Source organism: Microbacterium sp. JZ31, from assembly GCF_016805985.1.
Classification (GTDB): Bacteria; Actinomycetota; Actinomycetes; order Actinomycetales; family Microbacteriaceae; genus Microbacterium.
In genome coordinates this window covers 560,616-785,314 of the sequence record NZ_CP017661.1, presented here as the reverse complement: position 1 = coordinate 785,314, position 224,699 = coordinate 560,616, and the positions used below count along the sequence as shown (strand labels likewise).

The window sequence follows — 224,699 nt, the reverse complement described above, 5'->3', positions numbered from 1 at the left end:
AGCCGGGCACGCGGCTATGCGACGAGCCACGACGAGGTCGTGCCCTCGCTGTGGTCGGTCGCCGTGCCGCTCGTGCTGCCCGGTCAGCCGCTGGCGTCGGTCGCCGCCATCCACGTGTCCCTCACGCTGCCGGAGGCGGAGATCGCCGAGCGGCTGCACGCCGCGGCCGCGAACATCGCGCGCACGCTCGGCGCCGGCCGGGCGTAGCCGGGCGCCGCGACGACGCGCCCGCCGGCGCCGACGGGTCAGACCGTTGCCGGCTGCTTCCGGAAGATGCCCGCGAAGAAGTCCGCCAGCGCGTCCGTCGCCTCGAGCGGCAGCACGTTCGCCACGTAGTGGTCGGGTCGCACCACGACGACCGCGCCGTCCCGGCTGACGCCGCGCGCGTCGAAGATGTCGTCGACCGGATCGGCCGCGTAGACCTTCTCGTAGTCCGTCACCTGGAACGGCCCCACCTTCGGCAGGAAGATCGCGGGCACGCGATCCATCTCCACCTGGGTGTGGTCCTGCTGGTAGACGACCTTGACGTCGAACCAGGCGTCGATGTCCGCGCCCTCGGGCGTGAACGCGACGACGGGCGATTCGGGCGACGCCAGGATCCAATCCGCGAGGTCCGCCGCCCGGGACGACTCCCCCGCCGTCGCGCCGTCGGCGAACACGTACACGCGCCAGCGGCCGTCGGCCCGATGATGGTGCCCCAGGTGCTGCGGGGTCGCGTCGCACACGCGGGTGACGGGGTGCGACTTGAAGCGCTTGCCGATCGGGAAGCCGGTCGCCAGCTGCTGGTGCTCGTCGCCCGCGATCAGCATCGACGGCGCGTACTGCGTCATGAACCCGGCCGGGAACTCGATCGTCTTCATGTAGAAGTCCTCGAGCTGCGAGGGATCCTCCATGTCCTCAGGGCGCTTGGCCATGAGCGAGGACCACTCCTTGTCGAACTCGATCAGGTTGACCGCGATCTCCTGACGCTCGGCCGAGTAGGTGTCGAGCAGCGTTTCGGGCGCACGGCCCTCGAGCACGTGGCCGAGCTTCCACGCCAGGTTCCAGCCGTCCTGCATCGAGACGTTCATCCCCTGGCCGGCCTTGGCGGAGTGCGTGTGGCAGGCATCGCCCGCGATGAACACGCGCGGGGTGCGGGTGCCGACCTCGTCGTGCGCCACGTCGTCGAACTTGTCGGTGACGCGGTGCCCCACCTCGTAGACGCTGCGCCACGCGACATGCTTCACGTTCACCGTGTACGGGTGCAGGATCCGGTTCGCCCGCTCCTCGACCTCCTCCTGCGTCGTGAGCCGGACGCGCCCGTTGTCGTCGTGCGGCACCTCGCCGAGGTCGACGTACATGCGGAACAGATGGTTGCCCTCGCGCGGGATGTGCAGGATGCTGCCGCCGTCGTGGGACTGGATCGCGCACTTCAGCCGGATGTCGGGGAAGTCGGTCTCGGCGAGCACGTCCATCACCCCCCAGGCGTGGAACGCCTGGTCGCCCTCGAGCCGGCGCCCGATCGCCTCGCGGACGCGGCTGCGCGCGCCGTCGGCGCCGAGCACGTACTTCGCGCGGACCGTGCGCTCCTCGCCCTCCGCGGTGCCGGCGGACGTCCCCGCCTCGGCGGCGCGGCGCAGGGTCACGGCGACCGGATACTCGCCGTCGTCGTCGACCGTGAGGGTGACGAACTCCCAGCCCCAGTCGGGCTGCACGCGCCCGGGGGCGTTGCGGGCGTACTCCGCGAAGTAGTCGAGCACGCGCGCCTGGTTCACGATCAGGTGCGGGAACTCGCTCATGCCGTGCGGATCGTCCGACGTGCGCGCGGCACGCACGATGTTGCGCGGGTTCTGCGGATCCGGCTTCCAGAAGCACATCTCCGTGATGCGGTACGCCTCGTCGATGATCCGGTTGGCGAAGCCGAACGCCTGGAACGTCTCGACCGTGCGGGCCTGGATGCCGTCCGCCTGCCCGACGGCCAGGCGCCCGGGACGCCGGTCGACGATGCGCGTCGAGACGCCGGGGAACTGCGCCAGCTGCGCGGCCGCGATCATGCCGGCGGGCCCCGCACCCACGATGAGCACGTCCATCTCGTCGGGAAGCGCGGCGGGACGATCGAGGCCGATCCCCGCGGCGGGCTCGACCCGCGGGTCGCCGGACACGTAGCCGTGATGGTGGAACTGCACGGGTCTCTCCTCGATCTCCATCGATGCGGGCGGGGCGGCGTCATGGCCGCTGTGTTCGATATTCGAACGTCATGTTCGCTTATCGATCATGGGCAGTCTAAGCGCCCGCTTCGTCCGCCGCAACCGGTTAGGATCGTCCCCGTCCGGCTCGACGATCGGAGCCGGTGCTCGAAAAAGGGGCACGAAGCACTGCCGACGACGGCGGCGAGACACATACGGGAATCGATCCGTCCGTCTCGAAAGGCATCGCCATGCCCACCGTCTCCGCGCACGTCGCCGCCGCCCTCTCCCGCCACATCGACCAGGTGTTCGGACTGATGGGCAACGGCAACGCCTACTTCCTCGACGCCCTGCTTCGCGACACCCGCACCGCCTACACCGCCGTCCGCCACGAGGTCGGCGCGGTGGTCGCGGCCGACGCGCACTTCCGCGTGTCGGGCCGGATCGCGGCCGCCACCACGACGTACGGCGCGGGTTTCACCAACACGCTCACGGCGCTCGCCGAGTCGGCGCAGGCGCGCGTCCCGCTCGTGCTCGTCGTCGGCGACCAGCCCACGCCCGGCCCGCGGCCGTGGGACGTGGATCAGATCGCCCTGGCCTCCGCCGTCGGCGTGCGGACGTATACCGTCGGCCGCCTCGATGCGGCCGCCACGACGGTGATCGCGATCGAGCACGCGCTCGCGAACCGCACGCCGGTGGTGCTCGCGCTCCCGTACGACACGCCCACGCTCGACGCGGGTCCGCTGCCCGAGATCCCGGATCCGCGGATGCCGGCTCCCGTGGTCCCCTCGCCCGACGGGCGCGCCGCGATCCGCCGGGCCGCGCGCGCTCTCGCCGAGGCCGAGCGCCCCGTCCTGCTCGCGGGCCGCGGGGCCTGGCTGGCCGGTGCGGGCGAGGCGCTGGGCAGGCTCGCGGACGCCGCGGGCGCCGTGACCGCCACCACCGCGCTCGGCCGCGGCGTGTTCCCCGACGCATCGCACGACCTCGGCGTCACCGGCGGGTTCGGCGCACCGGGCGCCATGGACCTGATCCACACGGCCGACGTCGTGGTCGCGGTCGGCGCGAGTCTCAGCCCCTTCACGATGCGCTTCGGCGAGCTGCTGCAGCCCGAGGCGCGCTTCATCCAGGTCGATATCGCCGCGACCGCCACGCATCCGCGCGTCGGAGAGTACATCCGCGGCGACGCCCGCACGGTGGCGGAGCTGCTCGCCGACGAGGTGACCGCGATCGGCGCCCGCGCGACGTGGCGCGACGACCTCGACATGGACGCGCTGCGCCGCCAGCTCGTCGAGGGCGAGCTGGCGCCCGACGGCCGCCTCGACCCGCGGGCCGCGGCGGCCCGCATCGGCGCCCTTCTGCCGGAGGACCGGGTCGTCGTGAGCGACGGCGGCCACTTCATCGCCTGGGCGAACATGTTCTGGCCCGTCGCCTCGCCCGGCCGGATGGTCATGATCGGCACGGCGTTCCAGTCGATCGGCCTCGGCTGGCCGAGCGTGGCGGGCGCGGCGCAGGCGGATCCGGACGCGACGGTCGTGCTCACGACGGGCGACGGCGGCGGCCTGATGGCCCTCGCCGACCTGGAGACCGCCGTGCGCACGGCGCGCGGGCGCGGTCTCGCCGTCGTCTGGAACGACGCGGCCTACGGCGCCGAGGTGAACCTCTATGGCCTGAAGGGCCTGCACGACGGACCCATGCGGATCCCGCAGGTCGACTTCGCCGCCCTGGGGCGCGCGGCCGGCGCCGAGGGCGTCGTCGTCGAGCGTCTCGCCGACCTCGACCGCCTCGCGACATGGGCCGCCGAGCCCGCCGACGCGCGCCCGTTCCTCGTGCTCGACCTGCGCATCTCGGGCGACGTGATCGCGCCGTATCAGCACGAGGTCATCCGCGTGAACAGCTGAGCGCGCACGACACGAGGCCGCCCCGGGAAGACTCCCGGGGCGGCCTCGCATGTCTGCCGCGTCACTTCTCCCAGCGGTAGATGCCCTGCGACTGCTCCTCCTCGTGGTCGGGACCGAGCGGGATGCCCCGGCGGTCGCGCAGCAGGATCGTCGCGATGAGGCTCGCGACGACGAGGCCGAACAGGTAGTACGCCACGCCGTCGGTCGAGCCGGTGCCCTGGACGATCGCCTGCGCGATCGTGGGGGCGAACGCGCCGCCGATGATGGAGCCGATCGCGTACGAGATCGAGACGCCCGAGAAGCGCACGGAGGCGGGGAACAGCTCGGAGTACCAGGACGACTGCGGGCCGTACGAGAAGCCCAGGCCGATCGTGAGCAGCACGAGGCCGAGCGTCAGCAGCCAAATGTCGCCGCTGTTGACGAGCGGGAACAGTGCGAACACGGCCGCACCGAGCCAGATCCAGCCGAAGATGTAGGTGGTGCGGCGGCCGATGCGGTCGCTGATCCAGCCTCCGATGAACGTCGAGATCAGCCACGTGATGGACGACGCCGTGACGGCCCAGAGCACGGGACCGCGCTCGAGGGCGACCGGCCCCTCGGGGTTGGTGGCGTAGTTCTGCACGAAGCCGCCCGTCGTCATGTAGCCCACGGCGTTGTTCGCCGCGAACACGAACGCGCACAGGATCACCAGGGGCGCGAAGCGGCGGAAGAGCTGGATGACGGGAGCGCTCGCCTGCTCCTTGCGCTCGGCGATCTCCTGGAACACCGGGCTCTCCTCGACGCGGCGGCGCACGTAGTAGCCGACCAGGATGAGCACGAAGCTGAACAGGAACGGGATGCGCCATCCCCACTCGAGGAACGCGTCGCCGGGGAAGATCGCGGTCATGATCGCGAACATGCCGCTGGCCAGCAGCAGTCCGATCGGCACGCCGATCTGCGGCATCGCGCCGAACAGACCGCGGCGGTGCTTGGGCGCGTGCTCGACGGCCATCAGCACGGCGCCGCCCCACTCGCCGCCGGCCGAGATGCCCTGCAGGATGCGCAGCACGAGCAGCAGGATCGGCGCCGCGATGCCGATCGCCTGGTAGGTCGGCAGCAGACCGACGAGCGTCGTCGCGGCGCCCATCAGGATGAGCGTCAGCACGAGCATCGGGCGGCGGCCGATCTTGTCCCCGAAGTGGCCGGCGAGGAACGCACCCAGGGGCCGGAACAGGAAGCTGATGCCGACCGTGAGGAACGACAGGATCGTCGCGAACCCGGGGCCGGCGGGCTGGAAGAACAGCTGACCGAACACGAGGCCGGCGGCCGATGCGTAGATGAAGTAGTCGTACCACTCGACGGTGGTGCCGACCACCGTGGCGAACGCCACGCGGCGGCGGTCGACGGGGCTGGAGATGGTGCCGGTCGGGGTGAGCGGACCGGGGGCTGCGTCTCGGGCAGACATCTGACCTCCCTTGGTCAAAGTCGTCCGACGCGTCGTCGCGCCGGGGAAGATTCGAGATCCGTGTTCGGATATCGAACGGTGTGTTCACATAGGGAATCGGCGATTCCGCATGCGACAGTACACCACCCGTGACCGGCAGGCCAGATGACGGGACGACGCGGGCTACCGCGGTCGACCGTGCGACGCGGGCTACGCCTCAAAGCCCTCGCCGATGAGCTCGATGAGCTCTTCGCGCTCCTCGATGGGCAGGAAGGCCCCCGCGGCGGCGTTCAGCTGGAACGTCTCGAGGTCCTCGAGCCCGTATCCGAACGCCGCGACGAGCTGCGCGAGCTCCCGCGTGAGCGAGGTGCGGCTCATCAGCCGGTTGTCGGTGTTGACGGTCACGGCGAAGCCGAGCTGATACAGCAGGTCGAAGGGATGATCCTCGAGCTGACTGCCCCACGCCGCGATCGCGCCGGTCTGCAGGTTCGACGACGGCGCGAGCTCGAGCGGGATCTCGCGATCGCGCACCCAGCGCGCGACCTCGCCGAAGCGCACCCGCACCTCCTCGCCCTCGCGGCCGACGACATCCAGATCCTCGGCGATCCGCACACCGTGGCCCAGCCGCAGGGCGCGGCCGTCCAGGATCGCGGAGCGGATCGACTCGAGGCCCGCTCCCTCGCCCGCATGGATCGTCGAGGGGAGGAAGGCACCGCTGACGATGTCGATCGCCTCGCGGTGACGCGACGCGGGGTACCCGTCCTCGGGGCCCGCGAGGTCGAATCCGACCACACCCTCGTCGCGGAACTCGACGGCGAGCCGGGCGATCTCGGCGGATCGGCTGTTCTGGCGCATCGCGGTGAGCAGCTGGCCGACGCGGATGCTGTGCCCGGCGTCGTCCGCGGCGTCCTCGCCCTCCTCGATGCCCTCCTGCACCGCCTCGACGGCCTCCTCGAGGGTGAGCCCGCCCGACAGGTGCTGCTCGGGCGCCCAGCGCACCTCGCCGTAGATCACGCCGTCCTCGGCGAGGTCCTCGACGAACTCGCGTGCGACGCGCGTCAGCCCCTCTCGGGTCTGCATCACGGCGGTCGTCACGGCGAAGGTCTCGAGGTACTTCTCGAGCGAGTCCGCGTCGCTCTGCCGCGCGAACCACGACGCGAGGCGCGCCGGATCCGTCTCCGGGACGTCGACTCCTGCCGCCTCCGCGAGCTCCACGATCGTGTCTGGGCGCAGGCCGCCGTCGAGGTGGTCGTGCAGCGACACCTTGGGCAGGCTGCGGATCGACACACCCTCCACGCGGGCGTCTCCGAAGGGATCGATCATCATGCGCTCCTCTCGTCGGCTGTCGGCGGGTGTCGTGGATCAGGATGTCGAAGCGATGCGCTCGCGCACAAGCGACGCGCGCCCGGGCGCGGCGTCGCCGAGCTCCCAGGCGCCCTCGAGCGACTCGAGCGCGCGCGCGAAGCGCGTGTCGTCCGGACCGCCCAGCGTGAACAGCGGCTGTCCGGCGCTCACGCGATCGCCGGGCTTGGCGTGCAGGTCGATGCCCGCCGAGTGCAGCACGGGATCCTCCGCGCGGGCGCGACCGGCACCGAGCCGCCAGGCCGCCACGCCGAAGCCGTAGGCGTCGATCCGCGTGACGTAGCCGTCGCGCGGCGCGACGACGGTGTGCGTTTCGGCCGGGACCGGCAGCGCGGCATCCGGGTCGCCGTCCTGGGCGAGGATCATGCGCCGCCAGGCGTCCATCGCGCGGCCGTCGCGCAGCGCGGCCTCCACGTCCGCGTCGGGCTGCCCCGCGAGCGCGAGCATCTCGCGCGCGAGCGCGACTGTGAGCTCCACGACGTCGGCAGGCCCGCCGCCCGCGAGCACCTCGACCGACTCCCGCACCTCGTTCGCGTTGCCGATCGCAAGTCCGAGCGGGGTGTCCATGTCGGTCAGCAGGGCGGTCGTCCGCACGCCCGAGTCCGTGCCGAGCTCCACCATCGTGCGGGCGAGCTCACGTGCGCGGTCGAAGTCGCGCATGAACGCGCCCGAGCCGAACTTCACGTCGAGCACGAGCGCATCCGTGCCCTCCGCGATCTTCTTCGACATGATGCTCGACGCGATCAGCGGGATCGCCTCGACCGTGCCCGTGACGTCGCGCAGCGCGTAGAGCCGCTTGTCGGCCGGCGCGAGGCCGGATCCCGCCGCGCAGATCACGGCGCCGACGTCGCGCAGCTGCGCGGTCATCTCGTCGTTGGACAGGGCGGCGCGCCAGCCCGGGATCGACTCGAGCTTGTCGAGCGTGCCGCCCGTGTGCCCGAGACCACGGCCCGACAGCTGAGGCACCGCGACCCCGAACGCTGCCACCAGGGGCGCGAGCGGCAGCGTGATCTTGTCGCCCACGCCGCCCGTCGAGTGCTTGTCGACCGTGGGCTTGCCGAGCCCGGCGAAGCTCATCCGCTCCCCGGACGCGATCATCGCGTCGGTCATCACACGGATCTCGTCGCGCTCCATGCCGTTCAGCAGCACGGCCATCGCGAACGCGGCCATCTGCGCGTCGGCGACGTAGCCGCGCGTGAACGCGTCGATCATCCAGCGGAGCGCGCCCTCTTCGATCCGGCCGCCGTCGCGCTTGGCGCGGATGACGTCGACCGCGTCGAACGGCTCCACGGCGGGAGAGGTCGTGTCGCTCATCGTCCTGCCTCCTCGAGGTCGCGCGGTCCGAACGCGTCCGGCAGCACCTCGTCCATCGTGCGGATCCCCGACACCGTCTCGAGCAGCATGCCCGGCACGGCGTGCTCGAACAGCAGCTGGCGGCAGCGGCCGCACGGCATGATCGTCGCGCCCTGACCGTCGACGCACACGAACGCTACGAGCTGCCCGCCGCCGCTGCGGTGCAGCTCGGACACCAGGCCGCACTCGGCGCACAGCGTCACGCCGTACGCCGCGTTCTCGACGTTGCAGCCCGACACGATCCGCCCGTCCGACACGAGCGCGGCCGCGCCCACGCGGTAGCGCGAGTACGGCGCGTATGCGTGCTGCATCGCCTCCGTCGCCACGGCGCGCAGCTCGTCCCAGTCGACGTCTCCCGACCAGGTCGTCTCGTCTGTCATCCCATCCCCTTGTGACGGGGCCGATCCCCGGAAGCGGAGATCAACCCTTGATGTACGGCTTGCCCGCCGCGGCCGGCCCGCGCGACTGCCCCACGAAGCCCGCGACCGCAAGGATCGTCACCACGTACGGCAGCATCTGCATGAACTGACCGGGGATCGGCGAGCCCAGCACGGTGAGCAGGTTCTGAAGGTTCGTGGCGAAGCCGAACAGCAGCGCCGCAAGGGCCGCGCGGATCGGATCCCAGCGACCGAAGATCACGGCGGCGAGTGCGATGAAGCCCAGCCCGCCGGTCATCTCCTCGCCGAACTGGGGCACCGACACGAGCGTGAAGTACGCGCCGCCCACACCGGCCACGGCTCCCGCCAGGCTGACGTTCCAGAAGCGCGTCGGGTTGACCTTGATGCCCACGGTGTCGGCGGCCTGCGGGTGCTCGCCCACGGCGCGCAGACGCAGCCCCCAGCGCGTGCGGTACAGCCCCCACGCCACGACCGCGACCGTGATGTACATCAGGTAGACGATGAACGGCTGGTTGAACAGCACCGGGCCCAGCACCGGGATCTCGACGAGGCCGGGGATCGGCAGGCGCGGGAACGTCGCCGGACGGTTGACGACCTCCTCGTTCGGCACCAGCAGGATGCCGTAGAAGAAGCCGGTCAGGCCCGTCACGAGCACGTTCAGCACCACGCCGACGATGACCTGCTCGACGATGTACTTGATTGCGAACACCGCCAGCACGAGCGAGACCAGCACGCCGCCGATCATGGCGCCGATCAGACCCACGTACGGGTTGCCCGTGAGGCTGCCGATCACCGCGGCGCTGAACGCGCCGAGCAGCAGCTGTCCCTCGATCGCGACGTTGACGACGCCCACGCGCTCGCCGATCACACCGCCCATCGCGCCGAACACGATCGGCACGGAGATGGACAGCGCGCCGGCCAGCAGGCTGACGACGGGGACGAGCCCGCCCGCACCGGCCCAGGTGAGGAAGGCGAACAGCGCCAGCACGCCGTACGCGACCGCGACCCAGACGCGCGGTCTGCGGTACTTCCAGGCGTCCCACGCCGCGTAGGCGGTCAGCGCGACGAGCAGCACCGTCACGATCCAGACGGTCGCGATGGAGGGCACGCTCACGTCGCCCAGCGGGATGAGCGTCTCGCCGCCGCTGAGGCGGAAGGACGTGAAGCCGTCGCGCGCGCCGAACAGGAACAGCGCGGCCAGCAGCACGGTCGCGATCGCGAGCGTGATGGGCACCTTGGGGTGCCGCACGCGCACCACCGCGGGGGCGGCCGACTCGGGGATCATCGTCGTGGCGCTCACTGGGCCACCGCCTTCCGCGCGGCCTTGGCTCGGGCCTTGGCACTCTTCTCGGCGTCGTCCTTGGGCAGGAAGAAGATCGTGCGCACGAGCGGCGGCGCCGCGACGAACAGCACGACGAGCGCCTGCACCACGAGGACGAAGTCGACGGGGATGCCGGCGGCCTGCATCTGATAGGCGCCCGCCTTGAGCGCGCCGAACAGCAGGCCCGCGGCGAACGTGCCCCACGCCCGGCTGCGGCCGAGCAGGGCGACCGTGATCGCGTCGAAGCCGAAGCCCGCGTCGATGTGCTGGTTGAAGCCGCTCGTGACCGCGCCCTGGATCTGGTTCATGCCCGCAAGGCCCGCCAGGCCGCCCGCGAACAGCATCGCATAGACGTAGATGCGCGGCACCGAGATGCCGGCCGCCTTCGCGGCGTGCGGGTTCTCGCCCACCGCGCGCATGCGCAGGCCCAGGCTCGAATGCTCGAGCAGCCACCACACGAACACGGCCGCGACCACCACGAGGAGGAAGCCCAGGTCGAGGTTCGGGAACGAGGGCCCGAGCAGGTCGGGGAACACCGCGCCGGCGGGCGTCGGGTCGGAGATGGGCTGCGTCGTGCCGGCCTTCTGCAGCACGCCCTGCGTGCTGACCATCCACTCGACGAACAGCACGCCGATGTAGTTGAGCATGATCGTCAGGATCACCTCGTGCGCGCCCGTGCGGGCCTTCAGCACGCCGGCGATGCCCGCCCAGATCGCACCTCCCACGATGCCGCCGAGCAGCGTGATGGGAAGCTGCAGCGCCATCGGCAGGTCCAGCTGGAACGTCAGCAGCGCCGTGAACGCGGCGCCGAAGACGATCTGTCCCTGCGCGCCGATGTTGAACAGGCCGACCCGGAACGCGACCGCGACGCCGAGACCGGCGGCGATCAGCGGCGCGGCGGCTCCCAGCGAGTTCGTCAGCGACCGGATGCCCGTGAGGAAGTCGTCGGCGCGCGTGTTGTAGATCGCGCCGCGGAACAGCGCATCGTATCCGCCGGCGACGGCCGACCAGATGGCCGAGAGCGTGTCGCCCGGGCGGGCGAAGAAGTACCCCGCGGCCTCGGCGACGTCCTCGTCCGTGACGGCGATGAGGATGCCCCCGACGATGAACGCGGCGACGAGCGCCAGGACCGTCGTGACGATGCCGCCGCGCAAGATGTCGCGCAGCACCCGGTTGCTCGCCGGGACGGTGTGGGTCTGGGGGGCCTGCTGGGCAGGCGCTGTCTCGGTCATGCGGCGTTCTCCTGTGCGCCGGCCATCATCAGGCCCAGCACGTCGCGCGGGGTGTCGGCCGGCACGATGCCGACGATCCTGCCCCGGTACATCACGGCGATCCGGTCGGCGAGCGCCGTGACCTCGTCGAGCTCGGTGGACACCACGATCACGGCCACGCCCGCGTCGCGCGCGGCGACGATCCGGGAGTGGATGAATTCGATGGAGCCGACGTCGACGCCGCGCGTGGGCTGCGAGGCGAGCAGCAGGCGGAGGTCGCGGCTCATCTCGCGCGCGACGACGACCTTCTGCTGGTTGCCGCCCGACAGCGTGCCGGCCGGGGTGAGCGGGCCCTGCGCGCGGATGTCGAACTCCTCGATCCGGTCGCGCGCGAAGCGATCGAGCGCGCGGCGCACGAGCGTGCCGGCCTTGACGAACTCGGGGGACGTCGAGCGATCGAGCACCAGGTTCTCGGCGATCGACATGCCGCCGACCAGCCCGTCGACCTTGCGGTCCTCGGGGACGAAGCCCACACCCGCGTCCAGGATGTCCTTGACGCCCTCGCCCACGAGCTGTCGCCCGTCGAGGGTGATCGAACCGGACACGTGACCGTGCAGGCCCATGAGCGCCTCGGTGAGCTCGGTCTGGCCGTTGCCCTGCACACCGGCGATCGCGAGGATCTCACCGGGACGGACGTCGAAGCTCACGTCGTCGACGACGACGGCGCCGGAGGCCGTGCGCACCTGCAGGTCGCGCACCTCGAGACCGCCCTCGCGGGGCGCGGCCGGAGCCTTCTGCACGGTCAGCTCGACCGCGCGGCCCACCATGAGCGCCGCGAGCTCGGCGTTCGTCGACTGCGGCGAGGCCTCCCCGACCACGCGTCCACGGCGGATGACCGTGATCCGGTCGGCGACCTCGCGCACCTCGCGCAGCTTGTGGGTGATGAACACGATGCCCGTGCCGCCGTCGCGCAGCTGACGCATCATCGCCATCAGCTCGTCGGTCTCCTGGGGCGTGAGCACCGCGGTGGGCTCGTCGAACACGAGCACCTCGGCGTCGCGCGCGAGCGCCTTGATGATCTCGACGCGCTGCTGCACGCCGACGGGGAGGTCCTCGACGAGCGCGTCGGGGTCGACGTCGAACCCGAAGCGGTCGGCGATCTCGCGCACGCGCGCACGAGCCGCGTCGAGGTCGAGGCGCCCGAGACGGGTGCTCTCGTGTCCCAGGGCGACGTTCTCGGCGACCGTGAACACCGGCACGAGCATGAAGTGCTGGTGCACCATGCCGATGCCGGCGGCCATCGCCTCGCCGGGGCCGCGGAACCGCCGCGGCACGTCGTCGAGGAGGATCTCGCCCTCGTCGGCCTGGTACAGGCCGTAGAGGACGTTCATCAGCGTCGACTTGCCGGCGCCGTTCTCTCCGAGAAGTGCGTGGATCTCACCGGGTTCGACGGTCAGATCGATGTGGTCGTTCGCGACGAGGCTGCCGAATCGCTTGGTGATTCCGCGGAGCTCGAGCTTCATGATGGGCACCCTACCGTGCGGGTCTGGACGGGAAGCAGTGGCGTGCACAGCACGAGGGCGACCGGACCGCGGCGGTCCGATCGCCCTCGTCGCGTGTGCGGATTACGGGGAGTTCGGCGACTCGACGGCGATGTCGCCGGCGACGATCGCCTCCTGCAGCGCGGCGATCTCGTCGAGCGTGCCCTCGGGCAGCTCGGCCTCGAAGTCGTGGAAGCTCGAGAGCGCGACGCCCTCGTTCTCCAGCGTGCCGACGTACGGCTCGACGTCGAAGTCGCCGCCCGCGGCGTTGATGGTCGTGTCGAACACGGCCTGGTCGATCGCCTTCAGGATCGACACGAGCGTGATGTCCGCGAGCTCCGGGTCCTTGACGGCCAGGTCGCTGTCGACGCCCAGGAGCTTGACGTCCTGGCCGCCGTCGCGGATGGCCGCGGCGGCGCTCGTGTAGATCGGGCCGCCGACGGGCAGGATCACGTCGACGCCCTGGTCGAGGATGCCCTGCGCGGTCTGACGCGCGACGTCGTTGGCCTCGAAGCCGCCCGTGAACGAGCCGCTCTGCGCCTCGGTGTCCCAGCCGACGACGCCGACCTCGGCGCCCTTGTCCTCGTTGTACTTCTCGACACCGAGCTGGAAGCCGTCCATGAAGACCTTCACGGAGGGGATCTCGCCGCCACCGAAGGTGCCGACCTTGTTGCCGCCGGCCTGAGCCGACCAGGCCGCCGCGGCGTAGCCGCCGAGGTACGCCGCCTCGGCCGTGTTGAACACGAGGGGCTTGATGTTCGGCGCGTCCGTCGTGCCGTCGAAGTCGGTGTCCGCGTAGTCGTCGATGATCGCGTAGTTGACGTCGGGGTTGGCGTTGGCCGACTCGACCGTGGCGGCCGCGAGGTTGAAGCCCACCGAGATGATCAGCGTGCAGCCGTTCGACACGAGGGTCTCGAGGTTCGGCGCGTAGTCGTTCGCGCTCGTCGACTCCATCTCCTGCGCCTCGATGTCCAGCTCCTCGGCGGCACGGTCCATGCCCTCCTTGGCCGACTGGTTGAACGAGCGGTCGTTCCAGCCGCCCTCGTCCGAGATGAGGCAGGGGATGAAGTCGTCGGCCGGCTCGGGTGCGGCGGAGCCCCCGGCCTCCTCCTCGGGCGCGGCGCCGCAGCCCGCGAGAAGGATCGCCGACGAGACGATCGCGAGGCCGGCGAACGCGGCCTTCCGGGTGGTCCTGGTCACAGTGTCCTCCATGAAGAACTTCGGCCCCGAGGGTGGGCGGGGCGTGCGCATCCCCGTCGGGGTGCGGGGCGATACGCACACGGTACAGAACGCCAACCGCGCAGATTGCACGGAACCGAGCCCTGAAACGCGATAGTTACAAATCGGACTCAGAGAACGTGGCCGTCGCCGCGGGACTGCAGCGTGCCGACGACGCTCTTCACGCGCTGTGCGTGCTCGCTCGTGGTGACGAGCAGCGCGTCGTCGGTGTCGACGACGATCAGGCCCTCGACCCCGACCACCGCGATGACGCGGCTCGTCTGCGAGACGACGAGGCCCGTGGACTCGTCCGCCAGCACCGTCTCGTTGCGGCCCAGGATGGACATCCGGTCGCCCCGCCCACCCGAGATGAGCTTCGCGAGACTGGCGAAGTCGCCCACGTCGTCCCAGTCGAAGTGCCCGGGCACGACCGCGAGCCGCCCCTTCTCCGCGGCCGGCTCGGCGACCGCGTAGTCGATCGCGATCTTCTTCAGCCCGGGCCAGACGCGGTCCGTGACCTCCGCGCGCCGGTCGGTGTCCCACGCCTCCGCGATCTCGAGCAGGCCCGCGTGCAGCTCTGGCTCGTTCGCCTCCAGCTCGGCCAGCAGCACGTCGGCGCGGGAGATGAACATGCCGGCGTTCCAGAGGAAGCTGCGGTCGGCGTAGTAGCGGCGCGCGGTGTCGAGATCCGGCTTCTCGACGAAGCGCTCCACGATCGCCGCCATGGGCGCGTCCTCGACGTCGATCTCGGCACCGAGCTTGATGTACCCGAACCCGACCGAGGGCTCGCTCGGGGCGATGCCGATCGTGCAGATGTACCCCTCGCGCGCGACGGCGGCCGCCTGACGCACGGCGAACTCGAACGCGCGCTGACGCGAGATGTGATGATCGGCCGCGAAGGAGCCGATGATGACGTCCGGCTCGCGGCGCAGCAGGATCGCGGCGGCGAGCCCGATGGCCGCGGCCGACTCACGCTGCGACGACTCGATGAAGACGTTGTCGAGGGGCACGTCCGGCAGCTCCTCCTCGACACGGTGCTCGTGCGCCTTCCCCGTCACCACGGCGATCCGATCCGGCCCCGTCAGGGGCAGCAGCCGGTCCCACGTGTTGCGCAGGAGCGAGACCCCCGATCCGGTGAGGTCGTGCAGGAACTTCGGCGCCTCGGCTCGCGACAGGGGCCAGAGGCGGGACCCGACGCCGCCCGCCGGGATGACGGCGAAGAAGTCCTGGATCGGTGCAGACATGCGGCCAGGTTATCTGGCGGGCTTTCCGCTCACGCGCGCGCCGCCGTTTCTCTCGACGTCGAGACAGTTAGGCACGCCTTCACTGCGGTGCTCATGGGGAGCGAAGTAGAGTTGGGGTGCCCACGGCCGCTCCGCGTGCCTCCCGGGCGACGACCTCGCAACGATCAGGGAGGAACGACATGTCCGCTGAGACGCGAACGACATTGTCGGTGACGGAGACCACCTCGAAGGTCCCACGAGGAACGCTGTACCGCGGCCGTGAAGGCATGTGGTCCTGGGTGCTGCACCGGATCACCGGTGTCGCCATCTTCTTCTTCCTCCTGGTGCACGTGCTCGACACGTCGCTGATCCGGGTCTCCCCGGAGGCGTACGACGCCGTCATCGGCACGTACAAGCACTGGATCATGGGGCTCGGCGAGATCGCGCTCGTCGGCGCGATCGTGTTCCACGCCTTCAACGGCCTGCGGATCATCCTCGTGGACTTCTGGAACAAGGGCGCGCAGTACCAGCGCCAGCTGTTCTGGGGCGTCCTCGCCGTCTGGGCCGTCACGATGGCCGCCTTCGTGCCGCGCCAGCTCATCAACACGTTCTCGCACATGGGAGGGGGTCACTGATGACCGCCGACAGCCTCGCCGCGCCCCGCGCGCCCCACAGCGTCCCCCGCAACAAGGGGCTCAACCTCGAGAAGTGGGGCTGGGTCTACATGCGCGCCTCCGGCGTCGTGCTGATCGTGCTGATCTTCGGCCACCTGCTCGTGAACCTGGTGCTGCCCGAGGGCGGCGTCCAGGCGCTCAACTTCGCCTTCGTCGCCGGCAAGTTCGCCTCGCCGTTCTGGCAGTGGTGGGACGTGCTGATGCTCTGGCTCGCGTTCCTGCACGGCGCCAACGGCCTTCGCACGATCATCAACGACTACGTCCTCAACCGCACGGCGCGCAAGACGCTGGTCGCGGTGACGTGGATCGTGACGGCCGTCATGATCGTGCTCGGCACGCTCGTGGTGTTCACGTTCGACCCGTGCCTGGGTGTGACGCCGGAGAGCACGCTGTGGGACATGTGCCAGGCCCAGGCCTGACGGAAGACGAATAAAGGAATATGACGAGCCAGACCAGCGAGTCCGTCGTGCGCGACGGCGTCCACTACCACCAGTTCGACATCGTGATCGTCGGCGCAGGCGGCGCCGGCATGCGCGCGGCGATCGAGGCCGGCCCCGGCGCGAAGACCGCCGTGATCACGAAGCTCTACCCCACCCGCTCGCACACGGGCGCGGCGCAGGGCGGCATGGCCGCGGCGCTCGCGAACGTCGAGGAGGACTCGTGGGAGTGGCACACGTTCGACACGGTGAAGGGCGGCGACTACCTCGTCGACCAGGACGCCGCGGAGATCCTGGCCAAGGAGGCCATCGAGGCCGTCATCGACCTCGAGAACATGGGCCTGCCGTTCAACCGCACGCCGGACGGCAAGATCGACCAGCGCCGCTTCGGCGGCCACACGGCCGAGCACGGCAAGACCCCGGTGCGCCGCGCCTGCTACGCGGCCGACCGCACGGGCCACATGATCCTGCAGACGCTGTTCCAGAACTGCGTCAAGCTCGGCATCAACTTCTTCAACGAGTTCTACGCGCTCGACCTGATCACGGTGAAGGACGCGGACGGCAAGACCCAGATCGCGGGCGTCGTCGCGTACGAGCTGTCCACGGGCGAGCTGCACGTGTTCCACTCGAAGGCCGTGATCTTCGCCACGGGCGGCTTCGGCAAGATCTTCAAGACCACCTCCAACGCGCACACCCTCACGGGCGACGGCGTCGGCATCGTGTGGCGCAAGGGCCTGCCGCTCGAGGACGTGGAGTTCTTCCAGTTCCACCCGACCGGCCTGGCGGGCCTCGGCATCCTGCTGACGGAGGGCGCGCGCGGTGAGGGCGCGATCCTGCGCAACGCCTCGGGTGAGCGCTTCATGGAGCGCTACGCCCCCACCATCAAGGACCTCGCTCCGCGCGACATCGTGGCGCGCTGCATGGTGCAGGAGGTGCGCGAGGGTCGAGGCGCCGGTCCGCACAAGGACTACGTGCTGCTCGACTGCACGCACCTGGGCGCCGAGGTGCTCGAGACCAAGCTCCCGGACATCACGGAGTTCGCGCGCACGTACCTGGGCATCGACCCGGTCGTCGAGCCCGTGCCCGTGATGCCGACCGCGCACTACGCGATGGGCGGCATCCCGACCAACAACGCGGGCGAGGTGCTGGCCGACAACGACACGGTCGTCCCGGGCCTGTACGCGGCCGGCGAGTGCGCGTGCGTCTCGGTGCACGGCGCCAACCGCCTCGGCACGAACTCGCTGCTCGACATCAACGTCTTCGGCAAGCGCTCGGGTCGCAACGCGGTCGAGTATGTCAAGACCGCCGACTTCGTGCCGCTTCCGGAGGACCCGGCCGCCGGCGTCCGCGAGATGATCGAGGGCATCCGCAACGCCAAGGGCACCGAGCGCATCGCGGACATCCGCAAGAAGCTCCAGGACGAGATGGATGACAAGGCCCAGGTGTTCCGCACCGAGGAGAGCCTGACCGATGTCCTCGGCACGATCGCCGAGCTGCGCGACCGGTACCGCAACATCTACGTCGACGACAAGGGCAAGCGGTACAACACCGATCTGCTCGAGGCCGTCGAGCTGGGCTTCCTGCTCGACATCGCCGAGATCGTCGCCTACGCTGCGCGCAACCGTCGCGAGAGCCGCGGTGGCCACATGCGCGAGGACTACCAGGCGCGCGACGACGAGAACTTCATGCAGCACACGATGGCGTACCTCACGGGCGACCCGCACTCGTCCGACCCCGACGACCACATCAAGCTCGATTGGAAGCCCGTGGTCTTCACCAAGAACGAACAGGGCGAGTTGAACTACCCGCCGATGGAGAGGAAGTACTGATGGCCGCCACCGCCGTCACCGAGCCCGTCGCAGACACCGACCCGGAGTCCGTGGCAACGGGCATCCAGTCGTACCTCGTCACGTTCATCGTCCGGCGCTTCGACCCCGAGGTCGACAGCGAGCCGCGCTGGGTCGACTACGACGTCGAGATGTACTCGACCGACCGCGTCCTCGACGCGCTGCACCGCATCAAGTGGGACCAGGACGGATCGCTCGCGTTCCGCCGCTCGTGCGCCCACGGCATCTGCGGTTCGGACGCCATGCGCATCAACGGCCGCAACCGCCTCGCGTGCAAGACGCTGATCAAGGACCTCGACATCTCGAAGCCGATCTACGTCGAGGCGATCAAGGGCCTTCCCCTCGAGAAGGACCTCATCGTCGACATGGACCCGTTCTTCGCGGCCTACCGCGAGGTGCAGCCGTTCCTCCAGGCGACCTCCAAGCCCGAGAAGGGCAAGGAGCGCCTGCAGACGATCGCCGACCGCGAGCGCTTCGACGACACCACCAAGTGCATCCTGTGCGCCGCGTGCACGTCGTCGTGCCCCGTGTTCTGGACCGACGGCCAGTACTTCGGCCCGGCCGCGATCGTCAACGCGCACCGCTTCATCTTCGACTCGCGCGACGACGCCGGCGACGTGCGCCTCGACATCCTCAACGACAAGGAGGGCGTGTGGCGCTGCCGCACGACCTTCAACTGCACCGAGGCGTGCCCGCGCGGCATCGAGGTCACCAAGGCCATCGCCGAGGTCAAGCAGGCGGTCCTGCGCGGCCGCTGATCCGCTTCCGACGAGGGGCTCCGACATCCGATGTCGGGGCCCCTTGTTACGTTTGAGGCATGCCCCGCAGCGTCCGCATCGCCTCTGTCAACGTCAACGGGATCCGGGCCGCGGCCCGCAACGGCATGGGGGCGTGGGTCGACGCCGCGCAGCCCGACATCATCACGCTGCAGGAGGTGCGCGCCGAGCTCGAGCATCTCGAGGCCGCGCTCCCCGGCTGGCGCGTGGTCGCCGATGCGTCGCTGCAGAAGGGTCGCGCCGGCGTCGCCATCGCGAGCCGCGAGGAGTGCGCGATCTCGCGCATCGAGCTCGGCGACGATGCGCTCGAATCGAACGGCCGCTGGATCGAGGCCGACTTCGCCTTCGGCGGCGAGACCCTGACGGTGGTGAGCGCGTACGTCCCCACGGGCGAGGCCGAGACGCCGGCCAAGCAGGACGCGAAGTGGGCGTTCCTCGACGCCATGGAGCACCGGATGGGCGAGCTCGCCGATGGCCTCGCCCTGGTGACGGGGGATCTCAACGTGGGTCACCGTCCGCTCGACATCCGCAACTGGAAGGGCAACGTCAAGAAGGCCGGGTTCCTGGCGCGCGAGCGGGCGTACTTCGACCGCCTGCTGGGCGCCGCGGGGCAGCCGGTGACGGGCCAGGAGGGCATCGGGCGCGGCATGGTGGGCGAGCTCAGCGACACCCGCTCGTTCAGCGCCGGCGCCACGGGCCTCGGCTGGGTCGACGTGGGCCGTGCCGCGCACGGCGAGCTCGACGGGCCGTACACGTGGTGGTCGATGCGCGGCAAGGCGTTCGACAACGACTCGGGCTGGCGGATCGACTACCACCTCGCCTCCCCCGCCCTCGCGCCGCGCGCGTCGGGCTACCGCGTCGACCGCGCCCCGTCGTACGACACCCGCTGGAGCGACCACTCCCCCGTCGTGGCCGACTACGCCCTGGGCGAGTAGCCCCCGGCGGCACTCGCCGGCGGCCGCCGGCGGCGGCTAGGCCGACGGACGCATCAGCCGCTCAACGGCGGCCGCGAGCTCGCCCGCGTCGACCCGCCGCTGCGGCACGGACACCGCGTGCACGAGCGCGCCCTCGAGCAGATCCGAGATCACGCGCGCCGCTCGCGGCGCATCGTCGAGGCCCGCCGACTCGAGCAGCGTCGCGAGCCTCTCCAGGAAGCGGCGATGGCCCTCCGCCATCGCCTCTCTGGCCGTCTCGTCGAGCAGCAGGGCGATCCGCGCGCGCGTCGTGCGCGCGTACCGCGCCGACGTCATCCGGGCGACGCTGTCTGCGAGGGACGCCGCGACGGCCGTGATCGACGAAGAGTCGGGTGCGGGGCCCGACGTGAGCGCCTCGACGTCCAGGTGCTCGAGCCGGTCGACGATCGCCATGATGAGCGCGGCACGCGTGCGGAAGCAGTTCGAGGTGCTGCCGTCGGGCAGCGCGGCCTCGGCGTCGACCGCCCGATGCGTCAGACCGCGCAGGCCTTCGCGAGCCAGCACGGTGACCGCAGCGTCGGCGACGAGCTCGGAACGTGTAGCCATGTGACGACACTACAACTGTTGTAAAACTACGGCTGTAGTCGTATCGTGAGCGCATGTCCACCATCACCATCGTCGGCGGCGGGGTCGCGGGCCTCGCGCTGGCCGCGACCCTGGATCCCGCTCAGCACGACGTCACGCTGATCGAGCGCAACCCGGGCTTCAGCCGGGTGCCGACGACCTTCGGCATCTGGCCCTTCGCGCTGGCCGCCCTCGAGGACATCGGCCTCGAGGGCGCCCTCTGCGAGCGCAGCCTCCTGCTCACTGCGGGAGTCATCACGGCCGACAGCGCCGGTCGCCCCGTGACGACGACCATGCGCGATCCGGGCGTGCGGGTGATCCCCCGGCCCGCTCTCGTCGCGCTGCTCGACGAGGCGGTCCCGCGGTCTGTGACGCGCGAGCGGCGGCACGTCGCGGACACGCGCGATCTCCCCGGCGACCTCGTCGTCGCCGCCGACGGGGCGCGCAGCGTCATCCGTCAGCACATCTGGGGTGACGCTCCGCGCGACACGGGCGTGATCGCCGTGCGCGGAGCCATCGAGGCGCCCCCGGACGCGCCGCTCGACCGGATGTACGAGTTCTGGGGCGACGGCATGCTGTTCGGCGTCGGTCCCGATCCGCTTCCCGGCGGCATCGGCACCAACTGGTACGCCGCCGCTCGCCGCGGCGAGGACGACCCGGAGCGCGCGCTCGAGTGGGCCCGCGGCGCGTTCGACGGCTTCCCGAGCCTGGTGGGCGACACTCTGGTGCGCGCGACGCCCGAACTGACGCTCGTGAACACGATCCTCGAGTCCCGCCCGGCCCGCCGGCTGGTGAGCGACCGCTACGTGCTGATCGGCGACGCGGCACACGCGATGTCGCCCAATCTCGGCCGGGGCGCGTGCGAGGCGATGGTCGACGCGATCGCCCTCGGGCGGGCCCTGAACGAGCACGGGGCGAGCGGAGCGGCCGAGTACGAGAGGCGCCGGATGCGGGCCGGGCAGCGCACGCGATTCGCGTCGGGCGTGATGCGGCGCCTGTCGCTTTCGAGGCGTGCGTCGCGCGTCTTCGTGTCGCTCGCGAGCAGGGCAGGACGGGACCGACCGCGCGCGGCGAGCAAATAGGATCGTTGGGTGACGAGACAGCGCCTCTACTCCGGAATGCAGCCCTCCGCCGACTCCCTCCAGGCCGGCAACTACATCGGGGCTCTCCTGCAGTGGCGCGGCATGCAGGACGAGTACGACGCGTTCTTCTCGGTCGTCGACCTGCACGCTCTGACGCAGCCGAACGACCCGGCCGAGCTGCGCGAGAAGACGCGCCGCACGGCCGCCCAGTACATCGCCGCGGGCATCGAGCCCTCGCGCTCGACCCTGTACGTGCAGTCGCACGTGCGCGCGCACGCCGAGCTCGCCTGGATCCTGTCGACGATCACGGGCTTCGGCGAGGCCGGGCGGATGACGCAGTTCAAGGACAAGTCGCAGCGCTACGGCGCCGACGCGACGAGCGTCGGGCTGTTCACGTATCCGGTCCTGATGGCGGCCGACATCCTGCTGTACCAGACCGACGTGGTGCCGGTCGGCGACGACCAGAAGCAGCACGTCGAGCTGACGCGCGACCTGGCCGAGCGCTTCAACACGCGCTTCGGCGAGACGTTCGTCGTGCCGAAGCCGGTGATCCAGGCCGAGACCGCGCGCATCTACGACCTGCAGGAGCCGACCTCCAAGATGTCGAAGTCCGCCGAGTCGCAGGCGGGTGTGCTGTGGCTGCTGGACGAGCCGAGCGTGACCGCGAAGAAGATCATGCGCGCCGTGACCGACAGCGAGGGCTCGGTGCGGTACGACCGCGCGGAGAAGCCCGGCGTGTCGAACCTGCTCACGATCTACTCGGCGCTCACGCAGCGCCCGATCTCGGAGATCGAGGACGAGTACGCGGGCCGCGGCTACGGCGACTTCAAGAAGGGCCTGCGCGACGTGGTCGTGGCTGAGTTCGAGCCCGTGCGAGCGCGGGCGCTCGAGCTGCTGGACGACCCGGCCGAACTCGACCGCGTGCTCGCGGCGAACGCCGCGCGTGCGGCGGACGTCGCCGACGCGACGCTCGCCAACGTCTACGAGCGCGTGGGCCTGCTGCGTCGTGGGTGAGCCGGTCGTCCTGCGATCCGGCCGTCTCACGCTCTCTCGCCCCGTCGACTCCGACGTCGAGGCGATCTACGACGCGTGCCAGGATCCGCTGATCCAGGAGTACACGACGGTCCCGTCGCCGTACACGCGCGAGGACGCCGAGAAGTTCGTCGCGCTGACCGGCCAGTGGTGGGACGTCGGCTCGGAGTACGTCTGGGCGATCCGTGACCCCGCGGGGCTTGCGGGCATGATCGGGCTGCACCGCATCAAGGACGGTGCCGCCGAGCTGGGCTACTGGCTGGCGCCCGCCGCTCGCGGCCGCGGCTACATCGCCGAGGCGTCCCGCACCGTGGTGGACTTCGCGTTCGGCCCGCTGCGCCTCGAACGGCTGGAGTGGCACGCGGTGGTCGGCAACACCGCCTCCGCGCGGGTGGCCCAGGACCTCGGCTTCCGGCTCGAGGGCGTGCGCCGCAAGGGCCTGTCGCACCGCGGCCGCCGAATGGACGGGTGGATCGCCGGCCTCCTCGCCACCGACCCCCGCACCCCACAGGCCTGGGACGTCTGACCCGGCCGCCGGCCGCGTCGCCTGCACAACGCAGGACCGACATCCGCGACACGCCGCGGGAGGCGGTTCCCGGATGCCGACGAGCGCGATGCTTCCTGCGTTGCGCTGTTCAGCGGAGGACGAGAAGGCCGTGCAGCGCGGCGACCAGGACCTCCGGCCGTGTGAACAGGATCTGCGCCGTCGGCCGGATGACCGTGTAGCCGAGCGCCGCCAGCTTGAGATCGCGCAGGCGATCGGCGGTCTGCGCCTCCCAGCCGCCGTGGTGCTCCCGGCTGTCGCACTCGATCACGATCCAGCCGTCGACGACGAGATCCACTCGTCCGACCCCGTCGATCCTCTTCTGCACCTCGACGGACCGGCCGGTCGCTCGGGCGATGAGGCGGGCGTACGTCTCCGATCCCGATTCCGCACGGCCGTCCACCAGCCCGCGCAGCGCGGCGTACCGCGGGGGCAGCAGCGCGAACACCTCGGCGGCGTCGGAGGGGCGGATGAGCTTCTGGAACAGTGCGTTGTCGATCGATGCGATACCTGCGCGTGGGCCCTGGCAGCGCAGCGACTGCGCGAGGGCCTCGATGACCGTCACGTGCAGTCGGGAGGCGTCCGTCGCGGAGCGGCGCCAGTGGGTCCGGATGCGGACGCCGTCGCGCGCCGCGGTGAGCCGGGTGCGTCGATCCGTCGCGCTGCGCAGGCGCGACGCCGTCGGCGGGACCTGGAGGTGCAGCTGGTCCTCCTCGCGGTCGAGCACGAAGACGCCGAGCGCCTTCAGCGCCGAGACGCAGTCGAGGCGTCCGCCGACTCGCGCCGCGTGCTGCTCCTCGGGCGTGGCCTCCCGCCACAGGTACACGTTGCGGCGGGCACGCGAGAGGTAGCCGGCGTCCAGGGCGCGGGCGATGTCCTGCCGCGTGTATCCGCGCGTCCGCAGCTCGGGGTAGGTCACGCGCACCCCTGAACGCCCGAACGTGTCGCTCCGCATCCCGCACATGCCGACGATCCTCGACCGGAGGGGCGCGCCGGCTCCCCGTTCTGCGTGTCCGGGGATACCCGGAGGCCGACTGGCGGCCTGTGGACGAATGCCCGGCGCCCGCGTCGCCGCACGACGCAGGACCCGGATCGGCGACACGCCGCCATCCCAGCCGGCGCAGCGGGGCGGCCGAGGACGTCCTGCGCTGTGCACCGCGGGCGCCACGGAAGCCGACCCTGCACAGCGCAGGAGAAAGACGCCCGACACGCCGCCATCCCAGGTCGTCGTGGCCATGGCTCGGCTCGCCGTCCTGCGTTGTGCAGAAACGTCCCGGAGGGCTGGCCCCGCGGCCCTCATGCAGCGGATTGCCTTCCCCGCACGCGCCGGGGCAGGATGGCCGCATGCCCGAGATGCCCGAAGTGGAGGGGCTGGTCGAGTTCCTGCGCGGACGGGCGGCCGGCCTCGAGGTCACGCAGGCGCGGCTCGCCTCGATCGCCGCGCTGAAGACCTTCGACCCCCGCCTCGACGAGCTGGTGGGACGAGCGGTGACCGGCGTCGAGCGCCACGGCAAGTTCGTCGACCTTGCTGCGGGAGACCTGCACCTGGTGTTCCACCTCGCGAAGGCGGGCTGGCTGCGCTGGCACGAGACGCTGCCCACGACGGTGATCAGGCCGGGCCGCTCCCCCATCGCGCTGCGGATGGGATTCGGCGACGGATCCGGGTTCGACCTCACCGAGGCCGGCACCAAGAAGTCGCTCGCGGTCTACGTCGTGCGCGACCCCGCCGAGGTGCCGGGGATCGCCCGGCTCGGACCCGATCCGCTCGGCGAGGCCTTCTCCCGGGACACGCTGGCAGGCCTCCTCTCGGGGCGCCGCACGCAGATCAAGGGGGTGCTGCGCGACCAGCAGACGGTGGCGGGCATCGGCAACGCGTACTCGGACGAGATCCTGCACGCGGCGCGCATGTCGCCCTACGCGCTCGCGGCGAACCTCGGCGACGAGGACGTGGATCGGCTCTACGCGGCCATGCGCGAGACGCTGACCGAGGCGGTCGCCGCCGCTCGCGGGCGCCCGCCTGCCGAGCTCAAGGACGCCAAGCGCCGCGGCATGAGCGTCCACGCCCGCGCGGGCGAGACCTGCCCCGTGTGCGGCGACACCGTGCGCAGCGTGTTCCTCGCCGACCGCAGCTTCGAGTACTGCCCCACCTGCCAGACGGGCGGCAAGGTGCTCGCCGACCGCCGCCTGTCCCGCCTGCTGAAGTGACCGATCCGGATCGCACCGTCCCGCGCGGTCGGGGGATCCGCCTGTGAACCGTCATGACGGGAATGGATCGGGCGCCTGCGCGTTCGGATAATCTGAGTGCAGCACACGTGCTCCGGGGTCGGTGGGAATCCGAACCGGCGGTGACAGTCCGCGAGCCGAAGCGCCAGACGCGCCAGGCTGATCCGGTGGAATTCCGGGACCGACGGTGATGTGCGGCGAGAGCCGCACGAGTCCGGATGGGAGGCAGCACGGGACGCTCGGCGATCCTCGGATCGCGGCGCCCGCGCGGCCTGTCCGCGACGACCCCGTCTTGATGGAGGAGGGTCGGATGGCGCACAGCCCCGCAGAGGAGCGCGCGATGCGCCGCGCCCTGGAGCTCGCGCTGCGCGGTCCGCGAAGCCGCAACCCGCAGGTCGGCGCCGTCATCCTGTCCGCGTCGGGGGACGTCCTCGCGGAGGGGTGGCATCGCGGCGCCGGCACGGCCCACGCCGAGGTGGATGCGCTGTCGCAGCTGCCCGAGGACGGCGCGCGCGGCGCGACCGCGATCGTGACGCTCGAGCCCTGCAACCACACCGGCCGCACCGGCCCGTGCGCCGAGGCGCTGATCCGCGCGGGCGTGGCCCGCGTCGTGTACGCGCTCGACGACCCCGGTGAGATCTCGGGCGGCGGTGCCGCGCGCCTGCGCGCCGCGGGCGTCGATGTGGTGAGCGGCGTGCTGCGCGACGAGGCCCTCGCACTCATCGAGCCGTGGCTCACCGCCGCGCGCCTCGGGCGCCCGCACGTCACCGTGAAGTGGGCGCAGAGCCTCGACGGCCGCGCCGCGGCCGCCGACGGCACGAGCAAGTGGATCACGGGGCCGCAGGCGCGCGCGGACGTCCACGCCCGGCGCGCGCAGGCCGACGCGATCGTCGTCGGCACGGGAACGGTACTCGCCGACGACCCCGCCCTGACCGCGCGGGACGGCGACGCCCTGTACGCCGAGCAGCCCGTTCCCGTGGTGATCGGCGCGCGCGAGACGCCCTCCGGCGCCGCCCTGCGCTCCCACCCGCACGAGCCGCTGTTCTACGACACGCACGACCTCGAGTTCGTGCTCGCCGACCTGTGGGACCACGGCCTTCACCGCGTCTTCGTCGAGGGAGGCCCCACGCTCGCGAGCGCGTTCGTCGCCGCCGGATGCGCCGACCGCCTGCTCGCCTACGTCGCCCCCGTGATCCTGGGCGGCCCGCGCGTCGCCCTGACCGACGTCGGCGTGCCCTCGATCGCGCAGGCGCGGCGCCTGCGCGTGACCGAGCGGATCGCGCTGGGCGACGACACGCTCTACGTCGCGGAGCAGCGCGACGTGCCGCAGCACCCCGACGCGGGGCCCGAGGAGCTCGGGTCCGCGATCGCATCGACAGAAGGAGTCCGCTGATGTTCACCGGGATCGTGGAGGAGGTCGGCCGCATCACGGCCGTCGAGCCGTCGGGCGACGGCGTGCGCCTCACGCTGCACGCGCCGGGCGCGATCGAAGGGGTGCAGCACGGCGACTCGATCTCCGTCAGCGGCGTGTGCCTCACGGTCGTCGACTGGACGGACGAGGGCTTCACGGCCGACGTGATGCGGCAGACGCTCGACATGTCGACGCTGGACGCCGCCCGCGCGGGCACGCCGGTCAACATCGAGCGCGCGACCGCCGCGGGCGGACGCCTCGGCGGTCACATCGTGCAGGGTCACATCGACGGCACGGGAGTCGTGCGCGAGGTGCGACCCGGCGCGCAGTGGCGCGTCGTGCGCATCGGGCTGCCCGGACACCTCGCGCCGCTCGTCGTCGACAAGGGATCGATCGCCGTCGACGGCGTCTCGCTCACGGTCAGCGCGGTCAGCGCGGCCGGAGCGCGCGATCCGTGGTTCGAGGTGTCGCTGATCCCCGAGACGCTGACCGCGACGACGCTCGGCGACCGCACGCCCGGCGACCGCGTGAACCTCGAGACCGACATCCTCGCCCGTCACGTCCAGCGCCTGCTGGCGTTCGGCGCCGCGAAGCCCGACCCCGCGCACCCCTGGTCCTTCGCGACCACCGAGGTGCCCGCCGCCGACTACTCGGTGCTCGACCCGACTCTCGCGCCGGCGACCGCCGCGCACAGCCGCACAGAAGGAGGCTCCCTGTGACCTCGAACAGCAGCCTGGACGAGACCGCCGTCCCGCTCGCCACGATCGACGAGGCGCTCGACGCGCTCCGCGCCGGCCGCCCCGTGATCGTCGCGGACGACGAGGACCGCGAGAACGAGGGCGACATCGTCCTCTCGGCCGAGCTCGCCAGCCCGGAGTGGATCGCCTGGGCCGTGCGCTGGTCGTCCGGCTTCCTGTGCGCGCCCATGCCGCAGGACGTCGCCGACCGCCTGGACCTGCCGCCCATGGTGGAGATCAACGAGGACGCGCGCACGACCGCCTACACCGTGAGCGTCGACGCGGCGTCCGGCGTGACGACCGGCATCAGCGCATCCGACCGGGCGCGCACCCTGAACGTGCTCGCCGATCCGTCCTCCGAGGCGAAGGACCTGATCCGGCCCGGGCACATCCTGCCGCTGCGCGCGGTGCCCGGCGGCGTGCGCGATCGCGCCGGCCACACGGAGGCGTCCGTGGAGCTCATGCGACTCGCCGGGCTGCAGCCCGTCGCCGTGATCGGCGAGCTCGTGGCCGAGGACGGCAGCATGATGCGCCTGCCCGGCCTGATCGAGCTCGGGGCGCGCGAGGGCATCCCGGTCATCACGATCGAGCAGCTGATCGCCCACCTCGACCAGCACGACCCGCTCGCCGCGGACCGCCCCGCGACGCGTCGCCAGGTGAGCCTGCGCGCGGACGCCACCGTGCCGACCGCGCACGGCACGTTCCGCTTCCTGGCGTACAAGGACCGTCAGACCGGCACCGACCACATCGCCGTCGTGTCGGGCGACCTGACGGCGCCCGCCCCGCTCGTGCGGGTGCACTCGGAGTGCCTGACGGGCGAGGCGTTCGGATCGCTCAAGTGCGAGTGCGGTCCGCAGCTCGAGGCCGCCCTCGACGCGATCGAGCAGGACGGCGGCGTGGTCATCTACATGCGCGGCCACGAGGGGCGGGGCATCGGGCTGATCAACAAGCTGCGCGCCTACGCGCTGCAGGAGCGGGGCCTCGACACGGTCGACGCCAACACGGCCCTCGGGCTGCCCGCCGACGCGCGCGATTACGCGGCCGCGGCCGGCATCCTCGCCGACCTCGGCGTGGAGAAGATCCGGCTGCTGACGAACAACACGGATAAAGTGGCCCAGTTGCGTGGTTTCGGTCTGGACGTTGTGGAGCAGGTTCCGCTGATCGTCGGGGTCGGACCGAACAACCACCAGTATCTGGAGACGAAGCGCGACCGGATGGGACACATCATCGGCGAGGAGGAGCTCGCCGACGCGATCGCGCGCATGCAAGAAGGAGGCCAGCGATGAGCGGCAAGGGCGCTCCCGTACGGGAAGCAGTGAACGGATCCGACCTCGACGTGGTGATCGTCGCGGGAACGTGGCACGAGGAGATCACGGAAGGGCTGATCGCGGGCGCACGGCGCACGCTCGACGCCGCGGGAGCGAAGCACCACCTGGTGCGCGTCGCCGGATCCTTCGAGCTGCCGGTCGTGTCGAAGGTGGCCCTCGAGGCGGGCGCCGACGCGGTCGTCGCCCTGGGCGTGATCATCCGCGGCGGCACGCCGCACTTCGAGTTCGTGGCGTCGGCCGCGACCGACGGCCTCACACGCGTGGCGCTCGACACCGGCAAGCCCGTCGGCTTCGGGGTGCTGACCCTCGACGACGAGCAGCAGGGTCGCGACCGCGCGGGTCTCGAGGGCTCGCAGGAGGACAAGGGCGCCGAGGCCGCGGACGCGGCGCTCCGCACCGCGCTCACGCTGCGGCAGCTGCGCGAGCTGCGTCTGGACGACGACCAGCTCTGACATCCACTCCTACGAGGGCCCGGCAGATCGCCGGGCCCTCGTCGTTTTCGTTCAGCACTTTGAAAAGTGCACAACGAGGGATCGTATCGATCCGCGAAACCGCGCAAGAGTGGCGCGCCGCCGCGAATAAGCTGTCATCTTGCCCTGTCGGCGCTCGCCGACAGATCCCCGCAGTTCCCCAGACAGGCAAGACATGACTACCGCAGCTCACACCCCCTCATCGGGTGCCGCCACCGGACCCGCCAACTCGCGCTCTCGCGTGATCACGGCGAGCCTCGTCGGCACGACGATCGAGTTCTACGACTTCTACGCGTACGCCACGGCCGCCGTGCTCGTGTTCCCGGCGCTCTTCTTCCCCGCCGCGGACCCCACGACGTCACTGCTGACGTCGTTCGCGACCTTCGGCGCCGCCATGGTCGCACGCCCGATCGGCGCCGTCGCGTTCGGCCACTTCGGCGACCGCGTCGGCCGCAAGACGACGCTCGTGGTGTCGCTGCTCGTCATGGGCATCGCGACGTTCCTCATCGGCGTGCTGCCGACGTACAACCAGATCGGCGTGTGGGCCGGCATCATGCTGCTCGTGCTGCGCCTGGCGCAGGGCTTCGCGCTCGGCGGCGAGTGGTCGGGCGCCGCGCTCGTGGCGACCGAGAACGCCCCGACCGGCAAGCGTGCCCTGTACGGCACCTTCCCGCAGCTGGGCGCGCCGCTCGGCTTCATCATCGCCAACGGCCTGTTCCTCATCATCAACTTCTCGATGCCCGGCGAGGCCGGCGCGCCCTCAGAGGCGTTCCTGTCGTGGGGCTGGCGCATCCCGTTCCTGTTCTCGGCTGTCATGGTCATCATCGGCCTGTGGGTCCGTCTGAAGCTCGTCGAGTCGTCGACCTTCGAGAAGGCCTCGGCCAAGGGCGCGATCAAGCGCTTCCCGCTCGGTGAGGCGTTCCGCCGCTACTGGAAGCAGCTCATCCTCGGCACGTTCATCATGCTGGCGACGTACGTGCTGTTCTACCTGCTGACGAGCTTCCTGCTGTCGTACGGCACCAAGGCCCCCGTCGCACCCGAGACCTACGACGCGGCGGCGGCCGGACCCTGGGTGCCGGGCCTCGGCTTCTCGTACGTCCAGTTCGTGCTGATGCAGATCATCGGCGTCGTCTTCTTCGGCATCTTCACGCTGCTGGCCGGCCCGCTCGCCGACCGGATCGGACGTCGCAAGCTGCTGATCGGCGTGACGATCGGGATCATCGTGTTCGGCGCGCTGTTCCCGGTGTTCCTGCTGCCGCAGGGCGCCGCGACGATGCCGCTCACGCTCGTGTTCCTCATCATCGGCTTCGCCCTGATGGGATCGACGTTCGGCCCCATGGGCGCGCTGCTCCCCGAGCTGTTCCCGACGAACGTCCGCTACACCGGCTCGGCCGTCGCCTACAACGTCTCGTCGATCCTCGGTGCCGCGCTGGCGCCGCTGGTCGCGGTCGTGCTGTGGGCGTGGGGCGGCGGCAACCCGTGGCTCGTGGGCCTGTACCTCTCGGCCGCGGGCGTGCTGACGCTGATCGCGCTCATCCTGTCGCGCGAGACGAAGGACGTGGACTACGACGAGGACCTCGTCGCCGCGGAGGCGACCGTCCTCTGATCCGCCGTCCGGATGGGCCCTCCCGCGTCTCGCGGAAGGGCCCATCCGCGTTTCTAGAGCCCGTAGGCCTCGAGCAGGCGCAGCCAGAACTCGCTGAGCGTCGGATACGACGGCACGGCGTGCCACAGGCGCCGCAGCGGCACCTCGCCGGCGATCGCGATCGTGGCGGCGTGGATCTGCTCCCCCACGCCGGGACCCGTGAGCGTGAGCCCCACGAGCACGCCGCGGTCCTCGTCCACGATCGCGCGAGCCCGGCCGGCGAAGTCCTCGGCGATCAACCCGGCCCCCGCGACGCCGGAGAGGTCGTAGTCGACCACGCGCACGCGCAGCCCGCGCTTCTCGGCCTCGGCGGCGGTGAGCCCCGCGGAGGCCACCTCGGGATCCGTGAAGACCACCTGCGGCACGGCCGCGTGATCCGCCGTGGCCACATGGCGCCCCCATGGCGCGTCGTCGACGGGCTCGCCCTTCGCGCGGGCCGCGATCACGTCTCCCGCGGCGCGCCCCTCGTACTTGCCCTGATGGGTCAGCAGCACGCGGCCGGCGGCGTCTCCCACGGCGTAGAGCCAGTCGGAGCCGCGCACCCGCAGGGTGTCGTCGACGTCCAGCATGCCCCGCTCGTCCAGCAGCTCGTCCACGCCGATGTCGTGCAGCCGCAGCGAGCGTCCCATGGCGACGACCACCTCGTCCGCCGCGAGCTCGCCGTCGTCGAGCAGGATCCGCACCGATCCGTCGTCCTGCCGCCTCACCTCGCGGGGGCTCGCGTCCTCGCGCACGGTCACGCCGCGGGCGCGCAGGGCGTCGCGGACGGCCTCGCCCGCGAACGGCTCGAGAGAGCGCAGCAGCGGGCTGCGTGAGAGCAGCGTGACGGCGCTGCCGAGGTCGGCGAACATCGTCGCGACCTCCACTGCGACGACTCCGCCGCCCAGCACGGCCAGCCGGCCGGGGATCTCCTGCGCCGAGGTGGCCTCGCGACTCGTCCACGGCCGTGCGTCGCGCAGGCCCGGGATGTCGGGGACGCGCGCCTCGCTGCCGGTCGCGATCACGACGGCGTGCCGCGCGATCAGCTCGGTCTCGCCGTCCTCGCTCTCGACGATCACGCGCTTGTCCCCCGCGATGCGACCGCGGCCGCGCACGAGCGGGATCCCGGCGGATTCGAGCCAGCGCACCTGGCCCGCGTCGTCCCAGTTCGCCGCGAACCCGTCCCGGCGCGCGAGGACCTCCGCGGGCTCGAGCGAGCCGCCCGTCACGCCGGCGACCGCCTGCGCGGCGCGCAGCGCGGCACCGGGCCGCAGCAGCGCCTTCGAGGGCATGCAGGCCCAGTACGAGCACTCGCCCCCGACGAGCTCGGCCTCGACGATCACCGCCTCGAGGCCGCCCCGCACCGCCCGGTCGGCGACGTTCTCGCCGACCGGCCCCGCCCGATCACCACGACATCCGTCTCGCGCACACTCATGTGCCGAACGTACTGCCCCCGCTCACCGCCCAGGTACCGTGAAGCCATGGAAACCCTGCGCGACGTCGTCGTCCTCATCCACCTCGTCGGCTTCGCCATCCTGTTCGGCTCGTGGGCCGTCGAGGCCTTCGCGAAGCGGGACGTGGCGAGCCGGACCATGGACTACGGCCTCGGCATCTCGCTGCTCGCGGGTCTGGCGCTGTCCGCGCCGTGGGGTCTCGGCGACGGCGAGCTGAATTACACCAAGATCGGCATCAAGCTCGTCGTGCTGGTGATCATCGGCGGCCTCACGGGCGCCAGCCGCTCGCGCGCCAAGAAGGGCACGCCGATGCCGGCCTGGACGTTCTGGCTGATCGGCGCGCTCATCCTCCTGAACGCGGGCCTCGCGGTCATCTGGTAGCGCCGGCAGGGACCGAGCCCGGCACGCCTCCTAGACGAGCGGCGTGCCGTGCGTGTGGAAGGTCTCGATGGTCTTCATGCCCCACGCCTGGCCCTTCTTGCGCTCCTCCTGCGACCACTCGACGACGGGCTGATCCGGGTCCAGCAGCAGGCGGGCGCCGGCGTTGGCGAACTCGATGCGGTTGCCGCCGGGCTCCCAGACGTACAGGAAGAACGTCTGGTTGATGGCGTGCTTGTGGGGGCCCGACTCGATGTGGATGCCGTTCTCGAGGAAGATGTCGGCGGCCTTCAGGATGTCCTCGCGCGTGTCGGGCGCGAACGCGATGTGGTGCAGGCGGTTGCCGTGCTTCGTCCAGTCGTCGGAGTAGACGACGTCGTACGACTTCAGCGAGAAGTGGAACCACCACGCGGCGAACCGGCCGTCGTCGTTGCGGATGCGCTCGCTCTCCCGCATGCCGAGCGCCTTCGCCAGGAACTCGCCGTTCGCCTCGACGTCCTTCGCGAGGTAGTTGATGTGGTCGATGCGCCGCGCGTTCACGCCGCGGCCGGGGAACGCCGAGGCCTGGTTCTTGAGCGCGGGGCGGTCGTCGGTCGCGACGTAGCGCTCGGTCTCGTAATAGAGGCCCATCTCGTGCCCGTCGGGGTCGTGGAACAGGAAGGTGGGGCCGGTGCCCACCTCGCCGTCGACCCAGCCGTCGCCGAGGTCCATGTCCTCGATGGCGGCGACGCGGCGCTCGAGCGCCTCCTGGCTCGCGGCGCGGAACGACGTCCGCCCGACGCCGGCCTGCTCCCGGGGCGTGAGCTTGATCGTGTAGAGCTCGTAGTCGTCCCACGTGCGCAGGTACACCGAGTCGCCCCGCTCGGCGACGACGCGCATCGCGAGCAGGTCGCGGAAGAACCACAGGCTCCGCTCGAACTCCGGCGTGAACAGCTCGACGTTCGCCAGATGGGCGACGTCGAAGGCGGTGGAGTCGGTCATGGGCTGTCCTCTCTGACGGCGGGAATCACAGACGAGGGCGCGGGAACACCGTGCCCTCGAAGATCTTGCGGGCGGTGCGCAGCGCGGCCGAGCGCTCGACGGTCCAGGCGTCGCCGGATCGCGACACGGCGACGTCGACGTCGAAGTGCCCCGTCGGATGCTCGATGACGAACGGCCGACCCGCGTCGGGGATCGCGGCGAGCTCGCGCCCCACCGATCCCTCGGCGAGCGCGCCCGCCGCCACGGTGAGCGCGCCGAGCACCCCGATCGAGGTGTGCACCCGGTGCGGCAGGAAGCTGCGCGTCGCGAGCGCGCCGCCGTGCCGCGGCGCGCTCAGCAGCACCAGCTTCGGCACCGTGGCCTCGCTCACATCCCCCAGCCCCATGCGCTCGGCCGCGGCGAAGCGGACGCGCTCGAGGCGCTCCCTCAGCGCGGTGTCCGCCTCGAGCGTCTCGGGATCCTCGTCGCCCGACAGATCGAGGTCGGCGGCCCGGATCAGGACGGTCGGCATGCCGTTGTCCACGCACGTCACGCGGATGCCCTCGACGTCGTCGGCCACGGCTCCCGTCGGGAACAGCGCACCGGTGGACGACCCCGCGGTCCCCTCGAAGTCCAGGGAGATCGCGCCCGCCGTGCCGGGCACGCCGTCGATCGCGAGCGCGCCGTCGTAGTCGACGACGCCGCCGTTCACGTCCGAGACGGAGGTGGCGAAGGTCGCGGTCGCGATGCTGCCGGTGTTCACCATCCGGATCCGCACGCTCGTGCGATCCTGCGCGGGTGCGACGAGCCCGCGCTCGACCGCGAACGGTCCGACCCCGGCGAGGATGTTGCCGCAGTTCTGCCGGTCGGTGACGAGCGCCTCGTCGACGCCGAGCTGCAGGAAGAGATAGTCGACGTCCGTGTCCGGATCCGCCGAGGGCGACACGATCGCGACCTTGGATGTCAGCGGATGCGCCCCGCCCAGTCCGTCGATCTGCCGCGGGTCGGGCGTGCCCATCACGCGCAGCAGCAGGTCGTCGCGCGCGGCCGGGTCGGACGGCAGATCCGATGCCAGGAAGTAGGCGCCCTTGGACGTGCCGCCCCGCATGAGCATGCAGCGGACGCCGTCAGCCGCCATGCTCGGCCTGGCTCACGTATCGCACCCCGAGGTCGGACAGCAGCGCGCGCAGCCCCTTGCGGTCGAGGCTGAGCTCGGCACCGCTGCCGTACGCGGCGCGATCCGCCTCCTCCTTCGCCACGCGCGCGTCGGCCGCGGCGAGCGCCCCCTCGGCCGCGCGCCGCGGCACGCACACGACCCCGTCGTCGTCGGCGATCACGACGTCGCCGGGGTGCACGAGCATGCCGTCCACCACGACCGGGACGTTGACGGATCCCGCGGTCGCCTTCACCGTGCCCTGTGCGTGCACGCCGTTCGACCAGGCCGGGAAGCCCAGGTCGCGCAGGTCCTGCGTGTCGCGCACACCCGTCGCGGTCACGAGCCCGCGCACGCCGCGCGCCTTCAGGGCGGTGGCGAACAGGTCGCCGAACGCGCCGTCCGTCGTGGGCGAGGTGGTGGCGACGACGAGGACGTCACCCGCCCGGCACTGCTCGATCGCGGCGTGGATCATGAGGTTGTCCCCCGGCCAGCTGAGCACCGTGACCGCGGTCCCCGCGACACGCGCCCCCTGCTGGATCGGCCGGATCGACGGACCCGCGAGACCCACCCGGCCCATCGCCTCGTGCACCGTCGCGACGCCGTGCACGGCGAGGCCGTCGACGGTCGCCGCGTCGGCGCGCGCGATGTCGGTGACGACGACGCCGAGCCCGCTCATCCGGCTCTCCTCGCTCGCTCGGCGGTCATTCCAGCACCGACGTCACCTGCGGGTAGTACCGCATGTAGGCCTCGCCCATGGTGTCGTGCGGCAGCCCGAGGTTGGGGCCCGCGTTGCGCTTGACCTGCACGCCGCGCCGCACGGCGAGCGCCGTGTAGTACTCCCACATGTGCTTCTGGGCGGGAAGGCACTCCATCGCGGCCCTCTTGCGCCCGAACGCCTCGGTGATGTCCAGCAGCACGTCGGGCTTGAAGTCGGACTGCTCGGGCTGATGCGGCTCGAAGAAGAACACGGGCGGGGCGCCGATGATGTCGTCCTTCGACGGGTACGAGCCGTCGGCGTTCGCGACCCCGATCGCCTGCGCGAGCACGCGCGCCTGCAGCGCCATGCGCGCCGCGGCGGGATGGTCACCGTTGTACGGGTCGGACAGGGGATGCGTCAGCACCACGGTGGGCTGCACGCGACGCATGACGTCGACGAGCCGCTGGACGGCCTCGGGGCTCTCGACCAGTGGGTAGTCGCCCAGGTCCAGGAACTCGATGTCGGCGCCCAGCGCATCGGCCGCCGCCTCCGCCTCCGCACGCCGGATCGCCTTGATCTCCTCGAGCGGCTTGCCCGCGAGCCACTGGCTCGCCGACTCGCCGCGCTCGCCGTACGACAGGCACACGACCATCGCCCTCTCGCCGCGCAGCGTCGCGGCGGCGATCGCGCCTCCCGCCCGCCACACGAAGTCGCCCGCGTGCGCGCTGACGACAAGCAGGGACGGCGTTGTCTCGGGCATGGCGGATCCGTTCGCTCTCGGGGTGATGCAGCACCCAGTGAATCAGCCCGACGGGGCGGGGGTCAAGGATTGTCGACAATCCTGGTGACGGGAACGTAGTAGAAAATCGTCGCCAATCCGTGTCATCCTGCGACCGACAACGCAGTCCGAATCGAAGGATCCTCATGGCGAACAATCTGCAGGAGCTGCTCGACGAGCGCGGCGACACGGTCGAGATGCTGCGCAACTCGCGGCTGGGCACCTACATCTACCCCGTCGTGCCGAGCGAGTTCAGCAACTGGCGGCGCGAGCAGAAGGCATGGCGCGAGACCGCGGTGCTCTACGACCAGACCCACCACATGGTGAACTTCTTCCTGTCGGGCCCCGGTGCGCTCCCTCTGCTGAGCGACACCGGCGTCAACAGCTTCGCGAACTTCCCCGTCGACACCGCCAAGCAGTTCGTGCCGACGGCGTCGAACGGCGGGGTGATCGGCGACGGCATCCTCTTCCACGAGGCCGAGCGCGACTACGTCTACGTCGGCCGCGCGCCCGGCGCGAACTGGCTGCAGTTCCACGCCGAGACCGGCGGGTACGACGTCGAGTTCCGCTACGACGACCGCTCGCCGTCGCGCCCCTACGGACAGGCGGTGCACCGCGAGTACTACCGGTTCCAGATCCAGGGACCCCGGGCGTGGGACATCATCGAGAAGCTGAACGGCGGCGTGCTCGACAAGGTGAGGTTCTTCCACATGGGCCACCTGGAGATCGCGGGGCGCCGCGTGCGGACGCTGCGTCACGGTATGGCCGGCGCCCCCGGTCTCGAACTGTGGGGCCCGTACGAGGACCACGGGCTCGTGCGCGACGCGATCCTCGAGGCCGGAGCGGAGTTCGGCATCGAGCCCTGCGGATCCCGCGCGTACTCGTCGAACACGCTCGAGTCCGGCTGGATCCCCTCGCCCCTTCCGGCGATCTACTCCAGCGAGGCCGAGCGCGCCTACCGCGAGTGGCTGCCGACCACGAGCTACGAGGCGATCAACGCGATCGCCGGATCCTTCGTGTCCGACGACATCGAGGACTACTACCTGAACCCGTGGGAGCTGGGCTACGGCTCGTTCGTGAAGTTCGACCACGACTTCATCGGCCGCGACGCGCTCGAGAAGCTCGACCCCGAGCAGCAGCGCCGCAAGGTCACGCTCGCCTGGAACGACGAGGACCTGGCGAAGATCCTCACCTCCGTGATCGACCGCGACAGCGAGGGCTACCAGTTCTTCGACCTGCCGAACGCGAACTACGGATCGAGCAACTTCGACGCCGTCATCGACGCGGACGGCACGAACATCGGCCTGTCGCTGTTCACCGGCGTCACGGCGAACGAGAAGCGCGGCCTGTCCCTCGCGACCGTCGACCGCGACGTGCCAGAGGGCGCCGAGGTGCGCGTCGTGTGGGGCGAGCCCGACGGCGGCTCCGGGAAGACCACCGTCGAACCGCATCGGCAGATCGAGGTGCGCGCGATCGTCAGCCCCGTGCCGTACGCCACCGTGGCGCGCGAGACGTACCAGGGCGGCTGGCGCTCCACGGGCACGCTCTGAGCCCGGCCTCGCGCGGCCTCGAGCAGGCGCTCGGGGCCGCGCGAGAGGGCTCCCCTCACCCCTCGAGGATGCGCTGCAGCGACGCACGCGTGGCGCGGGTCATGTCGGCGGGACTGCCCGAGAGCTCGAGCAGCGCGACGGCGTCGCGCATCTCGTGCTCCCGTCGCTCCGCATGCCGGTAGGTGCCCGCCAGCATCCGCTCCAGGATCTGCCGGCCATCGGGCCCGAGCTCATCCGCGATCTGCGCGCGGAGCCACTCCTCGGCGCCGTGCGGACGCGCCGCCTCCAGCGCTTCGATCACCACCGCGGCCACGCCCTTCATGTAGACGGCGCGCAGCAGCTTGCGCCTCGCCGCATCGCCGATCCCGCCGGACACGATCTCGACGGGCACGCCGAGGGGGCGCATCCGGTCGGCGAAATCCCGCGCCGCATCGCCGCTCGCGAGCAGCGGCGTGCGGTGACCGGCGCGCGGCACCGGCGCGAGGACCGCGACGTCCGCGATCCTCACGCCGCTCTCGCGCGCGATCCGGGCGACCTCGAGCTTCGTCTCCGGGGCCGACGTGTTGAGGTCGGCGAGCAGCGTGCCGGGCCGCATTCTTGCGACGGCGTCCCGCGCGGCCTCGATCGAGGCGCGGGCCCCCACGAGGCTCAGGACGAGCTCGGCGCCGTCGAGGCAGTCCTCCAGGCGCGGCCGCTGCGCGATCCCGCTCGCCGTGACATCGACGTGCGGGTCGAACCCCGTGACCTCCGCACCGACGGCCGCGAGGCCGCGCGCGTAGAGGCTGCCTGCCTCGCCGAGTCCCATCACCGCGATCCGGATCATGGCGGTCACGATAACGGTGTGACGCGGATTTGCGCCACGATTGTTGACACTTCGTCCCCCGCCTCCCTAGCCTGTGCGGTACGAGCAGCGGCGCTCCGACCCGACGCGGAGGACATCGATCCGCGGGAGCGCCGCTGACACCTCCCGCAAAGACGCACGGAAGACCGAGGCGATGGCCGCACGACTCACCCTGCAGGACCTGGGCCTCCGCTTCGGCGGGGTCACCGTCCTGCACGATGTCGGCTTCACGGTGGAGCCCGGCGAGATCCTCGGTCTCGTCGGTCCCAACGGCGCCGGCAAGACCTCGCTGTTCAACTGCATCAGCGGTCACTACCGCCCGACCTCCGGCTCGATCAGGATCGACGACGCCGAGGTCAGCGGCTCCCGTCCCTCGCGGCTCGCCGGGCACGGACTGGCCAGGACGTTCCAGCATCCCGCGCTGCAGCTGCACGCCACCGTGCTCGAGAACGTGGTGCTGGGCGCGCACACCCGGCTGCCCGGCGGCCCCCTCGCGTGGTCGCTCCGCGTGCCCCCGACGGGCCGCCGCGAACGCGAGCTGCGCGCCGAGGCCCTCGCGCTCCTCGAGTCGCACGACCTGGGGTGGGCCGCGCACCTCGCGGCCGACGAGCTGTCCCACGGGCTGCACAAGGGCGTCGAGCTCTGCCGCGCGCTGCTGATGCGGCCGCGGCTCCTGCTGCTCGACGAGCCCGCCGCCGGCCTGTCGCACGGCGAGGTCGAGCGCTTCATCGCGACCGTGCGCGACCTGCGCGTTCACGCCGATGTGACGGTCGTGATCGTCGAGCACCATATGGGCCTCATCTCGGCCCTCACCGACCGCGTCGTCGTGCTCGACCACGGCCGCAAGCTGATGGAGGGCACCGCCGCGCAGGCGCAGTCCGATCCGCGCGTGATCGAGGCCTACATCGGGAAAGAGGCCGCGGATGACGCTGCTTGAGCTCGTCGACGTCACCGCGTCCTACGGACCCGTGCAGGTGCTGGAGGGCGTCTCGCTGAGCGTTCCCGAGGGCGGCGCGGTGGGCATCCTCGGCGCGAACGGCGCCGGGAAGACGACGACGCTGCGCGCGATCAGCGGCGTGGTGCGCACGACCGGCCGGATCGTCTTCGACGGCGAGGACATCCGGGGTCTGCGGCCCGATCAGGTCGCGGCGCGCGGCATCGCCCATGTGCCGGAGGGCCGCGGGACCCTGCCGAACCTGACGGTGCGCGAGAACCTGATGGTCGGCGCATATCTGCGCAAGGACCGCCGAGGGCTCGCGACCGACGTCGACTACCTGCTCGAGCTCTTCCCGAACCTCCGGGAGCGGATCTCCTCGAACGCGTCCGCGCTCTCGGGCGGCGAGCAGCAGATGCTCGCCGTGGGGCGGGCGTTCATGGCCAAGCCGCGACTGCTCATCCTCGACGAGCCGTCGCTGGGCCTCGCCCCCAGTACCGCGAAGAACGTCTACGAGGCGATCCGCCGCCTCCGGCTCGAATCGGGCATCGCGATGCTCGTCGTCGAGCAGAACGCCAACCTCGCCTTCAGCATCGTCGACACCGCCACGGTGCTCGAGACCGGCCGCAGCGTGCTCACGGGCACGTCGGCCGAGCTGAGGGGCAGGGACGAGATCCGACGCGCGTACCTGGGAGGCTGACGTGGGCACCTTCATCCAGCTTGTCGTCGACGGCCTCGCCATGGGCTCGATCTACGCGGCCCTCGCGCTCGCGATCGTGATCGTCAACCAGTCGACGGGCATGATCAACTTCGCGCAGGGCGGCATGGCCGTGCTCTCCGCCTACCTGGCGTATGCCTTCCTCGGAATGGGCATGCCGTTGATCCTCGCCATCCTGATCGCGGTGGCGATCTCGTTCGCGCTGGGCGCGGCGATCGAGCGCCTGCTGATGCGGCGCTTCGAGGGCGGCGACCCCGACACCGCCGTCGTCGTGACGGTGGGTCTGCTCACGCTGATCACCGGAATCTGCGGCTGGATCTGGTCCTACAACAACCTGCAGTTCCCCTCGCTCTTCCCCGGCGACTCGTTCACGCTGCTGGGCGCCGCCATCAGCTGGCGATCGCTCGGCACGTTCGTCGTGATCGCCGCCATCATGGTGCTGCTGCAGGTGCTGTTCCAGAAGACCAAGGTCGGGCTCGCGCTGCGGGCGGTCGCCGACAATCCGCGCTCGTCGTCCTTCTCCGGCCTGCCGGTCGGGCGCCTGCTGATGGTCGGCTGGGGCCTCGCCGCCGCCCTCGGCGCGGTCGCCGGCGCTCTCGTCGCCCCCCGCCTGTCGCTCACGCCCGGCATGCTCGACGGCGCGCTCGTGTACGCGCTGGCCGCCGTGATCCTCGGCGGCGCGACCAGCCCGATCGGCGTCGTCGTCGCGGCGTGGCTGATCGGCGTGCTGGAGAACCTCGCCGCGGTGTACGTGCCGTTCATCGGACACGACCTGAAGATCGCCGTGCCGTTCATCCTGCTGTTCATCGTGCTGCTCGTGCGACCGCAGGGCCTGTTCGGGCGCAAGACCGTGGTGCGCGTCTGATGGGGAGGGACACGTCTGTGAAGCGCCCAGCGCTCTGGAACACCCGCTGGGTGCGCATCGGCCTCGCCGTCCTCGTCGCGCTCGTGCTCGTCCTGGCACCGTGGAACCTCGATCCCGCGACGAACCAGGCCCTGGCCCGCATCGGCGTCTTCGCCGTCGCGGTGCTCGGCCTGAACGTGATCATGGGATATACCGGACAGGTCTCGCTCGGTCAGATCTTCTTCCTCGGCCTCGGTGCGTACGTCACGGCGTACGGCGTGAACGAGGGCTGGAACGTCGCGCTGGTGTTCGTGCTCGCGGTGCTGATCCCCGGCGTCGCCGGCTATGTCGTGGCCCTCGCGGCCGCGCGGCTCGGCGGTCTCGCGATCGCGATGGTCACGATCGCGCTGCCGATCATCGGCGTCCCGCTCGCCAAGCGCCTGGCCGACTGGACCGGCGGCTCGCAGGGCACCTCGGCCCGGTTCACGTCCGCGCCCGACTGGTTCGGCAGCGATCTCGACGACATCTGGCAGTACTACATCGTGCTCGCGATCGCGGCCGTCGTGTTCGTGCTGGTGACGAACCTCGTGCGCGGCAAGTTCGGCCGGGCGCTGGCGATCGTGAAGGAGAACGAGGCCGTCGCGTCGTCCATGGGCATCTCGCCGTACCGGTACAAGGTGATGGCGTTCACGATCGCCGCGATGATCGGCGGCGTGAGCGGCTTCCTGTACATGGTGGTCGTGCAGTACACCTCGCCCGAGACGCTCGCCTTCCACCACTCGATCAGCCTGCTCGCGTCGATGGTCATCGGCGGCGCCGGATCGATCATCGGATCGCTGATCGGCGGCGCGTACTACGTGCTCGTGCCGAACGTGACGAACGAGATCGACGCGACCCTGACCTCCCTGATCCAGGGAGCCATCCTGCTCATCGTGCTGTTCGTCCTGCCGGGCGGCATCGCGAGCCTCCCCCGCGTCGTCCGTCGCCTCGCGCGCAAGCGCGGCACGCAGTCCCCCACCCAGCAGTGATCACCAGAGAGAAGGTCAGCATGAACATGCGCAGCAAGACCGCCGGCATCGTCGCCGTCGGATCGATCCTCGCGCTCACGCTCGCGGGCTGTTCGCGCGGCGCCGACGCCGGAGCGGACCCCGAGGGCGGCGGCGAGGCCGCGGCGAGCCCCGGCATCACGGACGACAGCATCACGCTCGGCGTCACGACGCCGCTGTCCGGCGGCACTGCCGGTCCCGGCAACTGCACGGTCGCGGGCCTCGTGGCGTACTTCGGCGAGGCGGGCCCGATCGAGTTCGGCGACGGCAACACCCGCGAGGTCACGATCGAGGCGTACGACGACGCGTACGACCCGCAGAAGGCGCTGTCGAACTTCCAGCAGAACCAGGCGAACGTCTTCGCGTTCACGTCGGGCCTCGGCACCCCCACCAACCGCGCGTACCGCGAGGCGGCGATCGAGGAGGAGGTGCCGCAGGTGCTCGTGATGACCGGCGACCCGATCTTCAGCGACCGCGCCGAGAGCCCGTGGCAGCTCGGCTTCGTGCCGATCTACCAGAACGAGGGCGCCGCGTTCGGCGAGCTGCTGGCGTCGTCGACCGAGGACCACAAAGTGGCGATCCTGTCCCAGAACGACGACTACGGCGACGGCTACGTCGAGGGCTTCAAGTCGGCGATCGAGGGCGCGGACAACATCGAGATCGTGAAGGAGCTCACCTACGAGGCCACGGACACCTCGGTCGACGCCCAGCTCACCGAGCTCGCGGCGAGCGGCGCGGATGTGTTCTTCAACGCGATGTCGATCACCCCGCTGACGATCGCCACGATCGAGAAGGCGCGCGAGCTGTCGTGGGCGCCGAGCTGGTTCCTGCCGTCCAACACGTCGAGCCCCGGCGCCATCCTCGGCCCGGCCGGCGCGAACGCCGACGACGGCTTCTACTCGGTGTCGTTCTCGAAGGCGCCCCAGAGCCCGGCGTTCGCGGAGGACGAGGACGTCACGACGTTCCTCGCCGCGCTCGAGGAGCACGCGGGCGACTACACGACGACGCCCGACTTCCCGCACTGCATGTGGAGCTACATGGTCGGCGCGACGCTGGAGGAGGCGTTCGGCGCCATGGAGGAGCCCACGCGCGAGAGCTTCATGGAGGCGCTCGGCGGCATCACGGGCTTCACCGCGCCGCTCATGCTCGAGGGCACGTCGATCGACACCACGCAGGACGGACAGCCCGCCGTCTCGGCGGTCGTCGTGCAGCGCTACAACGGCCAGGGCTACGAGAACGCCGAGTCGTTCGAGTGATCTGAACCACGAGGGGGCCCGGGCTTCGGCCCGGGCCCCTTCGTCGTCTCCGTCGGCGTCGGACCACCGGTGTCGGACCACGTCGTTCCTGCACGACGCAGGACCCAGGAGGCCGACACGCCGCCGCACCGGCCCCATCGCCCGCGCGGCGGGCATCCGCTCCTGCGTTGTGCAGGCGGCACGGGCGGTCCCGGCGGGGGACCCGGATCAGCGCATGTCGGAGAAGAGGGCGACGATCCCCTCCAGGTGCACGCGCGTGGCGTGCGCCGCGGCGTCCGGGTCGCGCGCGAGGACGGCGTCGATGATCGCGATGTGCTCGGGGGCCGAGGTGTTGATGCGGCCGGGGTGGTACGCGAGGCGGAACTGGTGGCGCGCGGACTGCGCGAGCAGCCTTTCCAGCAGCTGCACCGCGGTCGCGTGCCCACTCAGCTCGCGGATGCGCCGATCCATCTCCTGGTTCAGCGACGCGTAGCCGACGAGATCGCCCCCGGTCGCGGCCGCGGCGATCTTCTCGCGCAGCTCGGTGAGGTCCGCGGCATCCTCGTCCGTGAGGTTCTCGGCGGCCTTGCGCGCGCACAGCTCCTCGAGCCCGATGCGCACCTCGACGATCTCGATCGCCTCGTCGACGCTGATCGCCCGCACGCGCGCGCCGCGGTTCGGCAGGCGCTCCACGAGCCCCTCGCCCGCCAGATTCATGAGCGCGTTGCGGACGGAGGCGCGGCTCGCCCCGAAGCGGTCGCTGAGATCCGCCTCGATCAGCCGCTGATGCGGCGCGAAGTCACCGCGCAGGATCGCGTCGCGGATGCGTGCGGTGAGGTCCGGCTGCCCCACATCGATGGTCGCCTCGGTCGTCGTCGACACGATGAACCCCCTTGCGGATGCGCGCCCGCGTTTCGGGCTGGATCCATTCTGCAAGAGCGCGGACCGGATCGTCGAAGATCCTGTTCACAAGTTCGGCCTCGGGCGGAGCGCTGTGGGATTCCGCGCATGCGGCCGCCCCCTGGGCAGCGCGGCGTGCAGTCAATATGCTGACATCCATCTCGCGCCGTGGCCGTCACCGACCGCAGCCTCCACAACCGGGAGGAATCATGCCTCAACTCGGACGTCGATCGGCCGCCATCACGGTGGCCCTGGCCCTTCTCGTGACGGGTGGTGCCGCGGCGAGCCCGGCGGTCGCCGACCCGCGACAGCCCGTCAAGACCCCCACCGCCACGGGCTACGGCGGTGCCGTGAGCACGGTGGACCCGGATGCCTCCGCCGCCGCGATCGGCGTGCTGCGCAAGGGCGGCAACGCGGTCGACGCGGCCGTCGCGGCCGCGGCGACCCTCGGGGTCACCGAGCCGTACAGCGCCGGCATCGGCGGCGGCGGGTACTTCCTGTACTACGACGCGCGCAGCGGGCGGGTGAGCACCATCGACGGCCGCGAGACCGCGCCGGCGGCCATGCCGCACGACGCGTTCATCGACCCGGCCACGGGCCAGCCGTATCGCTTCACGCCCGAGCTCGTGACGAGCGGCGTCTCCGTCGGCGTGCCCGGCACGCCCGCCACGTGGGAGCGCGCCCTGCGGAAGTGGGGCACCCTGAGCCTCGGCGAGGCGCTGCGGCCCGCGATCAAGGTCGCGACGCGCGGCTTCGTGGTCGACGAGACGTTCCGCCAGCAGACCCTCGACAACAAGCTCCGCTTCGAGGCGTTCACCTCCACGCGCCGCCTGTTCCTGCCGCGCGGCGACGCGCCTGCCGTGGGCAGCGTGTTCCGCAACCACGACCTCGCCGACACGTACCGGCTGCTCGCCGAACACGGCACGAGGGCGTTCTACACCGGCCCGCTCGCGACCGAGATCGCCCGCACGGTGCAGCACCCGCCGGTGACCCGCGACACGACGCTGCCGGTGCCGGCGGGCTACCTGACGACGCGCGACCTCGCCCGCTACCGCGCCCTGGACCAGGCACCCACGCGCGTGGAGTACCGCGGTCTGGAGGTCTACGGCATGGCGCCGTCGAGCAGCGGCGGCACGACGGTGGGCGAGGCCTTGAACATCCTGGACACCTTCGATCTGCGCCGGGCGTCGACCGCCGACACGCTGCACCATTACCTCGAGGCCAGCGCGCTGGCCTTCGCGGATCGCGGCGCGTACGTGGGCGACCCCGCGTTCGTCGACGTGCCGATGGAGACGCTCACCGATCCGGTGTTCGGCGCCGAGCGCGCGTGTCAGATCGATCCGGACCGCGCGGCCGTCAAGCCCGTCGCGCCCGGCGACACGCTCTCGTACGACGGCGTGTGCCCGGCCGAGTCCCTGCCCCTGGCGGACGAGAAGGACACCGAGAACGTCTCGACCACCAATCTGACCGTCGCGGACCGGTGGGGCAACGTCGTCGAGTACACCCTGACGATCGAGCAGACGGGCGGTTCGGGCATCACGGTGCCCGGCCGCGGCTTCCTCCTCAACAACGAGCTGACCGACTTCTCGACCGTCTACGACCCCGACGACCCGAACCGCATCGAGCCGAACAAGCGGCCACGCTCGTCGATGTCGCCGACCATCGTGCTGAAGGACGGCGAGCCGTTCCTCGCGCTCGGCTCGCCGGGCGGCTCCACGATCATCACCACCGTGCTGCAGATGATCGTGAACCGGGTGGATCTCCGGATGAGCCTGCCGCAGGCGATCGCCGCTCCCCGGGCCTCGCAGCGCAACACCGCGGCGGTCACGGCCGAGCCCGAGTTCATCGCGCGATACGGCGACCGGCTGACGCCCTACGGCCATCGGCTCACGCCGTCGGGCGACGCGTTCACGTCCGCCGCCGAGATCGGCGCCGCGACGGCCATCGAGTTCCGCAGGGACGGCAGCGTGATCGCCGTGGCGGAACCCGTGCGGCGCGGCGGCGGCTCCGCGATGGTCGTCAAGCCCTCGCGCTGAGACGCCCCGGACCCGCGCGGGTCAGCCCGCGTCGGCGCGGATGCGCGTCAGCATCTCGCGCAGGGTGGCGTTGAAGCGGTCGATCTCCGCCTGCGGGACGCCCTCCAAAATGATCTCCTGACCGCGCAGCGAGATCGGCCGCATGAGGTGGTGCATCTCGGCGCCGTCCTCGCTGAGGTACATCGGGCGGGAGCCGCGCGGCCCGTCCGACAGGAGCAGCAGCCCGCGCTCGAGCAGCGTGTTCACGCTCTTCGACACGACGGCCTTGTTCACGTCCAGGAAGTCGGACACCTCCGTGGCGGACGAGCCGGGCCGCGTCGCGATGGCCGAGATGACGCGCCAGTCGTTCGTCCCGAGGCCGAACCGGCGACGCAGCTCGTGCGACTCGCGCCACACGAGGGCGTTGGACAGCAGCGCGAGCAGCCGCGGGGTGAACCCTTCGGGCTCGAGGACGTCATCCAGCGGCTCGGTGATCGCTCCGGCAGGGGCGGCATGGCGCCGTAGCGCGGCGTCCGCCGCCTGTTCGCTCTCCACGACCCGGCTCATGTCGCTCCCCTCCGCACGGCTCCCACCGTGATCGTGCGGACAGTCTCGCAGACGGTCCGGCACGCGAACCGGAACCCCGGGCGCGCGTCAACAAGTTTATGGACATTCCTGTTTACACCTAAACAGGATCCTGCTAGCTTCTCTCTCACCGAAGCCGACGAGGGCTCCGGGGACGTACGAGGGTCGACGATGACTTCCGCGTGAAGGTCGGTCGACTCCGGGCAGAGGAGGCGTGACATGACGGGAGCGACGCTCGACATCGGAGAGCGGCACAGCGTCGGAGAGTTGACGGATCTCGCGTACGAGCTGCGGCGGAAGCTGCTCGAGCTCTGCGGCACCTACGAGGGGGCGGTGCACATCGGCGGCGACCTCTCGGTCGCCGACATTCTGACCGTGCTGTTCCACCACGGCCTGCGGGTCGATCCGGACGACATCGCCAACCCGGCGCGCGACCGGTTCGTGCTGAGCAAGGGGCACGCCGCCGTGTGCATGTACATCGCGATGGCGATGCGCGGGTTCTTCGCGTACGACGAGATCGTCGACACCTACGGCCAGCTCGACAGCGCCTACGGGATGCACCCGTGCAAGGTGCAGCTGCCGGGTGTCGAGGCGTCGACCGGATCGCTCGGACACGGCCTGCCGCTCGCGGTCGGGATGGCGCTCAGCGCGCGTCACCGCGGCGAGAAGCACCGCGTGGTGACGCTGCTGGGCGACGGCGAGACGGGCGAGGGCTCGGTGTGGGAGGCCGTGATGGCCGGACGCAGCCAGAAGCTCGGCAATCTCGTCGCGTTCGTCGACCGCAACCGTCAGCTCATGACGAGCTTCGCGGAGGAGCGCGTGATGTTCGAGCCCTACCCCGACAAGTGGCGGGCGTTCGGCTGGAACGTGATCGAGGTCGACGGCCACGACATGGCTCAGCTCGTCGATGCGATCGACCGCCTGCCCGACCCCGACAGCGACGTCCCGACCGTTGTCGTCTGCGAGACCGTCAAGGGCAAGGGCGTCGACTTCATGGAGCGCAACCTCGCGTGGCACGCCGGCTCCCTCGGGGCCGAAGACCTCACCCGCGCCCTCGCGGCGCTCGACGCGAGCCGCGGCACGACCGCCGCGGACATCGCCCCCGCAGACACGCACGAGGAGGCCCGCTGATGCCCGTCACCTTCACTTTCGGAGAGATGCTCTCCGCGCGATCCGTGATCGGATCCACCCTCGCCGAGCTCGGCGAGACGCACGAGAACCTCTGGGTGCTCACGCCCGACATCGGGGCGACGCTCGTCGAGTTCCGGGACAAGTACCCCGACCGCTTCGTCGACGTCGGACTCGCGGAGCAGGCGTGCGTCGGCATCGCGGCGGGCTTGGCGTACGACGGCAACATCCCCGTCGTGTCCGGCATGCTCCCGTTCCTGTCGATGCGCGCGCTCGAGCAGGTGCGCACGGACGTGTGCTATCCCAACCTCCCCGTCAAGATCATCGGCACGCACGGCGGCCTCGTGGGCAACGGCGGCTCGACGCACTACGCGGTCGAGGACCTGTCGCTGATGTGCTCGCTGACGAACATGACCGTCACCTCGATCGGCGACCCCGTCATGGTGGGCGAGATCATCCGGCAGTCGATGGACATGACCGGGCCCATCTACATCCGGCTGGCCGTCGGCAAGAAGGACAAGGTGCTGTACGAGGACGGCCAGCACGAGATCCGGATCGGCAAGGGCATCGTCGCGCGCGACGGTTCCGACGTCACACTGTTCACGCACGGCACGACCGTCGCGCAGGCGCTGGATGCCGCCGAGCAGCTCGCGCAGGACGGCGTCTCGGTGCGCGTCGTCGACATGTTCACGCTCAAGCCGATCGACGCCGATCTCATCGAGCGCTGCGCGGCGGAGACCGCCGGCCGCTTCGTCGTCCTGGAGGACCACCTCTCCTACGGCGGGCTCGCGACGCGCGTGGCCGACGTCGTGGCCGATCGCGGCATCCGCCTGGAGTCGTTCGAGCGTCTCGGCATCCCGCAGGTGTACGCCGGCTTCGGCGAGGACGAGCAGCTGCGCGACAAGCACGGCTACGGCCTGTCGGCCACGGTCGCGGCCCTGCGCCGCGCCGCGGGGCCGGCCACGCGTGCGGCCGCCGACGAGCCGGCCGCGGTCTGAGGGAGGCAGCGATGAAGACCGTCGCCGTCACGAAGATCGGCAGCCTGCGCGACCCCGACGAGGACACGCGGGGCCGCATCGGGGTCGTCGACCTCCCCGAGCCCGAGCTCGGCCCCGAGGACGTCCGGATCCGCGTCGCCTACGCCGCGATCTGCGGATCCGACCCCCACCTCGCCGAAGGATTCTTCGGCACCGACGTGCCCATCGGGCTCGGCCACGAGATCTCCGGCGTGATCGAGGCCCTCGGCGAGCGCGCGACCCGCAACGGGCTGCGGGTCGGCGACCGGGTGTCGGGCAACTTCCTGAAGTTCTGCGGCACGTGCCGCGCCTGCGTCGACGGGCGTCAGCAGTTCTGCGCGCACATCCAGGACTACAACCGGCCCGGCATGGCCGAGACGGTCACGTGGCACGAGTCGCAGGTGCATCGCCTTCCCGAATCGGTGTCGCTTCTCGAGGGGTGCCTGCTCGAGCCGACGAGCGTCGCGGTCCGCATCGCCGACAAGACGCGCATCCGCGTCGGCGACCGGGTCGCCGTCTGCGGCGGCGGGCCCATCGGCCAGCTCGCCCTCCAGGTCATGAGGCGGTACGGCGCGACCTCGCTCACGCTGATCGAGCCGATCGCCGAGCGCCGGGAGATGGCACTGCGCCACGGCGCGGAGTTCACGATCGACCCCGTGACGGAGAACCAGGCGGCACGCGCGGACGAGATCACGCAGGGCCTCGGATACGACATCGTGATCGACGCGTCCGGCTCGCCCCGCGCGGTGCGCGGGCTGCTCGACATCGCCGCCAAGGGCGCCACGGTGATCTACGGCGCCATGTACCCCGACGACTTCGAGATGCCGCTGCACCTGTCCGACTACCTGTATCTGCGGGAGCTCACGATCACGGGCGTCTTCGTGTCGCCGTACGCATTCCCCCGCGCGCTGCAGCTGCTGCCCCACCTCGAGCTCGGCGAGCTGACGGCCGCCGTATTCGATCTCGACGACGCCGCGGCGGCCTTCGAAGCGCACGTGAGCGGCCGGCATCCCAAGGTGATCATCCGCTGCAACCGGATCGAGGACGCGGCGTGAGCGCCGCGACCGCCGTGCAGCCGGGCGTCGCGGTGGCGGCTCCGCCGGCGCTGGAGGTCACGGGCATCAGCAAGTCGTTCGACGGCGTCGCCGCTCTGCGCGGCGTGGACCTGTCGGTGCGGCCGGGCGAGATCCACGCGCTACTCGGCGAGAACGGCGCCGGCAAGTCGACCCTGATCAAGATCATCACGGGGCTGTACTCGCACGACGAGGGCACCGTGCGGTTCGCCGGACAGCCCGCCGACTTCTCGAGCGTCCGGGCGGCGAATCGTTCCGGCATCGTGGCGCTGTACCAGGAGCTGTCGATCGTGCCGACCATCAGCGTCGCCGAGAACATCACCCTCACGGAGGGCGCCCCGTCGACGCTCGGCGTGGTGCGAGGCCGCGCGATGCGCCAGCGGGCGCAGGCCCTGCTCGACCGCCTCAACCAGCGGATCCCGCTCCGCGCTCTGGCGGGCGACCTCTCCCCCGTGAAGCAGACGATGGTCTCCATCGCCCGCGCCCTCGCGATGGACGCGCGCGTGCTGATCCTGGACGAGCCGACCGCCTCCCTGACGGACACGGAGATCGGCGACCTGTTCGCGGTGCTGCGGGGTCTGCGGGACGAGGGCGTCGCGATCGTCTACGTGTCGCATCGCCTGGAGGAGGTCTTCGAGCTGTGCGACCGCCTCACCGTGATGCGCAACGGCCAGACGATCGTCACGAAGGACGTCGCCGACTCGTCCATCGACGACGTCATCTCGACCATGGTCGGACGCGAGCAGAGCGAGCTCTATCCCGACCGCGACACCGCGGGAGAGGACGTCGTGCTCACCGTCTCGCGGCTCACGGGACGGCGCGTGACCGACGTGTCGTTCGACCTGCGGGCGGGCGAGGTGCTCGGCATCGGCGGGCTCGCCGGATCCGGTCGCAGCGAGCTGCTGCGGCTTCTCGCCGGGGCGCAGAAGCACACGTCCGGCACCATCGCCGTCTCCGGCAGGGAGGTGTCCGGCGGTGTGGGCCGAGCTCTCGAGGCGGGCATCGCGCTCGTCCCGGAGGAGCGCCGCAGCCAGGGCGTGATCCTGTCCGCCCCGATCACCGAGAACGTCGCGATCGCGAACCTCGGCCGCGTCAGCAGCGTCGGTGTCGTCTCCGGACGCCGGATCACCGCGCTGGCGAAGGAGGCCATCGCGAACCTGCGGATCAAGGCCGCCGGGCATCGGCAGGACGTCGGCCAGCTCTCGGGCGGCAACCAGCAGAAGGTCGTGCTCGCGAAGATCCTCGCGCGCGGCCCGAAGGTGCTGCTGATGGACGAGCCCACGCGCGGCATCGACGTCGGCACGAAGGCGGAGATCTACCGCCTCATCCGCGAGCTCGCCGCCGACGGCATGGCCGTCGTCGCGGTCAGCAGCGAACTGCCGGAGCTGATCGGCCTGTCCGACCGGATCCTCGTGATGCACGAGGGCCGGGTGTCGGGCGAGGTCGACGCCGCGACGGCCACGGACGAACAGATCCTCACCCACGCCTATGGAAGGGACGCCTGAGATGGTGACCGAGACCCTCACGGTGCAGGCGGTCGCCCCCGACCGCAGGAGCTTCACCCAGCTGATCTGGCAGTCGAGCACGATCGTCGCGCTCGTGGTGCTGATCGTCGTGTTCGCGATCGCGAGCGGCGGCCGGTTCGCCTCCGCGTCGAACCTGACCAACATCCTCAACGCCGTCGCGATCCTCACGATCGTGGCGGTCGCGCAGACCATCGTGATGGTCGTCGGCGACTTCGACCTCTCGGTCGGCATGACGGCGACGCTCGGCGGAGCCACGGCCGGCGCGCTGCTCGTCGACGGCTCGAACCTCGCCGTGGCCATCCTCGGCGGCGTGGGGGTCGGCATCCTGGTCGGCGCCGTCAACGGCCTCCTCGTCGCCTTCCTCAACATCTCCGCCTTCGTCGCGACCCTCGCGACGATGACCGGGGTCGGCGGCCTGAATCTGCTCATCACCGACGGCACGAACATCTACGGCTGGGCCGAGGAGTTCAACATCGTCGGCCAGATGCGCATCAACGGCATCCCCGCCCCCGTCATCTACGCGACGCTCATCTCCGTCATCGTCTGGCTGGTCCTGCGCTTCACGACGCTGGGTCGGCGCTGGTACGCGATCGGCGGCAATGCCGAGGTCGCGCGGCTGTCCGGCGTGAACGTCCGCCCGACCCGGTTCTTCGCGTTCGTCGCGGCCGGCGGGCTGTCGGCCCTCGCCGGCGTCGTGCTCGTCAGCCGCCTCGGCAGCGCGGGCCCGCACGCGGCGGACGACCGCATGATGTTCGCGGTCGCCGCGGTCTTCCTCGGCATGACGCTGCTGCGCTCGGGACAGGCGAACATCGGCGGCACGCTGATCGGCGTCGCGATCATCGGCGTCGTGCAGAACGGCCTGAACCTGGTCGGCATCAACACCTACATCCAGCAGGTGCTGATCGGCGCGATCATCATCGGCGCCGTCCTGCTCTCCGGGCTGAAGAACAAGAACACCTGACCCACCCACTGCATCACCGCATCAAGACAAAGGAGTTCACGATGCACGCACGCACCATCCTCAAGCCCCTCGCGGCGGCCGGCGTCGCCCTGTTCGCCGTCGCCGCACTCGCCGGCTGCTCGGTCGACACCGGTCAGGGCGGCGCGGCCGCCGGCGGCGGTGAGACGAGGGAGAACGGCATGGGCGACGACGGCGTCTTCAAGGTCGCCGCGTTCACGGCCGGATACGGCACGCCGGGCGGAAAGCTCACGCTCGACTACTTCGTCGAGGCCGGCAACGCCGAGGAGAACTGGGAGGTGACGCTCGACACCAGCGAGTTCAACTACGACGAGATCACCACCGAGATCCAGAACCAGATCTCGAACGGCGCGGACGCGATCCTCGCCGGCTTCCCCGACCCGCGCCAGACCGCGGTCATCGAGCAGGCGGCGGCCGACGCCGGCATCCCGATCTTCTCGATCGACGGCGGGGTCGAGCCCAACGACGCCTACGCGGTGGACGTCACCTTCAGCCAGCAGCAGATGGCCGAGGAGACCGTCGGAGCGCTCGAGGAGGCGGTGGGCGGATCGCTCGAGGGCAAGGACGTCATGGTCATCGGCCACGACCCGCACATCGGCATCCAGACCCGTAGCAACATCGCGCTCGAGCTGTTCGAGGAGAGGGGCGCGAACATCGCGGGCGGCGAGATGAAGCAGGTGCTCAACCCGGGCACGGGCCGCACCGAGGCGCTCACCTTCGTGCAGGACTACCTGCAGGCGAACCCGGACGGCCTGGACGCCGTGTGGGTGGGCTGGGATGACGGCGCGCTCGGCGCCGTGAAGGCCATCAACGAGGCGGGGCGTGACGACATCTTCGTCACGGGCGTCGATGCGCTCGAGGAGACGACGGTCGAGATCAAGAAGGAGGGCCCGATGTACGCCTCGATGGCGCAGGACTGGATCGGGGTCGTCGACCAGGTGATCGACATCATGAACGACTACCGCGACAGCGCGACGCTGCCCGAGGAGAACTTCATCGATCTGCCCGCCGAGCTCATCGACCGCAGCAACGTCGACGCGTTCGAGCCGACCCTCTGACGGGCGACGGATGAGCACCGGACTGCAGACGGCCTCGGATCTCGCGGGCCTGTTCAGCCTCCGCGGCGACATCGTCGTCGTGACGGGAGCGTCGAGCGGCATCGGCCAGGCCGCGGCCGAGGCGTACGCCGCCGCGGGCGCGACGGTCGTCGTCCTCGGGCGCAGCGAGGCCAGGGTGACCGACGTCGTCTCGGCCATCGCCGCGGCGGGCGGCACGGCGCACGGCTTCGTCGCGGACGTGTCCGTCCGGGGAGCGATGGACGAGGTGCTCGCGCGAGTGGTCGACGAGGTCGGTCGGCCGACCGTCGTCGTCGCCAACGCGGGCATCGCGGGCGGCGCGAGCTACCGGGCCGACGGGCGCCTTGCCGACTACGCCGACGCGGAGTGGGACGAGGTCGTCGCGACCAACCTGACCGGCACCTTCGAGACAGTGCGGGCCGCGGCGCGCGTGCTCGAGCAAGGCGGCCGCATCCTGGTCACCTCCTCGACCGCGGGCATGCGCACGGATCCGATGGTGTCGTACGCCTATGTCGCGACGAAGGCCGCGATCCTGAACTTCGTGCGTCAGACGGCGCTCGAGCTGGCGCCCCGCGGGATCCGCGTGAACGCCGTCGCGCCGGGTCCTTTCAAGGGCACCCGGATCGGCGACGGCAAGACGGAGATCTCGCCGGAGTTCGAGGCGGAATGGGCATCGACCATCCCGCTCGGCCGGATGGGGACGATGCCGGAGATCCAGGGACCGATGCTCTTCCTCGTCTCGCCGGCCTCCGCCTTCGTGACCGGGGCGATCCTCGCCGTCGACGGCGGCGCGGTCGCGCTGTCCCACACCGCATTCTGACCGCCGGGGGAGGCGCATCCCGCCTCCCCCGGCACCTCAACCGCACGACACACCAATCGAAGGAGTTCCCATGAGACTTGACGGCAAGGTCGCCATCATCACCGGCGGCGCGAGCGGTATCGGACGCACCACGGTGCACAAGTTCATCCGCGAGGGCGCCAAGGTCCTCGTCGCCGACATCGACCTGGCCCGCGCCGAGCAGGTGGTGGCGGAGGCCGAGCAGGCCGGATTCCCCGGCGCGGCGGCCGCGACGTCGGTGGACGTGTCGGCGTTCGAGGACGTCGAGGCGATGGTGGCCAAGGCCGTCGAGATCTTCGGCGCCGTTCACGTGATCTTCAACAACGCCGGCATCGCGGGCGGCGCTCCGCTGCTCGAGCACGATCCCGAAGCCGACTACGAGCGGATCATCCGCGTCGATCAGAACGGCGTCTACTACGGCATCGTCGCCGCCGGCCGGCAGATGGCGAAGCAGGGCACGGGCGGGGTGATCATCAGCACCTCCTCGGTCTACGGCGAGCAGGCCGCGGAGCTGTCGTTCACCTACAGCGCCGCGAAGGCCGCCGTGATCTCGTTCACGCGGTCGGCGGCCTACGAGCTCGCCGAGCACGGCATCCGCGCGGTCGCGATCACGCCCGGTCGTGTCGCGACGCCCATCATCAACCAGTTCAGCGACGAGCTGAGGGCGACGTTCGCGGCCGAGCAGCTGCGCGGGAAGCTCACGGAGCCCGAGGAGATCGCCGACGTGGTCGCGTTCCTCGCCTCGGACGAGTCGCGCGTGATCAACGGCACGGTCGTGAGCGTGGACGACGGCTACTCCGTCTTCAAGCAGCGCCTCGAGCTGCCGGTGTTCTGATCGGAGCCCGGATCGTGTCCGCCGTCCCCCGTCGCCTGCCCGCCGAGCTCGACGTTGCATGCCACCTCAACGTGGTGCTCGCCGACCCGGCGTCCGACGTCCTCACCGCCGCGCTCGACGGCATCGCCGCCCGCGGCTTCCGGCGGATCGTGCTGCCGCCCGTCGATTCGGCCTCGTTCGACGCGGCCGGGTTCCGGGTGCGATGCGAGGCGCGCGGACTGTCGGCGATCCCGATCATCGGCCAGTCGCCCGACGCGGACGTCTCGTCGGACGATCCGGAGATCCGCGCCGCGGGATCGCGGGCGCTCCACCGCGCGATCGACCTCGCGGCGGAGCTGGGGTCGGATCAGCTCAACGGCGTGCAGTACGGCCTGTTCGGCCGGTCGCCGTCCGCGGTGCCGCGCGACGCGTGGGAGCGGTCCGCCGCCGCCGTGGGCGAGGCGGCCGATGCCGCGCACGAACGCGGCATCGCGCTCGTGTTCGAGGTGCTCAATCGCTACGAGACCGCGATGATCAACACGGCGGAGCAGGCGATGGCCTACGCCGAGGCGAGCGGCTCCCCCCATCTGCGCATCCATCTCGACACCTTCCACATGGCGGTCGAGGAGGAGGACATCGCGGCCGCGATTCGCACAGCGCTCCCCCGGCTGTCGTTCCTCGAGCTCGGGCAGTCCGGCCGTGGCCGGCTGTCGCGCGGCGCGGTGGTCGTCGCGGACGTGGTGCACGACGCGCTCGACCTCGGCTACGAGGGACGCTGGGGCGTCGAGGCGTTCTCCGCCGCGATCCTGCCCCCGCCCGCGCGCGACGCGCTCGCGATCTGGCGCGCGCCGTACATCGACGGTCTGCACCTCGCGGACGACGCCGTGCGCGTGATCCGCGCCGGATGGGCGGCGAGCGCCCCCGGTCGCCGCGCGGCGCGCCTCGCCCGCGCGAACGGCTCCGACAGCGGCGCCTCGGACGCGGCGCGCGCCGGCACCGCGACGGATCTTGGCGACGATATTGTCTCCGATCCGATCGTGGCTCACACTGAACGCGAGACCCGACTCTCTGACGCCCCCGCGCCAGCGAACCCCGCGGGCGCCCTGCCCGCAGCCCCCACAGAAGCAGCACACACAGAGAGGTGAGTGATCACATGACGGATATCGAGAACGCGGTCGTCAGCACGGACGCCGCATCCGGCGAGGCGTCGGACACCGAGGTCGGCGAGGCCGCGGAGGCGGCCGTCCGCACCGGCCTGTTCATCGGCGGAGAGGAGCGGTTCACCGACGAGGTCGTGAAGATCGCCGACCCTGGCAAGCCCGGGGTGATCGTGGGCGAGGCCGCGTCGGCGACGCCGCAGGACGTGGCGGCCGCGGTCGCGGCGGCGAAGGCCGCTTTCCCCGCGTGGGCCGCGCTGTCGGCGCAGGAGCGCGCGGCGAGGATGGCCGACGCGATCGCGGGGATCGCGGACGACCGCGACACCGACGCGGCGATCCTGTCGCAGGAGAACGGCAAGATCCGGATGGAGGCGTGGATCGACGCGCTCGTGTTCGAGATCCGCTGGAACGTCACCCTCGGCGTCGCCGACCAGGTCGACGAGGGCACCACGCTCGCTCCGGCCCCCGGCATCCCCGTCACGACGCAGGTGAAGCATTCGCCGCTGGGCGTCGTGTCGATCATCGTGCCGTTCAACTGGCCCATCGCGATCCTCGGGGCGGCGCTGCCGAACGCGCTGCTGGCGGGCAACACGGTCGTGGTGAAGCCGCCGGCATCCGCCCCGCTCGCCACGGCGCGGCTCGTGCAGCGCGTCGCGGCGAAGCTCCCCGCGGGCGTGCTGAACGTCGTCACGGGCAAGGACGAGAACATGTCCGCCCTGATCGACAACCCGGACGTCGCCAAGCTGTCGTTCACGGGAAGCGTCAACGGCGGCAAGCGGATGATGGAGATGGCGTCCAGGACGCTGACCCGCGTGACGCTCGAGCTCGGCGGCAACGACGCGGCCGTGATCGCCGAGGACGCGGTCCTCGACGACGCGCACGTCGACCGCCTGTTCGGCGCGATCTACGACACCACGGGCCAGATCTGCATGAACGCGAAGCGCGTCTACGTGCACCGCTCGCGTCTCGACGAACTCGTCGCGGCTCTCGAGGCGCGCCTGCAGAAGGTCGTGATCGGCTACGGCCTCGACGAGGGGACCACGATGGGCCCGCTGCACCAGCCGGCGCAGAAGGCGTTCGTCGAGGAGATTATCCAGGAGGCCAAGGACTCCGGTGCCGACGTGCGCGAGTACGGCGAGCTGCCGGAAGGAGACCTGGCGGGAGGCAACTTCCTCCGTCCCGCGCTCGTGATCGATCCGGATCCGTCGCTGCGCGTCGTGACGCAGGAGCAGTTCGGCCCGGTGATCCCGCTCATCCCGTTCGACTCCGAGGACGACGCGATCGCCGCGGCGAACGACACGTGGGCGGGCCTCGGCGGCTCGGTCTGGACGTCGAGCCCCGAGACCGCGCAGCGCATCGGCTCGCGCCTGCAGTGCGGTTACGTGTGGATCAACGACCACGGCGCGAATCGCCTCGACCTGCGCGCCCCGTTCGGCGGCGTGAAGCAGTCGGGCATGGGCCGCGAGCAGGGCATCGAGGGCGTCCGGGACTTCCAGGACACGCACGCGATCGCCACGCTCGACGAGGAGGCGCTCAAGGCGATGGCGCACTGACGCCGTCCCGGGCGGGTGGTGGCGCGCGCGGCGCGCCACCACCCGCCTTGTCGTGGGCGAGACGATTTGCCGCACGGCCAGACGTCAACTAGAGTTGACGACATGGTCGACACCGCACAGGCGACGGATCCCGACGAGCCGATCGGCGAGCTGTTCCGGATCGCCGAGCAGCGCCGCGAGCTGAGCCGGGCCGAGGAGGCCCAGGTGCGTCGCGCCCGCGTGAACGGGTACTCGTGGGAGGCCATCGCGACCGCGCTCGGGATCACCAAGCAGGCCGCGCACAAGAAGTTCGGCCGGAAGTGAGCAGCATGTCCGACGCCCCCGCACGACGCCGCAACCCCTTCGCCCGGCCGCAGACGCAGGAGGGGCCGCGCGCGACCTTCCGGCAGCTGCTGCCGTTCGTGTTCGAGCACAAGCGCGTGCTCGTGTGGGTCTCGATCCTGAGCGTGGTCGAGGCCGTCACGACGCTCGTGCAGCCGACCCTGATCGGCGAGGTCATCGCCCGCGTGCAGGAGAGCGTCCCGCTCGGTGCGCTGGTGTGGGCGCTCGTCGCGCTCGTGATCGTGTCGTCCGCGGTGGGCGCGTACCAGCACTTCCTGCTGCAGCGCACCGGCACCGCGGTCGTGCTCTCGAGCCGGCGTCGCCTGATCGCCCGCATCCTGCGCCTGCCGATCTCGGAGTTCGACGCGCGCCGCACGGGCGACCTCGTCTCGCGCGTCGGCACCGACACGACGATGCTCTACGCGGTGCTCACGCAGGGTCTGGCCGACAGCGTCGGCAACACGCTGCTGTTCGTGGGCGCGCTGATCGCGATGCTGATCATCGACCCGATCCTGCTGCTCAGCATCGTCGGAGTACTGGGGATCAGCGTCGTCGCGGTCGTGTCGCTGAGCGGCCGGATGCGCCGCGCCACGGCACGGCAGCAGGAGCGCGTGGGCGAGCTCACGAGCGGCATCGAGCGCGCGATCGGCGCCGTGCGGACGATCCGCGCCGCCGGCGCGGCGGGCCGCGAGGAGCGCGCCGTGGCGCAGAAGGCGGACGAGGCGTACGAGGCCGGCGTCGAGGTCGCGAAGGCGTCGGCGCTCGTCGTGCCGATCGCGGGTGTCGCGCTGCAGGCGTCGATCCTCGTCGTGCTGGGCGTCGGCGGCTATCGCGTCGCCTCGGGCGCGGTCGAGGTCGCGAGCCTCGTGACGTTCGTGATGTTCCTGTTCCTCATGATCATGCCGCTCGCGTCGGCCTTCGGCGCCATCTCGAGCGTGGGCCAGGCACTGGGCGCGCTCGGCCGCATCCAGGAGATCCTCGACCTCCCGGAGGAGACCGCCGTCGACACCGCCCCGCGCGCCGCCGCGCCCGTCGCGGGCGCTCCGGCGATCGCGTTCCGCGACGTCCGGTTCCGCTACCCCGAGGCGGCCGTCGCCGCGCGCGAGCGCGCGAAGCAGGAGGCCCTGGACGCGCACGTGCCGCTCGACGACGCGATGCAGGACGAGCGCGTCGGGGAGGTCCTGCGCGGCGTCTCGTTCGAGGTGCCTCGCGGGTCGCGCGTCGCGCTCGTGGGCCCGAGCGGCGCGGGCAAGTCGACGATCCTGTCGCTGCTCGAGCGCTTCTACGACCCGACCGCCGGCCGGATCGAGCTGGACGGGCAGGACGTTCGCGAGCTGTCCCGCGACGAGCTGCGCGCCCGCTTCGGCTACGTCGAGCAGGACGCCCCCACGCTCGCGGGCACGATCGCCGACAACCTGCGGCTCGCCTCGCCCGATGCCTCCGATTCCGAGTGCGAGCGCGTGCTGCGCGCCGTGAACCTGGGCGGAGTGATCGATCGGTCGGCGACGGGTATCCACACCCCGGTGGGCGAGGACGGCGTGATGCTGTCCGGCGGCGAGCGGCAGCGGCTCGCGATCGCACGTGCGCTGCTCGCCGCGCCGCCGATCCTGCTGCTGGACGAGTCGACGTCGTCGCTCGACGGGCTCAACGAGCAGCTGATGCGCGACGCGATCGATGCGGTCGCCGAGGGCCGGACCCTGCTGGTGATCGCGCATCGCCTGTCGACCGTGATCGACAGCGACCGCATCGTCGTGCTGGATCGCGGCGAGGTGATCGGCGAGGGCACGCACTCCGAGCTCGTGGAATCCGTGCCGCTGTACCGCGACCTCGCGAGGCACCAGCTCCTGGTCTGACCTCTCTCGCGTGGCGGGCCCACACCCCGCGGCGACCGCGTCCGGCTGGCACGATGAAGCTCATGAGCGAGCAGGTGCAGTTCCCGTCGACGTCCGGACCCATGCTGACAGGCGCGCTCGAGGTGCCCGAGGGCGAGGTGCGCGGCTGGGGCGTGTTCAGCCACGGCCTCACCCTGGGCAAGGACTCCCCCGCCGCGTCACGCATCTCGAAGGCGCTGGCGGCGAGCGGGATCGGGATGCTCCGGTTCGACAATCTCGGTCTGGGCGACTCGGGTGGCGACTGGGCCGACAGCTCCTTCTCGCTCAAGGTCGCCGACACCGTCGCCGCCACGCGGTTCATGGCCGAGCGCGGCACACCGGCCTCGCTGCTCGTCGGGCACTCGTTCGGCGGCGCCGCCGTGCTGGCCGCCGCCGAGCAGTGCCCCGACATCCGCGCGGTCGCGACGGTCGGCGCGCCGTACGAGCCGAAGCACGCCGAGCACAACTTCGAGCACGTCGTGGACCTCGTCATGGCGGAGGGCGAGGCGGAGTGGCGGGTCGGCGGCCGCGAGCTCACGCTGCGTCGCGGCTTCGTCGAGGACCTGCGCCGCACCGACCTCGAGGACGTGATCGAACGCCTGCGCAAGCCGCTGCTCATCCTGCACTCCCCCGACGACGCGATGGTGCCGATCCGCCACGCGCAGGACATCTTCTTCGCCGCGCATCACCCGCGCAGCTTCATCGACCTCGACGGCACCGATCACTTCCTGACGGGCAGGGGACACGCGGCCCGCGTCGCCCGCATCATCGCCGCCTGGGCCGACGCCTACCTCGCGCCGGCGGGCTGAGCGGGGCGGCGCGCTCGGCGCGCCGCCCCGCTCAGGGCACGATCAGCGGCCGCCGTGGCCGCCGCCCGAGCTCGGCTTGCACGCGAAGCTCGCCGCCGACTCGGGGTCGCCGCCGACGTAGCGGGCGACGAGGGGGTACACGCACAGCGGGCGCGTGCGATCCGGCGACCAGGAGGCGGGCACCTCGGGGTTCACGCCGCCGGGGTTGCCGGCGCCGCGAGCCGAGGCGATGAGCCGGTCGGGCGCCTTGCCCTGCTCGACCCATGCGACGATCGCGCCGAGCCCGTCGAACTGGTCGGTCGCGACGCCGCCGCTGACGTGTCCCATGCCCGGCACCTCGAAGTACCGCGCGAACCGCTCGGCCTTGTTCCGGTTCTCGCGGTCGAGCTGCTCGAACCAGCGGGCCGTGTCGTCCGCGCTGAACACCGCGTCGGACGCGCCGTGCGCGACGATCAGCCGGCCGCCGCTGTCGCGCAACTCGTCGAGCTCGGTCGGCTCGGGCGGCGTCATGAACTGCATCGCACTCTCGGTGTAGATGCCGCCAGAGCGGTAGATGTCCTTCGCCTTGGCGTCGATGTCCATCGACAGCGCGTACTGGCCGATGTTCGCGAGGATGCCGGGGCTCTCCGGCGTCGAGGAGAACACGAAGCCCACCGCCATGGGATCCAGCAGCGCGCTGAGCGTCAGCTCCCACGTGGCCCAGTCGCTGTTCGCGATGCCCGCATCGAACGGGAAGGATGCGTAGATGCGCTTCCCACTGGACGTCTTCGCCCCGGCGAACACCGTCTGGATCACGCGCTTCTGCGCGGGGGTGAGGCACGTGCCATCACGCTCGTCCGCGCAGGTGGGCACGTGGCGCTTGACGTCGAAGGCCCGCTGGCAGGCTGCGCTGTCCTGCACCATGCCGTCCGTGAGCCTGTCGAGGCCGTCGCAGCGAGCGAGGATCGCGTTCGCGACGGTGCGACGCTCCGCCGCCGTGAAGGCGGTCTTCAGGTCGCCCGGCGTGGTCGCCACCGTGTTCCATTGCTGCGCGCCCCACACCTGTGCGACGGCGGCCTGCGGCAGGTTGAATCCCGGCGCGATCGCGAGGAAGCCGTCGTACTCGTCGGCGTACCGCGCGGCGGCGACCATGGTGTGGCGTCCGCCGTTCGAGCCGCCCGCGAAGTACGACGTGTCGGCGGCGCGTCCGTAGGCCGCCGTGACGAGCGCCTTGGCCATCGGCGTGAGCGTGCCGACGGCCTGGTATCCGTAGTCGAGCCGCGCCTGCGGATCCAGGCCGAACAGCGGATTCTGCGCCCCGGAGTGGCCGGCGTCCGAGCTGAGGATCGCGAACCCCTGCTGAAGGCCGTTGCGCAGCTGGCCGCCGGTGAACGACCCGACGGCGGGTGAGACGCTGCCGTCCATGCCGCCGTTGCCCTGGTGCAGGAAGCGTCCGGCCCACTTCACGGGCAGACGCATCTCGAAGCCGATCGCGTAGTCCTGTCCGTCGACCGGGCTCGTGCGCTCGTTCATGCGGCCCTGCACGAGGCAGTGCTCGCCCACGGGCACGCCAGCGTGGGTCACCTCCCCGGCGGGAACCCGCCGGACGAGCGTGACGGTCGTCTGCTCGAACCCGAAGCCCGTGAGGGTCTCGCATTCGCGCAGGGTGCCCGGCCGGGCGCGGTCGGGATCGCCGTGCCCGCCGTGCCCGCCGTGCGCCACAGCCGCCAGCGGCGTCGCCAGCAGCAGTGCGGCCGCAGCCGCCAGGGCGATGGACGCCCTGTTCCTTCTCTTCATGACTCCTCCTCGTCGAGGGTTCACACCCGCACCGTTGCGGGCGAGCTGGAAGGAGGCCGCCTCGGGTCAGCGGCCCCTCGACGCCGTGCGGATCGTCTCCGTCTGCCACGGGATGGCGGTGCCGGTCGGGTGCACGATCTCCGGGCGCCCGGCGAAGCGCGCGCGCAGATCGGCCTTGCGGACCTTGCCGGAGGCGGTGCGCGGCAGCTCGTCGACGATCACGACGTTCTTGGGGATCTTGTAGCGCGCGATCCGGCCGGTCAGGTGATCCTGCACCGTCTGGGTCGTGACCTCGGCGCCGTCGCGCACGGTCAGTACGGCCCAGCCGACCTCGCCCCACTTCTCGTCCGGCACGCCGATCACGGCGGCGCCCGTGACGCCGCCGATGTCGAACAGGTGGTTCTCGACCTCGGCGGGATAGATGTTCTCGCCGCCCGAGATGATCATGTCCTTCAGGCGGTCCGAGATGAACAGGTAGCCCTCCTCGTCGAGGTAGCCCATGTCGCCGGTGCGGAACCAGCCGTCGGGGCGGAACGACTGCGCGTTCGCCTCGGGCAGGTGCAGGTAGCCGGGGAACACGTTCGGGCCGAGCACCTCGATCTCCCCCACCTCGCCGGGCGGCAGCAGCGCGCCGTCCTCGCCCGCGATGCGCACGCTCGAGAAGAAGTGCGGCAGCCCGACGCTGCCCTGCTTCTCGCGCGTGCGGTCCGCAGGCAGCGCGGTGTGGCCGGGCGAGGTCTCCGTCATGCCGTACCCCTGGGTGAAGTGCAGCCCGCGCTCCTCGTACACGTCGAGGATGCGCGTGGGAACGGCCGATCCGCCGCACGTCAGCCGGCGCAGCGTCGACAGCTCGGTCGACGCCCAGTCGGGGTGGTCGGCCATGAGCTGGTAGGTCGTGGGGACGCCGCTCAGCATCGTGATGCCGTGGCGCTGGATGAGCGCCAGTGCGCGTCCCGGCTCGAACCCCTTCTCGAGCACCATCGTCGCGCCCTTGAGCACGATCGGCAGCGCGCCCATGCCGAGCGCCGCCGCGTGGAAGAGGGGCGAGATCAGCAGGGCGACCTCATTCGAGAGCAGGTCGTAGTCGAGCACGCAGTTCAGCGCGACGAACGTGAGGTTCTCGTGCGTGAGCGCGGCGCCCTTCGACCGCCCCGTCGTCCCCGACGTGTACATGTACACGGCCGGGTCGTCCGGCGTCACGTCGACGGCCGGGGGCGCTTGGGTCGCCACCGCCGCGAGCCGGTCGAGACCGGGATCGACCCCGTCGCCCTCGCCGGTCGGGATGACGTGCGCAACGCCCGCCGCCTCGATCCCGGGGGCGACCTTGTCGTACAGCTCCGTGTCGTAGATCAGCACGCGCGCGCCGCTGTCGGTGAGCACGTGCGTCACCTCGGGCGGCGCGAGTCGCGTGTTGACCGGCACGAACACGGCGCCGATCCGGGTGGCGCCGAACAGCGTCATCAGGAACGCGGGGCTGTTCTCGCCGATGTACGCCACGGCGTCGCCCTTGCCCACGCCCATCACGGTGAGCATCGACGCGATCCGGTCGGCGGCATCGGCGAACTCGCGATACGTCAGGCGCGTCTCGCCGAAGACCAGCGCCGTCTTGTCCGGCGTGCGCAGGCGGCGGATGGATGGCCAGGATCCGATTCCCGGGTAGGTCATGTCGTTCCTCGTCGTTGAGGCGGACCGGAGGACGGCCGCGGTGTCAGCGGTAGAAGCGGTACAGCCCTCGGGCGACGACCGCGGGGCGCTCGGAGCCCTCGATCTCGAACGTCTGGTCGACGGTGAACTGCACGCCGCCGCCCTTGACCTCCTCGACCTCCGCGATCACGGCGTTCATCCGGACGCGGGACCCGACGGGCACGGGCGAGATGAAGCGCACCTTGTCGAGGCCGTAGTTCACCTTCGTCGTGACGCCCTCGGTCTCCAGCAGCTCGCTCCAGAACCGCGTGGCGAGCGAGAGCGTGAGGAAGCCGTGCGCGATCGCGCCGCCGAAGGGGCCGTCCTTCGCGCGCTCGGGATCGGTGTGGATCCACTGGTGGTCGTCGACAGCGTCGGCGAAGGTGTTCACCCGGTCCTGCGCGATCTCGGCCCACTCGGTCCAGCCGAGGTCGCGGCCGGCGAGCGAGGTGAGCTCATCGAAGGTGGCGGTCGTGGGCATGTTCTCCTCCTGGGGATGGCGTTCAGACGAAAGCGGATGCGCCCGTAAGCGAGCGTCCGACGATGAGGGCGTTGATCTCGTGCGTTCCCTCGTACGAGTAGACGGCCTCCGCGTCGGCGAAGAAGCGGGCGGCGTCGTGCTCGAGCAGCAGTCCGTTGCCGCCCAGCACCTCGCGTGCCAGCGCGGCCGTCTCGCGGGCGCGCTCGGCGGTGACCATCTTCGCCAGCGCCGAGTTCTCGTCGCTCCAGACGCCGGCGTCCTGGTTCGCCGAGAGTGACACGGCGAGCGCGAGCGATGAGGTGACGTTGCCGAGCATGCGGGCGAGCTTCTCCTGCACGAGCTGGAAGCCGCCGAGCGGGCGGCCGAATTGCGCGCGCTGCGTCGTGTACCGGACGGCGGCGTCGAGGGCGCCCGCCTGCAGACCGGTCGCGAGCCACGCGACGTCCGAGCGCATGCGCCGCAGAAGCGCCGCGACGTCGCGCCACGAGTTCACGCCGTGCAGGCGCCGCTCCTCTTTCACGCGCACGCCGCGCAGCGTGATGTGCGCGTTCTGCACGGGCCGCAGCGAGACCTTGCCGGAGATGAGGCCGACATCCACGCCCTCGGCCTCGCGGTCGACGAGGAAGCCCTTGACCTGCCCGTCGGCCTCGTCGCGCGCGAACACCGCGAGGACGTCGGCGCGGTCGGCCGCGCCGATCCAGCGCTTCTCGCCGTCGATGATCCAGTCGTCGCCCTCGCGGCGAGCGCGGGTCGCGAGACCGCCGGCGATGTCCGAGCCGTGCTCCGGCTCGGTCAGGCAGAACACGCCACGCATCGCGAAGGACCTCACGAGGCGATCCCACTGCGCCGCCTGCTCCGCGGAGCCGCCGAACCGGATCGTGGTGCGGAACAGGCCCGCCTGCGCCGTGTACAGCGTTGCGACCGACACGTCGGCGCGCGCGAGGGTGAAGCAGCGGAAACCCGAGAACATGCTCGAGTCGGCCTCGCCCGGCGTCACGCCGTCGGGGTCCATGAGCCGCAGCGGGACGAGCGCGTCGAGCACCGCATCCGGCATCACGGCCCGCTCCCATGCGTCGGCCATGAGCGGCACGACGTCGCGGGCGAGCGTGCCCGCCAGGCCCGAGAACACCGAGCGGGCGGCGTCGCTCAGGTGGCGATCGACGAAGCCGTAGCGATCCAGCACGACGTCCGGTTCGGGGCCGGTCATGTCAGTCCCAGCAGGCGCGCGGCATTGTGCTTCATGATCCCCGGCAGCACCTCGGGCTTGAACGTCTGCGCCGCCTCGGCGTCGCGGATCCACCGGTCCGGCGTCAGCAGCGGAAAGTCGGATCCGAACAGGATCCGGTCCTTCAGCACCGTGTTGGCGTAGCGCACGAGCTCGGCCGGGAAGTACTTGGGGCTCCAGCCGGACAGGTCGATCCACGTCGAGTGCTTGTGGGTCGCGACCGAGAGCGCCTCGTCCTGCCACGGCACGGACGGATGCGCCATCACGATCTGCAGCCCGGGGAACGATGCCGCCACGCCGTCGAGCAGCATGGGATTCGACAGCGCGAGGCGCAGTCCGCGGCCGCCCGGCATGCCCGCGCCGATCCCCGTCTGGCCCGTGTGGAACAGCGCGGGCACGCCCGCCTCCTCCAGCGCGGCGTAGAGCGGGAAGAAGCGCTCGTCGTCGGGCGAGAAGCCCTGCACGGTGGGGTGGAACTTGAAACCGCGCACCCCGCTCTCCTCGAGCAGCCGGCGGGTCGCGTCGAGCGCGTCCGAGCGGAGCGGATCGACCGAGCCGTACGGGATCAGGACGTCGTTGTTGCGCGCAGCCCCCTCGGCGATGTCGGTGCTCGAGATCGGCGCCTGGCCGAGGTTCGTCGTCGCATCCACCGTGAAGACGACCGCCGCCATCCGGCGCTCGCGGTAGTACTCGGCGATCGCGTCGAGGTCCGGACGCGGGCCGTCGGTGCGGAAGTAGCGGCTCGCGGCCTCCTGCAGATCGGCCGGCAGCGACGAGTGCCCGTGCGCATCGACCTCGATGTGCACGTGCGTGTCGATGGCCTCGATCTGCGCGAGGTCGATCGCCGGCTCGTAGCGGGTCACGACCGTCAGCCCCGCTTCAGGTCCTCGGGAAGCGGCGGGAACGTCTCTCCTACCGACTGCAGGTCGCCCGCCTCGGCCTCGAACGACTCCACGAGCGCGTCGTAGGTCCAGCCCCCCTCGCGGTATGCCGTCGAGACGGGCTCGGGGTGCGACCACAGCTGCAGGCGGTCGCCGCCCACGCCGATGGCCTGGCCCGTGACACCGGCCGCGGAGTCGGAGGCGAGGTAGGCGACGAGGCCCGCGACGTCGGAGGCGGTGCCGAAGCCGAGGTCATGGCGGAAGAACGCCGGCATCGGCTCGCCCTTCTCCTCGGCCTCGACGGCCGCGGCGAAGTAGGGCACGGTCGCGGTCATGGCGGTGGCGGCGACCGGGATGACCGTGTTCACCGTGATTCCCGCCTTCTTGAGCTCGAGCGCCCAGGTGCGCACCATGCCGACGATCCCGGCCTTGGCGGCGGCGTAGTTGGTCTGACCGAAGTTGCCGCGCTGTCCCGTGGGCGAGCCGATCGTGATGATCCGGCCGCCCTGGCCCTGTTCGCGGAGGCGGATGGCGGCCTCGCGGACGACCGTGAAGGTGCCGCGCAGGTGGACGCCGATGACCGTGTCGAAGTCTTCGTCGCTCATCTTCCACAGCACGGTGTCGCGCAGCACGCCCGCGTTCGTGACCACGATGTCGAGTCGCCCGTACGTGTCGAACGCGGCGTCGACGAGCTGTGTCGCTGTCTGCGTCGGACCGACCGGCGCGACGACCGCGGTGGCGGTGCCGCCGGCCTGCGTGATCGAGTCGACAGCCGCGACGGCCGTGGCCTCGTCCACGTCGTTGACGACGACGGACGCCCCCTGCCGGGCGAGTTCCTGCGCGTACGCGAGACCGAGCCCGCGACCCGATCCGGTGACGATGGCGACTTTGCCGGTGAGCGTCATGTGCATCTCCTTCGATCGAGGACCAGGCAATCGCAAATCCTTGAGAATGTCAACGATTGATTCCGTCCATATTGTTAGAGTCGGGTCATGACGAGCGACCTGCGCACCGGAGGGCCACTGCTGAGCGATACCGCCTTCCTCCTGGCCCGAGCCAATGCCAACTCGCTCACCGCCGCGCACGCCGCGCTCGGGGAGCACGGCCTGCGGGTGCGGTCCTACACGGTCCTCGCGCTGGCCGTCTCCGAGGCGCGCCTCTCCCAGCGCGACATCGCCGAATACCTCCGCCTCGACCCCAGCCAGGTCGTCGCCCTCGTCGACGACCTGCAGCAGCGTGAGCTCGTCGCACGCGAGCCCGATCCGAACGACAGGCGCGCGAAGGTCGTGGTGGCGACGCCCGAGGGCCGCCGAATTCACGCCCGCGCCGAGGCCGCGGTCGCCGCCGCCGAGAGCGACATCCTGTCGGTCCTCGACCCCGGCGAGCAGACGACGCTGCGCGATCTGCTGTTCCGGCTCGCCTTCCCGGACTGAGGCCCGCCCACACGGCAGGGGCGCCACTTCGGGCCGAGAGACGCTCGACCCCGAACGCTCGGATAGTTGACAGACTCAGGGACGCCCGACACGCTGAATGTGGCCAATGGCGGCGACACGAGGCGGGAGCCAGCATGCGGGACGACTTCGACCCGACCGAGACGGACGACCCCGAGGAATCTCATCGGATGTACGCCCGCCTGCGGGAGGAGTGTCCCGTCGCGTACTCCTCCGCCTACGGCGGCTTCTACGCCCTGACCCGCTTTCAGGACGTGCGCGACGCGGCATCCAGCCCGCAGACCTTCATATCGTCGGTCCGCGCGGTCGTGCCGAGCGACCCGCGCGGCCTGCGCCGCCCGCCCTTGAACTTCGACGCCCCCGCGCACACTCCGTACCGTCGCGCCCTGGATCGCACACTGCAGCGTGCCCGGCTGGAGCGCCTCGAGACTCCGCTGCGCAGGCACGCTCGCGAGTGTCTGCGACCTCTGCTCGAGGCTGGAGAGGGCGACATCGCCACGGGCTTCGGCGTGCACTTCCCCGCCTGGGTGACGACCGAGTGGCTGAACCTCGAGCCCGACACGGCGCCGCTGCTCGCCGAGACCTCCTTCCGCTGGGTCACCGCCTGGCGACTGCAGGACGCATCGACCGTGACGGAGATGAGCGAGCGGATGTACGACATCGCGCGCGCCCTCGTGGCCCGGCGCCGACGGACCCCCATGGATGTCGAACTCGATCCGGCGAGCTCGCTGCTCGCCGAGCGGCTGGACGGCGAGCCGCTGCCGGAGGAGCACCTGGTCGGCTGCCTGCGGCAGAGTCTCGTCGTCGGCATGGTCGCACCACCGATCCTGCTCGGCTCGATGCTGCGCCATCTCTCGGACGACCCGAAGCTGCAACACCGGCTTCGCGCCGATCCGGCCCTCATTCCCGCCGCGGTCGAGGAGTTCGTGCGCCTCTATACGCCGTACCGCGGCTTCGCCCGCACCGTGTCCCACCCCATCGAGCTGCATGGGCGCGCGATTCCTCCGGGTGTGCCCGTGACGCTCGTGTACGCCGCGGCGAACCGCGACCCGCAGGAGTTCCCCGATCCCGACAGGTTCATGCTCGACCGACCCAACATCGCCCACCACCTCGGTTTCGGCCGAGGCCGCCACCGATGCGTGGGGATGCCGCTCGCCCGTATGGCCCTGCGCATCGCCGTCGAGGAGCTCCTTGCAGCGACGACATCCTTCACCGCGCAAGGCCCGTTCCAGCACGCACGGATGCCGGAGATCGGACACACCTCGGTGCCCGTACGGGTCACGGCGACGACGAGCAACAGTTGACACTCTCATGACCGCTCGTTAGCTTTCATGTACGGCATACCCCTCGACGAAGACGGGAATCATGACCTCGACGACGCTGTCACCCTCCCCCGCGCCACCGCCCACCGACGCGACGATCCCGATGAGCGCGGTGCCGCTGCGACCGACGCGAAGCCGGCCGACGCCGCTCACCGCGGCGAGCATCGCGCTGGCCGTCGGGATGGGCCTGCTCGGCGTCGTGCCTCTCGTGGCGGTCGGGATCGGCGCGATCGGCGAAGGCAGCGGAATACTCGATGCCCTGGCGAGGGAGGACGTCCCGGGTCTCGTGCGCAACACGCTCATCGTCGTCGCGGTGAGCACGGTGTTCGCACTGGTGATCGGCGCCGTGCTCGCCTGGGTCAATGAGCGCACGGATGCCGGCATGGGCCTCGTCACCGAGGCGATGCCGCTGCTGCCGTTCATGCTGCCCCGATCGCCGGATCGGTCGGCTGGGTGCTGCTCATGGCGCCCACGGCCGGCTTCCTGAACGGCATGCTGCGCTGGCTGCTGGGAGTGTTCGGCGTGGACCTCGAACAGGGCCCGCTCGACATCTACAGCTGGTACGGGCTGATCCTCGTCTACACCATCTACGCGGTGCCGTACGCGTTCATGATGTGCACGTCCGGGCTGCGGAACATGGATCCCTCGCTCGAGGAGCAGAGTCGGGTGAGCGGCTCGTCGCTGCTGCGCACGCTCCGCACCGTCACGCTGCCGGCCATGCTGCCGAGCCTGCTCGGCGGCACCATGCTCATCCTGATGAGCAGCTTCGGCCTGTTCTCGATCCCCAGCGTCATCGGGCGCGGCGCCGACATTCCCATCCTCTCGACGCGTATCGTGCACCTGCTCAACTTCACCTTCCCGGCAGAGACCGGCGCCGCCATCGGACTCAGCCTGATCCTCGTCGCGTTCGTCGCCGTGTTCTGGCTGCTGCAGTCCCGCACGCTGGCGCGTGGGAGGTTCGCCACGATCGGCGGCAAGGGACAGCGCGCCAGCCGGATCCGGCTCGGACGAGCGCGGCCCTGGGTGAGGGCCGCGGTTCTGATGTACATCTTCGTGACGACCGTCGCGCCGCTGCTGGCCCTTCTGATCGTGTCCCTGAACGGGTTCTGGACGCTCGACATCAACTGGTCGGGTCTGCGCCTCGACGCCTTCTTCTCCACGCTCCTCGAGGACCGCTCCACACGCAGGGCGCTCACCAACAGCCTGACCTTCGGCCTCGTCGGGTCGCTCGTCGGCATCGCGGCAGTGGCGTTCGCGTCGCTCTGGATCATCCGCTCCCGCAGTCGCCTCGCGCGGGTCATCGACGGCGCGATCAAGTTCCCGGCGATGCTCTCGCACCTCGTCATCGCCGTCGGCTTCGTCCTCGCCTTCGCCGGGCCCCCGTTCAGCCTGGGTGGCACCGCGGTCATCATGGTGGGGGCCTACCTCGCGCTCTACATCCCGCAGGCCTCGGTGAGCGCCGACACGGCCGTGGCGCAGATCGGCAAGGAGCTGCCGGAGGCCGCTCGCGTCGCGGGCTCCGGCGAAACCCGAACCGTGCTGCGGATATACCTGCCGCTGATGATGCCCGCCCTGATCCTCGGCTGGGCGATGCTCTTCGTCCGGATGATCGGCGATCTGACCGCATCCGCGATCCTTGCCGGGACCCGCAACAACGTGATCGGCTTCCGCATCCTCGAGATCTATCAGAACGGGTCGTACGCCGAACTCGCCGCGATCTCGACCTTCCTGACGCTCGTGAGCGCCGTCATCGTCATCGCGGTGCTCGTCGTCTCCCGACGACTCGCCCGCTGGAGCAACCAGAGCCTCGGAGGCAGCTGACATGTCACTGAACACCCACACGACGACGGCGCCGGCCGACCTCTCCGGCTCCACGCACCCCGGCGAGGTCGCGCCCGTCGTGAGCTTGCGTGGCGTCGCCAAGCGATTTCGCCGAGCAGACGGATCCGTCGCGAACGCGATCGACGGCGTCTCCCTGGACGTGCTGCCGGGCGAGTTCGTCGTGCTGCTCGGGCCCTCCGGGTGCGGCAAGACGACGTTGCTGCGCACGATCGCCGGTCTCGAGCGCGCGGACGAGGGGACGATCGACATCCACGGCGGCAGGGTCTTCGACGCCGCCCGCCGCATCGAGCTCCCGCCGGAGAAGCGGCATCTGAGCATGATCTTCCAGTCGTACGCACTGTGGCCGCACCTGACCGTGTTCGACAACATCGCCTACCCCCTGCGCAGCCGCGGCCGGCGCCTATCGAAGAGCGAGGTCGCGGAGAAGGTGCACGACGTGATGCGACTCGTCGGCATCGGCGAGCTCGGCGGGCAGTACCCCGGGCAGATGTCGGGCGGGCAGCAGCAGCGCGTCGCCCTGGCACGCGCGCTCGTCGACGGCGGCGACCTCGTGCTCTTCGACGAGCCGCTCTCGAACGTCGACGCGAAGGTCCGGGAGTCCCTGCGACGCGAACTGCTCGACATGCAGCGCTCGCTGGGGTTCGCCGCCATCTATGTCACGCATGACCAGCACGAGGCGATGGAACTCGCCCACCGCGTGGCCGTCATGGGCGGCGGCAAGGTGCGCCAGCTCGACGCTCCGGCCCGGATCTACTCCGAGCCGACGAGCCGCTACGTGGCGAACTTCATCGGCACCACGAACGAGATCCCCGCGACGGTGCGGGCGGTCGACGGTGGCGCGCTCGTGCTCGACACGCCGGCGGGCGAGGCTGTCGGCGTCGCCGCCGCCGAGGGAATCGGACCGGGCGACGAGGTCGTCGCGAGCTTCCGCCCGGAGTACTGCCGGCTCGGGACCGCGGGTGAGGGCAACGCCTGGGGCGGCATCGTCGAGCGCGTGCTGTTCCTCGGCGCGACGACCGAAACTGTCGTCCGCCTCGGTGGCACCGATCAGCGCATCCGCGTCACCACACTGGGTGCCGCAGACCATGTCGAGGGGGACGACATCACCGTCTCCGTGGCCGCCGCTCGCGTGCGCGTGCTTCCGATCGCGGACGGGGAGCCCGCATGAGCGCGGCTCCGACGATCGGCCGCCGAGACGCGGACGACTTCGATCCGGTGCGACCCGGTGAGACCTTCACGAGCGCGCACGAGGAGTTCCACCGGCTGCGCGCGCGCCACGGCGGCATCGCACGCAGCCAGGAGTACGAGGGCTTCTGGGCGGCGATCGGATACGACGAGGTGCTCTCGGTGATCACCGACATCGAGAACTTCACGACCCGCAAGCAGAATGCCATTCCGAAGTTCGCGTTCACCGGTGTGCGTCCCCCGCTCCATCTGGATCCGCCGGAGCATACCGAGTACCGCAGGGTGATCAATCGATTCTTCACGCCGCCGCGCATGCGCGCCCTCGAGCCGCACGTCCGAGACGCCGCCGTCTCCCTTCTGGCGCCGCTGCTCGAGGAGCGCGCGATCGACGTCTGCAAGCAGTACGCCCATCGCTTCCCCGCGTTCGTCTTCGCCGAGTTCTTCAATCTGGACGTGGCGACCTCGGAGCTGATCAAGCAGGTGAGCGGCACGTACGTCGACGCCATCCAGGTGCTCGACCACGAGACGGTCAAGTCACTCAGCGGTGAGCTGTACGCGATCGCACAGGGCATCATCGACGAGCGCGTCGCCGGTGACTACGACCCTGAGGAGGACCTCACCGCCGGACTGCTCGCCGCACGTCACGACGGCGAGCCGCTGCCCGCCGCCATGATCCTCGGCTGCGTGCGCCAGCTCATCGTGACCGGCATGGTCGCCCCGAGCGTGTTCACCGGCAACATGTTCGTGCACCTCAGCCGCGACCCGGAGCTCCAGCGCACACTGCGTGCCGACCCGACCCTCATCCCCGCCGCTGTGGAGGAGATGCTGCGGCTGTATTCGCCGTACCGCGGCATGGCCCGCACGGCGAGGCGTGACGTGGTGCTCGGTGGGCAGCGCATCCGGGAGGACGATCCCATCGCGCTCGTGTACACGTCGGCCAACCGCGACGAGCGGGTGTTCCCCGACGGCGAGAGGTTCATCCTGAACCGGCCCAACATCGGCAAGCACATCGCCTTCGGCCGCGGCACGCACAGCTGCCCCGGCGCCCCGCTCGCGCGCATGATGATGCGGATCACCCTCGAGGAGGCGCTGGCGAGGACGAGCGAGTGGACGCTGGCCGGTGAGCCCGAGATGGCGATCTGGGCCGAGTGGGGCACACGCTCGGTGCCCCTCGACTTCGTGCGAGCGTGAGGCGGGGCCGGGGAAGAGGCAGCCGTCCTCGCATGCGGTGACCACCGTCCGTCGACGGGGAGGATCGCGGGTCGACGACGGCGGCGGGACGCGCGACAAGGGGCGGGCGGATCACGATCCGCCCGCCCCTTGTCGCGCTCAGAGACCGAAGGCGTCGAGGATCGCCTGCTCGTTCTCCAGGGCGGCGTCGCGGTCCACGCGCACATACTCGGCGGGCATCTCATCGAAGCTGTAGGCCGAGATGTTCCCTGGCGCCGCATTGAGGATGTCCTGCCCCTCCTCGGAGAGCACGAAGTGCGCGAACAGGCGCGCGGCGTTCGGACTCTGGGCGTCGGCGGAGATGGACATGACGATCTCCGGGCCGTTCGTGACGTCCGGCACGGCGAACTCAACGGGGGCGCCGCTCGCCGCCGCACCCGCGACGACCTGACCCACGTTCGGGCCGGTGACCGCGCCCTCACCCGCGGCGAGCGCCTCGGTCATCGGCACGACCGAGTTGTACAGTCGCACCGCGTTGTCGGCGATCGCCTCGACGGTCTCCATGCCGTAGGCGTCTGCGACCATGCTCCAGAACTGGATGTACGCCTGCGACGAGGACGGGTCTGTCAGCAGCAGCTTGTCCTTGTATGCCGGATCGGCGAGGTCGTCGAACGAGTCCGGAACGGGCAGGTCTCCCAGGGCATCCGTGTTCCAGGACAGTCCACTCGGCGCGAACTGCACGACGGGCACCGCACCGTCGGCGAGCACGCCGTCCGCCGGGTAATCCTCATAGCCGGGGATGTCCGCCTCGTCCATCCCGATGAGCCAGCCCTCGTCGAGGCCCTGATCGACGAACGCGTCGTAGCTCGGCATGACGAGGTCCGCCGCGGGCGCCCCCGCCTCGACCTCCGCGCTGTAACGGGCTGCGAGCTCGCCGCCCGTCATGCGCACGAACTCCGCCTCGACCCCGTACTTCTCGGCGAAGGCGTCGGCGAGCTCACGCGCGGTGTCCTCGGGCGGCGTGAGATAGAAGATCAGCGACCCCTCCTCCTGAGCCGCGGAGACCAGCTCGTCGAGGGCGGCGTCTCCGGTGTCGCCGCCCTCGGCGGCGGGCTCATCGGACGCGCAGCCGGCGAGCGCGACGCCGGTCGCGGCGATGATCGCGAGAGTGGAAAGGGTTCGCCTCATATCGTGACTCCATTGTCGAGAGGTGATCGGGATGATTGCTGACGTCCAGCCTTCCGCGCGTCACAACTCGTGTCAACCTTTTGCGCACGCGAATCACCCATCGAGAGCGCCTTCGACATGCGAGGATCAGGGACGCCGCAGCCCGCGACGACGGTCTTCATCCGCCGCGCGCGCCAGCTCCGGAGTGAGGGCATCCCCGAACCGGGGGATCGCGTTGTGGCTCGCGATGCGCGACAGCGGCTCGTCGTAGCGCGCGATGACCTGTCGCACGTGCCGTGCGGCCGCCGGCCCGAGACTGTCGTACAGTTCGAGGAACAGCTCACGGGCCCGTGGGCGCGGCCATTCCCCGGGCAGCAGTTCGGCCGGGAGCTCGGGATCCTCGAGCCGGAACGCGAGCCAGTCGTTCGTGAGCTTGGTGCGCCGCACGAGCGCCTCACGCGGCTCGACGGTGCCACCCACCCACGCGCGCAGCGGCTCGTACTCCTCGATGAACGCTTCGTAGCTCGCCGCGAGCTCATCGAGCCCGAAGGCACGCTGGATCGCCGCGGGGTCGCCCGCGCGCAGATGCCACGCGGCATGCATGACATGCCCCTCCCCGACGGCGAGCTCGTCCAGCAGCGCCACGGCCTCATCCTCGCGATCATGCGGAGTGATCCACACGCCATCCTGCAGATCACCGAACGCCATGTTGCGCAGGCCGTTGCGGAGCACTCGTCGAACGTCGCGATCCGACTCCGGGATCGAGAACGACACCACCGTCCACCGGCCGTCCCAGTCCGCGAAGTCGGCACCGAACGTCAGGGCGCGCGCGAGCCGCAGGCGCTGATTGGCGACGATCCCGCGCGGGATGCCGTACGACGTCGTGCGGCCCTGCTTCCCCTGCTCGAGCAGTCCGCGTTGGGTCAGCCGCCGCATGCCCTGCCGGGACGCGTTCTCGTTCGCTCCGAACTCGCCCAGCAGCTCGACGAGGGCTGCCGAAGGAAGCAGCTCCTCGCGCGCGAACCAGTAGTCGCCGAGCAGCGTGATGAGCAGGTGCTGCGGGCCACCACCGGAATGCGGTCGCGGCAGCCGGCGACTGCGCGCGTGGGGCTGGTCGAAATCCATGTCGTCGATCCTGCTGGATCGGCCTCGGACTGCGCCACTCACGCGGCGCCACCCGCGGCGCGCGCCGCGCCGATCGCCCCGGGCACGTCGGCCGGCAGGGCGATGCGCAGCGGGTCGAGCGGTTCCCCTGCAGAATAGACGTCCCCGAAGAGCCCGACACCCGCCGCCGTGAGCTCGGCGGGAAGCGGCGGGAAGACCACCCAGCCACCGTCGATGAGCGCAGCCTCGGCGGGGGCCAGGCGCGCGATGATCGCGCGCTCTTCGCCGAAGGAGACCGACAGCGCGCCCTGGTCGCGTCCGATCTCCACCACAGGCCGCGAGATGCGCACGGCAAGCAGCCCGGCGTGCGCGACGAAGCTCAGCTCGCCGCCGAACTCGATCCGCCACCGCCCACCGGAATGCGAGGCGCGCCTCAGGGGGAACCGGAACGTCGCGTCCCCGTCCGTCTCGACGCCGTCATCGCCGTAGACCCCGCCGTCCGGGTTCATCAGGACGTAGCGGACGAAGCTGTCGCGGACGCCCCAGTACAGCCCTGCGACGACGCCGGCGTCGGGGCTCCCCGGATCTCGGACATCGTCGTCGCGCATGACATCGATCATGACGACCGGAACAATCGCCGTCAAATGACGCGACGACCCGTGACCGCGGGTGCTTGATACAGTCTCAAAGTGGATGAGATTTCGCGGGATCCGCGAGGCGAACCGGCGACGGCTCGGCTCAACTACACGGCGTACCGCCTCGCCCGAGCACTGAACCGCTTCGCCGAGAACACGGCGCTCGCCCACGGCGTGACTCTGTCGCAGTTCTTCGTGCTGCAGGTGCTCGGCGAGGGGCTGCCGCTGTCGAATGCGCAGCTGTCCCGCCGGACCTTCGTGAGCGCGCAGGCCGCCCACACCGTCTCCAACGAGCTCATCGACGCCGGACTCGTCGAGCGCGGCGCGCACCCGTCGAACCGGCGGATCCGCCTCGTGAGTCTGACCGAGGCGGGGTGGAACGTGCTCGAACAGTGCCACGCCGAGCTGCGCGCGCACGAGGAGCGCCTGTTCACGATCATCGGCGCCGAGCTGCACGGGTCGCTCTCGGACGCGCTCGACCGCAGCGCGGTCGCCCTCGCCGGCGGATACTTCGGCGACGACGAGGCGGAGGCCGTGGCGATCGCGCGTCGGCAGTCGGCGATCAGACCGCGCCACATCCCGTCCCGGCTGGCGCGGGCCCGGCTGCGCGCCGCATCGTCGGAGCCGAAGACCGAGGAATGACCCTCAGGGGCGCGGCGCCCTCAGGGCGACGAGCAGTGCGCAGGCGAGAGCCGCGACGCCCCCGATCATCAACGACACCCTTCCCGACGACGCGTCGATCACCCAGCCCATCAGCAGCGCGCCGAACGGCACCATGCCGTAGTTGCCGAGCGTGACGAGCGACATCAGGCGACCGATCGCCTCGGGCGCCACGGCGGACTGCGCGGCGGCGTTCAACACGCCCTGGTAGTAGCCGATCGCGAGACCGAGCAGCGGCCCCGCCCACAGGAACAGGGCGAGCGTGGGCGCGGCGGCGTTCACCAGCAGCGCGCCCCCGAAGGCGGCGGCGGCCGGGATGAGGGAGCGTACGCCCACGCGCGGCAGGGCCGCCGCGATGCCGCCGCCGACGATCGCTCCGACAGCGTTGAGGGCGTGCGCCGCACCGACCGCTGTCGCATCGCCCCCGTAGGACAGGTCGACGGTCGCCGTGAGCACCAGGCCGAAGTTCATGGCGAACAGGGCGATCACGACGTTCGCGATCAGCAGCGTCGACACAGCCCGCTGGCGCAGCAGGTCGGTCGTGCGCACCGGCGCGCTCTCCGATCGCCGAGCACGTTCGTGCAGGCTCGCCGGTCGGATCAGCAGCAGCGAGACCCCCACCGCGATGAAGGAAGCGGCGTTCAGCAGCATGCACGCCGGCGCCCCGAGCTGCTGGAAGGCGATTCCCGCCAGTCCCGGACCGATCGAGCGGGCCGCCGCGAGAGCGATGGTGCTGATGGACACGGCGCGCGAGAGCGCCGTCGGCCCGACGAGTTCGAAGATGATCGCCTGACCGGCGATCCGCTCGAACGCCTGCACCGTGCCCAGTACCGCGACGAGCGCATAGAGGATGCGGATATCGGGCTCCGCCGCCGCGACGACGAGCGCGAGCACGGCAGTCGTCGCCGCCGCGAGCCCCGAGGTGAACAGCAGGATCGTGCGCGGGCGCACACGGTCGGCGAGGCGGCCCGCCAGGACGCCGAACACGAGGATGGGCAGGAACTGCGCGATCGTCACGCCGCTGAGGGTCTGTGCGCTGCCGGTGGCCGCGAGCACGACGAGCTGCAGCGCGAGGTTCTGGAACCAGGTGCCCACGTTCGAGACGACCTGACCGGCGAAGTACAGGGAGAAGCTGCGCTGCCGCAGCGGCTCGAACACGCCCATCCGCGCCCTCAGCTGCGGGCGGGCACGCGGGTGCGGAGGAAGTCGGCGATGCGCTCGGGGATGCGCGCGGCCCCGGTGGATCGCGCGTCGGCGTTGTTCGCGCGGATCTCCAGCACCGGGATTCCCGCGGCCTCGAGGGCCTCGGTGATGAACACGCCCCCGGGGGTGTCATCCGCGACGAGGTGAACGACGCCGTCGACGTCGTGGCTGAGCGCCTCCGCGAGGTACCAGTCGGATGACCACGGCGGCACGTAGAGCTGGTCGGTGATCCCCACGAAACGAGCGGCGAGCGTTCGGACGGGATCCTCCCCGTATCGGCGGTACCCGTCGGCGGCGATCGCGAGGTACATCGACCAGACGAAGACGGCGCCGAACTCCTCCTGGAAACGCTGGTACATCGCCAGATCCGACCACAGGCCGCGTCCGATCCACATCAGGCGCCGTCGTTCCGCCGGGCACACGGCGTGGCCGCGGGCCACGCGCTCGGCCACCTCGTCGTGGAGCGCGCGCGCCGCATCCACAGCCCACTGCGTACCGCGATGCCACTGCGGCACCATGACCGCGGGCATCGTGTCGTTCACGCTGACCGGCGTCGGCCGGGCTGCTGCCACGAGGTCGCGCGTGCGGCGGTTCCACTCCGCATGCTCGTTGCCGAGGCGCATGATCTCCGCGAGTCGTCCCCGATCGAGCCGTCGCCCTGTCCGGTCTTCGAGCCACGAGGTCAGCTCCTCGATCTCGTCCTGGAGCAGATCGAGCCGATCGGAGCCGAACGCCGTCTCCCACTCGTGCGAGACGAGCTCCCACCACCGCGGAGGGACGGGGTCGGCGGCGGTCCGCGACAGCAGGAAGGTCTCCGTGCCGGGGCGCTCGCCCCACTGCTCGAAGATCTTCTGCGTGACGTCGCCACTGCGTTCGGCGATCGCGAAGGCGGGTGCCGGCAACCCGCCCCACGGCCGCATGTGCTCGGGAAGCTCCTGCTCCCCGAGCGGCATCGCGTCGTACTGCAGGCTGAAGTCGGGCAGCCCCCGCGCCGCGACCCGCTCCATCGCGGCCGGTCCCACCTGCTTGGCGGCGATGATGGAAGACCACCACTGCGTCACCACGTAGGGGATCTCGAGCGCGCGCAGGATCTCGTGGGGCACATCCGCGTTGACGATCGCGATCTGCTCGCCGGCCCGGGCGCGGGCCGCCATCCGCGCGAACCAGTCCTTCTGGTACCGCGTCGCGGCGACGGCCGCCGCCAGCCGCTCGCTCATGCGTGCTCTCCCCGCCCCAGCGCCTGCGCGAGCGCGGTCGCCGTCTCGTGGGCTGCGCCGGCGATATCACCGGGCCTCACCCTGACGCGCGCCTGGAAGGGCATCCCCCGCCCCTCGACGAGCCGCCTCTGCGCCGCGGCATCCCATGCGGGAGCGTCGTCGAGCTCGCGCACCAGCGCGATCACGCCGGTCGCGCCGGACGCGTCCAGACCGCGCTCGAGGTGCGCGATCCGCTCCGCCGTGAGGGAGCGCGCGGCGAGCGGCGCGCGGCCGGCGTGCCGGCCTGCCAGCAGCCGGGTCGCCGCCTCGAGATCGTCGGCCGCCACGGCATCGCCGATCCATGCGCTGTCGCCGGTGTCGTGGTCCTCGCCGACCACGGTGAGCCCCACCGTCTCGATCGCCTCGTACGCCGTCTCATCCGGATGCGCACTGCCGGTGACGAACACGGGTCTTCCCCGCGCGGGATGGTCGGCCGCGTCCACGATCGCCACCGCTTCACCGGGAGGAAGCGTCGCGGCCGCCCGATACGCGGCCAGCGCCGTCGGGCCGGAGCACCGCCCGGACCGGCGCCGGCGGCGGAGGCGCTGCAGTGCCTCGCCCAGGCGGAGTTCCCTCTCGGCCGCATCGCGAAGGCCGGCGGCGTCGGGGGCGGCTCCGGTGAGCGAGGTGCAGAACGCGGCCAGGCGCTGGTACTGGCGCGCGACGAAACGGTCGCGCGGCGCGCCGCCGCCGCGAGGGGCGTCCAGCAGATGCACCGGGTAGCGCACCCGCCCGCGCTCGGCGAGGATCCGCAGCACGTAGAAGACCCGCAGATGAGCTGTCGAATCGTTGCAGACGACAAGCCCGGCCAGATCGTCGTGTGCGCCCCGGAGCAGGGCATCGAGGATGCGGGCGGCCACCGCGTCGACCGCACCGGGCAGCTGTGCCGCCTCGTCGGAGACCGGCCCCGACCACGATCCGAGGATCCGCACCGGCGTCGCGCCCGCTGCGAGGACCAGCTGACGCGGAAGATCGGCTCCGACCACGCCGATGCGCGGTGCGCCGAGATCCGGTGCGCCCACCGTCACAGCACGCCATCCCTGCGCAGCTGCGCGATCCGCCGATCGTCATACCCCGCGGCGCGCAGCACCGTCTCGGTGTGCTCGCCCAGGTTGGGCGCGGGGCGCGAGAGGTCGACCTCGCTCGCGGAGAAGACCACCGGCAGGCCGGCGCCGTACAGCCCGTCGAAGCGCCCGAACGTGGGGTGGACGAGCGGAACCACCTCCGCACGCGCGGTCACCTGCGGATCGCGCACGGCCTCGGCGGTCGAACGCACGGGAGCGGCGGGTGCCCCGTGCCTGTCGAGTTCGCCGAGCACCTCGCTCAGCGCCCGCTCCGCCGCCCACCCGGCGATCAGCGCGTGGAGCCTGTCGGCGTTCGCCACACGGGCATCGCGGGTGCCGAAGTCGGAGGACGCGAGCAGATCCTCGCGCCCGATCGCGCGCAGCACGCCGGCCGCGAACTGATCGGTCGGCGCGCAGATGGCGAACCATCCGTCGACGGCGCGGAACGTGCCGAAGGGCGCCAGGCGCGGCACGTATGCGCCGGTCCGCAGCGGGAAGCCGACGGACTCGAGCGCGTCGAACGGCTCGCACGCGACGAGAGACGTCAAGGCGCCGAGCATCGACACGTCCACGTGCTGTCCCTCGCCGGTCCGCTCGGCGTGCAGGGTCGCGGCGAGTGTCCCGATCACGGCGAACAGCGGAGCGACGAGATCGCCGACCGGAAGGCCGAAGCGCACGGGCGGATCACCCGGCTCGCCCGCGGTGGTCATGACCCCGCTGAGCGCCTGGATGATCGTGTCCATCGCCTTGCGGTCGCCGTGGTCGCCGGTGGCGCCGAATCCGCTGATCGAGGTGTAGACGAGCTTCTGGTTCAGCCCGCGCACGGACGCGTAGTCGATTCCCAGACGGCGGGTCACTCCCGCACTGTAGTTCTCCACCACGATGTCCGCCTCGCGTATGAGGTCGAACAGGACCTCACGGCTCTCGGGGTGCTTGAGGTTGAGCGTGATCGACTCCTTGCCGCGGCCGCGCAGCATCATCGACACGGACATGTCCTCGGGCGAGGTGCGGCGCAGACTCAGACCGTCCGCGGTGACGTACGGCGAGTTGTTCCGGGAGGAATCCCCTCCGCGCGAGGGGTTCTCCACCTTGATGACGCGCGCGCCGAGGCCCGCCAGCAGCAGCGTCGCGTACGGCCCCGCCAGCGCGGTGGTCAGGTCGATCACGGTCTTGCCCGCGAGCGGTGCGGTTGTCATCTCATGCCCTCCTCGAGGCAGATGGTGAGGCGGTCGTCGTCCCAGTCGAACGCGGTCGTCAGACCCGCCTCGCGAGTGATGTCGCGGATGTAGCCCGCGATGCGCTCGCCGCCCTCGGAGCGCGTCAGCGGGACGGGCCGTGCGTCGTCGTCGATCCAGCACGGGATGAGACCGGCGCGCACGCCTCCCGCGTCGTCGATGTCGAGCATCGCGATCGCGGTGTTGCGGCTGTCGGGATGGAACGGATACTGCGGCATGGCGGGGTCGGGATCGAATCCGAACAGCCTGCGGCGTTCCCGCGCCCACGCGCGCCGCTCCGGAACGTCGTCGTCCGCTCCCGACAGCGCCGAGGTCACGGTGGCGAAGTTGCCGAGGCCGTGGAAGATGGGACGGCCGCGGTACACCTCGACGCCCTTCAGGATGTGCGCATGGTGCGCGATGACGGCGGCTGCGCCGGCGTCGACCGCGGCCTGCGCGACGTCGTGCTCGTATGCCGCGATGTCCACGGGCTGATGGACGAGGCCTTTGTGGAGCGCGACGATCACGGAGGAGTCCTCGGCTGTGTGCCGTGCGATCTCATCGGCCATCCGCTGCAGACTGCGCGGCTCGGCGAACGTGTGGATCCGCGGCGGTCCGCCGGGATTGGCGCCGCGCGGCTCGTAGTGCGTCATCACCTCGACGTACGCGCAGCCCGGCTTGTCCGTGCCGGCCCAGGACTCGCGCGGCCCCACGCAGTTCACGCTCAGGACGACGATGCGGCGCCCGTGCGGCTCGAGAACGGCGGGCCGCCATGCCTCCTCGAGGTTCGCTCCGGCGCCGACCACCGCGATGCCGCGTGCAAGGCAGTGGGCTCGGGTGTCGGCGATCCCCTCCCCGCCGAAGTCGAACACGTGGTTCCCCGCGAGGGTGAGCACGTCGAACCCCGCGGCCGCGACCCCGTCCAGCGCGCTCGGCGGCGCGGGAAGCGCGGGCACATCCGTCGACATCGACACCGTCGCGTGCGTATGCGGCACCTCGAGCTGACCGATCAGCACGTCCGCCTGCGCCAGCACGGGCACGGCCGCCGCGAGCAGCGGCGCACTGTCGGACCGCTCGAGGACGAGATCTCCCGTCGCCAGAACCCGCGTCATCCCTCGACCTCGACCGGCGACCGTCCCGACCGGGCGAGGAAGGCACGCAGCCGCGCGGACCGCGGGTCACGGAAGAACTCGTCGGCGGGCCGATCCTCGATGACCTTGCCGTCGGCCATGAAGACGCACCGGTCGGCGACGTTGCGCGCGAACTCCAGCTCGTGCGTCACCACCACCATGGTCCGGCCCGTCGACGCGAGCTGCTTCATGGTCTGCAGCACCTCATCCACCAGCTCGGGATCCAGGGCGCTCGTCGGCTCGTCGAACAGCAGGATGCGCGGATCGACGGCGACGCCGCGCGCGATCGCGACGCGCTGCTGCTGGCCGCCCGAGAGATGCCGCGGATAGGCGTTCGCCTTGTCCGACAGTCCCACGCGCTCCAGCAGCTCCATCGCCCGGGCGCGCGCCTCGCGCTCCGGGATGCCGTGCACCGTCATGGGCGCCTCGGTGATGTTGCGCAGCACGGTCCAGTGCGGGAAGAGGTTGAACTGCTGGAAGACCATGCTCATGCGTCGACGCTGGCGCCTGCGTCCGGCGTCCGTCAGGGGACGCAGGTGTCCCCGGATCCGCTCGTAGCCGAGCAGCTCGCCGTCGAGGAACATGGCGCCGCCGTCGATCGCCTCGAGCTGGTCGACGCAGCGCACCAGGGTGGACTTGCCGGATCCGGAGGGGCCCAGGATGGCGACGACCTCGCCCTCGTACACCTTCAGGCTCGCGCCGTCGAGGGCCGTCGTGTCGCCGAATCGCTTCACGATGTTCGCGACCTCCAGCACGGGCACCTCGTCGACCACCTCGGGGGTGACGATCAGTCCGGACGTCTCGCCGGTCATGACAGCGCCTCCTTTGCGCGGCGGGCGGGCCGGCGGGCGGCCACACGGGTGCTTCCACGGCCGAAGTGGTCCTCGACCCGACGCTGCACGACGGTCAGGACCGTCACGACCACCAGGTACCAGATCACCGCCACGATCAGCATCGGCACGACCTCGTAGGTGCGGTTGTAGATCACCTGCACGGCGTGGAGGAGATCGCCCATCGCGATGACGCTCACGAGCGACGTGCCCTTCAGCAGCGCGATGACCTGCGAGCCGGTGGGAGGGATGATCACGCGCATGGCCTGCGGCAGCACGATGCGGCTGAACGTGTGCCAGCGGCTGAGCCCCATGGCCGCGGCGGCGTCTCGCTGACCCTGCTCCACCGACAGCATGCCCGCGCGGATGATCTCCGCCATGTAGGCCGCCTCATGCAGCGAGAGTCCGATGATCGCCGCCGTGAGGGGCGTGATGAGGTCGTTCGTCGACCAGCTGAACAGCTCGGGCCCGAACGGCACGCCGATCGAGATCCGCGGCAGCAGATAGGCGAGGTTGAACCAGAAGATGAGCTGGACGAGTGGGGGGATGCCGCGGAAGACCCCGACGAACGCGACGCTCGCGGCCCTGACCGGCCAGAAGTCGGACAGCTGCCCGGCCGCAAGCACGGTGCCGAGCACGGAGCCGAGCACCATTCCGACGGCGGTGAGGAGGAGGCTCATGCCGAGGCCGACGAGGACGCCGGGGTTGAACAGGTACTCCGCGACGACGTTCCACTCGAAGCGCTCGTTGGTGATCAGGAACCACAGCACGGCCAGCACGACGAGCAGCAGGATCGCTCCGCCTGCGATCCGCGCGGGGCGGACGCGGGCGCGGGCGGTGGCCACGTCGACCGTGGCGGGCGGGTTCTGGACGGTGGTCATCAGCAGCGCGGCGCTCATCCCGCGGTCATCGGGTTCAGGACGGGCTCTTCGACCATGACGTCGGTGAGCTCCCACTGCGTCATGATCCGCTCGTACTCGCCGTTGTCGAAGATGCCCTGGAACGCCGCGAGCATCGCCGGGGCGAGCTCGTTGTCCTTCGGCATGAACATCGCCAGCTGGTCGATGCCCGCCCCCTGCTCGTCCGACTGCACGATGTACTCGTACGTGTCCGGTTCGGCGACCTGCAGATCCTTGGCCGCGGTCTGCGTGGTGCCGGCGTAGTCCGCCCGGTCGGAGTTCACCGCGAGATACGTGGAGTTCGTGTCCTCGAGCCCGACGAACTCCGGCGCCTCGAGTCCCTCCTGGGAGCACCACTCCGCGTAGCGTTCGAGCTGGCTCTCGGTCACCGATCCCGTCACGCCGGCGACACGCGCCCCGCACAGCGACTCGGGGTCGCTGAGTTCGTCCGCGCGCTCCGCCAGATAGACGTATGACGTCCGCGTCGTCATCCAGACGACCGCGTCGAAGTCCGCCTCGCGCTCCTCGGACGTGCGGACGGGCCCGTTGAAGGCGTCGTAGCGACCGGAGAGCATGCCCGAGAGCATGGCGTCCAGGCCCGAGGACGTGCTGATCTCGAACGGAACGCCGAGCTGTTCCGACAGCGCCGCCTGGATGTCGGGGTCGATGCCGGTGATCTTCCCGCCCTCCTCGATCGTGCGGTACGGCGGGTGCGTGTCACCGGCGACGGTGATGACGCCTTTGTCCTTGATCTCCTGGGGCAGCAGTTCATAGGCCGGGGCCTGCGTGTCGGCGTCGCCGCCTCCCGCCTGCTCCGGCGCCGTCGTGCCCGACGAGCACGACGCGAGGAGCAGCACGGACAGGGCGGCGGACGCCGCCAGCGCGAGATTGCTGAGCTTCATTGCGGTCTCCACATCCTTGTGAGGGCTGAGCGCACGACGTCGTGCAACCCGAAAGTATCATGCGGGATGATATTCATCGGTAGTCTGCACCTGCTCGGTGAGATTGGCAACCATTGACTCCCTCAACGATTCCGTGTTCACTGAAGCAAGCCGCACCCGGCGGCCTCAGTCACGAAGGAGTCACTGAGCACCATGACCCGTACCCGCCTGTTCTCCGCCGTCGCGCTCACCGCGGTCGGCATCCTGTCTCTCGCCGCGTGCAGCTCCGGCTCCCCGAGCGGCCCCGCCGAGACCGAGACCGCCCCGGCCGAAGGCGGCGGCGGCGGTGAGCTCACGCCCATCACGGTCGGTCTGCTCGCGATCGCGCCCGCGGCCGCGGTGCAGTACGGCATCGACGAGGGGATCTTCGAGGAGCACGGCCTCGACGTCACGGTCCAGATGGCCCAGGGCGGCGCCGCGATGCTCCCCGCGGTCTCGACCGGTCAGTACCACTTCGGTGTCGGCAACCCGCTGTCGGTGCTCACCGCCGCCAGCCAGGGCGTGGACGTCCGCATCGCATCGGGCTACTCGTTCTCCCTCGACGAGGGCGAGGACATCAACGCGGTCGTCGCCCGCGCCGGCGAGGGCATCGAGTCGTGGGCCGACCTCGAGGGCAAGAAGGTGTCCGTCAACGCCGTCAAGACGCAGGGCGACCTGACGATCGGCGAGGCCGTCGAGCGGGACGGCGGCGACCCGGCCGCGGTCGAGTACATCGAGGTCGCCTTCCCGGATGCGCTCGCCCAGCTCGACGGCGGGAACGTCGACGCGGTCTGGATCCCCGAGCCGTTCCTGTCGATGGCGGTCGCCGACCCCGACAAGTACACGGTCGTGGGCCACCCGAACCAGGAGGCGATCCCCGGTCTGCCCACCATGGTGACCTTCACATCGGGCGCTGTCGCCGAGGACACCGAGCTCGTCGAGGCCTGGCGCGGCGCGGTCGCCGACACGCTCGCCGCGGCCACGGACGACCGCGAGGGCTTCGGTCAGACCATCGCCGAGTTCACGGGCATGCCCGAGGCCGCGGCCGCGAACCTGCGCCTCGAGCGCCTGGACGCCGAGCTCGACCCGCAGCTCATCTCGGACCTCAGCGACCTCGCACAGAAGTTCGCCTTCCTCGAGAGCGCGCCCGACCTCGACACGGTCATCCTCGACTGACCGCACCGCCTCGATCGACACCTCCAGGCCCCACCCGATGACCTCCCTCGCCCCCCACGACACGATCACGCGCACGGTCGCGGTGGCGCAGGCCCGGCGCAGGCGGCGGCGGTTCCGACCCCGTCGCCTGCTCCTCGGGCTCGCCGGCATCCTGACGTTCCTGCTGATCTGGGAGCTCGCCTCCCGCACCGGCATCGTCAACCCGACGTACCTGCCGCCGGCGTCCGAGGTGCTCGTCACGTTCGGCGCGAACGCCGGGCTGACGGGCACCTGGGTCGCGGTGGGCCAGACGCTGGGGTCGTGGGCGCTCGGCATCCTCCTCGCGCTCGCGCTCGCCGTGCCGCTGGGCGTCGTGATCGGGCTCTCTCCGTTCCTGTCGCGCGCCACGCGCTCGACGGTCGAGTTCCTGCGCCCCATCCCGTCCGTCGCGCTCATCCCGCTGGCCGTGCTCGCGTTCGCCGTGCCGCTGCAGCAGAGCCTGCTGATCATCACGTACGGCGCGTTCTGGCAGATCTTCATCCAGGTGCTCTACGGCGTCGCCGACGTCGACGCGGTCGCGATGAGCACGGCACGCAGCTACGGCTTCACGTGGTGGCAGCGCGTGCGCGACGTGGTGTTCCCGACGATGCTCCCGTATCTGCTCACCGGCATCCGCCTCGCCGCGGCCGTCGCGCTCATCCTCGCGGTCACGGCCGAGCTCGTGATCGGCACGCCGGGCGTGGGCAAGCAGGCGGGACTCGCGAAGGACGCCGGCCTGTACGCCTCGACCTACGCGCTGGTGCTGCTGACCGGGCTGCTCGGCGTCGTGATCAACCTCGGCGTGCGCGCGGCGGAGCGCCGCCTGCTGGCGTGGCACCAGTCCGTGCGAGGGGACGCCTGATGCGCCGGTCGCTGATCGCCCTCGCCTACGCGCTCGGGCTGCCGCTGATCCTCATCGCGATCTGGTGGATCGCGTCGCTCGGAGCGACGAGCATCTTCGTGCCGAAGCCCGTGCCGCTCGTGACCCAGTTCTTCGAGGTCTGGATCGGCGACCGGTTCTTCACCGACGTGCTGCCGAGCCTCGGGCGCTTCGTCGCCGGCACGGCGATCGCGATCGTGCTCGGCATGCTGATCGGGCTCGGCGTGGGCCTGAACCGCGGGCTGCGCGCGTTCACCGAGCCGGTGTTCGAGTTCTTCCGCGCCATCCCGCCGCCCGTGCTGATTCCGATCTTCGCGCTCGTGATCGGGATCGGCGACGACATGCGGATCGCCGTGATCGCGTTCGGCGCGATCTGGCCCGTGATCCTCAACACGATCGAGGGCGTGCGCGCGGCCGACGAGGTGCAGACCGAGACGAGCCGCTCGTACGGCATCCACGGGCTGAGCCGCGTGCGCTATCAGGTCCTCCCCTCCGCGGCGCCGCAGATCCTGGCGGGCGTGCGGCAGAGCCTGCCGATCGGCATCATCCTGATGGTCATCAGCGAGATGCTCTACGCGTCCTCGGGCCTCGGCTTCTCGATCATCCAGCTGCAGCGCAGCTTCGCGGTTCCGCAGATGTGGAGCGGCATCCTGCTGCTGGGGCTGCTCGGCTTCGCGGTCTCGCTGCTGTTCAAGCTCGTCGAACGCCGCATCCTGCGCTGGTACCACGGACTGAAGGATCTCCAGAATGCCTCCTGAGAACACCGCCGCCTCGGCCGCCGTCGGCCACGGCCGCACCCTTCCCCCGAGCAGACGCTGCTCTCGGTGCGCGGGCTGAAGAAGGTCTACCGCACCGACGGCGGCGACATCGAGGCGGTGCGCGACCTGACGTTCGACCTCGGACGCAACGAGCTCACGTGCCTGGTCGGCCCCTCCGGGTCGGGCAAGACCACGCTGCTGAAGTGCATCGCGGGCCTGCTCGAGCCCACCAGCGGCGAGGTGCTGCTGGACGGCAAGCGCGTCACGGGCCCGCCGAAGAAGATGGCCGTCGTGTTCCAGGAGTACGGCCGCTCGCTGTTCCCCTGGCTGCGCGTCGCCGACAACGTCGAGCTGCCGCTGAAGAACGCCGGCGTCCCGAAGGCCAGGCGCGCCGAGCTCGTGGCCGAGGCGCTCGAGAGCGTGGGACTCGCGCACGTTCCGAAGTCCTACCCGTGGCAGCTGTCGGGCGGCATGCAGCAGCGCGTCGCGATCGCGCGGGCGATCGCCTACCAGCCGGAGGTGCTGCTGATGGACGAGCCGTTCGCGGCCGTCGACGCGCAGACGCGCGCGGACCTCGAGGACCTGGTGCGATCGATCCGCGAGCGCCTCGGCGTCACGGTGCTGTTCGTCACGCACGACATCGACGAGTCCGTCTACCTCGGATCGCGCGTGATCATCCTGTCCTCCTCCCCCACGGTGGTGCAGGAGGACCTCGTGATCGACCTGCCGGATCAGCGCGACCAGCTCGAGACGCGCGCGCTGCCGCGCTTCACCGAGCTGCGGCACCACGTGTACGAGCAGATCCAGCTCGCCAAGCGCGGGTTCCGGCCGGATGAGGCGCGCGTCGGCTGAGGCGGCGACGGGCGCCCGCGACGAGCTCACCCGCGGCCGCCTCGCCGCGCTGGGCTTCGTCGGCATGGCCGGCGCGCTGTCGACCGACCTGTACCTGCCCGCGTTCCCCTCGATCCAGGAGGACTTCGGCGCGACGGCGGCGGCCGTGCAGCTCACGCTCACGGCCTACCTGATCGGATCGGCCGTCGGGCAGTTCGGCATCGGCACGATCTCGGACGCGCTCGGACGGCGTCGCACGCTGCTGGCGGCGTTCTCCGTGTTCGCGATCTCGGGCTTCGCGGCCGCCGCGGCGCCGACGCTCGAGTGGGTCGTGGCGCTGCGGCTCGTGCAGGGCCTCAGCGGTGCGGCGGGCGCGGCGCTCGCGCGGGCGATCGTCGCCGATCTCGCGACGGGTGAGCGGGCGGCGCGCGGCATCAGCATCCTGATCGCGACCATGGGGATCGGCCCCGTCGTCGGCAGCCCGCTCGGCGCGCTCCTGAGCTCGTGGGGCGGATGGCGCGCGGCGCTCGCCGGCCTCGCGGTCGTCTCCGTCGCGATGCTCGTCGTGACGCTGCTCGCGATCCCCGAGTCGCTGCCGCCCGAGCGCCGCCATCCCGCCCGCGTGGGCGCGCTCGTCGGCAGCCTGTGGAGGCTGGTGCGCGACGGCGCGTTCGTGGGCTATGCGCTGGCGTTCGCCCTCGGGTACGGGGCGCTGATCCTGTACATCGGATCGTCGTCGTTCGTCGTGCAGAACGTCTTCGGCGCGTCCGCGCTCGTGTACTCGCTGACGTTCGCCGCGGGATCCGTCTCGTTCGTGCTCGGGGCATGGTGGAACGCCAGGGTGGTGCGGTGGCGGGGAGCCGCCGGCGCGCTGCGGATCGCGCAGCTGGTGTCGCTGGCTGCCGCGGGCGCGCTGCTGGTGCTGGCGCTGACCGATGCCCTCGGGCTGGCGACCTGGGTGCCGCTCGTGTGCGTGTTCGCGGCGGGGTGCGCGGGCACGATGTCGGACGCCTCCGCTCTCACGCTCGGCCGCGCGGCGTTCGCGGCGGGCGCCGGCTCGGCCACGCTCGGGCTGTTCCAGTTCTCGCTCGGCGCGGTCGCGTCGCCCTTCGGCGGGCTGTGGGGCGACGACACCGCCATCCCGGTCACCGCCGGCATGACGGGAGCCGTGCTGCTCGGGCTCGCGGCCGCCGCCGTCGGCCGGGCGCGCGAGCGCCGCGCGGGCTGACTCGGCGCTCGAGCGCCGCGGTCGACCCAGCACGGCCGGCTCAGCGCGCGAGCGGCCAGCCGGTGTAGGCCTCGGCGAGGTACGCCCGGCCGTGCTCCGACTCGACCACAGAGCGGAGCTCCCCGACCTGACGCCGGCGATCGAAGTCGCTCGCGTCGGGCGCGACGTGCAGCATGCTCGTCATCCACCACGAGAAGTGCTGCGCCTTCCAGATCCGCGCGAGCGCGCGCTCGGGGTAGGCGTCGAGCAGCCGCTCGTCCCGCTCGTGCAGGAGGGCGCGGAGCGCGTCGGCGAGCAGCACGACGTCGGCGACCGCGAGGTTCATGCCCTTCGCGCCGGTGGGCGGCACGGTGTGCGCGGCGTCGCCGACGAGCACGACCCGGCCCCGGCGCAGCCGGTGCGCGACGAAGCTGCGGAACCGCAGCACGTCGCGCTGGAAGATCGGCCCCTCGTTGAGCGTCGTGCCGGGCACGCGCGCCTGCAGGATGTCCCACAGCTCGCGCTCCGAGAACCGCTCCGGGTCCTCATCCGGGTCGCACTGGAAGTACATCCGCTGCACGGTGGCGCTGCGCTGGCTGATCAGCGCGAAGCCGTCCGGCGAGTTGCTGTAGATCAGCTCCTCCGCCGACGGCGGTGCCTCGCACAGCACTCCGAACCACGCGAACGGGTACTCGCGGTAGAAGCCGCCGTGCGATCCGGTCACGGTCTCGCGCGTCACGCCGCGCGATCCGTCCGATCCGACGACGACGTCCGCCTCGATCTCGATCCGCTCGCCGTCCGGGCCCGTCGCGATCACGCGCGGCCGTTCGGTCTCGGCGTCCTCCACCGCCACCGCGCGCACGCCGAACCGCAGATCCTGACCGGCCGCGGTCCGTGCCGCGATCAGGTCCTTGAGGACCTCGTGCTGCGGGTAGAGCCACACGCCGCGCCCGACCGAGGCCGCGAAGTCGATGCGGTGCCCCTCACCCTCGAACCGCAGCTCGATGCCGTCATGCCGGCTGCCGGTCGTCGTCACACGGTCGGAGGCGCCCGTCTCCCGCAGGATCTCCACGGTGCCCTGCTCGAGGATCCCGGCGCGGATCGTCGTCTCGACCTCCTCGCGCGAGCGCGACTCGATCACGATCGACGCGATGCCCGCCCGATCCAGCAGGTGCGACAGCAGCAGGCCGGCGGGCCCCGCTCCCACGATCGCGACGGCGGTGCGTTCGGTCATGTCATCTCCTTCGACGGCTCACCCGGCACCGCTGCCGGGTCCCTCCCGAGTCTCGCTGGGGCTCGGAGCGCGCACCAGCGGTTGCCCGTTGAACGGGAAGCTCAGCCGACCGGTGCGTCGAGCCCGCGCGCGATCGCCGCGGCGGCGCGGCGCAGCTCGTCGGCGGCGCCCGCGCTCGGGGCATCGCGCGGCAGGATCACCGACAGCGCCGCGATCACGCGGCCGCGCTGGCGGATCGGGACGGCGATGCCGGTCGACACCGGCTCGACGAAACCGTGGGCGACGACGATCCCCTCCCGGCGGATCCGCGCGAGCATGGCGCGCAGGTCGTCCGGATCCGTCACGGTCGCCGCCGACACCGCCTCGAGGGGCGCCGACAGCACACGCTCCTGGACGGCCTCTTCGGCGAAGGCGAGCAGGACGAGCCCGGACGACGACGCGTGCAGCGGCAGGCGCCCGGCGATGCGCGTGATGTTGGAGACGGCATCCGGATCGGACAGGCGCTCGAGGAACAGCGCCTCCCCCTGCTCGAGGACGGCGAGCTGCGTGTGCTCGCCCACGCGCGCCTGCACGCGCTCCATGTGCGGCAGCGCGACCTGGCGCAGCCGCAGCGCGCGGGACCCGCGCTGGGCGACCTCCCACAGGTGCATCCCGAGGTGCAGCCGCCCGTCGCCGTCGCGGTCGAGCAGTCCGGTCGCGACGAGCTCGGTCACGAGGCGGTGCGCGGTCGAGACGGGCAGCTCCGCGCGGCGCGCGATCTGCGACACGGTCTGCACCGAGCGATCGGCATCGAACGTCTCGAGCACCCGCACGATGCGTTCCGCGACGGATTCCCCGGACGGCGAGTTTGCCACCTGATCACCCTGCCAGACGTCAGAAGGAAAACGGCCCGCCCCCGGATCGGAAGAGGGGCGGGCCGTTTGTGGTGCGTCTGATCCGGGGCGTGTGCGGCGCCGGGTCCGGATCGTTCGCGGCGAAGGACCGTGTGCGGTCAGCCCTTCGCAGCCTGGAGGCGGGTGCGGAGTGCGCCCAGCTGCTCCCGCAGCTGCACCGGCGTCCGCTCCCCGAAGAGGGCGTAGAACTCCTCGGTCAGATCGGCTTCCTCGAGCCATGCGTCGGCGTCGATCGCGAACAGCTCGTCGAGATCCTGCTGCGGGACGTCGAGCCCGGAGAGGTTCAGGGATCCCGGAGCGGGCACGAGGCCGATCGGCGTCTCGACGGCCTCCGCCTCGCCCTGCAGGCGGCGGACGATCCAGTCGATCACGCGGGAGTTGTCGCCGAAGCCGGGCCACAGGAAGCGACCGTCCGCGCCGCGGCGGAACCAGTTGACCTGGTACACCTTCGGCAGCTCGGAGGCGAGGCCGCCCATCTCGAGCCAGTGGGCGAAGTAGTCGGCCATGTTGTAGCCGCAGAACGGCATCATGGCGAACGGGTCGCGTCGCAGCTCGCCGACCCTGCCCTCGGCCGCGGCGGTGCGCTCGGACGAGATGTTCGAGCCCAGGAACACACCGTGCTCCCAGTCGAACGCCTCGACCACGAGGGGCACGTTCGATGCGCGGCGTCCGCCGAACAGGATCACGTCGAGCGGTACGGCCTCCTCCCAGTCGTCCGCGATCGACGGCGCCTGGGCGGCCGAGACGGTGAAGCGCGAGTTGGGGTGCGCGGCGGGGCGGCCGGCGTCGGGCGTCCAGTCCTCGCCGCGCCAGTCGATCAGGTGCGCGGGCGCCTCGTCCGTCAGCCCCTCCCACCACACGTCGCCGTCGTCCGTGAGCGCGACGTTCGTGAACAGGACGTTGCCCCACAGCGTCTCGACGGCCGTGACGTTCGTCGACTCGCCAGTGCCGGGCGCGACGCCGAAGAACCCGGCCTCGGGATTGATGGCGTAGAGGCGGCCGTCCGCGCCGGGACGGATCCACGTGATGTCGTCGCCGAGCGTCTCGACCTTCCAGCCGGGGATCGTCGGGCGCAGCATCGCGAGGTTGGTCTTGCCGCAGGCGGACGGGAACGCCGCCGCCACGTGGTACGCCCTGCCCTGCGGGTCGATCACCCGGATGAGCAGCATGTGCTCGGCCATCCAGCCCTGGTCACGGCCGATCACCGACGCGATGCGCAGCGCGTAGCACTTCTTCGCCAGGATCGCGTTGCCGCCGTATCCCGAGCCGAACGACCAGACCTCGAGCGTGTCCGGGAAGTGCACGATGTACTTCTCGTCGTTGCTCGGCCAGGCGACGTCGTCATCGCCGTGGTGCAGCGGCGATCCCACCGAGTGGACCGTGCGGACCCAGGGCGTGCCCTGCGCGATGAGCTTCGTGACCTCGAGGCCGACGCGCGTCATGATTTCGATCGACGCGACGGCGTAGGGGCTGTCGGTGAGCTGCACGCCGAGCTGCGAGATCGGACCGCCGACCTTGCCCATCGAGAACGGCACGACGAACATCGTGCGTCCCCGCATGGATCCCTCGAACAGCGGCCGCAGGGTGGCGCGCATCTCGGCCGGCTCGGCCCAGTTGTTCGTCGGGCCGGCGTCCTCCTGCTTGTCCGAGCAGATGAAGGTGCGCGACTCGAGGCGGGCGACGTCGCCCTCGTCCGAGCGCGCGAGGTAGGAGCCGGGACGCTTCGCCTCGTCGAGCTTGATGAGCGTGCCGTCCGCGACCATCTGTGCCAGCAGGGCCTCGTGCTCCTCGGCGGATCCGTCGACCCAGTGGATGCGATCCGGCTTCGTCAGCGCCGCGATCTCCTCGACCCACGCCACGAGGGCGGCCATGCCGGGTCCCTCGATCGCCGGCTGGGCGCCGTGGTCCCCGAGGGGGCTGGTCGCGCGGGCAGTCGGGCTCTCGATGATGGCCATGCTCAGATTCCTATCCGTCTTTCCCTCGAGGGGAGAGTTGCGGGGGGCTTAACCAGGATCACTCTCCCGGCGCTCCGTTTTCACCCGACCTGGACCAAAAGAATGCTGATTCTTTAGATACGATGAAGGAATGACGCCCCGGGACGACCAGAAGACGGGCATCGAGCTCAAGACGCTCGGCCACCGCATCCGGCACTATCGGCTGCAGCAGGGCTTCACGCTCGACGAGCTCGGCGCGGCGGTCGGCGTGGCCGGCAGCCAGCTCAGCCTGATCGAGAACGGCAAGCGCGAGCCGAAGCTGTCGCTGCTGCAGGCGATCGCGGCGGCGACCGACACGGCCGTCACCGACCTGATCTCGGGCGAGCCGCCGAACCGCCGTGCCGCGCTCGAGATCGAGCTCGAGAAGGCGCAGTCCAGCTCGGTGTTCCGCAGTCTCGGGATCGCGCCCATCCGCGTCACGAAGACGCTCTCCGACGAGACGATCGAGTCCGTCCTCGGCCTGCACCGCGAGCTGCAGCGCAGGGAGAGCGAGGCGATCGCGACGCCCGAGGAGGCGCGCCGCGCCAACACCGAGCTGCGCCTGCGCATGCGCGCCAGCCACAACTACCTGCCCGAGCTCGAACAGCTCGCCGAGAAGCAGCTGCGCGCGGCGGGGCACACTCAGGGCGCGCTCACGCACCGCACGGTGAGCATCATGGCCGAGCAGCTCGGCTTCTCGCTCATCTACGTCGACGACCTGCCGCCGTCGACGCGCTCGATCACGGACCTCGAGAACGGCCGGATCTACCTGCCGCCGGCATCGATCCCCGGCGGCCATGGCCTGCGCTCCATGGCGCTGCAGGCGATGGCGCACCGCCTGCTCGGCCACAAGCCGCCGACGTCCTACGCCGACTTCCTGCAGCAGCGCCTCGAGATCAACTACTACGCCGCGTGCTGCCTGATGCCGCAGGCGAACTCGGTGGCGTTCCTGCAGCAGGCGAAGAAGGACCGCAATCTCGCGGTCGAGGACTTCCGCGACGCGTTCGGCGTCACGCATGAGGCCGCCGCCATGCGCATGACGAACCTGATGACCGAGCACCTCGGCATGCCGCTGCACTTCCTGCGCGTGGGCGAGGCGGGGCAGATCGAGCGCGTGTACGAGAACGACGGGCTGCCGCTGCCCGAGGACGTGACCGGATCCGTCGAGGGCCAGATCGTGTGCCGCAAGTTCGCCGCGCGCGACGCGTTCGATCAGCAGAACCGCACGACCGAGCACTACCAGTACACCGACACCCCGACCGGCACGTTCTGGTGCTCGACGCAGACCGGCGCGAGCGATCGCGGCGGCTTCTCGATCACGGTGGGCGTGCGCTTCGACGACGCGAAGTGGTGGCGCGGCCGCGAGACCCAGAACCGCGAGGTCTCGACCTGCCCCGACGAGAGCTGCTGCCGGCGCGCCCCCGACGCGCAGGCATCACGCTGGAAGGGCCGGGCCTGGCCGAGCGCCCGCGTGCACACGCACATCTTCGCTCCGCTTCCGCGCGGCCAGTTCCCCGGGGTGGACGAGACGGCCGTGTTCGCGTTCCTCGACCGCCACATCGACGCGTGAGCGCAGCCGGCGCCTCGCAGGGCGGGCGACCGGCGGGCTGACCACGCCCGGTTCTCAGGAGATCCCGCGTCCTCAGGACGGGGCCTCGCGATCCGCTCCTGAGAAGCCGGGATCTCCTGAGATCGCGTCAGGCGACGGAGCGCTCGGCGGCCTCGACGACGTTGGTCATCAGCAGCGCGACCGTCATGGGGCCGACGCCGCCGGGGTTCGGAGAGAGGTATCCGGCGACGTCCGCGACGTCCGGATGCACGTCGCCGTAGACCTTCGACTTCCCCGTCTCGGGGTCCGCCTCCCGCGTCACGCCGACATCCAGCACGGCCGCGCCGGGCTTGACGTCCTCGGCCCTGATCAGGTGCTTCACGCCCGCGCCGGCCACGATCACGTCGGCCTGGCGCAGGTACGGGCCCATGTCGGGCGTGCCGGTGTGCACCTGCGTCACGGTCGCGTTCACGTCGCGGCGCGTGAGCAGCAGCCCCATCGGGCGGCCGATCGTCACGCCGCGGCCGACGACCACGACGTGCTTGCCCTTCAGGTCGTATCCGTTGCGCGTGAGCAGCTCGATCACGCCGCGCGGCGTGCACGGCAGCGGCGTCGTGATGGGCTCGTTCACGTTCAGCACCAGGCGCCCGAGGTTGGTCGGGTGCAGTCCGTCGGCGTCCTTGGCGGGATCGATGCGCTCGAGGATCGCGTCGGTGTCGAGGTGCTTCGGCAGCGGCAGCTGCACGATGTACCCGTGACAGGACGGGTCGGCGTTCAGGTCGTCGATCAGCGCCTCGACCTGCTCCTGCGTCGCGTCCGCGGGAAGCTCGCGCTGGATCGAGTTCATCCCGATCGCTTCGGACTGCTTGTGCTTCATCCCCACATACAGCTGCGATGCGGGATCCGCGCCGACGAGCACGGTCGCGATGCCGGGCGTGACGCCCTTCTCCTTGAGCGCGGCGACGCGCTCTGCCAGTTCGTCCTTGATCGCCTTCGCGGTGGCGGTTCCGTCCAGCTTCTCTGCGGGCATGATCCGGAGCTTATCCGTCAGAGACCCGGGTACAGCGGGAAGGCGTCCGCTAGGCGCGCGACGCGCTCCCGCAGAGCGGGAACGTCCGCTCCCGGCTGCAGCGCCAACGCGATCACGTCGGCCACCTCGGTGAACTCCTCGTCGCCGAAGCCCCGCGTGGCGAGCGCGGGCGTGCCGATGCGCAGGCCCGAGGTCGTCATCGGCGGACGCGGGTCGTTGGGCACCGAGTTGCGGTTCACGGTGATGCGGATCTCGTGCAGCAGGTCCTCGGCCTGCTTGCCGTCGATCGCGGCGTCGCGCAGATCCACGAGCACGAGGTGCACGTCGGTGCCGCCCGAGCGGATCGAGATGCCCGCGTCGGCGACGTCCTCCTGCGACAGGCGCTCGGCGAGGATGCGCGCGCCGCGCAGCGTGCGCTCCTGACGGTCCTTGAACGCCTCGGTCGCCGCGAGCTTGAACGCGGTCGCCTTCGCCGCGATGACGTGCATGAGCGGGCCGCCCTGCTGGCCCGGGAACACGGCGGAGTTGATCTTCTTCGCGATCTCGGCGTCGTTGGTCAGGATGAAGCCCGAGCGCGGGCCGCCGATCGTCTTGTGCACGGTCGACGACACGACGTGCGCGTGCGGCACGGGGCTCGGGTGCAGGCCGGCGGCGACGAGGCCGGCGAAGTGCGCCATGTCGACCCACAGCAGCGCGCCCACCTCGTCGGCGATCGTGCGGAACGCCGCGAAGTCGAGCTGACGGGGGTACGCCGACCAGCCCGCGATGATGACCTTCGGCTTGTGCTCGAGCGCGAGGCGGCGCACCTCGTCCATGTCGACGAGGGAGGTGTCGGCGTCCACGCCGTAGGCGACGATGTCGTACAGGCGGCCGGAGAAGTTGATCTTCATGCCGTGCGTCAGGTGACCGCCGTGGTCGAGGGACAGGCCGAGGATCGTGTCGCCGGGGCGCGCAATCGCGTGCAGCACGGCCGCGTTGGCGGATGCGCCCGAGTGCGGCTGGACGTTCGCGAACCGGGCCCCGAACAGCGCCTTGGCCCGCTCGATCGCGAGCTCCTCGGCGACGTCGACCTCCTCGCAGCCGCCGTAGTAGCGGCGCCCGGGGTAGCCCTCGGCGTACTTGTTCGTCAGCACCGAGCCCTGCGACTCGAGGACCGAGACGGGCACGAAGTTCTCGGACGCGATCATCTCGAGGTACCCGCGCTGGCGATCGAGCTCGCGCTGCAGCACCTGCGCGATCTCGGGGTCGACCTCGGCGAGCGGAGCGTTGAACAGCGGATCGGTCATGCGATCTCCAGACGACGTTCGGGATGGGGAATCTCGCATCGGCCCAGGCGTGCGGTCGAATGCCGTCTCGGTCGCTTCCCGGTGGTGCACCACCTCAACGCCAGTCGCGACATCCTCAGTCTACCCGCACTCGCCGGGCGTCCCGCTCGATGGGAACAGGGGGTGATTCTCCCCGGGCACCCTATGACAATCGCCCGTTCTCGGTGAACAATGTGGGTCAGAAGGATGCGCACCCCCGCATCCGCGTTCGGGCGAAGCACTGCGCACGAGCGCCGCCGCTCCCCCGAAGCGAGACCACGTGCACGATTCCCCCGCCGCCGACACCACGGCCGACGCCGACCTGGTCCTGCGCTCGCGCTCGGGCGACGCCGATGCCTTCGCCGAGCTCTGGCAGCGCCACTACGCCGCGGGCGTGACCGTCGCGCGCTCGCTCACGTCGAGCATCGACCCGGACGATCTCGTGCAGGAGGCGTACACCCGCATCTTCCAGGCGATCCGGCGGGGCGGCGGACCCACGGGCGCGTTCCGCGCCTACCTGTTCACGGCCATCCGCAACACGGCCGCGTCCTGGGGGCGCAGTCGCCGCGAGTCGACCATCGACGAGCTCGAGACCGTGGCCGATCCCGCCTCGACCGAGGAGGCACGGCTCGCCGAGCTGGATCGCGGGCTCACCCACCGCGCCTTCCGCAGTCTTCCCACGCGCTGGCAGGAGGTGCTCTGGTACACCGAGGTCGAGGGCCTCGGTCCCGCGGAGGCGGCGCCGCTGCTCGGGATGAAGGCGGGCGCGGCCAAGCAGCTCGCGTTCCGGGCGCGCGAGGGCCTGCGGGAGGCGTGGATCCAGGCGCACATCGCGACCCTCGGCGAGGACTCCGAGTGCCGCTGGATCGTCGATCACCTGGGCGCGCACGCCCGTGGCAACCTCGCCGCCCGCAACCGGTCCCGCGTCGAGGCGCACCTGCAGGAGTGCGGGCGCTGCGAGATGGTCGCCGCGGAGGCGCGCGAGGTCGGCAGCCACCTCGCCCTCGTCGTGCTGCCGCTGGTCATCGGCGTGCCCGCCGCCGCGTCCTACCTCGCAGCGCTCGCGCGTGGCGAGCTCGCGGCCGTCGCGCTCGCGGCGATGCCCTCGGCCGTGATCGAGGGCGCCGTCACGGTCGGCGGCGGGGTGCTCGCCGCCGGTTCCGGCGCGGGCGCGACCGCCTCTGGCGGCACGGCAGGTGCCGCCGGAGCGGCAGCAGCGTCGAGCGCCGCGGCCGGTGCCGCTTCGGCCGGCGTGTTCTCACTGAGCGGCCTCGTCGGCGCGGGCGTCACGACCGCGAGCGTCGCGGGCGCGCTGCTCGCCGTCACGGTGGTGCCGTCGCTCGCGCCCGCGAGCGCGACCGAGCCCGGATCGTCCGTCACGGTGCAGAGCGACGACGACGGGCGCGGGTCGCTTCCCGCCGAGAAGGACGCCACCGGACCGGTGTCCTCGCGCGTCGATCCGTCGGCCGTCCCGGACTTCCCTGATGCCGCGGGCGTTGACTCCGCGGCCGACGACTTCCCCGCCGCGGATGCGCCGGTCTCCGACTCCGCGACGGATCCGGTTCCTCCGACGACCACCGAGCCCGCATCGACGCAGCCCGGCGCCGCCGATCCGGGTCCGACGCAGGCCGCCACGCCGCCGGCCGCCCAGCCGGCCGCTCCCGCGGGCGGTGCTCCCGCGGGTCAGGGCGGCGCGGGCGTCGAGGTCCCCGGGGTCGCGCATGTCGACGTGTCGGTCGGCTCCAGTGGCGCGGCCGTCGGCGCGGACGTCGCGGGAGGAGCGGTCAAGGCCGACGTCACGGTCGGCGGCGGCTCCGTCGACGTGGGCGCGGATGTGGCCGGCGGCGCCGTGAAGGCGGATGTCCAGGCCGGCGGCGGCGGCGTCTCGGTGGGCGCGGGCGTCGGAGGCGTCGATGCGGACGTCGAGGTCGGGGTGGACGACGGCGTGAAGGTCGGCGCCGACGTCGCGGGCATCGAGGTCGGAGTGTCCGTCGGCGGCGACGACGGTCTGCTCGGAGTGGACCTCGGCCTCGGCGGCCTGCTGCGCTGACGGGGCCGCGGGTTCTCCCCCTCTCGCACACGGGCCGTAACGCAGAATCTCCCGAAAGCGCGGCCGAGCGGTGGCCGCGGCACGGGCATCCGGTGACAATGGATGCGGCGTGATTCGACGGCGGATCGCGTCGCCACCCGAGATCACCGCCGCACCCTGCGATCCGACCGATATGACCACCCACGACGCCCACGACGTCTCCGAGGCGGCGCCCGACGCCGACCTCGTGCTGCGCTCGCGCTCCGGCGACCGCGACGCGTTCGGAGAGCTGTGGCGACGGCACTACCGCTCGGCGATCGTCGTCGCCCGATCCGTCACCACGAGCATCGATGCGGACGACCTCGTGCAGGAGGCGTACGCCCGCATCTTCCAGGCGATCCAGCGCGGCGGCGGACCGACCGGATCCTTCCGCGCGTACCTCTTCACGTCCATCCGCAACACGGCCGCCGGCTGGGGGCGCGCCTCGCGCGACACCGCACTCGACGAGCTGGAGGCGCTCGTGGACCCGGGGACGACGGAAGACGCGACGATCGCGGCCCTCGACCGCAGTCTCACCCACACGGCTTTCCGCAGCCTGCCGGCCCGCTGGCAGGAGGTCCTCTGGTACACCGAGGTCGAGCGGCGGGGACCGGCCGACGTCGCGCCGCTGCTCGGGATGAAGCCCGTCGCTGTCGCCCAGCTGGCGTTCCGCGCGCGCGAGGGGCTGCGCGAGGCGTGGATCCAGGCGCACCTGAACGCCGTCGACGCCGGCTCGGAGTGCCAGTGGACGATCGAGCACCTCGGTGCCCACACGCGCGGCAATCTCGGCGCCCGCAATCGCGAGCGCCTCGACCGGCATCTGCGCGCATGTGCGCGCTGCACGATCGTCGCGAGCGAGGCCCAGGAGGTCGGAAGCCGGCTCGCCCTCGTGCTGCTGCCGGTCACGCTCGGCGTCTCGGCGACCGCCTCCTACCTCGCCGCGCTGCAGCGGGACGACGCCGCATCGGTCGCACTCGCGGCGATGCCCTCGGGGGTGGTCGAGGGCGCGGTCGTCGCCGGAGGCGTCACGATCGGCGCGACCGGGGGCGGACAGGGCTCGGCCGGCGCAGGTTCCTCGGGATCCGGCTGGACGGTCGGCGGGCTCGTCTCGGCCGGACTGGCGGCGCTGGGCATCGCGGGAACCGTCGCCGCGGCCTCGCTCGGGCTGCTTCCCGGCGGCGCGTCGCCGGCATCTCCCGGTGAGGCCGGGACTCACGCCGCGCCGCCCGCTGCGGAGGTCGAGGCGTCCCCCGAACTCGTGGACGCGCGCGGCACCGACGAGCCGACGCCGACCCCGAGTCAGAGCGCGCCGCCGTCGGCGCCGCCGTCGCGCGCGCCCCTTCCTCCGCCCGCCGTCCAGCCGACGGCCCCCGACGCGCCTTCGCCGTTCCGGCAGCTCACGGCTCCGCTCGCGCTGACCTCGGCGGAGCGCACCGCCGACGGCGCCGTCGCGATCGGCGTCTCCGGCGAGCCGTCCCGCGAGGTGCAGGTCTTCGCCCTGAGCGACGACCCGTCCGGCGACGGCGGATTCTCCGCCGGAGCGCCGCTCGCCGTCGCGATCGCCTCTCACGAGCCCCTGGCTCGCGCGACGCTCGGTGCGGACGGCACGGGGTCGCTGGCGTTCACGCTCACGCGCGCACAGGCGGTCGCCGACGTCACGCTCGAGGTGCGCTACGTCGAGGACACGGAGGGCATCGTCGCGTCGCAGCGCCTGAGCGAACTGTGGGATCTGCGCGAGAAGCTGCTCGCCGATCCTGAAGCGGCCGATCCTGCGCCCACGCCGAACGTCAGCGCGTCGCCCCCGCCGGAGCAGATCGCGGCGCCGACGCCGGAGGCGAGCGAGCAGCCCCCGGCCGATGCGCCGGAGGCGGCGCCGACGCCCGCACCGCAGCCCCTGCGGTTCGACGACCGCGGCCACTTCTGCGCGTCCGGCGACCCCACCGTCAGGCTCGGAGTGTCGGGCGAGCCGGGGACCGCGTTCGCGATCACGCTCCGCTCGTGGCCCGGCGAGGAGTTCGAGTCGCACGCCGAGGGCGTGATCGACGACGACGGCCTCGTCGAGGTCCCGTTCGAGCGGCGGGTCAGCGGGGTGCGCCTCACCGCGACGCTCTGGGACGGCGACGAGCAGGTCGACAGCGGCCGGCTCAGCTTCCTCATCCCGTGGTGTCTGTGAATCCCCGCTGGACGCGCGGCGACGCCGCGGCGCCCGACGGCACGCCGCTCGCGTACTGGACGGCCGGAGACGGTGATCCCGTCATCCTGATCGCCGGCCAGGCGGTCGAGCACGCCTCCTGGCGCATCGCGGCCGAGCTGCTGCTGTCCGCATCGGAGCAGTCCGGGCACCGGCTGATCGTGTTCGACCACCGCGGCACGGGGCGAAGCGGGCTCGGAGCCGCCGATCGCTACGACACGAGGCAGTTCGCGACGGATGTCGTCGCGATCCTCGACGCGGAGGGCATCGCCCGGGCGCACGTCGTCGGCCACTCGATGGGCGGACGCGTCGCGCAGTGGCTCGCGGTCGACGCGCCGGATCGCGTGGACAGGCTGGTGCTGGTCTCGACGTCGGCGGGCGAGCCTCACGGGTCGCCCCGCTCCCCCGAGATCGACGCGGCGCTGCGCTCGGGCGACCGCTCGCGCATCGCGGAGGTGTTCTTCACCAGGCATCCCGCGTGGTTCTCGCATCTGCTGGCGATCAGCGGCGATCCGAACGCGCGCGGTCGTCACTTCCGCGCGAGCCGGCGGCACGACGCGCTGGAGGACCTGCACGCGATCGCCGCGTCGACGCTCATCGTGCACGGCGCCGCCGACGAGATCGTGCCGGTCGACCACGCGCTCCTGCTTCATGACCGCATCGCGGACGCCGAGCTCGTGGTCGTCCCGGAGGCTCGGCACGGCATCCTGCTCGAGGGCGGCCCCGCGGTGCGGATCGTCGACCGGTTCCTGCGGGGCGCACGCGTCCAGGCGCCCCGCTGCTCAGCGACGGCCGGTGCCGAACATGCCCCGGATCACGCCGTTCAGCAGCGTCTGCGTCGTGCGTGAGCCGAGCACCCGCTCGAGCGTCGACTTCTCCGCGCGCGAGGACGTGCGCGTGCGTCCGGCGCCCGAGGTCCTTCTGATGATCCGCTCGTACTCCTGCCGGGCCTCCTTCTCGGCCGCCTTGTCCGCCTTCTCGATCTCGGCCTGCTGCCGTGCGAGCTCGGCCTCGGTCTCGGCCCGGCGCTGCGCCTCCTCGGCCGCGTTCATCTTCGCGGTCAGCATCTCGTACGCCGACTCGCGATCCACGCGCTCGCCGTACTTCGGCAGCAGCGGGGAGGCGGCGATCGCGGCGTCGATGCGCGCATCGGGCGACGGCTCCATGCGGCCCTGCGGCGCACGCAGGCGCGTCCACGCGACGGGCGTGGGCGCGCCGTTCTCGCTCATGACCGTGACGATCGCCTCACCCGTGCCGAGCTCCTGCAGCACGCGCTCGAGGTCGTAGCCGGACTTCGGGTAGGTCCTGACCGTCGCCCGCAGCGCCTTCGCGTCATCCGGCGTGAACGCGCGGAGCTGATGCTGCACGCGCGATCCCAGCTGCGCCAGCACGTCCTCGTGCACGTCCTTGGGCGTCTGCGTCACAAAGAACACGCCCACGCCCTTCGACCGGATGAGCCGCACGGTCTGCGTGATCGCGGAGAGGAAGTCCTTGGATGCGTCGCGGAACAGCAGGTGCGCCTCGTCGAAGAAGAACACCAGCTCCGGCTTGTCGGGGTCGCCGACCTCCGGCAGGGTCTCGAAGAGCTCGGCCAGCAGGTACATCAGGAACGTCGAGAACAGCTCAGGCCGGTCCGCGATGCCCGGCACCTCGAGCAGCGACACGATTCCGCGCCCATCGGGCGCCGTCCGGAGGAAGTCGGCCACGTCGAACTCGGGCTCGCCGAAGAACGCGTCGGCCCCGCCCTCCGCGAACGTGATGAGCTCGCGCAGGATGACACCGGCCGTCGCGCTGGACAGCCCGCCCAGCGCCTTGAGCTCCGGCTTGCCCTCGTCGCTCGTGAGGTACAGCAGCACCGACCGCAGGTCCTCGAGGTCGACGAGCGGCAGCCCGTTCCTGTCCGCGTAGTGGAACACGAGTCCGAGGCTCGACTCCTGCGTGTGGTTCAGCCCGAGCACCTTCGCCAGCAGCAGCGGCCCGAAGCCCGTGACGGTCGCCCGCACGGGCACGCCCTTGCCGATGCCGCCGAGCGCGAAGTACTCGACCGGCGCCGCGGCGGGCGCCCAGTCCTGCCCGATCCCCCGGGTGCGCGCGAGCAGTCTGCCGTTCGACTCGCCCGGCGTCGCCATGCCCGACAGGTCGCCCTTGATGTCGGCCGCGAACACCGGTACGCCCTTCGCCGCCAGCTGTTCGGCGAGCCCCTGCAGCGTGCGGGTCTTGCCCGTCCCCGTCGCTCCCGCCACGAGACCATGACGGTTCAGCATGCCGAGCGGGATCCGGATCTGCGCATCCGGCACCGCGTCGCCGTTCACGAGCGCGCCGATGTCCAGGGTCTCCCCCTCGAACGCGTACGCCGCGGCGATCGCCCGCGCGTCGTCCTGATCCAGAGGGCCTGATCCCGCCGGGCCGGCGGACGCCGGCGCCGCGGTTCGATCCGCCGCGGCCTCGACGCCGGCCGATCCGGCGGCGGACGAGGCGTTCTCGACGCCGGGCTCGGGATCGGCGGGAGCCGTCTCCGGGTCGGCCGCCTCCCCCGCCTCGGTCTGCGCCACGGCGGCCCACGCGGCCGCGAGCCGGGCCTTCGCCTGTGCCGCGTTCAGGGCCGCTTCGGCGACCTCCGCCTCTGCCTGCAGGCGGGCGAGTTCGGCCTCCGCGGCCTCGACGGCGGGATCCTTCTCGGCGCTCATGGCGCTCAGCCTAGCGACGCGCGTCGGCGCGGCCAGGGGTGCGGTGGACGCGCCGCTCGACGCTCAGGCCGCGGGCGAACGCCGCCGCGACGAGCAGCGCGACCCCCGATCCGATGAGCGCGCCGCCGAGCGTGTCCGTGAGCCAATGCGCAGACACGTACGTGCGCGCGAACGCCATGAGCGCGATCCAGCATCCGGCGAGCGTCGCCGTCCACCACCGCGGCAGGATGATCCACAGCGCGATCGTCACCGTGGCCGCGTTCGCGACATGGCCGGAGGGGAACGACCCGACGTCCGCGATCACCAGGATGTCCTCCGGCCGCGCCCGGCCGAGCACGTGCTTGAGCACCTGCACGAGAGCGGCACTCGCCAGCAGCGCCACGACGAGGTACCCGGCTCCCCACGGCCGGCGCGCCGCGAGCAGCACGGCCACGAGCGACAGCGGGATCCACAGCGTCGCGTACCGCCCGCCGCCCACGAGGTCCATGAACAGCGACACGGCCAGGGCCGGCCCGTCCGGCGTCCCCGAGAGGATCCCCTCCCACCACAGGTCGAACACGGTCGGATCGGCTCCGGGGAGCAGCAGCGCCGCACCGAGCGCGATGCCGACGGCCAGCAGGCCCACCCCCCACCACACCCAGGCGCGCGTGCGGGGGTCGCGACGTGCGCTCATCCGTGTCCGCCTCTCGCCGGGGGCCTCTGATGTTACGCGGGTCATAGGGTTCTCTGAGGCTTTGCAGGATGTCGCGGTGCATGCTGCCGCATAGGATCGTGGCGTGTCCCCGCAGAAGCAGTCCGGTAATCCCGCGCGCCAGGCCCAGATCGAGCAGAGCGTCAAGCAGCAGCGCGAGGCGAAGCGCCAAGAGAAGCTCGCCGACTACCAGCGGCAGCTGAAGAAGCGTCAGCGCGGCAAGCTGCTCTGGTGGGTCGTCGGCATCGTCGCCGTGCTCGCCGTCGTGGCGATCGTCGTCGCGTCGATCGTGTTCGCGCCCAAGTCGTACACGCCGGGCAGTGAGGGCGCGACGATCGAGGGCGTCGAGACCTATGAGCTCGCGTCCGACCACGTCGAGGGCACCGTGGAGTACGAGCAGAACCCGCCGGCGGGCGGCCCGCACAGCAGCGCCTGGCTCAGCTGCGGCGTCTACGACCAGCCGCAGCCGCTTGAGAACGCGGTGCACTCGCTCGAGCACGGCGCGGTGTGGATCACGTACGACCCCGCGCAGATCACGGGCGCCGACCTCGAGGCGCTGCGCGACCTCGCCCCGCGCACGTACTCGATCGTCTCGCCGTACGAGGGGCTCGACACCCCGATCACCGTCACCGCGTGGGAGCACCAGCTCAAGGTCGACGCGGTCGACGACCCCCGCATCGGCCAGTTCATCGAGGAGTACTGGCAGGGCGGCACCGCCCCCGAGCTCGGCGCCTCGTGCACCGGTATCGAGGGCCCCGGCAAGCTCTAGTGTCCGACGCGCAGTCCTCCAGCCGCCCTCCCGCCTGGGCGCTCATCGCGCTCGCGGTCGTGCTCGTCGCGGGGCTGGCGTTCGCGATCGGCCGCTTCTCGACCTTCGGTCAGAGCGCGTCGGGACCCAATGCGGCCGACATCGGCTTCGCCCGCGACATGCAGGTGCACCACGCGCAGGCGGTCGAGATGTCGATGATCCTGTACGAGGCGACCGAGGACGAGGAGCTCCGGCTCATCTCGTACGACATCGCCACGGCACAGGCGCAGCAGTCGGGCCAGATGTTCGCGTGGATCCAGGACTGGGGCGTGCCGCAGCGGGGATCCGACCCGCTCATGCAGTGGATGTCCCAGGACGGCGGTCACGGCCACGGCGGATCCACGGGCGCGCCCGCGACCGAGGACGAGCTGCGCGCCGAGATGGGCATGGCGAGCGACGAGGAGCTGGCCCAGCTGCGCGCGGCCACCGGCACGGCGAAGGACTGCCTGTTCACCGAGCTGATGATCCGGCACCACTCCGGCGCGATCGAGATGGTCGAGGCCGTGCAGGATCTCGGCAGCGATCCGGGCGTGCTGCGCACGGCGAGCGGCATGGCCGAGTCGCAGGAGCGGGAGATCCAGGCCCTGGAGTCCGTCCAGACCCGCCTCGCCTGCGGCTGAGGCCGAGGCCCCAGCCGCAGGACGTGCGGCGCGTCAGCCCTTCGCCGAGCCGGCCAGCAGGCCGCGGACGAAGTAGCGCTGCAGGAACAGGAACACCAGCAGCGGCACGATGATCGCGATGAACGCGCCCGCCGTGAGCAGGTGCCAGTCCTCGCCCCGCTGCCCCACCATCTGTGCGAGCAGCTTGGTGATGGGTGCCACGTTCCCGTCCGCGAAGATCAACGCCACGAGCAGGTCGTTCCAGACCCACAGGAACTGGAAGATCGCGAACGACGCGATCGCCGGCATGCTCAGCGGCAGCACGATGCGGAAGAAGATCTGCCCGTGCCCCGCGCCGTCCACGCGGGCCGCCTCGATCACCTCGCCCGGGATCTGCGCGATGAAGTTGTGCAGCAGGAAGATCGCCAACGGCAGGCCGAAGATCGTGTGCGCGATCCACACCTGCGCGTAGCCGGCCTGATCCGAGAACGCCTGGATGATCGGGAACCCGAACAGCTCACCCCGCGCGAACAGCTGCAGCAGCGGGATGAACGCCATCTGGATCGGCACGATCTGCAGGGCGAACACCAGCACGAACAGCAGGTTCCTGCCGCGGAACTCCATCCACGCGAAGCCGTACGCCGCGAGCGTCGCGAGGATGAGCGGGATGATCGCCGCCGGCAGGGTGATCGCGAACGAGTTCACGAACGCTCCCAGCAGGCTGAGACCACCCGTGGAGGTGTTGAGCGCCTCGGCGTAGTTCTCGGTCGTCCAGCCCCAGTTCTGCAGCGCCGTCCACCATCCGGTGGTCTGGATCTCCACTCGGGGCCGGAACGACGACACCAGGATGCCGAAGGTCGGGATCGTCCAGATCGCCGCGATGATGATCGCCGCGATCGTGGCCCACGGCGACGTCAGACGCCGCTTCGCATCGCCGAGCGTCGGACGCGCGCCGCCCTTGGCCGTGGTGGTCACCGCCTGGGTCGTGGCGACGACCTCTTCCGTGGTGGCCATCAGCGCACCTCCCTCTGTGCCTTGAGCTGTCGCGCGTTGTAGATCACCAGCGGCAGCACGAGGATGAACAGGATCACGGCGTACGCCGCCGACCTGCCGGGCTCGAAGCTGCGGAACTGCTGATACATCTCGTTCGCGAGCACCGACGTGTTGTTCGCGCCGGCGGTCATCGTGCGCACGATGTCGAAGATCTTCATCGACGCGATCGCGATCGTCGTCAGCACCACGACCAGCGAGGGCCGGATGCCCGGCACGACGACGTTCATGAACCTCTCGTACGCGTTGGCGCCGTCGAGCTCCGCGGCCTCCATCTGCTCGGTGGGCACGCCCTTGATCGCCGCCGACAGCACCACCATGGCGAAGCCGGTGTAGATCCAGATGAACACCACGATCAGCGCGAGCGTGTTCCAGGGCTGCACCTGCAGGAAGGGAACGGGGCTCCCTCCGAGCCACACGATGATCTGGTTCACGAAGCCGATCTGCTCGGCATCCACCGGACGCGCCGTGTACATGAAGCGCCAGATGATCGACGCGCCCACGAAGGAGATCGCCATCGGCAGGAACACGAGGATCTTGTAGACCTTCTCCCCGCGCGTCTTGTCGATGAAGTACGCGTAGATGAGCCCGATCACGGTCGACACGACGGGCGCGATCAGCACCCACACGATCGTGTTGACGACGGTGCGGATGCCCTGCGGCTGCGTGAAGATCCACACGAAGTTGTCGAGCCCGATGAAGGTGTCGCCGCGCGAGTTGAACATGGACTGCACGAGCGTCTGCACGACCGGCAGCACGAGACCCACCAGCAGCAGGATGAGCGCCGGAGCCAGGAAGCCGAACAGCTGGAACAGCGACCCCACGCCGCCGCGGGCGCGCTGGTCGAGCCAGAAGAACAGCAGTCCGAGCACGCCGGCCGCCGCGATGGCCCACCAGTACGACTGCAGGATCCACATCACGGCGAGCGGGAAGATCACGCACGCGGCGAGCCGGGCGATGGTGTACGCCCGGCCCGCGCGCGGCGCGATCTCGATGAAGAACAGCAGCACCGCCACCGCGATCAGGAAGACCCCGATGATGATCGGGATCTCAAGCCACGGCGAGAGAGTGCTGAGCCAACCGAGGAAAGCGGCCATGGCCTGTTACTCGGCCGGCCAGCCCGACTCGATCTGCTCGAGCACCTGGTCTGTGGACGCCCCGTTGACCCAGTCGCGCATGCCCTGCCAGAACGAACCGGTGCCGACCGCGGACGGCATCAGGTCGGAGCCGTCGAAGCGGAACGTGGTCTCCTCGCTCTGCAGGATCTCGATCGCGGCCTGCAGGATGGCGCTCTGCGCGTTGGCCGGGTCGAGACCCTTGTTCGCGCTGATCACACCGCCGAGGGAGACGCGGGAGTTCGCCCACTCGGGGCTCGAGAGGTACTCCTGCACCTTGACCACGGCCTCGTCGTCGCTGAATGCGCCGACGATCTCGCCACCGCCGGTGACGACCTCGCCCTCGGCGCCGGCTTCGAACGGCGGGAGCATGAAGGCCCAGACGTCGCCGTCCTCGCTCACCTCGCCGCCGGCGTCCACGATGAAGCCGTCGAGGAACGACGCCTGGTGGGTCAGCATGCAGTCACCGGACACGAGCGCGTTCGCGACGTCGCCGAACGGCGTCGTGCCGATCGACGCGACGTCGCCGAAGCCGGCGTTCACGTAGTCGGGGTTGAGCAGGATCTTCGCGGTCTCGTCGAAGGCCGACCTGATCTGCGGGTCGGTGAAGGGCACCTCGTTCGCGACCCACTGGTCGTAGACGTCCGGACCCGACGCGCGCAGCACGAGGTCCTCGATCCAGTCGGTGCCCGGCCAGCCCGTCGCGGCGTCCGAGCCGAAGCCCGCGCACCACGGGGCGCTTCCCGTGTCCTCGCGCATCTGCGCGGTCAGATCCAGCAGGCCCTGCCAATCGGTCGGGATCTCGTAGCCGTTCTCCTCGAACACGGACGGCTGGTACCAGATCCAGCCCTTCACGCTCGCCATCAGCGGCGCGCCGTACACCGTGCCGTCATAGGAGGCGTAGCGCTCCCAGTCCTCGGTCCAGTTCTCGCGGAGGTTCGTCACGACGCCCTCCGGCGCCTCCAGCAGGTAGCCCCGGCTCGCCATGTCGGCGAGCAGTCCGGGCTGCGGGAAGATGGCCAGATCCGGCGGGTTGCCGCCCTGCGCACGCACCGCGATCTGCGCCTCGAACTCCTGCGAGCCCTCGTACACGATGTCGATGCCGTTCTCCTCCTCCCAGTCCGCCCAGGACTGCTCGAGGAGTTCCGCTTCGGCGTCGACGATGGTGCCGTAGACCGTGACCTCCGAGGATCCACCCTCGGTCTCGCCCCCGCCACCGCCACCGCCGCCGCTCACGCCGGGGCCGCCCGTGCAGCCCGCGAGCGCGAGCACGGTGATCCCGAGACCGGTGGTGGAGAGGACGAGCCTCTTCCGCGTTGCAGTCGACATCGTCTGCTCCCGTCTGTCGTCGCGCGTTCGGATGCCGCGCGGCCTTCCTCCGCCTATGGAGGCCTTATGTGGCTGACACTAGTAGGCGCCACGGGCCCGGACAACGACTCGGCAGTCACGGGAGTGTCACGACCCGCGCCACCGGACGCAGCTCGCAGACGACGAAAGCCCCGGGAGTCCTCCCGGGGCTTTCGTGCCGTTCCGTCACCGGACCGGCGGATCCAGACGGTGCTGGATGGTCGCATCCGCCGAAGGGATGCGAGGGGGATTACTTGAGGGTCACCGTGGCGCCGGCGGCCTCGAGGGCCTCCTTCGCCTTGTCGGCGGTCTCCTTGTTCGCGCCCTCGAGCACGGCCTTGGGGGCACCGTCGACGACGGCCTTGGCCTCGCCGAGGCCGAGCGAGGTGAGCTCGCGGACGACCTTGATGACCTGGATCTTCTTGTCGCCGGCGGCCTCGAGGACGACGTCGAACGAGTCCTTCTCCTCGACCTCCTCGGCGGGGGCGGCAGCGCCACCACCGGCGGCGGCAACCGCGACGGGGGCGGCGGCGGTGACGTCGAAGGTCTCCTCGAAGGCCTTCACGAACTCGCTGAGCTCGATGAGCGTGAGCTCCTTGAACGCGTCGAGCAGCTCGTCGGTGCTGAGCTTCGCCATGATGTTTCTCCTAGTTGTTGGGGGTTTGTGGGGTTGCTGCCCGCGGCGTCAGGCCGCGGTCTCCTGCTTCTCGCGCAGCGCCTCGACCGTGCGGACGGTCTTCGACAGCGGTGCCTGGAAGAGGGCGGCAGCCTTCGCCATCGAGGCCTTGAACATCCCGGCCGCCTTGGCGAGCAGGACCTCACGGCTCTCGAGGTCGGCGAGCTTGCCGACCTCTTCGGCGCTCAGGGGCTTGCCATCGAAGTAGCCGCCCTTGATCACCAGAAGAGGGTGTGCCTTGGCGAAGGCACGAAGACCCTTGGCGACGGCGACCGGGTCACCGTGCACGAAGGCGATGGCGGACGGGCCCTTGAGCTCGTCGTCCAGCGCCGAGATCCCCACGTTGTTCGCGGCGATCTTGGTCAGCGTGTTCTTCACCACGGCGAACTCCGCGTCCTGACGGATGGTGGTGCGCAGCTCCTTGAGCTGGGCAACCGTCAGACCGCGGTACTCGGTCAGCAGGACGGCGCTCGAGTTCTCGAAAGACTTCGTGAGCTCGGCGACCGATGCTTCCTTCTGCGCCATGGCCACTCCTTGGTATGAACGTGATCCCCCACGGTGGTGGGGTACCGACCGAGTCCGCCGCACACACAGAAAAAGCTCCGGCGCAAGCGCACGGAGCTCAGAACCCGGGAACCCAGGAGAATCGTTCGTGACACCTGCGCGGGCCCCTGCAATGCAGTGCTTCGATCGATCTGCGCGAGCGCATCACGATGACCGGCGGTCTTCGGCTTCCCCAAGCCTACCACGCACCGAGCGAAGCCTCGACCGTCAGTCGGAAAGGGCCAGCGCCCGGAACATGTCGCGCTCGCGCAGCCGCTCGCGGTTCGACGCCGGCGTCGCGGCGGGTCGGGGCACCGTCTGGCCGGTCGTGCGCTGGTAGAGCTCGTCGATCAGACGCGTGGCGAGGCGCACGAGCTGGGCGATCTCGCGGTCGTCGCGCTCGATCCAGGTGCACTTCGGCTCGTCGTGCAGGGGCTGGAAGTCCCGATGCTCCTCCCACACGAACAGCGTGCGCTCGGCCCCCAGGACGTGCTGCTGCCACCACACCTGGCGCAGGTAGTTGCGCGGGATCGAACGCCACGACTTGTTGGTGGTCTTGATCTCGGCGAGCGAGACCCGGCCGTGGGTGTCGACGCCGATGCCGTCGGGCGTGGCCAGATGCCGCCTCTCGACGACCGCATGGAACAGCGCACTGGACGGCTGGATCCCGTGCGTCGCGGCGACCCACGCGGCGATCTGCGGCTCGCGCCGTCGCCCGTGGTCGGTGTAGGAGTTGCCCGAGAAGCGCGACCCCATGAGCTTCTGATCGGCAGCACGGGTGATCGACCGCTCGCTCGCGGTCAGCGCGGCGACGTCCGTGGCCGTGATCCCCCGCGCCCTGGCTCGCAGCCAGGCGACCCGATCTCGGGAATCCGCGAGGATCCGGGTCTGCAGTTCGGGGGTCACCTGAAGACCCTAACTCCCGTCGCCCACACGTCCGAGAAGCAACGCCGCCTCGCGGCACCACGCGCATCTGTAGCACCGCCGAAACACCCGCGTGATGAGCGGCGGCTTGACTGTCGTGACGAGGATCCGACCGTGTCTGCCGGGTCCCGCCGACGGAAGAGGGGCGCATGAGATTCCGCTTGCCGAGGTCCGCGACGACGAGGAACGGATCCGTCGTCGCCGAACGGGAGGCCGTCGCCGCGCCACCCGAGCACATGCGCGCGGTCGTGTTCGACGCCCCGGGCGCCCCGGATGCGCTGCGGACCGAGACGGTCGCGGTGCCGAGCCGCGTCATGGACGAGGTGCTGGTGCGTGTCGTCGCGGCGGGCGTGAACCCGATCGACGCCAAGACGCGCGCCGGACGCGGCGTCTCACGCGGGATCGGCGCGTACCCGGCGGTGCCGGGGTTCGACTTCTCCGGCATCGTCGTGGCGTCGCCGTTCGAGGCTCATCCGCTGCCGCCGGGCACGCCCGTCTACGGCATGGCGGCGGTCCCGCGCACGTCGGGCAGCTACGCCGAGTACGTGGTCGCGCCGTCGAGCGCGCTCGCGACCAAGCCGCAGTCGCTGTCGCACGTCGAGGCGGCGGCGGTGCCGCTCGCCGCCCTGGCGGCGTGGCAGCTCGTGGTCGAGACCGCGCTCGCGCACGAGGGGCAGCGCATCCTGATCCACGCCGGATCGGGCGGCGTGGGCCACTTCGCCGTGCAGTTCGCCGCCTACTTCGGCGCGCACGTGACCGCGACCTGCTCGGCGGCGAACGCGCCCTGGCTGCGGGAGCTCGGCGCCCAGGTCGTGATCGACTACACGACCACCCGGTTCGAGGACGTCGTGAGCGACGTCGACGTGGTGATCGACCTGGTCGGCGACGCGCACGCGCAGACCGGTCCCCGGTCGCTGCGCGTGCTGCGCCCGGGTGGGCTGCTCGTCGTGGTGCCCACGGGCGTCTGGCCCGCGTACGCCGAGGCCGCGGCCACGGCGGGCGTGCGCGCCACCGCGTTCACCGTCACCCCCGACGGCACGGCGCTCGGCACGATCGCACGTCTGCTCGACTCGGGGGCGATCCAGGTCTACGTCGAGAAGGTCTTCGAGCTCGACGACGCGGCGACCGCCCACCGTCAGCTCGAGGAGGGGCACACGCGCGGCAAGCTCGTGCTGCGCGTCTCGGACGGCTAGTCCTGCTCGAGCGCGGCCCGGGCCGCGGCGACGACCGCCTCGCGGATGTCGGACAGCAGGGGCGAGCGCAGGTTCCACTGCTGCCAGTACAGCGGAACGCGGATACGGGGGCCGTCCAGGCGCACGAGGCGCCCGGCGTCGAGCGACGCCTGCGCCTGCATGAGCGGGAGCAGTCCCCAGCCGAACCCGAGGCGCACGGCCGTGGCGTAGTCCTCGGACGCCGGCACGTAGTGCCGCGGCGGGCGTGAGGGATCGACCCCGCGCTCGACGAGCCACTCCGTCTGCAGGTCGTCGCTGCGGTCGTAGTCGACGACCGGCGCCGCCGCGAGCGCGTCGAGCGTCGAACCTGCCGGGAACCAGCGCTCGGCGAAGGCCGGTGACGCGACGGGGTGATAGATCGTCGCACCGAGGCCGGTGACGACGCAGCCGGCGATCGGGTCGCGCTGCGAGGTCACGGCCGCGGTGACGGTCCCGGCCTCCAGCAGTCCGGCGGTGCGATCCTGATCGTCCCGATGCAGCTCGAGCGAGATCTCGTGCGCCCGGATCACGGGCTGCAGCGCGGGCAGGAACCACGTCGCGAGCGAGTCGGAGTTGACCGCGATCGGCACGTGCATCCGTCCGGGGCCTTCGAGCCCGAGCTCCACGCCCGCATCGTGTCCGAGCAGCGCGTACTGGCGCGCGAGCCGGACGACCACCGCCCCGGCCTCCGTCGCCCTGGCCGGTTTCGACCGCACGACGAGCACCCGTCCGAGCTGCCCCTCGAGCGCGCGCAGGCGCTGGCTGACCGCCGACGGCGTGATGCGCAGCCGGCGAGCGGCCCCGTCGAGACTGCCCTCGTCGACGATGGCCGCGACCGTCGTGGCAAGATCCGGGGCGATCCACATCTGAAGCGCTCCTTACGGGCGAGAAGAATCATGAACGTCGCTTTTGATGATCGCACGCCCGCGCCTACCGTCGAGTCGTGCTCACCGCTTTCGCCGCCGGCCTCGGCCTCTGCCTCTCGCTGATCATCGCGCCCGGCGCGCAGAACGTCTTCCTGCTGCGTATGGGCGTGAAGCGCCAGCACGTCATCGCGCTCGCCGTGACGTGCCTCGTGAGCGACGCGATCATGATCACGGCCGGCGTCGCGGGCTTCGGCGTCGTGGTCCGGCATCTGCCGTGGATCTTCGAGCTCGTGCGGTGGGGCGGCGTCATCTTCCTCGCCGTCTACGGGCTCTCGGCCGCGTGGCGTGCGGTGCGCCCGCAGGAGCAGTCGATCGTCGTGGACGCGCCGGCCACCGTGCCGGAGCAGCCGTCGGGCGGAGGGGTCGCGACGCTCGTGCGCACGGCGCAGACCGCACCCTCGCGCACCCTCGTCCCGGCGGTCCTGTCGTGCCTGGCGATCACCTGGCTCAACCCCCACGCGTACCTCGACACCGTGTTCCTCGTGGGCTCCGTGTCGGCCGGCTACGACGACCTCCGCTGGGTGTTCGGCGCGGGGGCGGTCGTCGGCAGCGCGATCTGGTTCACGCTCATGACCGTGACGGCGCGCTTCGCCGCCCGCTGGCTGCGCTCCCCGCGCGCCTGGCGCATCCTGGACGCCTTCATCGCCGTCGCGATGCTCGCACTGGCGTGCGGGCTGGCCGTGGCCTGACCCCTCTTCCGCAGGCCATCCTCGCGCGCGACCATGGACGCATGAGGCATGTGCACGTGATCGTCCGCGGGCGCGTGCAGGGCGTGGGCTACCGCTACGCGCTGCGCGAGCAGGCGCGGCGGCTCGGGATCGCGGGCTGGGTGCGCAACCGGCGACGCGACGCGGTCGAAGCCGTCCTGGTCGGCGACGCGGGCGCCGTCGACGCCGCGCTGACGTGGATGGAGCACGGCCCGCCCGGCGCGACGGTCGACTCGCTCGAGACGTCGGGAGGCGCGGCCTTCGCCGTGCCGCCGGACGGCGGGTTCGAGATCCGGCACAGCGCCTGACACAGCGTGGCCCCGACGGCGCTGCCGTGGGCGCGTATCAGCGCTGCGACTGGAGCGCATCGAGGTACGCGAGGGAGCGCTCGGCGAGCGCATCCTGCGATGAGGCGAGCGGACGCCACACCGACGCCGCGACGGCGATGGTGGCGTTCTCCCCCGTGAAGCTCTCGAGGCCGAGGATGCCGCCGTAGGCGACGTCGTCGAGGGCGTCCATGATGCCCGGCCAATCCGTGTGGTCGTCGCCGACCGCGCCGCGGTCGCTGCCGCAGACCTGCACGTGGGCGATGTGCCCGGCGGCCGCGCGGATCGCGGTGTCCGGCCTCTTCTCCTCGATGTTGAGGTGGTACGTGTCGAGGGCGAGCCCCAGTCCCGATCCGAGGAGCGGATCGAGGGCGTCGAGCCCCTGCTCGACGGTGTTGATGACGCTCGTCTCGTAACGGTTGAGCGGCTCGACCGCGAGCATCAGCCCGGCCTCCGCCGCCTCGTCCACAAGCGGGCGGAGGCTGCGGCGCAGCTGCGCCGAGACCTCGGCCCGCTCCTGCGACGTCATGCGCCACGTCACGCCGGTCGGAGCGTAGAACGGGCCCGCGACGACGGATGCCCCGATCCCCCGCGCGGCCGCCATGCACGTGCGCAGGTACTCCTGCGTGGCGGGCACGTCGCCGGCGCCGTCGACGAGCGAGCGGCCGGGGCCCATCGCCCCCACCACGACGGGCGCGAGGCCCAGGCGGTCGAGCAGATCGCGCGTGCGGGCCGGGTCCCAGTCTCCCGCGTTCTCGAGCGGCAGCTCGACGGCGCCGAAGCCCATGGCCGCGACCCGTGGCGCGAGCTGGGCCAGCGAGTCATCCGTCAACGGCGATGTCCACACCCAGGTGTTGACGCCGATCGTGCGCTTCATGGGCTCCTTCCCCGGAGTGGGACGCCTGTCTCATCGCCACGCTCCTCACGAGACGACCGGCGACCGGTCGTCGAGCGGGTGAAGCGAGCGGACCTGCTTCACGGCCCGGCGACCGGTCGCGGCCTTTACGGGATCTGGCGCTCCTGCCAGACCTCGGGATAGCCCGGGAGATTCTCTCCGCCGAACTTGGCGTAGTGACCGTCGGGCATGCCCTCGTTCGCCTCGAGCCACTGATCGAGCTCGCCCTCTTCGATCGGCTTCTGCGGCAGCACCCACTCCTTCGGGATCTCCTCACCGGCGAAGATCTTCTGCGCCGCCAGCAGCGGGGTGCGCCACTGGAAGTTCGAGTACACCGGCGCGAGACCGGTCAGGCCCGTCTCCTTCCACTTGCGCAGGAAGCTCATCTCGTCCTCACCCGTCATGACCGGGTAGTCCACGCCGGCGTCCTCGAACGCCTCGATCGCCGCGACGGCACCGTCGCCGGCATCCATCCAGATGCCGTGCACATCGCCCTTCGCGAGCTCGTCGCTGATGAAGCTCTTGATCTCTGCCGGGTCGGCCCCGGTGAAGTGGTCGACCGCTTCGATGCCCGCCTCCTGGAACAGGTGCTCGGCGGCGGCCCAGCGCTGCTCGAGCACGTCCACACCCGGCAGGATCCGCAGGCCGACGACCTTGTCGCCCTCCTCGAGGTTGTCGATGAGGAACTGCGCCGTGTCGATGCCCCACGCGAAGCCGCCGATCGGATGGATGAACGTGACCGGGCAATCGGTCTCGACGCCGCGGTCGAAGACGATGACCGGTTTGCCGGTGTCGCACGCGCGCTCGACGGCCGGGGTCAACGCCGCGGTGCTGTTCGGCGAGATGATGAAGATGTCGCAGCCGCCCTCGGCGATGAAGTAGTCGATGTCGGCAATCTGCGTGTCGTCGGAGTCCTGCGCGTCGCGCGTCTCCATCTCACTGATGACGCCCTCTTCCTGCAGCACCTCCAGCTGCTGGTTCATCGTGATCCAGCCGGTCTGCCGCCACGGGTTCGAGATCGATGCGTTCGCGAAGCAGGCCTTCTTCGGCCCCGTGCTCGCATACTCCGCCGTGTCGACCATCTCGGCCTCGATGTGCTGCAGATAGGGCTCGTCCTCCGGGCCCTCCGGCGCGACATCGCGCTGCGCCATCTGGGTGTCGAAGAGCTCCTGGTCGAACCATTCGTTCGTCCCGCCGCCCTCGGGGCTCCCGCCGTCCTCGGTCTGCCCCGCGGACGGGTCCGGCGGAGCCACGCTGGGATCGGTCGTGCACCCTGCAAGGGCACAGAGACCGACGAGCGCCACCGATGTGATGGCGATCTTCGCTGATCGTCGCATTGCTAGTCTCCTCTGTTCTTGTGTCCTCGGACTTCTGCGGTGCCCTCGGCGTCGAGGGCGGGTGATGCGGATGTGTCGGCACCGACCGGCGCGTCGGGGTCCTTCCCCGGGTCGGGAGAAGGCGTGGGGCTCGTGCCGCGGCTCCGGGAGCGGAACACGAGTCCGGAGTAGGCGACGGCGGCGATGATGATGACGCCCTGCACCGCGTCGCGCAACGACGACGGCACACCGGCGATGTTCAGCACGAGGAACAGCGCTTCGAGCACGAATGCGCCGGCCACGGCTCCGACGATCCAGCCGCGCCCGCCGCCGAGCACCACGCCGCCGAGCACTACCGCGGTGATGGCGACGAACTCGTACCCCCGACCCACGGAGGGATGCACGCCGGCGTATCCGACGAGCAGCACGGCCGAAACGGTGGCGGAGAGCGACGAGATCATGAACGCCCGCGTGGTGACCCACCAGTCGCGGGCACCCGAGTACCGGGTGGCACGGGCGTTGTCGCCGATGCTCATCAGGAGCTTGCCGAGCGGTCTCTTGGTGAGCCAGACGGCGAGCGCCAGCCAGGCGGCGAGGATCAGCACCGACCACGGGAGGAAGTCGATGAGCGGGATGTCGCGGACGCCGCCGCGCCCGACCTGGCGGAAGCTGTCGGCCGGGTTCCCCGTCGCGGCGCCGCCGGTCCACCACAGCACGAGACCGAGCAGCGCGAGCATCATGCCGAGGGTCACGATGAAGGAGGGGACTCGGAGCAGCGTGGTGAGAAGGCCGTTCGCGAGGCCCACGAAGAGCCCGAGGATGACCATCAGGCAGAGCACCGGGATCGTGCGGGAGTCGTCCGCGCCGACGAGATTGCCGGCCACGATGACCTGAGCCGTGATGAGCGACCCCTGCGAGAGATCGAACTCGCCGGCGACGATGACGAAGAACTGGCCGATCGCCACGATCGCCACGGGCGCGACGCGCTGGATGTAGCGCATGATCTGACCGGGCTCGGCGAAGTCGGGGTTCAGCACGATGACGGCCGCGAGCAGGATCACCAGGAGCAGGAAGACCGCGCCGCGCGGACTGAGGAGGGTGCGAACGAAGCTCATCGCAGGTCTTCCTTCGCTGCACGGTCGGCATCGCTCGCGCTCGCCTCGGCGTCGAGCGCCTGCGTTGCGGCAGCCATCGCGGGCGCGGCCGCCTGGGCGGCGGTGTCCCCTCCGGTTCTCGTGCCGCCGGGACCGAACCGCGCGCGACGGCGCACGATCGCGCGGCGGCTGTAGACCGCGACGGCCGCGACGATCACGACGCCCCGGACGACGTCCTTGAGGAATGGGTTGACCTGCATGACGCTCATGACGTTGTCGACGACGGCGAAGATTGCGACGCCGCCGATCGTGCCCCACACCGAACCGCGTCCGCCGAGAAGAAGCGTTCCGCCGAGCACCACCGCCGCGATCGAGAGCAGCGCGTAGCCGCCCTGCTGACCGACGGTCGGGCTGCCGACGCCCAGCCGGCTCGCCAGCAGGAGACCTGCCAGACCGGCGAACACCGAGCACAGCACGTGCGCGGCGATGAGGGGCGGGCGGGTCCGCACGCCCGACAGGCGCGCGATCTCGGCGTCGCCTCCGACCGCGAACAGGTGGGCGCCGGTCCGCGTGCGGTCCAGCAGCAACCACACGACCACCGCGAGCGCGATCATGACGATCGTGGACACGGGGACCGGTCCGATGCCCGTCGCTCCGATGAGCTGGAAGTCCCACGGCACCGACCCGGCGCTGCCCTGGAAATTCGTGTTGAGCACGCCCTGCAGCACCAACCCGACGCCGAGCGTCGCGATGAAGCCGTTGACCTTGAGCACCGTCACGATCAGGCCGTTGGCAAGGCCGATCCCCGCGCAGACGAGGAGCGTCGCGGCGACCGCCCACAGGATGCTCGCGGGGTTGCCGTTCATGATCGTGGCACCGATGAGGCTCGCGAGACTGATGACGTACGCCACCGAGAGATCGAGCGATGCGCCCAGGATCACGAGCGTCTGCCCGATGGCGACGAGACCCAGCACGCTCATGCCGGTGAGGATGTCGCGGATGTTGCCGGGGCTGAAGAGGCTGCGTCCGACGGCGGCGACGAGGACCGCGCCCACGATGATCACGACGACGAGGATCGCCAGGACGATGACGGTCTGATCGATCCGGATGCGCCTCATCGCGCGCCTCCGTCGACATCGATGCGAGGATCGGCGACGACGTCGGCGGCCGTCTCCTGCGAGCCCGTGGCCGCCGACAGCACGTCGTGCTCGGCAGAACCGGCGGGCAGCTCGGCGACGAGCTCGCCATCGCGCATCACGAGGATCCGGTCGCTCATGCCGATCACCTCGGGCAACTCGCTGGAGACCATGAGCACGGCCTTGCCCTCGGCGGCGAGCGCGCGCATCAGCTCGTACACGGCGACCTTCGCGCCGACGTCGATCCCGCGAGTGGGCTCATCGAACAGCACGACCTGCGGGCCGGTCACGAGCCACTTCGCCAGCACGACCTTCTGCTGGTTGCCGCCCGACAGGAAGCGGACCTCCCGATCCGCCCCGGGGGACGAGACCTCCAGGGAGCTCAGGATGGCGGGCACGGCACGCTTGGCCGCACCCGTGCGCCGAGGAAAGACGCTGCGCACGACGAGCAGCGTGTTGTCGAGAACGGACTGCGACAGCGCGAGCCCCTGTGCCTTCCGGTCTTCCGTCACCAGGGCCAGACCCGCTCGCACGGCGGCGCGGGGGCTCGTCAGACGGACAGGCCTGCCGTCGACCAGCATGCTTCCGCGCGTGAACGCCTCGACGCCGAAGACGCCCTCGACGAGCTCGGTGCGCCCCGACCCCTGCAGACCCGCGACGCCCACGATCTCGCCGCCGCGGAGCGTCAGGTCGACGTCGTCGACGTAGGCGTTGCCGCAGCCCCACAGCTCGAGGCGCGGCTCGCCGACCACGGTTCCCGTGGTCGCGCCGGGAAAGTACGACTGGATCGGGCGACCGACCATGCGACGCACCAGCGCGGCGCTCGTGAGGTCGGCGACGGCGTCCGTGGACACCAGCGCGCCGTCCTTCAGGATCGTGATCCGGTCGCACAGGTCGAAGATCTCCTTGAGACGATGCGAGACGTAGATGACCGCGACTCCCCTCGCCGTCAGGCGGCGGACGATCGCAGAGAGCAGCTCGACCTCGCGGTCGCTGAGCGCTGCCGTCGGCTCGTCCATCGAGATGACCCGCGCGTCGAGGGACAGCGCCTTGACGATCTCGACGATCTGCTGCTCTGCCACCGTGAGAGAACCCACGCGCGCCGTCGGATCGATGAAGGAGACGCCGAGGTCCTCGAGCGCGGTGCGCGTCTGTCGGACCATGCGCGAGCGGTCGACGAAGCCGGCCCTGCGCGGCTCCCGGCCCAGGAAGACGTTCTGGGCGACCGTGCGCTCCGGCAGGAGGTTGAACTCCTGGAAGACGGTGACGAGCCCCGCGTCCATCGCCTGACGCGGGTGGGTGAACGTCACCTGTCGTCCCTCGAACTCCACGGTGCCGGCGTCTGCCTGATGGACGCCGGCGAGGACCTTCATGAGGGTGGACTTGCCCGCGCCGTTCTCGCCGACCAGGCCGTGCACCTCGCCCCGGCGCACGTCGACGTCCACGCCCGACAGCACGGTGACGCCGAAGAAGCTCTTGGAGATGCCGCGCGCCTTCAGCACGACATCCGTCTCGTCGCGCGTAACCGGCACGTCGCCGAGCATGGCCCCGCTCATGCGGTCACCTGGATGCGGGGCCGCCACGGCGCCGTGGGTGCGGCGGCGAAGCGGGTTCCGGCGGGGAGACCCCCGACGAGGACACCGTTGCGGATCGTCCCGACGCCGGTGTCGATGACATCCGTTGTCATGGCGATGAGTGTGACACGGCGAGGCATTCTTTTGCTACGGAGGAATCAAAAGGGATCGCTTCGTTATGTGAAGTCGTGTGCCGGACACCAGGAAGTCGTGTTTACTGTCGCCATGGTCGACGCGGGACGCGCCGCGGGCGCCGTCAGTCCCGGAGCCGGAGAGATCTTCCAGATCCTCCGCGACGGCAGAGCGCGCACGAAGGCGGAGATCGCGCTGGTGACGGGCCTCGCGCGTTCCACCGTGTCGTCGAGGGTGGACGCACTCGTCGCGTCAGGACTGGTCCACCCCGCCGGCGAGGGGATCTCGACGGGCGGGCGCCCCCCTGCGCGCGTGGCGTTCAACCCGCTCGCGGGCGTCGTGCTCGCGGTCGACCTCGGTGCGACCCACGCCACCGTCGCACTGTCCGATCTGTCCGGCCGCATCCTCGCCAGCCGCACACGCGCGCTCCGCATCGCGGACGGCCCTGAGGGCGTTCTCGACAGCGTCATCGCGGAGGGCTCGCAGCTGCTCGAGGCCGGCGCGCACACGCGGGCGGAGCTCGTCGGCGTGGGCATCGGGGTGCCCGGCCCGGTCGAGTATTCGACCGGGCGTCCGACGAACCCTCCGATCATGCCCGGGTGGGACCGCTTCGACGTTCCCGCCTTTGTGCAGCGGACCTTCGAGGTGCCCGTCCTCGTCGACAACGACGTCAACGTGCTCGCCCTCGGCGAGCGCGCAATCAGCTGGCCGCACGTCGACGACCTGATCTTCGTCAAGGTCGCGACCGGCATCGGCGCGGGGATCATCTCGGGCGGCGAGCTGCGGCGCGGCGCTCAGGGCTCGGCCGGCGACATGGGTCACGTGCAGGTGCCGTACAGCCACGACTCGCCCCGTCCCCCGGGCGATGAGCGCGACCTGGAGGCCATCGCGAGCGGAACCGCGATCGCTTCCGACCTGCGGTCCCAGGGCATCGATGCGGCCGGAAGCTCGGACGTCGTGCAGCTCGTGCGATCGGGGAACCCTGCCGCCATCGCGGCGACCCGGCAGGCCGGCCGCGAGGTGGGCGAGGTCCTCGCGACGGTCGTGAACATGCTGAACCCGTCGATCATCGTCATCGGCGGCAGCGTCGCGCGGGCCGGAGAGCACCTGCTCGCCGGTGTGCGCGAGGTGGTCTACCGCCGGTCCATCCCCCTGGCGACGCAGCACCTCGCCATCGTGCAGTCGCAGGCGGGGGAGACCTCCGGCGTTCTGGGAGCGGCCATCATGGTGGTCCAGCATGTGCTCTCGCCCGCCGTCGTCGACGCCCGCGCGGCTCAGGTCTAAGACCCGCCCGGCGGACGACGAAGGCCCCGCCGCATCAGCGGCAGGGCCTTCGACAGAGCGAGCGGACTCAGGCGAACGCGTTGACGTCCAGCGGGATGCCGGGGCCGAACGTGGTCGACACGGCGCCCTTCTGGATGTAGCGGCCCTTCGAGCTCGAGGGCTTCAGGCGCACGATCTCGTCGAGCGCGGCCTGCAGGTTCGCGTCGAGCTGCTCGGCCGAGAACGACGCCTTGCCCACGATGAAGTGGATGTTGGCGTGCTTGTCGACGCGGAACTCGATCTTGCCGCCCTTGATCTCCTCCACGGCCTTGGCCGGGTTGGGGGTCACGGTGCCGGTCTTGGGGTTCGGCATCAGGCCGCGGGGGCCGAGCACCTTACCCAGACGACCGACCTGGCCCATGAGCTCCGGCACGGCGACGGCCGCGTCGAAGTCGGTCCAGCCGCCGGCGACCTTCTCGATCAGCTCGGCGCCGCCGACCTCGTCGGCGCCGGCCGCGATGGCGGCCTCGGCCGCGGGGCCGTTGGCGAAGACGATGACGCGGGCGGTCTTACCGGTGCCGTGCGGCAGCATGACGGTGCCGCGCACCATCTGGTCCGCCTTGCGCGGGTCGACCGAGAGCTTCAGCGCGACCTCGACGGTCGAGTCGAACTTCTTCGAGCCGGTCTCCTTGGCGAGCGCGACGGCCTCGGTGGGCGAGTAGTACTTGCCGGCCTCGAGCTTCTCGACGGCGGCGGCGTAAGCCTTGGACTTGGTAGCCATATCGGTGATCCCCCTCAGTCCTCGACCGTGATGCCCATGGAGCGGGCGGTGCCGGCGATGATCTTCGAGGCGGCCTCGAGGTCGTTCGCGTTCAGGTCGGGCTGCTTCGTCTTGGCGATCTCGGCGACCTGCTCCTTGGTGAGCTTGCCGACCTTGACCGTGTGCGGCGTCGCCGAGCCCTTGGGCAGGCCGGCGGCCTTCTTGATGAGCTCCGCGGCCGGCGGGGTCTTCAGGACGAACGTGAAGCTGCGGTCCTCGTAGACGGTGATCTCCACGGGGATGACGTTGCCGCGCTGCGACTCGGTCGCGGCGTTGTACGCCTTGCAGAACTCCATGATGTTGACGCCGTGCTGACCCAGGGCCGGGCCGATCGGCGGCGCCGGGTTGGCCGCACCGGCGTTGATCTGAAGCTTGATCAGGCCGGTCACCTTCTTCTTCGGTGCCATTTCCTCTTCCTCTCGTCGAGCGGATGCCGGTTGCATCCGCTCTCCCGCACGCAGGACGGTCCGGAGTTCCGGATCCTGCGAGCGGTGTCGCCTGCGCAGACGGGGCGCAAACCAGTAGATCCTACCAGAAACGCCGGAGAGCCGACCCCTCGAGGGATCGGCTCTCCGGGACGTCTGGAGCGTTTCGTCTCGCTTCGCTCGCTCAACGTGGTCGCCGAGGGCGACGCATCAGACCATCTTCGTGACCTGGTCGAAGCTGAGCTCGACCGGCGTCTCGCGCTCGAAGAGCGAGACGAGGACCGTGAGCTTGCCGCTCTCGGGCTTGATCTCGCTGATCGTTCCGGGCAGGCCCGCGAACGAGCCCTCCTTGATCGTGATCGTCTCGCCGGTCTCGAAGTCGACCTCGGCGGGGATGACGCGCGGAGCCGCGGCCTGACCCTTGGGGGCGGCGCCCTTCGCGGCGGCCTGCGCCTCCTTGATCTCGACGAGGGGCTTCAGCATGTTGAAGGCCTCCTCGAAGCGCAGCGGCGTCGGGTTGTGGGCGTTGCCCACGAAGCCGGTGACGCCCGGCGTGTGGCGCACGACCGACCAGGTGTCCTCGTTGAGCTCCATGCGCACCAGCACGTAGCCGGGGATGCGCACGCGCGTGACCATCTTGCGCTGGCCGTTCTTGATCTCGACGACGTCCTCCATCGGGACCTCGACCTGATAGATGTCGTCCTCGACCTCGAGCGTCGACTTGCGCTGCTCGATGTTGGCCTTCACCTTGCGCTCGAAGCCCGCGTACGAGTGGATGACGTACCACTTGCCCTCGAGCGAGCGCAGCTCCTGGCGGAACGCCTCGTACGGGTCCGCGTCGCCGTCGACGGCGGCGGCCTCGTCCTCGTCGCCGTTCACGTCGGGGCCGTCGTACGGCGTGACCTCGTCGGCCGCGGCAGCCTCGCGCTCGGCGGCCTCCTCCTCGGTCGAGTCGTTCAGCACCTCGGCCGCAGCCTCGACCTCTTCGGTCTCATCGATGTTCAGGGCGTCGTTCACGATCGCGTCGGCCTCCGGGTCGTCGATCTCGATGTCTTCGTCGTCGCTCGCGTCGTCCACGGCGACGGGGTCGCCGTCGTCGATGTGCATCGCGAGGTGCTCGGCGGAGTCGCTGGCGTGGGAGTCGGCGTACAGGACGTTGCCCTCCTGGGCCTCGTCCTCCTCGCTCGACTGCTCGGCAGCCGGCGCCCAGTCGGCGTCGTCGACGTGCTTTTCAGACACTGCGTTCTTCTCTTCCGTTCAGCGGCGGGTGAGCGGTGCGCTCATCCGCGTGCCTCCCTGCCTTCGCGGCAGAACAGGCGTGCGTCAGCAGATCAGGCGGGAACTCCGAAGACGACCTGCGCGACCCAGGTGAAGACGTAGTCGAGGCCGTAGACCAGCCCCATCATGACGACGACGAAGCCGAGCACGACGGCGGTGAACTTCAGCAGCTCCGAACGGGTCGGCGTGACGACCTTGCGGAGCTCGGCGATGACCTGGCGGAAGAAGATCACGATGCGAGCGAAGAAGCCGGGCTTCTTCTCACCGCTCGTGCCTGCCGCGACGACGTCGCCGCTCGCTGCGTCCTGGACCATTGACTGCCTTTCGTGAGTCAGCTGACGCTGACGCGCAGGGCGGACAGGAATCGAACCTGCAACCTGCGGTTTTGGAGACCGCTGCTCTGCCAATTGAGCTACCGCCCTAGAGATCCCTCGAGACCCCTGGATCGCCGCATCCCGGCCGATCCGGATCCCGGGCACGGCGAAAGAATGCAGACGACAACTGCACAGACAAGCATACGGCATGCCCTCGGGGCCCGCGAACCGGCCCCCGCCCGCGCGTGGCGGGTGGCGGGAGCGACGTCGCGGTGCCGCCGCTCAGGACGCGACGGGCGCCGCGCCGTCGAACGCCAGCTCGTGGCCCGTGCCCAGCATGAACTCGGCCAGGGCCGATGCCAGGCGCAGCAGGTCCTCGCCGGCGTAGTGCCCGCGCTCCCAGGCGGCATAGAACGTCGACGTCAGCGGCCGGCCCCGATGTACGAGAGGGCGGGAGACGAGCCCGAACTGCGGCGGCTCCAGCACGAGCGCGGGCCCCTTGCCCGCCGCGGAGGATGCCTGCGCGAGGGGCGCGTTCGACGTCTCGGTGGCCATCTCGAGCGAGAGACCGTCCCCCTCGGCGGCCTGCTGCATGGCCGTCCACACCGACGACCCCCGTCCCGGCACGACGAACGGCCGCCCGACGACGTCCTCCAGCTCGACGCGCTCGTGACCTGCGAGCGGATGCTCCCGCGTCACCTGACACAGGATCCGCAGGGTCGCGAGCGGGACGCCGCGCAGTCCGGGCGGCGGCGGGCTGGTGTTCACGGCGACGTCGGCGCCGGCCTTGAGCTTGCCGTACACGTCGGCCGGGTGAGCGGGCAGCACATCGGAGACGGCGCCGCCCGCCGCGATGAAGGGCGCCACGAGCAGCATGGCGGTCATCTCCGGGCATGCGACGACGAACGACGGCGCTCCGGAGGACACCGCGTCCATCACGGCGTGCGCGCGCCGGGAACGCTGCACGAGGTCGCGCGCCATCGGCTCCAGCCGCTCCCCCGCCTCGGTGAGGACCATGCCGGAGGGCGTGCGCCGGAACAGCCGGGCCCCGATGCGGCGCTCCAGCCCGGCGAGCTGGCGCGACACGGTGGGCTGCGTGCGGAACAGCCTCTGCGCGGCGGCATTGACCGAGCCGGCGTCGATCACCGCGACGAACGCCTCCAGATCGCGGGGAGAGAACATGCGCACAGCGTATATCGGCAGGCAGTTTCGGAATTGGACGCGCATATCCCCACGGGGCCAGGATGTCCCCCAACCCCACACAGCGCGGTTCCCCACCGCTCGACCCGAAAGCGGCCGTCCCATGCACACGTCCGTCACCCAGACCGCCCCCAGCGCCGACCGGCAGCGCCGGTCCATGATCGGCGCCTTCATCGGCACCGCCATCGAGTGGTACGACTTCTACATCTTCGGCACCGCCGCGGCCCTCGTCTTCGGCCGCGTCTTCTATCCCGACGTCGCGCCCGGCGCGGCGCTGCTCGCCTCCTTCGCCACGTTCTGGGTCGGATTCCTCATGCGCCCCGTCGGCGGCATGGTCTTCGGCCACTTCGGCGACCGGCTCGGCCGCAAGAACGTGCTGGTCATCACGCTCGTCGTGATGGGAACGGCGACCTCGCTGATCGGCCTGCTTCCCACCTACGCGCAGATCGGCCTGTTGGCGCCGCTCCTGCTCGTGATCCTGCGCGGCGTCCAGGGCTTCGCCGTCGGCGGCGAGTGGGGCGGTGCGGTGCTGCTGTCGACCGAGAACGCCCGCACCGAGAAGAAGGGGCTCGCGGGCGCCTGGGTGCAGCAGGGCTCCCCCGCCGGGTCGATCCTGGCGACCGTCGCGTTCCTGCTCGTCGGCCTGCTCCCCGACGACGCCTTCCTCTCGTGGGGATGGCGCGTGCCGTTCCTGCTGTCCGCCGTGCTCGTCGTCGTCGGGCTCGTCATCCGCCTGAAGGTCGAGGAGTCGCAGGACTTCGCCGCGGCGAAGGCGGATCAGCTCGTCGTCAAGGCGCCGCTCGTGACCGCGCTGCGCACCGCCCCCACGCTCGTGTTCTTCGGCGTGCTCGCCTCGATCATGGGCATCGCGATGGCGTACTTCAACAACACGTTCCTGCTGTCGTGGGCGACGGGTCCGCTCGGCATCGACCGGCAGCTCATGCTCAACATCACGCTGGGCATCGCGGTGCTGCAGTTCGTGTGGCAGCCCATCGCGGCCAAGATCGCCGAGCGTTTCGGCATCGAGCGCGTCATGCTCGCCGGGCTGCTGCTCGCGTTCGCCAACGTCGTGCCGTTCTTCCTCGCCATCTCGTCGGCCGACCCGGTCTGGATCACCGCGGGGCTCGTGGTCGCCACGCTCGGCGGCACCGCGTACTACGCGCTGCTCGCGTCGCAGCTGGCGGCGGCCTTCCCCGCCCACATCCGCTACTCCGGCATCTCGCTCGCCTACCAGCTCTGCGCCACGGTGTTCGGCGGCTCCACGCCGCTGATCGCGCAGTGGATCCTGAACGCCTCCGGCAACAACCCGTGGGCGGTGGCGGTCTTCTACGCCGTCTGGGTCGTCCTGACGATCGTCGGCGTCTGGGGCCTGAAGCGCGCGGTCGACCGTCGCACGGCCGAGAACTCGCCGTCCGTGGTGCACGCGGCGCGCTGAGCGCACCCGGATGGCAGACGCCGTCCATCCCTCGCCCGGGGGCGGGAGGAGGCGCCACAGCGCCTCCTCCCGCCCCCGCCCGTCCCTGACCGCCTGTCCCAAGGAGAATCGCTTGCGCATCGACGCGCTGTACACCAACGGCCGCTTCCGCACCCTCGACCCCGCCCGGCCCGAGGCGACCGCGCTCGGCGTCCTCCACGGCCGCGTCGTCGGGCTCGACGGGGACCTCGACGGCGTGAAGGCCGATCGGGTGATCGACCTGGGGGGCCGCCCGGTCCTGCCCGGCTTCCACGACGCCCACCACCACATGTCGCTCACGGGGGCCCGGCTCGCCGCGCTGGATCTGCGGCCGGGCAGGATCGACGACCTCGACGCGCTGTACGAGGCCGTGCGCCGCCGCGCCGCGGAGCTGCCCGCGGATGCCTGGGTGCGCGGCTCCGGCTACGACCAGAACGTCCTCGGCGGCCATCCCACCGCGGAGGCCCTCGATCGCGTCGCCGGCGGTCGTCCGGTGCTGCTGGAGCACGTCTCGGCGCACATGACGGTGGCGAACACGCGCGCGTTCGAGCTCGCCGGCTTCCCCGATCGCGCCGACGTGCCCGACGTCGCGGGCGGGAACATCCCTCGCGACGACGCCGGGCGCCCCGTCGGTCTGCTGCAGGAGAACGCGATGTCCCTGCTGTACCGGGTCGTGCGTCCGATCGCGCTCGAGGATCTGCACCATCACCTCGAGCTCGCGAGCAGGCAGGCCGTGAGCTACGGTCTGACCTCGGTCGTCGAGCCCGGCAGCGGCGACTGGCGCATGATCGGCAACAGCCCCGCGGACTTCCACGGCTACCAGACGGCCGTCGAGGCCGACCGCCTGCAGGTGCGGATGACGCTGATGCCGTACATCACGACGCTGCATCAGCTCGACGGGCTGCCGCAGACGGAGTGGCTGGGGCTGGATCTCGGCATCCGCACGGGCCTGGGCGACGACCGCCTCCGCGTCGGTCCCGTCAAGATCGCCTCGGACGGCTCGTTCATCGGGCGCTCGGCGGCGATGCACCACTGCTTCCACGGCGAGCCGGACAACAACGGCGTGCTGCTGTACGACCCCGAGCTGCTGACCAGCTACGTCGTCGGCGCCCACAAGGCGGGATGGACGGTCGCCGCCCACGCCATCGGCGACCGCGCGATCGATCACGTGCTCGACGCCTTCGCGCTCGCCCAGCGCGAGGCACCGCGGCCGGGCGTGCGCCACCGCATCGAGCACTTCGCGCTCGCGACCGACGAGCACATCCGGCGCACCGCCGAGCTGGGCGTGATCCCCGTCCCGCAGGGCGTGTTCATCTCCGACTTCGGCGACGGCATGGCCGCGGCCGTGGAACCCGAGCTGCGGGATCTCATCTATCGCGTGAAGTCGCTCGCGGATGCCGGCATCGTGCTCAACGGCTCGACGGATTCCCCGGTGTCCGACGCGAACCCGCTCGTGTCGATCCACGACATGGTGAACCGCCGCACGCGCTCCGGCGCCCTCCTCGCCCCTGCGGAGAGGATCACGGTGGCGGAGGCCGTGCGCGCCTACACCGTCGGCTCGGCGTACTCGGTGAGCCAGGAGCACGACAAGGGCACGCTCGAGGTGGGCAAGCTCGCCGACTTCGTCACGCTCAGCGACGACCTGTTCCAGGTCGCCCCGGACCGGATCCGCGAGCAGCAGGTGACCGCGACGTTCATCGGCGGGCGTCAGGTCTACGGCGAGGAGTGAGCGCTCCGCGCTCGTCCGGACACGACGGAGGGGGATCCGCCCAGGCGGATCCCCCTCGTTCGTGTCGGTGACGCGCGGCGCGCGGACTCAGGCGTTCGGCAGGAACGTGTACTTCGTCGAGAGGTACTCGTGGATGCCCTCGAAGCCGCCCTCGCGGCCGACGCCCGACTGCTTGACGCCGCCGAACGGGGCGGCGGCGTTCGAGACGACGCCGGCGTTGAGGCCCATCATGCCGGTCTCGAGGCGCTCGATCATGCGGTGGCCGCGCTGCAGGTCCTCGGTGTAGACGTACGACACCAGGCCGTACTCGGTGTCGTTCGCGAGGCGCACGGCGTCGTCCTCGGTCGAGAACGTCGCGATCGCCAGCACGGGGCCGAAGATCTCCTCGCGCAGGATGGCGCTGCCCGGCTGCACGTCGGCCACGACGGTCGGCTCGTAGAACGTGCCGGGACCCTCGAGCCGGCCGCCGCCCGCGAGCACGGTCGCGCCGCGCTCGGTCGCGTCAGCGACGAGCTCCACGGCCTTGTCGACCGCGTCGGCGTCGATCAGCGGGCCGATCTCGACGCCCTCCTCCGTGCCGCGGCCGATCTTCATGCTCTTGACGCGCTCGGTGATCCGGTTGGCGAACTCCTCGGCGACCGACTCGTGCACGATGAAGCGGTTGGCGGCGGTGCACGCCTGCCCGATGTTGCGGAACTTCGCCTGCATCGCGCCGGTGACGGCCTTGTCGAGGTCGGCGTCCTCGAACACCACGAACGGCGCGTTGCCGCCGAGCTCCATCGACACGCGCAGCACGCCCTCGGCGGCCTGCGCGATGAGCTTGCGGCCCACCTCGGTCGATCCGGTGAAGGACAGCTTGCGCAGGCGCGGATCGGCGATGATCGGCGCCGACACGCGGCTCGACGACGCCGACGTGATGATGTTGACGACACCCGCCGGCAGACCCGCCTCGACGAGCAGCTGCGTGAAGAACATCGTCGTGAGCGGCGTGAGCTGCGGGGGCTTGATCACGACCGTGCAGCCCGCGGCGAGCGCCGGCGCGATTTTGCGCGTGGCCATCGCGAAGGGGAAGTTCCACGGCGTGATGAAGAACGCCGGACCCACGGGGCGCTGCGACACGATGATGCGTCCCGTGCCCTCGGGGTTCCCGCCGTAGCGACCCACGATGCGCACGGCCTCCTCGCTGAACCAGCGGTTGAACTCGTTGCCGTACGTGACCTCGCCCTTCGCCTCGGCGAGCGGCTTGCCCATCTCGAGCGTCATCAGCAGGGCGACGTCGTCGGCGCGCTCGCGCACGAGGTCGAACGCGCGGCGCAGGATGTCGCTCCGCTCGCGCGGCGGGGTGTTCGCCCACTGGTCCTGCATCGCGACGGCGGCATCGAGCGCGCGGATGCCGTCCTCCTCCGTGCCGTCGGCGACCTGCGCGATGACCTCGTTGGTCGAGGGATCGCGCACGTCGAACGTCTTGCCCGACGACGAGTCGACCCACTCGCCGCCGATGAACAGGCGGGTCTCGACCTCGGCCAGCAGCGCCTTCTCGCGTTCGTTCACGGTTGTCCTCCGGTTCGTCTTCACGGACCGCTGTCCCCGCGGCGTCGACGCCGGGGGTCGGTCTGTCCCTGCCGAGATTACGCCTCGCACGGGGCCCGTCGATGTGGGCTGGTGCCCGATGCTCGGGATCCGCTATGTGCGGTGTGCACACCTTCGCGGCGGTGGGCGTCATCGCGGACGCGATCGGTGGATTTCGTCCGCCGTCGTCGTCGAGCGCCGACGCGGCACCTACTACGCTCGTCGGTGTGACCGACCGCGCCCCGCTCTCCCGCAAGCTCTCCGCCATCGCCGAATCCGCCACGCTCAAGGTGGATGCGAAGGCGAAGGCGCTGAAGGCCGAGGGCAAGGCCGTGATCTCCTACGCGGCCGGAGAGCCCGACTTCCCCACGCCGGAGTTCGTCGTCGACGCCGCGACCGAGGCCCTGCGGGATCCGGCGAACTTCCGCTACACGCCCGCCTCCGGACTGCCCGCCCTGCGCGAGGCGATCGCCGCCAAGACGCTGCGCGACTCGGGCCTGGACGTCCCCGCCTCGCGCGTGGTCGTGACCAACGGCGGCAAGCAGGCCGTCTACCAGGCGTTCCAGGCCGTCGTGAACCCCGGCGACGAGGTCCTGCTGCCCGCGCCGTACTGGACCACCTACCCCGAGGCCATCCGCCTCGCCGACGGCGTGCCGGTCGAGGTGTTCGCCGGCGCCGACCAGGACTACAAGGTCACGGTCGAGCAGCTGGAGGCGGCCCGCACCGACCGCACCACCGTGCTCGTGTTCGTGTCGCCGTCGAACCCCACCGGCTCCGTCTACACGCCCGAGGAGACCAAGGCGATCGGCGAGTGGGCACTCGCGCACGGCATCTGGGTGATCAGCGACGAGATCTATCAGAACCTCACGTATGAGGGCGCCCGCGCGGTGTCGATCGTCGAGGCCGTGCCCGAGCTCGCCGAGCAGACGCTGCTGCTCAACGGCGTCGCCAAGACGTACGCCATGACCGGATGGCGCGTGGGCTGGATGGTCGGCCCGGCCGATGCGATCGCGCTGGTCGCGAACCTGCAGTCCCACCTGTCGAGCAACGTCAACAACATCGCCCAGCGCGCGGCGCTCACTGCGCTCTCGGGCCCGCAGATCGAGGCCGAGAAGATGCGCACGGCGTTCGACCGGCGCCGCCGGCTGATCGTCGACGAGCTGTCGATGATCCCCGGCGTCGAGGTACCCAACCCTCTCGGAGCTTTCTACGTCTATCCTGACGTGCGCGGCCTCCTCGGACGCGAGTGGGCGGGTCGAACCCCCACGACGACGCTCGAGCTCGCCGATCTCATCCTCGACGAGGCCGAGGTCGCCGTGGTGCCGGGCGAGGCGTTCGGCCCCTCGGGCTACCTGCGCCTGTCGTATGCGCTCGGCGACGATCAGCTGCTCGAGGGCGTGCGGCGCCTGCAGCGACTGTTCGCCTGACTTCTTCTCCTCGACGGCCGTCCCGCGATCGCGGACGGCCGTCGATCCGTTCCCTCACCCCATCCCGAAACGCACATGTCTCCTTCTCTCATCACGGGCTCCCCGTGGCGCGTCATCCTCGCGTTCGCCGTTCCCCTGCTGCTGGGCAACGTGGTCCAGCAGGTGTACCAGATTGCCGACACGATCGTGGTCGGCCGCTTCCTCGGGGTCGACTCCCTCGCGGCGGTCGGCGCGACCGGCAGCCTGCTGTTCCTGCTGCTCGGCTTCGCCTGGGGACTCACGAGCGGTTTCGCGATCCCGACCGCGCAGGCCTTCGGCGCGCGGGACCACGCCGCCGTCCGGCGCTCGGTCGCGGCCGGCACCATCCTGACGGCGCTCGTCACGGTGCTGCTCACGGCGCTCGCACCGCTCGTCTCGGGGCCCGCGCTCGCGCTCATGCAGACGCCCGATGAGCTCATGGCGGAGGCGACGGTCTTCACCCAGATCAGCTTCCTGGGCGCCGGCGCGATGATGTTCTTCAACTACCTCTCGGCGATCATCCGCGCGATCGGCGACTCGCGCACGCCGCTGGTGTTCCTCACGATCTCGTGCGCGCTCAACATCGCGCTCGTGCTGGCGTTCGTCGGCGCATTCGGCTGGGGCGTCGCGGGAGCGGCCCTCGCGACCGTGCTGGCCCAGACCATGTCGGTGCTGATGTGCCTGGAGTACGTGCGCCGCCGACTTCCCGTGCTGCACGTGCACCGCGAGGACTGGGGCGCCGCGCGCGCCGACCTGCGCGAGCACCTGCGCCTGGGCCTGCCCATGGGGTTCCAGGCGTCGATCATCGCGATCGGCACCATCACGGTGCAGGTGGCCCTCAACACGCTGGGCACAGAGGCGGTCGCGGCGTACACCACCGCGTCGCGCATCGACAGCCTCGCGATCGCGTTCCTGCAGTCGCTGGGGCTTGCCGTGTCGATGTACGCGGCCCAGAACATCGGCGCCCGCCGTCCCGACCGGATCCGGCGCGGCGTGGGCCAGGCGACCTGGCTCGCGTTGGTGGTCGCGGCTCTGCTCGGCGCGTTCATGATCGTGTTCGGCGCGTCGATCGTCCGCGTCTTCATCGGGGACGGCTCCGACGAGGTCGTCGAGCTGGCGCACAGCATGCTCGTCGTCAACGGCGTCTCCTACGTGCTGCTGGGCGTGCTGTTCGTGCTGCGCGGCGCCCTCCAGGGGCTCGGCCACACCCTGATCCCCACCGTCACGGGGATCATCGAGCTCGTGATGCGCGCCGGCGCGGCCATCGTGCTCGGCGGCGTCATGGGCTTCATCGGCGTCGCCCTCAGCAACCCGCTCGCCTGGCTCGGCGCTGTCGTGCTGCTGATCCCCTCCTACGTCTCGGCGCACCGCGCGCTGGGCGCGCTGCCCGTCGACCCGATCGAGGTCACCGCTACGACGGCCATCCCGATCATCGGCCCGACCGACGGCTCCATGGCCGTCGACGCGGTCGTGACGGCGCCGGCGCCGATCATGAGACGCCGCTTCCTCCGCCGCTGAGGTCCGCCGGCCGCGGCCCGGCCGCGGCTAGAGCTCGACGCCCACCAGGACGGGTTCCGGCATCAGCACGATGCCGAACTCCGACGCCACGCGGCTCTGTACGAAGCGCGCGAGCTCGCCGATCTCCTCGGCCGTCGCGCCGCCGCGGTTCGTGAGCGCCAGCGTGTGCTTGGTCGACAGCGAGGCGCGCGAGCGCGGCAGCTTGAAGCCCTTGGGAAGGCCCGCGTTCTCGATCAGCCACGCGGCGCTGACCTTCACCTGCGTCTCGACGTGGCTGGGCGGCGGGATGTACCCGTCCCACTGGGACAGCGGGATGACGGAGACGGCATCGACCGTCGGCGTCATGGGCCAGCGCGGGCACTCGGCCGGCAACGTCTGCGCCACGCCCTCCGACACGATGGGGTTGTTGAAGAAGGATCCGGCGCTGTGGGTGTCGTGGTCCGGCTCGTCGAGCACCATGCCCTTGCCGCCGCGGATCGCGAGCACGGTGTCGCGGATCCACGAGACGGAGACCGCCTCATCCGGAGCGATGCCGAGGGCGGAGCGCAGGCGCGCGTCCACGACCGGCCGCGGCTCGTGCCCGACGCGCGCGAGATCGAGCGTGAGCGACAGGACCACGGCCGAGCGCTGCGGCGCCGCGCCGTAGTGGTTCTTGAGCACCGATGTGCGCGGGCCGAGACCGAGCTCGCTCGCCGGCACGGTCGACACGTCGCCCGTCTCGGCGTCGATGAGATCGACCTCGACGAGCGTCTGCACGATCTCCTGACCGTAGGCCCCGACGTTCTGGATCGGGGCGGCGCCGGTCGTGCCGGGGATGCCCGACATCGCCTCGATGCCGCTCAGTCCCTGCGAGACGCTCCAGGCGACGAGCTCGTCCCAGTTCTGGCCGGCCTCGACGCGCAGCCGCACGTACCCGTCGGGCGCGCCGGGCACCGTCTCGAAGCCCGTCGTGAGGATCCGGATGACCGTGCCCGGGAACGGCTCGTCACCGGCGAGCAGGTTGGAGCCGCCGCCCAGCACGAACCAGGGCTCGTCGCCCGCGGCCCACACCTCGCGCAGCGCGGCGACCAGCTCGTCGCGCGTGTGCGCGTCGATCATGCGCTCCGGCGCCGCGCCGACGCGCAGCGTGGTGAGCTGCCGCAGCGGGATGGGGGCGACCTCGGGCATCACGCCCTCCGGACGCGCACCTGCGCCTTGCCGAGCACGCTCGTGCCGGAGCTCGTGACCGTGAGGTCGATGCGCGCGGTCTCGTCGTCGAGCTGACCGACCTTCGCCGACACCACGACGTCGGCGCCGTCCTCCGCGTCGACGACGATCGGCTTGCTGAAGTTCACGCCGTAGTCGACGATCCGGCCGGCATCGCCCAGCCACTCCCCGATCGTCGCGACCGCCAGCCCCATGGTGAGCATGCCGTGCGCGAGCACGCCGTCGAGGCCGACGCGAGCGGCGACGTCGTCGCGGTAGTGAATCGGGTTGAAGTCCCCCGACGCACCCGCGTAGCGCACGAGCGACTCGCGGGTCAGGTGGACCGTGCGCTCGGCGACGACCTCGCCCACGGTGAGGTCGCTCAGGGCTCCGGCGCTCATTCGTCTCCCCCGATCAGCAGCACCGACGTGGCGGTGACGACGTGGCCGCCGGCGGCGTCCGTGATCTCGGTCTCGCTCGTGACCATCGCGCCGGCGCCCATGGCGCGCAGGCCCGTCACGGTCATGCGTCCGCTGAGCTCGTCGCCCGCCACGATCGGCCGCGTCCAGCGGAAGCTCTGCTTCGCATGGATCGTGCGCTCGAGCACGATGCCCGAATCGGGCTGGGCGAGCAGCTGCTGCAGCGTCAGGTCCTGGATCACCATGGCGAACGTCGGCGGGGCGACGACGTCGGCGTAGCCGAGCGCGCGGGCCGCCTCGGGGTGGCGATGCTCGGCCGCGTCCGCGAACACGGCGCGGGCGAACTCGCGCACTTTCTCGCGGCCGACGAGATACGGCGGGGTCGGCGGAAACTGGCGACCCAGCAGTTCGGGATTCACAGGCACCGTTCGATCCTAACGACCGCGCCCCGAGCGCTCACTCAGGTCGGCGCGCCACCACGGTGAACGTGCTCGGAACGCGATCGCGCTCCTTCTCGGGCCACGCCCACCCGCCCGGCACCTCGACCATGCGGTCGCTGAAGCGCCACGGCAGCGTCGTGTCCTCGTCCAGCCGCAGGATCTGCAGGCCGGCTCCGATCAGCGCGTTCACGACCTCGGAGAGAGGGTGCGGCCACTCGTACGTCCGGGTGCTCGTGAGCATGCCGTCGCCGACGTACGTGGTCTCCTCGTCCCATTGCTGCGCCTGCCCGTTCGGGAAGTAGCGGTACGCGACGTGCAGGCCGGGTGCGTTCTCGTCGAGCGAGTACAGCGCGGGATGACCGTCGCGGATGTAGAACAGTCCGCCCGGCCGCAAGAGCCCCGCGATCTGCGCGGCCCAGCGATCCAGATCCGACAGCCACGAGATCGTGCCGATGCTCGTGTAGACGAGGTCGAAGTCGCCGGTCACGGCCGCGCGCGCGTCGAGCACGTCGCTGAGCACCCAGGTCATGGCGACGCCGTGGCGGCTCGCGAAACGTTCGGCGGCGGCGAGCGCCTCCGGCGAGAAGTCCACGCCCGTGACCGACGCGCCGGCGCGCGCGAGCGAGAGCGTGTCGGTGCCGATGTGGCACTGCAGGTGGCACACGTCCAGCCCCTCGAGCGACGGCACGAACTGCGCGAGCGCGGCGAGATCGAACCGGACGACGTCAGACAGGTGCGAAGGGTCGTCGTACGCGTCGAGCCCGTACGCCTGCTCGTGCAGCGCGACGCGCTCCTCCCAGTTCGCGAGGTTCGCAGAACGCGCCTCGTCCCATCCGATTGCCGCGTCCTCGCCCGCCATGCCCCCAGCCTAGGGTCGTAGACTCTCGGGCGTGTCCATCACGCGAGTGCCCCACGGGGCGAAGGAGGTCGCCGGCGCATTCCGCGCCGGCAGGAGCTGACGCGCACCCGCGCGCTTCCCTCCCGGCTGCCTCGGCCGCCGCTCCCCTTCGCCGCTCACCGCGGCTCCTTCGCCGCTCGCGGCGCCATCCGGATGCTCCGCATCCCTCTGCAAGGACACCTTCATGCTTCCTCTCACCGAGCGCGACATCCGCGCCTCCTTCGTCAACGCCAGCCGCAAGGAGGTCTCCGACCTCACCCTGCCCCCGGGATTCGACGACATCGTCTGGGACCGCCTCGACTACCTCGGCTGGGCCGACCCGAAGTTCCCGCGCCGGGCGTACGCCGTCGTCGAGCTGGACGGGCACCACGTCGGGATGCTGCTGCAGCAGGCCGAGCAGCGCACCGCCGCGCGTGCGCAGTGCTCCTGGTGCGACGACGTCACCCTGACGAACGACGTGCAGTTCTTCGCGGCCCGCAAGGCGGGACCGGCGGGACGCAAGGGGGACACGGTCGGCACGCTCGTGTGCGCGAACTTCGGCTGCTCCGCCGTCGTGCGGAAGCTCCCCCCGCTCGCCTACGAGGGCTTCGACCGCGAGGCCGCGCGCGTCGAGCGCATCCGCCGGCTGGGCGAGAACGTCCGCGGCTTCGCTCGCGCGCTCGGCGTCTGATCCGGCTCAGATGAGGCCGAGTGCGCCGACCGTGTCGCGCTCCTCGATCAGCTCCGCCACCGACGCGTCGATGCGCGTGCGGGAGGCGTCGTCGACCTCGAGTCCGTCGACGATCCGCCACCGTCCGCCGTCGGCCGTCGCGGGGAACGAGCTGATGATGCCCTCCGGCACGCCGTACGACCCGTCGGAGGGCAGCGCGACGGACGTCCAGTCGCCGGGCGCGGTGCCGTGCGTCCAGTCCCGCACGTGGTCGATCGCGGCGCTCGCGGCCGACGCGGCGGACGACGCCCCGCGCGCGGCGATGATCGCCGCCCCGCGCCCGGCCACGCCGGGGATGAAGTCCTGCTCGATCCAGTCGCGGTCGAGTCGCGGCGCCACGGGCTCGCCGGCCACCAGCGCGTGCGACAGGTCCGGGTACTGCGTCGAGGAGTGATTGCCCCAGATCGTGACGCGGGTGACGTCCGCCACGGGGACGTCGAGGTGTCGCGCAAGCCGGCTGAGCGCACGGTTGTGGTCGAGGCGCGTCATGGCGGTGAACCGCTCGGACGGCACGCTCGGGGCATGCCTCCGCGCGATGAGCGCGTTCGTGTTGGCGGGGTTGCCGACCACGAGCACGCGGATGTCGTCGGCGGCGCCCGCCTCGATCGCGGCGCCCTGCGGGCCGAAGATGCCGCCGTTCGCCGCGAGCAGGTCGCCGCGCTCCATCCCGGGCCCGCGCGGCCTCGCGCCCACGAGCAGCGCGATGTTCGCGCCGTCGAACGCGGCTCGCGGGTCGTCTGCGAGGTCGATGCCGGCGAGCAGCGGGAAGGCGCCGTCGTCGAGCTCCATCGCGGTGCCCTCGACCGCCTTCATAGCCGGCGGGATCTCGAGCAGGCGCAGCCGCACCGGCGTCTCCGGGCCGAGCATGTCGCCCGCGGCGATGCGGAAGAGCAGCGCGTAACCGATCTGGCCGGCGGCGCCGGTGACGGTGACGGTGACGGGTGTGCGGGTCATCGTGTGCCTCCTGGCGCGGGTGCGGACGATCTCATCCTGCCTGCGCGCGTCGGCGACGTCGAGGTCCGGCTCAGTCCTTCGGCTTGCGGCCGGCGCGGATCGCCCGCTGCGCCATCTGGATCGTCAGGATGACGAGGAAGATCACGAACAGGATGTTCGCCAGCTGCGGGTCGATCGCCCCCGCGACGATCGCGCCGAGCGGCGTCGTGAGGCACGCGGCGATGCCGATCCCGAGGCCGGCGAGCAGGTCGACGTTCTTGTGGCGGAGGTTCCCGATCGTGCCCGACATGGTGGTCGGGATCATCATCAGCAGCGACGTGCCCTTGGCGACGAGGTCGCTGGCGCCGAAGAGCAGGATCAGCACGGGGACGACGATGATGCCGCCGCCGACGCCGATGAGGCCCGACATGACGCCGGTCACGAGCCCCGTGAGCACGAGCGCGGCCCCCAGCCAGAACGTGAGCTCGAGCTCGGCGTCGCGCGAAGGGATCACGAAGAACAGGCTGATCATCACGGTGATGAGGAAGCCCACGAAGATCCAGCGCAGCACGGGCTCGGACAGCCGGTGCAGGAGGCGCGTGCCGATCTGGGCGCCGACGACGGCGCCCGCCGCGAGCAGCAGGGCGGCGATCCAGTCGACGTCGCCGTTCACGGCGTAGGAGATGACGCCGACCGCGGCCGTGGGGATGATCGCCGCCGACGACGTGCCCGACGCGAGCTTCTGGCCGAACGCCGCGAGCATCACCAGCAGCGGCACGATCACGGTGCCTCCGCCGACGCCGAACAGCCCCGAGAGGAAACCGGAGAGCAGGCCGATCGCGGCGTAGGTCAGCAGGGCCTTCGGGCCACGGGCGCGCAGCGAGTCGATCACCGGGACACCTTACCGGCTCGGCGTGACGGCGATGGAACCGGGGCCCGGTCGGGACGCGTCACCGCCGCGGACCTGAAGGATCTGCCGCCGCATCGCACATCGTCTCCCGGAGGGCAAGAGCCTTGAGCGATCCGACGGGCCGGAGAGATCGTGGGCTCACACGGCGAGAAGGAGGCGCGATGAAGGCGATGGTGTACCGCGGCCCGTATCGGGTGCGCATCGAGGAGAAGGACATCCCGGCGATCGAGCATCCGAACGACGCCATCGTGCGTGTCACGCGGGCCGCGATCTGCGGATCGGATCTGCACCTCTATCACGGCATGATGCCCGACACCCGCGTCGGGACGACGTTCGGTCACGAGTTCATCGGCGTCGTGGAGGCCGTCGGGCCCTCCGTCGCGAACCTGCAGGTCGGCGACCGCGTGATGGTGCCGTTCAACGTGTACTGCGGGTCGTGCTGGTTCTGCGCGCGCGGCCTCTACTCGAACTGTCACAACGTCAACCCCAACGCCACCGCGGTCGGCGGCATCTACGGCTACTCGCACACGTGCGGCGGGTACGACGGGGGCCAGGCCGAGTACGTGCGCGTGCCGTTCGCGGACGTCGGGCCGATGGTCATCCCGGAGTGGCTGGACGACGAGGACGCCCTGATGCTCACGGATGCGCTGCCCACCGGGTACTTCGGCGCGCAGCTCGGCGACATCACGGAGGGCGACACGGTCGTCGTGTTCGGCGCCGGCCCCATCGGGCTGTTCGCCGCGAAGTCGTCGTGGCTCATGGGCGCCGGGCGGGTGATCGTGGTCGACCACCTCGAGAACCGTCTCGCGAAGGCGCGCGAGTTCGCGCACGCGGAGACCTTCCACTTCGGCGAGTACGACGACATCGTGGTCGCCCTGAAGAAGGCGACGGATCATCTCGGCGCGGACGTCGCGATCGACGCCGTCGGCGCGGAAGCCGACGGCAACCTGACGCAGCACATCACGGCGGCCAAGTTCAAGCTGCAGGGCGGCTCGCCGATCGCGCTGAACTGGGCGATCGACTCGGTGCGCAAGGGCGGCAACGTCTCGGTCATGGGCGCCTACGGCCCGATGTTCTCGGCCGTGAAGTTCGGCGACGCGATGAACAAGGGCCTGACGCTGCGGATGAACCAGTGCCCGGTCAAGCGTCAGTGGCCTCGCCTGCTCGAGCACATCCGCGCCGGGTACATCAAGCCCAGCGAGATCATCACCCACAGGCTGCCGCTCGACGACATCGCCGAGGGATACCACATGTTCTCGGCCAAGCTCGACGGCTGCATCAAGCCCGTCATCGTGCCGAGCGCGGCCTGAGCGGAGAGGAGACACCGATGCCGTACACCGCAGACGATCCGAGGCAGTGGTCACCCGACGAGCTGCGCGCGCGCATCCCCGGATGGGGCGTCGACAGCGACCCGGCCGACCGTCCGTCGTATCCCAAGCAGCGGTTCGCGCCGGGCGAGACCGGCGCGCACTGGGAGCTCCCGGACCAGCAGCCCGAGCACGCGCCGCGCGAGCGCTCGATCGAGCACGCGCGACTCACGCCGGTCTTCGGCACCGTCGCTCCCCTGCGGGGCCTGTCCGGCGCGATCCGGCGCTTCGCCTACGCGCGCTTCAGCGAGGGGCGCGCGGCCCACTGGCTGCTGCTGATCCTGGGCGACCGCGTGGACGTGATCGAGAGCTCCGTGACGTCGCTCGTGTCCGGGCATCCGGATGAGCTGGTCTCCGAGACCGGCGTGCTGAGCGAGAAGCGCCGGCACGGCATCGCATCGCGCTTCGGCCGTGGGCGCGTGGACGTCAAGCATCAGTGGATCGATCCCCTCCTGGTCGTCGGCCCGTGGCTCCTGGCGAGCTGGGGCGCGATCGCGCTCGTGAGGAAGGTGTTCCGCTCGCGCTGAGCGAGCGTGGCCGCGCCGTTTCATGACGGCGTGGCCGACCTCACGACGGACGAGGACGGACCCGATCGTCGCCTTCGTCGTCGCCGGAGAGGCCGGCCTCGTCAAGTGCGGCCTGCTCCGAGGCGGTCGCGGGGCCGCCGGATCCCTCGTCGCCCGCGTCGGAGAATCCGGCGAAGTCCGTCTCGCCGTGCTCGGTGGCCAGGCGATCGGCATCTTCGTGGTCGAGCCGCGCCGCCTCACCGTGCGGCTGTTCGGGGGAGCTTTCGTGAATGTCCATCCCGGCACGTTAACGCTCCCTCACGCCCGCGCGGATGGGGTTGCCTTCCGTGAGCGCGACATGCAAAAGGCCGGCTCCGACACGAATCCTCGCGTCTGAGCCGGCCGTGTCGGCGCGGGTCAGGCCGCGCGGCGTGCACCGCCCTCCATGGCGGTCAGCGCGGGAGCGACGTTCGGGCTGAGATCCATGCCGCGCAGAGAGGCAGCGGCCTGCGCGAGCTCCTCGAGGAGGCGGCCGTCCATGGGGATCTCGGACTCGCACACGAAGCGGAGCGGAATCGACGGCTGCACCCAGACGGTCTCGCGCCCCGGACCCTCGCTGCGCTGCCAGGACATCACGAACGACTCGTTGCGACGGAGCTTCGTGAAGGCCACCACCTGCACGTGCGCAAGCAGCGCGTCGTCCACCTCGATCGCCTGCTCGGTCGGTCCGTAGAACAGCTGCCCCATGACGTCCTCCTCGATCGTGCCGTGCCGCTCGATGAGGCGGCTCCCGCGTGGGATGGCTTGTTGTAAGTCACACTAATAGTACGATGGACGAATAATCAAACGGTCGCGGCGCGTCGCATCGGAACCGAGCCGTCACCGGGATGGGAGGGAGGGAAGTATGCTCACCGAGATGTCATCCATGCACGACGCCTCCTCGGGGTACTGGTATCCAGACTCCGACGGGGCATCGACAGTCGACGTACTCAACCTGCTGCGGCGGTATCGCAACGCCGAGACCGCCATGCGCGCGCGCACGCGCTCGTCGATGCGGATGAACGAGACGGATCTCATGGCGCTGCGCTTCCTGCTGCGCGAGCAGCACGCCGGCAGACCGGTGCGACCCGCCGACCTCGCGAACTACCTCCACATCTCGCGCGCGTCCGTGACGGCGCTCGTCGACCGCCTCGTGCGCGATGATCACGCGACCCGTGTGCCGCATCCCACGGACCGGCGCACGCTGATCATCGTTCCCACGTCGCACAGCGACGAGGAGGTGCGCGCCACCCTCGGCCCCATGCACCAGCGGATGCTGCGCCTGGTGGATGGACTCACCGAGGCGGAGCGCGCGGTCGTCGCGCGCTTCCTCGCCGGAATGGCCGCCGCCGTGGAGGAGGCCGCGGACGACCAGAAGGCTTCGGCCTGATCCGAGCCGTCGGCTAGCGGTCGGCGAACGCCCCCACGAGGGCCGTGAGCTCGGCGGTCATCACGTCGTCGGGGATCGTCACCGGCCCGTCGCCCGCCTGCGCACCGTAGTCACCGAATGACGCGTGATTCGCACCGGCGATCTCGACGAACTCGGCATCCTCCGGAAGCTTCGGCCGGGCCGCCTCGATCTTCTCCGCCGTCGAGAGCCCGTCGTTCGAGCCAGAGATCGACAGCACCGGAAGCTCGGACGCCGAGAGGTCGGCAGAGCAGTACGAGCCGAAGAGCACGAGGGCGTCGGCATCCGCCGCGAGCTGACACGCGCGCACCCCGCCCAGCGAGTGTCCGCCCACCATCCAGCTGCCGACGTCCGGGGCGAGCGCCGTGAAGTCCCCCACGGGCCGCGGATCGAAGAAGGCGAGATTGAGCCACGGGCGCGTGATGACGACAGTGATCCCGTGGTCGGCCACGAGATCCGACAGCTTCGCGGCGTAGGCCCACGGGTCGACCTTCGCGCCCGGGACGAAGACGAGACCGACCTCCCCCGCGCCGTTGTCGTCGGACGGCTGCAGCACGATCGCCGCGGAGGTGTCCTCGTAGGCGATCGCCGGGTCCTCCTGCACGGCGGCGAGCGGCTCGGGCTCTGCCGCCATGACGCCCACCTGGCTCCAGATGACGATGCCGGCGACGGCGACGACGAGGACGCCTCCGACGACGCCGAGAGTCCACGCGACGATCCGCCGCGCGCGCTTGCTGCTCATGCGTCGAGCCTAGGGACGCCGACCTGGCGGATCGCCGGGCGCTGCGTCTAAACCTCGCCGCCACGCCCGTCAACCCCGTCGTGTGCGTGCGTGCCGCGATGGAACGTGTAGGCCCTCCCAGGCGCCGGTCGGAGACCCCTCATCGGGGTTGCGGGGAAGAGGTCCGGCGGTGTCGACAACACAACAGAAGGAAGCGGCGACATGATCGACTCCAGCAACATCAGCAGCATCTTCGACGCGAAGGTCGTCGACCGGGACGGCTCGAAGGTCGGCACCGTCAAGCAGGTCTACGTCGACAAGGACAACGGGGAGCCGAACTTCGTGACCGTCGCGACCGGTCTGTTCGGCACCTCCGAGAGCTTCGTGCCGCTGCAGGGCGCACGCTTCGAAGACGACGAACTCCGCGTCGAGTACGACAAGGAGACCATCAAGGACGCGCCTCGCATCGATCCGGACGGCGACCTCTCCGACGAGGAGAACGACACCATCTGGGACTACTACGACGGCCACGCCGGGCGCACGACCGGCGGCTTCGCGGGCACCGGCGCGACCACCGGCACGGACGCCGATCGGGCGGGCAGCGACGTCGACGGATCGGACGGAACGGCGCACGGCGACGCCGATGACGCCATGACCCGCTCGGAGGAGCGCCTCTCGGTCGGCAAGGAGAGCGTCCCCACCGGACGTGCACGGCTGCGCAAGCACATCGTCACCGAGCAGCGGAACATCACAGTGCCCGTGCAGCGCGAGGAGGTCACGCTCGAACGGGAGCCCATCACCGACGGCAACGTCGGAGACGCGATGAGCGGACCGGAGCTGACCGAGAGCGACCACGAGGTGACGCTCAACGAGGAGCAGGTCGTCGTCGACAAGGAGACGGTGCCCGTGGAGCGCGTGCGTCTCGACAAGAACACGGTCACCGACGAGCGGAGCGTCTCGGAGGACGTGGCTCACGAGGAGGTGGATCTGGAACAGGACGACAGCGACCGCCGGCGCTGATCGAGACCCCGGACCGAGCCCCCGTGGGCTTCGCCCCACCGGGGCTTCTCCTCGCACAGACGTACCCCTGCGCTTGGACACGAAGAAACCCCCGGAGTTCCTGATCGGATCAGGTTCCGGGGGTTGATTCCTGTAGCGGAGGCGGGACTCGAACCCGCGACCTCACGATTATGAGTCGTGCGCTCTCACCAACTGAGCTACTCCGCCGCACAGACATTCGCGGAGTGATCCGTCGGATGTCGAGAGCCCCGAGTCAGGATTGAACTGACGACCCCTTCCTTACCATGGAAGTGCTCTGCCACTGAGCTATCGGGGCGTGCTGCCCGCGCCGGGGCAACCAGACGAGGATATCATCCTCCGGGCGTGGACTCGAACCGAGCCCGCTCCCGCGCGCGTCTCACTCGCCCGCATCCTCGGCCGGAGCACCGGCCACCTCGGCGGCCTGCTCCTCGGTGTAGTGCGTGCCGGCGTGCTCCTCGAGCCAGGGCATCGGGTCGATCGCCTGCCCGCTCGGAAGCCGGAGCTCGAAGTGCAGGTGCGCGCCGAACGAACGACCCGTGTTGCCGACGAGGCCCAGCGTGTCGCCGACCTCGACCTCGTCACCCGCCGACACCTTGAGCGAGCCGTACTGCATGTGCGCGTAGTGGCTTGTGATGAGCTGACCGTCGATCACGTGATCGATGTAGACGTTCACGCCGTAGGCGCCGCCCGACTCGGTAGCGATGCGCACCGTTCCGGCGGCGATCGCCTGCACGGGAGCTCCCGCACCCGGCGTGAAGTCGATTCCCTCGTGCAGACGTCCCCATCGCTGACCGAACGAGTAGGACTTGCTCGTGCCGAGAACAATGGGCCACTGGATGTCGGCGGTCGGGTCGTTGACGTAGAACGCGTTGGCGGTGTTGATGCCGGTGACCGCTGCCATCTCGGCGAACGTGGTCGTCTCGTAGCCGCCCGACCCCTGCACTTCGGCGTTCTGCACCTCGGCCGGCGCGACGAAGGCCTGGATCTGCTCGTCGGTGTCCTCGGCGGGACCGGCGGCGATCGACATCTCGCGGACGTCGACGCTCTCGGTGGAGGCCAGCGCCGCGAACGGGGTGGTCATGCCGACGGCCATCAGCCCCACGACGCCGAAGGCGCCGAGCGAGGCGGTGACGGTTGCGACGCGCCGTGCGGCGGAGGGGCGAGCACGGCGGGCGCTGTGGTGCGCACCGACGCGCGGAGCGGCGGGAGCGGCCGGCCGCGGCTCGTCGGAGGCGACGGGCGTCTCGCCCGTGAAGTTGAGGGCACGGGCCGCCTCGGCGAACAGGTCGACGGGCTCCTCCGGCGCGGCACTCTCGGGCGCGACCTCGTCGACGACGGGCTCGTCGGCGACGGGCATCGCGGCGGGCGCGATCGCAATGGGGGCGGTCATCACCGTCTCGAGCGAGACGTGCGCCACGGGCTCCTGCGGCACCGGCACGGCGGGGACGTCGATCGGAGTGCGGCGGCGCGAGCGGTGCGGGGCGACCGGGAGGACGACGGCCTCGGAGCGCGCGGCGACCTTCGACGAGCGGCGGGTGGCCGGCACGACGGGAGCGGGCACTGCCGCGTCGGAGGCGACGGGGGCGGCGATCACCGAGGGAAGGGCCTCGCCGGACTGCATGAGGGCGTTCGCGTCGCCGATGCGAAGCTGACGCCGCGTCAGTGGCGCTTCGGCCACGGGGCGCTCCGCTGCGACACGACGTGAGCGGCGCGAGAGCGGCGCGGGCTCAGTCGGGGGGACGTCGAAGGGCACAGTCAACTTTCGGGGTAAGCGCCGCGGGAAGCTTGGGGAGCGGGCGCGTAAACACGGGTCGGGTTCGTCATCCGCGTCTCGGGCGACTGGATAACGATTCAGTAAACAGTAACCGCTATACGCTGAAAGCGCCATCCGCAGATTCCCGTTCGCCGGGATGGATGGGAGCGATCTCAGCGCGGCGGCGGGCGGCGCCGGAATCAGCCGAGGATGCGCGCGCGGAGCTCCTCGAACAGCGCGGACCCCGCGACGATCGTGAGCGAACGACCGTACTCGTCCGGCGCGAACCAGCCCGTGCGTCCGCCGGCCTCGTCCACCAGCAGCCGGCCGGCCGCGACGTCCCAGGGCTTCAGACCCCGCTCGAAGTAGCCGTCGAGCCGGCCGGCCGCGACGAACGACAGGTCGAGCGATGCCGCGCCGATCCGGCGGATGTCGCGCGCCAGCGGCATCACGCGCGCGAGCGTGTCGAGGTCGCCCGCGTGGGTGGCCTTGTCGTAGCCCAGGCCCGTCGCGACGAGCGCGCCCGCGGGCGCTTCCTCCGTCACGCGCAGCCGCTCGCCGGCGAGCCAGGCCCCCTCGCCCGACGCGGCGTGGAAGGTGTCGCCCAGCGCGGGGGCGTGCACGACGCCGGCCAGCGCACGCCACTCCCCCGGATCCCGCGATCCCTCGACCGCCGCGATGCTGACGGCGTACGACGGCATCCCGAATGCGTAGTTGACGGTGCCGTCGATCGGGTCGACCACCCACGTGATGCCGCTGGTGCCGTCGGCGTCGCCCGACTCCTCGCCCAGGAAGCCGTCGTCGGGTCGAGCCTCGGCGAGGCGCCCGCGGATGAGCGCCTCGACTTCGCGATCCGCCTCCGTGACGATGTCCGCGATCGTCGACTTGGACGCGGCGATCGAAACTCCCTCACGCCTGCGCCGCTGTGCCAGCTCGCCTGCCTCCTTCGCGATCTCGAGGGCGAGGTCCTGGAGCTCGAGCGGAGACGTCATGCCTTCACGCTACCGGCGCATGGAACGACGACGCTCGGACCGGCGCGATGACCTCTCGTCGGATGACGTCCCCTACCGCGTGGGTTCATCGTCCGACACCATGACAGGATGCGCGACGACGTCTCCGCATGGATCTGGACAGCCCTCCTGGTGCTCGCCGAAGTGACCATCGCGGTGCTCACCGTCGCGGTGGGCGGCGCGCCGATCGCGCTCGGGGTCCTGATCGGGCTGTCCGCGCCGTTGACGCTCGCGCTGTCGTGGATGCACATCCGCGGAGGCCGGGCATCGTCGCGCGATCGACGTTGACGCGCTCCTCGTCGAAGGCAGGAATGACGAAGCCCCCGGGAGTACCGGGGGCTTCGTTCGGCGGTGGCAAGTGAGGGATTCGAACCCCCGAAGCATTACGCGGCTGATTTACAGTCAGCTCCCTTTGGCCGCTCGGGCAACTTGCCAAGGCGCACCCGACCGACTTTTCCAGCCAACCGGAGACGCAGGAGCCAATGTTACCCGCACTCGGCCGTGCGTCGAAATCGCGCGGTGCGACCGGGCGCGGCGGACCCGCAGTGCGGACGATGCCGGCTCAGGCGGCCTTGGCGAGCACGCGCTCGACGAACTCGTGCGTGCGACGGGTCGTGCCGTCGATCTTCATGTCGACGCTGCCGCGGTACTCGTTCGGCGCCAGTGGCATCGCGAGGCGGACGTTCTCGTGGCACGACAGGTCGGCGCAGATGTAGGTGCCGACGCTGTCGCCGTGCTCGCCCGCGTCGCCCGCCTTGCGCGCCGTGAACAGCGCGACCTGGTTTCCGGGCTGCATCGTGCGGCAGATGTTGCAGAAGGCCGAGCGCGCGCGCGAGGCACCTTCGGCCGCGCGCAGCACGACACCGGTGACCTCGCCGCCCACCTCCGCGACGATGTAGCCGCGGCCGCGGGAGCGCGGGTCGCGCCACGCGAGGAAGTCGAGATGATCCCACTCCGTCAGCAGGAAGTCGTGGGGCAGGGCGATGACCGATGCGTCGGTCTTCTCGGCGTTGACGAACGACTGGCGGAGCTCCGCCTCGGTGAGCGCGCGCATGCAACCTCCCGGATGTCGGCCCGGCGGGGTGCCGGACTCCCGCGAAGATTCTACGAACCGGAGCGGACACCCGGCCTCGGCGCGACGACACTGCCGCACTAGGCTGACCCCATGGCCGACAGCTCTTTCGACATCGTCAGCAAGGTGGACAAGCAGGAGGCGGACAACGCGCTCAACCAGGCCCGCAAGGAGATCGAGCAGCGCTACGACTTCAAGGGCACGGGCGCCTCGATCGCGTGGAGCGGGGAGCAGATCCTGATCACCGCCAACAGCGAGGAGCGCGCGAACGCCGTTCTCGACGTGTTCCAGTCGAAGCTCATCAAGCGCGGCATCTCGCTGAAGAGCCTCGACTCGGGCGAGCCCACCGCCAGCGGCAAGGAGTTCAAGCTCGTCTCCAGCCTCAAGGACGGCATCTCGCAGGAGAACGCGAAGAAGATCGGAAAGATCATCCGCGACGAGGGACCGAAGGGCGTGAAGTCGCAGATCCAGGGCGACGAACTGCGCGTCTCGAGCAAGAGCCGCGACGACCTGCAGGAGGTCATCCGCGTGCTGAAGGCCGCCGACCTCGACGTCGACCTGCAGTTCATCAACTACCGCTGATATCGCTCGTCAAGCGCGCCCCTGCGCCCGCCCGCATCGACGCCCGGACCCCGCCGTCGGCGTCCCGTCGTCCGTTCGGCGCACTCGCGTAGGATGACCGAGTTCTCAACGCCGCGGGCGTGACCGGCGTGCGCGGCACGGCGCCTCCGCGCGCGGCCTCGACATCCACGAGCGGAAGATTCATGAGCGAGTTGACCCCGATCGACAAGGGCAAGCGGCTGCTGGCGGACAGGGTCTTCCGCTACCTCGCCCAGGCGATCATCGACGGCACTCTCGAGCAGGGTGAGCGCATCCGCGACGCGGACCTCGCCGAGCAGCTCAACGTCTCGCGCATGCCCATCCGCGAGGCCCTGCAGCGGCTCGAGCGCATCGGCCTCGTCGAGATGATGCCGAGCCGGTACACACGGGTCACGGTCGTCACGGACGAGATCGTGCGATCCTCCCTCGCGTACGCCGGATACAAGTGCGGCATCGACCTGCGCGTCGCGCTGCCCCACCTCACCGTCGCACAGGAGCGACGCGCGCTCGAGCTGCTCGATGCGATGGAGGCCGCCCTGGGCGACGCGGAGGCGTCGATCACCGCGCGCATCGCCTTCTCGCGCTTCATCGACTCGATCGTGCCCGAGACCGTCTACAGCCGTCAGCTGCAGGATCTCGACGTGGCCCTGGAGCGCAATCTGCGGCATGTCGGCCCTGTCGCGACCGACGACGAGCTGCGCGAGAACTACGCACAGCTGCGCGACGCGATCCGGCGGCGCGACCACGACACGGCCGAGCGCCTGGTGCGCGCCCAGTTCGGCCTCTGACATCGCCTAGCATCTCGTCTCATGACTTCCGCACTCACCCTGCACTCGACACTGACGGAGTCAGACCGAGAGGCCGAGGCCGAAGGCTCGGCCTGGTACCGCACCGCCGCGATCTACCAGATCTACCCGCGCTCGTTCGCCGACGCGAACGGGGACGGCATCGGCGATCTGACGGGCATCACCTCGCGACTCGACGCGCTCCACGACCTCGGCATCGACGCCATCTGGCTCTCGCCGTTCATGACCTCTCCGCAGAAGGACGCAGGCTACGACGTCGCCGACTACTGCGACGTCGACCCGCTGTTCGGCACGCTCGCCGACTTCGACGAGATGCTCGCCGGCGCGCACGAACGGGGCATTCGTGTCATCGTCGACCTCGTCCCGAACCACTCCTCGGACCAGCACCCGTGGTTCCAGGCCGCCCTCGCCGCCGCGCCCGGCAGCGCGGAGCGTGCGCGTTACATGTTCCGGGACGGCCGCGGCGCGCACGGCGAGCTGCCGCCGAACAACTGGCAGTCCGTGTTCGGCGGCAACGCCTGGACGCGCGTGACCGAGGCGGACGGCACCCCGGGCCAGTGGTACCTGCACCTGTTCGACTCCAGCCAGCCCGACTTCGACTGGGCGAGCGAGGAGGTGCGCGACGAGTTCCGCCGCATCCTGCGCTTCTGGCTCGACCGCGGCGTCGACGGCTTCCGCGTGGACGTGGCGCACGGCCTCGTCAAGCACGACGAGCTCCCCGACTACGTGCCCGCCGAGGACGCCGACTCGATGGGCGGCCAGGAGCCGGTGCCGTACTGGGGCCAGGAGGGCGTGCACGATGTCTACCGCGACTGGCGCCGCCTGCTCGAGGAGTACGACGGCGATCGGGCCCTGTGCGCCGAGGCGTGGCTGCCGACCGCCGCGGAGACCGCGCTGTGGGTGCGGCCCGACGAGATGCACCAGGCGTTCAACTTCCCGTACCTCATGGCCGAGTGGGACGCCGCGCAGCTGCGCGGGATCATCGACGAGTCGCTCCGCGCGTTCGGCGGCGTCGGCGCCCCGACGACCTGGGTGCTGTCGAACCATGACGTGATCCGCCACGCCTCCCGCCTGGCGCTCGGCGCCGACGCACCGCAGGGCCACGGCATCGGCCCGCTGTCCGCCGGCAAGCCCGATCCGGTCGTCGGTCTGCGCCGCGCCCGCGCTGCGACGACCCTCATGCTGGCGCTGCCCGGATCGGCGTACCTCTACCAGGGCGAGGAGCTCGGCCTGCCCGAGGTCATCGACCTGCCGGACGACGCGCGGCAGGACCCCACCTGGTTCCGCACGCAGGGCGAGCGCTACGGGCGCGACGGCTGCCGCGTGCCCATCCCGTGGGAGGCGGACGCCCCCGCCTACGGGTTCAACACCAGCGGCGCCTCGTGGCTGCCACAGCCGGCCGAGTGGGCGGAGTTCGCGCGCGACCGCCAGCAGCACGACCCCGCGTCGACGCTGAACCTCTACCGCACGCTGCTGCGCCTGCGCCGCGAGCTGTCGCTCGGCGCGGCGGAGGACTTCACGTGGGTCGAGGGCTTCCCCGCCTCCGCGCTCGCCTTCCGCAGCGGCGCGGTCACGGTGATCGCGAATGCGGGCGCCGAGCCGGTCCCACTTCCCGAAGGAGCACGCCTGCTCGTCTCGAGCGCCCCGATACAGGAGGACGGATCCGGATCGCTCGCGCTGCCGCGCGACACGGCCGTGTGGCTCGCCGGGAACTGACGCGAAGGCGACGGCCCTGTCTGCCGCCCGCGCGACTGATCAGCCCTTCCCTGCCAGGATCCGCGCGACCCGTGCATGCGTGCGGAAGCTCTCGTTCATCTCGCGCATGGACGTGGAGTGGAAGTTCAGCACGACGTGCGCTTCGTGCTCGCGGTGCGAGAACACGTGCGACGCCCACACGCCGAGGTGCCCGACCGGCTGGGAAAGGCCGCGCATCACGAGCGGGATGAACTCGTCGAAGCGCAGGGTCATGATGCCCGCGCCGTAGTGGATGCCCCGCCGGAAGCGCCGGCGCGGCCGGATCAGGTGCTCGAGCAGCCCCGCATCGATCAGCCGGCCGCCGAACAGCGCCCTCTGGAACCGGATGAAGTCGTCCGCCGTGGCGACGACGTTGCCGCCCGCCCAGTCGAGGCTCACGCACCGCGCGCGGCTGAACTCCTCCCCCTCGATCCAGAACGGGGCGACGTCGATCGTGGAGAGGTCGTCGGGGATGAGGGTGGAGTCGTACGGCGTGGAGGCGCGCTCCATCCCGGTCGGCTCGAACAGGCGCGTGCGCAGCTGCGCGGCGAACGACTCGCCGCCGGCCTCCTCAGCGATCCGGCCGAGCAGGACGTAGCCCGTGTCGGAGTAGTGGAACCGCTCGCCCGGCCTGCCCACGGCCGGCAGCGACCGGGCCTGGTCGAGAAGGTCCGCCGGCGTCCAGAGCCGATCGCGGTGGCGGGAGAGCGTGCGCACCGACGCCTCGGTTGCGCGACCGCGGGGCGGGTCGAAGAAGTCGGGGATGCCGCTGGTGTGCGCGAGCAGCTGCTGGACGGTCACCGCGCGACCGACGTCGACGCCGGCGGCCGCCGGCAGTCCTGCGACGTCCGCGTGGGGCAGGAGGCGTCCGATCGGCGAGTCGAGGGCGAGTAGGCCCTGCTCCGCGAGCATCCCGATCAGCGTCGCGGTGAACAGCTTCCCCGAGCTCGCGGCATGGAACGGCTTGTCGACGTCGCCGAAGCCGAACTCCCAATCGGGGGCGGACACGCGCACGAGCGGCGCGGGCATGCCCGCTCTCCGGCCCGCCATCCGCTCGAGGCTGCTCCGCAGCGCGGCCTCGGCGCGCGATCGATCCGTCATGGTCTCTCCTGTCGTGGTCCCGTGACATGTCGAGCGACATATCTACGAGACATATCTAACAGATATATCCATGAGAAGCAACGGCTAGGATTCGGGGATGGCACACGTGATCCTGGGCTTCCTGATGATCGCGCCGATGAGCCTGTACGAGCTCGTGAAGGCGTTCGAGTCGAGCGTCTCGCTCTTCTACAGCGCGAGCACCGGCAGCATCAAGCGCGCGCTCGACATCCTGCACACCGAGGGCCGCATCGAGGCGACGGACGTCCAGCCCGGCGCCCGCGGCAAGAAGACCTACCGCCTCACCGACGCGGGCCGGCGCGCCTTCCACGACTGGATGCGCTCGGCACCCGACGGACCGGATCTAGAGACGGCGGCGCTGTCGCGCCTGTTCTTCCTCGGCCTGCTGGCGCCCGAGGAGCGCGCGCCCGTGATCGAGCGCATCCTCGATCGGATCGACGGCGAGCTCGCCGTCCTGACGGCGGTCGAGGCGCAGCTGAACGGGATGCCGGTCGCGGAGGGGCATCGCGAGCTCGCGCCGTACCAGCACGCCACGCTCGACTACGGGCTCACGGGCCTGCGCGCTGCGCGGGAGTGGTTCGGCGCCCTGCTGGAGCGCGAGCGCTCAGGCGGGACCTGACAGGCCATGCCGGACCGGGCAGCGCCCGATCGTCGGCCGCCCTAGGAGCGGCGGCGCCCGATCCCCTTCAGCACGCGCCCGACCGCCGAGCCGCGGCGCGACGTGCTCTCCCACTGCGACAGGGCGACGGCGAGCAGGAGGGCCAGGCCGTAGAACAGGTCGTTGACCCAGCGCGGCGATCCCGCCAGCTGCAGCCCCTTGATGCCGACGGCGAGCACGTACATCGCGACGATCGTGCCCCACACGTTGAATCGGCCGCCCTTGAACTGCGTGGATCCGAGGAACACCGCGGTCAGCGCCGGCAGCAGGAAGCTGGGACCGACCGTCGGGTCGCCCGCGTTGATGCGGCTTGTCAGCAGGGCGCCCGCGAGCGCCGCGATCGCGCCGCCGGCCGTGAGGCTCCAGATGCGCAAACCCTCCACGCCGACACCGGCCAGGCGCGCGGCCTCCGGGTTGTAGCCCGCCGCGTACATCCGGCGCCCGACCGGCGTGCGCTCGAGGATGTACCAGGTGATGACGGCGACGAAGAACAGGATGTACACCGGCACCGTCACGCCGCCCCACTGGGTCGTGGCGATCATCCGGTAGTCCGGTCCGAGATCGAGGATCTGCTGGCTGCCCGAGACCCACGCCATGCCCGCGAGCAGGATCGAGCTCATGCCTAGCGTCGCGATGATCGGCTCGACCTTGAGCCTCGTGATCACGAGCGCCGTGACGAGCCCGATCAGCGCGCCGGACAGGATCACCACGGGCAGCTGGAGCGCGATCGGCAGGCCCGCCTTCGACAGGAACCAGGCCGACAGGATCGCGGAGAAGCCGACCTGCGCACCGACCGCGAGGTTCAGCGATCCGGCGACGAGCGGGATCAGCGCGGCGATGGCGGCGAGGCCCGTGAGCGCCTCGGCATCCAGCAGCGAGCGCCACACGCCGGGTTGCAGGAACTTGTCGGGGATCCAGATCGCGAAGACCGCGAAGATCACGATGAAGATGTAGACCGCGCTGATGTTGCGGAAGGAAAGGGCGCGCAGGATGTCGCTGCGACGTGTGCTCACGGGGCCTCCTCGGCCGGGGATGTCTCGGGGTACGGGGTGGGGAGAGGTCAGGCGAGGCCGTAGCCCTCGCTGACCAGGCGGTGCTCGGTGAGGTCGGCACCGCTCAGCTCGGCGACGCCGCGGCCGTCGCGCATCACGATCACGCGATCGCACAGGCGCAGCAGCTCCTTGGCGTCGGACGAGCTCACGAGCACGGCGGTGCCGGCGGCGGCGGCACGCTCGATCGCCTCGTAGATGGCGGCCTTCGCCCCGATGTCGACGCCCTGGGTGGGCTCGTCGAGCAGCAGGACGGCCGGATCGTCGCGCAGGGCGCGGGCCATCACGACCTTCTGCTGGTTGCCGCCGCTGAAGAGCGAGAACCGCTGCTCCGGCAGCGCGGGCCGCACGCCGTACTCGGTCATGAGCGCGCTCACCTCCGCCTTCTCGGCACGGGAGGAGATCGCGCCCGCCGGTCCCGTGAGCGTGCGCAGCTGCGGCAGCGTCACGTTCTCGCGCGCGTTCATGTCCCGCACGGCGCCGAGGCGCGCCCGGTCTCCGGGGACGAAGGCGACGCCGCGTCGCAGGCTCGACGCCGGGCTGCGCCGCGGATGCTCCGCGCCGGCGACGGCGAATTCGTCGGCCGTCGCCTCGGCCGCGCCGTACAGCAGCGAGGGCACGGCCTCACGGCCGGAGCCGAGCACGCCCGCGACGCCGACGACCTCTCCCGGCTGGAGGCGCACGTCGAAGTGCTCGACCGTGCCGCCGCGCAGGCCCCGCACCGACAGCACCGGGGCCGCGTCGTCGCGGCGGGTGCCGGTGTGGGATCCGGCGACCGTCTCTGCCGCGGATCCCGTGATCAGCTCGACGAGCCGCGCGTGGTCGACGCCCGCGACCGGCTCGTCGGCGACCTTCCGCCCATCGCGCAGCACGACGATCCGGTGCGCGAGGCTCAGCACCTCGTCGAGCCGGTGCGAGACGAAGATCACGCCCGCGCCGTCTGCCGCGAGGCGGCGCACGGCGTCGAACAGCACCTCGACCTCGCTGCGGTGCAGCGACTCCGTCGACTCGTCGAGCACGATCACGTTCGCCGGATGCGCCCAGCCGTCCAGGGCGCGGCTGATCGCCACGACGGCGCGCTGGGCGGGCGTCAGCGCACGCACGGGCGCGTCGATGTCGAACACCGGGCCGAAGCGCGCGATCAGTTCGCGCGTCCGCTCACGCTCGGCCGCCCGGTGCACGGGCGCGGCCGCTGCGGCTCCGGTGCGTTTGACCAGCGCGAGGTTCTCCACGGCCGACAGCTCCCCCACGAGGGCGAGGTCCTGGTGGATGAAGTGCAGGTCGGTGCCCTCGGCGAGCTCGACCGTGCCGCCGTCTGACGTGTAGGCGCCGGCCAGCACCTTCACGAGCGTCGACTTGCCGGAGCCGTTGTGGCCCAGCACCGCGACGATCTCGCCGGGGTCGACCTCGAGGCTCACGCTGTCGAGCGCGATCAGGCTGGGGAACGCCTTGACGAGGTCGGTGACGCGCAGCAGGGGTGCGGCGTCGGACATGGGTTCTCCTTGGTTCGGGACCGGGAGGGCCCGCAGGGTCGGGCCCTCCCGGTCGATCACGCGACTCGCTACTCGGCGAGCCAGTTCGCGGCGAAGCGGTCCTGGTAGTCCTCGATCGCGACGTAGCCGGTCACCGGGTCCTCCGGCGCGTTCGCCTGGTCCGTGACGCGGGTCAGCGTCGCGGCGCGGGTCTCGACGTCGGGCCACTCGTAGTCCTGGCCCGCCATCTCTCGCAGCAGCTGATCGAGAACGGTCCACATCATGAGGTTGAGGTCGACGGACAGGGTGGCGTCCTGCTGGCCCGCGACGATCTGCTCGTAGTTCGGCGGCGCGGTCCACATCGCGATGCCCTTGGTGTCGAGGCCCGCGAGGCTCAGCTTCTGCGGCAGGCCGATCTGGACCTCGTCGACCGCGGCGATGAAGTACTCCGTGTCGGGGTTCGCCTGCAGGTCGCTGACGACGCGGTCGGCGGCCGTCGAACCGAGCTCGGCGATCGGGATGTCCACGACGCGCAGCGTGCAGTCGGGGCACAGCTCGGCGAGCTTTTCCTGCGCACCCTCGAGCTCGAGCGCGGAGAACGGGAACTCCGGGACGTTGTAGAAGACGTACTCCGCCGCGCCGCCCGACCGGGCGACGGCCGCGGCCGCGAGGACGCCGCCGTTGGCCTTCATCCACTCGGGGCCGTTGAAGGCCTCGGGCAGGCCGTGCTCCACGGTGTTCATGACCGAGCCGCTCGCGATCGGGATGCCGAGCTCGTTCAGCTGCTCGATCTGCGGCTCGAAGAAGATGGGGTCGAGCGTGATGTTGATAACGCCGTCGGGCGCCAGCTCCACGACCGTGTTCATCGCCGAGTTGATGCTCTGGGCGTCCCGTCCCACCTCGACGCGCTCGAGCTCGAGTCCCAGCAGCTCCGCGGGAGCCTGCAGGTTCTGCCACATCACGGCGCTGACGGGCGTGCCGACGTCGAGGTACACGATGTGCGTGCCCTTCTCGACCGGCGCCTCCAGCGGCTCGTCGATCAGCAGGTTCTTCTCGCCTTCGCCTGTCCACGGAGTGAGGAACTCCTCCGCGGCCGCGACATCGGCGCCGCCGCTGCCGCCGCCGTCGGAGGTGGGCTCGGCGGTGTCCGCCGAGTTGGAGCAGGCTGTGAGGGCGAGGGCCCCCGTGGCGATGAGAGCCGCGGCGTGCAGCCCTCGCATTCGTCGTCCGCGCATCGTCGCACGTCCTTTCCGTCGGGTTGTCCGGATCGAATCCGGTCGGGGTGAGCTGGGGGTCAGAAGGGGTAGCGCTGGATCTGCGACTGCACCGTGACCCACTGGGTCTCGGTGAAGGCGTCGATGTTCGCCTCGTGCCCGCCGAAGCGTGCGCCGGTCCCGGAGAATCCCGTGCCGCCGAACGGCGCCTGCGGCTCGTCGTCGACCGTCTGGTCGTTGATGTGGAGGATGCCGCTGGGGATGCGGTCGCCGAGCTCGAAGGCGCGGAAGGCGTCGCCCGCCAGGATCGCGACCGACAGCCCGTACTCGCTCGCGTTGACGAGATCCACGGCGTCGTCGATGTCCTCGAAGCGCAGGACGGGCGCCACGGGACCGAAGATCTCGTCCGTGAACGCGCGGTGCTCGGGCCGCACCTCTCCCAGCACGGTGGGCTGGTAGAAGAGGTCGGTGTACTCGCCGCCCGCGAGCAGCCGGGCGCCGGCGTCCACGGACGTCCGGACGATGTCGTGCACGTGATCGCGCTGGCGCTCGTCGATGATCGGACCGAGCGGGGTGCCCGTCGACGGGTCGCCGACGGGCAGCTGACGCGCCTTCTCAGCCAGGAGCCCCACGTACTCGTCGTAGATGTCGGCGTGCACGATGTGCCGGCCGGTCGTCATGCAGATCTGCCCCTGATGCAGGAAGGATCCCCACGCCCCGGCCGATGCCGCCGCGGCGACGTCGACGTCCGGCAGCACGATCATGGCGTTGTTGCCGCCCAGCTCGAGGTGCGCGCGCTTGAGCAGGCGGCCCGCGCGCTCGCCGATGATCCGCCCCGCCGCGGTCGAGCCCGTGAACGAGATGACGGGCACATCGGGGTGCTCGACGAGCGCCGATCCGACGTCCGCCCCGCCCGGCACGACCGCGAACAGCCCCTCCGGCAGCCCCGCCTCCTCGAGGACCGCCGCGAAGAACAGGCCCCCCGCGATGCTCGTGCGCGGGTCGGGCTTGAGCACCACCGCATTGCCGAGCGCGAGCGCCGGGAAGATCGAGCGCGAGCCGAGGATCGCGGGGAAGTTGAACGGCGAGATCACGCCCACGACGCCGACGGGGCGCTTGCGCGCGAGGCTCAGGCGCGGGTGGACAGACTGCAGCAGCTGCCCGTACGGCATCTGCGCCGTGGCGGCCGCGTGGTGCAGCTCGCCGACGACGAGTCCCGCTTCGAACGCGGCCTTGCCCTGACCGGATCCGGCCTCGTCGACGAGCCAGCGCGCGAGCACGTCGGTGTTCGCGTCGAGGATCGCCGCGGCGCGGCGCATCACGGCAGCGCGCTCGTCGGCGGGCCGGGCGGCCCAGTCGCGCTGCGCGGCCGCCGCCCGGGCGACCGCGTCGTCGAGGTCCGCGGCGCCGCCGAAGCCGATCGACGCGAGCGGCGCGCCGGTCGACGGCGATGTCACGGTCGTGGTGCCGGCGAGCTCGGTCCAGCCGGCGATGTAGCCGCGGCCCTCCCAGAGCTGCTGCGCGAAGAACGTCATCGTCACTCCTGTTCCCCCGTCGTCCTCGACGGTCCTGAGAAACGTATGGGCCTGCGCGCGGTGACGATCCGGCGTTTTGTGCATGACCGCGCGCCGTTCGTTTGACCGGCGCTCCGCGCGCCGGTTACGCTCCACGCACCGTGGAGGCGAACGTGGAAGTTCTCGAGGCTGAGAGCGCCGACGACTGGGAGGCCGTCGTCAGCGGCTTCTTCGTGCCCCTGCGCTGCGACGGCTTCGAGAAGACGTTCCGGGCCCGCATGGAGCACGCGATCGTCGACGACCGCCTCTCGGTCTCGCGCGTGACGGAGTGCGGGCTGATCGCCGAGCACAGCGGCCGGCTGGCGCGCCGGGCCGAGACCGACGACATCCACATCTCGCTGCAGCTGTCCTCGCGCGGCACGGTGGCGCAGGACGGCCGCGCCGCCGCGATCGTGCCGGGCTCGGTCGTGCTCTACGCCACCAACCGCCCCTATCGCCTCGACTACTCCTGGCCCGACCAGCGCCATCTCATCCTGCAGCTGTCCCGCGCGTCGCTGGACGTGCCCCCGCGCATGCTGGAGGCGGCGCTCGCGCGGCTCGCGGTGCCGGGCGGGCGCCGGGCCGTGGCCGCGGGCAACCTGTTCTCGTTCATCGAGACGCTCTCCCCCGGTCCGTCGCCCGAGGCGGCGCACGTCACGCGCGACCTGGCGCGCACGATGATCCGCGCCTCACTCGGGGAGGGCGCGGCCGTGCCGCGCACGTCGGGTGGGCTCCGGCATGCCGTGCAGGAGCACCTGAGCGCGCACGCGCACGACGCGGGGCTCGACATGGATCAGGTGGCCCGCAGGCACCTCGTCTCCCGGCGCCGCCTGTACCAGGCGTTCGAGCTGTCCGGCCAGTCGCCGGCGTCGTACCTGCGCACGCAGCGCCTGCAGATCGCGGCTCGCCTCCTCTCCGACACGGCCGAGCGCCGCACGGTCGAGCAGATCTGCTACGCGTCGGGCTTCGACGATCCGACCACCTTTACCCGCGCGTTCCGGCGCGCGTACGGGTGCACGCCCCGCGAGTGGCGGGCCCAGGTCCGCTGATCCGCCGCCGTCGGATCCCCGCCGCTCCCCTCCGGCGCGGTCGGATCGCCGCCGCTTCCGGCCGGCGCGGTCAGCTCGCCGCCGCTCCGGGGTGCTAAGGTCGGGAGTTGCGTCCGAGTCTCGGGCGCATCGTCGTGTCTCGACCGGTCTCCCCGAGACCAGGGCTCGCCGGATCATCCGGCTGACGACCCGCCATCCTGCCGCGGCGAACGGATCCGGCATCCGCCGAGTTCGCCCACCACCCGGCCCGCGCCCCGATGCGCCCGCGCCCCCGCGCGCTTGCGGCCGGAACACCCGAAAGAATCACATGACCGCTGCTGAGCAGCCCACCTTCGCCGACCTCGGCGTGCCCTCCGTGCTCGTCGACGCGCTCGTCGCGATGGAGCGCCCGACCCCCTTCCCCATCCAGCGCGAGACGCTGCCGTCGACCCTCGCGGGACGCGACGTGCTCGGCCGCGGCAAGACCGGCTCGGGCAAGACGCTCGCGTTCGCGATCCCGCTCGTCGCGCGGCTCGCCGCCGCGCGCCTCTCCGGCCGCGCCGGCTCGCCCGTCGCCCTCGTGCTCGCCCCCACGCGCGAGCTCGCCACCCAGATCACCCGCACGGTCGAGCCGCTCGCCAAGGCCGCGGGCCTGAGCGTCACGACCGTGTTCGGCGGCGTCTCGCAGAAGCCGCAGGAGGCCGCGTTCGCGCGCGGCGTCGACATCGTCGTGGCATGCCCCGGCCGCCTCGAGGACCTCATGGGTCAGGGCGTCGTGCGTCTCGACCGCGTCGCCGTCACCGTGCTCGACGAGGCCGACCACATGGCCGACCTGGGCTTCCTGCCCGGCGTCACGCGCATCCTGTCGAAGACTCCGGCCGACGGCCAGCGCCTGTTCTTCTCGGCGACGCTCGACAACGGCGTGGACAAGCTCGTCAAGCGCTTCCTGCCGAACCCCGAGAACATCGCGATCGACTCGGCCGAGTCGCCCGTGGCAGACATGACGCACCACGTGTTCGAGGCCGCGTCGCCCGAGGCCAAGACCGAGCTCGTCAAGACGCTCGCGTCGGGCACCGCCCGGCGCATCCTGTTCACCCGCACCAAGCACCAGGCGAAGAAGCTCGCCCGGCAGCTGACGAGCGGCGGCATCCCCGCCGTGGACCTGCACGGCAACCTGTCGCAGAACGCGCGGGACCGCAACCTCGCCGACTTCGCGTCGGGCGCCGTGAAGGTGCTCGTGGCGACGGACGTCGCGGCGCGCGGCGTGCACGTGGACGGCATCGACCTCGTGGTCCACGTCGACCCGCCCGCCGAGCACAAGGCGTACCTGCACCGCTCGGGCCGCACGGCGCGCGCGGGCGCGGCCGGCGACGTGGTGACGCTCATGCTGCCGTCGCAGCGCAAGGACACCGAGATCCTGCTGCGCCGCGCCGCGATCCAGGCCAGGCCGCAGTCGGTCACGCCGGCGAGCACGCAGGTCGTGGCGCTGGTGGGCGAGGTCGCCGAGCGGGTCGCGCCGCGTCCGGGCGGCCCCGGCGCGGGCAACGCCCCGGCCGAGGGCTCGACGGGCGGCGGCCAGTCGCAGGGCGCCAACGCGCGCCGCAAGCGCGCGGCCCGCGGCGGCAACGGCGGTTCGGGCGGCGGCGAGCAGCGCCAGGCCCAGGGTCAGCGCCAGGGAGGCGGCGGTCAGCGCCGCGGCCAGGGCGGCCAGGGCGGACAGCGCTCCAGTCAGCCCCGCGCGGCCGGCGCCACGCCGATGTACAGCACGTCGACCGGCCAGGCGCCGCAGCGTCCGGCGCACGGCGGCTCCTCCGGAGCCCCCGCGCCGCAGCGCCGGCGCGGCCCGCGCCGCGCCAGCGCGCCCGGCACCGCGCGCTGATCCTCCCCGCCGCGAGACCTCATCCGCGGTACGAGACCTCACCGCACGGCGATGTCTCGTCGTGCGCGTGAGGTCTCGCGCGGGATCCCTACGGGACGGGCGGGCCGTAGCCGGCGCGGCCGTCCGGCGGGATGTGCGAAGCGAGAGGACCCGCGGCGAAGCCGCGGGCCGCGCGCTCCTCGTCGGCCTTGAGGATGCCGTTCTTCACGGCCGTGCGGATGACCAGGTAGAACAGCCAGAGCATCAGCGCGAGCATCCCGAGGTACATCACGATGCCGACGAGGACCGCCAGCACGCTGAAGCCCGCGAGCGGTCCGATGATGTCCTCCGGGTCGACCGAAGACAGTGCGAGCACGGCGCCCCCTCCCGTTGTGAACCTGTCCGCAGGCTAGCGCGATCCGGCATCCGCGAGACCTCAGCCGCCCGCCGGGGCATCGCCGCACGGTGATGTCCCGTGCCGGGGATGAGGTCTCGCACACGCGAAGGAGCCCGGCCCCCGAACGGGGCCGGGCTCCTGGCGTTCGATCAGAAGTCGAAGTCGCCGATGTTGTCCGCGTCGAACACGAACGGGTCGCCCAGCAGCACGACGCCGTCCTCGCCGACCTCGAACTGGCCGAGGTCGCCGGCCTCGAACGTGTCACCGGCCTCGCCCGTGATCGTGCCGTCGACGAGCGCCTGGGCGGCGAACGCGGCGAGGTAGCCGAGGTCCTCCGGGTTCCACAGCGCGAACGCCGTGACCGTGCCGTCCTCGACGTACTCGCGCATCTGGTTCGGCGTGCCGAGGCCGGTCAGTGCGACCTCGCCCTTGAACTCCGAGGTCGACAGGTAGCGCGCCGCGGCCGCGATCCCGACCGTGGTGGGCGAGATGATGCCCTTCAGGTCGGGGTGCGACTGCAGCAGGGCCGCCGTCTGGTCGAACGACTTCTGGTCGTCGTCGTCGCCGTACACCGTGTCGACGAGCTCGATGTCGGGGTGGTTCTCCTCGAGCTCGGTCTGCATCAGCTCGATCCACGCGTTCTGGTTCGTCGCGTTGGCCGACGCCGACAGGATCGCGATCTCGCCCTCGCCGCCGATCTGCTCGGCGATCAGGTCGACCTGCGTCTTGGCGATGCCCTCGGCGGTGGCCTGGTTGATGAACAGGTCGCGGCACTCGGGTCGGTGTCGGAGTCGAACGTGACGATCTTCGTGCCGGCGGCACGCGCCTCCTCGAGCGCGTCGCACAGCGCGCTCGGGTCGTTCGCCGACACCACGAGCGCGTTGACGCCCTGCTGCGCGGCGGTCTGGATGTACTGCACCTGCGAGGTGGGGCTCGCCTCGGTCGGGCCGACCTCCTCGAACGTGCCGCCGAACTCCTCCACGGCGGCCATGCCGCCCTGGCTGGAGGTGTCGAAGTACGGGTTGCCGAGGTTCTTGGGCAGGAAGGTGACGGTGGTGGCTTCGCCTTCGCCACCGCCTCCTCCCCCGCCCTCGGTGGCTCCGGTGTTGCCGCCGCCGGAGCATCCGGTGGCGACCAGCGCGACGCCGATCGTGAGCGCCGCGGCGCCCAGCAGGGCGCGGGACTTGCGGAACGTGAACATCGTTGTTGCCTTCCTTCGTTCTTGCAGGGTGGTGAGGGACTAGGTGCGTCGCAGGCGCCGACGCCCGATCGCGGCGAAACGCCGGCCGCGTGCCCAGGCGAGCACGGACGCCGAGACGACGGACAGGATGAGCAGCACGCCCGTGATGATGTTGATGACCTCGCCGCTGACGCCCGCCAGGCGCAGGGCGCTGCCGAGCGTGCCGATCAGCAGCACGCCCGCGATCACGCCGTGCAGCGCTCCGCGGCCGCCGAAGATCGACACGCCGCCGAGCAGCACGGCCGCGATGACCTGCAGCTCGAGCCCGGTCGCGTTGTCGCCGCGCGCGTTGCTGTACAGCAGCGTGAAGTAGACGCCCGCGAAGCCCGACACGGCGCCGCTCAGCACGAACAGCGTGAACTTCGTGCGCGCGACGTCGATGCCGGAGAAGTGCGCGGTCTCCTTGCTCAGCCCGATCGCGTACAGCGCGCGACCGAGCGGCGTGAAATGCAGCAGGATCGCGAACGCGAGCGCCAGCAGCGCGAACGGGATCATGATGACGGGGATCGGGGTGCCGGGGATCAGGGCCTTCGCGAGGTCCGTCCAGAACTCGGGGAACTCGGTGATCGCCGTCGTGCCGAGCAGTCCCACCGCGATGCCGCGGAACAGCGCGAGCGTGCCGATCGTGACGGCGAGCGAGGGCAGCCCCACGACGGTGACGAGGAAGCCGTTGATCACGCCGCACACGGCGCCGGCGACGATCGCGACGATCGCCGCGACGGGGAACGGCGTGCCGGCGGCCGTCAGCACGCCGGTCAGCACGCTCGACAGGCCCAGGATGCTCGCGACCGACAGGTCGATCTCCTCGGTCACGATGATGAGCGTCATCGGCAGTGCGATCAGCAGGATCGGCGCGGTGTCGCGCAGCAGGTACGTGAGCGTCAGCGGGCTGTCGAAGTTGGGCACGATCGCGAACGAGACCGCGACGACGAGCACGAGCAGCGCGATGATCGTCGCCTCGCGCGTGAGCAGCCAGCGGCGCCAGAACGGATGCGCGTGCGCGGGGGTCCGGGTGGTCACGACGGTGGTGGCGTCGCTCGTGACGGTCATCGCTGCTCCTCTCGCTGGGCGACGAGTCGTCGGTGGCGGCGCACGGCGAGCACGCGGTCCAGCACGATCGCGCCGATGATCAGGGCGCCGACGACGGCCTGCTGCCAGAAGTCGTCGATCCCGATGATGGGAAGCGCGCGGTTGATGGTGAGCAGCAGGAACGCCCCGATGGCCGCGCCCCACACAGTGCCGACGCCGCCCGCGATCGCCACGCCGCCGATCACCGCGGCGCCGATCGCCTGCAGCTCCCAGCCGTAGCCCGCGTTGGATGCGACCGTGCCGTAGCGGGCGGCGAACAGCACGCCCGCGAAGCCCGACAGCGCACCCGACGCGACGAAGGCGACGAGGATCCGCCGGGTCACGGGCAGGCCGTACAGGTGCGCGGCCGCGGGGTCGGATCCGATCGCGTACAGTTCCCGCCCGGAGCGCCGGGTGGCGAGATACCAGCCCGCCACGACGAGCACGAGCACCGCGATGAGCGTGAGGTAGGGGATGCCGATCAGCCCGCCTGTGCCGAGGTCGCGGAAGCCGCGCGGCAGGTCCGACGCGTTGATCCGGTCACTCCCCGTCCACGCGATGTTGATGCCGCGATAGACGTACATCGTGCCGAGCGTGATGACGAGCGCGGGGACCTTCGCGAACGCGACCAGCGCGCCGTTGACGAGACCGAGCAGCGCGCCCAGTCCCAGTCCGGCGGCGAACACGAGGATCGGCGAGACGCCCGGCAGGTCGATGAAGAGGCGGCCCGTCAGGTAGGCCGTGAGGCCGACGACCGAGCCGACCGACAGGTCGACGTTGCGCGTGATGATGACGACCGCCTGGCCCACGGCCACGAGCAGCAGCAGCGACGGCGTCAGCAGCAGGTCGCGCCAGCCGTCGCCCGAGAACACGAACGAGCGGTTCGCGGCCGTCGCGACCGCGATGACGATCAGCAGCGCGAGCACGATGCCCGTCTCGCGCGCGGTCAGGATGCGCCCCAGCACGCCGTTCATCGCACGCCCTCCGTCGCCTCGGCCGTCGCGGCCCGCATCACGTTCTCGGGCGTCGCGTCCTCGCGCGCGAACTCGCCCGTGATCCGGCCCTCGCGCATCACCAGCACGCGGTCGGCCATCCCGAGCACCTCGGGCAGCTCGGAGGAGATCATGAGGATCGCCATGCCCTGCTGGGCGAGCTGCGACAGCAGGCGGTGCACCTCGGCCTTGGTCCCCACGTCGATGCCGCGCGTGGGCTCGTCGATGATGAGCACATCCGGGTCCGTCGCGAGCCACTTGCCCAGCACGACCTTCTGCTGGTTGCCGCCCGACAGCGTGCCCGCCTCGGTGTCGAGCGCCGAGGTCTTGACCTCGAGGCGGCTCGCCCACTCGCGGGAGGCGGCGCTCTCGCGGCCGTCCCAGATCAGGCCCCAGCGCGCGAGTCGTCCCCGGATCGCGAGCGCGACGTTGCGCGTGACGCTCTGGTCCAGCACGAGGCCCTGCCGGCGGCGGTCCTCGGGCACGAGAGCCAGCCCGCGCGCGGTCGCGGCGCGCGCGTCGCCCTTCGGCAGCGGGCGGCCGAGGAGCCGCACGGACCCGGACTCGTACCGGTCGACGCCGAACACGGCGCGCGCGACCTCGCTGCGCCCCGCGCCGACGAGGCCCGCGAGCCCCAGGATCTCCCCCGCGCGCAGCGAGAAGGAGACGTCACGGAAGACGCCCGCGCGCGTGAGCCCCTCGACCTCGAGCACGACGTCGCGGATCTCGGCCGGAAGCTTCGGGAACAGCTCGGTCACATCGCGCCCGACCATCTGGCGCACGAGGTCCTCGACCGTCGTGTCGGCGATCGGGGTCGTGGCGACGTAGGCGCCGTCGCGCATCACCGTGACGGTGTCGCACAGCGCGAACACCTCGTCGAAGCGGTGCGAGATGAACAGCAGCGCGCGGCCCTCGTCGCGCAGGCTGCGCGCGACGGCGAACAGGCGCTCGACCTCGACGCCGCTGAGCGCCGCGGTGGGCTCGTCCATGATCAGCACCCGCGCGTCGAGCGAGATGGCCTTGGCGATCTCGATGATCTGCTGGTCGGCGATCGAGAGTCCGTCCGTGACGCGATCCGGATCGATCCCGACGCCCAGGCGCTCGAAGATCCGCAGGACCTCGTCGCGCATCGCGCGCTTGTCGATGCCGCCGATCCGATCGGTCAGCTGGCGGCCCATGAAGACGTTCTCGGCGACCGACAGGTCGGGGAACAGCGTCGGCTCCTGGTAGATCACGGCGATGCCGGCGGCCTTCGACTGCGCCGTGCTGCCGAAGTCGACGGGCTCGCCCGCGAGCTCGAACTCGCCCGAGTCGCGCTGGTAGAGCCCGGCGATGATCTTGACGAGGGTCGACTTGCCCGCGCCGTTCTCGCCGATCAGCGCGTGGATGGACCCCGCGCGCAGCGCGAGGCTTCCGGAGCGCAGCGCGACGACCGCGCCGAACGTCTTGGTCACGTCCGCGAGGCGCAGCAGGGGCGCATCCACGGGCGGATCGTGTCGGGCGGCATCCATGACGCGGGACTCTCTTCCTCGAGGTTCCTGATCCGATTTGAAACGGTTCAAGTGGATGCTAGCGCACACTCTGCGGCCCGCGTCAAAGAGAACGGCCGACGGCGCGGCGCGCAGGCGCTTCTCGCCGCGCATCGGGCGCCCGGAACGACGAAGCCCGGCCCCTCTCGGGACCGGGCTCCGGCGAGCGATCTCACTCAGTCGCGGGAGATGCGCACCATCTCCTCGCGCGGGACGACCTTGATGCGCGCGCGTCCGTCCGGGGCTCCCAGCTCGACCTCGTGCGCGTCGAGGCGGTGCCAGCCGTCCAGGTCGGTCCACGCCACGCCGCGCTCGGCGAGCAGGGCGGGGATGGCGTCCTCCGAGGGGTCGGCGGGCTGCCACCACGAGCCCTGATCGGTCACGAGGTGCTGGATGGTCTCCATCGCGTCCGACTTGGTGTGGCCGATGAGGCCGACCGGTCCGCGCTTGATCCAGCCGGTCGCGTACATCCCGGGGATGCGCTCGTTCGAGTCGTGCGAGAGCACCTGTCCCTCGTGGTTCGGGATCACGCCGTGCTTCTCGTCGAAGGGCACGCCGGGCAGCGGCGAGCCGAAGTAGCCCACGGCGCGGTAGAGCTGACCCATCGGCACCTCGCGCAGCTCACCCGTGCCGGCGACGCCGCCCTGACCGTCCGGTCGCGTGCGTTCGTAGACGAGGGCGGCGACGCGCCCCTCCTCGTCGGTCTTGACCTCGACGGGCCGGGCCCAGAAGTGCAGGTGAAGCCGGCGCGACGCCGTGCCGCCCGCGTTGTTCGCCGAGTCGCGCTGACGCCACGACTGCAGCACGCGGTCGATGACCTTGACCTGCTTGTTGGTCTCGATCGCGGCCTTCGACGCCTCGTCGTAGTCGAAGTCCTCGTCGTACACGACCATGTCGACGTCGCGCAGCTCGCCGAGCTCGCGCAGCTCGAGAGGCGTGAACTTCACCTGCGCGGGACCGCGGCGGCCGAACACGTGCACGTCGGTGACAGGCGAGGCCTCGAGGATCTCGTAGACGTTCTGCGGCACCTCGGTGGGCAGCAGGTCGATCGCGTGCTTGGCGAGGATGCGCGAGATGTCGAGCGCGACGTTGCCGTTGCCGATCACGCCGACCGACGACGCCGTGAGCGGCCACGTGCGAGGCACATCGGGATGGCCGTCGAACCAGCTCACGAAGTCGGCGGCGCCGAACGAGCCCTCGGCGTCGATGCCGGGGATGTCCAGGTCGGCGTCGCGCACCGCGCCGGTCGCGAAGATGACGGCGTTGTAGTGGCGCTTGAGGTCGTCGAGTGTGATGTCCTCGCCGAAGCGGACGTTCCCGAACAGGCGGATGTCGCCGCGGTCGAGCACCTCGCGCAGCGCGCCGATCACGCCCTTGATGCGCGGGTGGTCGGGCGCGACGCCGTAGCGCACGAGGCCGTACGGGGCGGGGAGGTGCTCGAACAGGTCGATCGAGACGTCGAACTTGCGCTCGGTCTTGAGCAGGATGTCCGCGGCGTAGATGCCGGCGGGTCCTGCGCCGACGATGGCCAGCCTCAGCTTGGTCATTGATTGCCTTTCGTGGATGTGCGCACAGTCTCTCGCGCCGCGGCTGGGCGCTCGCCCGGCACGCTAGCTGCTGCGGTCGACGAGCGACTCGGCGAAGCGGACGAGCGCCTCGCGCACCCCGCCGCGCGGGAGCGGCTCGAGCGCGGCGATCGCCTCGCGGGTCCAGGTCAGCGCGAGCTCTCGCGTGCGGGCGGTCGCGGGGTGGTCGCGCAGATCGGCGAGCGGCTGATCCAGGATCGCCGGGTCCTCCCCCGCGCCGATGCGCGCGACGCCGTCGTCGATGCGCGCGGTCAGGGCGCGGTCTGCGGGGGCATCCGACTGCGCCAGCAGCAGGTACGGCATCGTCGGCACACCCGCGCGCAGGTCGGTGCCGGGCACCTTGCCGGTCTCGGCAGGATCGGCCGAGAGGTCGATCACGTCGTCGAGCAGCTGGAACGCCACGCCGACCTTCTCGCCGTAGAGCCGCAGCGGCTCGTGCGTGCTCTCGGACGCGTCGGAGAAGATCGCCCCGGCCTGCACGGAGGCGGCGATGAGCGATCCGGTCTTGTCGGCGAGCACCTGGATGTAGAACCGGATGGGGTCCTCGCCGGGCTGCACGCCCACGGTCTCGTGCATCTGACCGAGCACGAGGCGCTCGAACGTGTCGGCCTGCAGCGACATGGCCCTGTTGCCCAGGCGCGCCATGATCTGGCTGGCGCGCGAGAACAGCAGGTCGCCCGTGAGGATCGCGATGCTGTTGCCCCACACGCGATGCGCGCTCGCGACGCCGCGGCGGCGGTCCGCCCCGTCCATCACGTCGTCGTGGTACAGCGATCCCAGGTGCGTGAGCTCGAGCGCCGTCGCGGCGTCGATCACGCTCTGGTTCGCCCCGTCGCCGAGCTGTGCGGCGAGCATCGTGAGCATGGGCCGCACACGCTTGCCGCCCGCCTCGTAGAGGTAGCGGGCCGTGGAGTCCACGAGCGCATCGGTGGAGTGCAGCTCCTCGGCGAGGCGCGCCTCGACGATCTCGAGGCCGTCCTCGATCGAGCCGACGAGACGCCTCGATCCGGGCCCGGCGAAAACGCGGTCGCTCAGGCCGAATCGGCTCGCGATGGCGGAGCCCGTCGCCGGTCGGGGTGTCACGACTCCAGCCTACCGGCGGGTCCCGCGCCACGGCGGCCCTCCGGTTCGGCGTCGAAGGACCTCGGCTTGCCGGCGCGGTGCAGGGCGACGATGCCGAAGCTCAGGTCGCGATACGCGACGTCCGTCCAGCCGGCGTCTCGGATCCAGGACGACAGCGTGCGCTGATCCGGCCAGTCCTTGATGGACTCGTTGAGGTAGTCGTACGCCTCGGTGTTCGAGCTCACGGCACGTGCGAGGCGGGGCAGGATGCGGTCGTTGTAGAAGCGGTAGAGACCGCGGACGGCGGGTCGCGGCGGGTGCGAGAACTCGCAGATCACGAGGCGGCCGCCGGGCTTGGTCACGCGCAGGAGCTCGGCGAGCGCGCGCTGCGGCTGCTTGACGTTCCGCAGACCGAACGACATGGTGACCGCGTCGAACTCGGCGTCGTCGAACGGCAGCGCGGTGGCGTCGGCCTCGACGAACTCGAGGTTGCGCACGTCGCCGTGCCGGCGGCGGCCCTCGGCGATCATGCCGGGCGAGAAGTCGGCCGCCACCACGTGCGCGCCGCTGCGGGCGAGCGAGATCGAGGAGGCGCCCGTGCCGGCGGCGAGATCGAGGATGCGCTCGCCGGGCCGCGGCGCGACCGCGCGCGTCGTGGCCGCACGCCAGAGGCGGTCGTTGCCGACGCTCAGCACCGTGTTCGTGACGTCGTACTTCGCGGCGACCTGGTCGAACATGCCGCTGACGCGCGCCGGGTCCTTGCCGAGATCGGCGCGGTTGTGTCCTGGGCGTCCGGCGGCAGAGTTCACGCGTTCGAGTCTAGTTCGGCGAGCCTGGCCAGCCACTGGTCGGCGGTCGCGTCGTCGAACGGGGGCTGGAAGGCCCGCACGCGCCGCTCAAGGTCATGGGCGGTCGCCTCCAGCGCCTCGATCACACGCACGGGGTAGCCGTACCGCACGCGGTGCTCCTCCCACTCGTCCTCGTCGTCGATGTAGACGCCGCGCTCGTCGAGGCGTCGCACGACGTCGAGGTCCATGTCGATCGCCGTGGGGAGCTCCCCGTCCGGCCACTGCACGGCCCACGCGATGTCGATGTAGACGCGGGTCAGCTCGGGCTCGCCGTTCACTGTGAGCACGTAGTCCTGACGGCCCGACGGCAGCATCATGACGCTCGGCGCGGTGGTCGTGACCTCCCGCCCGGGTCGGAAGCTGTGCGATCCGGCCCGCTGTCCGACCCAGTCGCCCCACTGATCAGCGCCGAGGTAGACGCACTCGTGCTCCCAGTGCGGAGAGCCGTCCCACTTGCGCCAGCGGAAGGCGAGCGGGGTACCGGGAGCGGGACGGGGCATGGTCCGAGCCTATGTCGGCCGCAAGGCCCGTCCCGACCGGCGGATCTAAGCTGGAGGGGTGCCCGAACCCCGCTCCCTTCCGCCCGAGGAGCGCGTTCCGCGTCTGATCGCGGAGACCCGGGAGGTGGATCCCGTCGAGGATCCGCTGCGGTGGGCGGACCCGTCGTGGCCGCTCGCGTGGCAGCGACGCGGCGACCTGCTCGTCGGGACGGGGCGCGAGATGCTCCGCATCGACGTGACCGGTCCCGACCGCCTCGCGCGGATCGCGGCGGCCTGGCGCCAGGTGATGGCGGTGGCCGAGATCGACGATGAGGTGCGGCTTCCCGGCACGGGGCTCGTGGCGTTCGGCGCGTTCGCGTTCGACGACGATTCCGCCCAGAGGAGCGTCTTGACCGTGCCGTCGCTGATCCTCGGCCGGCGCGGCGGACGATCGTGGATCACGCGGGTGCGGCACGCGGAGTCGGAGGCGTTCGACAGCGGCTGGGCCGCCGCGCAACCGCGCGAGTACGGTCCGCACTGGTCGGCGACGGTCGGTCCCGGCCGGATGGATCCGGTCGCACACGGCGACGCGGTGCGCCGGGCTCTCGCGGCGATCGAGGCCGGCGAGGTGAAGAAGGTCGTGGTCGCGCGCGACATCGCCGGCACGGCGCCGGTCGACGCCGACCTGCGCCGGCTCGTGCGCGCGCTCGCGAGCGGCTACCCGGATACCTGGACCTTCGCGGTGGAGGGGATCATCGGCGCGAGCCCCGAGACGCTCGTCACCGTGCGCGGCGGCGAGGTGAGCGCACGCGTGCTGGCGGGCACGCGGCCGCGCGGCGCGGACGCCGACGAGGACACCGCGATCATCGCCGAGCTCGCCGCCAACCCGAAGGACGTCGACGAGCACGAGTACGCCGTGCGGTCGGTCGTCGACGCGCTGCGGCCGCACACGTCCGCGCTGGCGGCCGCGGAGCAGCCGTTCACCCTCAAGCTGCCGAACCTCTGGCACCTCGCGACGGACGTCGAGGGGACGCTGTCCGACGGCGCCACCGCGCTCGACATGGTGCGGGCGCTGCACCCCACCGCCGCGGTCGCCGGCACGCCGCGCGACGCGGCCATGGCCGCGATCCGCCGCATCGAGCCGTTCGACCGCGGCCGCTACGCCGGTCCGGTCGGCTGGATCGACGGCAACGGCGACGGCGAGTGGGCGATCGCGTTGCGCTGCGCGCAGTTCGGTGCGCCCGGCGAGCAGACGGAGGACGGCCCGGCCGTCGACGGCGCCGAGACGCGGACCGTCACGGCGCACGCGGGCGGCGGCATCGTCGCGGGCAGCGTGCCCGAGGCCGAGCTGCTCGAGACCCGCGTGAAGTTCCGCCCCATCGTGGACGCCCTCGCGTAGATCGGCCCGCGGCAGGTGCGACGGCTTCAGATCTCGTCGAGGAAGCCGAGGTAGGGGTTGCGCATCCGCCGCTCGGGGTCGAGTTCGCGCGTGAGCGCGGCGAACTCTCCCAGGCGCGGCCAGACCGCGGCGCGCGCCGCGGCCGTCATCGTCGAGAGCTTGCCCCAGTGCGAGCGGGCGTCGAACGCGGCGAGCGCGGCCTCGATCCTCGCCACGACGGCCTCGACCGCCGGCTGGTCCGGCAGCCAGGTGAAGTGCAGTCCCACGGCGTCGGTCTCGTAGGCGGGGCTCAGCCACAGCCGGTCGGCGCGCATCGAGCGGATCTCGGTGACCTGGATCAGCGGGGCGATGTCGTCCGCGAGCTCGCGCAGCGCGCGGATCGCCGCCACCGCATGCCGACGCGGCACGAGGTGCTCGGACTGCAGCTCGGCCCCGCTCGAGGGCGTGTGGCTGAGGCGGAAGTGCGGCAGCCGGTCGAGCCAGCGGCCGGGGTCGCCGAGCTGCGGCGTGCACGCATCCGGCGAGACGCCGGCGAGCATGTGCCGCGGCGCGGTCGCGGGAGCGGGATCGCCCGGGATCGTCGGCGCCTCCTCGGCGCGCGACTTCGTCCAGACCTGGTCGATCACGTCCGGGTCCGTCCACCGCAGGAACAGGCTCACGCTGTAGGCCGCGCCCATCAGCGCGTCGAAGTGCGCGAGCGCCGTCTCGATCGGCAGCTGCTCGTACAGGCGCTGGCGCACCTCGAACGACGGCTCGATGTCGAGCGTGACGCGGGTGACGATGCCGAGTGCGCCGAGCGACACGACCGCGCCGTCGAACATCTCGTCGCCGCGGCGGAGCGTCAGGACGTCCCCGGTCGGGGTCACGAGCTCGAGCCCCGCGACCGTGGACGACAGGGTTCCGACACCGTCGCCGGATCCGTGCGTGCCGGTCGCGATGGCACCGCCGATCGAGATGTGCGGCAGCGACGCGAGGTTCGACAGCGCCCAGCCCCGCTCCTCGAGCGCCCGGGCCAGGTGACCGTAGCGCGTGCCCGCGCCGACCGTGACCGTGCGCGCGTCGGCGTCGATCTCGGGTGGCGCGACGAGACCCGTGGTCGACACCAGGGTGGCCTCGGTGTCGGCAATCAGGCTGAAGGAGTGCCCCGTGCCGAGGGCCCGCACGTGGCCGGGCTGGGACAGGATGTCCCGGACGTCGTCGACCGTCGCGGGCGTCGCGATCCGGCTCGCGCGGAAGCGGACGTTGCCCGCCCAGTTCGTCAGATCCATCGGTCGTCGTCCTCTCCGTCGCGTGCGAGCCGCTCGCCCGCCTCCTGCAGCCAGCGCCGCGGCTCCGCCATCGCCGCGTCCGGGGAGCCGGCGAGCTCGGTCAGGGACACGGCGCGGATGTGGTCCGTGTCGGCGTCGTCGGCGATCCTGCCCGCGACCAGCGCGATCCGCGCTCCGGCCGCGCGCGCCAGACCGGCGACGAACGACGGCGTCTTGCCGTCCGCGGACTGCCCGTCGAACGAGCCCTCGCCCGTGATGACGACACCCGCACCGTCGATCGCGCCGGCGAGGCCGGTCAGCCCGGCGATCTCGGCCGCACCGCCCACGAGGCGCGCGCCCCACGCGAGCAGGCCGAAGCCCGTGCCGCCCGCGGCTCCGGCACCGGGCGTCTCCGGGTCCGCGTCGAGCAGCGTCGCGAGCCGGGCAAGCCCCGCGTCGGCGCGCGCGATCCCCTCGGCGTCGAGGCCCTTCTGCGGGCCGAACACGGCCGCGGCGCCGCGCGGGCCCGTGAGCGGGTTGGTCACGTCGGTGAGCACGAGCACGCCGCCGTCGGGGGCGGGGCGCAGCCGCGTGAGGTCGGCCTTCGCGAGTTCGCCGAAGCCCGCCGCGCCGGGCGGGATCGACAGGTCGTACGCGTCCGTGAACCGCGCACCCAGCGCCGTGAGGGCGCCGATGCCGCCGTCCGTGGAGGCGCTGGAGCCGATTCCGAGGATGAGCCGCGAGACGCCGTGATCCAGCGCCGCGCGGATCGCCTGCCCGAAGCCGAGCGTCGACGCGTCGCGGCCGCGGAGCCCTGCCCCCAGCAGCTCGATGCCCGACGTCGAGGCGAGCTCCACCACACCCGTGCCGCCGGGCGCATCGTCGTTCGGCGGCAGCAGCAGCCACGCGGCGTCGACGGGCATCCCCGCCGGACCGGTGACGCGCACCGGCATCCGCCGGGCGTCCGGGATCGCGGTGGCGAAGGCGTCGATCGTGCCCTCGCCGCCATCCGCCATGGGGCGCAGGACGACGTCGTCCCCCGGCCGCCCGCTCAGCCATCCGTCCGCGAGCGCCCTCGCCGCCTCGGCGGCGGGGCACGTGCCCTTGAAGCTGTCGGGAGCGATGACGACGCGGGTGCTCACCCGCCCAGCCTAGGCCCGGGCTCAGAGCGTCGCGCGGAGCCGCTGCTTCTCGTGCTCGACGTCGAAGTCGGCAGCGGGCCACTGGGGGTCGATGGCCTCGAGGGTCTCCAGCAGCAGCTCCTGCACCGCCAGGCGCGCGTACCACTTGCGGTTCGCGGGCACCACGTACCAGGGCGCGTCGTCGGTCGACGTGCGCGCGATGGCGGTCTGATACGCGTCCATGTACGCCGACCAGTGCGCGCGCTCGTCCACGTCGCCGGGGTTGTACTTCCAGTGCTTGTCGGGGCGCTCGAGGCGCTCCATCAGCCGCTCCCCCTGCTCCTGCGGCGAGATGTGCAGCATGACCTTGACGATCCGGGTGCCGCGGTCGGCCACGCGCCGCTCGAAGTCGACGATCGCGCCGTAGCGGCGCTCGAGCTCCTGCCGGTCGGCCAGCCCGCGCACCCGGCCGATCAGCACGTCCTCGTAGTGCGAGCGGTCGAACACCCCGATGAGGCCGGCACCGGGGAGGCGCTTCTCGATGCGCCACAGGAAGTCGTGCGCGAGCTCCTCCTCGGTCGGCGCCTTGAAGGCCGCGAGCTGGATCCCCTGCGGATCGACGCCGCCGACGACGTGGCGCACCACGCCACCCTTGCCCGCCGAGTCCATCGCCTGCAGCACGAGCAGCACCGAGTCCTTGGCGGTGCCGCCGCGGCTGGCCGCGTATAGCCGCTCCTGGTACTCGGCGAGCTGGGCGAGCCCCGCCTTCAGGTCGGCCGCCCCGTCGTGCTTGTCACCGGCGTAGCCGGGCGTCGACTCCGGATCGATGTCCGCGAGCCGCACGCCCTTCGTCACCCGCAGCGCGTGCACGGCGTCGTCGGTCCAGTGGGTCTGACTCTGGGCGATCATGCGCCCTTTTCTACCGGATAGGAGCCCCTCAGCGGTCGAGCGGGACCTCGATGATCCGGCGCTTCCCGGGGGCGATCAGCGCCTGGTCGAGCGCGGATCGCGTGGTCACGCGCGTGTGCTCCCAGCCGTAGGCCGCGGCGAGCGCCGCGAGATCCGCGGCCTGCGGGGTGTACTGCACGCGCTCCATGTCGTCGCGCGAGGCGAGGGCCGCGACCTCGAGACCGTCGAAGATCGTGCCGCCGCCGTCGTTCGCGACGATCAGCTGGATGCGGGGGTCCTGCTCCGACACCGGCAGCAGCAGGGCGCCGACGTCGTGCAGCAGCGTGAGGTCGCCGAGGAGGACGCGTGTCAGGCCAGGGCGGTCGCCGTCCTGGCTCGCAAGCGCGATGCCGAGTGCGGTCGCGATCGTGCCGTCGATGCCCGCGAGTCCGCGGTTCGCGTGCACGGGCACGCGCTTTCCGGGCAGCACGGCGTCGGCCACGCGCACGATGCGCGACGACCCGAACATCAGCCGGTCGTGCGGCCACGTCGCCGCCCACACCGCCGCCACGAGCTGTTCCCGGTCGAGCGGTCGCCGCACGGCGTCGAGCTCCGCACGGTTCGCCTGCGCGCGGGCGCGCGGATCCGTCGACGACAGTCCGGCGAGATCCGGTGCCGGCGCGTCGAGGTCGACGACCTGCGCGGCCGACGCGCGCATCCACGCCCCGAGCCACGCGCGATCCGGATCGCCCGGCGTCACCGCGACCGCGTCGACGTGCGTCGTCTCATGGTTGAGATCGAGATCCTCGCCGGGGCCGCGCACCGCGACGACCTCGACGTCCGCGCGGGACAGCAGCGCCGCCACCTCGCGCGACAGGGTCGGATGCCCGAAGACGACCACGCGCTGTATGCGGCCGCCGAGCTCGGCATCGCGCAGCAGCGTGCGGTAACCGTGCACGATCTGGCGCCCGTAGCGCGATCCGCTCACGATCTCGGCGATCAGCGGCCAGCCGCCTTCGTGCGCGAGCTGCTCGGCCGCGGCTCCGGCGTCCGCTCCCGCGACGACCACCGTGCGCGGGCCGTGCGCGAGGGCGTGCGCGCCGGAGCCCGCGGGGTGGGAGGCGGCGTCCTCTCCGCCGTGGGCGCGCGGTTCCCGGAGGTCCTGCGGGGGACCCGTGAACCACTCGGGCAGCTCCCCCGCGAGCGGCTCGCGATACGGCAGGTTCAGGTGCGCGGGGCCGGGGATCGGTGCGACGGCCGCGTCGTAGGCGCGGTCCGCGAGCGCGCGCACCGCGGCATCCTGATCCGGATCGCCGGACGGGACGGGCGCGTCGACCGCGAAGCGCGTGAACTCTCCGAAGATGCCCGGCTGGGTCGTCGCCTGGTTCGCGCCGATGCCGCGCAGCTCGGGCGGCCGGTCGGCCGTGAGCAGCAGCAGCGGCACGCCGGAGTGGTGCGCCTCGAGGACGGCCGGCAGCAGGTTCGCCACGGCGGTGCCGGACGTGCAGATCACGGCCGCGGGCTCGCGCGTCTCGCGTCCGATGCCCAGCGCCGTGAAGCCGGCGACGCGCTCGTCGATCCGCACGTGCAGCCGGATGCGTCCGGCACGCTCGAGCGCGGCGGCCGCGAGGGCCAGCGCCTGGGAGCGCGACCCGGGGCTCACGACGACGTGCCGAACACCCCGTGCGACGAGCTCGTCGAGCAGCGCGGCCGCGGCGTCGCTCGCGGGCGAGCCGGCGGGCGTCACGTCAGGGCGTCCCCGCCGCGGCGGCCGCGGGGGTCATCGTCCGTGCCCGGCTCCTCGGGCTTGTCGTCGTCGGGCTCGTTCCCCTGCGCCGGGGAGGCGTCGTCCTCCGAGTCCAGGCGCGCGAGCTCCTCCTCGAGCAGGCGGATGCGCTCGTCCTGGTCGCTCACGCCCTTCAGCGTGCCGAGGAAGTTCGGGTCGTCGTCGGGCGCGAGCACGCGCCCGGGAGGCTGCTTGCGGGCACGTCCCAGCAGGAACCACAGGATGCCGCCCAGCACGGGGATCAGCACAACGATCGCGATCCACGCCCCCTTCGACACTCCGCGGTGGCGCGACGGAGGCTGTACCGCGCAGTCGACGATGCTGAAGACCCAGAACACGACGGCGGCGATGCCGAGGACGATGAGAAGGCGTGCCACCTCCTCATCCTAGGCGCGCTGCCTGTGCACGGGATCGGCTTGACATCCGTCGGCCCGGTGCTTGCTCAGGCGCCGAATCTAGACTCGTGGCGTGAAGAAGTCGGCCGGTGTCTCCCTCCTCGTCTACTCGGTGCTGCGCCTCGCGGCGTTCCTGGTGCCGTTCGGCCTGATGATGCTGCTGCCCGCCTTCCACGAGCTGTGGTGGCTCGCCGCGATCTTCGCCGCGCTCATCGGCGTGAGCATCTCGGTGCTGTTCCTGCGCCGCCCGCTCGCGCAGGTGTCGCAGTCGCTCGCGGCCCGCCGCGAGGCGGCCGAGAGCGCGCCGCGCGGCAAGACCGAGCGCGAGATCGAGGACGAACTCGAGGACGAGGCGAACGAGCGCGCCTCGCGCGGCGGCGTCTCCGGGCCGACGAACCGCGAGGAGTGACCCTCCCGTCGCCGGGCGGAGGGAGCGCGACCACGCCGGACGATCCGGCTCAGCCCACGAACGCCCAGAACAGGAAGCCGGCGTAGCCGAGCGACGTCAGGGACGTCAGCGCGAGTGCCGTGACCAGCTCGCGCGGCTGACGGTAGGTCCAGACGATCAGGATGGCGGGGCCGGCGGCGAGCAGCGCGAGCGAGGCCAGCCACGCGATCGGGTAGAAGAACGCCAGGAACCACGTCGTGGCGAAGGCCAGCAGGACGAACACCGTGTACAGGACCTGCGTGGCGCGACGGCCGATCAGCACGCTGAGCGTGCGCTTGCCGACGCGTGCGTCCTGCTCGATGTCGCGCAGGTTGTTCGCGAGCAGCACGGCGCACGCCAGCAGACCCGCGCCGATCGCGCCGAGCCACGCCTCCTGCGGCAGCGCGAGGGCCTGCACCCACGTCGTGCCGAGCGTCGCCACGAGGCCGAAGAAGACGAAGACGAACACCTCGCCCAGCGCGTTGTAGCCGTAGGGGCGCTTGCCGCCCGTGTAGAACCAGGCGGCGATGATCGAGGCGGCGCCCACGGCGATGAACCACCACTGCTGCGTGCGGATCGTGATCGCCAGACCCGCGACGGCCGCGATCGCGAAGAACACGAAGGCGACAATGAGCACGGTGCGCGGCCGCACCCGTCCCGAGGCGGTCAGGCGCGCGGGTCCCACGCGGTGCGCATCGGTGCCGCGGATGCCGTCGCTGTAGTCGTTGGCGTAGTTCACGCCGATCTGCAGGGCGACCGCGACGACGAGGCACGTGAGCGCGATGACCCAGTGGAACACGCCGGTCACGAGGATCGCGGCGCCCGTGCCGATCACGACGGGCGCGACCGCGAGGGGAAGCGTGCGCAGCCGGGAGGCGCCGATCCAGTCGCCGAGCGTCACGGGACGCGTCGCCGGCGACGCCGCGGTGCGCGATGCGCCGCGCTTGGCCGGGTTGCCGCTCATGCCTCGGGTGCTGGTCTGCCTCTTCGCCACGATGGACGATCTTACTTTCCGCGCCCTCCCTTACTCGGCGGTCGCCGCCCCCACCGCGCCCTCCGTCCCTTCCGCGACGCCGACGCACGGCGCCGACATGCTTCGCGCTGGGGCAGGATGAACGGGTGGACGACCCGATCGACGATGCGCCGGAGCCCCTGCGGCACCTCGGTCATCTGCTGCGTCGTGCGCAGCAGATGCACCTCGCCGCGTGGCAGCGCGACGTCTCCCGCGACGTCACGAGCGTGCAGTACGCCGTCCTGACCGTGCTCGAGCGCCTGCCCGGCTCGAGCCAGGCGACACTCGGGGCCGAGCTCGATCTCGACCGGTCCACGATCGCGGACCTCGTGGCCCGCATGACGCGGCGCGGCCTGATCGAGCGAGCGCTGGATGCGTCCGACCGCCGGCGCAACGTGCTGAAGCTGACGGACGCCGGCCGCGCCACGGTGGCCGAGCTGCGGCCCCGCGTCGCCGGGCTCGAGTCGGTCATGGCCGGGGAGCTGGACGCGCGGGATCGCCGCGAGCTGCGCCGCATGCTGCGCGCCATGCTGGCGGGCGCCCAGCGCGAGGGGCTGCTGTCCGGGGAGTGACCCGGCGCCCTCCCGCGCGCTCCCGGCTCGGCGGTACCGTGTCCCCATGACGGCTCGGGTGGCGGTGCTGCTGGTGGGGGTGGCGCTCGCGGTCGCGGGCTGCGCCGCAGCGGATCCCGACCCCACGGCCGCTCCCCCGGCCGCGACGACCTCACCGTCCGCCGCGGATCCGGCGGCGACGGATCCGCCCTCCACCGCCCCCGCCGCCCCGACCGGGCCCCAGGTGGTCGCGACCGGGCTCGAGGCGCCGTGGTCCATTGCGCGCTCGGACGATCTCGTGCTGGTGAGCGAGCGCGACTCGGGGCGCATCCTGCGTCTCGCCGAGGACGGCAGGGCGCACGAGGTCGGCGTCGTGGAGGGCGTGGTCGCCGACGGCGAGGGCGGCCTGCTCGGTCTCGCGTTCGACGACGAGGGGCGCCTGTACGCCTACTCGAAGGCCGCGGGCGGCAACCGCATCCAGCGGATCGAGCTGACGGGCGACCCCGCCGCCCCGTCCCTGGGCGCGGCGGAGACGATCCTCGACGGCCTGCCCACGAGCAACATCCACAACGGCGGACGCATCCACTTCGGGCCCGACGGCATGCTGTACGCGTCGGTCGGCGACGCCGGCGACCCGGCGAGCGCGCAGGATCCGTCCGTGCTCGGCGGGAAGATCCTGCGCATGACGCCGGACGGCGACCCCGCCCCCGGCAACCCGGATCCGGCGACGCTCGTCTACTCGATGGGTCACCGCAACGTGCAGGGATTCGGGTGGGCCCCGGACGGCACGATGTTCGCCACGGAGTTCGGACAGGACACCTGGGACGAGCTCAACCGCATCGAGGCCGGCGGCAACTACGGCTGGCCGGAGGTCGAGGGCGCGGGAGGCGAGGCCGGCGGCTTCCTCGACCCCGTGCAGCAGTGGACCACGCCGGAGGCGAGCCCGAGCGGCCTGGCGATCGTCGACGACGTGATCCTGATCGCGAACCTGCGCGGCTCGCTCCTGCGCGCGGTCGCGGTGGCCGACCCGGGGAACGCCGTCGAGCTGCATCGCGGCGAGTTCGGCCGCCTGCGCGACGTGATCGCGGCGCCGGACGGCGGCATCTGGATCCTCACCAACAACACGGACGGCCGCGGCGACCCCGGCCCCGACGACGACCGGATCATCCGGATCGACCTTCCCGCCGTCGGCTGAGTCCCACCAGACGCCCATCCCCACCCCATCCAGGAGTTCCGCTGATGTCCTTCCAGTCCTACCTCGACAACATCGAGACCAAGACCGGCGTCACGCCGCGTCGCTTCATCGAGCTCGCCGCCGAGCGCGGCTTCGGCCCGGGCACCAAGGCCACGCCGATCGTGCAGTGGCTCGCCGACGAGTACGGGCTCGGCCGTGGACACGCGATGGCGCTCGTGCACGTCATCACGAAGGGCGACCGGATCGACGACAAGCACGTCGGCTCGGCCGGCGTGCACCGCGACGACTCGGACCGTCTCTGGCTCGACGGCAAGGACACCAAACCGACGGCCTGAGCCGGCGCGGCATCCGTCCGGGCGTCAGCGCGAGGCGAGTCGCGTCAGCGTCTGCCGATCGGGCTTTCCGGACGCCAGGCGCGGGATCTCGTCCACCAGCAGGATGCGCGTCGGACGGGCGGGCTTTCCGACCTGCGCCCCGACGGCCTCGCGCACCGCGGCGAGCGCGGCGTCGGGCTCGGGAACGTCTCCCCGCCGGGCGACGAGCACGGGGGTCTCGCCCCAGCGCTCGTCCGGCGCGCCGACCACGACGGCGTCCAGCACCTCGCGCGCGACGCGCTCGACGCGGTCGAGGGAGACGTTGACCCCGCCCGAGACGATGACGTTGTCGATGCGTCCCGCGACCTGCACGCGTCCGTCGCTCACGGTGCCGGCGTCGCCCGTGCGGTACCAGCGCACACCGGTGTCGTCGCGCACGAACACCCGATCTGTCAGCGCGGCGTCGGCAAGGTAGCCGCCCGCGAGGGTGGGGCCGGCGATCCGCAGCTCTCCGTCGACCGAGACGACGCGCACGCCGTCGAGCGGCACGCCGTCGTACACGCACCCGCCCGCGGTCTCGCTCGATCCGTACGTCCGGACGATCCGCGCCCCGAGCGCGGCGGCGCGCTCCCGCAGCACGACGGGCAGCGCCTGCCCGCCGATCAGGATCGCCTCGAACGAGGCGAGGGCCCGGCCGACCGCGCGATCCTCGACGGAAGCGTCGACGAGCGTCTGCAGCTGCGCCGGCACGAGCGACGTGTAGGTCGGCACGCGCTCGCCGCCGCGCGCGGAGTGCATCCCCGAGACGACATGCGCGAACGCCGCGGCAGAGAACCGCCCCGACAGGATCGCGGGCTCGGTGCCCTGCACCAGCGAGCGCACGAGCACCTGCATGCCGGCGACATAGGACGCGGGAAGCGCGAGCAGCCACTGGCCGGACCCGATGCGCTCGGCCGTCGCGAGGGCGCTCGAGGTGAGCGCGGCGCGCGACAGCATCACGCTCTTGGGCACGCCGCTGGATCCGGAGGTCGTCACGACCGCCGCGATGCCGGCCGGCACCGTCTCGGGCAGGGGTCCGCCGCCGCCGAGCGCGACCGCGGGGCCCGCCCCGAGTGCGGAGCGCAGCGCCCGCAGCACGGAGCGCGGGTCGTCGGAGTCGAGCGGCTCGAGCCTCATCGCGTCAGTAGTGCCACGGGAAGGGCGACCAGTCGGGCTCGCGCTTCTCCAGGAAGGAGTCGCGGCCCTCCACCGCCTCGTCCGTGCCGTACGCGAGACGGGTGGTCTCTCCCGCGAAGACCTGCAGCCCCGGCAGGCCGTCGTCGACCGCGTTGAAGGCGAACTTCAGCATCCGGATCGCCGTGGGCGACTTGGTCAGGATGACCCGCGCCATCGCGATCGCCTCGCGCTCGAGGTCTTCGTGGCGCACGACCCGGTTCACGGCGCCCATCTCGTACATGCGCTGGGCCGAATGCTCCTCGGCGAGGAAGAACACCTCGCGCGCGAACTTCTGACCGATCTGGCGCGCGAAGTAGGCCGAGCCGTATCCCGCATCGAAGGAGCCGACATCCGCGTCGGTCTGCTTGAAGCGGCCGTGCTCGGCCGAAGCGATCGTGAGGTCGCACACGACGTGCAGCGAGTGCCCGCCGCCGGCGGCCCAGCCGGGCACGACGGCTATGACGACCTTCGGCATGAACCGGATCAGCCGCTGCACCTCGAGGATGTGCAGCCGGCCGGCGCGGGCGGCGTCGCTGACCGAGGTCTCGTCCTCCGAGTACTTGTAGCCGTCGCGCCCGCGGATGCGCTGGTCGCCGCCCGAGCAGAACGCCCAGCCGCCGTCCTTCGGGCTGGGGCCGTTTCCCGTCAGCAGCACCACGCCGATCCGGGGGTCCTGCCGTGCGGAGTCGAGCGCGCGATACAGCTCGTCCACCGTGGCGGGCCGGAACGCGTTGCGCACCTCCGGGCGGTCGAAGGCGATGCGGGCGATGCGGCCGTCCTTCGACACGTGCGCGGTGATGTCGCGGTACGCCGAGGCGCCGGGAGCCACGTCCCACTCGGACGGGTCGAACAGGTCGGAGACGAAGGTGCCGGTCACCGCTCCAGCCTATTCGGCGGTGCGGAAGCGGCGCCGGGCGGCGTCCTGATGCGCGACCCGACGCAGCGCGAGCAGCAGTGGCTCGACGAGAACCGTGCCGAGCACGGCGTAGCGCACGGCCTCCTCGGCGGAGCCGTCCGGCAGGTTGGCGATCTCGGCGGCGGCGATGCGGTGGATCCCCTCCAGGTACGCCTCGAGGTTCTCGGCTCCGATCTCGAAGCCCGCGGCGTCCAGGGCCGCGAGCGCCTGGGCGACGCCCGCGACCTCCGGGCCGTCGGGCTCAGCCCTCCAGCCGGCCCGCGCGATCAGCGCGAGGGCGTCGGCGGGATCGGCGGGCTCCGCCGCCGACGCGGTCGCGTGCTGAGCACGGCCGAGCGTCGCGAACACGTCCGGCTCCGGCGCGTCCATCGTCGCGAGCACCGCACGCACCTGCGCGATGCTCAGCCGGGCGGGCCCGAGCAGGGCGCGCACGAGCCGCAGGCGCCGCAGGTGCGCGTCGTCGTACTGCGCCTGCGTCGCGGCGGTCAGCCGCCCGGGAGGCAGCAGGCCCTCGCGCAGGTAGTACTTGACGGTCGCGACGGGGATGTCCGCGGCGCGTGCGAGCTCGGAGATGCGCATGAGACCTCTTGACATTGGATAGTTTTGCTCTCCAATATTGGAGAGTCGCACTCACCAGTATGCCGAGGAGGCCGGCGATGATCGTGAACCCGGGCCGCATGACCCATGACCACGACGGCGAGCTCGTCGTCTTCCTGGTCGGGATGCGCATCAACCGCTGGTCGCGCCCCGATCTGTGGTGGCCGACGCTGACCGCGATGCCGCCCATGATGAGGGAGCTGGCCGGCGATCCGGCGTCCGGCATGCTCGCACAGCGCCTGTTCGGCTTCCCCCGCTCACCGACCGTGCTGCAGTACTGGACGAGCGTCGAGAAGCTGTACGCGTACGCCTCCGACCGCGACGCGTCGCACCGCCCGGCGTGGGCGGCCTTCAACCGGCGCGCTCGCGACGCGCGGGGTGCGGTCGGGATCTGGCACGAGACGTTCTCGATCGCGCGCGCCGAGTCGATCTACGTCGGCATGCCGCCCACCGGCCTGGGCGCGGCGACCTCGCTCAAGCCCGTGACGGCGCGACTCGATCGCGCCCGCCAGCGCTTCGACGCGGAGGGCGATCCCGTCTGAGCCGCGCCGCCTGCGAGACTCGAGGCATGGACACCCGGATCGCCGTGCAGATCAAGCCGCAGCACGCCTCCATCGCGGAACTCCGCCGCGCGGTCGCGAAGGTCGAGGAGGCCGGCGCCGACATCGTCTTCAACTGGGACCACTTCTTCCCGCTCTCCGGCGATCCGGACGGCCTGCACTTCGAGTGCTGGAGCCTGCTCGCCGCGTGGGCCGAGGCGACGGAGCGGATCGAGCTGGGTCCGCTCGTGACGGGGACCGGCTACCGCAATCCGCAGCTGCTCGCCGACATGGCGCGGACGGTCGATCACCTTTCGGCGCGGGACGGCGCGGGGCGCCTGATTCTCGGGATCGGCGCGGGCTGGTTCGAGCGCGACTACGACGAGTACGGCTATGCGCCGTTCGGCACGCCGGGCAGCCGCCTCGACCGGCTCGAGGGCGACCTCGAGCTCATCCGCTCGCGCTGGGGCGCACTCAACCCCGCCCCCACCCGCGACATCCCCATCCTGATCGGCGGCGGAGGGGAGCGCAAGACGCTGCGGATCGCGGCCACGCACGCGGACATCTGGCACAGCTTCGGCGACGCGGAGACGATCGCGCACAAGAGCGCCGTGCTCGACGAGTGGTGCGCGAAGGTCGGGCGCGATCCGTCCGAGATCGTCCGCAGCGCGGGCGTCTCGCCCAAGCCGGGCCGCTTCCCCGAGGACCTGGACGACTACGTCGGGCACGCCGAGAGGCTGCACGCCGTGGGCGTCCGGCTGCTGACCGTGGGCTATGAGGCGCCGACGTGGGATCTCGGGCCTTTGCGGGATCTCATCGCATGGCGCGACGAGAAGCGGCGCCCGGCCGCGTCGTGACGCGACCGAGCGGCTCACGCCGCCCGATGCGCGACAGCCCGGTCAGGCGTTCTTGGCGTCGCGCCAGGCGAGCCAGCGCTCGACGCGCGCGAAGTCGATTTCGGGTCCGGTCACGTCGCACGTGAACAGGCGCACGCCCGCGTCGTAGAGCGCATCGGCGCGGTCGACATGGTCGCCGCTGACCTGGTTCGACAGCACGAGCGTGCCGAGGTCGCGCTGCTCCTTCTCGGCCCACCGCTTCAGCACGTCGAGCTTGTGCCCGTAGTCCTCGGGGCGGACGAAGCTGTGCCAGATGTCGGCGTGACGCGCCACGAGGCGCAGGGTCTTCTGCTCCCCCGCACCGCCGATCAGGATCGGGATGTCGCGCGTGGGCTCGGGGTTCAGCTGCGCCCAGCGCGACTCGATCCGGGGAAGCGCCTCGGCGAGGTCGTCCAGGCGCGATCCGGCGGTGCCGAACTCGTAGCCGTACTCGTCGTAGTCGCGCTCGAACCATCCCGATCCGGTCGCGAAGATGAAGCGGCCCGTGTCGCCGCCCTTCTTCGAGATGTGGTCGATCGTGCGGGCCATGTCGGCCTGCAGGTCCGGGTTGCGGTAGCTGTTGCAGTTCACCAGCGGCCCGAACTCCACGCGCTCGGTCTGCTCGGCCCAGGCCGCCAGCATCGTCCAGCCCTCGAAGTGGGTGCCGTCGGGGTCGCCCGACAGCGGGAAGAAGTGATCCCAGTTGAACAGGACGTCGACTCCCATGTCCTCGAGGCGCGTCACGGCGTCGCGGATCACGGAGTACGACGCGTGGTGCTGCGGGGCGATCTGCACGCCGAGGCGGACGGGGATGTCGGTGGAGAAGTCGGGCATGGCGTCAGGCTATCGGTGCACGGGACGGCCGCGGCGGGCCTTGAGGAATCCGTCGGCGATGCTCCACAGCGGGAATCCGACGAGGCACACGCCGATGATGATCCCGACGATCCGGACGGGCTCCTCTCCCGCGTGCTGCACGAACAGGCTCACGGCATCGGCGTTCCACAGCAGTCCGCTCGCGTGCAGCCACAGGCCGATGCCGCCCACCGCCAGCGCCAGCACCGCGTTGGCGATCGCGGCCGGGTAGGTCCAGCGGCGGGCGAGATGCACGCCGAGCAGGATGAAGGCGCTGATCGCGGCCGCGCCCGGGATCACCACGAGCGTCCAGGGCCACAGGGCGGGATTCAGCAGCGGCAGGACGCGGCCTTCCGCGACGTCCCACGGGACGTAGTCGATGAAGCGGTCCCAGAGCACCAGTGCCGCGGCGATCACGACGAACGCCAGCGCGAGGATCACCTCGGCACGGGATGCGCGCGCCTCGGTTGCGAGCGGCAGCTCGTCGGGCGTCCACTCGCGCACCGGCCCGGGCGTCTGCGCGCGCTCGGCGATCCAGAACGCGAACGTCGTCCAGAACGCCAGGTGCACGGCCACGGAGATCAGCACGCCGATCCCGCCGCCCAGCATCGTGCCCACGGACGCGCCCGCGATGGCCTGGCCGAGCACCCAGGCGAACGCGACGCACGGCAGCACGATCCACAGCAGCAGCTTCAGCAGCCGCAGCCAATCGAGGTAGTACGCGGGACCGATCAGGTGCAGCGGGCGGTCGGCATAGCGCGCCGCGAGGATCGCCGGATCGCCCAGCTCGGTGAGCACCGAGCGCTCGGCGGCGTCGCCGGGCTCGCCGGCCTCGAGGCGCGGCTCGAGCTGGTCGGCGATCGAGGCGCGCAGCTCGGCGGCGATGTCGTCGCGCGAGGTCGGCGGGACCGAGCGTGTGGCGGCGTCGACGTAGCGGTCGAGGAGTTCGGACATCTTGTCCTCCAGGGACAGGTGGGGTGGAGTCAGTCGGAGAGTCCGCCGAGCGCGTCGGAGATCGCGCGCCAGTCGGCGAACAGGGTGTCGGCGAGGCGTGTGCCCGCCTCGGAGGTGCGGTAGAACTTGCGGGGCCGCGCCTCGTCGGTGTTCCACTCGCTGGTGAGGTGCCCCTGCTTCTCGAGGCGCCGCAGCAGCGGATAGAGCGTGTTCGCGTCGGTCGGAAACCCCGCGGCGCCCAACTGCTCGAGGAGCCCGTACCCGTAGCCCGGCGTGCGCAGCAGATGCAGGCACGCGAGCACGAGGGTTCCCCGGCGCAGCTCCTGCCGGTGGGTCTCGATGTCGCCGCGTTCTTCCATGCGTGTCACATTACTGTGCGAGACACACCATTGCAAGAGACACAATGACCTGAGCCACACAACCCCTCGCGCGCCCCGATACGCTGGCGGGATGCAGACCCTCGCCGACGGCGCCATCCTGCGCCGCGCCCTCCCCTCCGACGTCCCGGGCATCTTCGCGCGCATCGTGGACCTCGCCGTCTACGAGCGCGAGCCGGACGCCGTGACCGGGACGCCGGAGATGCTCGAGGCGGCGCTGTTCGGCGAGAAGCCCACCGTGTACGCGCACGTGGTCGAGCACGAGGGCGAGGTCGCGGCCATCGCGATCTGGTTCCTGAACTACTCGACGTGGACGGGCCGCAACGGCATCTACCTCGAGGACCTCATCGTGAAGGAGACGCACCGCGGGCGCGGGTACGGGCTCGCACTGATGCGCGCGCTCGCGCGGGAGTGCGTCGAGAACGGCTACACGCGGTTCGAGTGGTCGGTGCTCGACTGGAACGAGCCCTCGATCCGCTTCTACCGTCAGATCGGCGCGATCGGCATGGACGCCTGGACCGTGCAGCGCGTCGACGGCGACGCGCTCGCCGCGCTCGCCGCCGGCTGAGCGCCTTGGTGCCGTGGATCCAGCTCGCGCTCGCGGTCGGCGCACAGCTGGCCGGTTCGGTGTTCGTGGCGACGCCCGCGTTCCTCATCCCGCTGCTGCACGGGGAACGCGGCCTCACGCTGGCGGAGGCGGGTGTCCTGGCGGGCGCGCCGAACCTCGGCCTGGTGCTCACGCTCGTGGCGTGGGGCGCGATGGCCGACCGCTTCGGCGAGCGCCTCACGATCACGGCCGGTCTCGTGCTCGGATGCGCGGCGGCCGTGGGCGCGTGGCAGGCCGAGGGATACGGGTGGCTCGGAGTCTTCCTGCTTCTGGGCGGCATGGCGGCCGGCAGCGCGAGCTCGGCGAGCGGGCGGCTCGTGGTGGGCTGGTTCGCGCGTGACAGACGCGGCCTGGCGATGGGCATCCGGCAGATGGCGCAGCCGCTCGGCGTGACGGTCGCGGCACTCGCGGTGCCGCCGCTCGCGACCGCCGGGGGCGTGGGCGGCGCCGTGCTGCTGTCCGTCGGCCTGACGGGGGCGTTCGCGATCGCGTGCGCGCTCGGCATCCGCGATCCGCACCGCCCCGCGCGGCCGACCGGCCCGGCACCCGCGACGGCGAACCCCTACGTCGGGCGCGGATTCCTGTGGCGCATCCACGCCGCGTCGGTCCTTCTCGTCGTGCCGCAGTTCGCGCTGTCGACCTTCGGTCTCGTGTGGCTGGTGGCGGAGCTCGGCTGGTCGCCCCTTGCCGCCGGCGCACTGGTCGGCGGCGCGCAGTTCGCGGGCGCCCTCGGCCGCATCGCGGTGGGCGTCTGGTCGGACCGGATCGGCCGCGTGCGGGCCCTTCGCAGGATCGCACTGGCGGGCATCGTCGTCCTCGTTGCGCTCGCGGGGCTCGCCGGTCTGCAGTGGGCCGCTCCCGCGGCGATCGCCTTCGTGGTCGCGACGTGCGTGTCCGTCGCCGACAACGGCCCCGCCTTCACCTCCGTGGCCGAGTACGCCGGGCCCGCATGGTCGGGCCGGGCGCTCGGCCTGCAGAACACCGGGCAGTTCGTCGCCGCGGCCCTGGTCGGCCCGGGCATCGGAGCACTCATCGGGCTGGTGGGCTACCCGCTCGCGTTCGCTCTCATCGCACTGACCCCGGCGGCGGCGTGGCCGCTCATCCCGGCGCACGACCGGGATCATCCGGAGTCCTGACGGGGCAGGATGGGGGCATGACGTCGCTGCCGCCGCTCGCCGAGATCCTTGCCACCGTGCGGGTGGTGTCGTTGCCGCTCGCGACGCGCTTCCGCGGCGTCGATCACCGCGAGGCCGCGCTGTTCGAGGGGCCGGAGGGCTGGGCGGAGTTCTCGCCCTTCACGGAGTACGACGACCCGGAGGCCGCGACCTGGCTCGCCGCCGCGCTCGATTACGCCCACGCGCCGCAGCCCGCGCCGCTGCGACACGACATCCCCGTGAACGCCACGATGCCGGCGGTCGATCCGAAGCGCGTCCCGGAGGTGCTCGCCCGCTACGACGGCTGCCGCACGGTGAAGGTCAAGGTCGCCGAGCGCGGTCAGGTCCTGGCCGACGACGTCGCGCGCGTGCGCGCCGTCCGCGAGGCGATGGGCCCCGCGGGACGCATCCGCGTCGACGCGAACGGCGGCTGGAACGTCGACGAGGCCGAGCATGCCGCGCACGCCCTGTCAGAATTCGACCTCGAGTACCTCGAGCAGCCGTGCGCGACCGCCGAGGAGCTCGCGGAGCTGCGCGTGCGGCTGCGCCGCTGGGACCTGCCGATCGCCGCCGACGAGAGCGTGCGCAAGGCGCAGGATCCGCTCGCGGTCGCGCGGGCCGGCGCTGCCGACCTGATCGTCGTGAAGGCGCAGCCGCTCGGCGGGGTGCGCCGAGCGCGGGAGATCGTCGCGGAGACGGGCCTGCCCGCCGTGGTCTCCAGTGCCCTGGACACCTCGATCGGGCTCTCGCAGGGCGCCGCGCTCGCCGCCGCCCTGCCGTCGCTCGAGTTCGACTGCGGCCTCGGCACGGCGGCGCTCCTGGCGGCCGACGTGGTGCGGGATCCGCTCGTCCCGCGCGGCGGCGTGATCGCGGTCGGCAGGCTCACGCCCGATCCGGCGCTGCTCGACCGCCATGCCGCAAGCGGTGACCGCCGTGCCTGGTGGCGCGCCCGCATCGAGCGCTGCCATGCGCGGCTCGCGACCCGCGGCGACATGTAGCCGGCGCGGCGCCGCCGGGCCTCAGCCCTGCTCGATGATCAGATGCGCGATGCGCCCGACCTCCTGCGCGCGCGCCTCCTGCAGCTCCTTCTCCGGCAGCCCGGCGATGATGGCCCGGCTCGCCGCACCCTCCCACGCGTTCAGCACGAAGCGCGCCGCGTCGTCGGCGGGGAGCACGAGCCGCAGGCCCTTCGCGTGCGTGACCTCCTCGAGCAGCTGCGAGACCTCGCGCACCAGCTGCGCGTCCTGGGCGAGGTACGCCTCGGCGGTCTTCGCGTCGCGCATCGCGCGGTTGCGGATCTCGCTCATGAGCAGCACCCCGAGGCGCACGTCTCCCGGGACGTCGAGGGCCTCGACGAGTCCCACCATGTCGTCCTCACCCGCGCCGGTCTCCGGACCGCACTCGATCATCGCGGCGACGCGCTCGCGCACGCCCTCGACCTGGCGGCTCGCGAAACGGCCCGCGAGCTCGACGAACAGCTCGTCCTTCGACTCGAAGTTGGAATAGAACGCGCCGCGCGTGAAGCCCGCGCGCTCGCAGATGGCCTCGACCGACGTCTCACCCAGGCCGACCTCGGCGAACACCTGCTCCGCGGCATCCAGCAGCCGCGTGCGCGTGTTCTCGCGGCTGCGCGTGGGTGCTTTGGCCGCCGCCTCCGTCACGACATCCTGCTCGCTCATCCCGATCCTCCGGTTCCCACCGAACCCCCAGCCCGGTTTGCCTCATCCCCCAGTACGATACACACTTGTATCGGATACAGCGTTGTATCGAATTCCCTGCCCGTCCCCTTCCGGAGGCGCCTGTGTCCACCTTGCTGTATTCGCTCGGTCGCTGGTCGTATCGCCACCCGTGGCGCGTCCTGCTGGGCTGGCTGCTGATCCTCGCCGCGGTGGGCGGCGCCGCGGCGGGTCTGAACAAGGGCTTCGACAACGCCTTCTCCATCCCCGGCACCGAGGCGCAGGAGGGTCTGTCGCAGCTGAGCCGCACGTTCCCGCAGGTCTCCGGCACGAGCGCGCAGTTCATCGTCGTCGCGGCGGACGGCGACGCGGTCACGGACGCGACGTACCGCGATGCGATCGAGGACACGGTCGACGAGCTCGGCGACGTGGAGAAGGTCAGCAGCGCGACGTCGCCGTTCGACGAGAACGTCACGGGCATGGTGTCGGAGGACGAGTCGGCCGCGATCGTGCGCCTGCAGTTCGAAGGCACGATGACCGACGTCACGGACGCCGACAAGGAGTCGCTGCACGCCGTCGTCGACCGCCTCGCGGAGCAGCTCCCCGAGGGCTCGCAGACCGCGCTCGGCGGCGAGCTGTTCGCGACCGAGCTGCCCACCATCACGATCACGGAGGCGGTCGGCGTGATCATCGCGCTGCTCGTGCTGATCGTCACGTTCCGCTCGTTCGTGCTCGCCGGCCTGCCGCTCGGTGTGGCGCTGATCGGCGTGGGCATCTCGCTGCTCGGCATCGTCGCCGCGACGCAGTGGGCGACCGTGTCGGCGACGACCCCGATGCTCGCACTCATGCTGGGCCTCGCGGTCGGCATCGACTACGCCCTCTTCATCGCCGCGCGGCATCAGGATCAGGTGCGCGCCGGCATGGATCCGGAGGAGTCCGCCGGGCGCGCGACCGGCACGGCGGGATCCGCCGTGGTGTTCGCCGGCGTCACGGTGCTCATCGCGCTGATCGGCCTCGGCTTCGCGAACATCCCCTTCCTCACCACGATGGGCATCGCCGCCGCGGTCGCCGTCGCCGTCGCCGTGCTGATCGCCGTGACCCTCACGCCCGCCCTGCTCGGCTTCGTCAAGCACCGCGTCGTGGGCCGCGCGCCCCGCACGCCGAAGAAGCAGCGCGGCGAGCACGCCGAGCGCCGCGGCTTCGCCACGCGCTGGGTCGGGATGGTCACGCGCCACCCGCTCGTCACGACGGTCGCGGTCGTCGTGGGCCTGGGCGTGATGGCGCTGCCCGTGGGGAGCCTCGCGCTGTCGCTGCCCAACGCGGGCGTGCTGCCCAAGGACAACGAGGCGCGCATCAGCTTCGACCTCACGTCCGAGCACTTCGGCCCGGGCTTCAACGGCCCGCTCATCCTGACCGGCACGATCGTGACGTCCAGCGATCCGCTCGGCCTCATGGAGGATCTCTCGTCGGAGGTCGAGGCGATCGACGGCGTCAAGGAGGTCGCGCTCGCGGTCCCGAACGAGACCGCCGACACCGGCATCGTGCAGATCGTGCCCGAGACCGGCCCGGACGACCCCGCGACGAGCGAGCTCGTGCGCGAGCTGCGAGCGCACCACGACGAGTGGCTCGACGAGTACGGCATCGACCTGAAGGTCACGGGCTCCACGGCCGTCGGCATCGACATCTCCGACCGGCTGGGCGGCGCGCTCGTGCCATTCGGCATCTTCGTGGTCGGCCTGTCGTTCGTGCTGCTGATGATCGTGTTCCGGTCCATCTGGGTGCCGCTCAAGGCCGCGCTCGGCTACCTGCTGTCGATCGTCGCCGCCTTCGGCGTCGTGGCGGCGGTGTTCTCCTGGGGCTGGGGCGCCGATCTGCTGCACGTCGCGCGCACGGGTCCGGTCATCGCGTTCATGCCGATCGTCGTGATGGGCGTGCTGTTCGGCCTCGCGATGGACTACGAGGTCTTCCTGGTGTCCCGCATGCGCGAGGACTACGTGCACGCCGCCCGCAGGCTCGGGGCGACGCGCGAGGTCGCGATCGACGCGGTCCGCTCGGGCTTCTCCGCGTCCGCCCGCGTCGTCACCGCCGCCGCGGTGATCATGTTCGCGGTGTTCGCGGCGTTCGTGCCCGAGGGCGACTCGAACCTCAAGCCCATCGCGCTCGCGCTGGCGGTCGGCATCGCGATCGACGCCTTCCTCGTGCGCATGACGCTCGTGCCGGCCGTGATGGCGCTGCTCGGGGAGAAGGCGTGGTGGTTCCCGCGCTGGCTCGACCGCCTGCTGCCCCACTTCGACATCGAGGGCGAGGCCGTCGAGCGCGAGCGCGCACTCGCCGACTGGCCTGGTGCCGGATCGACCGCGATCATCGCCGCCGAGGGCCTCGCGGTCTCGGCCGGCGACGTCGTGCTGGCGTCCGGCGTGGACCTGCGCGCCGAGCCCGGTGAGGCCGTCGCCGTGACGTCCGCGGATCCGCGTCCGGCTCGAGCGGTCGGACTCGCGGTCGCCGGCCGCGCGCCCGCGACGGACGGGCTGCTGCGCGTCGACGGACACCTTCTGCCCGGACGCGCGGCCTGGGTGCGCACCCACGTGGGCGTGGCGCTGCTCGCCGGGGCCGCCACGCCCGCGCGCGAGGTGCGCGAAGCCCTCCGCGGCGGCACGCGCCTCGTCGTGATCGACGGCGCGGACGCGCTCGACCCCGCCGCGCGCGACCAGGTCGCCGCAGTCCTGCGCGATGCGCGGCACGCCCTCTCCCCCACCGAACTGACCGTCGTGATGACGGGATCCGATGCGGTCGTCTCGCGACGACTGCTCACCGACGCCGGCTGGGACGCGGTCCAGCAGCTCGACGTCGCCGACGCTCCGACCACCATCGAGGTGAACGCATGACCGTCCTCAGCCGTCTCGCCGCCACCGGCATCGAGCGCGCCCGCAGCGCGAAGCCCGTCTCGTGGCTCACGATCGTCGGCGTGCTGCTGCTTCCCGCCCTCGTGGGCGGCGTGCTCTTCGCGGCGCTGTACGACCCGACCGAGCGCCTGGACAACATGACCGCGGCGATCGTGAACAACGACGAGCCCGTGACGATCCAGGATCAGCCGACGCCGCTCGGCAGGCAGCTCGCGGCCGGTCTCGTGGAGGGATCCGACGACGCGGCGAGCAACCTGACGTGGGTGCTGTCGAACGACGACGATGCCGCCGAGGGCCTCGAGGACGGCACGTATCAGGCGGTCATCACGATCCCCGAGAACTTCTCGGCCGCCGCGACCTCCTCCGGTCAGCGCCTGTCGGGCGAGGACGTCGAGCCCGAGCAGGCGACGATCGAGGTCGTCACGGCGCCGGACGCGCGCCTCGCCGACGAGGCCATCACGAGCCAGATCGCGTCCGTCGCGACCACGACCATGGGGCAGACCCTGTCGCAGGCGACGCTGTCCAACGTGCTGATCGGCTTCACGACGCTGGGCGAGCAGCTCGGTGAGGCGGCCGACGGCGCCACCCAGCTGGCGGACGGCGCGACCGCGGCGCAGGACGGCGCCACGCAGCTCGCGGACGGCGCCACGCAGCTCGGCACGGGCGCGGGCCAGCTCGCGGACGGCGCGGGCCAGCTCGCGGGCGGCGCGGGCGGCGTCGCGGGCGGCGCCCTGGAGCTCGCGAACGGCGTGGCCGGCATCGCGGACGGCGCCTCGGGGCTGGCCGACGGTGCGGCACAGCTCTCGCAGGGAGCGAACGGCCTCGCAGACGGCATCGACGGCCTGGCCCTCGGGATCTCGGGCGACGGCACCGCGGAGAACCCGGGCTTGGTGGGCGGCGCGAACAACCTCGCGAGCGCCGCGGAGCGGATCGGCACGGGCCTGTCCGGCGACGGCACCCGCGACAACCCCGGTCTCGCACCGAGCCTCCGTCAGGTGGCGGACCGCGCGGCCCCCATCGGCACCGGGCTCCGTGCGGCGGCCGATTCGATCGACCAGAACGGTCTCGTCCCGGCCGACACGGTCACCAGCGCGCGCACACTGGCGGACGACCTCGCCGCTCTGAGCGCGGATTGTGTGGCGGACGGGGGCGAGGCCGCGTTCTGCGACCGTCTGTCCGGCTATGCCACCGACGCGGCGGCGGCATCCGGCGTCATCGCCGGACTGGCGGAGACGCCGACTGCCGAGATCACGACACCGCTTCGCGAAGCCGCCGACCTGACGACGCAGTTCGGCCGGCTCGCCTCGGGCGCCGAGGCCCTGGCGGTCGGCGTGTCCGGCGACGGCACCGCACAGAACCCGGGCCTCGCGCAGGGTCTGCGCTCCTACGCCGCGGGTGTGGCCGAGGTCGGCGACGGCGCCGCGCAGCTCGCGGGCGGGGCCCGCGACCTCGCGGACGGCGCCGGCGAGCTGTCCGGCGGGGCGTCGCAGCTCGCGACGGGCGCCGGTCAGGCGGCGGATGGCGCGACCGCGCTGTCGGACGGCACGTCGCAGCTGGCGTCCGGAGCCAACGGCGTCGCGACCGGCGCCGACCAGCTCTCCAGCGGCGCCGGCGAGCTCGCGACCGGCACGACCGAGCTGGGCGACGGCATCGGCGAGCTCGCGGACGGCACGCAGACGCTCGCGGGCGGCCTCGGTCAGGCGACCGAGGAGATCCCCTCGTACACCGAGCGCGAGGCCGATGACCTCGCGGCCGTCGTGTCCGATCCGGTCACGGCGTCCAGCGCGGGCGTCGCGCTGTTCGGCGCGGCGGCGATCCCGCTGCTCGCCGCGGTCGTGCTGTGGTTCGGCGGGCTCGCGACGTTCGTCGTGATGCGCTCGGTCACGGCCAGGGCGCTGACCTCGCGCCGCGCGTCGGTGACGCTCGCGGGCGGCGCGCTGCTGCCGGCGGCGATCGTCGGCGCCGTGCAGGGCGTGCTCGTGGGCGTCGTGGTGCAGATGGTCAACGACTACGAGGTCGGCACCGCGGCCGCGATGGTCGCTCTGTGCGCGCTGATCGGCGTGGCGTTCGCGGCCGTGCACCAGGCCCTCACGGCGGTGTTCGGCGGCGCAGGTCGCTGGATCGGGGCGCTCGTCGGAGCCATGGCGCTCGCCACCGGCATCATCTCGACGCTGCCCGGCTGGCTCGCCGACCTGTCGGGCATCCTGCCGACCTCCCCCGCGTATCGCGCGCTGCTCGGCACGGTGACGGACGCGGGCGGCGCGGGCGCGGCGGTCACGGCCCTGCTCCTGTGGGCCGTGCTGGCCTTCGCCGCGACCACCATCGCGGTGGCACGCAAGCGCTCGGCGTCGTCGAAGCTCCTGCTGGAGAGCGCGGCGGTCTGAGCCCGCTCACGCAGAAGGCCCGGCTCCCGCGAGGGAGCCGGGCCTTCCGCTTCCGCGGAGAACGGGTACGCCGGATCAGGCCACCGCGACCTCGGCGGGCGCCGAGCGCCGCGCGAAGCGCTTGAGGCCGACGACCGCGAAGCCGCCCACCAGCACCCCCGCGAGCAGCGCGAGAGCGAAGCCCCAGAGCGGGTCGAGCGCGAAGAACACGAAGGCTCCACCGTGCGGGGCGCGCGAGCCCACGAGCAGCAGCGTGCTGAGGAAGCCCGTCACGGCGCCGCCGAGCATCGCCGCGGGGATCACGCGCAGCGGGTCGGCCGCGGCGAAGGGGATCGCCCCCTCCGAGATGAAGGACAGACCGAGCAGCCAGGCGGCCTTGCCGTTCTCGCGCTCGGGAGCGCTGAAGCTGTCCCGGGCCAGGACCGTCGAGGCGAACGCCATCATGAGCGGGGGCACCATGCCGGCCGCCATGACCGCGGCCATGATGTAGTACGGCACGGGGTTGTCCGCCGATGCGTCGCCGAGGCTCGCGACCGCGAACGCGTACGCGACCTTGTTGATCGGGCCGCCGAGATCGAAGCACATCATCACTCCGAGGATGATGCCGACCACCGGCAGCAGGCCCGATCCCGCCAGGCCGTTCAGTCCGTCCGTGAGGGCGCGCATCAGCGCGGCGATCGGCGCCGCCAGGAACAGGATGAGCAGCCCGCTCGCGAAGATCGACCCCAGCAGCGGGATGATGACGACCGGCATCAGCCCGCGCAGCCAGCGCGGCACGGACAGCGACCCGAGCCACATCGCCGCGAGACCCGCGAGCACGCCGCCCACGATGCCGCCGATGAATCCCGCGCTCGTCAGCACCGCGACGGATCCGGCGACGAAGCCCGGTGCGATGCCCGGACGGTCGGCGAGCGCGAAGGCGATGTAGCCCGCGAGCGCCGGCACCAGGAAGCTCATCGAGATGTTTCCGATCGCGAACGACACGGCGCCGAGGTACTGCAGCAGCCCGCCCTCCGGGAGGTTCCACAGCGCGTTCTCGACAGCGATCGTGTTGGCGACGTCGTTGATCCGGTAGCCGCCGAGCAGGAAGCCGAGCGCCATCAGGAGACCGCCGCCGGCCACGAACGGGATCATGTAGGACACGCCCGTCAGGAGCACGCGCTTGATGCGGGCGCCCAGCGACTCGGCGGCGTTGCCCGCTCCCTCTGCCGACTCCGCCGCCGTGCCCGAGACGCGCTCGGCGTTCGGGTCCTCGGCCGCGCGGGCGGCCAGGGTGAGCAGCTCGGGCGCGCGCTCGATGCCCGCCTTGACCGGGCGCCGCACGACGGGCTTGCCCGCGAACCGCTGCGGCTCTCGCACGTCGACATCCACCGCGAACACGACGGCGTCGGCCGCCGCGATCACCGCCGGGTCGATGGCCTGGTACCCGCTCGAGCCCTGCGGCTCGACGTGGAAGTCGACGCCGGCCTTCTTGGCGGCGGCCGTGAGGGCGTCGGCGGCCATGTACGTGTGCGCGATGCCCGTGGCGCACGCGGTCACGGCGACGATGCGCGCGGGGCGCCCGTCGACCTGGAGGGCGCCGTCCGCGGCGGCGGAGGGCGCGGGCGAGGCGGCCGGCGCGGGAACCGGGCCGTCCGCGGGAGCGGTGGCGGCCGGCGCGGGGCTCTCAGCGGGTTCCTCCTCGATCGCGTGACGCACGATCCCGACGGCCTCATCGACGTCCTGCGCACCGCGCAGCGCCGCGAGGAAGTCCTCGTCCATCAGGTTGCGTGCGAGCTTGGACAGCACCGCGAGGTGCTCCTCCGCCGCGGTGTCGGGCGCCGCGATCATGAACACGATGTCGCTCGGGTCGTCCTCGGCGCCGAAGTCGATGCCGGGCTTCAGCCGCGCGAACGCGAGCGACGCCTGCGTCACGGTCGCGCTCTTGGCGTGCGGGATCGCGATGCCGCCCGGCAGGCCGGTGGCATCCTGCTCCTCGCGCTTCCACGCGGCGGCGAACAGCTGCTCGGCGTCCGTCGCGCGTCCCTGCGCCACGAAGCGCGCGGAGAGCGTGCGCAGCACGCTGCGCTTGTCGGGGCCGAGGTCCTCGTCGAGGCTGACGAGCTGGGGGGTGATGGTGGACACGGTCTCCTCCTCGAGGGGTGGATCGGGATCAGCTGAGCGCACGCACCGGGATGTCCCCGGTCGGCAGGTCTGCGGGGGTGGCGAGCCCGGTGCCGGGCAGCGCCGCGGTGGCGGACCCGTAACGGATCGCGGAGCGCAGCCGGCCGGGGCCGTCCTCCCCCGCGACGTGGGCGAGCAGGTAGCCGGCGAGGGCGCTGTCTCCCGCCCCGACGGTGCTGCGCACGTCGGTCGGCGGCGGCGCCGCGAGCCAGGCGCCGTCCGGCTCGACGAGCACGGCACCGTCGCCGCCGAGCGTGATGAGCGCCGCGCGCACCTGGGCGGGCACGAGCAGCCGGGCGATGCGCTGGGCCGCCGCCGGATCGTCCGCGATCTCGCGGCGCCTGCTCCGGGTGACGCGCGTCATCTCCTTCTGCTCGAGGGGACGCACGCTGCGATCGAGCAGAAGCGACAGCTCGACGAGCTCCTCGTCGTTCGGCTTGATGAGGTCGACGGCGCCCGACAGCACGGCCTCGGCGAGCGCGGGACCCGAGGTGTCCACCGCGATGCGCGGCGGACGGGCGCATCGGGCGCGCACCGCGAGGGCGACGTCGACGTAGAAGTCGGCGGGAACCCCGCGCGGCAGCGATCCGCAGAGCGCAAGCCAGTCGGCGCCGTCCGCGGCGGCGACGACCTCGTCGATCAGCGCGCGGGCCTCCTGCTCGGCGACGACCGGGCCGGGCAGGTTGATCTTCGTCGTCTCGCCGTCCGGATCCGTCAGCGTCAGGTTCGCGCGCACCCGCCCCTCGATCGGCACCGTGCGCACGGGCAGGTCGCCGAGCAGGGGGCGGTACGGGTCGTCCTCCGCGAGCGGCAGCACGGCCGTCGCCGGGGCGCCCGCCCCCGCCAGCACGCGCGCGACGTTCACTCCCTTGCCTCCGGCGTCCTCGCGCACGGCGACCGCCTGCTGCACGTCGCCGGGCGACAGCGCGTCCTCCAGCTCGACCGTCCGGTCGAGCGCGGGATTCACCGTGAGCGTCACGATCATGCGGTCCACACCTCCACGTCGGCGGCGGCGAGCGCCTCGGCGAGCGCGCCGGTCGGCGTCCGGTCCGTGACGACGACGTCGAGCTCGTCCAGCGCGGCGAACCGGCGCAGCGATTCGACCTCGAACTTGGTGTGGTCCGCGAGCAGGATGACCCGGCGCGCCGCGTGCACGATCGCGCGCTTGACGTCCGCCTCCTCGGGGTCGGGCGTGCTGGCCCCGAACGCGGCCGACAGCCCGTTCGCGCCGACGAACGCCACGTCGGGCCGCAGGGCCTCGATCGCCGCCACGGCCCCCGCGCCGACGGCCGCCCCGGTGATGCCGCGGATGCGGCCGCCGATCGTCGTCAGCTCGGTGTAGCCCGCCGCGGTGAGGCCCGCTGCCAGCACGACCGAGTGGGTCACGACGTGGACGTCCCCCGGCCGGGAAGCTGCTCGGCGAGCGCGCCGGTCGTGCTGCCCGCGTCGAGCAGCACGGAGCCGGTGAAGCCGCGTCCGAGCCCGTCGAGTGCGCGCTTCGCGATGGCCGCCTTCGCGGCCCCGCCGCGGCGCATCCGCTCGCGCAGGTCGACTTCCGCGCCGCTGCCCCGGTCGGGCGCGACCGCGCCGCCGTGCACGCGCCGCAGCGCGCCGTGCTCCTCGAGCACCGCGAGGTCGCGGCGCACGGTCTCGGTCGTGACACCCAGCCGCTCGGCCAGCTCGGCCACCGACACCCGCGCCTCCTCGAGCAGCACCCGCTCGATCAGCTCCCTGCGCTCCGTCGCGTACATCACCCTCCTTCGGATGACACGACGATACAACTCATTCCCACAGAAAACAACACAAACGCAGATTAGGGAAGGCTGGTCGAGCAAGCGAAGCGAGTCGAAACCGCCCGACCTCGTCACGGCCTGCACCCGCGAGCGGTCACGACCGTTTCGACTCCCTCGCTGCGCTCGGTCGCTCAACGAACAAGCAGGGCTGCTCCGCCCTCCCCTGCTGGTCGAGCGAGCGAAGCGAGTCGAAACCGCCCGACCTCGCCACGGCCTGCACCCGCGAGCGGTCACGACCGCTTCGACTCCCTCGCTGCGCTCGGACGCTCGACGAACAAGCGGGGCTGCTCCGCCCTCCCCCTGCTGGTCGAGCGAGCGAAGCGAGTCGAAACCGCCCGACCTCGCCACGGCCTGCACCCGCGAGCGGTCACGACCGCTTCGACTCCCTCGCTGCGCTCGGCCGCTCGACGAACAAGCGGGCTGCTCCGCCCTCCCCCTGCTGGTCGAGCGAGCGAAGCGAGTCGAAACCGCCCGACCTCGCCACAGCCTGCACCCGCGAGCGGTCGCGACCGCTTCGACTCCCTCGCTGCGCTCGGCCGCTCAACGAACAAGCGGGGCTGCTCCGCCCTCCCCCTGCTGGTTGAGCGAGCGAAGCGAGTCGGAACCGCCCGACCTCGCCACAGCCTGCACCCGCGAGCGGTCACGACCGCTTCGACTCCCTCGCTGCGCTCGGCCGCTCGACGAACAAGGGGGCTGCTCCGCCCGGGCCGAACGCACGAAGAAGCGCCCCGCCGACGGGCGGGGCGCTTCTCGGACGTGCCGGGGCGGCGGATGGCCGCCCGGCGCGGGTCAGCTCAGGCCGCTGTAGGCGTGCAGGCCCTCGAAGTACATGTTCACGATCGTGAAGTTGAAGATCACGGCGACGAAGCCCACGATCGACAGCCACGCCGAGCGCGTGCCGCGCCAGCCGCGCGTCGCGCGCGCGTGGATGTAGCCCGCGTAGAGCACCCAGATGATGAAGGTCCAGACTTCCTTGGTGTCGAAGCCCCAGTAGCGGCCCCACGCGTCCTGAGCCCAGATGGATCCCGCGATGAGCGTGAACGTCCAGAAGATGAAGCCGATGATCGCGAAGCGGTACGCCAGACCCTCGAGCGCCTCGGCGCTGGGCAGCGTGCGCAGGAACGAGCGCTTGGGGGCACCGGCCACGGCCCGGCGCTCGCGGCGCGCCTGCAGCAGCTGCAGCACCGACAGGCCGAACGCGAGCGCGAGGAACGCCGTCGCGAGCGATGCGACGAACACGTGCACGATGAGCCAGATCGACTTGAGCGGGTCCATCAGCGGCACGATGTCGACGTGGAACAGCGTCGCGCCGCCCATCAGCACCGTGACGAGGCCGACCATGAACGTGCCGAGGAATCGCAGGTCGCGCCAGAGCAGCACGCCCAGGTAGACCGCCGTGATGAGCAGCGTGCCCGTCATGGCGAACTCGTACATGTTCGACCACGGCACGCGTCCGGCCGCGATGCCGCGCAGCACGGTGCCGGCGAGGTGGAACAGGAAGCCCAGCACCGTGAGCGACGTGCCGATGCGGCCCATCACGAGACGCGGCTTCTCGGGCGCCGCCGCGGCGGGCTGCTGCGGGCCGCCGTCCACGACCGTGCTGCTCGACGCCGATCCGGATCCGACGCGCGCGAGCTCGCGCGCGGCATCCTGGCGCTCGAGCGAGAGCTGCGAGCGCTTGGCGAGGTCGAACCCGTACGCCATGAACGCGAGCGCGTAGATCACGATCGCCGTCCAGATCAGCAGCAGCGAGATCGAGTCGAGCGAGAGGGCATCGGGATGCATGGGGGGATCCTACTTCTACAGGCTGTCGAGGTGCTTGGTACGCAGCTGTTCGATCGCGGTCGCGAGGGTCGGGTCGTCGCCACGTGCGAGGGCGGCGTATTCGAGCCGGATGCCGTCGGCGTCCGGCGTCGCCTTCACCCACACGCGACGTCGCGGCACGAACAGCGCGGTGAGCAGGCCCAGCACGGCGAGCACCGCGAACACGAGCACGAAGATCGCCGACTCGTCGCGATGGGTCTGCAGTGACGCGAAGCGCTTGACCGACTCCGTCATGCCGACCTGCGCGGGATCGGCGCCCTCCGGCGTCTCGTCCTCGAACGTGACGGTGCCGAGCCCGTTCGGCAGGTCGGCCGTCTCGCCGGGCGCGAGCTCGATCGAGTCGACGCCCGTGTCGCCGCCCGTGAGCTGCGTCATCCCCGTTGTGTCGAGCTCGTACACGCTGCGCGGCACGCCGCCGTCGATGCCGAGGTCGCCAGAGTGCACGTTGAGCGTCAGCAGCGGGTCGAGCGTGTCGCCGTAGACGGAGGTCTTGGCACCGTTGTTCAGCTCTCCCTGCGTCGGGTAGAAGAAGCCGATCATGCCGATCTGCTCGGGCAGGCCGTCGGCGATCTTCACGACGCCGAGGGAGGTCATGTTGGTGTCCTGCGGCAGGAACGGCACGGCCTCGCTGAACACGGTCTCGCCATCCGCGTCGCGCACCGTGATCGTGGGAGCGTAGCCGTTGCCGAGCAGGTAGATGCGCTCGCCGCCGACGTCGAGCGGATGGTTGACGCGCACGGTGCCCTCGGCCTCCGCGCCGTCCGGCTCGCGCACCGCGACGTTCGCCGCGAAGTCGCCGGCCTGCCCGGAGCCGAGCGGCGCCGGCGGCTGGTAGGTGACGTCGAAGGAGTCCAGGCGCATGGCGTAGGGAGACAGGGCGTCGTCGCCGACGAAGCGGCCGCGGTTCATGGACGAGTAGTCGACGAGCGCGTTCACGACCGTCTGCCCCTCGACGACCACACGCTGCCCCGTGTAGGCGAAGCCGCCGCCGATGCCGACCGCGAGCAGCACGCCCACGAGCGAGGCGTGGAAGACGAGGTTGCCGGTCTCGCGCAGGTAGCCGCGCTCGGCCGAGGCCGAGAACGCGCCGCGCGCGTCGTACCGCTCGACGCGATACCCGGCCGCCTTGAGCTGCGCCTGCGCCATGTCGATCGCGTGCGCGGCCTGGTCGGCGTCGCCGTCGATCCGCTGCTCGAGGTGGTCGTCGAGCCGCGACAGGCGCGCGGGGGTGCGCGGCGGCCGCGACCGCAGCGCCTTCCAGTGGTGCTTCGTGCGGGGCAGGATGCATCCGACGAGCGAGACGAACAGCAGGATGTAGATCGCCGAGAACCAGGCCGACATGTACACGTCGAACATCTGGATCGCGTCGAGGATCGGGAACAGCTCGGGGTTGTCGCGCTCCCACTGCGTCACGCCGTTCGGGTTCGCCATGCGCTGCGGGAAGATCGATCCCGGCACCGCGGCGATCGCGAGCAGCAGCAGCAGGATGAGCGCGGTGCGCATGCTCGTGAGCTGACGCCACCCCCACCGCAGCCAGCCGGTCACGCCGAGCGAGGGCGAGCTGATGCCGCCGTCGCCGTCGACGTGGTCCGACGGCCGCAGCGGCTCGGATCCGTCGCGCTCGGTCTCCCGGGCGTCGGCGACCTGCTCAGAGAAGGGTCGGGACATTCGCGAACACCCCCTGCAGGCGAGACATGATCATGGTCCACACGCCGGTCACCATCAGCACGCCCAGGATGACGAGGAGCACGCCGCCGACGATGTTCACGATCCGCACGTGCCGGCGCAGGACCGAGAGCGACCGGGTCGCCCAGCCGAAGCCGAGCGCGACGAGCAGGAACGGGATGCCGAGGCCGAGCGAGTACGCGAGCCCCAGGAGGCCGGCGCGGGTCGCGTCGCCCTGCTGCCACGCGATGGCGAGGATCGCCCCGAGCGTCGGGCCGATGCACGGGGCCCAGCCGAGGCCGAGCGCGATGCCGAGCAGCGGCGCGCCGACCAGGCCGAGGTCGCCGCGCAGCTGCAGCTTCGCCGTGCGCTGCGCGAAGCCGAAGAAGCCGATGAACACCAGCCCGAGCAGGATGATCAGCGCCCCCAGCACGCGCGTGATGATGTCGCCGTACAGCAGCGAGAAGCGCGCCATCGCACCACCCGCCACGCCGCCGAGCACGATGATCGTGACGAACACGAGCGTGAATCCGGCGATGAACAGCAGAACGCCGCCGACGAGGCGCCCGCGCCCCGCGAGCGCACCGGATTCCGCTCCGGGCGCGGACGGTCGCGCGGCGCGCGGCGCGACGGATCCGCTGAGGAAGCCCAGGTAGCCGGGCACGAGCGGCAGCACGCACGGCGACAGGAACGACAGCAGCCCGGCCGCCAGCGCGATCGGGATCGCGGCCCACAGCGCGCCGTCGAGCACGAGGGCGCCGGGGTTCACGCGCTTTCCTCGAGCGTGTCCTTCACGAGCGTGGCGAGGATCGACGGGCCGTCGATCGCGCCGAGGATGCGCGCGGCGACGCGCCCCTGCGCGTCCAGCACGAGCGTCACGGGCGTCGCGCTGATCGGGGAGACGGCCGCGAAGGCGAGCTTGACGTCGCCGTCGTTCGCGTCGATCACGCTGGGGTAGGTGACGCCCCACTTCTCGGCGAACGAGCGGGACTGATCCGCCTGGTCGATCGTGTTGACGCCGACGAACGAGACGCCCTCGTCGCGGTAGTCCTGCCAGACCGACTCGAGGTGCGCGGCCTCCACGCGGCACGGCGGGCACTGCGCGTACCAGAAGTTCACGACGACCACGTCGCCCGCGACGTCCTCGCTCGACAGCTCCTCGCCCGTGTCGGTTACGCCTGCCCACACGACGGGCTCGCCGCGATCCGCCTCGGGGATCTCCTGCACCTGGAACGGGCCCGAGATGTAGCCCTTGTCGGAACCCTCGCGATAGTCCTCGGCGACCGGGTCCGGGCTGCACGCCGCGAGCGTCAGAGCGAGCGCCGCGGCACCCAGGAGCGCTGTCAGACGGCGGGCGGATCGGGCTGCGCGGAACACTCCCCCATCCTACGTTTCGCGCTATGGGCGGGCTGAGCGCCAGCCGAACGTGGGGGCGCTACACAGCCCCGACGTCGACCGCGTCGTCGAGCGGCGCGGGCTCCGCGTACGACACCTCGCGCCAGACGTCGCCCACGCGCTCGAACGACGTGACGCTCGACAGCGCGCACCGGCGGGTGCGCGGGTCGTGCGGCAGCGGCAGCCCCGCGACCGACAGGTGCGTGAGCCAGATGGGCGCCTGATGCGTCACCACCACGACGTCTCCCCCGGGCGTCGTGTGCCACATCTCGTCGAGCGCGGCGCGCATCCGCTCCACGACCTGGGTGTAGGGCTCGCCCCAGCTCGGCACGGACGGGCGACGCAGGTGCCGCCACTTCCACGGCTTGCGCAGCGCGCGGCTCATCCGCAGCCCCGCGAACACGTTCGTCGGCTCGATCACGCGGTCCTCGACGCGCGGCTCGAGCCCGAACAGCTCGGTGAACGGCTCGGACGATTCGAGCGTGCGCTGCAGGGGCGAGCTGAGCACCGCCGAGACCGGGCGCCCCAGACCGTGGATGTGCTCGGCGGCGGCGCGAGCCATCCGGCGGCCGTCGTCGCTCAGGCGGAAGCCGGGAAGGCGCTCGTACAGCACGCGGTCGGGGTTGTACACCTCGCCGTGACGCACGAGGTGGATGAGTTCGGCCGGCATGAGCTCCCCTGCTGTTCGCCTGTCGGCTCCATCCTACGAACGGCTCGCCGCCGCCGGAGCCGATCGCGGAGCGCCGCCCCGGAGGTCGCGCCGGCCGCGGCTACCGTGGACGCGTGAGGACAGCACTGCGCCGCGCGGCCGCCGCGATCGCGACGGCGACGCTCGTCCTGGGGCTCGCCGCCTGCGTGCCGGAGCCGTCCGCCGGCGAGGCGCGGCGCGACCCCGCCCCGTCCTTCGCGGACGCGCGCACGACGCAGGTCGACCGCGACGGCGACCAGTGGAAGACGGCGGACGTGACCGTCGACGTGCCCGAGGGCGCCGTCACGACGAACGTCGCGAACGTGACCGTCGGCGCGCCGATCGCGAGCGCCGACTCCGGCATCGCGGGCGAGGTGTTCGGCACGCCGGTGCGGCTGGACACGCCCGTCGCATTCGGCGCCCCTGTCACACTCTCGTGGGACATGTCCGAGGTGCCCGCCGAGGCCGCGACGGCCGCGGCGCTCGTGCGCTGGGACGACGACCGGCGCGTGTGGGTGCCCGAGCCGGGCGCCCCCGCCGTGGCCGACGGCGCGCTGTCGGTGCAGATGTCGGGAAGCGGCATCGTGACGTGGGCGACCGCGGCGATCGCCGATCCCGCGGCGCCGCCGGTCGAGCCGGTCGCGCCGCGCTGCGAGGACGCGGCCCTGCCCGACTGGGTCGGCACGGCCGCGGATCCCGATCTGGCGCGGCCCGAGTCCGCGGTCCTGTCCTGCTTCGAGGCGCATCAGTCCGACGTGCTGACGATCAGGACGCGCAGCCGGGAGGCGACCTCGCGCGCGCTCGAGCTCACGGGCGACGCGGCGTTCGCCTGGGTGACGCGCGACGACGCCGGAGAGCGCTTCTGGCGGATCGCGGCCGGGCTCGTCGACGACGAGGCGACGGCCCTCCTGCCGCCCGGCGCAGGCGTCGACGTCGGATTGAGCGCGGGCGAGCCCGCGCTGCGGGCCGTCGCGCGCGTGGACACCCGAACGGCGACCGTCGATCTGCTCGCGGCGTTCGCGCGCCACGTGTCGCTCGGCGAGGTGCCGGATCCGTCCGTGACCGGGCTGATCTCCGACCTGTACGGCTGCGGCGCCGCGCAGACGCGGCCGCTCGAGGACGCGGCGACCGTGTCGGAGCTCGGCACCGCCCTCACGGCATGTGCGGCCGAGTTGACGCAGCCGCCCGCCATCACGCCGGACGCCGAGCCCGCCCAGGTGCAGGGCGCCCGGGCCGTCGCCGCCGCACTCCGGATCGGTGCGGCCGGCGCGTTCGACACCCTCGCCGCATCATCCGCCGAGGCGCTCGTCGCGGCCGCGGCGGCGCCGCCCGGCGGCGCATCCTGGACCGTGCTCGCGGGCGGCGAGGCCCCGGCGCCGGGCTCCTGGGCCGCCACGTGCACCGACGTGGAGGCGGATGCGGCCGCGCTGTTCGCCGTGCTCGCCGCGCAGCCGCCGTTCCGCTCCCCCACGGAGGACCTCGCGACGACCCCGGCCTGGCGCGACGCGGCGGCCGCGGCGGTGGCGCCGCTCGCGGAGTGCACGCCGGACGAGCGGGCGCGCTTCGCGTCCCGCCTCCCCGACGAGTGGGCCGATCCCGACGCCGCGCACGTCGTCGTCGACGCGATCGCCGGGCTCGGGCTGTCGCTGCTGACGTGCGACGACCTGTTCGCCCTCGCGGCGCCGCTCGCGAAGGGGTTCCACGAGCTGCGCGGCATCACGGCGTCGAGCTCGAGCCGCGTCGCGTGCGGCTGGGCCGCCGAGAAGGGCAAGTCGATCACGGACCGCGGCGTGACATCGCGCGTCGAGGTGTGGGTGTCGCGCGAGAACGCCGACGCCGACGAGGTCGCGCGCCGCCGCACGGAGGCCGAGAAGACCGAGCTCGGCGGCGTGCAGAAGTCGGATGCGCTCGACGCGGTCGCCGGCTACGCGGTGGGCGCCTACGTGCCGACGGGGCTGGAGCTCGAGTCGTGGCTGCCCGGCTACCGCATCGCCGTGACGACCACGAGCTCGAACGACCCGGCCCAGTGGCGCATGCCCGCGGGCATCGCGGCGATCGAGAACATCGCGGAGGCCCTGACGACCGGCTGACCGATGGCGGCGACCGCTCGTCGCGACCCCCCTGGCGCTTCGCGGCTACTGCTGGCGGCGCTTGTCGGCCCGCAGCGAGCGCACGCGCACCACGACGAACCACACGATCGCGAGCGCCACCACGGCGATCACGACGTTCTGCGCGACGTCCATGTACTGCTCGACGATGTGCCACTGTTCGCCGAGGAACCAGCCCACCAGCACGAAGATCGTGTTCCAGATCAGGCTTCCGAGTCCCGTGAGCAGCACGAAGCGCCACACCGGCATGCGCGCGACGCCCGCCGGGATGGAGATCAGGCTGCGGAAGATCGGGATGAACCGGCCGAAGAACACCGCCGCCCCGCCGTGGCGGTGGAACCAGTCGACGGTCTTGTCGACGTCGTCGACCTTGACCAGCGGCAGCTTGTCCGCGATCCGGCGCAGGCGCTCGAGTCCGATCCACGCGCCGATGCCGTAGAGGGCGAGCGCGCCGACGATGGACCCCACCGTCGTCCACAGGATCGCCTCCCACAGCGCGAAGGACCCACGCGACGCCGCGAGCCCGGCGAGCGGCAGGATCGCCTCGCTCGGGATGGGCGGGAAGAGGTTCTCCGCGGCCACGCCGAGGCCGGCTCCGTACGGGCCGATCACGTCCATGAGCCCGACGAGGGCGTCGACGAGACCGCCGAGCCAGGATCCGTCGGCGGCCGAAGCGGTCGTCGTCATGCGGGATGGCCTTTCGGTCGTCGGCGCGGGTACTCGTGCGACGCTACCGGCTGCGCCTCTCGGAAGGCTGGGGGCTTGCCCCCGAGCCCGGGCAGGGATATCCCGACACGTAGACTTGACCAGATTTCTTGACATCGGGAGGATCCCTCGTGCTTCGCACCCACACCGCCGGCTCGCTGCGCGCCGAGCACATCGGTCAGACCGTCACCCTCACGGGCTGGGTCGACCGCCGCCGCGATCACGGCGGAGTGGCGTTCATCGATCTGCGCGACGCATCCGGCATCGCTCAGGTCGTCATCCGCGACGAGTCCGTGGCGCATCCCCTGCGCAGCGAGTTCGTGCTCAAGGTCACGGGCGAGGTCGGCCGCCGTCCCGCGGGCAACGAGAACCCGAACCTCCCCACAGGCGAGATCGAGCTCATCGCGTCCGACGTCGAGGTGCTCAACGAGTCCGCACCGCTGCCGTTCCAGGTCTCGGGCGGCGAGGGCGCAGACCCCATCGGCGAGGAGGTGCGTCTCAAGCACCGCTACCTCGACCTGCGCCGTCAGGGTCCGGCGAGCGCCATCCGCCTGCGCTCGCAGGTCTACAAGGCGATCCGAGACGTGCTGCACGAGCGCGAGTTCGTCGAGGTCGAGACCCCGACCCTCACCCGCTCGACGCCCGAGGGCGCGCGCGACTTCCTCGTGCCGGCGCGCCTGCACCCCGGCAGCTGGTATGCCCTGCCGCAGAGCCCGCAGCTGTTCAAGCAGCTGCTCATGGTCGGGGGCGTGGAGAAGTACTTCCAGATCGCCCGCTGCTACCGCGACGAGGACTTCCGCGCCGACCGCCAGCCCGAATTCACCCAGCTCGACATCGAGATGAGCTTCGTGGACCAGGAGGACGTCATCGAGATGATGGAGGACGTCATCCGGGCGATGTGGGCGACGATCGGCGTCGAGGTGCAGACCCCGCTGCCGCGGATGACCTACGCCGATGCCATGGCGAAGTACGGCTCGGACAAGCCCGACCTGCGCTTCGGTCTCGAGCTCGTCGAGGCCACGGACTACTTCCGCGAGACCCCGTTCCGCGTGTTCCAGTCGGAGTACGTCGGCGCGGTCCTGATGCCCGGCGGCGCGAGCCAGCCGCGCAAGACGCTCGATGCCTGGCAGGAGTGGGCGAAGCAGCGCGGCGCGCGCGGCCTCGCGTACGTCCTGTTCAACGAGGACGGCACGCTGGGCGGCCCCGTCGCCAAGAACCTGTCCGAGGCCGAGCAGGCGGGCCTCGCGGACCTCGTCGGCGCCAAGCCCGGCGACTGCGCGTTCTTCGCCGCGGGCGCCACCAAGGCCAGCCGCGCGCTGCTGGGCGCCGCCCGCATCGAGATCGGCAAGCGCCTCGGGCTGCTCGACCCCGACACGTTCGCGTTCACGTGGGTCGTCGACGCGCCGATGTTCGAGCCCGCCTCCGACGCCGTCGCCTCGGGCGACGTCGCGGTCGGCGCCGGCGCCTGGACCGCCGTGCACCACGCCTTCACGGGCCCGAAGCCGGAGTTCGAGGACACCTTCGACACCGACCCCGGGTCGGCGCTCGCGTACGCGTACGACATCGTCTGCAACGGATCGGAGCTCGGCGGCGGATCCATCCGCATCCACCGCGAGGACATCCAGAAGCGCGTCTTCACCGTCATGGGCATCGACGAGGAGCAGGCGCAGGAGAAGTTCGGCTTCCTGCTCGACGCGTTCAAGTTCGGCGCCCCGCCGCACGGCGGCATCGCGCTCGGCATGGACCGCGTGCTGCAGCACCTCACGAAGACCGACTCGATCCGCGAGGTCATCGCCTTCCCCAAGTCGGGCGGCGGCTTCGACCCGCTGACCGAGGCCCCGGCCCCGATCACGCCGCAGCAGCGCGCCGAAGCCGGCGTCGACGCCGAGCCGGAGGTCGTCGAGGTCTGACCCGCGGCCAACGCGCATCTTGACGCCGAACCCGCGTGCGATCGCACGCGGGTTCGGCGTTCTCGTGCGGGTTCGGCGCCGGGTTGCGGGGTACGGCGGGCGGCACCGGTAGCCTCCCCTCGTGGACACCGACATCGTCGTCGTGGGGGCAGGGCTCGCGGGCTCGTGGCAGCGGCCGAGGCCGCCGATCGAGGCGCGCGCGTCGTGCTCGTCGATCAGGAGGGCGAGCAGTCCCTCGGCGGGCAGGCCTTCTGGAGCCTCGGCGGGCTGTTCCTCGTGAACAGCCCCGAGCAGCGCCGGATGCGCGTGCGCGACTCGCTCGAGCTGGCTCGGCAGGACTGGTTCGGCAGCGCGCAGTTCGATCGCGCCGAGGACCACTGGCCGCGCGCGTGGGCCGAGGCCTACCTGGATTTCGCGGCCGGTGAGAAGCGCGCGTGGCTGCATGCGATGGGCCACCGGATCTTCCCCGTCGTGGGCTGGGCGGAGCGCGGCGACGGGCGCGCGGCCGGGCACGGCAACTCGGTGCCGCGATTCCACATCACATGGGGCACGGGGCCCGGCGTCGTCGAGCCGTTCGAGAGGCGCGTGCGCGCGCACGTCGAGGCCGGGCGCATCCGCTTCGCGTTCCGCCATCGGGTCGACGCGCTCGTGTTCGAGGGCGGCGCCGTGACGGGCGTGCGCGGTGGGGTCCTGGAGCCGTCGGACGTCGCGCGCGGTCGCCCGTCCAGCCGCGTGACCACGAGCGAGTTCGAGCTGCGCGCCCAGGTCGTGATCGTCACGGGGGGCGGCATCGGCGGCGACCACGACCTCGTGCGCGCGGCCTGGCCCGAGCGGCTCGGCACTCCGCCGCGCAGCATGGTCAGCGGCGTGCCCGCGCACGTGGACGGCCGCATGCTGCGCATCACGCAGGACGCGGGAGCGAGCGTGATCAACCCCGACCGGATGTGGCACTACGTCGAGGGCCTGCGCAACTGGGACCCCGTGTGGGCGGATCACGGCATCCGGATCCTGCCTGGGCCGTCCTCCCTCTGGCTCGACGCGACCGGCAACCGCCTGCCCGCGCCGCTCTACCCGGGCTTCGACACGCTCGGCACGCTCCGGCATCTGCGCGGCACCGGCCACGACTACTCCTGGTTCGTCCTGACGCAGAAGATCATCGAGAAGGAGTTCGCGCTGTCCGGATCCGAGCAGAACCCGGATCTCACGGGCCGCGACCTCAGGCTCCTCGCGAAGCGGATCGGGAAGGGGGCGCCGGGCCCGGTCGAGGCCTTCAAGCAGCACGGCGAGGACTTCGTCGTCGCCGACACCCTGCGCGACCTCGTGGCGGGCATGAACCGGCTCGCGCAGGCGGATCCGACGGGTCCCGCGATCGACGAAGCAGACCTCCGCAGGATCATCGAGGAGCGCGACCGGGAGATCGCCAACCCGTTCGCGAAGGACGCGCAGGTGACCGCGCTCCGCGGCGCGCGCCGCTATCTCGGCGACAGGCTCATCCGGGTCGCGAGCCCGCACCGGATCCTCGACCCGAAGGCCGGTCCGCTCATCGCGGTCAAGCTCCACATCCTGTCGCGCAAGACGCTCGGCGGACTCGAGACGGACCTGCAGGGCCGCTGCCTCGCGCCCTCCCCCGGCGGCACCGCCGACGAGCGGCGAGGCACGCCGATCCCCGGACTGTATGCGGCGGGCGAGGTCGCGGGCTTCGGAGGCGGCGGGATGATGGGCTACAACGCGCTCGAGGGCACGTTCCTCGGCGGCTGCCTGTTCTCCGGCCGCGTCGCGGGCCGCGCGGCGGCCGCGGCGCTCTGAGCGGTCAGACCTCGAAGTCGATCGCGGCGCGCGTGCCGTCCTTGCGGATCGTCCCGATGTAGTCGACCGCCTTCAGGTGCTCGGGGTGGTCGGCGTAGGTCTCGAGCGCCGCGAGGTCGTCGAAGTCGGCGTCGATCACGAAGTCGGAGTTGCGATCGTCGTCCAGCACGTTCGCGTGCACCTCCAGGCGGCGCAGGCCGGGCACGACGCCCACCAGGCCCACGAGCGCGGCGCGCGCGCCCTCGATCTGCGCCTCGCGCTGCACCGGATCGGTGGAGGCGAGCTGGAACATGACGATGTGACGGATCACGGTTCTCCTCGGGTCGAGCGATCAGGCGCGGGCGTCCGCGGCCTCGGTCAGGGCGGTGCGCAGCCGGTCCGGCGAGATGCGCCAGTGGCCGTGCAGCCGGTCGTCGATCAGCACGACCGGGATCTTCTCCCACCACGCGTCGTACAGAGCGGGGTCGTCCTGGATGGAGGCCTCGCGCACCTCGACGGCGTCGGCGATTTCCCCCGGCAGCCCGGCGAGCACCTCGTCGACGACCTCGCGCGCGACGTCGCACAGGTGGCAGTCGGCCTTGCCGATCAGCGTGAGCGTCGTCACGTCGGACTTCAGAGGTCGATCGGGTAGCCGGCCTCGCGCCACGCGCTCGTGCCGCCCGCGACGTTCGTGACCTCGTAGCCACGCTGGCTCAGCGCCTCGGCGACCCGGCCCGACCGTCCGCCGACCTCGCAGATCACGTCGAACGGCTCGGCGGGGAGCTCGCCGATGCGCTCCCCGAGCTGCGACATCGGGATGTTGACCGCGCCCGGCACGTGGCCGGCCTCGAACTCGTGCACCTCGCGCACGTCGACGAGGGGGACGTCCTTGCGGGCGTGCAGGTCCTGCACCGAGATCTCGTTCATACCCCTCATTATCCGGCGTCCGGCAGAGCCGGGCGCCCCCGGGGTGGTTGAGCGAGGAGCGCAGCGACGAGTCGAACAGTATCGCCGCTCAATTCGGTGCTCAGGCCGCCTCGAACCGGCGGCTGTCCCATCCGGTCGCCCCGTCGGGCGCGGGCGGCGCGGTGTCGGACGTCTGCACCTCGCCGTCCGCGCTGATCGCCCGGCATCGCACGACGTGGTCGCCGGGGGCCACCTCGGCGCGCAGCGACCACTGCACCCATGTGTCCGACGAGATCGCGGTCGCGAGCGTCGCCTTCCGCCACGGACCGTCGTCGAGCTGCACCTCCACCCCCGCGACGCCGACGTGCTGGTGCCAGGCGACACCGGCGAACGTGACCTCGCCCGCGGCGACCTCGCCGGCGCGCGGCACGTCGATGCGCGACTGCAGCTTGATGGGGCCGCGCTCGGACCAGCCGCGATCCGTCCAGTACGCCCGGGCGCGGTCGAAGCGCGTGACCTCGAGCTCGACGACCCACTTCGTCGCCGACACGTATCCGTAGAGCCCGGGCACGACCATCCGCACCGGGAAGCCGTGCGCGAGCGGGAGGGGCTCGCCGTTCATCCCCACCGCCAGCAGCGCGTCGCGCTCGTCCGTGAGCACCTGGAGCGGCGTGCTCGCCGTGAAGCCGTCCTGCGAGCGCGAGAGCACCATGTCGGCGTCGGGCAGCGGCGACGCCCGCGCGAGGAGCTCGCGGAGGGGATGGCCGAGCCACGCGGCGTTGCCGATCAGGTCGCCGCCCACCTCGTTCGACACGCACGCGAGGGTGATCACGCGCTCGACGAGCGGCAGCGCGAGCAGCTCGTCCCACGAGACCTCGATCTCCCGTTCGACCATGCCGTGGATCCGCAGCCGCCACTGAGCCGGGTCGATCTCCGGCACCACCAGCGCGGTGTCGATGCGGTAGAACGCATCGTTCGGCGTGATGACGGGAGTGAGCCCGTCGATCGCGAGCTCGACGTCCTGCGGGATGGTCGCCGCGGACGCGGGTGCCGGCAGGGTCAGCGCCGCGCGTATCGCCGCCACCGCGCGCTCGCTCGCCGTGCGGGTCGCCGCCCAGACCGCCGCGGCGGTTCCGACGACGACCGCAGCCGTGCTCGTGAGCAGGAAAGAGCGACGCGACAGCGCTGGGGCCTCGCCGGCGTCCGCCGCATCGGCGGGACGGAGCAGCATCCCGAGGGTCGCGGCCGAGACCACGCCGGCCGCGAGCGACGGGATCAACGCGAGGGGCCCCACGTCGGCACGCGTGACCGCGGCCACCGCGCCGAGCACACCGAGAGTGCCCGCCATCACCGCGCCCCAGGGCGGCCTGCGGCGCTGCACGAGACCGGCGACCGCGGCGATCGCAAGCAGCACGACGCCGATCAGCACCAGGAGCGCAACCTTGTCGGCGGTGCCGAACAGCGCGATCGCGAGATCCTTAGCCCAGGTCGGCGCGAAGTCGATGAGCGCCGCCCCGATCGCCGCGAACGGACTCGAGCGTGGCGACAGCAGCGCCGCGAGCGCCTCGCCCGCACCGGCGCCGAGCACCGCGGCGGCCACGCCGGCACCCGCTGCCGCGCGGCGGGAGATCCTCATGCCCCGACGCTACGCCGGAAACCAGAAACGCCGGCCCGAATCGGGACCGGCGTCAGTGGTTGCAGCGTCTTACTTCTTGTTGCGACGCTGGTGGCGAGTCTTGCGAAGCAGCTTGCGGTGCTTCTTCTTCGCCATGCGCTTGCGGCGCTTCTTGATGACAGAACCCACGGAAACCTCACAATGTCAGGGGGTTGGACGCCGAGCCTGCGGCGTCCGGGAACGAGCACGGCGAAACGTGCCTTCGGGACAGTTTACCCTATGCGGCGCGCGCGACCTGCGAGAGGCGGGTGACGGCCGGTCAGCCGGCGTCCGCGATGGGACGCTGCAGCGCGGCGGTCACCGCGGACTCGGGCACGCGGTAGCTGCGACCGAAGCGCACGGCGGGAAGCTCCCCCGAGTGGACGAGCCGGTACACGGTCATCTTGGACACGCGCATGATCTCGGCGACCTCGGCGACCGTCAGGAACCGAACATCCGGCATCTCAGGCACTGGGCCTCCTCTTCACTGTCGCTTCACTTTAGGGGTTGCGCGCGGCGGATGTAAACCCGAGTGACCGCTGTTGCGGGTGGGACGGATGTTCGCGCGATCCGCATCATGACGCGGATCCCGGGGCGTCAGGCCTTGCGCGCGAGCCGCTCGCGCGCTTCCCGCGCCGTCTGCCGCTCCTGCTTGCGCGCCGCGGCGAGCGCGCGCTGGGCATCGCGCACCGCGCGGCGGGCATCGCGGTAGCGCTTGTCCGCGAGCAGCGCCCCCTCGTCGTCCTCTTCGGCGAGGACCGGTTCCGATCTCTCGCCGCCCTTCGCGAGGCGGGCGATGTAGGCCTCGACGCCGTCGAGAGCGCGCTCGAGTCCGAACCGGAACGGATCCCGCTCCGACATGATCACGCCCGAGTCGATCGCATCGCGCAGGCGCGGATGGCCGTCGGCGGAGATCACCGCGTCGAGCAGCGCGTGCTCGCGCACCGCGATCTCGTCCGGGGTCAGGCCGCTGTCGTGCGCCTGCGCGGCATACCCGGAGAACACGATGCCGTTCCAGCGCGCGAGACCCGTCGTGAGCAGCACCACCGCCATCCGCTCGTCGGCGTCCAGCCCCGTGCCGTCGAGCGCCGAGAGGCCGGCCTCCATCCACGCCGAGCTTCCCGGCGTGACGGGCAGGCCGGTGATAGGGATCGACAGCACCCACGGGTGCCGGGTGAAGATGCCCACCTGCGCGCGGTAGAGCACCTCGAGCTTCGCGCGCCAGCCCGTGGCCTCGTGCACCTCCTCGGGCGGCAGGCCGGTCGCCTCCTCCTGCATCAGCAGCAGCAGGTCGTCCTTCGCGCTGACGTAGCGGTACAGCGACATGGGCGTGAACCCGAGCCGCTTCGCGACGGCCGCCATCGACACCGCCGCGAGTCCCTCTGCGTCGGCGAGCTCGACGGCGGCGTCGACGATGCGCTCCACGCTCATCTCGCGCTTGGGGCCACGCTGCGGGTTCGCCGCGACGCCCCAGGCGAGTGCGACCCCTCGCGGCAGCTCGATGGGCTCGTCCGTCTCCGTCATGGGGCCAGTCTAGGTCTGTATATGGCGTAAACAGTGTGTTAGCGTCATAAACAGTTTCGCCCATACACAGTTGGGCGGCACGCATTCACCACCGCACGAAAGGAGTCACCATGGAACCCGCCATCCACGTCGAAGGCCTGACCAAGTCCTTCGGCAGGGGCGCCGCCCGCCGCAGGGTGCTCGACGGGCTCGACCTCCGGGTCGCCCCCGGCGAGGTGTTCGCCCTGCTCGGGCCGAACGGCGCGGGCAAGACCACGACGATCGCGATCCTCACGACGCTGCTGAAGCCCGACGCGGGCCGCGCTCGGATCGCGGGACACGACGTGGCCCGCGCACCGGGCGCAGTGCAGCGGCGCATCGCGCTGACCGGCCAGGCCGCCGCGGTCGACGACGTGCTGACCGCGGCCGAGAACCTCGTGATGTTCGGCCGGCTGTCGGGACTCGGCCGCGTCGCGGCACGCCGCCGCGCGACGGAGCTGCTCGAGCGCTTCGACCTGACGGCCGCCGCACAGCGGCGCGTTGCCACCTACTCGGGTGGCATGCGCCGCCGCCTCGACCTGGCGCTCAGCTTCGTCGTGCAGCCCGAGGTCCTGTTCCTCGACGAGCCCACCACGGGCCTCGACACCCGCAGCCGCCGCGAGCTGTGGGACGTGATCCGCTCACTCGCCGACAACGGCACGACCGTTTTCCTCACGACCCAGTACCTGGAGGAGGCCGACCGGCTCGCGGATCGCATCGCCGTGCTGCACGACGGCCGTATCGCGGCGCTCGGCACGGCCGCGCAGCTGAAGGCGCGCGTGGGCGGCGAGACGATCGAGCTGCAGGACGCGGACGGCAGCGTGATCGACGCGGTGCCCGCGGAAGGAACCGTCGCCGGCGTGCGCCGCGCGCTCGAAGCGCTCGCGAGCCGGGGGCTCGAGGGCACGGTCACCGTCCGGCGCCCGACGCTCGACGACGTCTTCCTCGCCCTCACAGACGGTTCCCCCGCCGCCGCCGCCGAGCGGCCCGAGACTCAGAAGGAGTTCGCATGACCGCCGTCACCCTTCCCGCTCGCCGTGTGCCGGGCGGGCTCACCGCCGAGGCGGTGTTCATCGGCCGGAGCGTGCGGCATTCGCTGCGTGACGGCGAATCGCTGCTGATGGCGATCATGCTGCCGGTGATCCTGATGCTGATGTTCACGTGGGTGTTCGGCGGTGCGATCGATCCGTCCGGGCGCTACGTCGACTTCGTCGTTCCGGGGGCGATCCTGACCTGCGCGGGCTACGGCGCGAGCTCGACCGCGATGTACGTCGCGCGCGACATGACGAACGGGATCATGGAGCGCTTCCGGACCATGCCGATCCGGGCGAGCGCCGTGCTCACGGGGCACGTGATCTCGAGCCTGGTGCGCAACCTCGTCGCGACGGCCGTCGTGGTCGGGGTCGCACTGCTCGTCGGGTTCCGCCCCACGGCGGAGCCGCTCGAGTGGCTCGCCACCGCGGCGCTCATCGCCCTCTACATCCTCGCCCTGACCTACCTCTTCGCGGCGATCGGGCTCGCATCGGGCAGCCCGGAGGCGGCGAGCGCCTACGGCTTCATCCTGCTGTTCCTGCCCTACGTCTCGAGCGCGTTCGTGCCGGTCGAGAGCATGCCGGACTGGCTCGAGCCGATCGCCGCGCACCAGCCGCTCACGCCCGTGATCGACACGATCCGCGCGCTGCTGCTGGGCGGCGACGCGGGATCCGACCCGGCCTGGGCGGTCGGGTGGTGCCTCGCGATCCTGGCGATCGCGATCGCGGTCGGCGCCTGGCTGTTCCGCCTCAAGGCCGGCCGGCGCTGAGCTCGCGGCCGGCCCGAGCGGTCCGTCGTCCCGAGACCTCGTCCCGGTGAGGAGACATCGGCCTGCGGCGATGACTCGTGCTGCCCGTGCGGTCTCGCGGGGTCCCTCTCACACGAGGGGACCCCGCGGGATATGCCTCGCACCGCACGGTGCGGCCGGTCTATGCCCCGAGACGCTTGAGCGCGGACTGCACGACGTTCTTCGCGGATGCGGCGGCGCGGCCGACGGCCTCGGCCGCGCGAGCGGCCGGCTCGGGCAGCGCGGGCGCGCCGAGCTCGGTGACGTCCTCGAAGTCGCCCTCCGTCACGAAGAACGGCACCAGCCAGTCGTCCACCTGCTCGAGCGGCTCGGGCGACAGGCTGTAGTAGCGGTGCTGGCCTTCCTCGCGCACCGTGACGAGGCCCGACTCGCGCAGGACCTTGAGGTGCTTCGAGACCGTGGGCTGACTCACGCCGAGTGCGGCGACGATCTGCGAGACGCTCGTGCCGGTGACTGCCTCCGACGACCGTCGCAGCAGCAGCTGCAGGATCTCGCGCCTGGTGCCGTCCGCGATCACGTCGAAGATGTCCGCCATGGGGCCAGGGTAGCGGGGTGCCATGCGGAGTACCATGATCCGGATCGGTTCCGGCCTGTACGAAGGGGGAGGGGATGTCGCCAGGCACGCCGTTCGTGCCGCGCGCGGCATGGGCCCGCTTCGGCGAGGCTCTTCGCGACCTCACCACGTCCTCGCCCTCGCGCTTCGCGATCCTCGTCTTCGCGTCGCTCGTGCTGATCTTCACGGGACTGCTGTCCCTGCCGCTCGCGTCGGCCGACCACAGCGTCACCCGCCTCTCGGATGCGCTGTTCACGGCGATGTCGACGATCTGCGTGACGGGCTTGACGACCGTGGACATGGCGACCCATTGGTCGCCGTTCGGCCACGCCGTCCTGTTCGTCGGCGTCAATATCGGCGGCATGGGCGCGCTGACCCTCGCGTCGCTGCTCGGCCTGATCGTCTCCCGCAGGCTGGGGCTGCGCGCCAAGCTGATCGCCGCGGGCGACACGAATCCGCTGCGTTCGCATGGCGGACCCGTGCACGAGAGCCAGACGGTGCGCCTGGGCGAGGTGGGCCAGCTGCTGCGCACGGTCGCGCTGTCGACCGTCATCATCGAGGGCGCCGTGGCGATCCTGCTGCTGCCGTCGATCCTGATGGCGGGCTACGACTGGCCCGACGCCCTGTGGATGGCGCCGCAGTACGCCGCCATGTCGTTCACCAACACGGGCTTCACGCTGAACGTCGGCGGGCTCGAGCCGTTCCAGCACGACTACGTCTTCCTCTCGGTGATCATGCTGAGCGTGTTCCTCGGGAGCATCGGCTTCCCGGTCATCTACGTGCTGTCGAAGCAGCTGTTCACCCCCCGCCGCTGGAACCTGCACGTCAAGCTCACGCTCGTCACCACGGCCGTGCTGTTCTTCGCCGGCGCGGGCGCGTTCGTGGCGCTCGAGTACCTGAACCCGGGCACGCTGGGTCATCGCGACGCGTGGGACACGACGTTCCAGTCGCTGTTCCTGTCGGCGATGACGCGATCCGGGGGCTTCTCGGTCGTCGACATCAGCGAGCTGCACGGATCGTCCATGGTGGTCGGCTCCATGCTCATGTTCGTCGGCGGCGGATCGGCCTCGACCGCGGGCGGCATCAAGGTCACCACGCTCGCGGTGCTCGCTCTCGGCGTGTGGTCGGAGGCGAAGGGCCGCACGAGCGTCGAGGCGTTCGGGCGCCGCATCCCGAGCGACGTGCAGCGCGTCGCGGTGGCGGTCGTCGCGTGGGGAGCCACGATCGTCGCCCTGGCGACCATCGTGATCGCGCAGATCACGCAGGCGCCCATCGCGATGGTGCTGTTCGACGTCATCTCGGGCTTCGCGACCGTCGGGCTCTCGACGGGCCTCACCGCCGCGCTCCCCGACTCGGCCGCCTACGTGCTGGCCGTGACGATCTTCATGGGCCGCGTTGGTACAGTCACACTTGCCGCGGCGGTCGCCGCGACGTCCAGCCGGCAGCTGTACTCGCTGCCCGTCGAAAGGCCGATCGTTGGTTGAGCAGATCCGCAGCGACGCGCCCGTCCTGGTGATCGGCCTCGGCCGGTTCGGCGCGGCGTGCGCGGGCGAGCTGGACCGGCTGGATCGCGACGTGCTCGCGATCGACGAGGACCTCGGCCTCGTGCAGAAGTGGTCGGAGCGGGTGACGCACACCGTGCAGGCGGACGCGCGCAACATCGACGCTCTCAAGCAGATCGGCGCGCAGGACTTCCAGGTCGCGGTCGTCGCGGTCGGCTCGAGCATCGAGGCCTCCGTGCTGATCACGGCCAACCTCGTCGACCTCAAGGTGCCGCAGATCTGGGCCAAGGCGGTCTCGCAGTCGCACGGCAAGATCCTCGCCCGCGTGGGCGCGAACCACGTGATCTACCCCGAGCGCGAGGCCGGAGAGCGCGTCGCCCACCTTGTGAGCGGCCGCATGCTCGACTTCATCCGGTTCGACGACGACTTCGTGCTGGCGAAAATGTACCCGCCGAAGTTCGTGCGCGGCGTCGGTCTGAACGAGTCGGGCGTGCGCACGAAGTACAACGTCACGGTGGTGGGCATCAAGAGCCCCGGCAAGCCGTTCCGCTATGCGGAGGCGAACACGGTCGTCACCAACCACGACCTGATCATCGTGTCGGGCACGAACGTCGACGTCGAGCGCTTCGCCGCCCTCGATCGCTAGCGCGGGTCAGACCGACTCGGCGGCGAGCTCCTTCGCACGCGCGAGCGCCGCGGCCGTCGCCTCGCGGAAGACGCCGCTCAGATCCGCCTTCTGCAGCACGGCGATCGCGCGCTCGGTCGTGCCCTTGGGGCTCGTGACGCGGCGGCGCAGCTCCGCCGGCTCCTCCCCCGACTGCTCGAGCAGCGCGGCGGCGCCGATGAAGGTGCCCTCCGCCATGGTGCGGGCGTCGGCCTCGTCGAAGCCGTCGGCCATGGCGGCCCGCGTGAGCTCCTCGATCAGCAGGAAGACGTAGGCGGGGCCCGAGCCCGAGATCGTCGACAGCGCGTCGATCCGGTCCTCCGGCACCTCGATCACGGTGCCGACCGTCTCGAACAGGCGCCGCGCGATCCGAACCGCCTCGTCGGAGGCCCCGGCGCCCGCGGCCAGTCCCGTGACGCCGCGCCCCACGAGCGACGGCGTGTTCGGCATCGACCGCAGCACCGTGACGCCCTCGCCCAGGATCGACGCGAAGGTCCGCAGCGTCACACCGGCCGCGAGGCTGATCACGATGGCGTCCTCGCGCGCGTGCGGAGCGATCTCGCGCAGCAGGTCGGGCACCATGGCGGGCTTGACGCCGACCAGCAGCACGCGCGCCTGCGCGGCGGCGCGGGCGTTGCCGTCGGGCTCCTCCTCGAGCGCGATGCTGCGCACGCCGGCGAGCTCCGCCAGCTCGGCGGCCTTCTGCGCCGTGCGATTCGTCGCCACGATTCCGCCGTCGACGGGGATGCCGCTCGCGACGACGCCGCGCAGGATCGCGCCGCCCATCGAACCGGCACCGAGGAACGCGAGCGAGGGCAGGGTCTCAGGCATGGCTCGAGCCTAGGCGGTCCGGATGGAGGCTCGTCGGGAGCGTCGCACCGCCCACACGGCCTGAATAGAGTGGTGCCATGAGTGCACACGGCGGTGGGAGAGCGATCCTCGCGGCGTTCCTGGCGAACATCGGCATCGCGATCGCCAAGTTCATCGGATGGCTGCTGTCCGGCTCGGCGTCGATGCTCGCCGAGGCCATCCACTCGGTGGCCGACTCCGGCAACCAGCTGCTGCTGATGCTGGGCGGACGGCGCGCACGGAGGGCCGCCGACCGCGAGCACCCGTTCGGTCATGGCCGCGAGCGCTACGTCTACGCCTTCGTGGTCTCGATCATCCTGTTCTCGCTCGGTGGCCTGTTCTCGATCTACGAGGCCGTCGAGAAGTTCACCCACCCGCACGCGCTCAACCCGCAGTGGCAGTACCTGCCGCTGGTCATCCTCGTCGTCGCGATCGTGCTCGAGTCGTTCTCGCTGCGCACCGCGGTCATAGAGAGCAACGCGGTCCGCGACAGGGGCCAGTCCTGGTTCTCGTTCATCCGCCGCTCCAAGGCGCCCGAGCTTCCCGTCGTGCTGCTGGAGGATTTCGGCGCGCTGCTCGGCCTCCTCTTCGCCCTGTTCGGCGTGGGCATGACGATCCTCACCGGCGACGCGTTCTTCGACGCGCTCGGCACCCTCATGATCGGCGTGCTGCTGATCATGGTCGCGATCGTGCTGGGCATCGAGACCAAGAGCCTGCTGGTGGGAGAGGGCGCGACCCCCGCCGACTTCGACAAGATCGTCGCCGCGATCGAGAAGGGCCCCGAGGTCGACAAGCTCATCCACATCAAGACGCTCTACCTCGGTCCCGAGGAGCTGCTCGTGGCCGCGAAGGTCGGCGTGCCGCAGGACAAGCTGCTGGGCGACGTGGCGTCCGACATCAACCGGGTGGAGAAGCGGATCCGCGAGGCCGTGCCGATCGCGCGCATCGTCTACCTCGAGCCCGACGTGTACCGCCCGGTCGACGCCGAGCAGCTGCC

The 224,699-nt window shown here is 71.4% G+C and carries 211 protein-coding genes, 4 tRNA genes, 4 pseudogenes and 2 riboswitches (2 of these 221 cut by a window edge); of the genes and pseudogenes, 95 read left to right on the top strand and 124 right to left on the bottom strand.

Annotated features, from left to right (window positions below; genetic code table 11):
- On the top strand, positions 1–207 hold the final stretch of the coding sequence (locus BJP60_RS03815) for an IclR family transcriptional regulator (RefSeq protein WP_203137683.1). The gene continues 531 nt to the left of window position 1, outside the view; only the last 207 of its 738 coding nucleotides appear in the window; its start codon lies off the left edge, out of view; its stop codon occupies positions 205–207.
- Between the two features lie 38 nt (positions 208–245).
- Here BJP60_RS03815 and BJP60_RS03810 read toward each other — a convergent pair whose 3' ends face one another.
- Positions 246–2,165, bottom strand: coding sequence for an FAD-binding monooxygenase (locus BJP60_RS03810; RefSeq protein WP_203137682.1), 1,920 nt, complete (start codon positions 2,163–2,165; stop codon positions 246–248).
- A gap of 251 nt (positions 2,166–2,416) precedes the next feature.
- Here BJP60_RS03810 and BJP60_RS03805 point away from each other — a divergent pair, with 251 nt between their 5' ends.
- The gene (locus BJP60_RS03805; RefSeq protein ID WP_203137681.1) at positions 2,417–4,063 is read left to right on the top strand and encodes a thiamine pyrophosphate-binding protein; all 1,647 of its coding nucleotides are present in this window, start codon (positions 2,417–2,419) and stop codon (positions 4,061–4,063) included.
- 61 nt (positions 4,064–4,124) lie between these two features.
- Here BJP60_RS03805 and BJP60_RS03800 read toward each other — a convergent pair whose 3' ends face one another.
- The 9 genes from BJP60_RS03800 to BJP60_RS03760 all read right to left on the bottom strand — a co-directional run bounded on the left by BJP60_RS03800 (position 4,125) and on the right by BJP60_RS03760 (position 15,134).
- Complete coding sequence (locus BJP60_RS03800) at positions 4,125–5,507, bottom strand: MFS transporter (protein WP_203137680.1); 1,383 nt, start codon at positions 5,505–5,507, stop codon at positions 4,125–4,127.
- Positions 5,508–5,696: 189 nt separating this feature from the next.
- Positions 5,697–6,812: an adenosine deaminase gene (locus tag BJP60_RS03795; RefSeq protein ID WP_203137679.1), complete on the bottom strand. Its 1,116-nt coding sequence runs from the start codon at positions 6,810–6,812 to the stop codon at positions 5,697–5,699.
- A gap of 36 nt (positions 6,813–6,848) precedes the next feature.
- On the bottom strand, positions 6,849–8,162 hold the full coding sequence (locus tag BJP60_RS03790; protein ID WP_203137677.1) for a thymidine phosphorylase: 1,314 nt from the start codon (positions 8,160–8,162) through the stop codon (positions 6,849–6,851).
- A complete protein-coding gene (locus tag BJP60_RS03785; RefSeq protein WP_203137675.1) occupies positions 8,159–8,581 on the bottom strand; it encodes a cytidine deaminase in 423 nt (140 codons plus the stop codon). Before BJP60_RS03785 ends, BJP60_RS03790 begins: the two co-directional genes overlap by 4 nt.
- A 40-nt stretch (positions 8,582–8,621) precedes the next feature.
- Complete coding sequence (locus tag BJP60_RS03780) at positions 8,622–9,884, bottom strand: ABC transporter permease (protein ID WP_203138924.1); 1,263 nt, start codon at positions 9,882–9,884, stop codon at positions 8,622–8,624.
- Between the two features lie 11 nt (positions 9,885–9,895).
- Positions 9,896–11,152: an ABC transporter permease gene (locus BJP60_RS03775; protein ID WP_203137673.1), complete on the bottom strand. Its 1,257-nt coding sequence runs from the start codon at positions 11,150–11,152 to the stop codon at positions 9,896–9,898.
- Positions 11,149–12,654, bottom strand: coding sequence for an ABC transporter ATP-binding protein (locus BJP60_RS03770; protein WP_203137671.1), 1,506 nt, complete (start codon positions 12,652–12,654; stop codon positions 11,149–11,151). Before BJP60_RS03770 ends, BJP60_RS03775 begins: the two co-directional genes overlap by 4 nt.
- 102 nt (positions 12,655–12,756) lie before the next feature.
- Positions 12,757–13,872: a BMP family lipoprotein gene (locus BJP60_RS03765; RefSeq protein WP_238439543.1), complete on the bottom strand. Its 1,116-nt coding sequence runs from the start codon at positions 13,870–13,872 to the stop codon at positions 12,757–12,759.
- 149 nt (positions 13,873–14,021) lie between these two features.
- Positions 14,022–15,134 (bottom strand): mannose-1-phosphate guanylyltransferase, encoded by a 1,113-nt coding sequence (locus BJP60_RS03760; protein WP_203137667.1) that lies wholly within the window; start codon positions 15,132–15,134, stop codon positions 14,022–14,024.
- A gap of 179 nt (positions 15,135–15,313) precedes the next feature.
- Between BJP60_RS03760 and sdhC the strand changes: the two genes are divergently transcribed.
- Genes sdhC through BJP60_RS03735 form a run of 5 tightly spaced genes read left to right on the top strand, consistent with a single transcriptional unit; the run spans position 15,314 to position 19,782 of the window.
- Positions 15,314–15,748 carry a succinate dehydrogenase, cytochrome b556 subunit gene (gene sdhC, locus BJP60_RS03755; protein WP_203137666.1) on the top strand — a complete coding sequence of 145 codons (435 nt, stop codon included), beginning with the start codon at positions 15,314–15,316 and terminating at the stop codon, positions 15,746–15,748.
- Entirely contained in the window at positions 15,748–16,206 is a 459-nt protein-coding gene (locus BJP60_RS03750) for a succinate dehydrogenase hydrophobic membrane anchor subunit (RefSeq protein WP_203137664.1), read from the top strand. The genes sdhC and BJP60_RS03750 overlap by 1 nt, the downstream gene beginning before the upstream one ends.
- A gap of 20 nt (positions 16,207–16,226) precedes the next feature.
- Positions 16,227–18,053, top strand: coding sequence for a succinate dehydrogenase flavoprotein subunit (gene sdhA / locus BJP60_RS03745; protein WP_203137663.1), 1,827 nt, complete (start codon positions 16,227–16,229; stop codon positions 18,051–18,053).
- The gene (locus BJP60_RS03740; RefSeq protein WP_203137662.1) at positions 18,053–18,829 is read left to right on the top strand and encodes a succinate dehydrogenase iron-sulfur subunit; all 777 of its coding nucleotides are present in this window, start codon (positions 18,053–18,055) and stop codon (positions 18,827–18,829) included. Before sdhA ends, BJP60_RS03740 begins: the two co-directional genes overlap by 1 nt.
- A 59-nt stretch (positions 18,830–18,888) precedes the next feature.
- The gene (locus tag BJP60_RS03735) at positions 18,889–19,782 is read left to right on the top strand and encodes an exodeoxyribonuclease III (protein ID WP_203137661.1); all 894 of its coding nucleotides are present in this window, start codon (positions 18,889–18,891) and stop codon (positions 19,780–19,782) included.
- A 36-nt stretch (positions 19,783–19,818) separates the two neighbouring features.
- Here BJP60_RS03735 and BJP60_RS03730 read toward each other — a convergent pair whose 3' ends face one another.
- Complete coding sequence (locus BJP60_RS03730; RefSeq protein WP_203137660.1) at positions 19,819–20,367, bottom strand: TetR/AcrR family transcriptional regulator; 549 nt, start codon at positions 20,365–20,367, stop codon at positions 19,819–19,821.
- Between the two features lie 53 nt (positions 20,368–20,420).
- Between BJP60_RS03730 and BJP60_RS03725 the strand changes: the two genes are divergently transcribed.
- Genes BJP60_RS03725 through BJP60_RS03715 form a run of 3 tightly spaced genes read left to right on the top strand, consistent with a single transcriptional unit; the run spans position 20,421 to position 23,025 of the window.
- Entirely contained in the window at positions 20,421–21,467 is a 1,047-nt protein-coding gene (locus tag BJP60_RS03725; RefSeq protein ID WP_203138922.1) for an FAD-dependent monooxygenase, read from the top strand.
- A gap of 9 nt (positions 21,468–21,476) precedes the next feature.
- Entirely contained in the window at positions 21,477–22,481 is a 1,005-nt protein-coding gene (gene trpS, locus BJP60_RS03720) for a tryptophan--tRNA ligase (protein ID WP_203137659.1), read from the top strand.
- Positions 22,474–23,025: a GNAT family N-acetyltransferase gene (locus tag BJP60_RS03715; RefSeq protein WP_203137658.1), complete on the top strand. Its 552-nt coding sequence runs from the start codon at positions 22,474–22,476 to the stop codon at positions 23,023–23,025. The genes trpS and BJP60_RS03715 overlap by 8 nt, the downstream gene beginning before the upstream one ends.
- A gap of 109 nt (positions 23,026–23,134) precedes the next feature.
- On the opposite strand, the gene BJP60_RS03710 is transcribed toward BJP60_RS03715, so the two are convergent.
- Positions 23,135–23,962: a hypothetical protein gene (locus BJP60_RS03710; RefSeq protein ID WP_203137657.1), complete on the bottom strand. Its 828-nt coding sequence runs from the start codon at positions 23,960–23,962 to the stop codon at positions 23,135–23,137.
- Between the two features lie 425 nt (positions 23,963–24,387).
- Here BJP60_RS03710 and BJP60_RS03705 point away from each other — a divergent pair, with 425 nt between their 5' ends.
- The 6 genes from BJP60_RS03705 (at position 24,388) to BJP60_RS03680 (ending at position 30,818) form a co-directional block, all read left to right on the top strand.
- Positions 24,388–25,248 carry an Fpg/Nei family DNA glycosylase gene (locus BJP60_RS03705; RefSeq protein WP_203137656.1) on the top strand — a complete coding sequence of 287 codons (861 nt, stop codon included), beginning with the start codon at positions 24,388–24,390 and terminating at the stop codon, positions 25,246–25,248.
- 103 nt (positions 25,249–25,351) lie between these two features.
- Positions 25,352–25,502: riboswitch (FMN riboswitch) on the top strand.
- A 74-nt stretch (positions 25,503–25,576) separates the two neighbouring features.
- Positions 25,577–26,659, top strand: coding sequence for a bifunctional diaminohydroxyphosphoribosylaminopyrimidine deaminase/5-amino-6-(5-phosphoribosylamino)uracil reductase RibD (gene ribD / locus BJP60_RS03700; protein ID WP_203137654.1), 1,083 nt, complete (start codon positions 25,577–25,579; stop codon positions 26,657–26,659).
- Positions 26,659–27,396, top strand: a complete 738-nt coding sequence (locus BJP60_RS03695; RefSeq protein WP_203137651.1) for a riboflavin synthase — start codon at positions 26,659–26,661, stop codon at positions 27,394–27,396. The genes ribD and BJP60_RS03695 overlap by 1 nt, the downstream gene beginning before the upstream one ends.
- Entirely contained in the window at positions 27,393–28,700 is a 1,308-nt protein-coding gene (gene ribA, locus BJP60_RS03690) for a GTP cyclohydrolase II (protein WP_238439542.1), read from the top strand. Before BJP60_RS03695 ends, ribA begins: the two co-directional genes overlap by 4 nt.
- On the top strand, positions 28,697–29,194 hold the full coding sequence (gene ribH, locus BJP60_RS03685; protein ID WP_203137649.1) for a 6,7-dimethyl-8-ribityllumazine synthase: 498 nt from the start codon (positions 28,697–28,699) through the stop codon (positions 29,192–29,194). Before ribA ends, ribH begins: the two co-directional genes overlap by 4 nt.
- A 193-nt stretch (positions 29,195–29,387) precedes the next feature.
- Complete coding sequence (locus tag BJP60_RS03680; RefSeq protein WP_203137647.1) at positions 29,388–30,818, top strand: MFS transporter; 1,431 nt, start codon at positions 29,388–29,390, stop codon at positions 30,816–30,818.
- 53 nt (positions 30,819–30,871) lie between these two features.
- Here the strand turns inward: BJP60_RS03680 and BJP60_RS03675 are convergent.
- Positions 30,872–32,271, bottom strand: a pseudogene (locus BJP60_RS03675) (dihydrolipoyl dehydrogenase family protein).
- A gap of 46 nt (positions 32,272–32,317) precedes the next feature.
- On the opposite strand from BJP60_RS03675, the gene BJP60_RS03670 reads away from it, so the two are divergent.
- On the top strand, positions 32,318–32,671 hold the full coding sequence (locus BJP60_RS03670) for a Fe-S protein (RefSeq protein WP_203137645.1): 354 nt from the start codon (positions 32,318–32,320) through the stop codon (positions 32,669–32,671).
- 30 nt (positions 32,672–32,701) lie between these two features.
- Here the strand turns inward: BJP60_RS03670 and BJP60_RS03665 are convergent, their stop codons facing one another.
- Genes BJP60_RS03665 through BJP60_RS03650 form a run of 4 tightly spaced genes read right to left on the bottom strand, consistent with a single transcriptional unit; the run spans position 32,702 to position 36,241 of the window.
- Positions 32,702–33,649: a VOC family protein gene (locus BJP60_RS03665; protein WP_203137644.1), complete on the bottom strand. Its 948-nt coding sequence runs from the start codon at positions 33,647–33,649 to the stop codon at positions 32,702–32,704.
- 25 nt (positions 33,650–33,674) lie between these two features.
- Complete coding sequence (locus BJP60_RS03660) at positions 33,675–34,766, bottom strand: 4-oxalomesaconate tautomerase (protein WP_203137643.1); 1,092 nt, start codon at positions 34,764–34,766, stop codon at positions 33,675–33,677.
- Positions 34,756–35,460 carry a 4-carboxy-4-hydroxy-2-oxoadipate aldolase/oxaloacetate decarboxylase gene (locus BJP60_RS03655; RefSeq protein ID WP_203137642.1) on the bottom strand — a complete coding sequence of 235 codons (705 nt, stop codon included), beginning with the start codon at positions 35,458–35,460 and terminating at the stop codon, positions 34,756–34,758. Before BJP60_RS03655 ends, BJP60_RS03660 begins: the two co-directional genes overlap by 11 nt.
- Before the next feature lie 25 nt (positions 35,461–35,485).
- Complete coding sequence (locus BJP60_RS03650) at positions 35,486–36,241, bottom strand: PIG-L deacetylase family protein (RefSeq protein WP_203137641.1); 756 nt, start codon at positions 36,239–36,241, stop codon at positions 35,486–35,488.
- A gap of 164 nt (positions 36,242–36,405) precedes the next feature.
- Here BJP60_RS03650 and ligM point away from each other — a divergent pair, with 164 nt between their 5' ends.
- Positions 36,406–37,809 carry a vanillate/3-O-methylgallate O-demethylase gene (gene ligM, locus BJP60_RS03645; RefSeq protein ID WP_203137640.1) on the top strand — a complete coding sequence of 468 codons (1,404 nt, stop codon included), beginning with the start codon at positions 36,406–36,408 and terminating at the stop codon, positions 37,807–37,809.
- Positions 37,810–37,864: 55 nt separating this feature from the next.
- Here the strand turns inward: ligM and BJP60_RS03640 are convergent, their stop codons facing one another.
- Complete coding sequence (locus BJP60_RS03640) at positions 37,865–38,632, bottom strand: DUF1932 domain-containing protein (RefSeq protein ID WP_203137639.1); 768 nt, start codon at positions 38,630–38,632, stop codon at positions 37,865–37,867.
- 172 nt (positions 38,633–38,804) lie between these two features.
- Between BJP60_RS03640 and BJP60_RS03635 the strand changes: the two genes are divergently transcribed.
- The 5 genes from BJP60_RS03635 to BJP60_RS03615 are packed head-to-tail and all read left to right on the top strand — an operon-like array spanning position 38,805 to position 43,448.
- Positions 38,805–39,587, top strand: coding sequence for an ABC transporter ATP-binding protein (locus BJP60_RS03635; RefSeq protein WP_203137637.1), 783 nt, complete (start codon positions 38,805–38,807; stop codon positions 39,585–39,587).
- Entirely contained in the window at positions 39,574–40,284 is a 711-nt protein-coding gene (locus tag BJP60_RS03630; RefSeq protein WP_203137635.1) for an ABC transporter ATP-binding protein, read from the top strand. The genes BJP60_RS03635 and BJP60_RS03630 overlap by 14 nt, the downstream gene beginning before the upstream one ends.
- 1 nt (position 40,285) lies before the next feature.
- On the top strand, positions 40,286–41,167 hold the full coding sequence (locus BJP60_RS03625; RefSeq protein WP_203137633.1) for a branched-chain amino acid ABC transporter permease: 882 nt from the start codon (positions 40,286–40,288) through the stop codon (positions 41,165–41,167).
- 17 nt (positions 41,168–41,184) lie between these two features.
- The gene (locus BJP60_RS03620; RefSeq protein WP_238439541.1) at positions 41,185–42,174 is read left to right on the top strand and encodes a branched-chain amino acid ABC transporter permease; all 990 of its coding nucleotides are present in this window, start codon (positions 41,185–41,187) and stop codon (positions 42,172–42,174) included.
- Positions 42,175–42,194: 20 nt separating this feature from the next.
- Positions 42,195–43,448 carry an ABC transporter substrate-binding protein gene (locus BJP60_RS03615; RefSeq protein WP_238439540.1) on the top strand — a complete coding sequence of 418 codons (1,254 nt, stop codon included), beginning with the start codon at positions 42,195–42,197 and terminating at the stop codon, positions 43,446–43,448.
- A 207-nt stretch (positions 43,449–43,655) separates the two neighbouring features.
- Here the strand turns inward: BJP60_RS03615 and BJP60_RS03610 are convergent, their stop codons facing one another.
- Positions 43,656–44,309, bottom strand: a complete 654-nt coding sequence (locus tag BJP60_RS03610; RefSeq protein ID WP_238439539.1) for a GntR family transcriptional regulator — start codon at positions 44,307–44,309, stop codon at positions 43,656–43,658.
- A gap of 227 nt (positions 44,310–44,536) precedes the next feature.
- Between BJP60_RS03610 and ggt the strand changes: the two genes are divergently transcribed.
- Positions 44,537–46,363 (top strand): gamma-glutamyltransferase, encoded by a 1,827-nt coding sequence (gene ggt, locus BJP60_RS03605; RefSeq protein ID WP_203137630.1) that lies wholly within the window; start codon positions 44,537–44,539, stop codon positions 46,361–46,363.
- Between the two features lie 21 nt (positions 46,364–46,384).
- On the opposite strand, the gene BJP60_RS03600 is transcribed toward ggt, so the two are convergent.
- Positions 46,385–46,909, bottom strand: a complete 525-nt coding sequence (locus tag BJP60_RS03600) for a MarR family winged helix-turn-helix transcriptional regulator (RefSeq protein WP_203137628.1) — start codon at positions 46,907–46,909, stop codon at positions 46,385–46,387.
- Between the two features lie 237 nt (positions 46,910–47,146).
- Here BJP60_RS03600 and BJP60_RS03595 point away from each other — a divergent pair, with 237 nt between their 5' ends.
- From BJP60_RS03595 to BJP60_RS03535, 13 genes are all read left to right on the top strand, one after another.
- Entirely contained in the window at positions 47,147–48,058 is a 912-nt protein-coding gene (locus BJP60_RS03595; protein ID WP_203137627.1) for a transketolase, read from the top strand.
- Entirely contained in the window at positions 48,058–49,053 is a 996-nt protein-coding gene (locus BJP60_RS03590; RefSeq protein WP_203137626.1) for a transketolase family protein, read from the top strand. Before BJP60_RS03595 ends, BJP60_RS03590 begins: the two co-directional genes overlap by 1 nt.
- Positions 49,054–49,064: 11 nt before the next feature.
- On the top strand, positions 49,065–50,126 hold the full coding sequence (locus tag BJP60_RS03585; RefSeq protein WP_203137625.1) for a zinc-dependent alcohol dehydrogenase: 1,062 nt from the start codon (positions 49,065–49,067) through the stop codon (positions 50,124–50,126).
- Positions 50,123–51,649: a sugar ABC transporter ATP-binding protein gene (locus BJP60_RS03580; protein ID WP_238439538.1), complete on the top strand. Its 1,527-nt coding sequence runs from the start codon at positions 50,123–50,125 to the stop codon at positions 51,647–51,649. Before BJP60_RS03585 ends, BJP60_RS03580 begins: the two co-directional genes overlap by 4 nt.
- A gap of 1 nt (position 51,650) precedes the next feature.
- On the top strand, positions 51,651–52,631 hold the full coding sequence (locus BJP60_RS03575) for an ABC transporter permease (protein ID WP_203137624.1): 981 nt from the start codon (positions 51,651–51,653) through the stop codon (positions 52,629–52,631).
- Positions 52,632–52,672: 41 nt separating this feature from the next.
- Positions 52,673–53,707, top strand: a complete 1,035-nt coding sequence (locus BJP60_RS03570) for a sugar ABC transporter substrate-binding protein (protein WP_203137623.1) — start codon at positions 52,673–52,675, stop codon at positions 53,705–53,707.
- Between the two features lie 10 nt (positions 53,708–53,717).
- Positions 53,718–54,545, top strand: a complete 828-nt coding sequence (locus tag BJP60_RS03565) for an SDR family NAD(P)-dependent oxidoreductase (protein ID WP_203137622.1) — start codon at positions 53,718–53,720, stop codon at positions 54,543–54,545.
- A 70-nt stretch (positions 54,546–54,615) separates the two neighbouring features.
- A complete protein-coding gene (locus tag BJP60_RS03560; protein ID WP_203137621.1) occupies positions 54,616–55,398 on the top strand; it encodes an SDR family NAD(P)-dependent oxidoreductase in 783 nt (260 codons plus the stop codon).
- A gap of 14 nt (positions 55,399–55,412) precedes the next feature.
- The gene (locus BJP60_RS03555) at positions 55,413–56,522 is read left to right on the top strand and encodes a sugar phosphate isomerase/epimerase family protein (RefSeq protein ID WP_203137620.1); all 1,110 of its coding nucleotides are present in this window, start codon (positions 55,413–55,415) and stop codon (positions 56,520–56,522) included.
- Between the two features lie 8 nt (positions 56,523–56,530).
- Entirely contained in the window at positions 56,531–58,087 is a 1,557-nt protein-coding gene (locus tag BJP60_RS03550; RefSeq protein WP_203137619.1) for an aldehyde dehydrogenase family protein, read from the top strand.
- A 102-nt stretch (positions 58,088–58,189) separates the two neighbouring features.
- Entirely contained in the window at positions 58,190–58,390 is a 201-nt protein-coding gene (locus BJP60_RS03545; protein WP_203137617.1) for an AsnC family protein, read from the top strand.
- Positions 58,391–58,395: 5 nt separating this feature from the next.
- A complete protein-coding gene (locus tag BJP60_RS03540; protein ID WP_203137615.1) occupies positions 58,396–60,261 on the top strand; it encodes an ABC transporter ATP-binding protein in 1,866 nt (621 codons plus the stop codon).
- A gap of 62 nt (positions 60,262–60,323) precedes the next feature.
- Complete coding sequence (locus tag BJP60_RS03535; RefSeq protein WP_203137613.1) at positions 60,324–61,088, top strand: alpha/beta hydrolase family protein; 765 nt, start codon at positions 60,324–60,326, stop codon at positions 61,086–61,088.
- A gap of 42 nt (positions 61,089–61,130) precedes the next feature.
- Here BJP60_RS03535 and BJP60_RS03530 read toward each other — a convergent pair whose 3' ends face one another.
- The 6 genes from BJP60_RS03530 to BJP60_RS03505 all read right to left on the bottom strand — a co-directional run bounded on the left by BJP60_RS03530 (position 61,131) and on the right by BJP60_RS03505 (position 68,039).
- Positions 61,131–62,864, bottom strand: coding sequence for a tannase/feruloyl esterase family alpha/beta hydrolase (locus tag BJP60_RS03530; RefSeq protein WP_203137611.1), 1,734 nt, complete (start codon positions 62,862–62,864; stop codon positions 61,131–61,133).
- A gap of 66 nt (positions 62,865–62,930) precedes the next feature.
- On the bottom strand, positions 62,931–64,529 hold the full coding sequence (locus tag BJP60_RS03525) for an acyl-CoA synthetase (RefSeq protein WP_203137609.1): 1,599 nt from the start codon (positions 64,527–64,529) through the stop codon (positions 62,931–62,933).
- Between the two features lie 43 nt (positions 64,530–64,572).
- A complete protein-coding gene (locus BJP60_RS03520; protein WP_203137607.1) occupies positions 64,573–65,028 on the bottom strand; it encodes a MaoC family dehydratase in 456 nt (151 codons plus the stop codon).
- Positions 65,029–65,050: 22 nt separating this feature from the next.
- Positions 65,051–66,235 (bottom strand): acyl-CoA dehydrogenase family protein, encoded by a 1,185-nt coding sequence (locus BJP60_RS03515; RefSeq protein ID WP_203137605.1) that lies wholly within the window; start codon positions 66,233–66,235, stop codon positions 65,051–65,053.
- Positions 66,232–67,116 (bottom strand): amidohydrolase family protein, encoded by an 885-nt coding sequence (locus BJP60_RS03510; RefSeq protein ID WP_238439537.1) that lies wholly within the window; start codon positions 67,114–67,116, stop codon positions 66,232–66,234. Before BJP60_RS03510 ends, BJP60_RS03515 begins: the two co-directional genes overlap by 4 nt.
- Before the next feature lie 5 nt (positions 67,117–67,121).
- Positions 67,122–68,039: an SDR family oxidoreductase gene (locus BJP60_RS03505; RefSeq protein WP_203137604.1), complete on the bottom strand. Its 918-nt coding sequence runs from the start codon at positions 68,037–68,039 to the stop codon at positions 67,122–67,124.
- A gap of 87 nt (positions 68,040–68,126) precedes the next feature.
- Between BJP60_RS03505 and BJP60_RS03500 the strand changes: the two genes are divergently transcribed.
- From BJP60_RS03500 to BJP60_RS03475, 6 genes are all read left to right on the top strand, one after another.
- The gene (locus BJP60_RS03500; RefSeq protein WP_203137602.1) at positions 68,127–68,567 is read left to right on the top strand and encodes a MarR family winged helix-turn-helix transcriptional regulator; all 441 of its coding nucleotides are present in this window, start codon (positions 68,127–68,129) and stop codon (positions 68,565–68,567) included.
- 134 nt (positions 68,568–68,701) lie between these two features.
- On the top strand, positions 68,702–69,889 hold the full coding sequence (locus BJP60_RS03495) for a cytochrome P450 (protein WP_203137600.1): 1,188 nt from the start codon (positions 68,702–68,704) through the stop codon (positions 69,887–69,889).
- A gap of 61 nt (positions 69,890–69,950) precedes the next feature.
- The gene (locus BJP60_RS03490) at positions 69,951–70,394 is read left to right on the top strand and encodes a hypothetical protein (RefSeq protein ID WP_203137598.1); all 444 of its coding nucleotides are present in this window, start codon (positions 69,951–69,953) and stop codon (positions 70,392–70,394) included.
- Complete coding sequence (locus BJP60_RS03485; protein ID WP_203137596.1) at positions 70,370–71,728, top strand: ABC transporter permease; 1,359 nt, start codon at positions 70,370–70,372, stop codon at positions 71,726–71,728. Before BJP60_RS03490 ends, BJP60_RS03485 begins: the two co-directional genes overlap by 25 nt.
- Position 71,729: 1 nt before the next feature.
- Positions 71,730–72,917 carry an ABC transporter ATP-binding protein gene (locus BJP60_RS03480; protein ID WP_203137594.1) on the top strand — a complete coding sequence of 396 codons (1,188 nt, stop codon included), beginning with the start codon at positions 71,730–71,732 and terminating at the stop codon, positions 72,915–72,917.
- Positions 72,914–74,125 carry a cytochrome P450 gene (locus BJP60_RS03475; protein WP_203137592.1) on the top strand — a complete coding sequence of 404 codons (1,212 nt, stop codon included), beginning with the start codon at positions 72,914–72,916 and terminating at the stop codon, positions 74,123–74,125. Before BJP60_RS03480 ends, BJP60_RS03475 begins: the two co-directional genes overlap by 4 nt.
- A 138-nt stretch (positions 74,126–74,263) precedes the next feature.
- On the opposite strand, the gene BJP60_RS03470 is transcribed toward BJP60_RS03475, so the two are convergent.
- The 3 genes from BJP60_RS03470 to BJP60_RS03460 all read right to left on the bottom strand — a co-directional run bounded on the left by BJP60_RS03470 (position 74,264) and on the right by BJP60_RS03460 (position 76,983).
- Positions 74,264–75,292, bottom strand: coding sequence for an ABC transporter substrate-binding protein (locus BJP60_RS03470; RefSeq protein WP_203137591.1), 1,029 nt, complete (start codon positions 75,290–75,292; stop codon positions 74,264–74,266).
- A gap of 126 nt (positions 75,293–75,418) precedes the next feature.
- Positions 75,419–76,396, bottom strand: a complete 978-nt coding sequence (locus BJP60_RS03465; RefSeq protein WP_203137589.1) for a PaaX family transcriptional regulator — start codon at positions 76,394–76,396, stop codon at positions 75,419–75,421.
- A 38-nt stretch (positions 76,397–76,434) separates the two neighbouring features.
- A complete protein-coding gene (locus BJP60_RS03460; protein ID WP_203137587.1) occupies positions 76,435–76,983 on the bottom strand; it encodes an HtaA domain-containing protein in 549 nt (182 codons plus the stop codon).
- Between the two features lie 81 nt (positions 76,984–77,064).
- Between BJP60_RS03460 and BJP60_RS03455 the strand changes: the two genes are divergently transcribed.
- A complete protein-coding gene (locus BJP60_RS03455; RefSeq protein ID WP_203137586.1) occupies positions 77,065–77,652 on the top strand; it encodes a MarR family winged helix-turn-helix transcriptional regulator in 588 nt (195 codons plus the stop codon).
- A gap of 3 nt (positions 77,653–77,655) precedes the next feature.
- Here BJP60_RS03455 and BJP60_RS03450 read toward each other — a convergent pair whose 3' ends face one another.
- Genes BJP60_RS03450 through BJP60_RS03415 form a run of 8 tightly spaced genes read right to left on the bottom strand, consistent with a single transcriptional unit; the run spans position 77,656 to position 86,168 of the window.
- Positions 77,656–78,834 (bottom strand): MFS transporter, encoded by a 1,179-nt coding sequence (locus BJP60_RS03450; protein ID WP_203137585.1) that lies wholly within the window; start codon positions 78,832–78,834, stop codon positions 77,656–77,658.
- Positions 78,835–78,842: 8 nt separating this feature from the next.
- Positions 78,843–80,090, bottom strand: coding sequence for a 2-hydroxyacyl-CoA dehydratase family protein (locus BJP60_RS03445; protein WP_203137584.1), 1,248 nt, complete (start codon positions 80,088–80,090; stop codon positions 78,843–78,845).
- Positions 80,087–81,157: a 2-hydroxyacyl-CoA dehydratase family protein gene (locus BJP60_RS03440; protein WP_203137583.1), complete on the bottom strand. Its 1,071-nt coding sequence runs from the start codon at positions 81,155–81,157 to the stop codon at positions 80,087–80,089. Before BJP60_RS03440 ends, BJP60_RS03445 begins: the two co-directional genes overlap by 4 nt.
- Complete coding sequence (locus BJP60_RS03435; RefSeq protein ID WP_203137582.1) at positions 81,154–82,389, bottom strand: CaiB/BaiF CoA transferase family protein; 1,236 nt, start codon at positions 82,387–82,389, stop codon at positions 81,154–81,156. Before BJP60_RS03435 ends, BJP60_RS03440 begins: the two co-directional genes overlap by 4 nt.
- Positions 82,386–83,519, bottom strand: a complete 1,134-nt coding sequence (locus tag BJP60_RS03430) for a CapA family protein (RefSeq protein ID WP_203137581.1) — start codon at positions 83,517–83,519, stop codon at positions 82,386–82,388. The genes BJP60_RS03435 and BJP60_RS03430 overlap by 4 nt, the downstream gene beginning before the upstream one ends.
- Positions 83,516–84,349, bottom strand: a complete 834-nt coding sequence (locus BJP60_RS03425) for an amino acid ABC transporter ATP-binding protein (RefSeq protein ID WP_203137580.1) — start codon at positions 84,347–84,349, stop codon at positions 83,516–83,518. Before BJP60_RS03425 ends, BJP60_RS03430 begins: the two co-directional genes overlap by 4 nt.
- Entirely contained in the window at positions 84,346–85,266 is a 921-nt protein-coding gene (locus tag BJP60_RS03420) for an amino acid ABC transporter permease (RefSeq protein WP_238439536.1), read from the bottom strand. Before BJP60_RS03420 ends, BJP60_RS03425 begins: the two co-directional genes overlap by 4 nt.
- Complete coding sequence (locus BJP60_RS03415; protein ID WP_203137579.1) at positions 85,263–86,168, bottom strand: transporter substrate-binding domain-containing protein; 906 nt, start codon at positions 86,166–86,168, stop codon at positions 85,263–85,265. Before BJP60_RS03415 ends, BJP60_RS03420 begins: the two co-directional genes overlap by 4 nt.
- A gap of 192 nt (positions 86,169–86,360) precedes the next feature.
- On the opposite strand from BJP60_RS03415, the gene BJP60_RS03410 reads away from it, so the two are divergent.
- The 5 genes from BJP60_RS03410 to BJP60_RS03390 all read left to right on the top strand — a co-directional run bounded on the left by BJP60_RS03410 (position 86,361) and on the right by BJP60_RS03390 (position 91,077).
- Complete coding sequence (locus tag BJP60_RS03410; protein ID WP_203137578.1) at positions 86,361–87,362, top strand: ABC transporter substrate-binding protein; 1,002 nt, start codon at positions 86,361–86,363, stop codon at positions 87,360–87,362.
- Positions 87,363–87,399: 37 nt separating this feature from the next.
- Positions 87,400–88,242 carry an ABC transporter permease gene (locus BJP60_RS03405; protein ID WP_203137577.1) on the top strand — a complete coding sequence of 281 codons (843 nt, stop codon included), beginning with the start codon at positions 87,400–87,402 and terminating at the stop codon, positions 88,240–88,242.
- Entirely contained in the window at positions 88,242–89,018 is a 777-nt protein-coding gene (locus BJP60_RS03400; protein WP_203137575.1) for an ABC transporter permease, read from the top strand. The genes BJP60_RS03405 and BJP60_RS03400 overlap by 1 nt, the downstream gene beginning before the upstream one ends.
- Before the next feature lie 66 nt (positions 89,019–89,084).
- Positions 89,085–89,870, top strand: a complete 786-nt coding sequence (locus tag BJP60_RS03395; RefSeq protein WP_442923394.1) for an ABC transporter ATP-binding protein — start codon at positions 89,085–89,087, stop codon at positions 89,868–89,870.
- Positions 89,851–91,077 carry a Bcr/CflA family efflux MFS transporter gene (locus tag BJP60_RS03390; RefSeq protein ID WP_203137573.1) on the top strand — a complete coding sequence of 409 codons (1,227 nt, stop codon included), beginning with the start codon at positions 89,851–89,853 and terminating at the stop codon, positions 91,075–91,077. Before BJP60_RS03395 ends, BJP60_RS03390 begins: the two co-directional genes overlap by 20 nt.
- A 40-nt stretch (positions 91,078–91,117) precedes the next feature.
- Here the strand turns inward: BJP60_RS03390 and BJP60_RS03385 are convergent, their stop codons facing one another.
- The 3 genes from BJP60_RS03385 to BJP60_RS03375 form a co-directional block, all read right to left on the bottom strand.
- Positions 91,118–92,290 (bottom strand): 4-hydroxybenzoate 3-monooxygenase, encoded by a 1,173-nt coding sequence (locus tag BJP60_RS03385; RefSeq protein WP_203137572.1) that lies wholly within the window; start codon positions 92,288–92,290, stop codon positions 91,118–91,120.
- Between the two features lie 101 nt (positions 92,291–92,391).
- Entirely contained in the window at positions 92,392–93,144 is a 753-nt protein-coding gene (locus tag BJP60_RS03380; RefSeq protein WP_203137571.1) for an IclR family transcriptional regulator, read from the bottom strand.
- Positions 93,145–93,281: 137 nt separating this feature from the next.
- Entirely contained in the window at positions 93,282–95,138 is a 1,857-nt protein-coding gene (locus BJP60_RS03375; RefSeq protein ID WP_203137570.1) for a phosphoenolpyruvate carboxykinase (GTP), read from the bottom strand.
- A gap of 130 nt (positions 95,139–95,268) precedes the next feature.
- Between BJP60_RS03375 and BJP60_RS03370 the strand changes: the two genes are divergently transcribed.
- Positions 95,269–96,726, top strand: coding sequence for an XRE family transcriptional regulator (locus tag BJP60_RS03370; RefSeq protein ID WP_203137569.1), 1,458 nt, complete (start codon positions 95,269–95,271; stop codon positions 96,724–96,726).
- Between the two features lie 127 nt (positions 96,727–96,853).
- On the opposite strand, the gene BJP60_RS03365 is transcribed toward BJP60_RS03370, so the two are convergent.
- Both BJP60_RS03365 and glyA read right to left on the bottom strand, forming a co-directional pair.
- Positions 96,854–97,735, bottom strand: coding sequence for a bifunctional methylenetetrahydrofolate dehydrogenase/methenyltetrahydrofolate cyclohydrolase (locus BJP60_RS03365; protein WP_203137568.1), 882 nt, complete (start codon positions 97,733–97,735; stop codon positions 96,854–96,856).
- Between the two features lie 17 nt (positions 97,736–97,752).
- Positions 97,753–99,021 (bottom strand): serine hydroxymethyltransferase, encoded by a 1,269-nt coding sequence (gene glyA, locus BJP60_RS03360; RefSeq protein WP_203137567.1) that lies wholly within the window; start codon positions 99,019–99,021, stop codon positions 97,753–97,755.
- A 34-nt stretch (positions 99,022–99,055) separates the two neighbouring features.
- Positions 99,056–99,139, bottom strand: a riboswitch (ZMP/ZTP riboswitch).
- Between the two features lie 180 nt (positions 99,140–99,319).
- Between glyA and BJP60_RS03355 the strand changes: the two genes are divergently transcribed.
- From BJP60_RS03355 to BJP60_RS03345, 3 genes are all read left to right on the top strand, one after another.
- Entirely contained in the window at positions 99,320–101,089 is a 1,770-nt protein-coding gene (locus BJP60_RS03355; protein WP_203137566.1) for a sigma-70 family RNA polymerase sigma factor, read from the top strand.
- Positions 101,090–101,261: 172 nt separating this feature from the next.
- Complete coding sequence (locus BJP60_RS03350; RefSeq protein ID WP_203137564.1) at positions 101,262–103,280, top strand: sigma-70 family RNA polymerase sigma factor; 2,019 nt, start codon at positions 101,262–101,264, stop codon at positions 103,278–103,280.
- The gene (locus tag BJP60_RS03345) at positions 103,277–104,146 is read left to right on the top strand and encodes an alpha/beta fold hydrolase (RefSeq protein WP_238439535.1); all 870 of its coding nucleotides are present in this window, start codon (positions 103,277–103,279) and stop codon (positions 104,144–104,146) included. The genes BJP60_RS03350 and BJP60_RS03345 overlap by 4 nt, the downstream gene beginning before the upstream one ends.
- Here the strand turns inward: BJP60_RS03345 and BJP60_RS03340 are convergent.
- Complete coding sequence (locus BJP60_RS03340; RefSeq protein ID WP_203137561.1) at positions 104,081–105,985, bottom strand: helicase HerA-like domain-containing protein; 1,905 nt, start codon at positions 105,983–105,985, stop codon at positions 104,081–104,083. The two genes, BJP60_RS03345 and BJP60_RS03340, sit on opposite strands and share 66 nt — an antisense overlap.
- A gap of 10 nt (positions 105,986–105,995) precedes the next feature.
- Entirely contained in the window at positions 105,996–106,658 is a 663-nt protein-coding gene (locus tag BJP60_RS03335; RefSeq protein WP_203137560.1) for a phosphatase PAP2 family protein, read from the bottom strand.
- A gap of 103 nt (positions 106,659–106,761) precedes the next feature.
- Between BJP60_RS03335 and BJP60_RS03330 the strand changes: the two genes are divergently transcribed.
- Together BJP60_RS03330 and BJP60_RS03325 are read left to right on the top strand one after the other, a co-directional pair.
- Positions 106,762–107,445 (top strand): DUF3105 domain-containing protein, encoded by a 684-nt coding sequence (locus BJP60_RS03330; protein WP_203137559.1) that lies wholly within the window; start codon positions 106,762–106,764, stop codon positions 107,443–107,445.
- Positions 107,445–108,104: a DUF305 domain-containing protein gene (locus BJP60_RS03325; RefSeq protein ID WP_203137558.1), complete on the top strand. Its 660-nt coding sequence runs from the start codon at positions 107,445–107,447 to the stop codon at positions 108,102–108,104. Before BJP60_RS03330 ends, BJP60_RS03325 begins: the two co-directional genes overlap by 1 nt.
- 33 nt (positions 108,105–108,137) lie before the next feature.
- Here the strand turns inward: BJP60_RS03325 and BJP60_RS03320 are convergent, their stop codons facing one another.
- The 6 genes from BJP60_RS03320 to BJP60_RS03295 form a co-directional block, all read right to left on the bottom strand.
- The gene (locus BJP60_RS03320) at positions 108,138–109,097 is read right to left on the bottom strand and encodes a carbohydrate ABC transporter permease (protein ID WP_203137557.1); all 960 of its coding nucleotides are present in this window, start codon (positions 109,095–109,097) and stop codon (positions 108,138–108,140) included.
- Positions 109,097–110,230 carry a carbohydrate ABC transporter permease gene (locus BJP60_RS03315; RefSeq protein WP_203137556.1) on the bottom strand — a complete coding sequence of 378 codons (1,134 nt, stop codon included), beginning with the start codon at positions 110,228–110,230 and terminating at the stop codon, positions 109,097–109,099. Before BJP60_RS03315 ends, BJP60_RS03320 begins: the two co-directional genes overlap by 1 nt.
- Before the next feature lie 6 nt (positions 110,231–110,236).
- Positions 110,237–111,577 carry an ABC transporter substrate-binding protein gene (locus BJP60_RS03310; RefSeq protein ID WP_203137555.1) on the bottom strand — a complete coding sequence of 447 codons (1,341 nt, stop codon included), beginning with the start codon at positions 111,575–111,577 and terminating at the stop codon, positions 110,237–110,239.
- Positions 111,578–111,845: 268 nt separating this feature from the next.
- A complete protein-coding gene (gene rplL / locus BJP60_RS03305; protein WP_203137553.1) occupies positions 111,846–112,232 on the bottom strand; it encodes a 50S ribosomal protein L7/L12 in 387 nt (128 codons plus the stop codon).
- Between the two features lie 48 nt (positions 112,233–112,280).
- Positions 112,281–112,796 (bottom strand): 50S ribosomal protein L10, encoded by a 516-nt coding sequence (rplJ, locus tag BJP60_RS03300; RefSeq protein WP_203137550.1) that lies wholly within the window; start codon positions 112,794–112,796, stop codon positions 112,281–112,283.
- A 246-nt stretch (positions 112,797–113,042) separates the two neighbouring features.
- Positions 113,043–113,720: a YqaJ viral recombinase family protein gene (locus BJP60_RS03295; RefSeq protein ID WP_203137549.1), complete on the bottom strand. Its 678-nt coding sequence runs from the start codon at positions 113,718–113,720 to the stop codon at positions 113,043–113,045.
- A 167-nt stretch (positions 113,721–113,887) separates the two neighbouring features.
- On the opposite strand from BJP60_RS03295, the gene BJP60_RS03290 reads away from it, so the two are divergent.
- A complete protein-coding gene (locus BJP60_RS03290) occupies positions 113,888–114,931 on the top strand; it encodes an NADP-dependent oxidoreductase (RefSeq protein ID WP_442923393.1) in 1,044 nt (347 codons plus the stop codon).
- Here BJP60_RS03290 and BJP60_RS03285 read toward each other — a convergent pair.
- Positions 114,928–115,815 carry a LysR family transcriptional regulator ArgP gene (locus tag BJP60_RS03285; protein WP_203137547.1) on the bottom strand — a complete coding sequence of 296 codons (888 nt, stop codon included), beginning with the start codon at positions 115,813–115,815 and terminating at the stop codon, positions 114,928–114,930. The two genes, BJP60_RS03290 and BJP60_RS03285, sit on opposite strands and share 4 nt — an antisense overlap.
- Positions 115,816–115,892: 77 nt before the next feature.
- Between BJP60_RS03285 and BJP60_RS03280 the strand changes: the two genes are divergently transcribed.
- The gene (locus tag BJP60_RS03280) at positions 115,893–116,564 is read left to right on the top strand and encodes a LysE/ArgO family amino acid transporter (RefSeq protein ID WP_203137545.1); all 672 of its coding nucleotides are present in this window, start codon (positions 115,893–115,895) and stop codon (positions 116,562–116,564) included.
- Positions 116,565–116,605: 41 nt separating this feature from the next.
- Positions 116,606–116,890: an acylphosphatase gene (locus BJP60_RS03275; RefSeq protein WP_203137543.1), complete on the top strand. Its 285-nt coding sequence runs from the start codon at positions 116,606–116,608 to the stop codon at positions 116,888–116,890.
- A gap of 37 nt (positions 116,891–116,927) precedes the next feature.
- On the opposite strand, the gene BJP60_RS03270 is transcribed toward BJP60_RS03275, so the two are convergent.
- The 6 genes from BJP60_RS03270 to BJP60_RS15400 form a co-directional block, all read right to left on the bottom strand.
- Positions 116,928–117,785 (bottom strand): sugar phosphate isomerase/epimerase family protein, encoded by an 858-nt coding sequence (locus BJP60_RS03270; RefSeq protein ID WP_203137541.1) that lies wholly within the window; start codon positions 117,783–117,785, stop codon positions 116,928–116,930.
- A gap of 125 nt (positions 117,786–117,910) precedes the next feature.
- Positions 117,911–119,140, bottom strand: a complete 1,230-nt coding sequence (locus tag BJP60_RS03265) for a substrate-binding domain-containing protein (protein ID WP_203137539.1) — start codon at positions 119,138–119,140, stop codon at positions 117,911–117,913.
- A gap of 2 nt (positions 119,141–119,142) precedes the next feature.
- Positions 119,143–120,234 carry an ABC transporter permease gene (locus BJP60_RS03260; RefSeq protein WP_203137537.1) on the bottom strand — a complete coding sequence of 364 codons (1,092 nt, stop codon included), beginning with the start codon at positions 120,232–120,234 and terminating at the stop codon, positions 119,143–119,145.
- The gene (locus tag BJP60_RS03255; RefSeq protein ID WP_203137536.1) at positions 120,231–121,331 is read right to left on the bottom strand and encodes an ABC transporter permease; all 1,101 of its coding nucleotides are present in this window, start codon (positions 121,329–121,331) and stop codon (positions 120,231–120,233) included. The genes BJP60_RS03260 and BJP60_RS03255 overlap by 4 nt, the downstream gene beginning before the upstream one ends.
- The gene (locus BJP60_RS03250; RefSeq protein ID WP_238439534.1) at positions 121,328–122,905 is read right to left on the bottom strand and encodes a sugar ABC transporter ATP-binding protein; all 1,578 of its coding nucleotides are present in this window, start codon (positions 122,903–122,905) and stop codon (positions 121,328–121,330) included. The genes BJP60_RS03255 and BJP60_RS03250 overlap by 4 nt, the downstream gene beginning before the upstream one ends.
- Positions 122,902–123,036: a hypothetical protein gene (locus BJP60_RS15400; protein WP_257793735.1), complete on the bottom strand. Its 135-nt coding sequence runs from the start codon at positions 123,034–123,036 to the stop codon at positions 122,902–122,904. The genes BJP60_RS03250 and BJP60_RS15400 overlap by 4 nt, the downstream gene beginning before the upstream one ends.
- A 112-nt stretch (positions 123,037–123,148) precedes the next feature.
- On the opposite strand from BJP60_RS15400, the gene BJP60_RS03245 reads away from it, so the two are divergent.
- Positions 123,149–124,339 carry an ROK family transcriptional regulator gene (locus BJP60_RS03245; RefSeq protein WP_203137535.1) on the top strand — a complete coding sequence of 397 codons (1,191 nt, stop codon included), beginning with the start codon at positions 123,149–123,151 and terminating at the stop codon, positions 124,337–124,339.
- Positions 124,340–124,406: 67 nt separating this feature from the next.
- On the opposite strand, the gene rplA is transcribed toward BJP60_RS03245, so the two are convergent.
- The 6 genes from rplA to BJP60_RS03215 form a co-directional block, all read right to left on the bottom strand.
- Positions 124,407–125,099 (bottom strand): 50S ribosomal protein L1, encoded by a 693-nt coding sequence (gene rplA, locus BJP60_RS03240; protein WP_203137534.1) that lies wholly within the window; start codon positions 125,097–125,099, stop codon positions 124,407–124,409.
- 14 nt (positions 125,100–125,113) lie between these two features.
- Positions 125,114–125,545 carry a 50S ribosomal protein L11 gene (gene rplK / locus BJP60_RS03235; RefSeq protein WP_203137533.1) on the bottom strand — a complete coding sequence of 144 codons (432 nt, stop codon included), beginning with the start codon at positions 125,543–125,545 and terminating at the stop codon, positions 125,114–125,116.
- Between the two features lie 228 nt (positions 125,546–125,773).
- On the bottom strand, positions 125,774–126,802 hold the full coding sequence (nusG, locus tag BJP60_RS03230; protein WP_203137532.1) for a transcription termination/antitermination protein NusG: 1,029 nt from the start codon (positions 126,800–126,802) through the stop codon (positions 125,774–125,776).
- A gap of 92 nt (positions 126,803–126,894) precedes the next feature.
- Positions 126,895–127,155, bottom strand: coding sequence for a preprotein translocase subunit SecE (gene secE / locus BJP60_RS03225; RefSeq protein ID WP_203137531.1), 261 nt, complete (start codon positions 127,153–127,155; stop codon positions 126,895–126,897).
- Between the two features lie 35 nt (positions 127,156–127,190).
- Positions 127,191–127,263, bottom strand: a tRNA-Trp gene (locus BJP60_RS03220).
- 174 nt (positions 127,264–127,437) lie between these two features.
- Positions 127,438–128,337, bottom strand: a complete 900-nt coding sequence (locus BJP60_RS03215; RefSeq protein ID WP_203137530.1) for a LysR family transcriptional regulator — start codon at positions 128,335–128,337, stop codon at positions 127,438–127,440.
- 121 nt (positions 128,338–128,458) lie between these two features.
- Here BJP60_RS03215 and BJP60_RS03210 point away from each other — a divergent pair, with 121 nt between their 5' ends.
- Both BJP60_RS03210 and BJP60_RS03205 read left to right on the top strand, forming a co-directional pair.
- The gene (locus tag BJP60_RS03210) at positions 128,459–129,790 is read left to right on the top strand and encodes an MFS transporter (protein ID WP_203137528.1); all 1,332 of its coding nucleotides are present in this window, start codon (positions 128,459–128,461) and stop codon (positions 129,788–129,790) included.
- Positions 129,791–129,902: 112 nt separating this feature from the next.
- Positions 129,903–131,537 carry an amidohydrolase gene (locus BJP60_RS03205; RefSeq protein WP_203137526.1) on the top strand — a complete coding sequence of 545 codons (1,635 nt, stop codon included), beginning with the start codon at positions 129,903–129,905 and terminating at the stop codon, positions 131,535–131,537.
- 87 nt (positions 131,538–131,624) lie between these two features.
- Here the strand turns inward: BJP60_RS03205 and BJP60_RS03200 are convergent, their stop codons facing one another.
- Positions 131,625–133,088, bottom strand: a complete 1,464-nt coding sequence (locus BJP60_RS03200) for an NAD-dependent succinate-semialdehyde dehydrogenase (RefSeq protein ID WP_203137525.1) — start codon at positions 133,086–133,088, stop codon at positions 131,625–131,627.
- A gap of 245 nt (positions 133,089–133,333) precedes the next feature.
- On the opposite strand from BJP60_RS03200, the gene BJP60_RS03195 reads away from it, so the two are divergent.
- Positions 133,334–134,533, top strand: coding sequence for a pyridoxal phosphate-dependent aminotransferase (locus BJP60_RS03195; protein WP_203137523.1), 1,200 nt, complete (start codon positions 133,334–133,336; stop codon positions 134,531–134,533).
- Between the two features lie 75 nt (positions 134,534–134,608).
- Complete coding sequence (locus tag BJP60_RS03190; RefSeq protein WP_203137521.1) at positions 134,609–136,069, top strand: MATE family efflux transporter; 1,461 nt, start codon at positions 134,609–134,611, stop codon at positions 136,067–136,069.
- Between the two features lie 27 nt (positions 136,070–136,096).
- Here the strand turns inward: BJP60_RS03190 and BJP60_RS03185 are convergent, their stop codons facing one another.
- Genes BJP60_RS03185 through BJP60_RS03170 form a run of 4 tightly spaced genes read right to left on the bottom strand, consistent with a single transcriptional unit; the run spans position 136,097 to position 138,972 of the window.
- Complete coding sequence (locus BJP60_RS03185; protein WP_203137520.1) at positions 136,097–137,236, bottom strand: UDP-N-acetylmuramate dehydrogenase; 1,140 nt, start codon at positions 137,234–137,236, stop codon at positions 136,097–136,099.
- Positions 137,236–137,655, bottom strand: coding sequence for a MaoC/PaaZ C-terminal domain-containing protein (locus BJP60_RS03180; protein WP_203137519.1), 420 nt, complete (start codon positions 137,653–137,655; stop codon positions 137,236–137,238). Before BJP60_RS03180 ends, BJP60_RS03185 begins: the two co-directional genes overlap by 1 nt.
- Positions 137,652–138,098 (bottom strand): FAS1-like dehydratase domain-containing protein, encoded by a 447-nt coding sequence (locus BJP60_RS03175; protein WP_203137518.1) that lies wholly within the window; start codon positions 138,096–138,098, stop codon positions 137,652–137,654. The genes BJP60_RS03180 and BJP60_RS03175 overlap by 4 nt, the downstream gene beginning before the upstream one ends.
- 31 nt (positions 138,099–138,129) lie before the next feature.
- Positions 138,130–138,972 (bottom strand): class I SAM-dependent methyltransferase, encoded by an 843-nt coding sequence (locus tag BJP60_RS03170; RefSeq protein ID WP_203137517.1) that lies wholly within the window; start codon positions 138,970–138,972, stop codon positions 138,130–138,132.
- Positions 138,973–139,195: 223 nt separating this feature from the next.
- On the opposite strand from BJP60_RS03170, the gene BJP60_RS03165 reads away from it, so the two are divergent.
- On the top strand, positions 139,196–139,681 hold the full coding sequence (locus tag BJP60_RS03165) for an FBP domain-containing protein (protein WP_203137516.1): 486 nt from the start codon (positions 139,196–139,198) through the stop codon (positions 139,679–139,681).
- Positions 139,682–139,687: 6 nt separating this feature from the next.
- Here BJP60_RS03165 and BJP60_RS03160 read toward each other — a convergent pair whose 3' ends face one another.
- Both BJP60_RS03160 and BJP60_RS03155 read right to left on the bottom strand, forming a co-directional pair.
- Entirely contained in the window at positions 139,688–140,674 is a 987-nt protein-coding gene (locus tag BJP60_RS03160) for a malate dehydrogenase (RefSeq protein WP_203137515.1), read from the bottom strand.
- Positions 140,675–140,744: 70 nt separating this feature from the next.
- On the bottom strand, positions 140,745–141,545 hold the full coding sequence (locus BJP60_RS03155; RefSeq protein WP_203137514.1) for a sulfite exporter TauE/SafE family protein: 801 nt from the start codon (positions 141,543–141,545) through the stop codon (positions 140,745–140,747).
- A gap of 179 nt (positions 141,546–141,724) precedes the next feature.
- On the opposite strand from BJP60_RS03155, the gene BJP60_RS03150 reads away from it, so the two are divergent.
- Both BJP60_RS03150 and BJP60_RS03145 read left to right on the top strand, forming a co-directional pair.
- On the top strand, positions 141,725–142,873 hold the full coding sequence (locus BJP60_RS03150; protein ID WP_203137513.1) for a zinc-dependent alcohol dehydrogenase: 1,149 nt from the start codon (positions 141,725–141,727) through the stop codon (positions 142,871–142,873).
- 17 nt (positions 142,874–142,890) lie between these two features.
- Entirely contained in the window at positions 142,891–143,457 is a 567-nt protein-coding gene (locus BJP60_RS03145; RefSeq protein ID WP_203137511.1) for a hypothetical protein, read from the top strand.
- A 40-nt stretch (positions 143,458–143,497) separates the two neighbouring features.
- Here the strand turns inward: BJP60_RS03145 and BJP60_RS03140 are convergent, their stop codons facing one another.
- Positions 143,498–143,734: a hypothetical protein gene (locus BJP60_RS03140; RefSeq protein WP_203137510.1), complete on the bottom strand. Its 237-nt coding sequence runs from the start codon at positions 143,732–143,734 to the stop codon at positions 143,498–143,500.
- A 119-nt stretch (positions 143,735–143,853) separates the two neighbouring features.
- On the bottom strand, positions 143,854–144,183 hold the full coding sequence (locus tag BJP60_RS03135; protein WP_203137509.1) for a DUF7882 family protein: 330 nt from the start codon (positions 144,181–144,183) through the stop codon (positions 143,854–143,856).
- Between the two features lie 169 nt (positions 144,184–144,352).
- Between BJP60_RS03135 and BJP60_RS03130 the strand changes: the two genes are divergently transcribed.
- Positions 144,353–144,865, top strand: a complete 513-nt coding sequence (locus BJP60_RS03130; RefSeq protein ID WP_203137508.1) for a MarR family winged helix-turn-helix transcriptional regulator — start codon at positions 144,353–144,355, stop codon at positions 144,863–144,865.
- Between the two features lie 13 nt (positions 144,866–144,878).
- Here BJP60_RS03130 and BJP60_RS03125 read toward each other — a convergent pair whose 3' ends face one another.
- Positions 144,879–145,625, bottom strand: coding sequence for an alpha/beta hydrolase (locus BJP60_RS03125; RefSeq protein WP_203137502.1), 747 nt, complete (start codon positions 145,623–145,625; stop codon positions 144,879–144,881).
- A gap of 201 nt (positions 145,626–145,826) precedes the next feature.
- Here BJP60_RS03125 and BJP60_RS03120 point away from each other — a divergent pair, with 201 nt between their 5' ends.
- The gene (locus tag BJP60_RS03120) at positions 145,827–146,624 is read left to right on the top strand and encodes a DUF2382 domain-containing protein (RefSeq protein WP_203137500.1); all 798 of its coding nucleotides are present in this window, start codon (positions 145,827–145,829) and stop codon (positions 146,622–146,624) included.
- Between the two features lie 133 nt (positions 146,625–146,757).
- Here BJP60_RS03120 and BJP60_RS03115 read toward each other — a convergent pair.
- From BJP60_RS03115 to BJP60_RS03100, 4 genes are all read right to left on the bottom strand, one after another.
- A tRNA-Met gene (locus BJP60_RS03115) sits at positions 146,758–146,831 on the bottom strand.
- Between the two features lie 37 nt (positions 146,832–146,868).
- Positions 146,869–146,940 (bottom strand) — tRNA-Thr (locus BJP60_RS03110).
- 81 nt (positions 146,941–147,021) lie between these two features.
- Positions 147,022–148,323, bottom strand: coding sequence for a M23 family metallopeptidase (locus tag BJP60_RS03105; RefSeq protein WP_203137498.1), 1,302 nt, complete (start codon positions 148,321–148,323; stop codon positions 147,022–147,024).
- A 275-nt stretch (positions 148,324–148,598) separates the two neighbouring features.
- On the bottom strand, positions 148,599–149,390 hold the full coding sequence (locus tag BJP60_RS03100) for an inositol monophosphatase family protein (RefSeq protein WP_203137496.1): 792 nt from the start codon (positions 149,388–149,390) through the stop codon (positions 148,599–148,601).
- Between the two features lie 108 nt (positions 149,391–149,498).
- Between BJP60_RS03100 and BJP60_RS03095 the strand changes: the two genes are divergently transcribed.
- The gene (locus tag BJP60_RS03095; RefSeq protein WP_203137495.1) at positions 149,499–149,696 is read left to right on the top strand and encodes a hypothetical protein; all 198 of its coding nucleotides are present in this window, start codon (positions 149,499–149,501) and stop codon (positions 149,694–149,696) included.
- 64 nt (positions 149,697–149,760) lie between these two features.
- On the opposite strand, the gene BJP60_RS03090 is transcribed toward BJP60_RS03095, so the two are convergent.
- Positions 149,761–149,842, bottom strand: a tRNA-Tyr gene (locus BJP60_RS03090).
- Between the two features lie 128 nt (positions 149,843–149,970).
- Positions 149,971–150,462, bottom strand: a complete 492-nt coding sequence (locus tag BJP60_RS03085) for an FBP domain-containing protein (protein WP_203137494.1) — start codon at positions 150,460–150,462, stop codon at positions 149,971–149,973.
- 111 nt (positions 150,463–150,573) lie between these two features.
- Here BJP60_RS03085 and BJP60_RS03080 point away from each other — a divergent pair, with 111 nt between their 5' ends.
- From BJP60_RS03080 to BJP60_RS03070, 3 genes are all read left to right on the top strand, one after another.
- Positions 150,574–151,062, top strand: coding sequence for a YajQ family cyclic di-GMP-binding protein (locus BJP60_RS03080; RefSeq protein ID WP_203137493.1), 489 nt, complete (start codon positions 150,574–150,576; stop codon positions 151,060–151,062).
- A 182-nt stretch (positions 151,063–151,244) separates the two neighbouring features.
- A complete protein-coding gene (locus tag BJP60_RS03075) occupies positions 151,245–151,868 on the top strand; it encodes a GntR family transcriptional regulator (protein ID WP_203137492.1) in 624 nt (207 codons plus the stop codon).
- A gap of 21 nt (positions 151,869–151,889) precedes the next feature.
- Positions 151,890–153,602, top strand: coding sequence for a glycoside hydrolase family 13 protein (locus BJP60_RS03070; protein WP_203137491.1), 1,713 nt, complete (start codon positions 151,890–151,892; stop codon positions 153,600–153,602).
- A gap of 39 nt (positions 153,603–153,641) precedes the next feature.
- Here BJP60_RS03070 and BJP60_RS03065 read toward each other — a convergent pair whose 3' ends face one another.
- Complete coding sequence (locus BJP60_RS03065; protein WP_203137490.1) at positions 153,642–154,721, bottom strand: serine hydrolase domain-containing protein; 1,080 nt, start codon at positions 154,719–154,721, stop codon at positions 153,642–153,644.
- A 97-nt stretch (positions 154,722–154,818) separates the two neighbouring features.
- On the opposite strand from BJP60_RS03065, the gene BJP60_RS03060 reads away from it, so the two are divergent.
- Positions 154,819–155,358, top strand: coding sequence for a PadR family transcriptional regulator (locus tag BJP60_RS03060; protein WP_203137489.1), 540 nt, complete (start codon positions 154,819–154,821; stop codon positions 155,356–155,358).
- Positions 155,359–155,399: 41 nt separating this feature from the next.
- Here BJP60_RS03060 and BJP60_RS03055 read toward each other — a convergent pair whose 3' ends face one another.
- From BJP60_RS03055 to BJP60_RS03040, 4 genes are all read right to left on the bottom strand, one after another.
- A complete protein-coding gene (locus tag BJP60_RS03055; RefSeq protein ID WP_203137487.1) occupies positions 155,400–156,410 on the bottom strand; it encodes an ABC transporter permease in 1,011 nt (336 codons plus the stop codon).
- Positions 156,411–156,457: 47 nt separating this feature from the next.
- A complete protein-coding gene (locus BJP60_RS03050) occupies positions 156,458–157,939 on the bottom strand; it encodes a sugar ABC transporter ATP-binding protein (RefSeq protein ID WP_203137485.1) in 1,482 nt (493 codons plus the stop codon).
- 68 nt (positions 157,940–158,007) lie between these two features.
- A complete protein-coding gene (locus BJP60_RS03045; RefSeq protein WP_203137483.1) occupies positions 158,008–159,153 on the bottom strand; it encodes a sugar ABC transporter substrate-binding protein in 1,146 nt (381 codons plus the stop codon).
- 59 nt (positions 159,154–159,212) lie between these two features.
- The gene (locus BJP60_RS03040) at positions 159,213–160,667 is read right to left on the bottom strand and encodes an aldehyde dehydrogenase family protein (protein WP_203137481.1); all 1,455 of its coding nucleotides are present in this window, start codon (positions 160,665–160,667) and stop codon (positions 159,213–159,215) included.
- A gap of 140 nt (positions 160,668–160,807) precedes the next feature.
- On the opposite strand from BJP60_RS03040, the gene BJP60_RS03035 reads away from it, so the two are divergent.
- The gene (locus BJP60_RS03035) at positions 160,808–161,734 is read left to right on the top strand and encodes an AraC family transcriptional regulator (RefSeq protein WP_238439533.1); all 927 of its coding nucleotides are present in this window, start codon (positions 160,808–160,810) and stop codon (positions 161,732–161,734) included.
- A gap of 307 nt (positions 161,735–162,041) precedes the next feature.
- Entirely contained in the window at positions 162,042–163,592 is a 1,551-nt protein-coding gene (locus BJP60_RS03030) for a DEAD/DEAH box helicase (RefSeq protein WP_203137478.1), read from the top strand.
- A gap of 88 nt (positions 163,593–163,680) precedes the next feature.
- On the opposite strand, the gene BJP60_RS03025 is transcribed toward BJP60_RS03030, so the two are convergent.
- The 9 genes and pseudogenes from BJP60_RS03025 to BJP60_RS02985 form a co-directional block, all read right to left on the bottom strand.
- On the bottom strand, positions 163,681–163,947 hold the full coding sequence (locus BJP60_RS03025; RefSeq protein ID WP_203137476.1) for a hypothetical protein: 267 nt from the start codon (positions 163,945–163,947) through the stop codon (positions 163,681–163,683).
- Positions 163,948–164,117: 170 nt separating this feature from the next.
- Positions 164,118–165,169 (bottom strand): annotated as a pseudogene (gene rhaS / locus BJP60_RS03020) (rhamnose ABC transporter substrate-binding protein).
- A gap of 39 nt (positions 165,170–165,208) precedes the next feature.
- Complete coding sequence (locus tag BJP60_RS03015; protein ID WP_203137474.1) at positions 165,209–166,258, bottom strand: ABC transporter permease; 1,050 nt, start codon at positions 166,256–166,258, stop codon at positions 165,209–165,211.
- Positions 166,255–167,250: an ABC transporter permease gene (locus BJP60_RS03010; protein WP_203137470.1), complete on the bottom strand. Its 996-nt coding sequence runs from the start codon at positions 167,248–167,250 to the stop codon at positions 166,255–166,257. The genes BJP60_RS03015 and BJP60_RS03010 overlap by 4 nt, the downstream gene beginning before the upstream one ends.
- Entirely contained in the window at positions 167,247–168,779 is a 1,533-nt protein-coding gene (locus BJP60_RS03005; RefSeq protein ID WP_203137468.1) for a sugar ABC transporter ATP-binding protein, read from the bottom strand. The genes BJP60_RS03010 and BJP60_RS03005 overlap by 4 nt, the downstream gene beginning before the upstream one ends.
- A gap of 194 nt (positions 168,780–168,973) precedes the next feature.
- Positions 168,974–170,344, bottom strand: a complete 1,371-nt coding sequence (locus tag BJP60_RS03000) for an FAD-dependent oxidoreductase (protein ID WP_203137466.1) — start codon at positions 170,342–170,344, stop codon at positions 168,974–168,976.
- Positions 170,345–170,407: 63 nt separating this feature from the next.
- Positions 170,408–171,466 carry a polyprenyl synthetase family protein gene (locus BJP60_RS02995; protein ID WP_203137464.1) on the bottom strand — a complete coding sequence of 353 codons (1,059 nt, stop codon included), beginning with the start codon at positions 171,464–171,466 and terminating at the stop codon, positions 170,408–170,410.
- The gene (locus BJP60_RS02990) at positions 171,463–172,254 is read right to left on the bottom strand and encodes a demethylmenaquinone methyltransferase (RefSeq protein WP_257793734.1); all 792 of its coding nucleotides are present in this window, start codon (positions 172,252–172,254) and stop codon (positions 171,463–171,465) included. The genes BJP60_RS02995 and BJP60_RS02990 overlap by 4 nt, the downstream gene beginning before the upstream one ends.
- On the bottom strand, positions 172,251–172,793 hold the full coding sequence (locus BJP60_RS02985; protein ID WP_203137462.1) for a DUF402 domain-containing protein: 543 nt from the start codon (positions 172,791–172,793) through the stop codon (positions 172,251–172,253). Before BJP60_RS02985 ends, BJP60_RS02990 begins: the two co-directional genes overlap by 4 nt.
- A 58-nt stretch (positions 172,794–172,851) precedes the next feature.
- Between BJP60_RS02985 and BJP60_RS02980 the strand changes: the two genes are divergently transcribed.
- A complete protein-coding gene (locus BJP60_RS02980; RefSeq protein WP_238439532.1) occupies positions 172,852–174,171 on the top strand; it encodes an isochorismate synthase in 1,320 nt (439 codons plus the stop codon).
- Between the two features lie 26 nt (positions 174,172–174,197).
- On the opposite strand, the gene BJP60_RS02975 is transcribed toward BJP60_RS02980, so the two are convergent.
- The 5 genes from BJP60_RS02975 to BJP60_RS02955 are packed head-to-tail and all read right to left on the bottom strand — an operon-like array spanning position 174,198 to position 179,590.
- Positions 174,198–175,439, bottom strand: coding sequence for an FAD-binding protein (locus tag BJP60_RS02975; protein ID WP_203137460.1), 1,242 nt, complete (start codon positions 175,437–175,439; stop codon positions 174,198–174,200).
- Positions 175,430–176,560 carry a glycerate kinase gene (locus BJP60_RS02970; protein ID WP_203137458.1) on the bottom strand — a complete coding sequence of 377 codons (1,131 nt, stop codon included), beginning with the start codon at positions 176,558–176,560 and terminating at the stop codon, positions 175,430–175,432. The genes BJP60_RS02975 and BJP60_RS02970 overlap by 10 nt, the downstream gene beginning before the upstream one ends.
- A 21-nt stretch (positions 176,561–176,581) precedes the next feature.
- Entirely contained in the window at positions 176,582–177,448 is an 867-nt protein-coding gene (locus tag BJP60_RS02965) for a PPK2 family polyphosphate kinase (RefSeq protein ID WP_203137456.1), read from the bottom strand.
- A gap of 28 nt (positions 177,449–177,476) precedes the next feature.
- The gene (gene menD, locus BJP60_RS02960; protein WP_203137454.1) at positions 177,477–179,174 is read right to left on the bottom strand and encodes a 2-succinyl-5-enolpyruvyl-6-hydroxy-3-cyclohexene-1-carboxylic-acid synthase; all 1,698 of its coding nucleotides are present in this window, start codon (positions 179,172–179,174) and stop codon (positions 177,477–177,479) included.
- Entirely contained in the window at positions 179,171–179,590 is a 420-nt protein-coding gene (locus BJP60_RS02955) for a PLD nuclease N-terminal domain-containing protein (protein ID WP_203137453.1), read from the bottom strand. Before BJP60_RS02955 ends, menD begins: the two co-directional genes overlap by 4 nt.
- A 91-nt stretch (positions 179,591–179,681) precedes the next feature.
- Here BJP60_RS02955 and BJP60_RS02950 point away from each other — a divergent pair, with 91 nt between their 5' ends.
- Positions 179,682–180,017 carry a DUF4229 domain-containing protein gene (locus BJP60_RS02950; protein ID WP_203137451.1) on the top strand — a complete coding sequence of 112 codons (336 nt, stop codon included), beginning with the start codon at positions 179,682–179,684 and terminating at the stop codon, positions 180,015–180,017.
- Positions 180,018–180,066: 49 nt separating this feature from the next.
- Here the strand turns inward: BJP60_RS02950 and BJP60_RS02945 are convergent, their stop codons facing one another.
- Positions 180,067–180,999, bottom strand: coding sequence for a 1,4-dihydroxy-2-naphthoate polyprenyltransferase (locus BJP60_RS02945; RefSeq protein ID WP_203138900.1), 933 nt, complete (start codon positions 180,997–180,999; stop codon positions 180,067–180,069).
- A 155-nt stretch (positions 181,000–181,154) separates the two neighbouring features.
- On the opposite strand from BJP60_RS02945, the gene BJP60_RS02940 reads away from it, so the two are divergent.
- From BJP60_RS02940 to BJP60_RS02930, 3 genes are read left to right on the top strand one after another with little or no spacing between them, the layout of a single operon-like run.
- The gene (locus BJP60_RS02940) at positions 181,155–181,619 is read left to right on the top strand and encodes a MarR family winged helix-turn-helix transcriptional regulator (protein WP_203137449.1); all 465 of its coding nucleotides are present in this window, start codon (positions 181,155–181,157) and stop codon (positions 181,617–181,619) included.
- A gap of 46 nt (positions 181,620–181,665) precedes the next feature.
- Positions 181,666–182,793: a PQQ-dependent sugar dehydrogenase gene (locus BJP60_RS02935; RefSeq protein WP_203137447.1), complete on the top strand. Its 1,128-nt coding sequence runs from the start codon at positions 181,666–181,668 to the stop codon at positions 182,791–182,793.
- 44 nt (positions 182,794–182,837) lie between these two features.
- Complete coding sequence (locus BJP60_RS02930) at positions 182,838–183,128, top strand: DUF4287 domain-containing protein (protein WP_203137445.1); 291 nt, start codon at positions 182,838–182,840, stop codon at positions 183,126–183,128.
- A 24-nt stretch (positions 183,129–183,152) separates the two neighbouring features.
- On the opposite strand, the gene BJP60_RS02925 is transcribed toward BJP60_RS02930, so the two are convergent.
- From BJP60_RS02925 to BJP60_RS02915, 3 genes are read right to left on the bottom strand one after another with little or no spacing between them, the layout of a single operon-like run.
- Positions 183,153–184,283, bottom strand: coding sequence for an AMP-binding protein (locus BJP60_RS02925; protein ID WP_203137443.1), 1,131 nt, complete (start codon positions 184,281–184,283; stop codon positions 183,153–183,155).
- Between the two features lie 4 nt (positions 184,284–184,287).
- Positions 184,288–185,199, bottom strand: coding sequence for a 1,4-dihydroxy-2-naphthoyl-CoA synthase (locus tag BJP60_RS02920; RefSeq protein ID WP_203137441.1), 912 nt, complete (start codon positions 185,197–185,199; stop codon positions 184,288–184,290).
- A 9-nt stretch (positions 185,200–185,208) separates the two neighbouring features.
- Positions 185,209–185,817, bottom strand: coding sequence for a MerR family transcriptional regulator (locus BJP60_RS02915; RefSeq protein WP_203137439.1), 609 nt, complete (start codon positions 185,815–185,817; stop codon positions 185,209–185,211).
- A 77-nt stretch (positions 185,818–185,894) separates the two neighbouring features.
- On the opposite strand from BJP60_RS02915, the gene BJP60_RS02910 reads away from it, so the two are divergent.
- Together BJP60_RS02910 and BJP60_RS02905 are read left to right on the top strand one after the other, a co-directional pair.
- On the top strand, positions 185,895–186,377 hold the full coding sequence (locus BJP60_RS02910; RefSeq protein ID WP_203137437.1) for a DUF4188 domain-containing protein: 483 nt from the start codon (positions 185,895–185,897) through the stop codon (positions 186,375–186,377).
- Between the two features lie 26 nt (positions 186,378–186,403).
- Positions 186,404–187,231 carry an LLM class F420-dependent oxidoreductase gene (locus BJP60_RS02905; RefSeq protein WP_203137436.1) on the top strand — a complete coding sequence of 276 codons (828 nt, stop codon included), beginning with the start codon at positions 186,404–186,406 and terminating at the stop codon, positions 187,229–187,231.
- A 42-nt stretch (positions 187,232–187,273) separates the two neighbouring features.
- Here BJP60_RS02905 and BJP60_RS02900 read toward each other — a convergent pair whose 3' ends face one another.
- From BJP60_RS02900 to BJP60_RS02890, 3 genes are read right to left on the bottom strand one after another with little or no spacing between them, the layout of a single operon-like run.
- On the bottom strand, positions 187,274–188,083 hold the full coding sequence (locus BJP60_RS02900) for an LLM class F420-dependent oxidoreductase (protein ID WP_203137433.1): 810 nt from the start codon (positions 188,081–188,083) through the stop codon (positions 187,274–187,276).
- A 9-nt stretch (positions 188,084–188,092) separates the two neighbouring features.
- Complete coding sequence (locus BJP60_RS02895; RefSeq protein ID WP_203137432.1) at positions 188,093–189,055, bottom strand: HAAS signaling domain-containing protein; 963 nt, start codon at positions 189,053–189,055, stop codon at positions 188,093–188,095.
- Between the two features lie 29 nt (positions 189,056–189,084).
- The gene (locus BJP60_RS02890) at positions 189,085–189,414 is read right to left on the bottom strand and encodes a PadR family transcriptional regulator (RefSeq protein ID WP_203137431.1); all 330 of its coding nucleotides are present in this window, start codon (positions 189,412–189,414) and stop codon (positions 189,085–189,087) included.
- 91 nt (positions 189,415–189,505) lie between these two features.
- Here BJP60_RS02890 and BJP60_RS02885 point away from each other — a divergent pair, with 91 nt between their 5' ends.
- From BJP60_RS02885 to BJP60_RS02875, 3 genes are read left to right on the top strand one after another with little or no spacing between them, the layout of a single operon-like run.
- Complete coding sequence (locus tag BJP60_RS02885; protein WP_203137430.1) at positions 189,506–190,000, top strand: GNAT family N-acetyltransferase; 495 nt, start codon at positions 189,506–189,508, stop codon at positions 189,998–190,000.
- 8 nt (positions 190,001–190,008) lie between these two features.
- Positions 190,009–191,175, top strand: a complete 1,167-nt coding sequence (locus BJP60_RS02880; protein WP_238439623.1) for an MFS transporter — start codon at positions 190,009–190,011, stop codon at positions 191,173–191,175.
- 17 nt (positions 191,176–191,192) lie between these two features.
- On the top strand, positions 191,193–192,191 hold the full coding sequence (locus BJP60_RS02875; RefSeq protein ID WP_203137429.1) for an o-succinylbenzoate synthase: 999 nt from the start codon (positions 191,193–191,195) through the stop codon (positions 192,189–192,191).
- A 21-nt stretch (positions 192,192–192,212) separates the two neighbouring features.
- On the opposite strand, the gene BJP60_RS02870 is transcribed toward BJP60_RS02875, so the two are convergent.
- Positions 192,213–192,872: a TetR/AcrR family transcriptional regulator gene (locus BJP60_RS02870; RefSeq protein ID WP_203137428.1), complete on the bottom strand. Its 660-nt coding sequence runs from the start codon at positions 192,870–192,872 to the stop codon at positions 192,213–192,215.
- A 122-nt stretch (positions 192,873–192,994) separates the two neighbouring features.
- On the opposite strand from BJP60_RS02870, the gene BJP60_RS02865 reads away from it, so the two are divergent.
- Positions 192,995–195,754, top strand: coding sequence for an MMPL family transporter (locus BJP60_RS02865; RefSeq protein ID WP_203137427.1), 2,760 nt, complete (start codon positions 192,995–192,997; stop codon positions 195,752–195,754).
- Positions 195,751–198,156 (top strand): YhgE/Pip family protein, encoded by a 2,406-nt coding sequence (locus BJP60_RS02860; protein ID WP_203137425.1) that lies wholly within the window; start codon positions 195,751–195,753, stop codon positions 198,154–198,156. Before BJP60_RS02865 ends, BJP60_RS02860 begins: the two co-directional genes overlap by 4 nt.
- Before the next feature lie 75 nt (positions 198,157–198,231).
- Here the strand turns inward: BJP60_RS02860 and BJP60_RS02855 are convergent, their stop codons facing one another.
- The 8 genes and pseudogenes from BJP60_RS02855 to BJP60_RS02820 all read right to left on the bottom strand — a co-directional run bounded on the left by BJP60_RS02855 (position 198,232) and on the right by BJP60_RS02820 (position 207,666).
- Positions 198,232–200,280, bottom strand: coding sequence for a PTS fructose transporter subunit IIABC (locus BJP60_RS02855; RefSeq protein ID WP_203137423.1), 2,049 nt, complete (start codon positions 200,278–200,280; stop codon positions 198,232–198,234).
- A gap of 28 nt (positions 200,281–200,308) precedes the next feature.
- Entirely contained in the window at positions 200,309–201,304 is a 996-nt protein-coding gene (locus BJP60_RS02850) for a 1-phosphofructokinase family hexose kinase (RefSeq protein WP_203137421.1), read from the bottom strand.
- A pseudogene (locus tag BJP60_RS02845) lies at positions 201,301–202,070 on the bottom strand (DeoR/GlpR family DNA-binding transcription regulator). Before BJP60_RS02845 ends, BJP60_RS02850 begins: the two are co-directional and overlap by 4 nt.
- A gap of 831 nt (positions 202,071–202,901) precedes the next feature.
- Positions 202,902–203,897, bottom strand: a complete 996-nt coding sequence (gene ccsB, locus BJP60_RS02840; protein ID WP_203137419.1) for a c-type cytochrome biogenesis protein CcsB — start codon at positions 203,895–203,897, stop codon at positions 202,902–202,904.
- Positions 203,898–203,912: 15 nt separating this feature from the next.
- Positions 203,913–205,604, bottom strand: a complete 1,692-nt coding sequence (gene resB, locus BJP60_RS02835; RefSeq protein WP_203137417.1) for a cytochrome c biogenesis protein ResB — start codon at positions 205,602–205,604, stop codon at positions 203,913–203,915.
- Positions 205,585–206,370: a cytochrome c biogenesis CcdA family protein gene (locus BJP60_RS02830; protein WP_203137415.1), complete on the bottom strand. Its 786-nt coding sequence runs from the start codon at positions 206,368–206,370 to the stop codon at positions 205,585–205,587. Before BJP60_RS02830 ends, resB begins: the two co-directional genes overlap by 20 nt.
- Entirely contained in the window at positions 206,367–206,978 is a 612-nt protein-coding gene (locus tag BJP60_RS02825) for a TlpA family protein disulfide reductase (RefSeq protein WP_238439531.1), read from the bottom strand. Before BJP60_RS02825 ends, BJP60_RS02830 begins: the two co-directional genes overlap by 4 nt.
- A 58-nt stretch (positions 206,979–207,036) precedes the next feature.
- Positions 207,037–207,666, bottom strand: coding sequence for a histidine phosphatase family protein (locus tag BJP60_RS02820; protein ID WP_203137413.1), 630 nt, complete (start codon positions 207,664–207,666; stop codon positions 207,037–207,039).
- A gap of 113 nt (positions 207,667–207,779) precedes the next feature.
- Here BJP60_RS02820 and BJP60_RS02815 point away from each other — a divergent pair, with 113 nt between their 5' ends.
- Positions 207,780–209,774, top strand: coding sequence for a hypothetical protein (locus BJP60_RS02815; RefSeq protein ID WP_203137412.1), 1,995 nt, complete (start codon positions 207,780–207,782; stop codon positions 209,772–209,774).
- Between the two features lie 45 nt (positions 209,775–209,819).
- Here BJP60_RS02815 and BJP60_RS02810 read toward each other — a convergent pair whose 3' ends face one another.
- On the bottom strand, positions 209,820–210,479 hold the full coding sequence (locus BJP60_RS02810) for a DedA family protein (RefSeq protein ID WP_203137411.1): 660 nt from the start codon (positions 210,477–210,479) through the stop codon (positions 209,820–209,822).
- Positions 210,480–210,628: 149 nt separating this feature from the next.
- Here BJP60_RS02810 and aspS point away from each other — a divergent pair, with 149 nt between their 5' ends.
- Together aspS and BJP60_RS02800 are read left to right on the top strand one after the other, a co-directional pair.
- Positions 210,629–212,407: an aspartate--tRNA ligase gene (gene aspS, locus BJP60_RS02805; protein ID WP_203137410.1), complete on the top strand. Its 1,779-nt coding sequence runs from the start codon at positions 210,629–210,631 to the stop codon at positions 212,405–212,407.
- A gap of 121 nt (positions 212,408–212,528) precedes the next feature.
- Positions 212,529–214,213, top strand: a pseudogene (locus BJP60_RS02800) (FAD-binding dehydrogenase).
- A 4-nt stretch (positions 214,214–214,217) separates the two neighbouring features.
- Here BJP60_RS02800 and BJP60_RS02795 read toward each other — a convergent pair.
- The 7 genes from BJP60_RS02795 to BJP60_RS02765 form a co-directional block, all read right to left on the bottom strand.
- Positions 214,218–214,523, bottom strand: coding sequence for a Dabb family protein (locus BJP60_RS02795; RefSeq protein ID WP_203137408.1), 306 nt, complete (start codon positions 214,521–214,523; stop codon positions 214,218–214,220).
- Positions 214,524–214,544: 21 nt separating this feature from the next.
- Entirely contained in the window at positions 214,545–214,817 is a 273-nt protein-coding gene (locus BJP60_RS02790) for a glutaredoxin family protein (RefSeq protein WP_203137407.1), read from the bottom strand.
- An 8-nt stretch (positions 214,818–214,825) separates the two neighbouring features.
- Positions 214,826–215,119: a rhodanese-like domain-containing protein gene (locus BJP60_RS02785; RefSeq protein WP_203137406.1), complete on the bottom strand. Its 294-nt coding sequence runs from the start codon at positions 215,117–215,119 to the stop codon at positions 214,826–214,828.
- 100 nt (positions 215,120–215,219) lie between these two features.
- Positions 215,220–216,734, bottom strand: a complete 1,515-nt coding sequence (locus BJP60_RS02780) for a molybdopterin-dependent oxidoreductase (RefSeq protein WP_203137404.1) — start codon at positions 216,732–216,734, stop codon at positions 215,220–215,222.
- Positions 216,735–216,803: 69 nt separating this feature from the next.
- On the bottom strand, positions 216,804–216,902 hold the full coding sequence (locus tag BJP60_RS02775) for a 30S ribosomal protein bS22 (protein ID WP_003792170.1): 99 nt from the start codon (positions 216,900–216,902) through the stop codon (positions 216,804–216,806).
- A 130-nt stretch (positions 216,903–217,032) separates the two neighbouring features.
- Positions 217,033–217,224: a helix-turn-helix domain-containing protein gene (locus tag BJP60_RS02770; RefSeq protein ID WP_055992940.1), complete on the bottom strand. Its 192-nt coding sequence runs from the start codon at positions 217,222–217,224 to the stop codon at positions 217,033–217,035.
- A 125-nt stretch (positions 217,225–217,349) separates the two neighbouring features.
- Positions 217,350–218,276, bottom strand: a complete 927-nt coding sequence (locus BJP60_RS02765) for a TetR/AcrR family transcriptional regulator (RefSeq protein ID WP_203137403.1) — start codon at positions 218,274–218,276, stop codon at positions 217,350–217,352.
- 110 nt (positions 218,277–218,386) lie between these two features.
- Here BJP60_RS02765 and BJP60_RS02760 point away from each other — a divergent pair, with 110 nt between their 5' ends.
- Positions 218,387–219,307, top strand: a complete 921-nt coding sequence (locus BJP60_RS02760) for an ATP-binding cassette domain-containing protein (protein ID WP_203137402.1) — start codon at positions 218,387–218,389, stop codon at positions 219,305–219,307.
- A complete protein-coding gene (locus BJP60_RS02755; RefSeq protein ID WP_203137401.1) occupies positions 219,304–220,095 on the top strand; it encodes an ABC transporter permease in 792 nt (263 codons plus the stop codon). Before BJP60_RS02760 ends, BJP60_RS02755 begins: the two co-directional genes overlap by 4 nt.
- A gap of 160 nt (positions 220,096–220,255) precedes the next feature.
- Here the strand turns inward: BJP60_RS02755 and BJP60_RS02750 are convergent, their stop codons facing one another.
- Positions 220,256–220,669, bottom strand: a complete 414-nt coding sequence (locus tag BJP60_RS02750) for an ArsR/SmtB family transcription factor (protein ID WP_203137400.1) — start codon at positions 220,667–220,669, stop codon at positions 220,256–220,258.
- A 74-nt stretch (positions 220,670–220,743) separates the two neighbouring features.
- On the opposite strand from BJP60_RS02750, the gene BJP60_RS02745 reads away from it, so the two are divergent.
- Together BJP60_RS02745 and BJP60_RS02740 are read left to right on the top strand one after the other, a co-directional pair.
- Entirely contained in the window at positions 220,744–222,171 is a 1,428-nt protein-coding gene (locus BJP60_RS02745) for a TrkH family potassium uptake protein (RefSeq protein WP_203137399.1), read from the top strand.
- A complete protein-coding gene (locus tag BJP60_RS02740) occupies positions 222,164–222,835 on the top strand; it encodes a potassium channel family protein (RefSeq protein ID WP_203137398.1) in 672 nt (223 codons plus the stop codon). Before BJP60_RS02745 ends, BJP60_RS02740 begins: the two co-directional genes overlap by 8 nt.
- A 6-nt stretch (positions 222,836–222,841) precedes the next feature.
- Here the strand turns inward: BJP60_RS02740 and proC are convergent, their stop codons facing one another.
- A complete protein-coding gene (gene proC / locus BJP60_RS02735; RefSeq protein WP_203137397.1) occupies positions 222,842–223,684 on the bottom strand; it encodes a pyrroline-5-carboxylate reductase in 843 nt (280 codons plus the stop codon).
- A 77-nt stretch (positions 223,685–223,761) separates the two neighbouring features.
- Here proC and BJP60_RS02730 point away from each other — a divergent pair, with 77 nt between their 5' ends.
- Positions 223,762–224,699 carry the 5' portion of a cation diffusion facilitator family transporter gene (locus tag BJP60_RS02730; protein WP_203137395.1) on the top strand. 34 nt of this gene lie beyond the right edge of the window, so the window shows 938 of its 972 coding nt (coding positions 1–938); it begins with the start codon at positions 223,762–223,764; its stop codon lies beyond the right edge, outside the window.

What these genes read in the sequence shown, in the direction of transcription:
- BJP60_RS03615 (WP_238439540.1), top strand. Translation starts at nt 42,195, where the DNA reads ATGAACATGCGCAGCAAGACCGCCGGCATCGTCGCCGTCGGATCGATC.
- BJP60_RS02785 (WP_203137406.1), bottom strand. Translation starts at nt 215,119, where the DNA reads ATGAACGAGATCTCGGTGCAGGACCTGCACGCCCGCAAGGACGTCCCC.
- BJP60_RS03015 (WP_203137474.1), bottom strand. Translation starts at nt 166,258, where the DNA reads ATGACCGTCACGAGCGACGCCACCACCGTCGTGACCACCCGGACCCCC.
- BJP60_RS03290 (WP_442923393.1), top strand. Translation starts at nt 113,888, where the DNA reads ATGAGATTCCGCTTGCCGAGGTCCGCGACGACGAGGAACGGATCCGTC.
- BJP60_RS03365 (WP_203137568.1), bottom strand. Translation starts at nt 97,735, where the DNA reads ATGCCCGCAGAGAAGCTGGACGGAACCGCCACCGCGAAGGCGATCAAG.
- BJP60_RS02895 (WP_203137432.1), bottom strand. Translation starts at nt 189,055, where the DNA reads ATGTCCGAACTCCTCGACCGCTACGTCGACGCCGCCACACGCTCGGTC.
- BJP60_RS03210 (WP_203137528.1), top strand. Translation starts at nt 128,459, where the DNA reads ATGCACACGTCCGTCACCCAGACCGCCCCCAGCGCCGACCGGCAGCGC.
- BJP60_RS03170 (WP_203137517.1), bottom strand. Translation starts at nt 138,972, where the DNA reads ATGGCGGGCGAGGACGCGGCAATCGGATGGGACGAGGCGCGTTCTGCG.
- BJP60_RS03660 (WP_203137643.1), bottom strand. Translation starts at nt 34,766, where the DNA reads ATGGCGGCTGACGGCGTCCGCTGCATGCTCATGCGGGGCGGCACGTCC.
- BJP60_RS03180 (WP_203137519.1), bottom strand. Translation starts at nt 137,655, where the DNA reads ATGAGCGCCGGAGCCCTGAGCGACCTCACCGTGGGCGAGGTCGTCGCC.
- proC (WP_203137397.1), bottom strand. Translation starts at nt 223,684, where the DNA reads ATGCCTGAGACCCTGCCCTCGCTCGCGTTCCTCGGTGCCGGTTCGATG.
- BJP60_RS03475 (WP_203137592.1), top strand. Translation starts at nt 72,914, where the DNA reads ATGAGCGCGGCTCCGACGATCGGCCGCCGAGACGCGGACGACTTCGAT.
- BJP60_RS03000 (WP_203137466.1), bottom strand. Translation starts at nt 170,344, where the DNA reads ATGACCAAGCTGAGGCTGGCCATCGTCGGCGCAGGACCCGCCGGCATC.
- BJP60_RS03285 (WP_203137547.1), bottom strand. Translation starts at nt 115,815, where the DNA reads ATGTGGATCGCCCCGGATCTTGCCACGACGGTCGCGGCCATCGTCGAC.
- BJP60_RS03350 (WP_203137564.1), top strand. Translation starts at nt 101,262, where the DNA reads ATGACCACCCACGACGCCCACGACGTCTCCGAGGCGGCGCCCGACGCC.
- BJP60_RS03445 (WP_203137584.1), bottom strand. Translation starts at nt 80,090, where the DNA reads ATGAGCGAGCGGCTGGCGGCGGCCGTCGCCGCGACGCGGTACCAGAAG.
- BJP60_RS03185 (WP_203137520.1), bottom strand. Translation starts at nt 137,236, where the DNA reads ATGCCCGAGGTCGCCCCCATCCCGCTGCGGCAGCTCACCACGCTGCGC.
- BJP60_RS15400 (WP_257793735.1), bottom strand. Translation starts at nt 123,036, where the DNA reads ATGACAACGGATGTCATCGACACCGGCGTCGGGACGATCCGCAACGGT.
- BJP60_RS03670 (WP_203137645.1), top strand. Translation starts at nt 32,318, where the DNA reads ATGGAAACCCTGCGCGACGTCGTCGTCCTCATCCACCTCGTCGGCTTC.
- BJP60_RS03335 (WP_203137560.1), bottom strand. Translation starts at nt 106,658, where the DNA reads ATGAGCGCACGTCGCGACCCCCGCACGCGCGCCTGGGTGTGGTGGGGG.
- BJP60_RS03310 (WP_203137555.1), bottom strand. Translation starts at nt 111,577, where the DNA reads ATGTCGACTGCAACGCGGAAGAGGCTCGTCCTCTCCACCACCGGTCTC.
- BJP60_RS03515 (WP_203137605.1), bottom strand. Translation starts at nt 66,235, where the DNA reads ATGACCGGCCCCGAACCGGACGTCGTGCTGGATCGCTACGGCTTCGTC.
- rplL (WP_203137553.1), bottom strand. Translation starts at nt 112,232, where the DNA reads ATGGCGAAGCTCAGCACCGACGAGCTGCTCGACGCGTTCAAGGAGCTC.
- ggt (WP_203137630.1), top strand. Translation starts at nt 44,537, where the DNA reads ATGCCTCAACTCGGACGTCGATCGGCCGCCATCACGGTGGCCCTGGCC.
- secE (WP_203137531.1), bottom strand. Translation starts at nt 127,155, where the DNA reads ATGGTCCAGGACGCAGCGAGCGGCGACGTCGTCGCGGCAGGCACGAGC.
- BJP60_RS03680 (WP_203137647.1), top strand. Translation starts at nt 29,388, where the DNA reads ATGACTACCGCAGCTCACACCCCCTCATCGGGTGCCGCCACCGGACCC.
- BJP60_RS02900 (WP_203137433.1), bottom strand. Translation starts at nt 188,083, where the DNA reads ATGCCCGACTTCTCCACCGACATCCCCGTCCGCCTCGGCGTGCAGATC.
- BJP60_RS03770 (WP_203137671.1), bottom strand. Translation starts at nt 12,654, where the DNA reads ATGAAGCTCGAGCTCCGCGGAATCACCAAGCGATTCGGCAGCCTCGTC.
- BJP60_RS03370 (WP_203137569.1), top strand. Translation starts at nt 95,269, where the DNA reads ATGACGCCCCGGGACGACCAGAAGACGGGCATCGAGCTCAAGACGCTC.
- BJP60_RS03465 (WP_203137589.1), bottom strand. Translation starts at nt 76,396, where the DNA reads ATGGATTTCGACCAGCCCCACGCGCGCAGTCGCCGGCTGCCGCGACCG.
- BJP60_RS03540 (WP_203137615.1), top strand. Translation starts at nt 58,396, where the DNA reads ATGTCCGACGCCCCCGCACGACGCCGCAACCCCTTCGCCCGGCCGCAG.
- BJP60_RS03430 (WP_203137581.1), bottom strand. Translation starts at nt 83,519, where the DNA reads ATGACGCGGGTTCTGGCGACGGGAGATCTCGTCCTCGAGCGGTCCGAC.
- BJP60_RS03695 (WP_203137651.1), top strand. Translation starts at nt 26,659, where the DNA reads ATGTTCACCGGGATCGTGGAGGAGGTCGGCCGCATCACGGCCGTCGAG.
- ccsB (WP_203137419.1), bottom strand. Translation starts at nt 203,897, where the DNA reads ATGCATCCCGATGCCCTCTCGCTCGACTCGATCTCGCTGCTGCTGATC.
- ribH (WP_203137649.1), top strand. Translation starts at nt 28,697, where the DNA reads ATGAGCGGCAAGGGCGCTCCCGTACGGGAAGCAGTGAACGGATCCGAC.
- BJP60_RS03800 (WP_203137680.1), bottom strand. Translation starts at nt 5,507, where the DNA reads ATGTCTGCCCGAGACGCAGCCCCCGGTCCGCTCACCCCGACCGGCACC.
- BJP60_RS03400 (WP_203137575.1), top strand. Translation starts at nt 88,242, where the DNA reads ATGCGCCGGTCGCTGATCGCCCTCGCCTACGCGCTCGGGCTGCCGCTG.
- BJP60_RS03260 (WP_203137537.1), bottom strand. Translation starts at nt 120,234, where the DNA reads ATGAGCTTCGTTCGCACCCTCCTCAGTCCGCGCGGCGCGGTCTTCCTG.
- ligM (WP_203137640.1), top strand. Translation starts at nt 36,406, where the DNA reads ATGGCGAACAATCTGCAGGAGCTGCTCGACGAGCGCGGCGACACGGTC.
- BJP60_RS02860 (WP_203137425.1), top strand. Translation starts at nt 195,751, where the DNA reads ATGACCGTCCTCAGCCGTCTCGCCGCCACCGGCATCGAGCGCGCCCGC.
- BJP60_RS02915 (WP_203137439.1), bottom strand. Translation starts at nt 185,817, where the DNA reads ATGCGCATCTCCGAGCTCGCACGCGCCGCGGACATCCCCGTCGCGACC.
- BJP60_RS03785 (WP_203137675.1), bottom strand. Translation starts at nt 8,581, where the DNA reads ATGACAGACGAGACGACCTGGTCGGGAGACGTCGACTGGGACGAGCTG.
- BJP60_RS03255 (WP_203137536.1), bottom strand. Translation starts at nt 121,331, where the DNA reads ATGAGGCGCATCCGGATCGATCAGACCGTCATCGTCCTGGCGATCCTC.
- BJP60_RS03340 (WP_203137561.1), bottom strand. Translation starts at nt 105,985, where the DNA reads ATGAGCGCCGAGAAGGATCCCGCCGTCGAGGCCGCGGAGGCCGAACTC.
- BJP60_RS03010 (WP_203137470.1), bottom strand. Translation starts at nt 167,250, where the DNA reads ATGAACGGCGTGCTGGGGCGCATCCTGACCGCGCGCGAGACGGGCATC.
- BJP60_RS03665 (WP_203137644.1), bottom strand. Translation starts at nt 33,649, where the DNA reads ATGACCGACTCCACCGCCTTCGACGTCGCCCATCTGGCGAACGTCGAG.
- BJP60_RS03410 (WP_203137578.1), top strand. Translation starts at nt 86,361, where the DNA reads ATGACCCGTACCCGCCTGTTCTCCGCCGTCGCGCTCACCGCGGTCGGC.
- BJP60_RS03730 (WP_203137660.1), bottom strand. Translation starts at nt 20,367, where the DNA reads ATGGCTACACGTTCCGAGCTCGTCGCCGACGCTGCGGTCACCGTGCTG.
- BJP60_RS03535 (WP_203137613.1), top strand. Translation starts at nt 60,324, where the DNA reads ATGAGCGAGCAGGTGCAGTTCCCGTCGACGTCCGGACCCATGCTGACA.
- BJP60_RS03760 (WP_203137667.1), bottom strand. Translation starts at nt 15,134, where the DNA reads ATGTCTGCACCGATCCAGGACTTCTTCGCCGTCATCCCGGCGGGCGGC.
- BJP60_RS03480 (WP_203137594.1), top strand. Translation starts at nt 71,730, where the DNA reads ATGTCACTGAACACCCACACGACGACGGCGCCGGCCGACCTCTCCGGC.
- BJP60_RS03070 (WP_203137491.1), top strand. Translation starts at nt 151,890, where the DNA reads ATGACTTCCGCACTCACCCTGCACTCGACACTGACGGAGTCAGACCGA.
- BJP60_RS03390 (WP_203137573.1), top strand. Translation starts at nt 89,851, where the DNA reads ATGAGGCGCGCGTCGGCTGAGGCGGCGACGGGCGCCCGCGACGAGCTC.
- BJP60_RS03630 (WP_203137635.1), top strand. Translation starts at nt 39,574, where the DNA reads ATGACGCTGCTTGAGCTCGTCGACGTCACCGCGTCCTACGGACCCGTG.
- BJP60_RS03190 (WP_203137521.1), top strand. Translation starts at nt 134,609, where the DNA reads ATGTCTCCTTCTCTCATCACGGGCTCCCCGTGGCGCGTCATCCTCGCG.
- BJP60_RS03725 (WP_203138922.1), top strand. Translation starts at nt 20,421, where the DNA reads ATGTCCACCATCACCATCGTCGGCGGCGGGGTCGCGGGCCTCGCGCTG.
- BJP60_RS02935 (WP_203137447.1), top strand. Translation starts at nt 181,666, where the DNA reads ATGACGGCTCGGGTGGCGGTGCTGCTGGTGGGGGTGGCGCTCGCGGTC.
- BJP60_RS03045 (WP_203137483.1), bottom strand. Translation starts at nt 159,153, where the DNA reads ATGCGCGGACGACGAATGCGAGGGCTGCACGCCGCGGCTCTCATCGCC.
- sdhC (WP_203137666.1), top strand. Translation starts at nt 15,314, where the DNA reads ATGTCCGCTGAGACGCGAACGACATTGTCGGTGACGGAGACCACCTCG.
- BJP60_RS02765 (WP_203137403.1), bottom strand. Translation starts at nt 218,276, where the DNA reads ATGACGGAGACGGACGAGCCCATCGAGCTGCCGCGAGGGGTCGCACTC.
- BJP60_RS03100 (WP_203137496.1), bottom strand. Translation starts at nt 149,390, where the DNA reads ATGACGTCTCCGCTCGAGCTCCAGGACCTCGCCCTCGAGATCGCGAAG.
- BJP60_RS03140 (WP_203137510.1), bottom strand. Translation starts at nt 143,734, where the DNA reads ATGGACATTCACGAAAGCTCCCCCGAACAGCCGCACGGTGAGGCGGCG.
- BJP60_RS02875 (WP_203137429.1), top strand. Translation starts at nt 191,193, where the DNA reads ATGACGTCGCTGCCGCCGCTCGCCGAGATCCTTGCCACCGTGCGGGTG.
- BJP60_RS02930 (WP_203137445.1), top strand. Translation starts at nt 182,838, where the DNA reads ATGTCCTTCCAGTCCTACCTCGACAACATCGAGACCAAGACCGGCGTC.
- BJP60_RS03530 (WP_203137611.1), bottom strand. Translation starts at nt 62,864, where the DNA reads ATGAAGAGAAGGAACAGGGCGTCCATCGCCCTGGCGGCTGCGGCCGCA.
- BJP60_RS03735 (WP_203137661.1), top strand. Translation starts at nt 18,889, where the DNA reads ATGCCCCGCAGCGTCCGCATCGCCTCTGTCAACGTCAACGGGATCCGG.
- BJP60_RS02945 (WP_203138900.1), bottom strand. Translation starts at nt 180,999, where the DNA reads ATGAGCGGCAACCCGGCCAAGCGCGGCGCATCGCGCACCGCGGCGTCG.
- BJP60_RS03160 (WP_203137515.1), bottom strand. Translation starts at nt 140,674, where the DNA reads ATGACCCGCACACCCGTCACCGTCACCGTCACCGGCGCCGCCGGCCAG.
- BJP60_RS03060 (WP_203137489.1), top strand. Translation starts at nt 154,819, where the DNA reads ATGGCACACGTGATCCTGGGCTTCCTGATGATCGCGCCGATGAGCCTG.
- BJP60_RS02755 (WP_203137401.1), top strand. Translation starts at nt 219,304, where the DNA reads ATGACCGCCGTCACCCTTCCCGCTCGCCGTGTGCCGGGCGGGCTCACC.
- resB (WP_203137417.1), bottom strand. Translation starts at nt 205,604, where the DNA reads ATGTCCCGACCCTTCTCTGAGCAGGTCGCCGACGCCCGGGAGACCGAG.
- sdhA (WP_203137663.1), top strand. Translation starts at nt 16,227, where the DNA reads ATGACGAGCCAGACCAGCGAGTCCGTCGTGCGCGACGGCGTCCACTAC.
- BJP60_RS02885 (WP_203137430.1), top strand. Translation starts at nt 189,506, where the DNA reads ATGCAGACCCTCGCCGACGGCGCCATCCTGCGCCGCGCCCTCCCCTCC.
- BJP60_RS03270 (WP_203137541.1), bottom strand. Translation starts at nt 117,785, where the DNA reads ATGAAGCGCACGATCGGCGTCAACACCTGGGTGTGGACATCGCCGTTG.
- BJP60_RS03075 (WP_203137492.1), top strand. Translation starts at nt 151,245, where the DNA reads ATGAGCGAGTTGACCCCGATCGACAAGGGCAAGCGGCTGCTGGCGGAC.
- BJP60_RS03095 (WP_203137495.1), top strand. Translation starts at nt 149,499, where the DNA reads ATGCGCGACGACGTCTCCGCATGGATCTGGACAGCCCTCCTGGTGCTC.
- BJP60_RS03650 (WP_203137641.1), bottom strand. Translation starts at nt 36,241, where the DNA reads ATGCCCGAGACAACGCCGTCCCTGCTTGTCGTCAGCGCGCACGCGGGC.
- BJP60_RS02905 (WP_203137436.1), top strand. Translation starts at nt 186,404, where the DNA reads ATGGACACCCGGATCGCCGTGCAGATCAAGCCGCAGCACGCCTCCATC.
- BJP60_RS03600 (WP_203137628.1), bottom strand. Translation starts at nt 46,909, where the DNA reads ATGAGCCGGGTCGTGGAGAGCGAACAGGCGGCGGACGCCGCGCTACGG.
- BJP60_RS03405 (WP_203137577.1), top strand. Translation starts at nt 87,400, where the DNA reads ATGACCTCCCTCGCCCCCCACGACACGATCACGCGCACGGTCGCGGTG.
- BJP60_RS02745 (WP_203137399.1), top strand. Translation starts at nt 220,744, where the DNA reads ATGTCGCCAGGCACGCCGTTCGTGCCGCGCGCGGCATGGGCCCGCTTC.
- BJP60_RS03250 (WP_238439534.1), bottom strand. Translation starts at nt 122,905, where the DNA reads ATGAGCGGGGCCATGCTCGGCGACGTGCCGGTTACGCGCGACGAGACG.
- BJP60_RS03780 (WP_203138924.1), bottom strand. Translation starts at nt 9,884, where the DNA reads ATGATCCCCGAGTCGGCCGCCCCCGCGGTGGTGCGCGTGCGGCACCCC.
- BJP60_RS03575 (WP_203137624.1), top strand. Translation starts at nt 51,651, where the DNA reads ATGGTGACCGAGACCCTCACGGTGCAGGCGGTCGCCCCCGACCGCAGG.
- ribD (WP_203137654.1), top strand. Translation starts at nt 25,577, where the DNA reads ATGGCGCACAGCCCCGCAGAGGAGCGCGCGATGCGCCGCGCCCTGGAG.
- BJP60_RS03125 (WP_203137502.1), bottom strand. Translation starts at nt 145,625, where the DNA reads ATGAGCAGCAAGCGCGCGCGGCGGATCGTCGCGTGGACTCTCGGCGTC.
- BJP60_RS03595 (WP_203137627.1), top strand. Translation starts at nt 47,147, where the DNA reads ATGACGGGAGCGACGCTCGACATCGGAGAGCGGCACAGCGTCGGAGAG.
- BJP60_RS03565 (WP_203137622.1), top strand. Translation starts at nt 53,718, where the DNA reads ATGAGCACCGGACTGCAGACGGCCTCGGATCTCGCGGGCCTGTTCAGC.
- BJP60_RS03005 (WP_203137468.1), bottom strand. Translation starts at nt 168,779, where the DNA reads ATGGATGCCGCCCGACACGATCCGCCCGTGGATGCGCCCCTGCTGCGC.
- BJP60_RS03085 (WP_203137494.1), bottom strand. Translation starts at nt 150,462, where the DNA reads ATGCGCGCGCTCACCGAGGCGGAGCTCCGCCAGTCGTTCGTCAACGCC.
- BJP60_RS03520 (WP_203137607.1), bottom strand. Translation starts at nt 65,028, where the DNA reads ATGCCCACGACCGCCACCTTCGATGAGCTCACCTCGCTCGCCGGCCGC.
- BJP60_RS03740 (WP_203137662.1), top strand. Translation starts at nt 18,053, where the DNA reads ATGGCCGCCACCGCCGTCACCGAGCCCGTCGCAGACACCGACCCGGAG.
- BJP60_RS02925 (WP_203137443.1), bottom strand. Translation starts at nt 184,283, where the DNA reads ATGAGGCTCGAGCCGCTCGACTCCGACGACCCGCGCTCCGTGCTGCGG.
- BJP60_RS03080 (WP_203137493.1), top strand. Translation starts at nt 150,574, where the DNA reads ATGGCCGACAGCTCTTTCGACATCGTCAGCAAGGTGGACAAGCAGGAG.
- BJP60_RS02965 (WP_203137456.1), bottom strand. Translation starts at nt 177,448, where the DNA reads ATGATCGCCCAGAGTCAGACCCACTGGACCGACGACGCCGTGCACGCG.
- BJP60_RS03790 (WP_203137677.1), bottom strand. Translation starts at nt 8,162, where the DNA reads ATGAGCGACACGACCTCTCCCGCCGTGGAGCCGTTCGACGCGGTCGAC.
- BJP60_RS02780 (WP_203137404.1), bottom strand. Translation starts at nt 216,734, where the DNA reads ATGAGGATCTCCCGCCGCGCGGCAGCGGGTGCCGGCGTGGCCGCCGCG.
- glyA (WP_203137567.1), bottom strand. Translation starts at nt 99,021, where the DNA reads ATGACCGATCCGCTGTTCAACGCTCCGCTCGCCGAGGTCGACCCCGAG.
- BJP60_RS02820 (WP_203137413.1), bottom strand. Translation starts at nt 207,666, where the DNA reads ATGCCGGCCGAACTCATCCACCTCGTGCGTCACGGCGAGGTGTACAAC.
- BJP60_RS03495 (WP_203137600.1), top strand. Translation starts at nt 68,702, where the DNA reads ATGCGGGACGACTTCGACCCGACCGAGACGGACGACCCCGAGGAATCT.
- BJP60_RS03150 (WP_203137513.1), top strand. Translation starts at nt 141,725, where the DNA reads ATGAAGGCGATGGTGTACCGCGGCCCGTATCGGGTGCGCATCGAGGAG.
- BJP60_RS03470 (WP_203137591.1), bottom strand. Translation starts at nt 75,292, where the DNA reads ATGAGGCGAACCCTTTCCACTCTCGCGATCATCGCCGCGACCGGCGTC.
- BJP60_RS03500 (WP_203137602.1), top strand. Translation starts at nt 68,127, where the DNA reads ATGACGAGCGACCTGCGCACCGGAGGGCCACTGCTGAGCGATACCGCC.
- BJP60_RS03420 (WP_238439536.1), bottom strand. Translation starts at nt 85,266, where the DNA reads ATGAGCGCCGCGCTGCTGATGACCACCGTCCAGAACCCGCCCGCCACG.
- BJP60_RS03415 (WP_203137579.1), bottom strand. Translation starts at nt 86,168, where the DNA reads ATGAAGCTCAGCAATCTCGCGCTGGCGGCGTCCGCCGCCCTGTCCGTG.
- BJP60_RS03050 (WP_203137485.1), bottom strand. Translation starts at nt 157,939, where the DNA reads ATGTCCGACGCCGCACCCCTGCTGCGCGTCACCGACCTCGTCAAGGCG.
- BJP60_RS02975 (WP_203137460.1), bottom strand. Translation starts at nt 175,439, where the DNA reads ATGGATCTGACGAACTGGGCGGGCAACGTCCGCTTCCGCGCGAGCCGG.
- BJP60_RS03425 (WP_203137580.1), bottom strand. Translation starts at nt 84,349, where the DNA reads ATGACCGGCGAGACGTCCGGACTGATCGTCACCCCCGAGGTGGTCGAC.
- BJP60_RS03635 (WP_203137637.1), top strand. Translation starts at nt 38,805, where the DNA reads ATGGCCGCACGACTCACCCTGCAGGACCTGGGCCTCCGCTTCGGCGGG.
- BJP60_RS03805 (WP_203137681.1), top strand. Translation starts at nt 2,417, where the DNA reads ATGCCCACCGTCTCCGCGCACGTCGCCGCCGCCCTCTCCCGCCACATC.
- BJP60_RS02760 (WP_203137402.1), top strand. Translation starts at nt 218,387, where the DNA reads ATGGAACCCGCCATCCACGTCGAAGGCCTGACCAAGTCCTTCGGCAGG.
- BJP60_RS03265 (WP_203137539.1), bottom strand. Translation starts at nt 119,140, where the DNA reads ATGCGACGATCAGCGAAGATCGCCATCACATCGGTGGCGCTCGTCGGT.
- BJP60_RS03245 (WP_203137535.1), top strand. Translation starts at nt 123,149, where the DNA reads ATGGTCGACGCGGGACGCGCCGCGGGCGCCGTCAGTCCCGGAGCCGGA.
- BJP60_RS03525 (WP_203137609.1), bottom strand. Translation starts at nt 64,529, where the DNA reads ATGACCTACCCGGGAATCGGATCCTGGCCATCCATCCGCCGCCTGCGC.
- BJP60_RS02910 (WP_203137437.1), top strand. Translation starts at nt 185,895, where the DNA reads ATGATCGTGAACCCGGGCCGCATGACCCATGACCACGACGGCGAGCTC.
- BJP60_RS03320 (WP_203137557.1), bottom strand. Translation starts at nt 109,097, where the DNA reads ATGGCCACCACGGAAGAGGTCGTCGCCACGACCCAGGCGGTGACCACC.
- BJP60_RS03130 (WP_203137508.1), top strand. Translation starts at nt 144,353, where the DNA reads ATGTCATCCATGCACGACGCCTCCTCGGGGTACTGGTATCCAGACTCC.
- BJP60_RS03585 (WP_203137625.1), top strand. Translation starts at nt 49,065, where the DNA reads ATGAAGACCGTCGCCGTCACGAAGATCGGCAGCCTGCGCGACCCCGAC.
- BJP60_RS03065 (WP_203137490.1), bottom strand. Translation starts at nt 154,721, where the DNA reads ATGACGGATCGATCGCGCGCCGAGGCCGCGCTGCGGAGCAGCCTCGAG.
- BJP60_RS03795 (WP_203137679.1), bottom strand. Translation starts at nt 6,812, where the DNA reads ATGATGATCGATCCCTTCGGAGACGCCCGCGTGGAGGGTGTGTCGATC.
- BJP60_RS02985 (WP_203137462.1), bottom strand. Translation starts at nt 172,793, where the DNA reads ATGCCCCGTCCCGCTCCCGGTACCCCGCTCGCCTTCCGCTGGCGCAAG.
- BJP60_RS03570 (WP_203137623.1), top strand. Translation starts at nt 52,673, where the DNA reads ATGCACGCACGCACCATCCTCAAGCCCCTCGCGGCGGCCGGCGTCGCC.
- BJP60_RS03435 (WP_203137582.1), bottom strand. Translation starts at nt 82,389, where the DNA reads ATGACAACCGCACCGCTCGCGGGCAAGACCGTGATCGACCTGACCACC.
- rplK (WP_203137533.1), bottom strand. Translation starts at nt 125,545, where the DNA reads ATGGCACCGAAGAAGAAGGTGACCGGCCTGATCAAGCTTCAGATCAAC.
- BJP60_RS03750 (WP_203137664.1), top strand. Translation starts at nt 15,748, where the DNA reads ATGACCGCCGACAGCCTCGCCGCGCCCCGCGCGCCCCACAGCGTCCCC.
- BJP60_RS02850 (WP_203137421.1), bottom strand. Translation starts at nt 201,304, where the DNA reads ATGATCGTGACGCTCACGGTGAATCCCGCGCTCGACCGGACGGTCGAG.
- BJP60_RS03135 (WP_203137509.1), bottom strand. Translation starts at nt 144,183, where the DNA reads ATGGGGCAGCTGTTCTACGGACCGACCGAGCAGGCGATCGAGGTGGAC.
- BJP60_RS03640 (WP_203137639.1), bottom strand. Translation starts at nt 38,632, where the DNA reads ATGATCCGGATCGCGGTGATGGGACTCGGCGAGGCAGGCAGCCTCTAC.
- BJP60_RS02890 (WP_203137431.1), bottom strand. Translation starts at nt 189,414, where the DNA reads ATGGAAGAACGCGGCGACATCGAGACCCACCGGCAGGAGCTGCGCCGG.
- BJP60_RS03315 (WP_203137556.1), bottom strand. Translation starts at nt 110,230, where the DNA reads ATGGCCGCTTTCCTCGGTTGGCTCAGCACTCTCTCGCCGTGGCTTGAG.
- BJP60_RS03460 (WP_203137587.1), bottom strand. Translation starts at nt 76,983, where the DNA reads ATGCGCGACGACGATGTCCGAGATCCGGGGAGCCCCGACGCCGGCGTC.
- BJP60_RS03385 (WP_203137572.1), bottom strand. Translation starts at nt 92,290, where the DNA reads ATGACCGAACGCACCGCCGTCGCGATCGTGGGAGCGGGGCCCGCCGGC.
- BJP60_RS03215 (WP_203137530.1), bottom strand. Translation starts at nt 128,337, where the DNA reads ATGTTCTCTCCCCGCGATCTGGAGGCGTTCGTCGCGGTGATCGACGCC.
- BJP60_RS03165 (WP_203137516.1), top strand. Translation starts at nt 139,196, where the DNA reads ATGCTTCCTCTCACCGAGCGCGACATCCGCGCCTCCTTCGTCAACGCC.
- BJP60_RS03485 (WP_203137596.1), top strand. Translation starts at nt 70,370, where the DNA reads ATGGCGCCCACGGCCGGCTTCCTGAACGGCATGCTGCGCTGGCTGCTG.
- BJP60_RS03505 (WP_203137604.1), bottom strand. Translation starts at nt 68,039, where the DNA reads ATGACGCTCACCGGCAAAGTCGCCATCGTCACCGGATCGGGTCGCGGG.
- BJP60_RS03450 (WP_203137585.1), bottom strand. Translation starts at nt 78,834, where the DNA reads ATGGGCGTGTTCGAGCCGCTGCGGCAGCGCAGCTTCTCCCTGTACTTC.
- BJP60_RS02870 (WP_203137428.1), bottom strand. Translation starts at nt 192,872, where the DNA reads ATGAGCGAGCAGGATGTCGTGACGGAGGCGGCGGCCAAAGCACCCACG.
- BJP60_RS03120 (WP_203137500.1), top strand. Translation starts at nt 145,827, where the DNA reads ATGATCGACTCCAGCAACATCAGCAGCATCTTCGACGCGAAGGTCGTC.
- BJP60_RS03705 (WP_203137656.1), top strand. Translation starts at nt 24,388, where the DNA reads ATGCCCGAGATGCCCGAAGTGGAGGGGCTGGTCGAGTTCCTGCGCGGA.
- BJP60_RS03545 (WP_203137617.1), top strand. Translation starts at nt 58,190, where the DNA reads ATGGTCGACACCGCACAGGCGACGGATCCCGACGAGCCGATCGGCGAG.
- BJP60_RS03145 (WP_203137511.1), top strand. Translation starts at nt 142,891, where the DNA reads ATGCCGTACACCGCAGACGATCCGAGGCAGTGGTCACCCGACGAGCTG.
- BJP60_RS03030 (WP_203137478.1), top strand. Translation starts at nt 162,042, where the DNA reads ATGACCGCTGCTGAGCAGCCCACCTTCGCCGACCTCGGCGTGCCCTCC.
- rplJ (WP_203137550.1), bottom strand. Translation starts at nt 112,796, where the DNA reads ATGGCGCAGAAGGAAGCATCGGTCGCCGAGCTCACGAAGTCTTTCGAG.
- BJP60_RS02750 (WP_203137400.1), bottom strand. Translation starts at nt 220,669, where the DNA reads ATGGCGGACATCTTCGACGTGATCGCGGACGGCACCAGGCGCGAGATC.
- BJP60_RS02810 (WP_203137411.1), bottom strand. Translation starts at nt 210,479, where the DNA reads ATGACGACGACCGCTTCGGCCGCCGACGGATCCTGGCTCGGCGGTCTC.
- BJP60_RS03655 (WP_203137642.1), bottom strand. Translation starts at nt 35,460, where the DNA reads ATGAGCGGGCTCGGCGTCGTCGTCACCGACATCGCGCGCGCCGACGCG.
- BJP60_RS03775 (WP_203137673.1), bottom strand. Translation starts at nt 11,152, where the DNA reads ATGACCGAGACAGCGCCTGCCCAGCAGGCCCCCCAGACCCACACCGTC.
- BJP60_RS03040 (WP_203137481.1), bottom strand. Translation starts at nt 160,667, where the DNA reads ATGACGTTCTTCGCGCAGCAGCTCTGGGAGGGCCGCGGCTACATCGCC.
- BJP60_RS03550 (WP_203137619.1), top strand. Translation starts at nt 56,531, where the DNA reads ATGACGGATATCGAGAACGCGGTCGTCAGCACGGACGCCGCATCCGGC.
- BJP60_RS03490 (WP_203137598.1), top strand. Translation starts at nt 69,951, where the DNA reads ATGACCTCGACGACGCTGTCACCCTCCCCCGCGCCACCGCCCACCGAC.
- BJP60_RS03275 (WP_203137543.1), top strand. Translation starts at nt 116,606, where the DNA reads ATGAGGCATGTGCACGTGATCGTCCGCGGGCGCGTGCAGGGCGTGGGC.
- BJP60_RS03590 (WP_203137626.1), top strand. Translation starts at nt 48,058, where the DNA reads ATGCCCGTCACCTTCACTTTCGGAGAGATGCTCTCCGCGCGATCCGTG.
- BJP60_RS03375 (WP_203137570.1), bottom strand. Translation starts at nt 95,138, where the DNA reads ATGGCCATCATCGAGAGCCCGACTGCCCGCGCGACCAGCCCCCTCGGG.
- BJP60_RS03560 (WP_203137621.1), top strand. Translation starts at nt 54,616, where the DNA reads ATGAGACTTGACGGCAAGGTCGCCATCATCACCGGCGGCGCGAGCGGT.
- rplA (WP_203137534.1), bottom strand. Translation starts at nt 125,099, where the DNA reads ATGGCTACCAAGTCCAAGGCTTACGCCGCCGCCGTCGAGAAGCTCGAG.